Source organism: Pseudoxanthobacter sp. M-2, assembly GCF_046156265.1.
GTDB lineage: Bacteria > Pseudomonadota > Alphaproteobacteria > Rhizobiales > Segnochrobactraceae > CAMDHY01.
This window is the reverse complement of record NZ_JAWDIR010000011.1, coordinates 968,903-1,199,588: the sequence shown is the minus strand read 5'-3', so window position 1 is coordinate 1,199,588 and position 230,686 is coordinate 968,903. Positions and strand designations below refer to the sequence as shown.

General features: G+C 69.6%; 196 protein-coding genes and 1 tRNA gene (2 of these 197 cut by a window edge). 95 read left to right on the top strand and 102 right to left on the bottom strand.

Going from position 1 to position 230,686, the window contains the following annotated elements; genetic code table 11:
• Window positions 1–344, top strand: partial view of an ABC transporter permease gene (locus tag RUR49_RS10525; RefSeq protein ID WP_409146309.1) — the 3' portion only. The gene continues 418 nt to the left of window position 1, outside the view; only the last 344 of its 762 coding nucleotides appear in the window; its start codon lies beyond the left edge, outside the window; it ends in the stop codon at window positions 342–344.
• Window positions 345–386: 42 nt separating this feature from the next.
• Here RUR49_RS10525 and RUR49_RS10520 read toward each other — a convergent pair whose 3' ends face one another.
• The 3 genes from RUR49_RS10520 to RUR49_RS10510 form a co-directional block, all read right to left on the bottom strand.
• Complete coding sequence (locus RUR49_RS10520) at window positions 387–1,757, bottom strand: amidohydrolase family protein (RefSeq protein ID WP_409146308.1); 1,371 nt, start codon at window positions 1,755–1,757, stop codon at window positions 387–389.
• A 22-nt stretch (window positions 1,758–1,779) separates the two neighbouring features.
• Window positions 1,780–3,714, bottom strand: coding sequence for a TRAP transporter large permease subunit (locus RUR49_RS10515; protein WP_409146307.1), 1,935 nt, complete (start codon window positions 3,712–3,714; stop codon window positions 1,780–1,782).
• 73 nt (window positions 3,715–3,787) lie between these two features.
• A complete protein-coding gene (locus RUR49_RS10510; protein ID WP_409146306.1) occupies window positions 3,788–4,858 on the bottom strand; it encodes a C4-dicarboxylate TRAP transporter substrate-binding protein in 1,071 nt (356 codons plus the stop codon).
• Between the two features lie 412 nt (window positions 4,859–5,270).
• On the opposite strand from RUR49_RS10510, the gene RUR49_RS10505 reads away from it, so the two are divergent.
• Together RUR49_RS10505 and RUR49_RS10500 are read left to right on the top strand one after the other, a co-directional pair.
• Window positions 5,271–6,656, top strand: coding sequence for an aldehyde dehydrogenase family protein (locus RUR49_RS10505; RefSeq protein WP_409146305.1), 1,386 nt, complete (start codon window positions 5,271–5,273; stop codon window positions 6,654–6,656).
• A 145-nt stretch (window positions 6,657–6,801) separates the two neighbouring features.
• Window positions 6,802–7,548 carry a hypothetical protein gene (locus RUR49_RS10500; protein ID WP_409146304.1) on the top strand — a complete coding sequence of 249 codons (747 nt, stop codon included), beginning with the start codon at window positions 6,802–6,804 and terminating at the stop codon, window positions 7,546–7,548.
• A 123-nt stretch (window positions 7,549–7,671) separates the two neighbouring features.
• Here the strand turns inward: RUR49_RS10500 and cysN are convergent, their stop codons facing one another.
• From cysN to dusB, 6 genes are all read right to left on the bottom strand, one after another.
• Window positions 7,672–9,576 carry a sulfate adenylyltransferase subunit CysN gene (gene cysN, locus RUR49_RS10495; RefSeq protein WP_409146303.1) on the bottom strand — a complete coding sequence of 635 codons (1,905 nt, stop codon included), beginning with the start codon at window positions 9,574–9,576 and terminating at the stop codon, window positions 7,672–7,674.
• Window positions 9,576–10,484: a sulfate adenylyltransferase subunit CysD gene (gene cysD, locus RUR49_RS10490; protein ID WP_409146302.1), complete on the bottom strand. Its 909-nt coding sequence runs from the start codon at window positions 10,482–10,484 to the stop codon at window positions 9,576–9,578. Before cysD ends, cysN begins: the two co-directional genes overlap by 1 nt.
• Window positions 10,485–10,551: 67 nt before the next feature.
• Window positions 10,552–11,373 (bottom strand): 3'(2'),5'-bisphosphate nucleotidase CysQ, encoded by an 822-nt coding sequence (gene cysQ / locus RUR49_RS10485; RefSeq protein WP_409146301.1) that lies wholly within the window; start codon window positions 11,371–11,373, stop codon window positions 10,552–10,554.
• A gap of 112 nt (window positions 11,374–11,485) precedes the next feature.
• On the bottom strand, window positions 11,486–12,925 hold the full coding sequence (ntrC, locus tag RUR49_RS10480; protein ID WP_409146300.1) for a nitrogen regulation protein NR(I): 1,440 nt from the start codon (window positions 12,923–12,925) through the stop codon (window positions 11,486–11,488).
• A 10-nt stretch (window positions 12,926–12,935) separates the two neighbouring features.
• A complete protein-coding gene (locus tag RUR49_RS10475; protein ID WP_409146299.1) occupies window positions 12,936–14,078 on the bottom strand; it encodes a two-component system sensor histidine kinase NtrB in 1,143 nt (380 codons plus the stop codon).
• A complete protein-coding gene (dusB, locus tag RUR49_RS10470; protein WP_409146298.1) occupies window positions 14,078–15,103 on the bottom strand; it encodes a tRNA dihydrouridine synthase DusB in 1,026 nt (341 codons plus the stop codon). Before dusB ends, RUR49_RS10475 begins: the two co-directional genes overlap by 1 nt.
• 154 nt (window positions 15,104–15,257) lie before the next feature.
• On the opposite strand from dusB, the gene RUR49_RS10465 reads away from it, so the two are divergent.
• Both RUR49_RS10465 and RUR49_RS10460 read left to right on the top strand, forming a co-directional pair.
• The gene (locus RUR49_RS10465) at window positions 15,258–16,517 is read left to right on the top strand and encodes a bifunctional 2-C-methyl-D-erythritol 4-phosphate cytidylyltransferase/2-C-methyl-D-erythritol 2,4-cyclodiphosphate synthase (RefSeq protein WP_409146297.1); all 1,260 of its coding nucleotides are present in this window, start codon (window positions 15,258–15,260) and stop codon (window positions 16,515–16,517) included.
• On the top strand, window positions 16,514–17,008 hold the full coding sequence (locus RUR49_RS10460) for a CinA family protein (protein ID WP_409146296.1): 495 nt from the start codon (window positions 16,514–16,516) through the stop codon (window positions 17,006–17,008). Before RUR49_RS10465 ends, RUR49_RS10460 begins: the two co-directional genes overlap by 4 nt.
• A gap of 18 nt (window positions 17,009–17,026) precedes the next feature.
• Here RUR49_RS10460 and RUR49_RS10455 read toward each other — a convergent pair whose 3' ends face one another.
• A complete protein-coding gene (locus RUR49_RS10455) occupies window positions 17,027–18,616 on the bottom strand; it encodes an APC family permease (RefSeq protein WP_409146295.1) in 1,590 nt (529 codons plus the stop codon).
• A gap of 237 nt (window positions 18,617–18,853) precedes the next feature.
• Here RUR49_RS10455 and rnd point away from each other — a divergent pair, with 237 nt between their 5' ends.
• Window positions 18,854–20,146: a ribonuclease D gene (gene rnd, locus RUR49_RS10450; protein ID WP_409146379.1), complete on the top strand. Its 1,293-nt coding sequence runs from the start codon at window positions 18,854–18,856 to the stop codon at window positions 20,144–20,146.
• Window positions 20,147–20,208: 62 nt separating this feature from the next.
• Here rnd and RUR49_RS10445 read toward each other — a convergent pair whose 3' ends face one another.
• The 8 genes from RUR49_RS10445 to RUR49_RS10410 form a co-directional block, all read right to left on the bottom strand.
• The gene (locus RUR49_RS10445) at window positions 20,209–20,646 is read right to left on the bottom strand and encodes a hypothetical protein (protein WP_409146294.1); all 438 of its coding nucleotides are present in this window, start codon (window positions 20,644–20,646) and stop codon (window positions 20,209–20,211) included.
• Window positions 20,647–20,745: 99 nt separating this feature from the next.
• Entirely contained in the window at window positions 20,746–21,180 is a 435-nt protein-coding gene (locus RUR49_RS10440) for a hypothetical protein (protein WP_409146293.1), read from the bottom strand.
• Window positions 21,181–21,236: 56 nt separating this feature from the next.
• Window positions 21,237–21,686: a hypothetical protein gene (locus RUR49_RS10435; RefSeq protein ID WP_409146292.1), complete on the bottom strand. Its 450-nt coding sequence runs from the start codon at window positions 21,684–21,686 to the stop codon at window positions 21,237–21,239.
• A gap of 156 nt (window positions 21,687–21,842) precedes the next feature.
• Entirely contained in the window at window positions 21,843–23,384 is a 1,542-nt protein-coding gene (locus RUR49_RS10430; protein ID WP_409146291.1) for a Ppx/GppA family phosphatase, read from the bottom strand.
• On the bottom strand, window positions 23,374–25,563 hold the full coding sequence (locus RUR49_RS10425) for an RNA degradosome polyphosphate kinase (RefSeq protein ID WP_409146290.1): 2,190 nt from the start codon (window positions 25,561–25,563) through the stop codon (window positions 23,374–23,376). Before RUR49_RS10425 ends, RUR49_RS10430 begins: the two co-directional genes overlap by 11 nt.
• A gap of 64 nt (window positions 25,564–25,627) precedes the next feature.
• Window positions 25,628–26,329: a hypothetical protein gene (locus RUR49_RS10420; RefSeq protein WP_409146289.1), complete on the bottom strand. Its 702-nt coding sequence runs from the start codon at window positions 26,327–26,329 to the stop codon at window positions 25,628–25,630.
• 5 nt (window positions 26,330–26,334) lie between these two features.
• Window positions 26,335–27,417 (bottom strand): AI-2E family transporter, encoded by a 1,083-nt coding sequence (locus RUR49_RS10415; protein ID WP_409146288.1) that lies wholly within the window; start codon window positions 27,415–27,417, stop codon window positions 26,335–26,337.
• Window positions 27,414–28,004 carry a CDP-alcohol phosphatidyltransferase family protein gene (locus RUR49_RS10410; protein ID WP_409146287.1) on the bottom strand — a complete coding sequence of 197 codons (591 nt, stop codon included), beginning with the start codon at window positions 28,002–28,004 and terminating at the stop codon, window positions 27,414–27,416. Before RUR49_RS10410 ends, RUR49_RS10415 begins: the two co-directional genes overlap by 4 nt.
• A 180-nt stretch (window positions 28,005–28,184) precedes the next feature.
• Between RUR49_RS10410 and purM the strand changes: the two genes are divergently transcribed.
• Together purM and purN are read left to right on the top strand one after the other, a co-directional pair.
• Window positions 28,185–29,255 (top strand): phosphoribosylformylglycinamidine cyclo-ligase, encoded by a 1,071-nt coding sequence (gene purM / locus RUR49_RS10405; protein ID WP_409146286.1) that lies wholly within the window; start codon window positions 28,185–28,187, stop codon window positions 29,253–29,255.
• Window positions 29,252–29,911, top strand: a complete 660-nt coding sequence (gene purN / locus RUR49_RS10400; RefSeq protein ID WP_409146285.1) for a phosphoribosylglycinamide formyltransferase — start codon at window positions 29,252–29,254, stop codon at window positions 29,909–29,911. The genes purM and purN overlap by 4 nt, the downstream gene beginning before the upstream one ends.
• A gap of 7 nt (window positions 29,912–29,918) precedes the next feature.
• On the opposite strand, the gene RUR49_RS10395 is transcribed toward purN, so the two are convergent.
• The 4 genes from RUR49_RS10395 to RUR49_RS10380 all read right to left on the bottom strand — a co-directional run bounded on the left by RUR49_RS10395 (window position 29,919) and on the right by RUR49_RS10380 (window position 33,905).
• Complete coding sequence (locus tag RUR49_RS10395; protein ID WP_409146284.1) at window positions 29,919–30,233, bottom strand: hypothetical protein; 315 nt, start codon at window positions 30,231–30,233, stop codon at window positions 29,919–29,921.
• Between the two features lie 43 nt (window positions 30,234–30,276).
• Window positions 30,277–32,361 (bottom strand): molybdopterin oxidoreductase family protein, encoded by a 2,085-nt coding sequence (locus tag RUR49_RS10390; RefSeq protein WP_409146283.1) that lies wholly within the window; start codon window positions 32,359–32,361, stop codon window positions 30,277–30,279.
• Between the two features lie 236 nt (window positions 32,362–32,597).
• Window positions 32,598–33,020, bottom strand: coding sequence for a nucleoside-diphosphate kinase (ndk, locus tag RUR49_RS10385; RefSeq protein ID WP_409146282.1), 423 nt, complete (start codon window positions 33,018–33,020; stop codon window positions 32,598–32,600).
• 186 nt (window positions 33,021–33,206) lie between these two features.
• A complete protein-coding gene (locus RUR49_RS10380) occupies window positions 33,207–33,905 on the bottom strand; it encodes a glutathione S-transferase family protein (protein WP_409146281.1) in 699 nt (232 codons plus the stop codon).
• Between the two features lie 159 nt (window positions 33,906–34,064).
• Here RUR49_RS10380 and RUR49_RS10375 point away from each other — a divergent pair, with 159 nt between their 5' ends.
• A complete protein-coding gene (locus RUR49_RS10375) occupies window positions 34,065–34,574 on the top strand; it encodes a DinB family protein (protein ID WP_409146280.1) in 510 nt (169 codons plus the stop codon).
• A gap of 21 nt (window positions 34,575–34,595) precedes the next feature.
• On the opposite strand, the gene RUR49_RS10370 is transcribed toward RUR49_RS10375, so the two are convergent.
• Both RUR49_RS10370 and RUR49_RS10365 read right to left on the bottom strand, forming a co-directional pair.
• Window positions 34,596–34,889 (bottom strand): hypothetical protein, encoded by a 294-nt coding sequence (locus RUR49_RS10370; protein WP_409146279.1) that lies wholly within the window; start codon window positions 34,887–34,889, stop codon window positions 34,596–34,598.
• A 510-nt stretch (window positions 34,890–35,399) separates the two neighbouring features.
• Window positions 35,400–36,230 (bottom strand): cyclase family protein, encoded by an 831-nt coding sequence (locus RUR49_RS10365; RefSeq protein ID WP_409146278.1) that lies wholly within the window; start codon window positions 36,228–36,230, stop codon window positions 35,400–35,402.
• Between the two features lie 278 nt (window positions 36,231–36,508).
• Between RUR49_RS10365 and RUR49_RS10360 the strand changes: the two genes are divergently transcribed.
• The 5 genes from RUR49_RS10360 to RUR49_RS10340 all read left to right on the top strand — a co-directional run bounded on the left by RUR49_RS10360 (window position 36,509) and on the right by RUR49_RS10340 (window position 43,297).
• Window positions 36,509–36,958, top strand: a complete 450-nt coding sequence (locus tag RUR49_RS10360) for a sugar dehydrogenase complex small subunit (protein WP_409146277.1) — start codon at window positions 36,509–36,511, stop codon at window positions 36,956–36,958.
• Between the two features lie 6 nt (window positions 36,959–36,964).
• Entirely contained in the window at window positions 36,965–38,584 is a 1,620-nt protein-coding gene (locus RUR49_RS10355) for a GMC family oxidoreductase (protein ID WP_409146276.1), read from the top strand.
• 302 nt (window positions 38,585–38,886) lie between these two features.
• A complete protein-coding gene (locus RUR49_RS10350; protein WP_409146275.1) occupies window positions 38,887–40,761 on the top strand; it encodes an ABC-F family ATP-binding cassette domain-containing protein in 1,875 nt (624 codons plus the stop codon).
• A 108-nt stretch (window positions 40,762–40,869) separates the two neighbouring features.
• Entirely contained in the window at window positions 40,870–41,580 is a 711-nt protein-coding gene (locus RUR49_RS10345) for a carbonic anhydrase (RefSeq protein ID WP_409146274.1), read from the top strand.
• Window positions 41,581–41,584: 4 nt separating this feature from the next.
• A complete protein-coding gene (locus tag RUR49_RS10340; protein ID WP_409146273.1) occupies window positions 41,585–43,297 on the top strand; it encodes a solute carrier family 23 protein in 1,713 nt (570 codons plus the stop codon).
• Between the two features lie 27 nt (window positions 43,298–43,324).
• On the opposite strand, the gene glk is transcribed toward RUR49_RS10340, so the two are convergent.
• The gene (glk, locus tag RUR49_RS10335) at window positions 43,325–44,284 is read right to left on the bottom strand and encodes a glucokinase (protein WP_409146272.1); all 960 of its coding nucleotides are present in this window, start codon (window positions 44,282–44,284) and stop codon (window positions 43,325–43,327) included.
• Window positions 44,285–44,509: 225 nt separating this feature from the next.
• On the opposite strand from glk, the gene RUR49_RS10330 reads away from it, so the two are divergent.
• A complete protein-coding gene (locus RUR49_RS10330) occupies window positions 44,510–45,730 on the top strand; it encodes an acyl-CoA dehydrogenase (protein WP_409146271.1) in 1,221 nt (406 codons plus the stop codon).
• Window positions 45,731–45,779: 49 nt separating this feature from the next.
• Window positions 45,780–46,586, top strand: a complete 807-nt coding sequence (dapB, locus tag RUR49_RS10325) for a 4-hydroxy-tetrahydrodipicolinate reductase (protein ID WP_409146378.1) — start codon at window positions 45,780–45,782, stop codon at window positions 46,584–46,586.
• Window positions 46,587–46,631: 45 nt separating this feature from the next.
• Here the strand turns inward: dapB and RUR49_RS10320 are convergent, their stop codons facing one another.
• A complete protein-coding gene (locus RUR49_RS10320) occupies window positions 46,632–47,981 on the bottom strand; it encodes a DUF1501 domain-containing protein (protein WP_409146270.1) in 1,350 nt (449 codons plus the stop codon).
• 2 nt (window positions 47,982–47,983) lie between these two features.
• The gene (locus RUR49_RS10315; RefSeq protein WP_409146269.1) at window positions 47,984–49,342 is read right to left on the bottom strand and encodes a DUF1800 family protein; all 1,359 of its coding nucleotides are present in this window, start codon (window positions 49,340–49,342) and stop codon (window positions 47,984–47,986) included.
• Window positions 49,343–49,526: 184 nt separating this feature from the next.
• Between RUR49_RS10315 and RUR49_RS10310 the strand changes: the two genes are divergently transcribed.
• Complete coding sequence (locus RUR49_RS10310; RefSeq protein WP_409146268.1) at window positions 49,527–50,708, top strand: CaiB/BaiF CoA transferase family protein; 1,182 nt, start codon at window positions 49,527–49,529, stop codon at window positions 50,706–50,708.
• 7 nt (window positions 50,709–50,715) lie between these two features.
• On the opposite strand, the gene RUR49_RS10305 is transcribed toward RUR49_RS10310, so the two are convergent.
• Window positions 50,716–51,372 carry a glutathione S-transferase family protein gene (locus RUR49_RS10305; protein ID WP_409146267.1) on the bottom strand — a complete coding sequence of 219 codons (657 nt, stop codon included), beginning with the start codon at window positions 51,370–51,372 and terminating at the stop codon, window positions 50,716–50,718.
• A gap of 189 nt (window positions 51,373–51,561) precedes the next feature.
• Here RUR49_RS10305 and RUR49_RS10300 point away from each other — a divergent pair, with 189 nt between their 5' ends.
• Window positions 51,562–52,779: a polyhydroxyalkanoate depolymerase gene (locus tag RUR49_RS10300; protein ID WP_409146266.1), complete on the top strand. Its 1,218-nt coding sequence runs from the start codon at window positions 51,562–51,564 to the stop codon at window positions 52,777–52,779.
• 25 nt (window positions 52,780–52,804) lie between these two features.
• A complete protein-coding gene (locus RUR49_RS10295) occupies window positions 52,805–53,725 on the top strand; it encodes a hypothetical protein (RefSeq protein ID WP_409146265.1) in 921 nt (306 codons plus the stop codon).
• Between the two features lie 4 nt (window positions 53,726–53,729).
• On the opposite strand, the gene RUR49_RS10290 is transcribed toward RUR49_RS10295, so the two are convergent.
• Window positions 53,730–54,602 (bottom strand): MurR/RpiR family transcriptional regulator, encoded by an 873-nt coding sequence (locus tag RUR49_RS10290; protein WP_409146264.1) that lies wholly within the window; start codon window positions 54,600–54,602, stop codon window positions 53,730–53,732.
• A 157-nt stretch (window positions 54,603–54,759) separates the two neighbouring features.
• On the opposite strand from RUR49_RS10290, the gene RUR49_RS10285 reads away from it, so the two are divergent.
• Both RUR49_RS10285 and RUR49_RS10280 read left to right on the top strand, forming a co-directional pair.
• Complete coding sequence (locus RUR49_RS10285; protein ID WP_409146263.1) at window positions 54,760–55,944, top strand: iron-containing alcohol dehydrogenase; 1,185 nt, start codon at window positions 54,760–54,762, stop codon at window positions 55,942–55,944.
• Between the two features lie 11 nt (window positions 55,945–55,955).
• Entirely contained in the window at window positions 55,956–56,822 is an 867-nt protein-coding gene (locus RUR49_RS10280) for a type 1 glutamine amidotransferase (RefSeq protein ID WP_409146262.1), read from the top strand.
• Window positions 56,823–56,882: 60 nt separating this feature from the next.
• Here the strand turns inward: RUR49_RS10280 and RUR49_RS10275 are convergent, their stop codons facing one another.
• The 11 genes from RUR49_RS10275 to RUR49_RS10225 are packed head-to-tail and all read right to left on the bottom strand — an operon-like array spanning window position 56,883 to window position 65,494.
• Window positions 56,883–57,341, bottom strand: coding sequence for a hypothetical protein (locus RUR49_RS10275; RefSeq protein ID WP_409146261.1), 459 nt, complete (start codon window positions 57,339–57,341; stop codon window positions 56,883–56,885).
• Window positions 57,341–57,886 (bottom strand): hypothetical protein, encoded by a 546-nt coding sequence (locus tag RUR49_RS10270; RefSeq protein WP_409146260.1) that lies wholly within the window; start codon window positions 57,884–57,886, stop codon window positions 57,341–57,343. Before RUR49_RS10270 ends, RUR49_RS10275 begins: the two co-directional genes overlap by 1 nt.
• Window positions 57,883–58,479 (bottom strand): type II secretion system protein GspM, encoded by a 597-nt coding sequence (gene gspM, locus RUR49_RS10265; RefSeq protein ID WP_409146259.1) that lies wholly within the window; start codon window positions 58,477–58,479, stop codon window positions 57,883–57,885. The genes RUR49_RS10270 and gspM overlap by 4 nt, the downstream gene beginning before the upstream one ends.
• Entirely contained in the window at window positions 58,476–59,519 is a 1,044-nt protein-coding gene (locus RUR49_RS10260) for a PilN domain-containing protein (protein WP_409146258.1), read from the bottom strand. Before RUR49_RS10260 ends, gspM begins: the two co-directional genes overlap by 4 nt.
• Before the next feature lie 14 nt (window positions 59,520–59,533).
• Window positions 59,534–60,451 (bottom strand): general secretion pathway protein GspK, encoded by a 918-nt coding sequence (locus tag RUR49_RS10255; protein ID WP_409146257.1) that lies wholly within the window; start codon window positions 60,449–60,451, stop codon window positions 59,534–59,536.
• 5 nt (window positions 60,452–60,456) lie between these two features.
• On the bottom strand, window positions 60,457–61,182 hold the full coding sequence (locus RUR49_RS10250; protein ID WP_409146256.1) for a type II secretion system protein J: 726 nt from the start codon (window positions 61,180–61,182) through the stop codon (window positions 60,457–60,459).
• Window positions 61,172–61,615: a type II secretion system protein J gene (locus RUR49_RS10245; RefSeq protein ID WP_409146255.1), complete on the bottom strand. Its 444-nt coding sequence runs from the start codon at window positions 61,613–61,615 to the stop codon at window positions 61,172–61,174. The genes RUR49_RS10250 and RUR49_RS10245 overlap by 11 nt, the downstream gene beginning before the upstream one ends.
• A gap of 1 nt (window position 61,616) precedes the next feature.
• On the bottom strand, window positions 61,617–62,084 hold the full coding sequence (locus RUR49_RS10240; protein ID WP_409146254.1) for a GspH/FimT family pseudopilin: 468 nt from the start codon (window positions 62,082–62,084) through the stop codon (window positions 61,617–61,619).
• A gap of 28 nt (window positions 62,085–62,112) precedes the next feature.
• Window positions 62,113–62,556, bottom strand: a complete 444-nt coding sequence (gene gspG, locus RUR49_RS10235) for a type II secretion system major pseudopilin GspG (protein ID WP_409146253.1) — start codon at window positions 62,554–62,556, stop codon at window positions 62,113–62,115.
• 45 nt (window positions 62,557–62,601) lie between these two features.
• On the bottom strand, window positions 62,602–63,807 hold the full coding sequence (locus RUR49_RS10230; RefSeq protein WP_409146252.1) for a type II secretion system F family protein: 1,206 nt from the start codon (window positions 63,805–63,807) through the stop codon (window positions 62,602–62,604).
• 1 nt (window position 63,808) lies between these two features.
• Entirely contained in the window at window positions 63,809–65,494 is a 1,686-nt protein-coding gene (locus tag RUR49_RS10225; protein ID WP_409146251.1) for a GspE/PulE family protein, read from the bottom strand.
• Between the two features lie 241 nt (window positions 65,495–65,735).
• Here RUR49_RS10225 and gspD point away from each other — a divergent pair, with 241 nt between their 5' ends.
• Together gspD and RUR49_RS10215 are read left to right on the top strand one after the other, a co-directional pair.
• On the top strand, window positions 65,736–67,946 hold the full coding sequence (gene gspD, locus RUR49_RS10220; RefSeq protein WP_409146250.1) for a type II secretion system secretin GspD: 2,211 nt from the start codon (window positions 65,736–65,738) through the stop codon (window positions 67,944–67,946).
• A gap of 165 nt (window positions 67,947–68,111) precedes the next feature.
• Window positions 68,112–68,663 (top strand): prepilin peptidase, encoded by a 552-nt coding sequence (locus RUR49_RS10215; RefSeq protein WP_409146249.1) that lies wholly within the window; start codon window positions 68,112–68,114, stop codon window positions 68,661–68,663.
• Between the two features lie 15 nt (window positions 68,664–68,678).
• On the opposite strand, the gene RUR49_RS10210 is transcribed toward RUR49_RS10215, so the two are convergent.
• The 5 genes from RUR49_RS10210 to RUR49_RS10190 all read right to left on the bottom strand — a co-directional run bounded on the left by RUR49_RS10210 (window position 68,679) and on the right by RUR49_RS10190 (window position 73,440).
• Entirely contained in the window at window positions 68,679–69,836 is a 1,158-nt protein-coding gene (locus RUR49_RS10210; protein ID WP_409146248.1) for an aminotransferase, read from the bottom strand.
• A gap of 125 nt (window positions 69,837–69,961) precedes the next feature.
• Complete coding sequence (locus tag RUR49_RS10205; RefSeq protein WP_409146247.1) at window positions 69,962–70,327, bottom strand: type II toxin-antitoxin system VapC family toxin; 366 nt, start codon at window positions 70,325–70,327, stop codon at window positions 69,962–69,964.
• A complete protein-coding gene (locus RUR49_RS10200; protein ID WP_409146246.1) occupies window positions 70,324–70,521 on the bottom strand; it encodes a type II toxin-antitoxin system VapB family antitoxin in 198 nt (65 codons plus the stop codon). The genes RUR49_RS10205 and RUR49_RS10200 overlap by 4 nt, the downstream gene beginning before the upstream one ends.
• Before the next feature lie 135 nt (window positions 70,522–70,656).
• Window positions 70,657–72,909, bottom strand: a complete 2,253-nt coding sequence (locus tag RUR49_RS10195) for a hypothetical protein (RefSeq protein ID WP_409146245.1) — start codon at window positions 72,907–72,909, stop codon at window positions 70,657–70,659.
• 120 nt (window positions 72,910–73,029) lie between these two features.
• Complete coding sequence (locus tag RUR49_RS10190) at window positions 73,030–73,440, bottom strand: NADH:ubiquinone oxidoreductase subunit NDUFA12 (protein ID WP_409146244.1); 411 nt, start codon at window positions 73,438–73,440, stop codon at window positions 73,030–73,032.
• Between the two features lie 716 nt (window positions 73,441–74,156).
• On the opposite strand from RUR49_RS10190, the gene RUR49_RS10185 reads away from it, so the two are divergent.
• The 5 genes from RUR49_RS10185 to RUR49_RS10165 all read left to right on the top strand — a co-directional run bounded on the left by RUR49_RS10185 (window position 74,157) and on the right by RUR49_RS10165 (window position 81,503).
• Entirely contained in the window at window positions 74,157–77,897 is a 3,741-nt protein-coding gene (locus tag RUR49_RS10185) for a vitamin B12-dependent ribonucleotide reductase (protein ID WP_409146243.1), read from the top strand.
• A gap of 139 nt (window positions 77,898–78,036) precedes the next feature.
• Window positions 78,037–78,435 (top strand): DUF3010 family protein, encoded by a 399-nt coding sequence (locus tag RUR49_RS10180; protein WP_409146242.1) that lies wholly within the window; start codon window positions 78,037–78,039, stop codon window positions 78,433–78,435.
• 3 nt (window positions 78,436–78,438) lie between these two features.
• Window positions 78,439–79,509: a protein kinase domain-containing protein gene (locus tag RUR49_RS10175; RefSeq protein ID WP_409146241.1), complete on the top strand. Its 1,071-nt coding sequence runs from the start codon at window positions 78,439–78,441 to the stop codon at window positions 79,507–79,509.
• 253 nt (window positions 79,510–79,762) lie between these two features.
• On the top strand, window positions 79,763–80,845 hold the full coding sequence (locus RUR49_RS10170) for a diguanylate cyclase (protein WP_409146240.1): 1,083 nt from the start codon (window positions 79,763–79,765) through the stop codon (window positions 80,843–80,845).
• Between the two features lie 190 nt (window positions 80,846–81,035).
• Window positions 81,036–81,503 carry a histidine kinase gene (locus RUR49_RS10165; RefSeq protein ID WP_409146239.1) on the top strand — a complete coding sequence of 156 codons (468 nt, stop codon included), beginning with the start codon at window positions 81,036–81,038 and terminating at the stop codon, window positions 81,501–81,503.
• 76 nt (window positions 81,504–81,579) lie between these two features.
• On the opposite strand, the gene ppk2 is transcribed toward RUR49_RS10165, so the two are convergent.
• Window positions 81,580–82,413 (bottom strand): polyphosphate kinase 2, encoded by an 834-nt coding sequence (ppk2, locus tag RUR49_RS10160; RefSeq protein ID WP_409146238.1) that lies wholly within the window; start codon window positions 82,411–82,413, stop codon window positions 81,580–81,582.
• Between the two features lie 191 nt (window positions 82,414–82,604).
• Between ppk2 and ribB the strand changes: the two genes are divergently transcribed.
• Entirely contained in the window at window positions 82,605–83,720 is a 1,116-nt protein-coding gene (gene ribB, locus RUR49_RS10155) for a 3,4-dihydroxy-2-butanone-4-phosphate synthase (RefSeq protein ID WP_409146237.1), read from the top strand.
• Window positions 83,721–83,724: 4 nt separating this feature from the next.
• Here the strand turns inward: ribB and RUR49_RS10150 are convergent, their stop codons facing one another.
• The 5 genes from RUR49_RS10150 to RUR49_RS10130 form a co-directional block, all read right to left on the bottom strand.
• Complete coding sequence (locus RUR49_RS10150; protein ID WP_409146236.1) at window positions 83,725–85,353, bottom strand: acetolactate synthase large subunit; 1,629 nt, start codon at window positions 85,351–85,353, stop codon at window positions 83,725–83,727.
• Window positions 85,354–85,446: 93 nt separating this feature from the next.
• On the bottom strand, window positions 85,447–86,733 hold the full coding sequence (locus RUR49_RS10145; protein ID WP_409146235.1) for an MFS transporter: 1,287 nt from the start codon (window positions 86,731–86,733) through the stop codon (window positions 85,447–85,449).
• A gap of 77 nt (window positions 86,734–86,810) precedes the next feature.
• The gene (locus RUR49_RS10140) at window positions 86,811–88,088 is read right to left on the bottom strand and encodes an MFS transporter (RefSeq protein WP_409146234.1); all 1,278 of its coding nucleotides are present in this window, start codon (window positions 88,086–88,088) and stop codon (window positions 86,811–86,813) included.
• Between the two features lie 44 nt (window positions 88,089–88,132).
• Window positions 88,133–90,307 (bottom strand): malate synthase G, encoded by a 2,175-nt coding sequence (locus tag RUR49_RS10135; protein WP_409146233.1) that lies wholly within the window; start codon window positions 90,305–90,307, stop codon window positions 88,133–88,135.
• A gap of 119 nt (window positions 90,308–90,426) precedes the next feature.
• Complete coding sequence (locus RUR49_RS10130) at window positions 90,427–91,005, bottom strand: DNA-3-methyladenine glycosylase (RefSeq protein ID WP_409146232.1); 579 nt, start codon at window positions 91,003–91,005, stop codon at window positions 90,427–90,429.
• A gap of 174 nt (window positions 91,006–91,179) precedes the next feature.
• On the opposite strand from RUR49_RS10130, the gene RUR49_RS10125 reads away from it, so the two are divergent.
• From RUR49_RS10125 to RUR49_RS10115, 3 genes are all read left to right on the top strand, one after another.
• Complete coding sequence (locus RUR49_RS10125; RefSeq protein ID WP_409146231.1) at window positions 91,180–92,295, top strand: Tim44 domain-containing protein; 1,116 nt, start codon at window positions 91,180–91,182, stop codon at window positions 92,293–92,295.
• A gap of 229 nt (window positions 92,296–92,524) precedes the next feature.
• Window positions 92,525–94,324, top strand: coding sequence for a DNA helicase RecQ (recQ, locus tag RUR49_RS10120; protein WP_409146230.1), 1,800 nt, complete (start codon window positions 92,525–92,527; stop codon window positions 94,322–94,324).
• A 50-nt stretch (window positions 94,325–94,374) separates the two neighbouring features.
• The gene (locus RUR49_RS10115) at window positions 94,375–95,103 is read left to right on the top strand and encodes a sulfotransferase family protein (RefSeq protein ID WP_409146229.1); all 729 of its coding nucleotides are present in this window, start codon (window positions 94,375–94,377) and stop codon (window positions 95,101–95,103) included.
• A gap of 9 nt (window positions 95,104–95,112) precedes the next feature.
• Here RUR49_RS10115 and RUR49_RS10110 read toward each other — a convergent pair whose 3' ends face one another.
• Window positions 95,113–95,805: an alpha/beta fold hydrolase gene (locus RUR49_RS10110; RefSeq protein ID WP_409146228.1), complete on the bottom strand. Its 693-nt coding sequence runs from the start codon at window positions 95,803–95,805 to the stop codon at window positions 95,113–95,115.
• A 39-nt stretch (window positions 95,806–95,844) separates the two neighbouring features.
• Window positions 95,845–96,615 (bottom strand): triose-phosphate isomerase, encoded by a 771-nt coding sequence (tpiA, locus tag RUR49_RS10105; protein ID WP_409146377.1) that lies wholly within the window; start codon window positions 96,613–96,615, stop codon window positions 95,845–95,847.
• Between the two features lie 187 nt (window positions 96,616–96,802).
• On the opposite strand from tpiA, the gene RUR49_RS10100 reads away from it, so the two are divergent.
• The 7 genes from RUR49_RS10100 (at window position 96,803) to RUR49_RS10070 (ending at window position 104,825) form a co-directional block, all read left to right on the top strand.
• Window positions 96,803–98,698 (top strand): SurA N-terminal domain-containing protein, encoded by a 1,896-nt coding sequence (locus RUR49_RS10100; protein ID WP_409146227.1) that lies wholly within the window; start codon window positions 96,803–96,805, stop codon window positions 98,696–98,698.
• A 13-nt stretch (window positions 98,699–98,711) separates the two neighbouring features.
• Entirely contained in the window at window positions 98,712–99,728 is a 1,017-nt protein-coding gene (gene trpD / locus RUR49_RS10095) for an anthranilate phosphoribosyltransferase (RefSeq protein ID WP_409146226.1), read from the top strand.
• A gap of 5 nt (window positions 99,729–99,733) precedes the next feature.
• Window positions 99,734–100,543: an indole-3-glycerol phosphate synthase TrpC gene (trpC, locus tag RUR49_RS10090; protein ID WP_409146225.1), complete on the top strand. Its 810-nt coding sequence runs from the start codon at window positions 99,734–99,736 to the stop codon at window positions 100,541–100,543.
• 5 nt (window positions 100,544–100,548) lie between these two features.
• Complete coding sequence (gene moaC, locus RUR49_RS10085; protein WP_409146224.1) at window positions 100,549–101,052, top strand: cyclic pyranopterin monophosphate synthase MoaC; 504 nt, start codon at window positions 100,549–100,551, stop codon at window positions 101,050–101,052.
• The gene (gene glp, locus RUR49_RS10080) at window positions 101,049–102,263 is read left to right on the top strand and encodes a gephyrin-like molybdotransferase Glp (protein ID WP_409146223.1); all 1,215 of its coding nucleotides are present in this window, start codon (window positions 101,049–101,051) and stop codon (window positions 102,261–102,263) included. The genes moaC and glp overlap by 4 nt, the downstream gene beginning before the upstream one ends.
• A gap of 92 nt (window positions 102,264–102,355) precedes the next feature.
• Window positions 102,356–103,996, top strand: coding sequence for a fumarate hydratase (locus tag RUR49_RS10075; RefSeq protein WP_409146222.1), 1,641 nt, complete (start codon window positions 102,356–102,358; stop codon window positions 103,994–103,996).
• A gap of 235 nt (window positions 103,997–104,231) precedes the next feature.
• Window positions 104,232–104,825, top strand: coding sequence for a L,D-transpeptidase (locus RUR49_RS10070; protein WP_409146221.1), 594 nt, complete (start codon window positions 104,232–104,234; stop codon window positions 104,823–104,825).
• A gap of 166 nt (window positions 104,826–104,991) precedes the next feature.
• Here RUR49_RS10070 and RUR49_RS10065 read toward each other — a convergent pair whose 3' ends face one another.
• Window positions 104,992–105,909: a Hint domain-containing protein gene (locus RUR49_RS10065; RefSeq protein WP_409146220.1), complete on the bottom strand. Its 918-nt coding sequence runs from the start codon at window positions 105,907–105,909 to the stop codon at window positions 104,992–104,994.
• A gap of 492 nt (window positions 105,910–106,401) precedes the next feature.
• On the opposite strand from RUR49_RS10065, the gene RUR49_RS10060 reads away from it, so the two are divergent.
• A complete protein-coding gene (locus RUR49_RS10060) occupies window positions 106,402–106,854 on the top strand; it encodes a GatB/YqeY domain-containing protein (RefSeq protein WP_409146219.1) in 453 nt (150 codons plus the stop codon).
• A gap of 87 nt (window positions 106,855–106,941) precedes the next feature.
• On the opposite strand, the gene RUR49_RS10055 is transcribed toward RUR49_RS10060, so the two are convergent.
• Entirely contained in the window at window positions 106,942–107,307 is a 366-nt protein-coding gene (locus tag RUR49_RS10055; RefSeq protein ID WP_409146218.1) for a gamma-butyrobetaine hydroxylase-like domain-containing protein, read from the bottom strand.
• Window positions 107,308–107,443: 136 nt separating this feature from the next.
• Between RUR49_RS10055 and moaA the strand changes: the two genes are divergently transcribed.
• On the top strand, window positions 107,444–108,499 hold the full coding sequence (gene moaA / locus RUR49_RS10050) for a GTP 3',8-cyclase MoaA (protein ID WP_409146217.1): 1,056 nt from the start codon (window positions 107,444–107,446) through the stop codon (window positions 108,497–108,499).
• Window positions 108,500–108,554: 55 nt separating this feature from the next.
• Window positions 108,555–109,763, top strand: coding sequence for a multidrug effflux MFS transporter (locus RUR49_RS10045; RefSeq protein WP_409146216.1), 1,209 nt, complete (start codon window positions 108,555–108,557; stop codon window positions 109,761–109,763).
• Between the two features lie 39 nt (window positions 109,764–109,802).
• On the opposite strand, the gene RUR49_RS10040 is transcribed toward RUR49_RS10045, so the two are convergent.
• Window positions 109,803–110,426 carry an FMN-dependent NADH-azoreductase gene (locus RUR49_RS10040; protein ID WP_409146215.1) on the bottom strand — a complete coding sequence of 208 codons (624 nt, stop codon included), beginning with the start codon at window positions 110,424–110,426 and terminating at the stop codon, window positions 109,803–109,805.
• 187 nt (window positions 110,427–110,613) lie between these two features.
• On the opposite strand from RUR49_RS10040, the gene RUR49_RS10035 reads away from it, so the two are divergent.
• Entirely contained in the window at window positions 110,614–111,036 is a 423-nt protein-coding gene (locus RUR49_RS10035; protein ID WP_409146214.1) for a winged helix-turn-helix transcriptional regulator, read from the top strand.
• On the opposite strand, the gene RUR49_RS10030 is transcribed toward RUR49_RS10035, so the two are convergent.
• Window positions 111,026–112,168, bottom strand: a complete 1,143-nt coding sequence (locus tag RUR49_RS10030) for an Mrp/NBP35 family ATP-binding protein (RefSeq protein WP_409146213.1) — start codon at window positions 112,166–112,168, stop codon at window positions 111,026–111,028. The genes RUR49_RS10035 and RUR49_RS10030 overlap by 11 nt on opposite strands.
• A 392-nt stretch (window positions 112,169–112,560) precedes the next feature.
• On the opposite strand from RUR49_RS10030, the gene mobA reads away from it, so the two are divergent.
• The 4 genes from mobA to RUR49_RS10010 all read left to right on the top strand — a co-directional run bounded on the left by mobA (window position 112,561) and on the right by RUR49_RS10010 (window position 115,667).
• Window positions 112,561–113,241 (top strand): molybdenum cofactor guanylyltransferase MobA, encoded by a 681-nt coding sequence (mobA, locus tag RUR49_RS10025; RefSeq protein WP_409146212.1) that lies wholly within the window; start codon window positions 112,561–112,563, stop codon window positions 113,239–113,241.
• 168 nt (window positions 113,242–113,409) lie between these two features.
• The gene (locus RUR49_RS10020; protein ID WP_409146211.1) at window positions 113,410–114,186 is read left to right on the top strand and encodes an ABC transporter substrate-binding protein; all 777 of its coding nucleotides are present in this window, start codon (window positions 113,410–113,412) and stop codon (window positions 114,184–114,186) included.
• A gap of 72 nt (window positions 114,187–114,258) precedes the next feature.
• Entirely contained in the window at window positions 114,259–114,975 is a 717-nt protein-coding gene (locus tag RUR49_RS10015; protein ID WP_409146210.1) for an ABC transporter permease, read from the top strand.
• 35 nt (window positions 114,976–115,010) lie between these two features.
• Window positions 115,011–115,667 carry an ABC transporter permease gene (locus RUR49_RS10010; RefSeq protein WP_409146376.1) on the top strand — a complete coding sequence of 219 codons (657 nt, stop codon included), beginning with the start codon at window positions 115,011–115,013 and terminating at the stop codon, window positions 115,665–115,667.
• Window positions 115,668–115,951: 284 nt separating this feature from the next.
• Here RUR49_RS10010 and zwf read toward each other — a convergent pair whose 3' ends face one another.
• The 4 genes from zwf to cobT form a co-directional block, all read right to left on the bottom strand.
• Complete coding sequence (zwf, locus tag RUR49_RS10005) at window positions 115,952–117,418, bottom strand: glucose-6-phosphate dehydrogenase (RefSeq protein WP_409146209.1); 1,467 nt, start codon at window positions 117,416–117,418, stop codon at window positions 115,952–115,954.
• Between the two features lie 123 nt (window positions 117,419–117,541).
• A complete protein-coding gene (locus tag RUR49_RS10000; protein ID WP_409146208.1) occupies window positions 117,542–117,826 on the bottom strand; it encodes a hypothetical protein in 285 nt (94 codons plus the stop codon).
• Window positions 117,826–118,317 (bottom strand): Lrp/AsnC family transcriptional regulator, encoded by a 492-nt coding sequence (locus RUR49_RS09995; RefSeq protein WP_409146207.1) that lies wholly within the window; start codon window positions 118,315–118,317, stop codon window positions 117,826–117,828. Before RUR49_RS09995 ends, RUR49_RS10000 begins: the two co-directional genes overlap by 1 nt.
• Window positions 118,318–118,441: 124 nt before the next feature.
• The gene (gene cobT, locus RUR49_RS09990) at window positions 118,442–119,464 is read right to left on the bottom strand and encodes a nicotinate-nucleotide--dimethylbenzimidazole phosphoribosyltransferase (protein ID WP_409146206.1); all 1,023 of its coding nucleotides are present in this window, start codon (window positions 119,462–119,464) and stop codon (window positions 118,442–118,444) included.
• Between the two features lie 154 nt (window positions 119,465–119,618).
• Here cobT and cobS point away from each other — a divergent pair, with 154 nt between their 5' ends.
• Genes cobS through RUR49_RS09975 form a run of 3 tightly spaced genes read left to right on the top strand, consistent with a single transcriptional unit; the run spans window position 119,619 to window position 120,992 of the window.
• Window positions 119,619–120,428, top strand: coding sequence for an adenosylcobinamide-GDP ribazoletransferase (gene cobS / locus RUR49_RS09985; RefSeq protein WP_409146205.1), 810 nt, complete (start codon window positions 119,619–119,621; stop codon window positions 120,426–120,428).
• 58 nt (window positions 120,429–120,486) lie between these two features.
• Window positions 120,487–120,705 (top strand): DUF1289 domain-containing protein, encoded by a 219-nt coding sequence (locus RUR49_RS09980; protein WP_409146204.1) that lies wholly within the window; start codon window positions 120,487–120,489, stop codon window positions 120,703–120,705.
• Complete coding sequence (locus RUR49_RS09975) at window positions 120,702–120,992, top strand: hypothetical protein (RefSeq protein ID WP_409146203.1); 291 nt, start codon at window positions 120,702–120,704, stop codon at window positions 120,990–120,992. Before RUR49_RS09980 ends, RUR49_RS09975 begins: the two co-directional genes overlap by 4 nt.
• Window positions 120,993–121,002: 10 nt before the next feature.
• Here the strand turns inward: RUR49_RS09975 and dusA are convergent, their stop codons facing one another.
• From dusA to RUR49_RS09935, 8 genes are all read right to left on the bottom strand, one after another.
• On the bottom strand, window positions 121,003–122,028 hold the full coding sequence (dusA, locus tag RUR49_RS09970) for a tRNA dihydrouridine(20/20a) synthase DusA (RefSeq protein WP_409146202.1): 1,026 nt from the start codon (window positions 122,026–122,028) through the stop codon (window positions 121,003–121,005).
• Between the two features lie 197 nt (window positions 122,029–122,225).
• On the bottom strand, window positions 122,226–123,278 hold the full coding sequence (locus tag RUR49_RS09965) for a helix-turn-helix transcriptional regulator (RefSeq protein WP_409146201.1): 1,053 nt from the start codon (window positions 123,276–123,278) through the stop codon (window positions 122,226–122,228).
• Window positions 123,279–123,415: 137 nt separating this feature from the next.
• Complete coding sequence (gene boxA, locus RUR49_RS09960; protein ID WP_409146200.1) at window positions 123,416–124,609, bottom strand: benzoyl-CoA 2,3-epoxidase subunit BoxA; 1,194 nt, start codon at window positions 124,607–124,609, stop codon at window positions 123,416–123,418.
• A gap of 77 nt (window positions 124,610–124,686) precedes the next feature.
• Window positions 124,687–126,135, bottom strand: a complete 1,449-nt coding sequence (boxB, locus tag RUR49_RS09955) for a benzoyl-CoA 2,3-epoxidase subunit BoxB (RefSeq protein ID WP_409146199.1) — start codon at window positions 126,133–126,135, stop codon at window positions 124,687–124,689.
• A 25-nt stretch (window positions 126,136–126,160) separates the two neighbouring features.
• Window positions 126,161–127,822 carry a 2,3-epoxybenzoyl-CoA dihydrolase gene (gene boxC, locus RUR49_RS09950; RefSeq protein ID WP_409146198.1) on the bottom strand — a complete coding sequence of 554 codons (1,662 nt, stop codon included), beginning with the start codon at window positions 127,820–127,822 and terminating at the stop codon, window positions 126,161–126,163.
• A gap of 154 nt (window positions 127,823–127,976) precedes the next feature.
• The gene (locus tag RUR49_RS09945) at window positions 127,977–128,429 is read right to left on the bottom strand and encodes a DUF309 domain-containing protein (protein ID WP_409146197.1); all 453 of its coding nucleotides are present in this window, start codon (window positions 128,427–128,429) and stop codon (window positions 127,977–127,979) included.
• Between the two features lie 73 nt (window positions 128,430–128,502).
• Complete coding sequence (locus RUR49_RS09940; RefSeq protein WP_409146196.1) at window positions 128,503–129,321, bottom strand: alpha/beta fold hydrolase; 819 nt, start codon at window positions 129,319–129,321, stop codon at window positions 128,503–128,505.
• Window positions 129,321–130,865, bottom strand: coding sequence for a benzoate-CoA ligase family protein (locus RUR49_RS09935; RefSeq protein ID WP_409146195.1), 1,545 nt, complete (start codon window positions 130,863–130,865; stop codon window positions 129,321–129,323). Before RUR49_RS09935 ends, RUR49_RS09940 begins: the two co-directional genes overlap by 1 nt.
• A 470-nt stretch (window positions 130,866–131,335) precedes the next feature.
• Between RUR49_RS09935 and RUR49_RS09930 the strand changes: the two genes are divergently transcribed.
• Window positions 131,336–133,765 carry a phosphoketolase gene (locus RUR49_RS09930; protein WP_409146194.1) on the top strand — a complete coding sequence of 810 codons (2,430 nt, stop codon included), beginning with the start codon at window positions 131,336–131,338 and terminating at the stop codon, window positions 133,763–133,765.
• A gap of 111 nt (window positions 133,766–133,876) precedes the next feature.
• A complete protein-coding gene (locus RUR49_RS09925) occupies window positions 133,877–136,408 on the top strand; it encodes a glycogen/starch/alpha-glucan phosphorylase (protein WP_409146193.1) in 2,532 nt (843 codons plus the stop codon).
• Window positions 136,409–136,438: 30 nt separating this feature from the next.
• Here the strand turns inward: RUR49_RS09925 and chrA are convergent, their stop codons facing one another.
• Window positions 136,439–137,812 (bottom strand): chromate efflux transporter, encoded by a 1,374-nt coding sequence (gene chrA, locus RUR49_RS09920; protein WP_409146192.1) that lies wholly within the window; start codon window positions 137,810–137,812, stop codon window positions 136,439–136,441.
• A 233-nt stretch (window positions 137,813–138,045) separates the two neighbouring features.
• Here chrA and RUR49_RS09915 point away from each other — a divergent pair, with 233 nt between their 5' ends.
• Both RUR49_RS09915 and RUR49_RS09910 read left to right on the top strand, forming a co-directional pair.
• A complete protein-coding gene (locus tag RUR49_RS09915) occupies window positions 138,046–138,597 on the top strand; it encodes a DUF4142 domain-containing protein (RefSeq protein ID WP_409146191.1) in 552 nt (183 codons plus the stop codon).
• 238 nt (window positions 138,598–138,835) lie between these two features.
• Window positions 138,836–139,006 carry a hypothetical protein gene (locus RUR49_RS09910; protein WP_409146190.1) on the top strand — a complete coding sequence of 57 codons (171 nt, stop codon included), beginning with the start codon at window positions 138,836–138,838 and terminating at the stop codon, window positions 139,004–139,006.
• Between the two features lie 37 nt (window positions 139,007–139,043).
• Here RUR49_RS09910 and RUR49_RS09905 read toward each other — a convergent pair whose 3' ends face one another.
• A complete protein-coding gene (locus RUR49_RS09905; RefSeq protein ID WP_409146189.1) occupies window positions 139,044–139,619 on the bottom strand; it encodes an NUDIX domain-containing protein in 576 nt (191 codons plus the stop codon).
• Between the two features lie 157 nt (window positions 139,620–139,776).
• Between RUR49_RS09905 and RUR49_RS09900 the strand changes: the two genes are divergently transcribed.
• Window positions 139,777–139,962: a hypothetical protein gene (locus RUR49_RS09900; RefSeq protein WP_409146188.1), complete on the top strand. Its 186-nt coding sequence runs from the start codon at window positions 139,777–139,779 to the stop codon at window positions 139,960–139,962.
• A 95-nt stretch (window positions 139,963–140,057) separates the two neighbouring features.
• Here RUR49_RS09900 and RUR49_RS09895 read toward each other — a convergent pair whose 3' ends face one another.
• On the bottom strand, window positions 140,058–140,582 hold the full coding sequence (locus RUR49_RS09895; RefSeq protein ID WP_409146187.1) for a cupin domain-containing protein: 525 nt from the start codon (window positions 140,580–140,582) through the stop codon (window positions 140,058–140,060).
• 134 nt (window positions 140,583–140,716) lie between these two features.
• Window positions 140,717–142,348 (bottom strand): AMP-binding protein, encoded by a 1,632-nt coding sequence (locus tag RUR49_RS09890; RefSeq protein WP_409146186.1) that lies wholly within the window; start codon window positions 142,346–142,348, stop codon window positions 140,717–140,719.
• Between the two features lie 223 nt (window positions 142,349–142,571).
• On the opposite strand from RUR49_RS09890, the gene RUR49_RS09885 reads away from it, so the two are divergent.
• From RUR49_RS09885 to RUR49_RS09875, 3 genes are read left to right on the top strand one after another with little or no spacing between them, the layout of a single operon-like run.
• The gene (locus RUR49_RS09885) at window positions 142,572–143,354 is read left to right on the top strand and encodes an SDR family NAD(P)-dependent oxidoreductase (protein ID WP_409146185.1); all 783 of its coding nucleotides are present in this window, start codon (window positions 142,572–142,574) and stop codon (window positions 143,352–143,354) included.
• A 10-nt stretch (window positions 143,355–143,364) separates the two neighbouring features.
• Complete coding sequence (locus tag RUR49_RS09880) at window positions 143,365–144,585, top strand: acyl-CoA dehydrogenase family protein (RefSeq protein WP_409146184.1); 1,221 nt, start codon at window positions 143,365–143,367, stop codon at window positions 144,583–144,585.
• Window positions 144,582–145,640, top strand: coding sequence for a phosphotransferase family protein (locus RUR49_RS09875; RefSeq protein WP_409146183.1), 1,059 nt, complete (start codon window positions 144,582–144,584; stop codon window positions 145,638–145,640). Before RUR49_RS09880 ends, RUR49_RS09875 begins: the two co-directional genes overlap by 4 nt.
• A 22-nt stretch (window positions 145,641–145,662) precedes the next feature.
• Here RUR49_RS09875 and RUR49_RS09870 read toward each other — a convergent pair whose 3' ends face one another.
• Window positions 145,663–146,574, bottom strand: coding sequence for a glycoside hydrolase family 18 protein (locus RUR49_RS09870; RefSeq protein ID WP_409146182.1), 912 nt, complete (start codon window positions 146,572–146,574; stop codon window positions 145,663–145,665).
• A 181-nt stretch (window positions 146,575–146,755) separates the two neighbouring features.
• On the opposite strand from RUR49_RS09870, the gene RUR49_RS09865 reads away from it, so the two are divergent.
• The gene (locus tag RUR49_RS09865) at window positions 146,756–147,454 is read left to right on the top strand and encodes a hypothetical protein (RefSeq protein WP_409146181.1); all 699 of its coding nucleotides are present in this window, start codon (window positions 146,756–146,758) and stop codon (window positions 147,452–147,454) included.
• A gap of 15 nt (window positions 147,455–147,469) precedes the next feature.
• Here the strand turns inward: RUR49_RS09865 and RUR49_RS09860 are convergent, their stop codons facing one another.
• Window positions 147,470–148,186 carry a phosphoribosyltransferase gene (locus tag RUR49_RS09860; RefSeq protein WP_409146180.1) on the bottom strand — a complete coding sequence of 239 codons (717 nt, stop codon included), beginning with the start codon at window positions 148,184–148,186 and terminating at the stop codon, window positions 147,470–147,472.
• A gap of 299 nt (window positions 148,187–148,485) precedes the next feature.
• Between RUR49_RS09860 and RUR49_RS09855 the strand changes: the two genes are divergently transcribed.
• Window positions 148,486–150,243: a CocE/NonD family hydrolase gene (locus RUR49_RS09855; RefSeq protein ID WP_409146179.1), complete on the top strand. Its 1,758-nt coding sequence runs from the start codon at window positions 148,486–148,488 to the stop codon at window positions 150,241–150,243.
• A gap of 202 nt (window positions 150,244–150,445) precedes the next feature.
• Here RUR49_RS09855 and RUR49_RS09850 read toward each other — a convergent pair whose 3' ends face one another.
• Complete coding sequence (locus tag RUR49_RS09850; RefSeq protein WP_409146178.1) at window positions 150,446–150,853, bottom strand: hypothetical protein; 408 nt, start codon at window positions 150,851–150,853, stop codon at window positions 150,446–150,448.
• A gap of 154 nt (window positions 150,854–151,007) precedes the next feature.
• Here RUR49_RS09850 and RUR49_RS09845 point away from each other — a divergent pair, with 154 nt between their 5' ends.
• Window positions 151,008–152,393 carry a 3' terminal RNA ribose 2'-O-methyltransferase Hen1 gene (locus RUR49_RS09845; protein WP_409146177.1) on the top strand — a complete coding sequence of 462 codons (1,386 nt, stop codon included), beginning with the start codon at window positions 151,008–151,010 and terminating at the stop codon, window positions 152,391–152,393.
• A complete protein-coding gene (locus RUR49_RS09840; RefSeq protein WP_409146176.1) occupies window positions 152,390–154,972 on the top strand; it encodes a polynucleotide kinase-phosphatase in 2,583 nt (860 codons plus the stop codon). Before RUR49_RS09845 ends, RUR49_RS09840 begins: the two co-directional genes overlap by 4 nt.
• Window positions 154,973–155,077: 105 nt before the next feature.
• On the opposite strand, the gene RUR49_RS09835 is transcribed toward RUR49_RS09840, so the two are convergent.
• Entirely contained in the window at window positions 155,078–156,760 is a 1,683-nt protein-coding gene (locus tag RUR49_RS09835; RefSeq protein WP_409146175.1) for a methyl-accepting chemotaxis protein, read from the bottom strand.
• 217 nt (window positions 156,761–156,977) lie between these two features.
• Between RUR49_RS09835 and RUR49_RS09830 the strand changes: the two genes are divergently transcribed.
• From RUR49_RS09830 to RUR49_RS09815, 4 genes are read left to right on the top strand one after another with little or no spacing between them, the layout of a single operon-like run.
• On the top strand, window positions 156,978–158,573 hold the full coding sequence (locus tag RUR49_RS09830) for a peptide ABC transporter substrate-binding protein (RefSeq protein ID WP_409146174.1): 1,596 nt from the start codon (window positions 156,978–156,980) through the stop codon (window positions 158,571–158,573).
• A 60-nt stretch (window positions 158,574–158,633) separates the two neighbouring features.
• On the top strand, window positions 158,634–159,557 hold the full coding sequence (locus RUR49_RS09825) for an ABC transporter permease subunit (RefSeq protein WP_409146173.1): 924 nt from the start codon (window positions 158,634–158,636) through the stop codon (window positions 159,555–159,557).
• Window positions 159,550–160,674: an ABC transporter permease gene (locus RUR49_RS09820; RefSeq protein WP_409146172.1), complete on the top strand. Its 1,125-nt coding sequence runs from the start codon at window positions 159,550–159,552 to the stop codon at window positions 160,672–160,674. The genes RUR49_RS09825 and RUR49_RS09820 overlap by 8 nt, the downstream gene beginning before the upstream one ends.
• A 2-nt stretch (window positions 160,675–160,676) precedes the next feature.
• Window positions 160,677–162,290: an ABC transporter ATP-binding protein gene (locus tag RUR49_RS09815; protein WP_409146171.1), complete on the top strand. Its 1,614-nt coding sequence runs from the start codon at window positions 160,677–160,679 to the stop codon at window positions 162,288–162,290.
• 146 nt (window positions 162,291–162,436) lie between these two features.
• Here the strand turns inward: RUR49_RS09815 and RUR49_RS09810 are convergent, their stop codons facing one another.
• The 8 genes from RUR49_RS09810 to RUR49_RS09775 form a co-directional block, all read right to left on the bottom strand.
• On the bottom strand, window positions 162,437–162,775 hold the full coding sequence (locus RUR49_RS09810; protein WP_409146170.1) for an HU family DNA-binding protein: 339 nt from the start codon (window positions 162,773–162,775) through the stop codon (window positions 162,437–162,439).
• A gap of 155 nt (window positions 162,776–162,930) precedes the next feature.
• Window positions 162,931–165,369 carry an endopeptidase La gene (lon, locus tag RUR49_RS09805; protein ID WP_409146169.1) on the bottom strand — a complete coding sequence of 813 codons (2,439 nt, stop codon included), beginning with the start codon at window positions 165,367–165,369 and terminating at the stop codon, window positions 162,931–162,933.
• Between the two features lie 283 nt (window positions 165,370–165,652).
• Window positions 165,653–167,218, bottom strand: coding sequence for an FG-GAP repeat domain-containing protein (locus RUR49_RS09800; protein WP_409146168.1), 1,566 nt, complete (start codon window positions 167,216–167,218; stop codon window positions 165,653–165,655).
• A gap of 207 nt (window positions 167,219–167,425) precedes the next feature.
• Window positions 167,426–168,694, bottom strand: coding sequence for an ATP-dependent Clp protease ATP-binding subunit ClpX (clpX, locus tag RUR49_RS09795; RefSeq protein WP_409146167.1), 1,269 nt, complete (start codon window positions 168,692–168,694; stop codon window positions 167,426–167,428).
• 277 nt (window positions 168,695–168,971) lie between these two features.
• Window positions 168,972–169,604 carry an ATP-dependent Clp protease proteolytic subunit gene (locus tag RUR49_RS09790; protein WP_409146166.1) on the bottom strand — a complete coding sequence of 211 codons (633 nt, stop codon included), beginning with the start codon at window positions 169,602–169,604 and terminating at the stop codon, window positions 168,972–168,974.
• A gap of 123 nt (window positions 169,605–169,727) precedes the next feature.
• The gene (gene tig / locus RUR49_RS09785; protein ID WP_409146165.1) at window positions 169,728–171,080 is read right to left on the bottom strand and encodes a trigger factor; all 1,353 of its coding nucleotides are present in this window, start codon (window positions 171,078–171,080) and stop codon (window positions 169,728–169,730) included.
• A 304-nt stretch (window positions 171,081–171,384) separates the two neighbouring features.
• Window positions 171,385–171,469: transfer RNA gene (locus RUR49_RS09780), tRNA-Leu, on the bottom strand.
• Between the two features lie 105 nt (window positions 171,470–171,574).
• Window positions 171,575–173,053: an NAD(P)H-hydrate dehydratase gene (locus tag RUR49_RS09775; RefSeq protein WP_409146164.1), complete on the bottom strand. Its 1,479-nt coding sequence runs from the start codon at window positions 173,051–173,053 to the stop codon at window positions 171,575–171,577.
• Between the two features lie 213 nt (window positions 173,054–173,266).
• Here RUR49_RS09775 and RUR49_RS09770 point away from each other — a divergent pair, with 213 nt between their 5' ends.
• Both RUR49_RS09770 and glnA read left to right on the top strand, forming a co-directional pair.
• Window positions 173,267–173,605 carry a P-II family nitrogen regulator gene (locus RUR49_RS09770; protein ID WP_409146163.1) on the top strand — a complete coding sequence of 113 codons (339 nt, stop codon included), beginning with the start codon at window positions 173,267–173,269 and terminating at the stop codon, window positions 173,603–173,605.
• Between the two features lie 115 nt (window positions 173,606–173,720).
• Window positions 173,721–175,130 carry a type I glutamate--ammonia ligase gene (gene glnA, locus RUR49_RS09765; protein ID WP_409146162.1) on the top strand — a complete coding sequence of 470 codons (1,410 nt, stop codon included), beginning with the start codon at window positions 173,721–173,723 and terminating at the stop codon, window positions 175,128–175,130.
• Window positions 175,131–175,194: 64 nt separating this feature from the next.
• Here the strand turns inward: glnA and RUR49_RS09760 are convergent, their stop codons facing one another.
• On the bottom strand, window positions 175,195–175,872 hold the full coding sequence (locus tag RUR49_RS09760; protein WP_409146161.1) for a class I SAM-dependent methyltransferase: 678 nt from the start codon (window positions 175,870–175,872) through the stop codon (window positions 175,195–175,197).
• A gap of 235 nt (window positions 175,873–176,107) precedes the next feature.
• On the opposite strand from RUR49_RS09760, the gene RUR49_RS09755 reads away from it, so the two are divergent.
• The 12 genes from RUR49_RS09755 (at window position 176,108) to RUR49_RS09700 (ending at window position 190,964) form a co-directional block, all read left to right on the top strand.
• Window positions 176,108–178,096, top strand: a complete 1,989-nt coding sequence (locus RUR49_RS09755) for a PhoX family protein (protein ID WP_409146160.1) — start codon at window positions 176,108–176,110, stop codon at window positions 178,094–178,096.
• A gap of 324 nt (window positions 178,097–178,420) precedes the next feature.
• Complete coding sequence (locus RUR49_RS09750; protein ID WP_409146159.1) at window positions 178,421–179,596, top strand: trypsin-like serine peptidase; 1,176 nt, start codon at window positions 178,421–178,423, stop codon at window positions 179,594–179,596.
• A gap of 198 nt (window positions 179,597–179,794) precedes the next feature.
• A complete protein-coding gene (locus RUR49_RS09745; RefSeq protein WP_409146158.1) occupies window positions 179,795–180,700 on the top strand; it encodes a class II glutamine amidotransferase in 906 nt (301 codons plus the stop codon).
• 2 nt (window positions 180,701–180,702) lie between these two features.
• Window positions 180,703–181,386 carry a protein glxC gene (locus tag RUR49_RS09740; RefSeq protein WP_409146375.1) on the top strand — a complete coding sequence of 228 codons (684 nt, stop codon included), beginning with the start codon at window positions 180,703–180,705 and terminating at the stop codon, window positions 181,384–181,386.
• Between the two features lie 8 nt (window positions 181,387–181,394).
• Window positions 181,395–182,723: an FMN-binding glutamate synthase family protein gene (locus RUR49_RS09735; protein WP_409146157.1), complete on the top strand. Its 1,329-nt coding sequence runs from the start codon at window positions 181,395–181,397 to the stop codon at window positions 182,721–182,723.
• Window positions 182,724–182,773: 50 nt separating this feature from the next.
• Window positions 182,774–184,072, top strand: coding sequence for a type III glutamate--ammonia ligase (glnT, locus tag RUR49_RS09730; RefSeq protein ID WP_409146156.1), 1,299 nt, complete (start codon window positions 182,774–182,776; stop codon window positions 184,070–184,072).
• Window positions 184,073–184,105: 33 nt separating this feature from the next.
• A complete protein-coding gene (locus tag RUR49_RS09725; RefSeq protein ID WP_409146155.1) occupies window positions 184,106–185,350 on the top strand; it encodes an FAD-dependent oxidoreductase in 1,245 nt (414 codons plus the stop codon).
• 358 nt (window positions 185,351–185,708) lie between these two features.
• Entirely contained in the window at window positions 185,709–185,981 is a 273-nt protein-coding gene (locus RUR49_RS09720) for a sarcosine oxidase subunit delta (RefSeq protein ID WP_409146154.1), read from the top strand.
• The gene (locus RUR49_RS09715) at window positions 185,978–189,001 is read left to right on the top strand and encodes a 2Fe-2S iron-sulfur cluster-binding protein (RefSeq protein WP_409146153.1); all 3,024 of its coding nucleotides are present in this window, start codon (window positions 185,978–185,980) and stop codon (window positions 188,999–189,001) included. The genes RUR49_RS09720 and RUR49_RS09715 overlap by 4 nt, the downstream gene beginning before the upstream one ends.
• Complete coding sequence (locus RUR49_RS09710) at window positions 188,998–189,621, top strand: hypothetical protein (protein WP_409146152.1); 624 nt, start codon at window positions 188,998–189,000, stop codon at window positions 189,619–189,621. The genes RUR49_RS09715 and RUR49_RS09710 overlap by 4 nt, the downstream gene beginning before the upstream one ends.
• 63 nt (window positions 189,622–189,684) lie before the next feature.
• The gene (gene purU / locus RUR49_RS09705) at window positions 189,685–190,542 is read left to right on the top strand and encodes a formyltetrahydrofolate deformylase (protein WP_409146151.1); all 858 of its coding nucleotides are present in this window, start codon (window positions 189,685–189,687) and stop codon (window positions 190,540–190,542) included.
• 281 nt (window positions 190,543–190,823) lie between these two features.
• A complete protein-coding gene (locus RUR49_RS09700) occupies window positions 190,824–190,964 on the top strand; it encodes a hypothetical protein (RefSeq protein ID WP_409146150.1) in 141 nt (46 codons plus the stop codon).
• 145 nt (window positions 190,965–191,109) lie between these two features.
• Here RUR49_RS09700 and RUR49_RS09695 read toward each other — a convergent pair whose 3' ends face one another.
• Window positions 191,110–191,784: a TetR/AcrR family transcriptional regulator gene (locus RUR49_RS09695; RefSeq protein WP_409146149.1), complete on the bottom strand. Its 675-nt coding sequence runs from the start codon at window positions 191,782–191,784 to the stop codon at window positions 191,110–191,112.
• A 161-nt stretch (window positions 191,785–191,945) separates the two neighbouring features.
• Between RUR49_RS09695 and RUR49_RS09690 the strand changes: the two genes are divergently transcribed.
• Window positions 191,946–192,701: an SDR family NAD(P)-dependent oxidoreductase gene (locus RUR49_RS09690; protein ID WP_409146148.1), complete on the top strand. Its 756-nt coding sequence runs from the start codon at window positions 191,946–191,948 to the stop codon at window positions 192,699–192,701.
• A gap of 226 nt (window positions 192,702–192,927) precedes the next feature.
• Complete coding sequence (locus tag RUR49_RS09685; protein WP_409146147.1) at window positions 192,928–194,070, top strand: alpha/beta hydrolase family protein; 1,143 nt, start codon at window positions 192,928–192,930, stop codon at window positions 194,068–194,070.
• 117 nt (window positions 194,071–194,187) lie between these two features.
• On the opposite strand, the gene RUR49_RS09680 is transcribed toward RUR49_RS09685, so the two are convergent.
• Entirely contained in the window at window positions 194,188–194,625 is a 438-nt protein-coding gene (locus RUR49_RS09680) for a hypothetical protein (RefSeq protein WP_409146146.1), read from the bottom strand.
• A 372-nt stretch (window positions 194,626–194,997) separates the two neighbouring features.
• Between RUR49_RS09680 and RUR49_RS09675 the strand changes: the two genes are divergently transcribed.
• Entirely contained in the window at window positions 194,998–195,336 is a 339-nt protein-coding gene (locus tag RUR49_RS09675; protein ID WP_409146145.1) for a hypothetical protein, read from the top strand.
• Between the two features lie 105 nt (window positions 195,337–195,441).
• Here the strand turns inward: RUR49_RS09675 and RUR49_RS09670 are convergent, their stop codons facing one another.
• Together RUR49_RS09670 and RUR49_RS09665 are read right to left on the bottom strand one after the other, a co-directional pair.
• Window positions 195,442–195,633 (bottom strand): hypothetical protein, encoded by a 192-nt coding sequence (locus RUR49_RS09670; RefSeq protein ID WP_409146144.1) that lies wholly within the window; start codon window positions 195,631–195,633, stop codon window positions 195,442–195,444.
• A 129-nt stretch (window positions 195,634–195,762) separates the two neighbouring features.
• Window positions 195,763–196,671, bottom strand: coding sequence for a cytochrome b/b6 domain-containing protein (locus RUR49_RS09665; protein ID WP_409146143.1), 909 nt, complete (start codon window positions 196,669–196,671; stop codon window positions 195,763–195,765).
• Between the two features lie 321 nt (window positions 196,672–196,992).
• Between RUR49_RS09665 and RUR49_RS09660 the strand changes: the two genes are divergently transcribed.
• Window positions 196,993–199,029: an autotransporter assembly complex protein TamA gene (locus RUR49_RS09660; RefSeq protein ID WP_409146142.1), complete on the top strand. Its 2,037-nt coding sequence runs from the start codon at window positions 196,993–196,995 to the stop codon at window positions 199,027–199,029.
• 91 nt (window positions 199,030–199,120) lie between these two features.
• Entirely contained in the window at window positions 199,121–205,171 is a 6,051-nt protein-coding gene (locus RUR49_RS09655) for a translocation/assembly module TamB domain-containing protein (protein WP_409146141.1), read from the top strand.
• Between the two features lie 107 nt (window positions 205,172–205,278).
• Here the strand turns inward: RUR49_RS09655 and RUR49_RS09650 are convergent, their stop codons facing one another.
• The 8 genes from RUR49_RS09650 to RUR49_RS09615 all read right to left on the bottom strand — a co-directional run bounded on the left by RUR49_RS09650 (window position 205,279) and on the right by RUR49_RS09615 (window position 213,203).
• The gene (locus RUR49_RS09650) at window positions 205,279–206,307 is read right to left on the bottom strand and encodes a P1 family peptidase (protein ID WP_409146140.1); all 1,029 of its coding nucleotides are present in this window, start codon (window positions 206,305–206,307) and stop codon (window positions 205,279–205,281) included.
• A gap of 210 nt (window positions 206,308–206,517) precedes the next feature.
• On the bottom strand, window positions 206,518–207,624 hold the full coding sequence (locus tag RUR49_RS09645; RefSeq protein ID WP_409146139.1) for a branched-chain amino acid ABC transporter substrate-binding protein: 1,107 nt from the start codon (window positions 207,622–207,624) through the stop codon (window positions 206,518–206,520).
• Between the two features lie 137 nt (window positions 207,625–207,761).
• Window positions 207,762–208,115 carry a DUF6867 family protein gene (locus RUR49_RS09640; protein ID WP_409146138.1) on the bottom strand — a complete coding sequence of 118 codons (354 nt, stop codon included), beginning with the start codon at window positions 208,113–208,115 and terminating at the stop codon, window positions 207,762–207,764.
• Between the two features lie 51 nt (window positions 208,116–208,166).
• Entirely contained in the window at window positions 208,167–208,940 is a 774-nt protein-coding gene (locus RUR49_RS09635; RefSeq protein ID WP_409146137.1) for an ABC transporter ATP-binding protein, read from the bottom strand.
• Entirely contained in the window at window positions 208,937–209,803 is an 867-nt protein-coding gene (locus tag RUR49_RS09630; RefSeq protein WP_409146136.1) for an ABC transporter ATP-binding protein, read from the bottom strand. Before RUR49_RS09630 ends, RUR49_RS09635 begins: the two co-directional genes overlap by 4 nt.
• Complete coding sequence (gene livM / locus RUR49_RS09625) at window positions 209,800–211,116, bottom strand: high-affinity branched-chain amino acid ABC transporter permease LivM (RefSeq protein WP_409146135.1); 1,317 nt, start codon at window positions 211,114–211,116, stop codon at window positions 209,800–209,802. Before livM ends, RUR49_RS09630 begins: the two co-directional genes overlap by 4 nt.
• A 5-nt stretch (window positions 211,117–211,121) precedes the next feature.
• Window positions 211,122–212,045: an ABC transporter permease subunit gene (locus tag RUR49_RS09620; RefSeq protein ID WP_409146134.1), complete on the bottom strand. Its 924-nt coding sequence runs from the start codon at window positions 212,043–212,045 to the stop codon at window positions 211,122–211,124.
• 204 nt (window positions 212,046–212,249) lie between these two features.
• Window positions 212,250–213,203: a LysR family transcriptional regulator gene (locus RUR49_RS09615; protein WP_409146133.1), complete on the bottom strand. Its 954-nt coding sequence runs from the start codon at window positions 213,201–213,203 to the stop codon at window positions 212,250–212,252.
• A 288-nt stretch (window positions 213,204–213,491) separates the two neighbouring features.
• Between RUR49_RS09615 and RUR49_RS09610 the strand changes: the two genes are divergently transcribed.
• From RUR49_RS09610 to rpe, 8 genes are all read left to right on the top strand, one after another.
• Window positions 213,492–214,529 carry a class 1 fructose-bisphosphatase gene (locus RUR49_RS09610; RefSeq protein ID WP_409146132.1) on the top strand — a complete coding sequence of 346 codons (1,038 nt, stop codon included), beginning with the start codon at window positions 213,492–213,494 and terminating at the stop codon, window positions 214,527–214,529.
• 23 nt (window positions 214,530–214,552) lie between these two features.
• A complete protein-coding gene (locus RUR49_RS09605; protein ID WP_409146131.1) occupies window positions 214,553–215,428 on the top strand; it encodes a phosphoribulokinase in 876 nt (291 codons plus the stop codon).
• A 262-nt stretch (window positions 215,429–215,690) separates the two neighbouring features.
• On the top strand, window positions 215,691–217,718 hold the full coding sequence (gene tkt, locus RUR49_RS09600; protein WP_409146130.1) for a transketolase: 2,028 nt from the start codon (window positions 215,691–215,693) through the stop codon (window positions 217,716–217,718).
• 45 nt (window positions 217,719–217,763) lie between these two features.
• A complete protein-coding gene (gene fba / locus RUR49_RS09595) occupies window positions 217,764–218,843 on the top strand; it encodes a class II fructose-bisphosphate aldolase (protein WP_409146129.1) in 1,080 nt (359 codons plus the stop codon).
• A gap of 203 nt (window positions 218,844–219,046) precedes the next feature.
• Window positions 219,047–220,507, top strand: coding sequence for a form I ribulose bisphosphate carboxylase large subunit (locus RUR49_RS09590; RefSeq protein ID WP_409146128.1), 1,461 nt, complete (start codon window positions 219,047–219,049; stop codon window positions 220,505–220,507).
• Between the two features lie 107 nt (window positions 220,508–220,614).
• Window positions 220,615–221,037: a ribulose bisphosphate carboxylase small subunit gene (locus RUR49_RS09585; RefSeq protein ID WP_409146127.1), complete on the top strand. Its 423-nt coding sequence runs from the start codon at window positions 220,615–220,617 to the stop codon at window positions 221,035–221,037.
• A 373-nt stretch (window positions 221,038–221,410) separates the two neighbouring features.
• Window positions 221,411–222,352: a CbbX protein gene (cbbX, locus tag RUR49_RS09580; RefSeq protein WP_409146126.1), complete on the top strand. Its 942-nt coding sequence runs from the start codon at window positions 221,411–221,413 to the stop codon at window positions 222,350–222,352.
• Window positions 222,353–222,362: 10 nt separating this feature from the next.
• Entirely contained in the window at window positions 222,363–223,052 is a 690-nt protein-coding gene (gene rpe, locus RUR49_RS09575; RefSeq protein ID WP_409146125.1) for a ribulose-phosphate 3-epimerase, read from the top strand.
• A gap of 56 nt (window positions 223,053–223,108) precedes the next feature.
• On the opposite strand, the gene RUR49_RS09570 is transcribed toward rpe, so the two are convergent.
• The 3 genes from RUR49_RS09570 to RUR49_RS09560 all read right to left on the bottom strand — a co-directional run bounded on the left by RUR49_RS09570 (window position 223,109) and on the right by RUR49_RS09560 (window position 226,650).
• Complete coding sequence (locus RUR49_RS09570; RefSeq protein ID WP_409146374.1) at window positions 223,109–224,314, bottom strand: glycerophosphodiester phosphodiesterase family protein; 1,206 nt, start codon at window positions 224,312–224,314, stop codon at window positions 223,109–223,111.
• Between the two features lie 260 nt (window positions 224,315–224,574).
• Entirely contained in the window at window positions 224,575–224,994 is a 420-nt protein-coding gene (locus RUR49_RS09565; RefSeq protein ID WP_409146124.1) for a hypothetical protein, read from the bottom strand.
• Window positions 224,995–225,054: 60 nt separating this feature from the next.
• The gene (locus RUR49_RS09560) at window positions 225,055–226,650 is read right to left on the bottom strand and encodes a phosphatase PAP2 family protein (protein ID WP_409146123.1); all 1,596 of its coding nucleotides are present in this window, start codon (window positions 226,648–226,650) and stop codon (window positions 225,055–225,057) included.
• A gap of 305 nt (window positions 226,651–226,955) precedes the next feature.
• On the opposite strand from RUR49_RS09560, the gene RUR49_RS09555 reads away from it, so the two are divergent.
• A complete protein-coding gene (locus RUR49_RS09555; RefSeq protein WP_409146122.1) occupies window positions 226,956–227,702 on the top strand; it encodes an alpha/beta hydrolase family protein in 747 nt (248 codons plus the stop codon).
• Window positions 227,703–227,954: 252 nt separating this feature from the next.
• Here RUR49_RS09555 and mdoH read toward each other — a convergent pair whose 3' ends face one another.
• Complete coding sequence (gene mdoH / locus RUR49_RS09550) at window positions 227,955–229,835, bottom strand: glucans biosynthesis glucosyltransferase MdoH (RefSeq protein WP_409146121.1); 1,881 nt, start codon at window positions 229,833–229,835, stop codon at window positions 227,955–227,957.
• A gap of 211 nt (window positions 229,836–230,046) precedes the next feature.
• Here mdoH and RUR49_RS09545 point away from each other — a divergent pair, with 211 nt between their 5' ends.
• Window positions 230,047–230,686: the 5' portion of a zinc-dependent alcohol dehydrogenase gene (locus RUR49_RS09545; RefSeq protein WP_409146120.1), read on the top strand. 239 nt of this gene lie beyond the right edge of the window; the window shows 640 of its 879 coding nt (coding positions 1–640); it begins with the start codon at window positions 230,047–230,049; its stop codon lies off the right edge, out of view.

Genomic DNA, 230,686 nt, shown 5'->3' with positions numbered 1-230,686 from the left:
TCGGCTTCCTCGTGCTGACCGCCGTGACGTTCAGCCTGTTCGGCTTCATCATCGGCATCTGGGCGGATGGCTTCGAGAAGCTGCAGTTCGTTCCGCTGCTGGTCGTCACCCCGCTCACCTTTCTCGGCGGAACCTTCTATTCGATCGACATGCTGCCGCCCGTCTGGCGAACGGTGACGCTCTTCAATCCGGTCGTCTACCTGATCAGCGGCTTCCGCTGGAGCTTCACCGGCACCGCTGACGTCGGCATCGGCGTCAGCCTCGTGATGATCCTGATCTTCCTCGCCGTCTGCCTGGGCACGGTCTGGTGGATCTTCAAGACGGGATACCGCCTGAAGAGCTGAGCCTCGCTGAAGAGCCGACGCCCGGCTCCACCCGCCGCTCGGTCAGGCGTGCGCGGCAGCGCGCGCAGCGTTGAAGTCGGTGAGGATGCGGCGGCCGGAGGCTTCCAGGCGGGAGCGCGCCTCGTCCAACCCATCCACCAGCAGCTGCTTGCCGCGCTTCTTGACCTCGCCGGCGACGAGAACCGTATCGACGTCGCGCGGCCCCGCGTGCAGCACCATCGTCGCCGCGAGATCCCGCGTCGACCACAGGCCGATGTCGGCGGTATCGACGAGGATGACGTCCGCCTGCTTTCCCGGTGTCAGCGAGCCGACGCGGTCGGCCATGCCGGCCATGTGGGCGCCGTTGATCGTCGCCCACGCGAGCGCGTCGCGGCAGGTGATGGTCATCTCCTGCGGGGCGGCGCCAGTCGCCCTCAGGGCGTCCAGGGCATCGCCGTGGCGCTGGGCCTGCAGCGTGCTGCGGGTGACCGCGAACATATCGCTCGAGATGGCGGTCTCGACGTCGGAGCCGATCGCCACCGGAGAGCCCAACGCGCGAAGCCGACCCGTCAGCGGCCAGCCGAAACCCATCTGAAGCTCCACCTCGGCGGTGACGCTGAAGGTGACGCCGGCATCGACGAGCCGCTTCAGGATCTCGTCCGACAGGCTGTTGCCGTGGACGATGTTGACGGTCTCGTCGAGCACGCCTTCGGCCAGCAGCCGTTCGAAACCATCCGGCGTCTTCATCGGCGCGCCGCTGACGTGCATGCTCGCGTGCAGGCCGTGCTCGCGGGCGAGCCGGTGGTCGGACTGGCAGACGTCGTAGATCGACAGTCCCGGCCCGAGGATCGCCAGACCGAGCGTGACGCGGGCCGAGCGGTCGGACAGCCTCCCCTTGGCGAGGCGCTCCACTTCCGAGCGCGGCATCGGCACCTCGCTGAAGTGACGCTGACCCTCCTTCGGGTCCGGCTTCGGCGAGCCATGCAGGAAGAGCGCGCGGATACCCGAGCGTTCCAGCCCGTCGATCGCCGCGTCGGTGTGATCGGGCGTCGGATTGTTGTGGCACCAGTCGACGAGGGTCGTGGTGCCAGCCGACAGCTGCGAGAGCGCGCCCACATAGTTGGCGATCCCGATGTCGTCGGGATGGAAATGCGTCGCCAGCCCCGCGTGTACCGCCCGCAGATATTGCGGGATCGTCCAGTCGGCGGCGAGGCCGCGCAGGCCTGTCTGCCAGGTGTGCATGTGCGTGTTGACGAAGCCCGGGGCGACGATCATCCCGGTCGCATCGATCACCTCGGCGCCGGGCGGCGCCTCGAGGGTCGTGCCGACGGCGGCGATGCGGTCGCCCTCGATCAGCACATCGCCGACCGCAATGTCGCCGATGGCGGGGTCCATCGACAGGATCGCGCCACCCTTGATCAGCAAAGCACGCATCGGGTCACCCACTTCAAGCAGATCACATGAACATTAGGCTGAGCCACGGCACCGCCATCAGCAGGATCGTCACCGCCATCATCGTCAGCACGAACGGCAGCGCGCCGGCGAAGATCTCGCCGAGCGACACGAAGTTCGGTGGAAAGGAGCCCTTGACGACGAACACCGCGATGCCGAACGGCGGTGTGATGAGGCCGATCTCGATGGCGAGCACGGTGACGATGCCGAACCAGATCAGGTCGCCGCCGAGCACGCTGACGATCGGAATGACGATCGGCAGCATGATCAGCATGATCGACGTCGAGTCGAGCAGCATGCCGAGCAGCAGCACGAGGACGAAGTAGATCGCCAGGAACTGCGCGAGCCCGAGCTGCGAGTCCGTCAGGATGCCGGTCATCTCCATCGGGATGGTGGAGAGCGTCAGCATGCGGGCATAGACGTTTGCCGCGATGATGAGGAACAGGATCGTCGTCGAGACGTATCCAGTTTCGAGAACGACGGAGCGCAGCACGGGCCATGAGAGCTTGCCGCGGGCGAAGCCGACGATGAAGGCGCAGAAGGTGCCGACGGCGCCGGCCTCGGTCGGCGTGAAGAACCCGGCGTAGATGCCGCCCATCACCAGCGCGACGATCGCGACGACGGGCAGGAGCCGCCTTGCCATTTCGCCGCCCGACATGCGGGTCTCGATGTCGTCGTGAACCTTGCCCACGAACGACGGCCAGAATGTCGCCAGCCCGTAGTTGAGCGCCGCGAAGGCGGCGGCCAGGATCAGCCCCGGCACGATCGCGGCAATGAACAGCTTGCCGATCGAGACCTCGGCGATCAGGCCGTAGATGATCAGCAGCAGGCTCGGCGGGATCAGCATGCCGAGCACCGACGAGCCGGCGACGACGCCGACCGCGAAGCGCTTGGTGTAGCCGTTCTCGATCATTGGCGGCACGGCGATGCGGCTGAACACGGCGGCGGAGGCTATCGACGAGCCGGTGATCGAGGCGAACACCGCGTTGGCGCCGACGGTGGCGATGCCGAGCCCGCCGCGGATCTTCCTCAGCATCGACACCGCCACGTAGAAGGCATCGCGGCCGACGTCCGCCTTGTCGAGGATGAGGCCCATCATCACGAACAGCGGCACGACGCCGAACTCGTAGGACTTGATGGCGCCCGAGAAGGTGATGCCAACGGTGTTGTCGGCGATGATCGGATTGTCGCGGGTGAGCCAGATGCCGATGTAGGACAGGCCCAGCAAGGCGAAGGCAATCGGCACGCCGAGCGCGACGCAAGCGAGCAACGCCGCCAGCGAGACGAACCCGACGCCGAGCGGCGTCAGACCGAGCGAAAAGTTGACGTAGACGAAGAGCAGGATCGCGGCGGCGAGCGCCAGCGTCGGCAAGCCGTCGCGCACGAGCGACCGCTCCCCGCGACCGCCGAAGACACCGATGATCGGCGCAGCCTTGCCGCACAGAACCCGGATCGTTTCGGCCAGCGCGACCGCGCAGCCGATGACGACACCGAGCGAGAACGGCCACACCGGAATGGTGTAGGCGCCGACGGCGCCCATGAACTCGGCGGACTGATAGGATTTGTAGAAGTCGTTCCAGAGCCAGATCAGGCCCTTCGCCAGGATGAACGCCCCGATCGCATAGCCGATCACGTCGATCACGGCGGCGAAGGCAGGGCGGCTGCCGGACCAGCGGCCATACAGGAAGTCGGCCTTGACGAGCCGCCCCTCGCCGATGCTGGAACCGAGCTGCAGGAAGACGCAGACGACGATCAGCATCGAAACAATTTCGGTCGCACCGTTGATCGGCCGGCTGAAGCCGGCCCGCATGACGATGTCGGCGCAGATCAGCAGCATGATGAAGAGGATCGCGAACGAGGCGATCCACGACAGCACCTGCGGAATGGCGAGATAGGAAGGGCGCAGCCAGCCGGCTGCGCCCTCGGTCTTGTCGGTCATCGCGGGTTACCCATGGAACTGCTGTCGCTCGGCGCCGTCTTCGCCGCGAGTCCGGACCCGCGGTAGGCCAGCCTCAGAGGCCGGCGTCCCAGTCGCGGCCGGGGGTGTCGCCCTGGGCGCGGATCTCGGCCATGAAGTCCTTCATGATCTGCCGGGCCGGCACGCCGCCCTTTTCGTTCGTCTCGACCCAGGTGAGCGCGACGTTCGGCATCGTCTCGATGAACTTCTTGCGCTCCTCCGGCGGCAGCTCGGCGATGGTGGCGCCGCCTTCCTTCATCTGCGTCAGGGCCGCGGCGGCGCGCTCCTCGATGAGGCGGGCGTTCTCGAGGCTGTACTCGTTGCCGAGCTCCGTCAGCACCTTCTTCACGTCGTCCGGCAGCGTCTCCCACTTGTCCTTGTTGACGCCGAGGCCACCGAAGGTGAGCGGGCCGGTGTCGATCAGGGTGACGTAGGGAGCGACCTCGTGGATCTTCAGCGGCCAGGCACCGGTGGCGATCAGCAGCGAGCCGTCGCCGACGCCGGTCTGCAGCTGCGAGTACTGGGCCGGCAGGCCGGTCGCGACGAGCGTCGCGTTCGTTCCAGCGAGCCACGGAGCGGCCGAGGCGGCACCGAGGATCTTCAGACCATCGAGATCCTCGATCTTCGTGATCGGCTTCTTCGTGAACAGGTGGTAGCCGTCGGAGACGCAGACGCCGAGGAAGACGACGTTGTTCGCCTCCCACTCGGCCTTCATCGCCTCGCTCTTCTGGTTGAGGTTGTTCATCACCGCGACCGTCTTGTTGACGTCGGAGGTGGCGAACGGCGTCGAGTACATGATGTTCTGCAGCGGCAGCTTCGCCGGCTCGAACAGCGAACCGATCCAGCCGATGTCGGTCAGACCGTCGGAGACGGCCTCGAGCGTGTCGTTGAAGCCGTACAGCGAGCCGCCGAAGGCCTCGGTCCAGTTGATGCGGTAGTTGGACCCCATCGCCTCGAGGCGGGCATTCGACTTGTCGACGACGATGGTCTTCAGCGGGCCGACCCACGGGATCGTCAGCGGATGGCTGGAGGCGATCGTCAGGTTGATGGTCTCGACGGCCGAGGCGGGCAGTGTCAGAGATCCGAAGGCAACGGCTGCGGCAGCGTACTTGAAGCAATGGAGCATGCGACTTCCTCCCTAGTCCGGCGGCGGAGTGCGTCGTGGGGCGCCTCTCGTGATCCGCTGGCGAGCCTGAAGGCTGGCGGCACCATGCCATGCAATCGTTTGCAGCGCAAGACCGCCCTCTCCGCGACAAAGCGATGAGATAACAACGAGTTGTCTTACAGGTGCGGTTGGCAAATTTGGCAAACTGACCCTGCCAACTCTTCCTGAAACGTCGCTGTTCGGGTTCCTCCACCGTCGACACGGCCTCGGCCAACCTGCCCGGTTTTGCCCAGCCTCCGCCGAATCTCGACTCCGGCGCCTGCCGGATTGCCGGATGACCCGGAAGCGGGGCAATGTCCAACTCCCCGGGCTCCCGGCCCGGAGGGGTGCCGGCATGAATCGGTACCACAGCGAAGGAAGCGAGCCAGCCATCATGTCCGACATCGTGTGCATCTCTCCGATCGACGGAAGCGAAGTCGCCCGGCGTACGCCGGCGACCGGCGCCGCGATCGACGCCGCCCTCGCCGCCGCGCGCCATGCGCAGGCGGAATGGGCGCGCGTCCCGATCGCCGAGCGCGGCCGCAAGATGCTCGACTTCCTCGCGGCGATGCAGGCACAGAACCAGGAGATCGTGCCCGAGCTCGCCCTCCAGATGGGTCGGCCCGTGCGCTTCGGCGGCGAGATGCGGCCGTTCGAGGAGCGCGTCCGGGCGATGGTCGACATCGCCGAGGAAGCTCTGGCACCGGTGGTTCCGAAGCCGAAGGAGGGCTTTCGCCGCCTGATCAAGCGCGTGCCGGCCGGTATCGTGCTGGTGGTGGCGCCGTGGAACTACCCCTACCTCACGGCCGTCAACAGCATCGTCCCGGCGCTGCTGGCCGGCAACGCCGTCATCCTCAAGCACGCCACCCAGACGATCCTCGTCGGCGACCGCTTCCAGATCGCCATGGACCGCGCCGGCATTCCGAAGGGGCTGTTCCAGAACCTCGCACTCGGCCACGAGGACACCGCCAGGCTGATCGGCTCGGGCAAGGTCGACCACGTCAACTTCACCGGGTCGGTGGCCGGCGGCAAGGCGATGGAGCGCGCCGCCGCAGGAACGTTCACGACGCTCGGCCTCGAGCTCGGTGGCAAGGACCCGGCCTACGTGCGCGCCGACGCCGATTTCGACTTCACCGTCGAGAATGTCGTCGATGGCACGTTCTACAACTCGGGCCAGTGCTGCTGCGGCATCGAGCGCATCTACGTGCACGACAGCCTCTACGACCGCTTCGTCGAGTCCTTCGTCGACCTGACCAACAAGTACGTGCTCGGCAATCCGCTGGACGAGGCGACGACGCTCGGGCCGATGGCGGCGACGCGCTTCGCCGACGTCGTCCGCGCCCAGACCAACGAGGCCCTCGCCAAGGGAGCGCGCGCCCACATCAACCACGAGCGCTTCCCCGCCGACCGCGCCGGCACGCCCTACCTGATGCCGCAGGTGCTGACGGAGGTGGATCACTCCATGTCGGTGATGATGGAGGAGAGCTTCGGCCCCGTCGTCGGCATCATGAAGGTGTCCTCCGACGAGGAGGCCCTGCGCCTGATGAACGACAGCCCCTACGGCCTCACCGCCTCGATCTGGACGAAGGACATGGACGCCGCCGAGGCGATCGGCGACAAGGTCGAAACCGGCACCGTGTTCATGAACCGCTGCGACTATGTCGATCCCGGCCTCGCCTGGACCGGCGTGAAGGACACCGGCCGCGGCGCCACCATGTCGCGTCTCGGCATCGAGGGCCTGACGCGGCCGAAGTCCTACCACCTGCGCGCGATCGGCTGACCCGTCGAGCCGGGGCGGCGTCCATCGCCGCTCCGGTTCCCGCGCCTGCTGCCGACGGTGGGCGGATAGAAGGACGCTCCCGGCCGGAGTGTCGCTGGATCGCTCAGCGGTCGCCGCGAGATCGTGACGGTGCGAAGGAACTGCGGTGATCTATTCGCACGAGTTGAAGCTCGTCTTCATCAAGGGACGCAAGGTCGCCGGCACCAGCGTGGAAATCGCGCTCTCGACCCTGTGTGGCCCGTCCGACATCATCACGCCGATCACGCCGATCGACGAACTGGAGCGCCTGCGGCTCGGCAGCGGCCCCCGCAATTTCTCCGACGATCCGGCTGCCGAGCAGGCGTGGCTCTCGACACTGCGCTCGACACCCACGAACCGCCTCGACGAGCTGACGCTGCCGCGAAGCCGTTTTCGCAACCACATGCCGCTGACCCGGGTGCTGAACACCATCGGGCCCACTCCGGACGGTTACGTCGTTGCGGGCGTGGAGCGCGATCCTTACGCCAAGGTGCTGTCGTGGGCGAACAACAAGGTCGCGATGAGCCGCTACAAGATCGGTCGCGCCATGCAGGCGAGCCGCTGGGCGCTGCGTCGTCGGCTGTCGCGGATGATCGAGGACAAGACGGTCCTGGCCGTTCACAACCTCGCTCGCTACCGCGATTTGGATGGCCGGCTTGCAGTGACGCTGATGCGCTACGAGACGCTCGAGGAAGACTTCCAGCGTCTTCTCGCCGGGCGCGGCGTGCCCGTGCCGCCTCCCCTGCCCCATGTGAAGAAGGGGCTCGCCGCTATCGGCCAGGGTCCGCGCGATCTGCTGACACCGCAGCAGATCCGTCAGATCAACACGCTCTTCGAGGACGAGTTCGAGACCTACGGCTACCCGTACCTCTGACGACCGGCCCCTCGCGATCTGTTGGCGCTCTCGGGCTTTGCCCAGGCAGCCAAGGTGCCAACCCAAAGTCTCCGGGCCGGGCCGCGCAGCGGCGGTCCGGCCCGGAGAGCAAGGGGTGATGGCTCAGTCGATCAGCCGGTGCTCGCGCAGATAGTCGACGACGCGCTCGGCGGCCATCTCGGCCGTCGCCTGCGAGGTCATCAGGTGGATCTCCGCCTGCTCGGGCGCCTCGTAGGGGCTGTCGATGCCGGTGAAGTTCTTGATCTGGCCGGCTTCGGCCTTGGCGTAGAGACCCTTCGGGTCGCGCTGCCGGCAGATCTCGATCGGCGTGTCGACGTAGACCTCGACGAACTCGCCGTCCTCCACCAGATCGCGCGCCATACGCCGCTCGGCCCGGAAGGGCGAGATGAACGAGACGAGCACGATCAGGCCGGCATCGACGAAGAGCTTCGCCGTCTCTGCCACGCGCCGGATGTTCTCGACCCGGTCCGCGTCCGTGAAGCCGAGGTCGCGATTGAGGCCATGGCGGACGTTGTCGCCGTCCAGCACGTAGGTGTGCCGGCCCATCGAATGCAGCCGCTTCTCGACGAGGTTGGCGATCGTCGACTTGCCGGAGCCGGACAGGCCTGTGAACCACAGGATCGCCGGGTGCTGACCCTTGAGGGCGGCGCGCGCGATCTTGCCGGTGTCGATCGCCTGCAGGTGGATGTTGGTGGCGCGGCGCAGGCCGAACCAGATCATGCCGGCGGCGACGGTCGCGTTCGTCAGCCGGTCGATGACGATGAACGAGCCCGTCTCGCGGTTCGCCTCGTAGGGATCGAAGGCGATCGGCGCCGAGAGCGACAGGTTGCAGAAGCCGACCTCGTTGAGGTGCAGCTCCTTTGCCGCCAGGTGCTCGAAGGTGTTGACGTCGACCTTGTGCTTGATCTCCGTCACCGACCCGGTGACCGTCTTCGTGCCGACCTTGATGAGATAGGGACGGCCGGGGAACAGCGGCGCGTCGCTCATCCAGACGACGTGGGCCGCGAACTGGTCCGTCACCTCCGGCCGCGCGTCAGCGGCGGCAATGACGTCGCCGCGCGACAGGTCGATCTCGTCGGCAAGCGTCAGCGTCACCGCCTCGCCGGCGTGCGCCTCGGTCAGGTCACCGTCCATGGTGACGATGCGCTTCACCGTCGAGCGGCGACCCGACGTGGCGGCGACGACGCTGTCCCCCGGCCGCACGCTGCCGCTGGCGATCGTGCCGGAGAAGCCGCGGAAGTCGAGGTTCGGGCGGTTCACCCACTGCACCGACATCCGGAACGGCCGGCTCTTCAGGTCGTCGCCGACCTCGACCGTTTCCAGGTGCTCGATCAGGATCGGGCCGGTGTACCAGGGCGTGCGGTCGCTGCGCGTCGTGACGTTGTCGCCGAAGCGCGCAGAGATCGGTATCGCCACCTGGGTGTCGAAGCCGAAGGAGGCCGCGAACGTCTCGAAGTCCTTGCGGATGGCGTCGTAGCGGGCCTGATCGAAGTCGACGAGGTCGATCTTGTTCACCGCCAGCACGACGTGGCGGATGCCGAGCAGGGACGCGATGAAGGCATGCCGGCGCGTCTGCGTGACGACACCGAAGCGCGCGTCGACGAGAAGCACCGCGAGGTCGGCCGTCGAGGCGCCGGTCGCCATGTTGCGAGTGTACTGCTCGTGGCCGGGGGTGTCGGCGACGATGAACTTGCGCTTCTCGGTGGTGAAGAAGCGGTAGGCGACGTCGATAGTGATGCCCTGCTCGCGCTCGGCCTCGAGGCCGTCGACGAGGAGGGCAAAGTCGAAGTCCTCGCCCGTCGTGCCGTGCTTGCGGCTGTCGCGCTCGAGCGTCAGCAGCTGGTCCTCGAAGATCAGCTTGCTGTCGTAGAGCAGGCGGCCGATCAGGGTCGACTTGCCGTCGTCGACGCTGCCGCAGGTCAGGAACCGCAGGAGGCCCTTGCGCTCCTGGGCGGCCAGGTAGTCGGTGAAGGCGGCGGGGTCGAGCTTGCTCGCAGCGTGAGCCATCAGAAATACCCCTCGCGCTTCTTCTTCTCCATCGACCCGGACTCGTCGTGGTCGATGAGCCGGCCGGACCGCTCGGATGTGCGGGCGATCAGCATCTCGCGGACGATCTCGGGCAGCGTCGTCGCCGGCGATTCGATCGCGGCGGTCAGCGGATAGCAGCCGAGGGTGCGGAAGCGCACCATCTTCTCGACCGGCGTTTCCCCCTCGCGCATCGGGATGCGGTCATCGTCGACCATGATGAGCATGCCGTCGCGCTCCACCACCGGCCGCATGGCGGCGTAGTAGAGCGGCACGATCGGAATGTCATCGGCGAGGATGTACTGCCAGATGTCGAGCTCGGTCCAGTTCGACAGCGGGAAGACGCGGATCGATTCGCCCTTGGCGATGCGGCCGTTATAGAGGTGCCAGAGTTCCGGGCGCTGGTTCTTGGGGTCCCAGCCGTGCGCCGAGGTGCGGAACGAGAAGACGCGCTCCTTGGCGCGGCTCTTCTCCTCGTCGCGGCGGGCGCCGCCGAAGGCGGCATCGAACCCGTAGGACGTCAGCGCCTGCTTCAGCGCCTCGGTCTTCATCACATGCGTATAGTAGGACGAGCCCTGGTCGAACGGATTGATGTTCTGCCGCAGGCCGTCCTGGTTGGTGTGGGTCAGGAGCTGCAGACCCAGGCGCTTCGCGGTGTCGTCGCGGAAGCGGATCATCTCCCGGAACTTCCAGGTGGTGTCGACGTGGAGCAGCGGGAACGGCGGCTTCGACGGATAGAACGCCTTCATCGCGAGATGCAGCATCACCGACGAGTCCTTCCCGATCGAATAGAGCATGACCGGGTTGCGGAACTCAGCCGCGACTTCGCGGATGATGTGGATGCTCTCGTCTTCGAGACGCTTCAGATGGGAATATCGGTCGACGGACACTGCGGAATCGCCTTGCGCTGGGGGCTCTCGAGGTCGCGGGAGGAAATGCGGAGAGATTGCGGCCGCATCAGGACGGGCGGGCGGTCTCCGCGAACGGATCGAACCCGCCCGCCGCCACGAACCACGGATTGGCGAAGTCGGTATCGGTCGCCTGGTTGCGCTTGCCGTAGCGCAGCAACTCGCCGTCGACGGTGGTGACGCGTCCGCCGGCCGCCCTGAGCACGGCATCGCCGGCGGCGGTGTCCCACTCCATCGTCCGGGCGAGGCGCGGATAGAGGTCGGCGGCGCCCGTCGCGACGCGGCAGAACTTCAGCGACGAACCGGCCGAAACCATGTCGCGGACGACGAAGCGGTCGATGAACGCCTTCGTCTCGGGAGAAAGGTGGGATCGGCTGGCGACGACATCGAGGCCGGCCGGCGATACCGCGCGGACCCGGATGTCGCTCCAGTCGCACGTGCCATCGCTGCCGACCTGCGCCGAGCGGGCGCCCTCGCCGACGGTGCCGATGCAGATGTCACCGAGCGCCGGCGCATAGACGACGCCCGTCACCGGCGCCCCGTCCTCGATCAGCGCGATATTGACCGTGAACTCGCCGTTGCGGCTGATGAACTCCTTGGTGCCGTCGAGCGGATCGACGAGGAAGAAGCGCCGCCCGATCTCCGGCACGCGGCCAGCCGCAACCTCTTCTTCGGCGACGACGGGAACGTCCGGAGCGAACCGGCGCAGGCCCGCGAGGATCACCGCCTCGGCCGCCGTGTCCGCTGCCGTCACCGGCGAACCGTCCGCCTTGCTCACTACACCCTGGTCGCCGTCGTAGATCGCCATGATCTCCCGCCCGGCGGACAGGGCGAGCGCGACCAGCTCGTCGGCGAGAGAGCGTGATGACAACGGCGGAATCCTTGGATGGGGCGCAAGGCGTGCGCACGCGGGGCGTCGCTAGCGGAAAACGGCGCGTGCATCAACCCTGCCCACTGCCGCGTCCCGTGTAGCGCGCGTCGCCTCAGCGGCTCGAGCGCATCACCTGGATGTCGAGATCGCGGATCTTCTTGCGCAGCGTGTTGCGGTTCACGCCGAGGAGCTCCGCCGCCTTGATCTGGTTGCCGCGCGTCGCCGCCAGCGCCGCCGACAGCAGCGGATACTCGATGTCCTTGAGGATGCGGTGGTAGAGGCCGGGCGGCGGCAGGCGCTCGCCGAACTCGCCGAAATAGACGGAGAGATGCCGCTCCACCGCGCCCGACAGCGTCTCGTCGCGGTCGCCGCCCTCGAGCCCCGGCGTCAGGGCCGGCTGGTCGAGCTCCGCCTCGATCAGCCCGACGCTGATGACGTCCTGCGGATAGAGCGCTGCGAGCCGTCGCACGAGGTTCTCGAGCTCGCGGATGTTGCCCGGCCAGCGGTAGCGCTTCAGCCGGTCGAGGGCCGCCGGCTCGACCTGCTTGGAGGGCAGCCCTTCGCGCTCTGCGAGGGTGAAGAAGTGGCGGACGAGGTCGGGAACGTCCTCCGCGCGCTCGCGCAATGGCGGCAGACGGATCGGCACGACGTTCAGCCGGAAGAACAGGTCCTCGCGGAACAGGCCCTGGTTGATCAGCAGCCTGAGGTCCTTGTTGGAGGCGGCGACGATGCGCACGTTCGTCTTGATCGGCGTGCGCCCGCCGACGGTCGTGTATTCCCCCTGCTGCAGCACGCGGAGCAGCCGCGTCTGCGCCTCCATCGGCATGTCGCCAATCTCGTCGAGGAAGAGCGTGCCGCCTTCGGCCTGCTCGAAGCGGCCGGCATTGCGGCTGGAGGCGCCGGTGAAGGCGCCCTTCTCGTGGCCGAACAGCTCCGATTCGATGAGATCGCGCGGGATCGCCGCCATGTTGACGGCGACGAACGGGCCGTTCCGGCGCTTGCCGTAGTCGTGGAGCGCCCGGGCGACGAGTTCCTTGCCGGTGCCGGACTCGCCGGAGATCATCACCGTCAGGTCCGTCTGCATCAGGCGGGCGAGGATGCGGTAGATGTCCTGCATCGCCGGCGAGCGGCCGACCAGCGGCATGTGCTCGGTCGGCTCCTCCTCCGGCAGCGTCGGGCGGCGCGCCTTCGGCTCGGAGAGCGCCCGGCCGACGATGGTGATGAGTTCCTTCAGGTCGAAGGGCTTCGGCAGATATTCATAGGCGCCACGCTCGGAGGCGCGGATCGCCGTCATGAAGGTGTTCTGGGCGCTCATCACCACGACCGGCAGCTCCGGCCTGAGCTTCTTGATGCGCGGCAGGAGGTCGAAGGCGCTCTCGTCGGGCATCACCACGTCGGTGATGACGAGATCGCCCTCCCCCTGCGCGACCCAGCGCCAGAGGGTGGCGGCGTTCGAGGTCAGGCGGACTTCGTAGCCCGCCCGTGACAGCGCCTGATTGAGGACCGTGCGGATGGCCGCGTCGTCGTCGGCGACGAGAATCTTGCCGTTCATCGAAACCACGTCACCCCGGAGGGGTCCTCGTTGCACCGCCGGCGTGAGCCGGCATCAGGATACGGAATACGGTTCGGCGCGGCTGCGATTCGCACTCGATGATGCCGCCGTGGTCGCCGACGATCTTGGCCACCAGCGCGAGCCCGAGACCCGTGCCGTTGACCTTGGTGGTCACGAACGGGTCGAACAGGTGCGGCAGAAGGTCCTCCGACACGCCGGCGCCATTGTCGCGGACGCAGAACTCCAGCGGCAGGCTGACGCGCTGCTTCGAGCCCGGGATCGACAGCCGGATGCCCGGGCGGAACGCCGTCGACAGCACGATCTCGCCGTCGGGGTCGTTGCCGATCGCCTCGGCCGCGTTTTTCAAGAGGTTGAGGAACACCTGGACCAGTTGGTCGCGGTTGGCGCTGACCGGCGGCAGCGACGGGTCGTATTCCTCGACGATGCGGATGTGGCGCGCGAAGCCCGACTGGGCGAGGCGCTTCACGTGATCGAGGACGGCGTGGATGTTGACCGGTTCCCGCTCGATCGGCCGCTCGTCGGAGAACACCTCCATGCGGTCGACGAGCTTGACGATGCGATCGGTCTCCTCGGTGATCAGCCGCGTCAGCGCCCGATCATCCTCGTTGGCCGATTGCTCGAGAAGCTGGGCCGCGCCACGAATGCCCGAGAGGGGGTTGCGGATCTCGTGTGCGAGCATCGCCGCCAGGCCGCTGACGGTCCGCGCAGCGCCGCGCGAGGTGAGCTGGCGTCCGATCTTCTCCGCCATCGTGCGCTCCTGCAGCACGATCACGACGGAGCCTGGCTGCTCGCCGAGCGGCGAGGCGTAGACGTCGACGATGCGGTCAGGGCCGAGGCGGGGCGAGCCGATGTCGACGCGGTACTCCGACACCGGCGCGGCGCGCTCGCGCACCTGCGCCACGAGGGCGAGCAGCGGGCTGCCGAACGGCACAAAGTCGGAGACGGCGTGGCGGCGCAACACCGAGGTGCTCGCCTGGAAGAAGGCCTCGGCCGCGTCGTTCGCCGCGACGATGAGGTTGCTGCCGTCGACGCAGACCACCGGGTGCGGCAGCGCGTTGAGGAGTTCGCTCGAGAGGTCGGGGCGGGCCGGCACCGGTGAGCGGTCGGGCGGCTTTCCGGAACGTCCGTGCATCAGGCGGCCACCCGTGTCTCGGCCGCGTCGTCGAACCAGGCGGCGATCAGCCTCATCACCATCGCTGGATCCTCAGACGTCAGCGCGGTCTTGCGGAGCGCCGGCGCACCGCTGCGCGGCCAGGCGTCGAAGCTCCACCCGATGTGCTTGCGGGCGACGCGAATGCCGAGCGCGCGGCCATAGAGCGACAGCATCTCCTCGTACTGGGCGAGCAGCATGTCGCGCCGCTCCGGCGCAGTGGGCTCGGGCCGTCGTTCGCCGGTGGCGAGGAAGTGCGCGACGTCGCCCGGCAGCCACGGCCGGCCCTGCGCACCACGCCCGACCATCACAGCGTCCGCGCCGGAGCGCGCCAGCATCGCGGGCGCATCGGCCACGTCGGTGAGATCCCCATTGGCGACGACGGGAATGGAAACCACAGCCTTCACCGCGGCGATCGCGTCCCAGTCGGCCGCCCCCTTGTAGAACTGGCAGCGGGTGCGGCCGTGCACCGTCACCATGGCGACGCCCGCCGCTTCCGCCCGCCGCGCGAGATCCGGGGCGTTGCGGCTGTCATCGTCCCAGCCGAGCCGCATCTTCACCGTCACCGGCACCTTCACGGCAGCCACCACCGCCTCGATCAGCGACAGGGCATGATCCGGCTCGCGCATCAGCGCCGAGCCCGCCCAGCCGTTGACGACGCGCTTGGCCGGGCAGCCCATGTTGATGTCGATGATGTCCGCGCCCGTCGCCTCGGCGATCCGGGCCGCTGTCGCCATGGCGTCGGCGGTGCATCCGGCGATCTGCACCGCATGGGGCGAGACATCGCCACGCTTCGCCTTCAATCGCGCCTCGATCTCGCCGTTGGCGAGTGCCTCCCCCGCGATCATCTCGCTGACCACCAGCGGCGCACCGAGACGCGAGGCCAGCCGCCGGACCGGAAGATCGGTGATCCCTGCCATCGGAGCGAGCAGGCACCGCCCCGCGATTTCGCGGGTTCCGATGCGGAAGGATGGGGCGGGGTGAGGGTCGGTCGGCTCTCTGGACATGCGGCACTGCTCAGCAACTGAGCATCCCTACATGATGCACAGATAATGTTCAACGCTTGCGACACGCCTGTCCACTGCGGCATCAAGGTGGTGGCCGCTTGTCCAATGCGGGCCGCTCGCCCTACACCGTCGAGGGCGTGGGAGCGAGTTGGCCATGACGGTTGAACAGGCGGAAAATCATCCAACGGGGCCGGACGGTGCGCCGCCTGTCAGTGCCGCCGTCGTCCTCGTCGCCGGCGGGCGCGGCACGCGCGCCTCCGCAGGGCCCGGCGATGCCCCGAAGCAATACCGCACGGTGGGCGGCCGGGCGGTCATCGCCGAGACGGTCGCCCGCCTCGCCGCCCATCCGGCGATCACCGTCATCCAGCCGGTCATCCACGCCGACGATGGCGAGGCCTTCGCGGGCGCCGTGGCGCCCCACCCCAAGCTCCAAGCCCCCGTCCCTGGCGGTCCGACGCGGCAGCATTCCGTGCGCAACGGCCTGATGGCGCTTGCAGGCAGTCCCCCCGACCTCGTTCTCGTGCACGATGCGGTGCGCCCGTTCGTCGGCGCTGCGGTGGTCGACCGGGTGCTGCGTGCCCTCGCCGCCTTTCCCGGTGCAATCGCCGCCCTACCCGTCACCGATACCGTCAAGCGGGCCGGCGACGGGCGCCGCATCAGCGAGACGATCCCGCGCGATGGTCTGTGGACGGCACAGACCCCGCAGGGCTTCCACTACGCGGCCTTGCTGTCCGCACACGTGAAGGCCGCGGAAGCGGACCGCCACGACCTCACCGACGACGCGGCGGTCGCCGAATGGGCGGGCCTCGAGGTGACGCTGGTGGAAGGCGATCCGGGCAACGTCAAGCTCACCACCGCCGCTGATCTCGCCGCCGCCGACGCCCGGCTCACCAGCGCAGCGCTCGCCGACCTGCCGGACGTCCGCGTCGGCCAGGGCTTCGACGTGCACGCCTTTGGCGATGGCGACCACGTCACGCTCGGCGGCATCGCCCTCCCCCACAGCCGTGGCCTTGATGGCCACTCCGACGCCGACGTCGGCCTGCATGCGCTCACCGATGCGATCCTCGGCGCGATCGCCGACGGCGACATCGGCTCGCACTTCCCGCCGAGCGATCCGCAATGGCGGGGCGCCGATTCGGCCCGGTTCCTCGTCGCGGCAGTCGAGCAGGTCCGCTCGCTCGGCGGCCGCATCGCTCATCTCGACCTGACGTTCATCTGCGAGGCTCCGAAGATCGGACCGCACCGCGACGCCATGCGCGCCCGCATTGCCGCGATCACCGACCTTCCCGTGGGGCGGATCGCCGTGAAGGCGACGACGAGCGAGCGGCTGGGCTTCACCGGCCGGCGCGAGGGCATCGCCGCGATGGCCACGGCGACGGTCCGCCTGCCGTTTGCGCCGGGAGACGGGCGGTGACTGATCTTGCGCCGCTCCTCGACACCGCTGAGGCTTTGCTCGAGCGCTGCCGACGCGCCGGCGTCATGGTGGCGACCGCCGAATCCTGCACCGGCGGGCTGATCGCGGCGGTGCTCACCGAGATTCCGGGCTCGTCGGACGTCGTCGACCGCGGCTTCGTCACCTACTCCAACAGCGCAAAGAGCGAGTGCCTGGGCGTCGATCCGGCCGTCATCGCCCGCGATGGTGCGGTGAGCGAGGCGGTCGCCCGCCTGATGGCCGAAGGGGCGCTGGCGCACTCAGCGGCCGACCGTGCCGTCGCCGTCACCGGGGTCGCCGGACCGGGCGGCGGGACGGCGGCCAAGCCGGTGGGGCTCGTCCACCTCGCCGTCGCCGTTCGCGACGGGCCAACGATCCACCGGGAGATCCGGCTCGGCCCGCGAACCCGCTCGGAGATCCGCCTGGCGACGGTCGCCACGGCGCTGGAGATGCTCGCGGCCTCGCTCCCCTGACGACTGCTACGAGACGAATCACACCGCCGGGCGATCGAGGTTGTCGAGCTCCAGCCGGTGCTCCTCCGTGAGATAGGCATCCGCCTTCTCCGGCGAGAGACGGCAGCGCACGGCGACGGCGAAGATGGCGACCGCGAAGACGGCAATGACGAGAATGTCCCAGCCGAACGCAATGGCGCCGGTGCCGCCGAAGGCTCCGAGATAGGAGATCACGCCGATTCCGAGGAGGTAGGGGATCAGCCAGGCGGCCTCCGCCAGGTCGAGCGGCGGCCGGTTGGGTCGCAGTGCGACGATCCCGAGCACGATCGCACCGACCCCGAGGCAAAGGCCGAGGCGCACGATGGTGTCCCAGCCGCTCCAGTAGACGACGAGCGTCGAGATCACGAAGGCCGTCGCCGCGACGAGGTGGACCGCCGGCAGGCGGAACGGCCGCCGGCGCTCCGGCATCAGCGCGCGCAGGGCGACGACGGCGATCGGCCCGACGACGAAGGACAGCACGATGGCAGAGCTGTTGAGCTGGACGACTTCGTCGAACGGCAGGGCGACGAAGACGAGGGTCGAGGCGAAAAGGTTGAGGATCATGCCGGCGAGCGGCACCCCCTGCCGGGACAGCGTCCCGATGATGCGCGGAAACAGACCGTCCTCCGCCAGCGCATAGGCGATGCGGGCGTTCGAGCCGACGGCGACGAGGGCACCGCCGAACGGCCCGATCACCGCCCCGGCATTGAGAAGGCTGACCAGCCAGAGGATGCCCAGCGCCGAGGCGACCGCGCCGACCGGGCCGGTATCGCCCGACAGGGCGAGATGAGACCAGCCGGCCGCGACCGCGCCGGGCTCCAGGGCCCCGATGAAGGCGAGCTGGATGCCGCCATAGACACCGAAGCAGATGAGGATCGACAGCATCAGCGCCATCGGCACCGTGAAGCCCGGATTGCGTGCCTCGCCGGCCATGTCCACCGCATGCCGGAAGCCGATGTAGGAGAAGATCACGCCGCCACTCGAGATCGCCGCCAGCACGCCCTGCAGGCCGAACGGCGCGAACGAGCCACCCGCCGTGAAGTTCGAGGTCTCGAAGCGCGAGGCGATCAGCGTCACGACGATCACGATCGGGATGCCGATCTTCAGCCACGTCACCGTCGTGTTCGCGTAGGTGAAGAACTTCACGCCGACGGCATTGATGATGGTGAACAGGACCAGCAGGCCACCGGACAGCGCGATGCCACCCCACGACAGTGTGCCGGAGCCGGGAGCGGTGAAGAGCCATCCGGACTGCGGATCGAGGTAGCGCAGCATCGCCTCGACCTCGATCGGCGCCGCCGTGTTGTAGCCGACCCAGGCCGTCCACCCCATCGTGAGAGCGACGACATTGCCGTGGCTGAACTGTGGGACGCGGGCGATGCCGCCCGGAACCGGCAACATCGCGGAGATTTCGGCGAAGGTGATGGCGATGAAGAACATCGCGATGCCGCCGACCACCCAGGCGACCATTGCGGCGGGTCCGGCGTGCTGGACGGCCAGCAACGGCGCGAACATCCACCCGGATCCGATGATGCCGCTGACGGCGACGAACGTCAGGCCGACGAGCCCGATCGAGCGGTGCATCCGCATGGCGTCCCCCACCCACTTCACACAAAGGCGTGGCCGGGGAATCGCGGCACGCTCGTCCGGTCCCGAGGCTAACCAGCACTATGTTGAAGCGCCACGCAGAATGCGCCGGGACCGCGCGTTCCTGTGCGCGCGGAGCGCGTTCGCCGGATCGCCCGGCAGCGGCGACCGCGTGCCGCGCGGAGGCCGCCGCTGCACAGGCGACAGCCTCCATTCTGTCGGCTATGAACAGAGGCGATGATAGAAACCATTACGACATCCGAAGCGCTGGCCGACGTCTGCGCTCGTCTTGCAGCGGCAGAGTTCGTCGCCGTCGACACCGAATTCATGCGGGAGACGACCTTCTGGCCGAAGCTGTGCCTGGTACAGCTCGCCAGTCCGGATGATGCCGTGATCGTCGATGCCATGGCACCGGAGCTCGATCTTGAGCCCTTTCTCGATCTGATGCGGGCGCCGGACGTCCTCAAGGTCTTTCATGCCGGGCGGCAGGACATCGAGATCGTCTACCACCGCGGCGGCTTTGTCCCGGCGCCGATCTTCGACACCCAGATCGCGGCGATGGTGTGCGGCTTCGGCGATTCGATCGCCTACGACCAGCTCGTCGCCCGCACCACCGGCGGCCGCATCGACAAGACCCACCGCTTCACCGACTGGTCGCGGCGCCCGCTGTCCGACCTCCAGCTCGACTACGCGCTCGCCGACGTCACACACCTTCGCGACGTCTACCGTCATCTGCGCGCCTCCCTCGAGAAGAGCGGCCGCATCGACTGGGTCGCCGAGGAGATGGCGATCCTGACGTCGACCAGCACCTACCGGGTCGAGCCGGAGAGCGCGTGGACACGCTTCAAGGCGCGGCCGAAGTCCCGCGAGGAGTTCGCCGTTCTTCAGGCGGTGGCGGGCTGGCGCGAGCGCGAGGCGCAGACCCGCGACGTGCCGCGCAGCCGTGTGCTGAAGGACGACGCCGTCAGCGAAGTCGCTACCCGTCGCCCGCGCACCGCCGAACAGCTTGCCGGGCTGCGGACCGTCCCCAAGGGCTTCGAGCGCTCGCGCTCGGGCGCCGAACTGGTGACACTCGTCAATCGCGCCCTCGACGGCGCCCTGCCCGAACTGCCCCCGATCGACAACGACCGGCCGACCGGCAATGGCGGCGCGGCGTCCGAGCTTCTGAAGGTCCTGTTGAAGCTCGTTGCCGAACGTCATGGCGTCGCAGCGAAAATCATCGCCACGTCTGACGATCTCGACCGCATCGCCTCATCAGACGACGCGGGCGTGCCGGCTTTGTCGGGCTGGCGGCGCGAACTGTTCGGAGAGCCCGCCCTCGACCTCAAGAACGGCCGGTCCGCCTTGGCGATGAATGGCGGGCGAATCGTCCTTCTGGAACGCACCGGGGACGATGGTCAGGCGCTGGCACCCGTCGCCCAGCCCGCCCCGTCGAAACGTCGCAAGCGCCGCCGCCGGAAGCCGGAGGGTGAGGCGCGCGCCGGAACCGCCTTGGAAGCGGGTGCGGAATCACCACCGGTCGAGAGCGCCTGATTGAAGACAGTCTGCCGCGGCGCCCACAGGGGCGGCCGCGGCGTGTGCCGGAGACGTCGCCCCTACTTCGCCCGCACGGCGGCGACGGCGACGAACTGGTCCGACTTCTTGTCGATCAGCAGCCCCGTGAACGCCGTCTGATCGAACGTCATGTAGGCGTTGAGCTTGCTGTTGGTCGACGTCTTCTTCGACTTGATCGTCAGGTTTGCCGTCACGGTGCACTTCTTGTCGACGACGATCTTGCCCTCGAGCGTACCGATTTCCTTGTCGGTCTTCTTCTCGATGCAGCTCGACTCGGTGATCTTGCGATCATTGTCGACGGTGAAGGTGCACTGGGTGGCGACCTTCTCGAAGAAGACCATCGACCAGCCGCCGACGGCGTCCTTCGACGTGCACTTGTACTTCTGCTGGTTCGGCTCGATGACGTTGGCCTGCTGGGCGAACGCCGGCGCGGCGAAGGCGACGACGGCCGACGCGGCGAGGATGACGAGAGAGCGCATGTTGCCTGCTCCTGGAAGTCTGCCCGCAAAGGGCTGAGAGTTCGACGACGAAAGACGGCCGCTGCGGCTGATTGAGCCGGACATGGCGGACGACCGGCGTCACTTCATGCGGATCGCCTGGACGACGACGAAACTGTCATCCTTGGCCGTCAGCACACCGACGAAGCTCGTCGCGGCCGCGTCCATGTAGAGCTCGGCAGTTGTCTTCGCCCCCTTGCCGCTCGTCGGGTTGATGGTAACATCACCGCTGATCGCGCACTTGCTGGTGATCGAGAGCTTCCCGGAAAGATCGCCAACGATCTTGTCCGTCTTCTTTTCAAAGCAGGCGGAGGTTCCGATCTTCCCGCTCTTGTCGACGGATGCCTCGCAGTAGCTCGGCTTGTCGCTACCGCCGATGATGATCAGCCAGTTGGCGTCGAGGTACTTGCTCTTGCACGTGTAGCCCTTCTGGGCCTCGATATCTTGCGCGGTGGCCGGGGCAGCAGCGAGCAGAGCAGTCGCGCCGATGGCCATCAGGAGGTTGCGAGCGTTCATGACGAAATTCCTCGGGAGAGTGTCGAAAGGGCGTTGCGACGCGGACTTGGCCGCGCTCACTGCTCCATGCGGACGGCCGTGAAGGTCCCGAACCTTCCCTTGTCCGACCCCTTGGAGCCGACGGTGATCCCGATGATGGTCGTCTGGCTCTTCGTCATGTTGGCGGTGATGTCCGCCTTCACCACGTCGCCCCCGGCCTTGAGGGTGAGGGTGCCGCTCACGGCGCACTTGCTGTTGACGGTCATGTCGCCGGTCGCCTTGATCCGGGTGTCCGGATCGATGGCATCGAAGCAGTCGCCCTTCAGGCTGTTGTCCTTGTCGACGGAGAGCTTGCAGTAGAACGGCACGCCGTTCGAAGCGATCAGCATCCAGTCCTGCTTGACGGCCTTGCCCGGGCAGGTGAACTTGCCGTTGGCGCGATTTGCCTCGATGTCCGCGTGTGCCGAGAATGCGCCGACACAGACAAAGACGCCGGCCAGGATGGCCAGAGTTGCTTTCTTGGGCATGCATTGGCTCCGGTTAGTGTCCCGTTCGGCCGCCCCGAATCCGGTGCGCCCCGACGGAAGCTAACCTCCGACACGTTTCGTCACAATGACGTGAAACGGATTCGCACAACCACCGGGCGTCGCTGGAAGACGCAAGTATACCAGTGCGGCGATAGACTAGCTCTCGATGACCGGTGAACCGACCATGCCGCCCAGGCGGGCGAGCTGTTCCAGTCGCTTGCGCACCACTTCCCCGTCGAGGGGGGCGAGGTCCTTCGGAATGCGCAGCACGAGCTTGTCGCCAGCGCTGTCGATGCCGATGCGCGGCAGCACCCCGGGCGCCGAGGCGGCGAGGACGTAGGCGAGCCGTAGCGCCGCCCCGAGGCAACGGGCGCGGTCCTTGATCCGCGTCGTGGCGAGTTCCCGCAGCCTTGGCGACAATGCGTCGTCGACGAGGCCGAAGTGACGGTAGTAGACGGCCAGCGCCAGATAGGCGCGGCCATGGTGGTCGACGCCGATGAACGAGGCGTTGGAGATGATCGCGACGCTCTGTTCGCCCCGGTAGTCCGGGTGGGCCCGCCAGCCGATGTCGGAGAGCAGGCACGCCCCGACGCGCAGCCGGCGTTCGTCGGCCGTCTCGTCGATGCCCATCAGCTCGAAGATGCGCGCGGTGAACGCCGGCAGCTCCGCCACCATCCGCGGCGACCGCGATCGCAGGAAGGAGAGCTCCTCGCAGGCCGAGATCAACGGGTCTGCCGCCCGCTCCGCCTCCGAAAGCCGCTCGTAGAGCAGGCCTTCGCGCAGGCCGAGGGCCGACAGCACGACGGAGCGCGGCTTCGCCGTCCGGATGATCTGCGCCAGCACAAGCGCCCCGTAGGGCAGCAGCGCCCGGCGCTGGCGGGACACGACCTCGATCGAATCCAGAGTGTCGATGTTGCCGCGCGCCACGGTGCGGCAGAACTCGAGCGCCTCGCCCGCCTGGATCGTATACTGGTGCATGACGTGCAGCGGGTAGCCGGTCTGGAACATGTGCAGCCGCGCGAGCGAGCGCCAGGTTCCGCCGATGGCGTAGAAGTCCCTGCCCTCGCCGGCCGCGAGCAACGGATCGGTGGCGAGCAGATCGGCCGCGATCTTCTCGGCCTTGCGCAGCGATGCATCCGACGCCTCCTGCAGCCGCAGGCCACCGAGGGGGAACGTCTGGCCGCCCCCCATCTCGCTTCCCCGCACGTCGACGATCTCGAGGCTGCCGCCGCCGAGATCACCGGCGATGCCGTTCGGATCGTGGATGCCGGAGGCGACGCCGAGAGCCGCGTAGCGCGCCTCGCTCGCCCCCGACAGGACGGTCACCGGCGACCGGCAGATGCGTTCGACCTCGGCGATGAACGCCGGCCCGTTCTCGGCATCGCGGGAGGCGGCCGTCGCCAGCACGTCGAAGGACCGCACGCCCAGCTGGTCGGAGATCTGCCGGAAGCGCTGCAGCGCCACCAGCGCCTGGTCGGTCGCCTGGTCGATCAGGCGGCCGGTCTTGGCGATCCCGCGCCCGAGGCCGGCGAGCACCTTCTCGTTGAATACCACCGTGGGCGAGCGGGCGAGCCGCTCGTAGACGACCAGGCGGACCGAGTTCGAACCGATGTCGACGACCGCGATCGGGCCGTTGCCGGGAAGACGTCCGGGCGCCGGCTCGGCGATCGGACGCCGCTCAGGCGCTTCAGCTGCCACGCCGCTTCGCAAACGGCTTGGGTGAATCGGTGAGGAGCGACTTGCCACGACCGGAAAGCGACGGGTTGTTCATGAAGTACTGCTGCGCGTTGAACGGCTCTTCGCCGGGAGCCGGGTGGATACGCCGATGGCCGCCGTCGGGCAAGAGCTGCCAGCTCTGTTCGTTGTCGGTGAGGTTCGCGACCATGATCTGGTCGAGGATCTGCGCGTGCACCGTCGGGTTCTCGATCGGCACCAGCGCCTCGACGCGCCGGTCGAGGTTGCGCTGCATCATGTCGGCGGAGCCGATGTAGACGTGGGCGTGCGGCGACGGCAGGCCGTGGCCATTGCCGAAGCAAAAGATGCGGCTGTGCTCGAGGAAGCGGCCGACGATCGACTTGACCCGGATGTTCTCCGACAGCCCCGCCACCCCTGGCCGCAGGCAGCAGATGCCGCGGATGACGATGTCGATCTGCACGCCGGCCTCGCTCGCGTCGTACAGGGCGTCGATGATCTGCGGGTCGACGAGCGAGTTCATCTTCAGCCAGATCTGCGCCGGCCGGCCGGCCTGCGCGTGGGCGATCTCGGCGTCGATGTGATCGAGGATGCGCTTGCGCAGCGACATCGGTGAGACCGCGAGCTTGGTCTCCTCGGTCGGCCGCGCGTATCCGGTGATGTAGTTGAAGATGCGCGCGACATCCTGGGCGATGACGTCGTCGCAGGTGAAGAACGACAGGTCGGTGTAGATGCGCGCGGTGATCGGGTGGTAGTTGCCGGTGCCGAGATGGCAATAGGTGACGAGGTTGCCGCCCTCGCGCCGCACCACCATCGACAGCTTGGCGTGCGTCTTCAGCTCGATGAAGCCGAACACGACCTGCGCGCCGGCGCGCTCGAGATCGCGCGCCCAGCGGATGTTGGCCTCCTCGTCGAAGCGCGCCTTCAGCTCGACGAGCGCCGTCACCGACTTTCCCGCCTCCGCCGCCTCGGCGAGCGCCTTGACGATCGGCGAGTCCTTCGAGGTGCGGTAGAGCGTCTGCTTGATGGCGACGACGTCGGGATCGTGCGCCGCCTGGGCGAGGAACTGCACGACGACGTCGAAGGACTCGTACGGGTGGTGGACGACGAGGTCCTTCTCCCGGATCGCCTCGAAGCAGTCGCCGTTGTGCTCGCGGATGCGCTCGGGGAAGCGCGGCGTATAGGGCACGAACTTCAGCTCGGGCCGATCGAGGCCGACGAGCTGGGCGAGGTCCTTCAGCGCGAGCGAGCCATCGACGAGGAAGATCTCGTCGTCGAGCACACCGAGGGCATTGGCGACGAACCGGCGGAGCGGTTCCGGTGTGGTGTGCTCGATCTCGAGCCGGATCACCGACCCGCGCCGGCGGCGCTTCAGTGCCGTCTCGAACAGCCGGACGAGGTCTTCCGCCTCCTCCTCGATTTCGAGGTCCGAGTCGCGGATGACCCGGAAGGCCCCCTCCCCGAGCACCCGGTAGCTCGGGAACAGCCGTGCGATGAACTGCCCGATCGTCGCCTCTAGGGAGACGAAACGCGCGCTCCCCGCAGGATCGCCCGGGCGATCCGGCAGGCGGATGTAGCGATCGACCTGCGCCGGCACGCGGATCAGCGCCACCATCCGGCCGCCCTCCGGCGCCGCGAGTTCGACGACCAGGGTGAAGCCGAGGTTGGGGATGAACGGGAACGGGTGGGCCGGGTCGATCGCGAGCGGCGTCAGCACCGGGAAGATGTGGCTCAGATAGAAGCGCTCGAGCCAGACACGCTCGACGTCGGTGAGATCAGGGCCTTCGACCAGCCAGATGTTGGTTTCGGCGAGGAGGGCCCGCAGCGACCGCCACTGCTCCTGCTGCGCCTCCTGCAGGCGGCCGACGCCCGCGGCGATCTGGGCGAGCTGCTCGCTCGGAGTCAGCCCGTCGTCCGAGCGCGTCTCGATGCCGATGCGCTGCTGGCCGCGCAGGCCGGCGACCCGCACCATGAAGAATTCGTCGAGATTGTTGGCCGAGATCGACAGGAAGCGAAGCCGCTCGAGCAGCGGGTGGTGCGGATTGGCCGCCTCCTCCAGCACCCTGCGATTGAACTGAAGCCAGGACAGCTCCCGGTTGACGAAGCGCGTGGGCAGATCCCTCAGGTCAGGCTCCGCATCGTCCGTTCCCCCCGACACGAACGCGCCCGCCACTTCCTGATCCATTCTGCCCTCCTGCCACCGCGCCGATCGGATACACGGAAAGTGTGACGGAATTGTTCGACGGCTCTCATCCGCCCTCGCTGCGCCGGCCCCCCGCCTCCAGCCGCTCAAGCACCTCCGCGGCAAGTGCGCGGGACGGCGCGCGCTTGCCGGCGAGCGCGGCCTCGTCGAAGGCCGCGACGAAGGCATTGGCCGCCGCCAGCGACCGCTCCATGCGTCGGAGCACGAACTCGACGACGGGCCGCTCGACGGTGATCTGGCGATCGGCGAAGAGCTTGACGAGCACCTGCGCGAGCAGGGCGTCGTCGGGCTCGGCGATCGTCACCGGCGTGGCCGCCCGCAGTCGCGAGGCGAGATCGGCGACCGGCGTCGCCCAGTCGTGCAGGCCGCTGCGGGCCGTCATCAGCACGGACCGGCCGCGCTGGCGGGCCGCGTTCAGGAGGTGCAGCAGCGCGGTATCGCCCGCGCGGCTGCGATCGATGTCCTCGATGACGACGTTGCCGGCCTCGACGATGGCCAGCGGGTCGGTGCCGGCGAGCGTGGCGAGGTCCATGACGGAGGCTCCGGCGCGGCCGGCCCACACCGTGGCGAGGTGGCTCTTGCCGGAACCGGGCGGCCCGACGAGAAGCGCGGTCTGCGCGGGCCAGTCCGGCCATCGGTCGACGAGCGCGGCGGCGGCGGCATTGGCCGTGCCGACGATGAAGTCGTCCCGCGTTCGCGAGGCGGGCGTCGCGAGCGAAAGCGGGATCTGGCCTTCCGGCGCCGCCACGGTGGCTATCCCGGATCCGACCGCGGGCCGCCCGTGTAGAACGGACTGGTGAGGTAGCGCCCGATGGCGAAGCGGGCGAGCACGCCCACCGCGGCTGCGGCCGGCACCGCGATCAGCATGCCGACGAAGCCGAACAGCGAGCCGAACGCGAACAGCGCGAACATCAGCCACACCGGATGCAGTCCGACGTGTTCGCCGATCAGCTTCGGCTGCAGCACGTTGCCCTCGACGAACTGTCCGAAGGCGAACACGGCCGCGACGGCGGCGATCATCGGCCACTCGGGCCAGAACTGCGCGACCGCCAGGCCCATCGACAGCACCATGCCGATCGTCGCGCCGACATAGGGGATGAAGCTGATCATGCCGATGAAGATGCCGATCAGCAGGCCGAAATCGAGGCCGACGATGGTGAGGCCGATGGCGTAGTAGGCCCCGAGGATCAGGCAGACCGACACCTGGCCCCGGATGAAGCCGGAGACGCCCTCGTCCATCTCGCGGGCGAGCTGGCGGACCGTGTCGAGGCTGCGCCGCGGTACCCAGCCGTCGATCTCGAGCACCATGCGGTCCCAGTCGAGCAGCATGTAGAAGGCCACCACCGGCGTGACGACGAGCAGGGCCAGCACCGACAGCAGCGCCTGTCCGCCGCTCCAGATCGACGTCAGCATCGTCGCGAGCCACTGGGCGCCCTGGGTCAACAGCCCGCCGAGCGACGACTTCAGATCCGTCGGCTGCATGCCGAGCATCGTCGGCAGCTGGCCAGCGCTGTCGATGTGTCGGGAGACGAAGTCCTGCAGCGAGGTGACGTAGCCCGGCAGGCTCCGCAGAAGCGCGGCGAGCTGGTGGCCGACGATCGGCAGCACCAGGATCAGCACCAGCACGAACAGGACGACGAACGCCGCAAGGATGATGAGGACGGCGATCAGCCGGTTGATGCCGAGCCGCTCGATACGGTCGGCGACCGGATCGAGCAGGTAGGCGAGGATCATGCCCGCCACGAACGGCAGCAGGATGCCGCTGAAGACGTAGAGAAAGACGAGGAAGCCGACGAGCGCGGCGACCCAGAAGCCGATCTGTCGGCCGACACTCACGGGTGCTCGTCTCCGGGGCCGGATTTCGGGGCCTGGGGCGGGCCGGCCGTCATGTGCGCCATCCATTCGACGAGATAGGCGCCCGCGGACGTGACGGTCAAGGCGGCCACCGCGAGCGTCAGGATGAGCGTCGGCCAGTAGAGCTCCCAGCCGAAGGCGTTCGCTGCCAGGACGACGGCCGCAAGCACGATCTGCACCAGCGTGTTCGCCTTGCTGACGGCGATGGGTCGGACGCGAACCGGCCGTCCGAGTACAACCGCGAGCATCACGGCGCCGACGATGAGGAGGTCGCGAGCGACCACCAGCGTCGTCACCCACACCGGAAGTTCGCCTGCGATCGCGAGCGCGACGTAGATGGAGACGAGCAACGCCTTGTCGGCGATCGGGTCGAGGTAGGCGCCGAGTTCGGTCTCCAGGCGGAAGCGCTTCGCCAGGTAACCGTCGATCGCGTCGGAGATGCCGGCAGCGACGAACAGCGCGAAGGCGATGCCGGATTCGCCCGTGGCGATCGCCCAGACGACCACCGGTACGGCGAACAGCCGCGCCAGTGTGATCATGTTCGGCACGAGAGTGAACCAGGACCTCAACGACGTCTCCCCACGAGCACCGGACGCCACAGATGGCGATCCGTGTGTCGTCCGCCAAGCAGCCGATGCGCCTTGCGAGACGCCGCCTTGCCACGGGGACGCGCAATGCGCCATAGCATCCGCCGTCGGCCGACGGAATGCGCCTCCCTGCCCCGTGCGGCCAGCCTGAGCGGAGCCCCAATGAGCGATCCGGCCTCTTCCGAGCCCTTCACCTACGCCGCCGCCGGCGTCGACATCGACCGCGGCGACGCCCTGGTGCGGGCGATCGCGCCGCTCGTCCGCCGCACTGCGCGCCCCGGCGCCGATGCGGCGATAGGCGGCTTCGGCGGCGTCTTCGACCTCAAGGCGACCGGCTACCGCGACCCGCTGCTGGTGGCCGCCACCGACGGCGTCGGCACCAAGCTGCGGGTGGCGCTGGAGGCCGGCGTCCATGACACGGTCGGCATCGACCTCGTGGCGATGTGCGTCAACGACCTCGTCGTGCAGGGTGCCGAGCCCCTGATGTTCCTCGACTATTACGCCACCGGCCGGCTCGACGTGGAGGTTGCGACCGCCGTCGTCGCCGGAATCGTCGAAGGCTGCCGGCAGGCCGGTGCGGCGCTGGTCGGCGGCGAGACGGCGGAAATGCCGGGCCACTACGGCGACGGCGACTACGACCTCGCCGGCTTCGCGGTGGGCGCCGTCGAGCGCGACCGGCTGCTGCCGCGCGCCGACGTCGCGAGCGGCGACGTGGTGCTCGGCCTCGCCTCCTCCGGCGTGCACTCGAACGGCTACTCACTGGTGCGCCGTATCGTCGAGGCCGACCGACTCGGCTACGGCGACCCCTGCCCGTTCCAGGCGGAGACGACGCTCGGCCGCGCCCTGCTGGCGCCGACCCGCATCTATGTGAAATCGCTGCTCAAAGCCTTCGCCGCCACCGACGGCATCAAGGCGCTCGCCCACATCACCGGCGGCGGCCTCGTCGACAACATCCCCCGCGTGCTGCCGGCGGCGCTCGCCGCCCGCATCGACCTCGACGTCATCGCGCCACCGCCGGTGTTCGGCTGGCTCGCCCGTGACGGCCGCATCGCCGAAGCAGAGATGGTGCGCACCTTCAACTGCGGCGTCGGCATGGTCGTGGTCTGCGCACCAGCCGCCGCCGACGCGGTGTTCACGACGCTAGAGGCCGCCGGCGAGACGGTGATGCGGCTCGGCACCATCGTGCCGCGCGGCGACCGTGCCGTCGTCTTCGACGGTCGCCTGTCGCTGTGAGCACGCCCGCCCGCAAGCGGGTCGCCGTGCTGGTCTCCGGCGGCGGCAGCAACATGGCGGCGCTGATCGCCGCCGCCGCCGACCCGGCGTTTCCGGCGGAGATCGTGCGGGTGATCTGCAACCGGCCGGATGCCGGCGCGCTTGCCAAGGCCGCGGCCGCCGGCGTCGAGACCGTGATCATTGATCACAGATCATATTCGGATCGCGAGACCTTCGACGCCGCCGTCGACGCGGCGCTGGTGGCGGCGGAGACCGACATCGTCTGCCTCGCCGGCTTCATGCGGCTGCTGACGCCGGGTTTCGTGGAGAAATGGCGCGACCGGATGATCAATATCCACCCGTCGCTGCTGCCCTCCTTCAAGGGCCTGCACACCCACGCCCGGGCGCTCGAGGCCGACGTGACGCTGCACGGCTGCACCGTCCACTTCGTCCGCGCCGAGATGGACATGGGGCCGATCATCGTGCAGGCGGCGGTGCCGGTGATCGACGGCGATACCGCGGAAACGCTGGCGGCACGCGTGCTCGCCGCCGAGCACCGCATCTACCCGCAGGCGCTGGCCGCCGTCGCCAGTGGCCGTGCCGTCGTTGACGGTGAGCGCGTGGTGCACACCGGCGGCGGCGAACCGCCGGCGGCGTTCGTCTGGCCGCCGGCGTGACCGCCGGTCAGGCGCCGCAGGTCGGCAGCGCCGCCAGCACCGCATTGCGCGCCGGGCCGACCAGCGGCCGCGTATAGGACACCGTCGCCACTTCTTCCGGCTTCAGGTCCTTGAACACCTTGTTGGTGACGCACTGGCAGCGCCGGACCGCGGTGTCGCGCGCTTCCGTCATCTCGGGCCGCCGCCAGATCTCCACCACGCACGCGTCCGTCAGCTGCCGCTTCAGGCCGTCGACGTCGACCACGATCGCATCCTGAGCCGCCAGGGGCCCCACCATACCCGACGCGACGACCACCGCCGCCACCCACGAAACCATCCGCATCATCATTCACCTGCACGGACGCCCGGCCCTGCGGCACGGCGCGTCACCCGATCCCGATCCAAATCCGATTGTCGTGGAAGGCCGCGCCGCCGAACGGTGCCACCGGGTCCGCGCCGGTGAGCACGTTGATGCCCTCACCGTCGAGGAAGGCATCGTTCGGCCAGAGCCCTTCCGAGATCACCACGCCACGCTTCAGCCCGTCGAACAGCGCGACGTGCAGCCGCACCTCCCCCCGCGCGTTGCCGATGCGGGCGATTGCCCCCTCCCCGAGACCGAGCGCCGCGGCATCGTCCGGGTGCATCAAGAGCGTCGGCCGCTTCTCGCGGGCGAGCGACGACGGCGTCTCGTTGAAGGTGGTGTTGAGGAACGAGCGCGACGGCGCCGTGACGAGGCGGAACGGCTCGGCCTCGCTCGCCTCCTCGATCACCGGCCAGTAGTCCGGAAGCGACGGGGCGTTCGCCCACGGCCCCATCGCCCCGGCGTTGGCGAACGGCACCGCGGGCCAGTCCGGCCGGAAGCGGAACTTGCCGTCGGGATAGGCGAAGCCGTCGAGATAGTGCGCGGTCCGGAAGTCGGGCTGCATGTCGCGCCAGCGGCGAGCCTCGAGCTCGTCGACGGTGCCGTAGCCGGAGGCCTGCAGCATCCAGTCGACGTGCTCGCGCGGGCTCATGGCGAAGCCCGGGTGCTTGGCGCCGAGGCGGCGGGCGAGCTCGACCTGGACGAAGTGGTTCTCCCGGCACTGGCCTGGCGGCTGTACCAGTTTCGGCCCGTAGAGCAGGTACTGGTGGCCGCCGCCCTTGTAGATGTCGTCGTGCTCGGTGAACATCGTCGCCGGCAGCACGACGTCGGCCATCCGCGCCGTCTCCGTCATGAACTGCTCGTGCACGGCGAGGAACAGGTCGTCGCGCGCGAACCCCGCCGCCACCTTGCGCTGCTCCGGGCAGACAGCGGCCGGGTTGGTGTTCTGCACGATCATCGCCTTCACCGGCGGACCGCCGATCAGGGCGTCGGCCTCGCCGACGAGCACCGGTCCGAGGCGCGACTGGTCGAGCTGGCGCGTCGCCGGGTCGACGACGTCGAGCCCCTCGATCATCGTCTTGTCGAGCCGGTAGATCGCGCCGTTGTTGTGGAAGGCGCCGCCGCCCTCGTGCTGCCAGAGGCCGGCGACGGTGGCGATCGAGGCTGCCGCGTGCATCGAGACGACGCCGTTGCGCGAGCGCGTGAAGCCGTAGCCGAGGCGCAGGAAGCTGCGCGGCGTCGTGCCGATCATCCGCGCGAAGGCCTCGATCTCGACGACCGAGAGCCCGGTGATCGCTGCCGCCCATTCCGGCGTGCGCGACTTCAGATGCTGCTCGAGCTCCGCCGGGCAATCGGCGTATTTTGCGAGATAATCCCGGTCGGCATAGCCGTCGCGGAAGAGCACGTGCATGACCGCGCAGGCGAGCGCGGCGTCGGTGCCTGGCTTCAGGATCAGCGCGAGGTCCGCCTGGTCGACGGTGGCGTTGCGGTAGACGTCGACGACGACGATCTTGGCGCCCCGCGTCTTCCGCGCCTTCACCGCGTGGGTCATCACGTTGACCTGGGTGGCGACCGCATTGGTGCCCCAGATGACGACGAGGTCGGCCACCGCCATCTCGCGCGGATCTGGTCCGGCGAGCAGACCAGTGCCGGCGATGTAGCCCGTCCAGGCCGGGTTCACGCAGATCGTCCCGAAGGTGCGCGAGTAGCGTTTGGTGTGCGTCAGCCGGTTGAGCCCGTCGCGTTGCGCGAGCCCCATCGTGCCGGCGTAGAAATAGGGCCACACCGACTGCGCCCCGAAGCGCGCCTCGGCGTCCACGAACGCTTCGGCGATCCGGTCGAGCGCGGCTTCCCATGAGATCGGCTCGAAGCGGCCGGAGCCCTTGGGGCCGACGCGGCCGAGCGGGTGCATGAGGCGGTCAGGATGGTTGGCGCGCTCGGCGTAGCGGGCGACCTTCGCGCAGATCACGCCGGCGGTGTAGTCGTTGTCGGGCGCGCCACGGACGCGGCCGATGCGGCCATCGCCGCGCACCTCGACCTCGAGCGCGCACGTCGACGGGCAGTCGTGCGGACAGGCGGAAGCGCGGACGATGACAGCTTCGGCGTTCATGCCGGATCCTCATGCGGGCCGGTGCGGCGGGAGGAGCGCGGCGCCACGGCTGGCGGATCGACTTTAGACCTCATCCAAGGCGCGGCAAGCGCGCGGTGGCGAGGTTGACGGCCGCGTGATCCCCGATCGGCGCTCAGCGACCCCGCGTGTCCGGAAAGCCACAGGCGGTGCACCTCCCGGAAACGAAAAAGGCCGGCCAACCGGCCGGCCTTGTCCGTCTCAACCTTCGGCCAGGCTCAGCCGGTGATCTCGCTCTCGGAGAAGAAGAAGGCGATCTCCTGCTTGGCGGTGTCCGGGCCGTCGGAGCCGTGGGCGGAGTTCTCGCCGATCGACACGGCGAAGTCCTTGCGGATGGTGCCGGGCTCGGCCTTCGACGGGTCGGTGGCGCCCATCACTTCGCGGTTCTTCAGGATGGCATTCTCGCCTTCCAGCACCTGCACGACCACCGGGCCGGCGGTCATCGTCTCGACGAGCTCGCCGAAGAACGGCCGCTCGCGGTGGACGCCGTAGAACGCCTCGGCCTGGGCGCGGGTGATGCGGATGCGCTTCTGGGCGACGACGCGCAGGCCGGCCGACTCCAGACGGTCGACGATCTTGCCGGTGAGGTTGCGCCGGGTGGCGTCCGGCTTGATCATCGAGAAGGTGCGTTCGATCGCCATTTTCGTACGGGCTCCGGTCGTTTCTGGCCGCGAATGCGGTGGGAATTGCGCGCGGACGTATAGCCGCCGGCCGCGGGAGCGACAAGGCGGCCAGCGCGGCGGTGTTTCGCCCTGATCGATACGCCGCACCGCCGCGTTGCGCCGCGACGTGTTGGCGCCGCGACGTGCAGCGGTCCTGTCGCGGGATCAGGCGGTGACGGCCCGACGCCCGAGCCCGTCATAGAGGTCGAGGCAGCGCTCGAACCAGGCGTGCACCGGGTCGTCTTCGGCGAGGATCGCGACCGGGCTGGTGATGCGCGCCCACTGCAGGGTGCCGAAGACGCAGTAGTCGGACATCAGCGGCCCCTCCCCGCCGAGGAACGGCTGCAGGGCCATCGTCGCCCTGAGCGGCTCCAGCGCCGCGCGCACGGCGTCGACGCGGGCCTGCGACTTGTCCTCGATCTCCTCCAGCGACTTCGAGAACCGCGCTTCGCGCGACCGGCGGAAATAGGCCTGGTCGGCCGGCTCGAGGCGGTCGTGGATGTCGCGGACGACGATGCGCACCAGCGGCGCATGAAGCTGCGTCACCGCCCAGCGGTCGACAAAGCGCGCCGCCGCCCGTCCGCCCGGCCCGCCATAGAGGCTCGGCCGTCCGTGGTAGGTGTCCTCCAGATAGTCGGTGATGGCGAGGCTGTCGGCGATGATGGTGCCGCCGTCATCGAGGATCGGCACGGTCTTGAAGCGACCGCCGAGCACGTCCGGGATGCCGGTGAACGGCACGGCATGCGTCTCGAAAGCGAGGCCCTTGTGGGCGAGCGCCAGCTTCACCCGCCAGCAATAGGGCGAGAAGCGGCGGTCGCCGGTGCCGGAGAGATCGTAGAGGACGCGGGTGTGCGAGGCGGTCATGCGGAATTCCCCGAAGCGATGGGCGCGGCGATTGCCGTCCGTCTGCGGCGCTTGCCTTACGCCTAAAGTATGTCAGTATCCCTGACCTATAAGTCAGTCCACCGACGGCGGCCGCCCACCATAGCGGTTCGCCCGCGGCGGCGAAGACGGGAGATGACGATGGTCGAGACCCTGTTCCCCATGCTCGCCCGCTACAACGCCTGGGCGAACGAGCGCGTCTACGCAGCAGCCGGGGCGCTGGACGACTATGCGTTGCGGATGGACTGCGAGGCCTTCTTCGGCTCTGTCCACCGCACGCTCAACCACCTCATCACGGCCGACCGGATCTGGATGCGGCGCTTCACCGGCGAGGGCCCATCGCCGCGGGCACTGAACGAGGTGCCCTACGACAGGTTCGCCAACCTTGCCACCGCCCGCCGCGCCGAGGACGCCCGCATCATCGCCTGGGTGGAGGGCCTCTCGTCCGCCGAACTCGCCGGCCGCTTCCGCTACCAGCCGATCACGAATCCCGTCGACATCGAACAGCCCCTCGCCCCGGCGCTGCTGCATTTCTTCAACCACCAGACCCACCACAGGGGCCAGTGCCACGCGATGCTGACGCGGCTCGTCGGCAAGGCGCCGGAGCTGGACCTGATCATGTTCCAGCGGGAGAGCGGGATGGGGATGTAGTGGTGGCGGAACAATGGCAGGTCAGGGAGGCGCACTGGCCTTCGGTGAGTACTTGTAGTCCCGCAGACGCCTACGGCACCGCTCCAATTCATCGGGTGTGAATAGTGGGTGCCAGCGCGCATTCTCCAGAATGAGTGCTTCGACAGTCAAATCGAGGCGGCCTCGTTCATAAAGTGCAGTGTACCCGTCGGAGGGATTTCGAGCGTTGATGAGCTGCTTCGCAGTCGCAACGCCTTTCATCCTCGTCAGCATTCCGAGAAAGATGGTGGCATTGTAGCCGGTTTCGTCCTTTGCCCGGCGGTAGATGCTGAACATGGCCGCATCGAAGGCTTCCGTCTCAGACATAGCGCGCAATCATCGGAAGGAGTGAGCCGAGGCACGGACTGTCAAGCGAAGCGACTGGTCTCTGCCTTCGGTTCATCGGGATCCACTCAACCATTCCGTCATCGCCCGGCTTGACCGGGCGATCCATTCAGGCTGAGGCGCCTATCGTATCCTCGGCATGGATGCTCCGGTGTGAACACTTGGAAGGGGCATCCAGGCAGCGGAGACTACGAGCATTAGGTGCTTGGGATGGATCGCCCGGTCAAGCCGGGCGATGACGGATTGGGGGTGGGGACGCGGGGCAGAGAGCTTTGTCACGACGTTCCGGATGCCATGGACGGCGAAGCCGAATGAGGGTGCGTGCAGGCGCTCCACTTCGCTCGGCCCGCCTCCCATTCAAACCGAAGTCGGACGGGCAATAGGACAGCCGCGCAGCCGGTCAGCGACGGCCTTCGGAACCAGCCAGCGCAGAAGGACACCGACCGACGGGGGTGCTCCCCATCACACCAGCGCGATCAGCCGGCTTGGCCCACCCGTGCCGTCCTTCACCTTCGGCGCGCCGACCACCAGGGTCGACCCCGTCGCCGGCACGTCGTCGAGGTTGGCGACGCACTCGAGGCCCCAGTGGCCGGAGGGGAGCCAGGAATAGTGGACGGCGAAGTCCTTCGAGTTGCCCGGGTCGAGCGACAGCGTGTCGACGGCGATGCCGACGACGTTCTTGGCCGACAGCGCATCGGTCGCCGCCTTGCTGAAGCCGGGGAAGCTCATGGCGCCCGCCGCGTCGGCGTTGCGGAAGCCGGGCGTGCCGACCTTCGACGACCAGCCGGAATTCATGGCGACGCAGGCGCCGGCGGGAATGGCGCCGTTCGCGGCCTCGAAGGCGGCGATGTCGTCCGCCGTCACCATGTAGTTCGGATCGGCGGCCGCCTTCGCCTTCACGTCGATGACGCAGAGCGGCACGACGAGTGAGCCGACCGGGATCTCGGCCACCGACTGGGCGCCGCTGTCGGCCTTGGAGAAGTGCAGCGGCGCGTCCATGTGGGTGCCGACGTGCTCTTCGAGCGTCCAGATGTTGAGGTTGTAGCCGTCCTTGTCGATGACGTACTTCGGCTTGATCTCGATCGCCGGGATGCCGGGGAAGGTCGGGAAGTCCGGCGCCAGCACGTGGGTGAGGTCGACCGCCGCGGTGAAGGTCGCCGCCCGCGCCGGCACCGCCGAGGCCTGGAAGACCGTGGCGGCCGCCGCCGTCGCCCCGAGGCCGCCGACGCCCTTGAAGAAACCGCGCCGCGAAAGCTTGCGCGTGATGAACTCCTGACAGCCCGGAACACACATGGCCTGATCCCCTCCGTGGAACGACGGTTCCCGTCGGCCGATCCTAGGTCACCGATTCAAAAAGCGCATCCAAATCGTCGACGAGGTTGCGCTGGCGGCAGGGGAAGGCGCTGAATGGCGGGCGCCGCTTGCAGTTCGGCATCGGCTTCGCACAAGCCCCGGGCGCCGCGCGCGGCAAGCGTACCGCAGAGGGCGTCGCTGTCGTCGCCGTTGCATGACGTGTGCTTCGGCAGGGAGTCAGGTCTGGTCTCGTCGCTGGATATCGCGGAAGGTTCGTGATGACTTGGATTGTTTCCCGGCGAAGAGTGCTCCGAAACGGCGCGTTGACAGCGTCCTTGCTGGTCGGCTCCAAAATCCTCGCTCCCGGCAGCGCCATCGCGTCTCCCTCGCTCGAAGCGTTCATCGCAATGTCGGCAAAACTGACCGGGCAGCCTTCATTGAATGACGATATGGGCAAGACTATCCTGGACGCCTTCATAGCCTCGGGACAGGGCGATGACATCGCCGCGCTCATTGCCGATCCAGCGCCTGAAAACAGCAAGTCGAAGATTGCCAATGCGGTTGTCGCTGCCTGGTACAGCGGGATTTCACCACTCTCGGGCGCCAATCAGGTAACCGGCTTCAACGAAGCGCTGGTCTGGAGTGCCCTGTCCTATACCAAGCCGTGGGGATCGTGTGGAGGCGACGCCGGTTACTGGAGTGAAGCGCCCCTCGGGGAGGAGCCCTGACCTCTCATGACGGACAGCTTCACCACCGACATCGCCATCATCGGATCCGGTGTCGCTGGCGCCCTGATCGCCGCACACCTCGCCGAGAAAGGTCTGAAGGTCACGATCCTGGAAGCCGGAGACGAGGTTGACCGTTCGGCCGCCGTCGATCGCTACTGGTCGGCAGCGATCAAGGTGCCGGAATGCCCCTATCCTCCGGTGCCACAGGCCTTGCACCCGGTCTCCGACGACCTCGATTCCTGGTATCAGCAGACGGGGCCCGACAAATTTGCGAGCACCTATCTGAAGACGGTCGGAGGCACGACCTGGCATTGGCTGGGGACAGCGCTGCGGCTGGTGCCCAACGACTTCGAGATGCGCACGCGCTTCGGCCAGGGCCAGGACTGGCCGATCAAGTATGCCACGCTGTCTCCATACTATGACAAGGCGGAGAACGAGCTTGGTGTCTCAGGCGATGGAACCGCCGATCTCGGTGCGCCGCGGACAACCGGCTATCCCATGCCTGCGATTTCACAGACCTTCCTGGACAAGGCCTTCACCTCGGCTCTCGAGGGATCCGCCTATGAGGTGCGTTCCACGCCACAGGCACGCAACTCGAAGGATCAACGCGACCGCCCTGCCTGCTGCGGAAACGCGAGCTGCATCCCGGTCTGCCCCGTGCAGGCGAAATATGATGCAACGGTCCATGTGGCCCGCGCCACCAAGGCCGGTGCCGTGCTGCTCAGCAGAACCAATGTGGTGGCGCTCGAGACCGACAACGACAACCGGATCACCGCCGCGAAGTTCACGCGCTGGGATGGCAGCGCGGGATCGCTGCAGGCACGCTATTTTGTGCTGGCAGCGCACGCGATCGAAAGCCCACGGCTCTTGCTCAACTCTGCAAGCGAGATCATCCCCAACGGCGTAGCGAACGGTTCCGGCCAGGTGGGCCGCAATCTGATGGATCACCCGACGCAGCTTTCATGGGCTCTCGCAAACAATCCCGTCTTCCCCTTTCGCGGCCCGCTCTCGACATCGGGGATCGAGAACCTGCGCGACGGTGATTTCCGGCGCTTGCGTGGCGCCTTCAGAATAGAGATCGGGAATGACGGCTGGTCCTGGCCGACCGGTGCCCCGATCTCGACGGCCGTTGACCTTGCCAACCAGGGACTACGCGGCAAGGACCTTGATGAGGCGCTCCGCCGACAGACCTCTCGCCAGGTCCGCCTCGCCTCGCTGGTCGAGCAACTGCCTGACCCTGACAACCGCGTCACCCTCGATCCAGCCAAGCGGGACATGTATGGCATCCCGCTGCCGCGCCTTTCCTACCGCATCGACAGTTATGTGCAGGCAGGCCTGGCGGCAGCGCGGACGGCTCATGAAGACATCTTCCAGCGTCTTGGTGTCTCGGAAATGCACCACAGCCCGCAGCCGAAGGGAGCCGGCCATATCATTGGAACGCTTCGAATGGGCTCCGACCCGAAGACGTCCGTCGTCGACGGCGATCTGCGCAGTCACGATCATTCGAATCTCTTCGTTTCCGGTTCCGCAGTATTCCCGACATCAGCCACGGCAAACCCAACCCTCACCATCGCGGCGCTGGCCTTGCGGCTTGCCGACACGATCCAAAGCTCGGCTCAGCAATAGTGTGTTATACTTTCCCCACCTTTCCTTGATCTGAGCTTCAGCAACGCACATTTTGGCACATTGCGCTGCCGCCAGGGCCGAGCGGCGGGAATCTCCCAGTGCGGTTCAGAACTGTCCTCTCGTCCGCCCGCGGCACACCGCGGGGTTTGTTCGGCAGCAAGGGCACGATGAACCTCCACTCGACGTCGGTCAGTTGGGAGCGGCGCGGCGTGCCGCCTGCGACGAAACGGCAAACCGTCGATCGGATCTGTTGCAGCGCAGCGATTGTCTAACGCGCCGAAAGCGGGCACATCAGCGCCGTCATGCTCACGATCTCAGACCTCACCTATCGCATCGCCGGCCGCACGCTGCTCGACAAGGCGAGCCTGCTCGTGCCCGCGCGCACCAAGATCGGCTTCGTCGGGCGCAACGGCGCCGGCAAGACGACGCTGTTCCGGCTGATCACCGGCGAGATCAGCCCCGACGGCGGCGAGATCTCGATCAACCGCGGCGTTCGCATCGGCCAGGTCGCGCAGGAGGCGCCCGGAACGGAGCAGTCGCTCGTCGAGGTGGTGCTGGAGGCCGACAAGGAGCGCACCGAGCTTCTCGCCGAAGCCGAGACCGCGACGGACCCCGACCGCATCTCCGAGATCCATGTGCGGCTTGCCGACATCGAGTCCCATTCGGCGGAAGCGCGGGCGGCGGCGATCCTGTCGGGCCTCGGCTTCGACGCGGCGGCGCAGGCGCGGCCGTGCTCGTCGTTTTCCGGCGGCTGGCGGATGCGGGTGGCGCTCGCCGGCGTGCTGTTCTCGGCGCCGGACCTGCTGCTCCTCGACGAGCCGACAAACTATCTCGATCTCGAGGGCACGCTCTGGCTCGAGAATTATCTCGCGCGCTATCCGCACGCCGTCGTGCTGATCAGCCACGACCGCGACCTCCTCAACAAGGCCGTCGACACCATCGTCCACCTCGACCAGGGCAAGCTCGTCTCCTATCGCGGCGGCTATGACAGTTTCGAGCGCCAGCGTCTCGAGGCGCAGGCCCTGCAGATGAAGTCGCGCGAGAAGCAGATCGCCGAGCGCAAGCACCTGCAGGCCTTCGTCGACCGCTTCCGCGCCAAGGCCTCGAAGGCGCGCCAGGCGCAGTCGCGGATGAAGCGGCTGGAAAAGATGGCGACCATCTCCGCGGTGGTGGAGGACAACGTCCGGCCGTTCCACTTCCCGAAGCCGACTGCGATCCTCGCGCCGCCGATCATCACGCTCGACGGCGTCTCGGTCGGCTACGTCCCGGACAAGCCGGTGCTGTCGCGGCTGTCGCTCCGCATCGACGACGACGACCGCATCGCGCTGCTCGGCTCGAACGGCAACGGCAAGTCGACGTTCGCCAAGCTGATCGGCGGCCGGCTGCCGCCGCTGTCGGGCCACATGATGCGGGCGCCCAAGCTCAACGTCGCCTTCTTCGCCCAGCACCAGCTCGACGACCTCATCCCGGCGCAGTCGGCGGTCGAGCACGTCCGGGCGCGGCTGCCGCACCTCGGCGAATCGCAGATCCGCGGCACCGTTGACCGCTTCGGCCTGCCGACCAACCGCATGGATACGCCGGCCAAGGACCTGTCGGGCGGCGAGAAGGCGCGCCTGCTGATGGGGCTCGCGACGCTCGGTGGCGCCAACCTGATGATCCTCGACGAGCCGACCAACCACCTCGACGTCGACAGCCGCGCCGCGCTCGTCGATGCGGTGAACGGCTTCGAGGGCGCCGTCATCCTGATCAGCCACGACCGGCATCTCGTCGAATCGACCGCCGACCGGCTGTGGATCGTCGCCGATGGCGGCGTGCGATCCTATGACGGCGACCTCGAGGACTACCGCCGCCTTGTCCTCGGCAACACCCGCGAGAACCGCGGCGGGCGCGACGGCGAGAACTCGCAGGCCCGCCGCAAGGCCTCCGCCGACCGCCGCGGCCAGCTCGCGCCCCTGAAGAAGCAGATCTCCGAGGCCGAGAAGAAGGTGGAAAAGCTGCAGGCGGCGATCGCCCGCCTCGACGCCGCGATGGCCGATGCCGCCGCCTTCACCGCCGACCCGCAGCGCGGCACCCGCCTCGCCAAGGAACGCGCCGACGCGGTGCGCTCGCTCGCGCGGGCCGAGGAGGAGTGGCTGGAGCTGTCGTCGAGCTACGAACAGGCGATGGCGGCGGAGTAGCCGGCTGCTCTTCGGTTTCGTCAAACTTTTCCTGCGCGCCACTTTCCGCTACGCAGGGTAGCGCCGCGCAGACGGCCGCCTTCGACCTGCCACGAGAGCGAGGAACGCGTGACAGATCAGCCATCCGGGGGCGGCGACGCTCCGCACCACGCCTGCCGCGACATCGGTCATCTCGTCGAGGGCGTGCGCCGTTTCAAATCGCGCTTCTACGCGGAGGCGCCAGCGCTGATGCGCCGCCTCGTGGCCGAAGGCCAGGAGCCGGCGACCTTGATGATCTCGTGCTCGGATTCGCGCGTCGACCCGGCGATCCTCTCCGGCGCCGGCCCGGGTGAACTTTTCGTGGTTCGGAACGTCGCCAATCTCGTGCCGCCCTACGCCCCGGATCAGGGCCTGCACGGCACCGGTGCCGCCATCGAATATGCGGTGCGCGACCTCAAGGTCGATCACATCGTCGTCCTCGGCCACGCCCACTGCGGCGGCATCCGGGCGATGCTGGCGACGGCCGGCGGCGACCGGCCGCCCCGCGACTTCATCGGCCCGTGGGTCGAGACGGCGCTGGCGGCGAGCCGACTCCACGTCGCCGATCCGACCGCCGAGGACGGCCGTCGCGAAATGCCGCTCGACCGCCTGAAGGAGGTTCCCTTCCTCGCGGAGCGGGCTTCCGTCCTGGGCTCGCTCGATTCCCTGATGACCTATCCGTGGGTTCGCGAGCGCGTCGAGGCGGGGACGCTGGTCCTGCACGGCTGGTGGTTCGACCTCGACACCGGCGACCTCTGGGCGACGGACGCGCCCGGCCAGCCGCTCATGCCGGTCACCTGAGCCGATGCGCAAGCCCGAAGGGCTGGTCTACGGCTTCAACGACCTGCCTCCGCCGCGTGTGGCGGTGTTCGTCGCCTTGCAGCAGCTCGCCTTCCTGACGGCGCTGCTCGGCGTCCCGGGCCTCGCGATGGCCAATCTCGGGCTGAGCACGGAGGTGTTCCTGCACCTCTCCAGCGCGACGCTGCTGGCCGCCGCCATGGCCGTGCTGCTGCAAGGCATCGGCCGCTTCGGCCTCGGGGCCGGACTGTTCTACCCGCTCCAGTGCACCACCGCGGCGATCCCGGCGCTGCTGTTCGCCAGCCACGAAGGCCTCAATCCCGGTCAGAGCTTCAGCATGGTGGCGGTGGCGGGCCTGACGCAGGTGCTGTTCAGCTTCGTGATCGTTCGGCTGCGCGGCATCTTCACCGTCGAGATCGCTGGCCTCGCCATCTTCCTCATCGGCGTCGGCCTCGGGCAGCAGGGGCTGATCCTCATCATCGATGGGCCGGCGCAGGAGCACATGGCCACCCTGCATTACGCCATTTCGGGGCTCACCCTCGCGACCCTCGTCGGCCTCCACATCTACGTCCGCACGCGGCTGCGGCTGTTCACGACGCTGATCGGGCTGAGCGTCGGCTTCGCCGCCAGCGCCGCGTTCGGCCTGCTCGATCCGAGCGCCGTGGCGCTGTTCGATGCGGCGCCGCTCTTCGGTCTGCCGCGGTTGCCCGTCTTCGGCTGGGGCTTCGACGAGCACGCCATCATCCCGTTCGCCGTCACCGGCTTCGTCTTCGCGTTGACCTCCATCGGCGTCCAGACGATCGCCCAGCGCAACAACGACGCCGACTGGAAGTCGCCGGACCTCGTCTCGATTTCCCGCGGTGTCCGCGCCGAGGGCGTCGTCCACCTGGTCGGATCGATGATGAACGCGCTGCCGATGGTCGCCTCCGGTGGCGCCGTGATGCTCGCCGCTGCCTCCGGCTGCACCAGCCGGGCGCTGGCGTTCTGGACGGGAGGTTTCCTCGCGCTCGCCGCAGTGCTGCCGAAGGTGATCGGCTTCTGGCTGATGCTGCCGTCCGGCGTCACCGGCGCGCTCTTCCTCTTTCTGTCCGCCTTCACCACCGTCTCCGGGCTGCAGCTCGTCGGATCGCGCATGCTCGACGGGCGCAAGGTGCTGGCGATCGGGATCGGGTTCGTCACCGCCATCGCCTACGAACCCATCCGCGCGCTGCTCGACGCGCGCCTGCCCGAACTGCGTCCCGTGACGTTCTCTGCCTTCGCCGTTTCGGTGCTGGTGGCGGTCGGCCTGCTGGCGCTGTTTCGCATCGGTGCCGCCCAGCGCGTCACCCGCCGCTTCGATTCGGCCTCCGCCTCGCACGACGACGTGGCCCGCTTCCTCGAGGCGGAGGGGCGCCGCTGGGGGGCGCGCCACGACGTCGTCCATCGTGGCGCTCATGTCGCCTGGCAGGCGATCGAGCTCCTCGGAGACGGCCTCGTCGATCCTGCGAGGCCCGAGATCGAGGTCGAGACGCGCTACGACGACCTCTTCTTCGAGGTGATCGTCCGCTATGTGGGGACATTGCCGGAGCTATCGGGCGCGCCCCCCTCGGCGGAGGACCTGGTCGACAATCCCGACCTCACGCGGTCGCTCGCGGGCTACCTCATCCAGCGCCTGTCTCCGGTGCTGGTGACGCGGTCGGTCCGCGGCCTGCACGAACTGCACTTCCGCCTGCCGCTCTGAGTGGCGGCGCAGTCGCGCCGCTCCGCCTCATCCCGGCGCGGGATGGTCGAGCCGCGCCGCCGCGCCGTGCAACGCCGCCCAGGGGGCGACGACGACGTTGAGGGGGGCGTCCTTCAGCATGCGGCCGACGCGGCCCTTGTCGTGGAAGCGGGACAAGAGCTGGCTTTCCGGCACGAGCGGCAAGAGGCGCGGCGTGATGCCGCCGCCGATGAAGGTGCCGCCGGTGGCGCCCAGCGTCAGCGCCACGTCGCCGGCGACGGAGCCGAGGATCGCCAGGAAGCGGAGCAGCGTGGCCCGGGCCGGACCGTCGGCGGCGAGGCCGGCGGCGGTGATCGCCGCGGCGTCGGTCAGCCCGTCGTCGGGGCGGCCCTCGATCTCTTCCAGCGTCTGGTGGAGCAGCACGAGGCCGGCGCCGGACAGGATGCGTTCGGTCGAGACGCGATCGTAGCGCTGCGACAGGCGGGACAGCACCTCGCGCTCCAGCGCATCGACCGGGCCGAAGGAGACGTGGCCGCCCTCCCCCGAGATCGGCACCCAGCGACCCGGCCCGATCGGCAGCAGGCCGCCGACGCCGAGGCCGGTGCCGGGACCGACGACGGCCAGCGGCTCGGTCGCGCGCACCGGCATCGCCGGGCCGACGGGCACGATGTCGGCGCCGGTCAGCCGCGGCAGCGCCAGAGCCTGGGCGGTGAAGTCGTTGATGACGTCGAAGCGGGCGAGCGCGAGGCGCTCCTTGGTGGCGCTCTTGGAAAACACCCACGGCGAGTTGGTGAGCTTGATCAGGTCCTCGTTCACCGGACAGGCGACCGCGACGGAGGCCTGCTCGACCGGAACGCCTCCGGTAAAGGCGAGAAATGCCTCGGCGATGCCGAGATAGTCCCGCACCGGCAGGACCTTGACCCCGAAGGGTTGCCCTGCGGCGTCGAGCCAGGCGAAACGGGCGTTGGTGCCCCCGATGTCGGCGACGACGGACTTGGTCGGCTGCATGGCCCCTCCCGGCCGGGTCTCTGTGCCGCGACCTTGGCTTCGCGACGGACGGCCCCATCTTGCGATAAGACCCGCGGCACGGCGCAGTTCCCGCGCCGCGGGCGACAAGGTCGGTCGTGCTGTGCCCGAGCGCAAGCGCGAACCTTGCTCACACCGGCACCTTGCGCGAATGTGCCGGCTGATCGTCACGTCCGCCGTGCCAGCCTGTTTCGAGGAATCCGTTCGATGTCCGCACCCGCCGAGAAGTCCGGTCACACCGCCGCCGCAGCCGCCTCCTTCGTCTGGGAGGACCCGTTCCTGCTGGAAGCGCAGCTCACCGAGGACGAGCGGATGGTGCGTGACGCCGCGCGCGACTACGCCCAGGAGAAGCTGCAGCCGCGGGTGCTGTCGGCCTTCGCCGAGGAGCGCTTCGACCGCGAGATTATGACGGAGCTCGGCGCGCTCGGCCTGCTCGGCTCGACGATCCCCGAGGAATACGGCGGCGCCGATGCCTCCTACGTCGTTTACGGGCTGGTGGCGCGCGAGGTGGAGCGGGTCGATTCGGGCTACCGCTCGGCGATGAGCGTGCAGTCGTCGCTCGTCATGCACCCGATCTACGCCTATGGCGACGAGACGCAGCGCAAGCGCTACCTGCCGAAGCTCGCCACCGGCGAGTGGGTCGGCTGCTTCGGCCTCACCGAGCCCGACCACGGCTCCGACCCCGGCTCGATGCGCACCCGCGCCGAGAAGGTGTCGGACGGCTACCGCCTCACCGGCTCGAAGATCTGGATCACCAACGCCCCGATCGCCGACGTCTTCATCGTCTGGGCGAAGTCGGAGGCGCACGGTGGCGCCATCCGCGGCTTCATCCTCGAGAAGGGCATGAAGGGCCTCACGGCCCCGAAGATCGAGAACAAGGTGTCGCTGCGCGCCTCGATCACCGGCGAGATCGTCATGGACGGCGTCATCGTGCCGGAGGAGAACCTGCTGCCGAACGTCTCCGGCCTGAAGGGCCCGTTCGGCTGCCTCAACCGCGCCCGCTACGGCATCGCCTGGGGCGCCATGGGGGCGGCCGAGTTCTGCTGGCACGCGGCCCGCAACTACACCCTCGACCGCAAGCAGTTCGGCCGGCCGCTCGCCGCCAACCAGCTGATCCAGAAGAAGCTCGCCGACATGCAGACCGAGATCGCGCTCGGCCTGCAGGGGGCGCTGCGCGTCGGCCGCCTGATGGACGAGGGCAGCGTGCTGCCGGAGGCGATATCGCTCGTGAAGCGCAACAACTGCGGCAAGGCGCTCGACGTCGCCCGGATGTCGCGCGACATGCACGGCGGCAACGGCATCTCCGGCGAGTACCACGTCATCCGCCACATGGTGAACCTCGAGACGGTCAACACCTACGAGGGCACCCACGACGTCCACGCCCTCATCCTCGGCCGCGCCCAGACCGGCATCCAGGCGTTCTTCTGAGAGAGCCGTTGATCTGAACAGCTAGCCGGCAAACCAGAGCAAGGAGCCGATCATGGTCCGCATCACCCTGGTCGGCGCGACCGGCTGGGTCGGCAAGGCGCTGGTGGCGGCGATCACCACCGCCGGCGACCTGACGCTCGCCGCCGCCGTCGCGCGCTCCGCCGCCGGCCGCGACGCCGGCGAGGCGGCCGGGCTCGACCCCGTCGGCGTGCGCATCGTCGCGACGCTGGACGAGGCGCTGGAGGCGCCGTCCGACGTCGTCGTCGACTACTCGAAGCCGAACGTCGTCAAGGGCCACGTACTCGCCGCGCTCGCCGCCGGCCGCCACGTCGTCGTCGGCACCTCCGGCCTCGGCGCCGACGACTATGCCGAGATCCACGACGCCGCGGTGACGCTCGGTCGTGGCGTCGTCGCGGCCGGCAACTTCTCGATCACGGCGACGCTGCTGCGGCGGTTCACGCTGGAGGCGGCCAAGTACGTCGCCGACGTCGAGATCATCGACTACGCCTCCGCCAAGAAGCCCGATACGCCGTCGGGCACAGCCCGCGAGCTCGCCGAGATGCTGGCGGCCGTGCGGCAGGCCCCGACCTCGAAGCCCGTCGCGGAGCTCTCCGGCCTGCCGGCGACGCGCGGCGCGGCCGTCGGCCAGCCGACGCCGGTGCAGGTGCATTCGCTCAGGCTGCCGTCGTTCGTGCTGTCCTGCGAGGCGGTGTTCGGCGCGCCGGACGAGCGGCTGACGATCCGCCACGACGCCGGTTCGTCCGCCTTGCCCTATGTCGCTGGCACGCTGCTCGCGGCTCGAAAGGTCGGCACGCGCTCCGGCCTCACACGCGGCCTCGACGCGCTCCTCGACTGAGCGCCCCACCCGCAAGGCGGGGCGCCCTGCCCTCAGCGGCTGCCCTCAGAGCGAAGCGCCGGCCTGTTTCGCCCGGTAGCGCGCTATCGGCGGCAGCGGGCGCTGGCGAACCGGGCGACCGGTGTCCGCCGCACTCGACACCCGCTCCCGGTCGCCGCCGGCGACGAGGGTCGTCAGCGGCGCGATCTTGGCGGACTCCGGGAAGATCGACTTGTCGAGCATGCCGGCGGGCACGTCGAGGTGGCCCCGCAGCACGCCCTTGAAGACGGCCCTGAGGTCCGTCGTGGCGCGCAAGTCGCTGTCCTCGAAGAGCTTGCTCGGCGCCAGCCCCGGCCAGTCGCCATAGACCTTGCCGCCGGCCACCGCGCCACCGGCAAGCAGCGCGACGGTGCCGACGCCGTGGTCGGTGCCGCCGTCGCCATTGACGCGCGCCGTGCGGCCGAACTCGGTGGCGCAGATCACCACCGTCTTCTTCCATGCGGAACCGACCGCCTTGCGGAAGTCGGCGATCGCCTCGTCGAGTTCCGCCAGACGGTCGGCGAGGAAGCCTTCGGTGCCCCCCTGGCCGGAGTGGGTGTCCCAGTTGCCGACGGAGAGGACCGCGATGCGCGGCCCGTTCGCCTCGGCGAGCAGGTGGCCCGCGCCGCGGAAGCCCTTGCGGAGCGCACTGACGTCCGCATCGTCGGAGGCGTCCGCCTTCAAGGCGAGATTGTTCGCCTCGATGCCGCGGGTGAGCGCCGAGTAGAGCGGGCGGTCGACCTCCTCGTAGACGGAGAGCAGCGGCCGGCGGATGTCGCGGCCGGCGGGCGTGAACCACGTCGGCGACCAGCCGAGCACCGGCGCCGGACCGCGCAGGATGAGCGGCGCCTCGCCGACCTGGATGGCGCCGCGCTTCACCACCGGATCGCCGCTCGGCAGCGCCGACAGCAGACGGTTGAGCCAGCCGGTCGAGTTGACCGCGCCGACGCCTGGCAGGCCGTTCTCGAGATTGTCCTGGCAGTCGAAGTGCGAGCGGTTGCGCAGCGGCACGCAGGTGGCGTGCACGACGGCCGCCTCGTTCCTGCCGAACAGCTTGCCGAAGGTCTTCATCGCCGGATGCAGGCCGAAATCGCTGTCGAGCTTGATCGTCGCCGACGTCGGGATGGCGATGTCCCCGCGCAGCCGCGCGTAATCGCGGTCGCCGGTCGGCACCACCACCGAGAGCCCGTCGGTGCCGCCGCGCAGCACCACCACGAGCAGTCGGGCGTCGCCGTCCGCGGCCATCGCGTCGCGTGGCAGATAGGCGGCCGAGAACAGGCCGGCGGTGACCCCCAGCATGGCGCGGCGGGTGATGAGCAGGCGCGACTCGGCGCAGCCCTCGGCTGCGGCGCGCCGCAGATCGTTCGGATCGCGCATCGTCACCTCCGCTGGAATTCGGGCAGCATCAACAGGAGCGTCATCGCCGCGCGATTGTCCGCCGGCTTGCGCAGCGCGACCTTCGAGGGCTGCGACAGCGCGCTGTCGAAGAGGTCGCGCGCAAGGTCGCCCGCCACGGGCCAGTCGTCCTTCCGGAACATGTCGACGAACAGGAGCGATGTATCGAGCCGGACGCGCATCGCATCCGGGTTCAGCCACGCCGCCGTCTCGTCGGGATAGCCATCGGGCGGGCCATACTCCCACGGCAGGTTGTCGAGGGCCTGCATCGGCTCGGTGAAGGTCCAGATGTCGTCGTTGTTGGGGACATCCGTACCGGTGGCACGGTACTGCGCGAGGGCGAGCTCGTAGGGGGTCCGCAGCTTCTTCAGCGGCAGCGACCACGCCTCCGGCAGCTCGACGAGCGCCCGCGTCGTCGCCCCGAGATCACCGCCCGAGGAGAGGAACGCGTCGGCGACGGGCGCCACCATCGCCTCGGTCGGCTCGTCGGTGAGGAAGTGCAGGACGAGCTTGAAGGCGAGGTGCTCAGCTGTCTTCGGATGCACGGCGAGGTCGCGCATCACCGCCTCGCCCTGCTCCTGGCCGGACGCCGGATAGCGCTTGCCCATCAGCTCGATGCCGCCCGGCTCATGCCAGTCGGCCCGGAAGATGAACTGGCCGCGGTTCTCGTCATTACCGCCGTTCCACTCGTTGTCGGCCTCCCACCCGCGCACGTAGGACCAGCCGGTCAGGATGCGGGCGAACGCCGTGACGTCGCCTTCCGTGTAGCCGCTGCCGGCGCCCATCGTGTGCAATTCGAGCACCTCGCGGGCGAGGTTCTCGTTGAAGCCGGCGCCCCACGACTTGCCGATCGGCGAGCGCGGGCCGATCGAATCGTCGTTGTCGAGGTAGGCGATCATCGCCGGGTGGCGCATGACGCCGAGCAGCATGTCGGTGAAGGAGCCGAGCACGTTCGGGCGGATGACGTCGCGCTCGAGCTGGCCGATGGTGCCGAGGATCACCTGATCCTTCCACACCGTCATCGAGAAGTGGTTGCTCCAGAAGGTCACCAGCCGCTCGAGCAGGCCGATCTCCGGCTTCAGCGCCTGCACGAGCCGCGCCCGCCGCTCCTGATGGAAGACCTCGTAGGGCCGGTCGAAGTCACGCTGGCTGACGGCGCACGCCTTGCGGTAGTTCGGCAACGCGCCGGAGGTGATCAAGGCTGATTGCGGCCGCGACAGTTCGTCGAGCACCGCCGCCTTTGCGTCTTCGCCGATACGCTGCGGACCGCCGGGCTTCGGGCCGAGGCCGAAGCGTTGAAATGCGATCCGCGCCTGCCGCGCGGCCGCCTCTTCGAGTGCCATGGAGATCGCCCCTCTCCGAGTGACCGGACAGCGTCCGGCCATGCGCCCCCGTCCCGGTCCGATGCGTAGCATGGCCGGGCTTTCGCGGGGCTTCACTGTTCGGGGATGGGTGAAAACACTGAATTGATCGGCTAAGGGTGCGCCGGCCCCAACTTTGCCGCCTTCACCCGAGGAAGAGTGCTCCATGACGCCACCCCTCGCCGGCCTCCGCGTTCTCGAGCTCGCCCGGATCCTCGCCGGGCCCTGGGCCGGGCAGACGCTCGCCGACCTCGGCGCCGACGTCGTCAAGGTGGAGCGCCCGGACGTCGGCGACGACACGCGCACCTGGGGCCCGCCCTTCGTCGCGGGCACCGATGGCGATCTCGGCGCCGCGTATTTCCATTCGACGAACCGCGGCAAGCGCTCGATCGCCGTCGATTTCGAGACCGACGAGGGTCGCGAGATCGTCCGCCGTCTCGCGGCGCAGGCGGACGTGCTGATCGAGAACTTCAAGGTCGGCGGCCTCGCCCGCTTCGGGCTCGACTACGCCTCTCTGAAGGCGATCAACCCGCGGCTGATCTATTGCTCGATCACCGGTTTCGGCCAGGACGGGCCCTACGCCAAGCGGGCAGGCTACGACTACATGATCCAGGCGATGGGCGGTTTGATGGACCTCACCGGCGCGCCTGACGGCGAGCCGATGAAGGTGGGCGTCGCGGTCGCCGACATCTTCACCGGCGTCTATTCCGTCGTCGGCATCCTCGCCGCCCTGCAGCGCCGGGCGGTAACGGGCGAAGGCGGCCATGTCGACATGAGCCTGCTCGACACCCAGACGGCCGTGCTCGCGAACCAGGCGATGAACTACCTCGCCTCCGGCAAGGCGCCGCGCCGGCTCGGTAACGCCCACCCGAACCTCGTGCCCTACCAAGTGTTCGCGGTCGCGGACGGCCACCTCGTCGTCGCCGTCGGCAACGACGGGCAGTTCCGCAAGCTCTGCGGGCTGCTCGGCCGACCAGAGCTCGCCGACGAGCCCGACTTCCGCACCAACCCCGGCCGCGTCTCCAACCGCGAGCGGCTGGTGCCGATCGTCGCCGAGCTCATCGCTCCGTGGACGCGCGACGCGTTGCTCGCCGGACTGGAGGCCGCCGGTGTGCCTGCCGGCCCGATCAACTCGGTGGCCGACGTCTTCGACGATCCGCAGGTGCGCCATCGCGGCATGCAGGTGAGCCTCGCCGACGAAGCTGCGGCCGGCGGCACCATCCCCGGCGTGCGCACGCCCGTCATCCTCGACGGCGTCGGCCAGGTGGCGCCGCGCGGCAGCCCGGCGCTCGGCGCCCACACGGACGAGATCCTCGCCGAGATCGGCTGGACGACCCCCACCGCCTGAGGCCGGCTCAGAACTCGACGTCGAGTTCTTCCAGTTCGTCCGGCTCCAGCTTCGCGGCCTCGGCCCACGCGACGACGTCCGGCAGCGCCAGGATACGCGCGACATAGGCCTTGCAGGCCTTGTCGAGCTTCACGTCGTAGGTCGAGAAGCGGAAGCAGACCGGCGCGTACATGGCGTCCGCCAGCGACGGCGCCGCGCCGAACAGGAACGGCCCGCCGTGGGTGTCGAGGCATTCCCGCCAGATCGCCACGATGCGGTCGACGTCGGCCTGGGCGCCGGCCCAGACCTTGAAGCCCTTGTGGTGGGCCTTGATGTTCATCGGCAGCGCCGAGCGCAGCGCAGAGAAGCCCGAGTGCATCTCGCCGCAGATCGAGCGGCAGCGCGTCCGCGCGGCGAGATCCTTCGGCAGCAGTGGCGAGCCCGGGAAGCGCTCGTTGAGGTACTCGGCGATCGCCAGCGTGTCCCAGACGGTGATGCCCTCGTGGCGCAGGCATGGCACCAGGAAGGACGGCGACAGCAGCAGCAGTTCCGCCCGCGTCGACGGGTCGTCGTGGCCCTGCAGGATCTCGTCAAAGTCGAGGCCCGCCATCCGGCAGATCAGCCAGCCGCGGAGCGACCAGGATGAGTAGTTCTTGCTGCTGATCGTCAGCGTGGCCTTCGCCATAGCCCGCATGCCCCCTCGCCGACGTCGGTGCCGATTTGGCCGTACCGAGGCCCCGTCGCGGACCGGCCGATGCAAGCGCCGCGCCGGTCCCGCCGTCGCAACGACTATCTCGCACTGCAGCAGAATATGCACTAGCCTTCCCGTGCCGGGCGGCAGGGACATCGTGCCGCCGGCACGGGGGCCGCGGGGATGATCTACCAGTCCTATCAGGCACGCAGCGACGCCCTGCGTCCGCTGCGCGCCTCGGCGGCGCTCGCTGCCGCCTCGATGCGTGGGCCGTGGGGCGCGTGGGCGAACCTCCTGCCCGTCGCAAACGCCATCGCCGCCTGCGAGCTGTTCGCCCAGACACGCGTCACCCACACCCGCCCGGCCTTCGGCATCGCGGCCACCACCGTCGGCAACCGCACGGTGCCGGTCACCGAGGAGGTCGCCGCCCGCACGCCGTTCGCGACGCTGCTGCACTTCGCCAAGGACGTCGACACGCCGCAGCCGCGCATGCTCGTGGTCGCGCCGCTGTCGGGCCACTTCGCGACGCTGTTGCGTAACACCATCGAGGTGCTGCTGCCCGACAACGACGTCTACGTCACCGACTGGCACAACGCCCGCGACGTGCCGTTGTCGGCGGGTCCCTTCGGCTTTGACGAGTATGTCGACCATGTCATCGGCTTCCTCGAGGCGATCGGTCCCGGTGCCCATCTCATCGCCGTCTGCCAGCCGTGCGTGCATGCGCTCGCGGCCGTGGCCGTCATGGCCGAGGACGACAACCCGGCGCAGCCACGCTCGATGACCCTGATGGCCGGGCCGGTCGACACCCGCGTTAGCCCGTCGGAGGTGAACAAGCTCGCCACCGGCAAGCCGATCGAGTGGTTCGAGCGCAATCTCATCGCCACCGTGCCGGCCTGCCACCAGGGGGCGGGCCGGCGGGTCTATCCGGGCTTCGTGCAGCTGACGGCGTTCATGAGCATGAACGCCGATCGCCACCTCAACGCGCATGTCGACCTGTTCCACCGGATGGTGGCCGGCGACACCGAGAAGGTCGAGCAGGTGCGCGCCTTCTACGACGAGTACTTCGCCGTCCTCGACCTCGCTGCGGAGTTCTTTCTCGAGACGGTGAAGCTCGTGTTCCAGGACGCGGCCCTCGCGAAGGGCACGCTCGAGTGGCGTGGCCGGCGCGTCGACCCGAAGGCGATCCGGCGCACGGCGCTTTTGACGGTCGAAGGCGAGCGCGACGACATCTGCTCCGTCGGCCAGACGCTTGCCGCCCACGACCTCTGTTCGAGCCTGCGCCCCTATCGCAAGCGCCACCATTTGCAGGCGGGCGTCGGCCACTACGGCGTGTTCAGCGGGCGGCGATGGGCCGGGCAGATCTATCCGCTCGTCCGCAACCTCGTGCTATCGAGCGACTGACGCCGCCCGAGCGCGAGGCCCTCCCTTGTCGATCGCAACCCTCGTCCGGGACGGCCTGCTGCCGGAGCCGCCGGGCATTGAGCCCGCGCCGACCACACCCTCGACGGCGCTCGCCTTCGCCTTCGACGCCGGCTACCGCCTGCCCTTCAAGGTCATGCTCGCCTCGCTCGCCAAGGCCGGCACCCTCACTGACCTGCCGATCTTCGTCTATTCGACCGACGCGACGCTTCTCGACGACCCCTTCGTGCGGGCGGCGACGGACCGCTTCTTCCTCGTCACCGGGGGGTTCGCGGAGGAACTCGAGCGCCTCGCCGCCGAGCGCGTCCGCCGGCCGGAGCGGGCCGACTGGAACCGCGGCACGTTCCTGAAGTGGGCGGTCTTCCAGCCCGCCGGCGTCGACCAGATGCTCTTCCTCGACGCCGACATGATCGCGCTCGGGCCCGTCGAGCCGCTGCTGATCCGCGCGCCGGATGCCCACGTCGTCGGTGGGCCGCAGTTTTCCCGCTCGCTCGCCCGCGAGGAGGCAGGCCCCGTGCCGCCGGCGATCCTCGCCGAGCGACTCGAAGGACTGGTGACGGGGACGGCGCCGCTGCCGAGCCGCCTCAACAGCGGCGTGATGCTGCTGCGCCGGCCGGTGCTCGACGACGATTTCCGCCGCGCGCTCGTCGATCACGCCTCACGGATCGTGTGCGTCAACGAGCAGTCGCACCTGACGGCGTTCTTCGCCAGGCGGCCGGGCACGCTCGCCCTGATCGAGGCTGCCTGGAACTTCCACGAGAGCTACCTGAAGCGCCTGCCGCAGCCGGCCGCCGACGGCATCCTCGCGCACGTCCGCATCCTGCACTATCCCGGCGCCCAGAAACCCTGGCTCGACCTCGACCGGCCGGCCCGGCGCGGCTCGATGGCGCTCTGGCGGGAGGCCGCTGCCTGGGCGGGGCTCTCCTGACGCCTCACAGCGTCGGGTCGATCATCCGCGCCCGCAGCTGCTCGAGGCGCGCCAGCCGCTCCGCCGCCTCCTCGCCGATCAGGTCGGTGGTGCGCGCCATCAGCGCCTCGGACAGCGCCAGCAGCGCCGAGAGGGAATCCCAGGCGCCGCGGCTCTTCACGGGGGCGATCAGGGAGTGCGAGGCGAACCGGCAGCCGGGCGCCATCGGATCGTCGGTGAACAGCACGATGGTGGCGCGCTGGTCGGCGGCGGCGGCGAGGAAGCGCAGCACGTCGGCCTGGTAGCGGCGGATGTCGTAGGCGACGATAACCGTGCGCCGGCCGACGTCGATCAGCCGGTCCGACCAGGCGACCGTCGGGCCGGTGATCTCGTGCACGTCCTCGCGGACGATCGACAGGTGCCGCACCAGCAGCCCGGCGAGCGAGTGCGTGAAGCGACCGCCGATGACCGCGACCGTGCGCTTGCGGTCGGCGAGCGCCACCGCGGCCGCCTCGAACTCGGTGCGCAGCACGCCGCCGAAGGTGCCCTCGACATTGCGGCAGACCTGCCGCCCGAAGGCGTCGAGCCAGTCGCTGTCCGCCGCCACCGGCCCGGTCGCGGCAAGGCGGGCGAGCGGCGTCTGGGCGCCGGTAGCGAGTTCGCGCCGGAGCGCGTCCTGCAGGTCGCGGTAGCCCTCGAAGCCGAGGCGGGCGGTGAGGCGCAGCACCGTCTGCGGGCTGACGCCGGCCGCCCGCGCCACCCGCGCCAGCGAATCGAGCCCGGCCACGGGATAGTGCGCCCGCAGGTGCAGCGCGGCGCGACGCTCCTGGGAGGCGAGGTGCGGCAGGACCGCCTCGAGCCGGTCGGCGACGGAGCCCTGCGGCGCTGACGTGAGCATGTGGACGTCCCCTCCCCGACCCTGTGCCGCAGGCCGGATCAATCGATCCATATTGACTCCATCTCGCCGCCGAAGGAACGTTCCTTCCGCATTCAGAGCGCCGCAGCGGCGCGTCAGATTCGTCCTTCAGTCCGTCTCGATCCCGAGGGTCCCTCGCATGTCCGTTCCCCCTGCCCTGCCCACGCTCAAGGGATCCTGGAACTACCCGACCCGCGTGCTGTTCGGGCCCGGCCGCATCGCCGAGTTGGCGGACGCCTGCAAGACGGCCGGCATCGCCAAGCCGCTGCTCGTCACCGACAAGGGTCTCGAGAACGCCCCGATCACCCATCGCGCGATGGAGATCATGAAGGCCGCGGGTCTCGCACCCGGCCTGTTCGCCGAGGTGAAGGGCAACCCGACCTCGAAGAACCTCGACGACGGCATCGCCGCCTTCCGGGCCGGTGGTTACGACGGCGTCGTCGCCTTCGGCGGCGGCTCGGGCCTCGATGTCGGCAAGACGGTCGCCTTCATGGCCGGCCAGACCCGGCCCGTGTGGGACTTCGAGGACGTCGGCGACTGGTGGACGCGCGCCGATCCTGCCGGCATCCGTCCGATCGTTGCCGTGCCGACGACGGCCGGCACCGGCTCGGAAGTCGGCCGCGCCACCGTCATCACCAACGAGACGACCCACGAGAAGAAGATCATCTTCCACCCTCTGATGCTGCCGAAGGTGGTGATCGCGGATCCGGAACTGACGATCGGCCTGCCGAGAAACCTGACCGTCTGGACGGGTTTCGACGCTCTCGCCCACTGCCTCGAGGCCTACTGCGCCCCCGGTTTCCACCCGATGGCCGACGGCATCGCTCTGGAAGGCCTGCGCTTGATCGACCACTACCTGCCGAAGGCCGCCGCCGACGGCACCGACATCGAGGCGCGGTCGGCGATGCTCGCCGCCGCGGCGATGGGCGCCACCGCCTTCCAGAAGGGCCTCGGCGCGGTCCACTCGGTCTCGCATCCGGTCGGCGCCTTCTACGACACCCACCACGGCCTGACGAACGCGGTGATGCTGCCCTACGTGGTCGCCCACAACCGGCCGGCCATCGAGGCGCGCATGGAAATCCTCTCGCGCGTCCTGCAGCTGCCGACGGCAGGTGTCGACGGCGTCGTGGCCTGGCTCCTGAAGCTCCGCAGCGACCTCGGGGTGCCGCACACGCTGGCCGATCTCGGCGTCGGTGACGACCGCCTGAAGGAGCTCGCCGCCGCGGCGGAGCGCGATCCCTCGACGGGCAGCAACCCCGTCGCGATGACCGCCGCCGACTTCGAGCTGCTCATCACCGACGCGCTGCATGGCGCTGTCGGATAAGGAGAATTCCGATGGCCCGGCTTCGCCTCCTGGTCGCCGACGGCAACATCGCCGAAGTCCGTGAGCGGGTCGCGCGCCTGACCGGCTCTACCCCCTCGCAGGCCTATGCGGCGGTGTTGGGCGAGATCGCGCCCGACGCGACGGTGGACGTTGTCATGCCGGCCGACCCCGGCGCCAACATTCCCGATGCCGGCGGCCTCGCCGGCTATGACGGCGTCGCCATCACCGGCTCGGCGCTCAACGTCCACAAGATGGACCCGCCGTCGGTGGCGCAGGTCGAGTTCGCCCGTGCCGTCTTCGAGGCGGGGGTGCCCTTCTTCGGCTCGTGCTGGGGGCTGCAGGTCGCGACCGTCGCGGCCGGCGGCACCGTGCGCATCAACCCGAAGGGCCGCGAGGTCGCCTTCGCCCGCAAGATCTCGCTCACCGCCGAGGGGGCCGACCATCCGCTCCACGCCGGCCGGCCGGCCGTCTTCGACGCGCCGGCCGTGCACATGGACGAGGTCGGCGAGCGCCCGCCGGGCATGGTGGTGACCGCGACGAACGCCGTCTCGGACGTGCAGGCAGCCACCATCCAGCATGGCGCCGGGACGTTCTGGGGCGTGCAGTACCACCCCGAATATTCGCTCACCGACGTCGCCGGCGTCATCGAGCGCTACCGGCCGATCCTCATCGCCGAGGGGCTGGCCGCCGACGACGAGGCGGTGACGTCGATGCTCGCCGATCTGCGGACGCTGGCCGCCGCGCCCGACCGCCGCGACCTCGCCTGGCGCTATGGCCTCGACCGCGACGTGCTCGATCGCGATACGCGCACGATCGAGCTGAAGAACTGGATCGAGCATCAGGTGCGGCCGGCGGCGTCTGCGCGCGGCCGGGGCTGAGGCGGCCGGTCGGGTGCAGGCACGGGCCGGCGGACCGACGCACAACGGCCGCCGATCGCTTCAGTAGATGCGACGCGCCGGCGCGGGCGGTCCTCCGCCCTCGCCGAGCTTCCCCGGCAAGACCGCTTCGGACGGTCCACCATCCGTGTCGTCCGCCGGCTCGGCCGGCGAGGCCTCGGCGATGCTCGGCCTCTCCCCCTCCGCGAGGAAATGCACCTCCACCGCGCCGTCCCGCCAGGCGACGAAGAAGTCGGCCGAGGGGGCGAGCGCCTTCAGGACCTCGGTGATGCTGCCGCGGTAGACACCCGAGACCAGCGCTTCCGGCATGTCGTCCGGCGGCTCGATGGTGCTGCCCACCGCCTCCGCGACGGCGACGATGACGTCCTCGACGGCCGCCTCCCTCGCGTCGACGGTGAGATCGTGGGCATCACCTGTCACGGTGACCTCCGCGAAGGCCGGGACGGACCCGAGGACGCCGGCGAGCCAGGCGGCGGCAAACAGCACCCGCAGCGCCGCCATCAGTAGTCCTCGTCGTCGTCGGTGGTCTCGGCCGAGAGCACGACGGTATGTTCCTGCGCGCCGTGGCGGAAAACGACGGAACGGGGTGCCACCGAGACGAGCGTCCAGTCGGAGAAACTCTGGCCTTCGCGCAGCCGCACGACCTCGTCCTCGACCTCGTCGTGCAGCATGGCGATGCGAAGCGTGCCGCTGATGACGACGCCGGCGAGGCGGACCTGCGGCGGCGTGGCGTCCGGCACGTCGGCCACTTCGGGCTCCGGCTCCGGCTCGGGCTCTTCCTCGACCACCTCCGGCTCCGGCTCGACGCCGCGCCGATCCGGCGAGAACAGCGGCCGGTCGCGGGTCGCCGCGAGCAGGTCGAGGGTGAGCCATGGGAACGGCGTCGGCCGTGGCGCGTCCGCCTGCGGCTCGATCTCGGGAATCGGTTCGCCCGTCGCGTCGACCAGCACGAAGGTCTGAGCCTGCGCCTCCGGGCTCGTCGGGCAGAGCGCGGCGAGCGCAAGCGCCAGCAGCGGCGCGGTGAGAACGAACCGCGCCACCGTCACGTGCCGCCCTCCGGCGCCGTCGACGACTCGGCTGTCGCCGGCGCCGGCGCGCGCCAGAAGCCCGAGACCACCAGCCCGACCCGCAGGCGCTCGTCGTCGACGCGGCCACCCGCTTCCGTCGGCACCAGCGTCAGCGCATCGACGACGGCGAAGGGCACGCCGCTTTCGAGCGTGAACAGCGCTTGCTGCACGGCCGCGATGTCGCCCTCGAAGGCAATCGACACGACGATCCGCCGCGTCGCCTCGATGCCGTCGACGATGCGCACGACCTCGGCAGTGGCGACATCGCCGCCCGCATCCTCGACAGCACGGGTGACGATCTCCTGCAGGCCGTTGGCGGCGACAGCCTCGGTCTCGCCGGCAAGGCGGGCCGTCTCCGGGGGAATGGCGATGCCGCCGTCTGCTGCACGCGTCGGCAGCGGCCGGCGGCGCAGCGTCTCCAGGATGTCGGCCTTGGTCGTCGCCTCGACGTCGAGAGCGCCGAGGACGGTCGTGCCCATCCATGCGACGCTCGCGAGCACAAGAACGAGCACCAGCACGCCGACGCCGGCGGCGGCGAGCTGCGCCCGTGGCACGCGGTCGCCGGGCGTCACGGTGCCGGCTCCAGTTCCGGCACGACGGCGGCCTCGATGTGGAAGCGGTCGCCGCCAGCGATGCGGATGGTCGGCGCGAAGAACGAGGCCCCGTCGAAGGCCGAGGAGCCCTCGAGCAGAGGCACAAGGTCGGCGACGGACTTCGAGACGCCGATGAGGCGGACGCGCCCGTCTTCAAGCCGGAAGTCCGACAAATAGGCGTCGTCCGGCAGCACGCGCGACAGTGATTCCATCACCACGACGGCGATCGGGCTCTGGCGCTTCAGCTGGTCGAGTGTCGTCGGCGGGCCGGAGGGCCGGCCGGCGGCATCGGCCGCGCTGCGCAGCAGGGCGCGGCGGTCGGCGGTGGCGGCGTCGATCTCGGCGATGCGGCCGGTGAGGTCGTACCACCGCACCGTCGACCAGACGGCGTCGACGGCGGCGAGCAGCGCCAGCGCGGCGAGGATGCCGGCGGCGGCGGTGCGGGCGTGGCGCCAGGTCCTGGCGTCGCTCTCGCCGAGTGCCACCGGGATCGGCCGCGCGTCCGGGCCGGTGCCGACGACGGCAATGCTCTTTGCCCGGCAACGGGCGGCGATCGCCAGCGGCGCGGCCAGAGCCCGCCGGCTCGTCGCCGTCACCGTGACGGCGATGCGGCCCTCCGGCGCCGGGGCGATGTCGAGGGCGTAGATCACGTCGGCCGCCCGCCACGGCACGAAGCGGTCGAGCTGGTGGCGGACGACGCCGTCGATGAACGGACGGCTCTCGGCTGGAAGCGGATCGAGGCGGTGGACGACGACACCACCGGGGGGCGCGATGATCTCGAACCGGCCACCAGCCAGCGACTTCTCGGCGCCGGCCGGGAGAAGGTCGATGTCGCCGGACGCAGTGCGCGTTGCGGAGGCGATCGGCCGGTCGCCATCACGGCCTGCCACACCGATGACCCAGCGTCCCTCGAGGAGGCGCAGCGTCAGGCGCTTGCCACCGGCGAACATGCCGACGGCGGCCAGCAGCAACGCCGCCAGCCCGTCGATCCAACCGTTGATCCAGGTCCGGACGCGCATACCCCACCGACCCGTCAAGGCCCGTCGCCGGCGAGGACCTCGTCCAGCATGTATAGCACCCGGTAGGGCCGCATGTCGTCTTCGCGGTCGACGATGAGGGCGACGAACCGCCTCGGGCGGCCGCGCGCCGGCGTCACCGTGATGGTGGCGCGCCAGCCGGGCGCCGGGTCCTGGCTGACGTATTCGTCCGAAGCGCCGAGTTGCAGAACGGCGAGTTCGCTGTCGGGCAGACCCGTCTGGCGTTCCTCCAGGAAGGATTCGATCCGCGAGGCGGACGTGCCGGGCAGCGCCTGCAGCACGACGGGGTCGGCGACGAACGGGTCGACGAGGCCGAACGGATTGCCGACCGTCACGTAGGGAAGCGCTCGCTGCACGAGAGCCGGCGGCATGTCGAGCACGGAGGCGAGCTCGAGCGGGTGGACGAAGGGTCCGTTGCGGGGCGCCGCGAGGCCGGAACCACGGTAGGCGCCCACCTCGGCGCCGCCCTCGCGCACATCGTCGTCGGGGTCCCGCCAGTCGACGATGCGGGCCGCGATGGCGTCCGCCCTCTCCCCCTCCTCACCGAGCGCGCGGAACAGGCCGGCGAACAGTTCCTCCGGCGCCCCGTTGAGGTCGATGCGGCCGCGCTCGTTGACGACGTCGATGCTGACCGTCGCGTCATCCAGGGCGACCGTACGGGTGCCGGCGCCGAGCATCTCGAGCTCGCCGGAGCGCAGCATCAGGCCGGCGAGTTCCAGGCCGGCCCGCGCAGCGACGAAGGCGCGCTCGCTCTGCACCGCGGCGGAAAGGTCGCGCGCGGTGCCGCCGACGACGCGGCCGACGACGGAGGCGAGCACGGCGATCATGCCCAGCATGACGAGCACGACGAGGAGAGCCGAGCCGGTGCGGGAGTTCGGAGCGGGACGTGCGTTGAAAGGGTGGCGGGCGGTCATCGGCCCTAGTCCGGCGGTGGTGTTGGGTCGCCGTTGTCCTGATCCGACTCGTCGCCGTCCTCGTCGCAGAAGTCGGGCGGCTCGTCGGTGATGCAGGCGGCGGAGAGGTCGGCCGGCACGAAGTAGGACAGCGGCAGCGGCAGCAGTGGGCCGGTCGGCGTCAGGATCGTCAGTTCGACGCGGGCGGGCATGTCGCGGCGGTCCTGCCAGTCCGCGACCTTGGTGCCATCGGCGGCGACGTAGTCGAAGCGATACTGGTACGGCCCGGTCAGAAGGGTGACCGGGTCGCGGAAGCCACTCGCCGTCGGCGCGGCGTCGCGCAGCGGGGCGCGGCGCCGGACGATCGCCTGGCCCGCCGGGCCGTCCTGCTCGATACCGAAGGAGACGAGCTCGATGCCGCCCCGTCCGGGGCCGAAACCGGTCGCCGTGGCGAAGACGACGTAGCCCGGTCCGCCCCGGAAGATCATGCTGGTCTGGTCTCCGCGCGTCAGCGTCATCGGCACCACCGACAACAGGTCGCGGGCGATGCGGTCGTTGCCGCGCGTCAGCATGTCGACGAGTTCGGCCGTGCGCGCGCCCCTGCCCCAGCCGAGGATGAGCTGGCTCGCGAAAGGCGCGAACGTCACGACCAGAAGCACGGTGATCGCAAGCGCGACGAGCACCTCGAGCAGCGAGAAGCCGGCGCGCCGTCCAGCCGGTCCGCCTCGGCGACGGGGCGCGTCACGGCGCATCGCCGTCTCCGCTGGCGCGCGCGAGGCGCACCGTCTCGAGCCGCACCGTTCCGCCCCGCGGTCCGGTGACGACGACCCGCAGGCGCATCGGCACCGGCGGCGGCGTCGCCGATTCGTCCTCGCCGAGGTCCTCCGCCGGCGCCTCGATCGGTGGCGTCATGGGGGCGAGCATTTGCGCCATCGACGTCGCCTCCAGCTGCCAGGCGTACGCTCCGGCAGCGCCGACCGTCGTGCCCGGCGCCAATGCCGCCCCGCTCGGCACCGCATCCAGCACCGCCCGCGCGACCGCCCAGGTGTCGACTTGCTCGCGCACGCGCGCGGCTTCGCTGCGGACGCCGGCGAAGAAGCGCACCAGCGCCGTCGAGATGATGATCGCGACGATCAGCGCGACCATCACCTCGATCAGGGTGAAGCCGCGCCGGGAGGGCGCCACCCTACGTCCGCTCCGGTCCGACCACATCCACCCATCCCGTCAGCCAGTTGACGCGGATCCGGAAGCTCCGTCCGCCCTTGGCGAGCCGGACGACGCCACCGCAGGAGCTGCCATCCGGGTTGAAGGTGATCTGATAGCGCCGGTCGCCGAGCGAACAGGGGGTCGCGGTGGTGACCTCGAAGGTGAGGTCACGCGGCACCTTGACCGTGCGCCCCCTGGCGTCGCTGACGGTGCGTCCGTCAAGGTCGATCACTGTTCCGACGCGCTGCCCGTCGCGGACCGCGCCGGTGCGATCGGCGCGTAGCATCGTCGCCACGTCCATGACGGTGGCGGCCAGTCCCGCCGACGACGTGCCGCGCGGGATCGCCGGCCAGATGATGGCGGCGGCGAGCAGCACGATGGCAAGCGCCAGCGCCATGTCGAGCAGCAGGAAGCCGCTGCGGCGGCCGGCGGACCGTTCCCCGGTCACCACGGCCTGTTGCCCCGATGGGTCGCGATCAGCGCGTCCAGGACGTGACGTCGGCGTTGCTCCCCTCACCGCCATCGCGCCCGTCGGCGCCGAGCGAAACGATGTCGTAGTTTCCGTGCTGCCCGGGCGAGCGATAGACGTACGGGTTGCCCCACGGGTCGGCCGGCACGCTGCGGTCCCGCAGATAGGGGCCGTTCCAGGTGTCCACGCCCGGCGGGCGCTGCGCCAGGGCGGCGAGGCCCTCGGCAGAGGTCGGGTAGCGCCCGGCGTCGATGTAGAACAGGTCGAGGGCGTTCGAGAAGCTCTCGATCTGCAGCCGCGCCGTCTTCTCGCGGGCATCGGTGAGGTAGTTGAGCACCCGCGGCCCCACCAGCCCCATGATGAGGCCGATGATGACGAGCACGACGAGCATCTCGACGAGCGTGAAGCCGGCGCGCGCGGCGGCGACCACGGTTCCCGTGGGCGACGTCACGCTCGCTTCGACGTCCGGTGTCCGCTGGAACGGCATAGGCACTCCCTAAAGCGCGATCTGGTTGATGCTGAGCAGCGTCGACATGATCGAGACGATCAATGATCCCACGACGACACTGATGACGACGATGGCCGCCGGGCCGACGATCGCCGCCAGCCGGTCCAGTCGTTCGCCGAGTTTTCCCTCGTAGAAATCGGCGCAGCGCCGCGCCACCGTCGCGAGTTCCCCCGATTCCTCACCCACCCGTAGCATGCGCGCCGCCAGCGGCGGAACGAGGGCAGTTTCGGTCAGGCAGTCGACGAGGCGTCCGCCGCGCCGCACCTTGTCGAGAACCACCGATATCGGCTCGGCGTCGGCACCCGCTGTGTCGGCCATCACTTTCAGGGCGTCGGTCAAAGTCACGCCGTTCGCGAGCAGCGTGCCGAGGCCGCGGCAGATGATGGCGGTGCGCCGGAGTTCCACCACGCCGCGGATGCCGGGCAGCTTGCCGAGGCCGCGCACCAGCCGGTTGCGCAGGGACCGCGTCCGCAGCGCCACGAAGAGGAGAAGGGCGAGGCCGGCGAGCACGCCGAGCAGGAGGTCGCCGTTCTCCGTCAGCCACGTCGACAGCCCGAGTACGACCGAGACGAACGGGTCCGGCTCGGTGCCGAAGTCGGCGATGACGCCGGCGAACTGCGGCACGACGAAGAGCAGGAAGAACACCAGTACCGCCACGGCGACGATCAGCAGGAAGGCCGGGTAGCGCAGGGCCCCCGCGACCTTGGCGGCGACGCGCTCCTGGCGGGCGCGGTCGTCGGCGACGGCCTCGAGCACGGTTTCGAGCCCGCCGGCCGCCTCGGCGACCCTGACCATCGCGATCACTTCCGTCGGGATCGATTCCGGATGGGCGGCGAGCGCCTCCGCGAAGCCGGAGCCGGAGCCGATCGCGGTGCGCAGATCGGTGAGGAGCCGCGACGCCGCCGGCTTGACGTCATCGCCGAGCAGCTTCAGGGCGTCGTCGAGCGGCAGGCCGGCCTTCAGCAGCAGCGCGAGATCACGGATCAGCACCGTCACTTCTTTGGGGTTCAGGCGGCCGATCGAGAAGTAGCGCCGCCAGCCGGCCCCGCGCGGGGCGGCCCGCTCCTTCGTCTCCAGCGGGATATAGCCGAGGTCGACGAGATGGGCGGCAGCGGCGGGGACCGAGTCCGCCTGCAACTCGCCGGAGACGAAGCGCCCGTCGGCGTCGAGCGCCTTGTAGCTGAAGACACCCAACTCAGCGGCTCGCTGTGACGCGCAGGATCTCGTCGTAGGAGGTCAGCCCCTCGCGGACCTTGCGGATGCCGTCCTCCGTCAGCGTCGTCATGCCTTCCTGACGCGCCGTCTCCTCGATCACTCGCTCGCTCGCACCCTCGACGACAAGTTTGTGGATCGCCTCGCTGATCGGCAGGATCTCGAAGACCGCGCGGCGGCCGATGTAGCCGGTGCCGGCGCACCGCTCGCAGCCGACCGGCTCGTAGAGCATGTCGCCGGGCGAGAAGCCGAGCGCGACGAAGCGACGGTCCTTGCCGTGCCGCTCCGCCGACAGCGGCTCCATCCGCTTGCAGTCCGGGCAGAGGATGCGCACGAGGCGCTGGGCGACGATCAGCCGGAGGCTGGCGGCGAGCAGGAACGGCTCGACGCCGAGATCGACCAGGCGGGTGATGGCGGCGGCCGCGGTGTTGGTGTGCAGCGTCGTCAGCACCAGATGGCCGGTGAGCGAGGCCTGGATGCCGATGCGCGCGGTCTCGCCGTCGCGCATCTCGCCGACCATGATGACGTCCGGGTCCTGGCGGAGGAAGGCGCGCAGCGCGTTGACGAAGGTGAGCCCGATCGCCGGCTTCACCTGCGTCTGGCTGACCCCCTCGACCTCGTACTCGACGGGGTCCTCGATGGTGAGGATCTTGCGGGTCGAATCGTTCAGGCGGGCGAGCGTGGCGGCGAGGGTCGTCGTCTTGCCGCTGCCGGTCGGCCCGGTGACCACGACCATGCCGTGCGGCGCCTCGAGTTCCTCGGAGAACACCCGGAAGTCGCGCTCGGAGAAGCCGAGCCCGTCGAAGCCGACCAGCCGGCGGTCGCGCTCCAGAAGGCGCAGGATCGCCGCCTCGCCGTGCACCGTCGGCATCGTCGCGACGCGGATGTCGATCTCGCGCCCCGCCGCCTTGAAGCGGGCGCGGCCGTCCTGCGGCAGGCGGCGCTCGGCGATGTTGAGGCCGGAGAGGATCTTGACGCGCGACACGACGGCGCGGGCGAGATCGGGCGGAAAAGTCCGCATCGCCTGCAGGATGCCGTCGATGCGGATGCGGACCCGGAGCCCGGCCCTGACCGGCTCGAGATGGACGTCGGTGGCGCGCCGTTCGACCGCAGCCTCGAGAATCTCGTTCACCGCCCGCACGATCGGCGCGCCGCTCGCGAGATCGCGCAGGTTCTCGATCTCGACGTCCTCGCGCTCGCCGTCGCGGGGGGCGGCGGCGGTGCTGGCGTCCTCGGCACTGACACCGACGCGCTTCAGCGCGACATCGATCTCCTCGAACGAGGCGACCTCGAGCGTGCACGGGCGCTCGAGCGTCCAGCGCACCGTCTCGACGAGCGTCTCCTCGCTCGGATCGGCGAGCGCGAGCCTCGCTTCGCCCCCGGCGGACTCGTAGGGGTAGAGCGACCAGTCGCGCAGGAAGCGGCCGGAGAAGTGTTCCGCCAGGGGCTTGCCGGCGAGCATCGCGGCGAGCGTCGCGCGCGGCAGGCGATGATGCGCTGCAACCTCCTCGGCGAACTCCGCCGCCGGCAACCCCGACCGCTCCAGAAGCTCTCGATAGAAAGATTGGCGCCGCGCACCCGCACCGCCATCGACCTCGGGCGCCGCGACACCCGACAGGCCAAGCGCCTCCGCCAGTCCGGAGGCCGGCTTGTGTTTCACATCGCTCATCGAACGCGCGTCTTTCCGGATCCGATCACCGTCACAGCACGACTAAACGAAAACTGATCAAGTAAAACGCGTCATGGTTAACAAGACGACATGCCGAGTATTAAGGATTTGGTTACCACGTAGAACATTGACGTGTCAAGTTCAGCGCCGTATGATGCTTGCCTGCGCAGTATGGCGGCGAGAAAGTAGTGGCGTGTCGAAGGGCTGGGTTCACTGGCGGGGTTTGGCCTCCGCGGCGTTGATGGCTGCTGCCCTCGTGGGCTGTGCCGGCACGGCCACGGACGGCAACCAGGAGCCGCCGACCTTCCTCGACGGCGTCATGTCCATGGACCTCGCCGCGCGCAAGCAGGAGCCTGTGCGGGGCATCGCTCGCAGCGGCCGCGACGGCCCGGTGCCGCAGGGAGAGATCTATCTCGGCAGCAGTGCAACCGGCTCGACGGCGGAGCGCCCGACGATCTCCTCGGGTGTCGGCGCCGCGCCCGCCGGTGGCGATGCCTTCGATCTCAATTTCGAGAATGCCGACGTCACCACGGTGGCGAAGGTGCTGCTCGGCGACGTCCTCAGGGTCGACTACCTTGTCGATCCCCGCGTCGAGGGGACGATCAGCCTCTCGTCCGCCAAGCCGATCGCCCGCAAGGACATCCTGCCGCTCCTCGAAAACGCCCTGCAGCTGAACGGCGCCGTGGTGGCGCGTCAGGGCGACGTCTATCAGATCGTGCTCGCCTCGGAGGCGGCCGGATCCGGCTCGGTCGACGTCGGCTCGCGCCGCGTCAGCCCCGGCTACGGGCTGACGGTGCTGCCGCTGGAGAACGTCTCCGCCGATACCGTGATGAAGCTCGTCGAGGGCTTCGGCGCGCGCGCCGGCACCGTTCGGGTGGACCCGACCCGCAACCTCCTCCTCGTCCAGGGCAGCGCCCCGGAGCGGCGGGCGATGATCGAGACGGCGCTCGCCTTCGACGTCGACTGGATGCGCGGTCAATCGGTGGGCGTCTTCCCGCTCAGCAACGCGACGCCGGAGGTGATGATCGCCGAGCTCAACCGCATCATGGACGCCGGCTCCGGCGGGCCGGGTGCCGGGCTCGTGCGCTTCCAGCCGGTCAGCCGCCTCAATGCGGTCCTGGCGATCTCGCAGTCGCCCAAATATGTCCAGCAGGTCGCCACCTGGGTCCGCCGCCTCGACCGCGCCGACCAGGAGAACACGCGGCTGCGCGTCTACCGGGTCCAGCACGGCGATGCGCGACGTATCGCGACGATCCTCAACACGGTGTTCACCGGCGGCGCCGGCTCCGGCGCGGGTGCCGACGACCTCGCCCAGCTCGCCCCCGGCACCGATTCGGTCAGCTCCGCCGCCCTGACGACGCAGCCGACGGCAGACGCTGAAGGTGGGCAGCAGTCCTCGCAGCAGTCGCGATCGGGCTCGCTGTTCGATCGCTCCGGCGCGTCTGAAGGCGACGATCCGACCGGCTCGGAGACGGGCTTCGGCGCCTCGTCGAACGCGCTCGCGGCCGGCGCCGACGCGACGGCCGGCGGTGGCACCGGCGAAGCGGTGCTACGCAACGTCCGCATCACCGCTGATGTCGGCAACAACTCGCTGCTGATCTACGCGGACCGCGCCAGCTGGCAGATTATCGAGCGGGCACTTGCCGACATCGACCGCCCGGGCCTGCAGGTGGCGATCGAGGCGACCATCGTCGAGGTGACGCTGAGCGGCAACCTGCAGTACGGCGTGCAGTTCTACCTGAAAAGCAAGGACTTCGGCCTGCCGGGCAACATCGGCAACATCGGCCTGTTCAACAAGGCGAACGAGCCGCCGCTGCAGCGCTCCACGCCGAACTTCGAGTTCGTGCTCGGGCCGAACAACAGCCCGCGCGCCATCATCGACGCGCTACGCACCGTCACCGACGTGAAGGTGCTGTCGTCGCCCTCGCTTGTCGTCTCCGACAACCAGGTGGCGACGCTTCAGGTGGGCAACGAGGTGCCGGTGACGACGCGCTCGGCGCAGTCCGTGCAGGACCCCGACGCACCGACGGTGAACGAGGTCGAGTACAAGAACACGGGCGTCATCCTGCGCGTCACGCCGCGCGTCAGCGCCAACGGCACCGTCAATCTCGAGGTCGAGCAGGAGATCTCCAACGTGCTGCGCAACGGCACCGAGGACAGCCTCACGCCGACGATCTCGCAGCGCCGGGTGAAGAGCGCCGTCTCCGTCACCAACGGCCAGACCGTCGTGCTGGCGGGGCTGATCCAGGAACAGATCGAGCGCACCAAGCAGGGCATCCCGATCATCATGGACCTGCCGGTGGTCGGCGATTTCGTCTCGACCCAGTCGAACCGCTCCGACCGCACCGAGCTCATCATCTTCATCAAGCCGCAGATCATCCGCGACAGCGTCGATGCCCAGCTCATCGCCGAGGAACTGCGCCTGAAGGTGATCGGCGGCGCCCGTCCGTGAGGGCGGCGTTGCCTTGACCGCCGTCATCGCACCGCGGCCGACCCCGTCGCCGCGACCGTGACCCGCCGCTCCCCCCTCCCCGTCATGCTCGCGGCCTTGGTCGCGGCCGCCTTCGCGTGGGCCGCCTTCGCGACAGGGTTCGCGCCGGGCACATTGGCGGCGGGCGTGCCGCCTTTCGCAGCCGTGTTCGCCGGCCTCGCCGCCTGGATCGCTGTCGCGGACCTGCGCACCTACGAGATTCCGGACGAGGCGAACATCGCCTTGCTCGTTGCCGGGCTCGCCTGGGCTGCCTTCGGAGCCCCACCGGCCAGCCTGCCACTGACGCCGGCGCTGGTGTTCGGCACGGCCGCCGACACGCCCGCCTGGGCGGGCCCTCTGTTCGGCGTGATCGACGGGCTCGCCCGCGCCGCGATCGCAGCCGGGACACTGCTCGCGGTGCGGACCTTCTACCGCCGGGCGCGCGGGATCGAGGGCCTCGGCCTCGGCGACATCAAGCTCGCCGGTGCCGTCGCGCCTTGGCTCGCCTGGCCGGACCTGCCGACGGCGCTGTTCGTGGCGGTGCTCTTCGCGCTGCTCGTCATCGTCGCCGCGTCGCTCGCGGCGCGACGACGCCTCGACATGGCTGCCTGGATTCCGTTCGGGGCCTTCCTGGCGCCGGCTGCGTGGCTCGTCTGGGCGCTGCGCGTCGGAGGGGTTCCGATACCCCTCCTCGGCTGACGTGGCGCTTCGCCCTCAGGCGGCGAGCGCCGGGGCCGCCCGCACCAGCCGGGCGATCGCCTCGTCCAGCGTCGCCTCGTTCTTGGCGAAGCAGAAGCGCACGACGTGGCGGACGGCGTCGCCGGAATAGAACGCCGACACCGGGATCGCCGCCACCTTCGCCTCGGCGACGAGCCGCTTGCAGAAGGCGGCATCGTCGGAGAGCCCGAGCGGCTTGAGATCGACGCAGACGAAGTAGGTGCCGGCCGACGGCAGCACCGTGAAGCCGGCCGCCTTCAGCCCCGCCGAGAAATAGTCCCGCTGCGCCTGCAGCCGCGCCCGCATGTCGGTGAAATAAGTATCGTCCTTGGCGAGGCCGTAGGCGACGGCCGTCTGCAGGTTGGGCGCGGTGGTGAAGGCGAGGAACTGGTGCGCCTTGGCGACGACGCGCAGGATGTGCGGCGCCGCGACGACGAGGCCGACCTTCCAGCCCGTCAGCGAGAAGATCTTGCCGGCCGAGCCGATCTTCACCGACCGCTCGCGCAGGCCCGGCACCGACAGCACCGTGACGTGCGGCCTGCCGTCGAAGATGACGTGTTCCCAGACCTCGTCGGAGACGACGATCGCCTCGGTCCCCTCGATCGCCTTGGCGAGGGCTTCGAGATCCTCGCGCGGCCACACCGCGCCGGCGGGATTGAGCGGGTTGTTGATGATGAGGAGCTTGGTCTTCGGCGAGATAACGGCGGCGAGCGCCTCGGGGTCGAAGCGCCAGTCCGGCGGCGACAGCTTGACGAGCCGCGGAATCCCGCCCGCCTGGCGGACAAGCGGCAGGTAGGCGTCGTAGGCCGGCTCGAACAGCACCACCTCGTCGCCCGGCGCGACGAGACCGAGGATGGAGGCGGCGAGCGCCTCGGTGGCGCCGGACGTCACCATGCACTCCGTGTCGGCGTCGAGCTCGAGGCCCTGATGCTGCCGGTAGTGGTCGGCAATGGCCCGCCGGAGCTCAGGAATGCCCATCATCGACGGGTACTGGTTGTAGCCGTCGACGACCGCCTCGGCCGCCTTGCGCCGAACGTCCTCCGGCCCCGGATCGTCGGGAAAGCCCTGGCCGAGATTGATTGCGCCGTGGGCGCGGGCGAGTTGCGACATCTCTTCGAAGATGGTCGTCGGCAGGGAAGCGAACAGCGGGTTCATGGCGCTCGGTCGTTGTTGGTTGCGGCCGTCGATGGCGTTCGGCCGCGCAAGGTGCACCCGGAGCCGGAGCCGGGCAAGGGTGGCATCCGATCGGTGTAACGGTGTCGCCACGCCACGGGCGCCCTTCAGTGCAACGCGGCGTACCCTAGGTCCTTCGCCAGATTGGAAAGCCGGCGGTCCCGTGTCCACAGGGCCGCACCGGGAGTCAGGCGGACCGCAGCGAGAATGTGCGCATCAACGTATCCGATGCCGGTGCCGGCGAGAGACTGCGCCGAGATGAAGGTGAGAACCTCGGCGTCGGTCGCCACCGCCGCCTTCGGCAAGTCGCCGAGGTCCCGAAGGATTCTGGCGGGTTGGCGAAGATGGCCGAGCGCGATCTCGCCGATGATGAAGGGATGCGTCAGAACCCGCCCGGCATCGAGAAGCCCTGCCAGTTCCAGGTCATTTCGCCGGAGGTGGTCGATCCAGACTGATGTGTCGACCAGGATCACCGTCCAGCCGTTCGCCGCCGCGGCACGGCAACAAGGTCGGGCTCGCTGCCCCCGAGCCGCGCGAGGCGGCGGGCGCTTTCCCGCTCGATGAGCGCCTTCAGAGCTTCGCGCACCAGCGCCGATTTCTCGGTCAGTCCAGTCAGTGCCTGTGCTCGTGCGACTTGGTCGTCGTCGAGGGCGATCGTGGTTCGCATGGCGCGGCCTCACAAAACAGGCACACAAAATGGCATCGATCGATGCCATCGGCAATGCCGACCGGGCCGGCGATCGATATCGCCGGCCCGACATTCACGTACGATCTCGTCCGCTCAGCGGCTCATCATTCCCGCTCACTCCACCTCGATGTTTGCGGCCGTCACCTTCGTCGCCCCCGTCAGCGTCGCGACCAGTACCGGCGTCTTCGGTCCCGTGCCGTCGCGGTCGAAGCTCAGGCGGCCGGTCGCGGCGTCGAACAGGAAGGTCGGTCTGGTCGAGGTCGCGGCCCTGCCGTTGACGATACGCACCTTGCCAGCCTCCAGCCCCTTCCAGCCGGCGGCCGGCAGGACGATGCGGTCGATCACCTCAAAGTCGGTGATGGTGTCGCCCGCTTCCTTCGGCGAGGCGATGCGGAAGCGGTCCGGGCCGGGGCCGCCGGTCAGCGTGTCCTGGCCCGGACCACCGTCGAGGATGTCGGAGCCCGGCCCGCCGTCGAAGACGTCGTTGCCCTTGCCGCCATTCGCGCGGTCGTTGCCCGGCCCGAAGCTGCGGCGGTCCGCCTTGCTGCCGCCGGCAAAGAATTCGCCGTCGACGAAGGCGCCGGGATCCCGGCGGTCGCGATTGGGGATGGTGTTGTCGCGGCTCCAGGCGGTGATCGCGTCGAACTTCGCCGAGCGCTTCTGGTAGACGGATTCGAGCGCCCCCCAGAAGCCGAACTCGGTGTAGGGCTCGACGTCGGCGAAATAGGCGAAGCGGGTGCCGCCGGCGTCCTTGAAGAGGTCGAGCATCTTCGTGACGAGATCACCCATCCGGCGGTCGCGGTTGAGCTTGGCGAAGAAGTCGGTGAGACCGCGGGTCGTCTCGAACGAGGAGAACAGGTGCGGCCCGCCCTCGTAGGCGACGAGTTCGAAGCCGTTCTCGCGAGCGACGTTCGCGTGGTAGGCGAACAGTCCGCGCAAGCCGGTGGTGACGCCGTCGTCCGACGGGTCCTCCAGCGAGATGAAGCCCTCCTGCGTCGGGAACAGGTCGCCCTTGTCCATCTGGCGAAAGGCCTTGGCGAGCCCGGCCTCGCCCTGGCGGGCGAAGCGGCGGACCTCGGGCACGTTGTCGATGAACGAGATGTTGCCGTCGGCATAGAGGCCACCTTCGAAGTAGCCAGTGACGGCGTAGGCGTCGAAGCTCGCCTTCGGGGCCGGCTTGCCCTCGCAGACGGCGAGCGGCGCTTCCAGGATGGCCGCCTCGAGGCCGAGGAAGGCGGTTTGCGTCGCCGCCACCCGCACCAGTCGCCGCTTCGCCTCGCGGCCGAAGACGTCGGAGAAGATGTCCATCACCTCGGCGGCGCGGGTGCCGTAGAGCTGCATCCAGGCGGTGCCGCGGTCGGGGTTGCCGGTGCAGCGGCGGGCGAACGCCGCGCTCCAGCGTGCCTGCGCCGCGTCGAACGTCTCCTGCGCCTGGCCGAAGCCGAAGTTCCACACCTCGTTCGAGTACTCGACGAAGACCTTCAGGCGCGGGTCCAGCCGGTCCCGCACGATCTCCGCATACTCCCGCACCAGCGCGTCGTCGGCACCGTGGGGCACGTTGATCCAGGCGTCGGCACCGACGCGATTGGCGAGCTCGACGACGATCTCGATCGGCACGCCGGCGCGGCGGCTCGATTCCCAGACGTTCTCGTTCGTCCACGAGGCGTCGGTGACGCGGCGGCGGGTGTCTGGGGTGGTGACGACCGAATCGTTCGTCCCCATCCAGTCCATGAACCGCAGCATGGTGAAGTCCTTCAGCCGGGCGAGGAATGCCGGGTTGAAGATCTCGCCGGCTTCGAAGGCCTTCAGCTGGTCCTCGCGGACGACGCGGATGTTGCGGATATGATCGCCACGCTGTGTGCGGGAGATCAGCACGAACAGGTTGGCGAACCCCTCGCCCTCGCCCGCATTCATCTCGACGCGGTGGCGGCCCGGACGGTCGTCGAGCACGGTGGCGCCGATATACTCGACGGTGCCGTCGCCGTCGAAGAGCACGACGTAGCGGTCGGTGATGGCGTCGTCTGTGGGGTCGACGCCGACGGCGGTGATCAGCCGGCGACCGGCGGGCACCTCGGTCGGCCAGCCGTCCTCGTCGAGCTTCAGGCTGGGGTCGAAGACGGCGAAGGCGCCGTTCGGGTCGTGGATCGCCCAGTCGCGCGCCGTCTTGTAGCGGTCGAGGAACGGGTGCTGCGTGGCGTAGTCGCGAACACCGGAGAGGTGCACGCCGAGCGAGGGAATGTCGGAGGCCGAGGCCGGCGCGCCGGTGGCGACGAAGGCGGCCAGCACCGCCGCGCTCGCGGCGGCCCGGAGCCCTGCAACGGTCTTGCGGACGATGCTGCGGTCCGCACGCGCAACGGTAGTCGACATGATGCTCCCCTTCGTGTGACGGCTCCGAGATCTCGGAGCGCTTCAGTCACGAAGGAGGCTAGCGGGCAGGCGCCGGGTCGGCTGTGAACGGGAACACAGGGGTCGTGGCGGGTCGCGGCCTCAGCCGCCGGGGGTCCAGGCGTCGTAGTCGCCGGTCGCCGCCGGACGCTGCGCGTCCTTGAGGATCGAGCCGGACGGACGATAGGCGGCGGGCGTGCCGGTGAGGTTCGGCTGCGCCGGCAGCTGCCACGGGCGCGGCACGTACTGCTGCTCGCTCGGCGGCGTGTCGACGCGATGGTGCATCCAGCCGTGCCAGCCGGCGGGAATCGAGCTCGCCTCCGCCGGGCCGTTGTAGATCACCCAGCGGCGCTGGAAGCCGAGCGTCGGGTCCACCTTGCCGCCGCGGGTGCGGTAGTAGACGTTGCCGAACTCGTCGGTACCCACCCGTTCGCCGAAGCGGCTCGTCCACAGCTTGGTCCCGATGGTCCAGCCGTTCCACCAGGTGAACACGTGAATGAGAAAGTCGCGCATCGGCGCCCCGTCACGGGTGATCGGAAGTCGGCGGGACCATGCCAGCGGCCCGAGCCCAAGTCCAGACGGCAGGGCGCCGCGGGCGGCGGCCTTCAGCCGCGACGATTGCCTGGGTGTCTAAGATCACCGTGGCAGTCCCCTCGCGTCGCGCGCCAGCCGCTCGGCCTCGCGGTTCTTGATGTTGAGCGCCATCGCATCCACCCACGTCCTTCGACGGTCATCACAATCCAAGGCCGGGGCCTGGACGAGGCGGCGTTGCGCCGTCCACAGGGCCGCAGCGGGCGCATCGGGTGCGCACGGTGATGCGGAGCCGCGGCTTTCCCCGCTTTCCCCAGTGTCAAGCGACATACTAGATGTTGTGCCACCGAAATTGCGGCCACCATCGCTTGACCCGTTTCGGCGAGTCGCCCTAGTGTTCGGCCACTGACGATGCCCCGGCGCGCCGGGTGCACCGAAACCCCCAAAGAAGCCTCCCCTGACCAGCCGCCGTTCGTGGCACTGTCCACGGACCGCGCCGACGCATGCGCGATGCCGCGCGCCGACGCGGGGGGCGACAAAAGCGCTCGGTAGCACTATATTTAGTGGCACCGAGTCCATGATGATACCGGATGCGGTCCCGAGAGATCGCCATCCCGCCATACCGTGGGCCCGCCGGCCACCGGACAGAGCATCGGACGACCGGCCCACGTGGCCGGACGGTTGAGAGGACGACGAAGATGCGGATCGAGCGGCGCTACACCACCGAGGGTCAGGACGCCTATGCGTCGATCCCGTTCCGTACGGTGACGAGCGAGATCCGCAATCCCGATGGTTCGGTGGTGTTCCGGCTCGAGGACATCGCTGTTCCCGAGGCCTGGAGCCAGGTCGCCTCCGACGTGCTGGCGCAGAAGTACTTCCGCAAGGCCGGCGTGCCGGCGCGCCTGCGCAAACACGAGGAATCGACGATCCCCTCGTGGCTGTGGCGCTCCGTCGCCGACGAGGCGGCACTGGCCGAATTGCCGGCCGGCGAGCGCAGCGTCGGCGAGACCGACGCCCGCCAGGTCTTCGACCGGCTCGCCGGCACCTGGACCTACTGGGGCTGGAAGGGCCGCTACTTCGACGGCGAGGCCGACGCTCGCGCCTTCTTTGACGAGCTGCGCTTCATGCTCGCCACCCAGAAGGTGGCGCCGAACTCGCCCCAGTGGTTCAACACTGGCCTGCACTGGGCCTACGGCATCGACGGCCCGAGCCAGGGCCACTTCTACGTCGACCACGAGACCGGCAAGCTGGTCGCGTCCGCCACCGCCTACGAGCACCCGCAGCCGCACGCCTGCTTCATCCAGTCGGTCGGCGACGATCTCGTCAACGACGGCGGCATCATGGACCTGTGGGTGCGCGAGGCGCGCCTGTTCAAGTACGGCTCGGGCACCGGCTCGAACTTCTCCGCGCTGCGTGGCGAAGGCGAGCGGCTGTCGGGTGGCGGGCGCTCGTCCGGCCTGATGAGCTTCCTGAAGATCGGCGACCGTGCCGCCGGCGCCATCAAGTCGGGTGGCACCACCCGCCGCGCCGCCAAGATGGTCGTGGTCGACGCCGACCACCCCGACATCGAGACCTATGTCGACTGGAAGGTGCGCGAGGAGCAGAAGGTCGCCGCCCTCGTCACCGGCTCGAAGACGGTCGTCAAGCACCTCAAGGCGATCATGAAGGCCTGCATCAACTGCGACGGCCCGGGCGATTCTTGCTTCGACCCTGACAAGAACCCGGCCCTGAAGCGCGAGATCCGCGCCGCCAAGAAGGCCGCGGTGCCGATGAACTACGTCCTGCGGGTCGTGCAGTTCGCCAAGCAGGGCTACACCGACATCTCCTTCCCGATCTTCGACACGGACTGGGATTCGGAAGCCTACCTGACCGTCTCCGGCCAGAACTCCAACAACTCGGTCCGCGTCACCGACGCCTTCCTGAAGGCGGTGGAGGAGGACGGCGACTGGGCGCTGATCCGGCGCACCGACGGCAAGGTCGCGAAGACCCTGAAGGCCCGCGAGCTCTGGGAGAAGATCGGCTACGCCGCCTGGGCCTCGGCCGATCCCGGCATCCAGTTCCACTCCACCATCAACGACTGGCACACCTGCCCGGCGGGCGGCGACATCCGCGCCTCCAACCCGTGCTCCGAGTACATGTTCCTCGACGACACGGCCTGCAATCTCGCCTCGCTCAACCTGCTGCAGTTCCGTGGCGAGGACGGCGTCTTCCAGGTCGAGGCCTACGAGCACGCTGTGCGGCTCTGGACGGTGGTCCTCGAGATCTCCGTGCTGATGGCGCAGTTCCCGTCGAAGCGGATCGCCGAGCTCTCCTACGAGTACCGCACGCTCGGCCTCGGCTACGCCAACATCGGCGGTCTGCTGATGACCTCCGGCATCCCCTATGATTCGGCCGAGGGCCGCGCCATCTGCGGCGCGCTCACCGCCATCATGACGGGTGTCTCCTACGCCACCTCCGCCGAGATGGCGCGCGAGCTCGGACCGTTCCCGGGCTTCCCCGAGAACCGCGACGCCATGCTGCGCGTCATACGCAACCACCGCCGCGCCGCCCACGGCGAGAGCGAGGGCTACGAGGCGCTCGCCACCGCCCCGGTGCCGCTCGACCACGCCGCTTGCGCCGACAAGGTGCTGGTGGAGCACGCCCGGGCCGCCTGGGACCGCGCGCTCGAGTGGGGCTCGGCCTTCGGCTTCCGCAACGCCCAGACGACCGTGATCGCGCCGACCGGCACGATCGGCCTCGTCATGGACTGTGACACGACGGGCATCGAGCCGGACTTCGCACTGGTGAAGTTCAAGAAGCTCGCCGGTGGCGGCTACTTCAAGATCATCAACCGCGCCGTGCCGGAGGCGCTGCGCTCGCTCGGCTACCGCGAGAGCGAGATCGCCGAGATCGAGGCCTACGCCGTCGGTCACGGGACGCTCGCCCAGGCCCCGGCGATCAACCATTCCACCTTGCGGGCCAAGGGCTTCACCGACGACGTTCTGGCGAAGCTCGATGTCGCTCTGAAGTCCGCCTTCGACATCAAGTTCGCCTTCAACCGCTGGAGCCTCGGCGAGGCCTTCTGCACCGAGGTGATGCGCTTCACCACGGTGGAGCTCGACGATCCCTCCTTCGACATGCTGGCGAAGCTCGGCTTCTCGAAGAAGGACATCGACGCGGCGAACGTCCACGTCTGCGGGGCGATGACGCTCGAGGGCGCGCCCTATCTGAAGCCCGAGCACCTGCCGGTCTTCGACTGCGCCAACCCGTGCGGCCGCATCGGCAAGCGCTTCCTCTCGGTCGAGAGCCACATCCGCATGATGGCGGCCGCCCAGCCGTTCATTTCGGGCGCGATCTCGAAGACCATCAACATGCCGAACGACGCCACGGTGGAGGACTGCAAGGCGGCCTACACGCTGTCCTGGCGCCTCGCCTTGAAGGCGAACGCCCTCTACCGCGACGGCTCCAAGCTGTCGCAGCCGCTCAACTCGCAGCTCCTCGCCGATGACGACGACGTCGACGACGTCGTCGAGGCGATCATCGCCGAGCCGCCTGCGGTGCGGGCGCGCGAGGTGGCCGAGCGCATCGTCGAGCGGATCATCGAGCGCGAGGTGCAGGTCCGCGAGCGCGAGAAGCTGCCGGGCCGCCGCAAGGGCTACACCCAGAAGGCGATCGTCGGCGGCCACAAGGTCTATCTGCGCACCGGCGAGTACGACGACGGCCGCCTCGGCGAGATCTTCATCGACATGCACAAGGAAGGCGCCGCCTTCCGCTCGCTGATGAACAACTTCGCCATCGCCATCTCGCTCGGCCTGCAGTACGGCGTGCCGCTCGAGGAATATGTCGACGCCTTCACCTTCACCCGCTTCGAGCCGGCCGGGTTCGTGCAGGGCAACGACTACGTCAAGAACGCCACCTCGATCCTCGACTATATCTTCCGCGAGCTGGCGATCTCCTATCTCGGCCGGCACGACCTGGCCCACGTCTCGCAGGACGACATCGGCTCGACCGCGATGGGCACGGGCGTCGACGAGGGCAAGGCGCCGGGTCCGGAGCACGTCGTCTCGAAGGGCCTGGTGCGCGGCCGCACCACCGCCTTCCGCGTCCTCGAGACGCCGGCCGGCGAACTGCGCGGCGGTCCGAAGGCGAGCGGCGCACCGGTCGCCTCGGCGCACGGCTCGGTGACGGCGCTGCGCGGTGGCGCCGGAGCGGCGCTCGCCTTCCACCGCAGCGAGCCGCTGGAGGACCCCGAGGAAGACCCCGAGACGGCTCTCGTCCCCTCCCCGGCCCCGCAGCCCGCCCAGAAGTCGGCCCGCGCCGACAAGGCCGAGAAGGCGGCGCTCGCCCGCCTGAAGGGCTACGAGGGCGAAAGCTGCGGCGAGTGCGGCAACTTCACGATGGTCCGCAACGGCACCTGCCTGAAGTGCGACACCTGCGGCGCGACGAGCGGCTGCAGCTGAGGGGCAGCCGGTGAACTTGCTGGGCCGTTAGCAGTATTTTCAGCGGCTCAGTAAACTTCGTCAAAAGCGGCTTCGTCAGGGTTATCCGCATCGGTAGAGTTCATGATCCTCAAGAGTTCCAAAAAATACAAGGAATACCATGAACATACTCGGTGTGGAATTTGAAGCAAAAACGCTTAACTACGTATTACTTGTCTGCGAGGAAAAAAAGAATGAGGTCAAGGAAGCGAACCGCCTTAAGCTGACCGATACACGCTCAAAGGATTCTCTCCGTGCGTTCCAGAGCGCGGTTACAACTTTGATCACCGGGACCAAACCGGATTTGATAGCCATAAAAGATAAGCCAGAATCCGGACAGATGCGCGCCGGCGCGGCCGCGCTTAAGATGGAAGGTATCCTGCTTGCGGCCGCACCATGTGAAGTTGAGTTCATTTCTGGCAGGCGAATAAACGCGTGCGAAGATGGAGCCGGACTGAGGGCCTATCACCAGCCCGCATTCAAAGCTGCGCTGGCTGCTTTCGGGAAGCAGGCCACCTGAAAAATGGAGAATTTGCCCTCTGAACTCCAAGTGGCGATCCGAGAACTTGAACGGGATCATGACGCGTTTGAGTTTCATCCTGGCGGTGCCAACGGCTATCTAGTATTCGCTCGCAATCGCATCTCCGGCAGCGAAGTTGCAATTAAGTTCTACTATGGAGCTCCGGGAGAGCGGCGGCACGATGAACCGCGCCTGCTCGCCAGCATTCAATCTCCAAACGTCTTACGAATTATTGACGCGCGGATTCTTTCGGAAGATTGGGCTTACTTTCTAACGCCAAGGTGTGGTGACGGGAATCTTGACAATCTTATTGCAACCAGACCCTCTGCGATTCATGCGATCGATATGGCATTGGGAATTTGCATGGGCGCGAGTGCGATCCATGCGAACGGCTTGATACACCGCGACCTCAAGCCCGCAAATATCGTGTGCCATGGAGGCGTGCCCCTGATTGCGGATTTCGGAAGCGTCAGGCAGCTAACAGATGGTAAAACAGACTTGCCGGCTTCGGGCCACAGCGCTCTTTACCGGCCACCCGAGTCATTTGAGACCGGACGCTACAGCGTCCGGGGGGATATATATCAATTAGGCTTGGTGACCTATCAACTATTGGGCGGCGCATTACCATACGATCCTACGCAATATTTTAATAACATTGATCGCAGAGAATACAGTTGCCTGACAGGTGACTTTGAAAAGTCAAAATTTCAGGACGAGGTCATCCATCGCCGCGCTGCTTCGGGCAAACTCACAGACTTCCGAACGCTCCCGCCTTGGATTGGCGGCCGCGCAAAATCGGCCATTCGGCGGTTGACTGATCCTACACCTGGCACCCGGCTTGGCAGTATGAGCGATGTTGCATCGAGCCTAACCCAAGTAAGAGCCGAGACTCTGGACTGGAGGTGGGTAGGCGATGTAGCGCAACTCAAACGAGAGGACCGGGTTATCGAAATGCGGCCCATTGGCGGAGGGGTTTACGAACCGCTGCAGGCGAAGGGAGACACCTTCCGGCGCATACCGTCAATGCCGAACAATACACTCAAAAATCTAGTCGGTAAGGTTCCACGAACGTAACTCACTCAAAATCTCTATCTCTACTCAATACTCCCGTTCTCCTAAGAGCGAGATACGGATCCGCGTGCCGTGCAGCCTCCACTTCTCGAATGTTCGACGGCGGCGGCACAAGCACGACGTATTAGGCCGGCCCCGGTGACCGCGCGCTCGCCCACGGCTCCCAACGTCTCAGGAGCAGGTGAAACATGGAGTCCCCGCGCGCATCTGCTAGTCCTCGCCTCGTTCAGCTCGTCGGCCACCGGGGGACAGGACTTTGAGCGAATCGGCGGTCGCTTCGCGCCGCGCCTTCGACCGTGCGCGGGACATCCGCCGACGCTTCCTGATGGTCGTGCTCGCGGTCGCCTTGCTCTGGGGCGGGCTGATGACGATCCCGTCCGTCCTCGGGTGGATGCCGCTCGGGCCCGTCCAGTCGGCGAACAATCTCGCCTTCTTCGTCGCCAACGCCGTGGCGCTGCTCGCCCTCGTGTTCTGGCCGGGAGGCTTCGTCCTTATCGCGAGCGGCTTCTTCCTCGCCGCCTTCGCCTACGTTTCCGGCGCGCAGTTCTTCGTGGTCCACGATCAGTTGCGGGTGCTGCTGTTCTTCCCCCTCGTCGGCGGAGCCTTCCTCATTCTCGGCTCCGTCGCCGGCTGGGCGATGATCGCCGGCGCCTTCGGCATCTTCGCCATTGCGCTCGGGTCGGATCTCTTCGACCTGACGCCCCTCGCCGCGAGCACCTTCGTGCTGACGCTGACGGTGACCGGTGTGTTCTTCCAGGTCTTCGAAGCCCAGACGGGTTCGGCCCTGCACACCATCAGCCGTCAGAACCTCGAACTCGAGGCCGCCGCTCGGCAGGATTCCCTCACCGGCCTGTGGAACCGCCGGGCCCTCCAGGAGAGCCTGTCGCGCCATTTCGAACCGCCCCCGCGGCCGCTTCGGTCGGTCGGGCCGGGCATCCTCTCCCTCGCCTTCGTCGATGTCGATCGCTTCAAGGACATCAACGACCGCTTCGGCCATGCCGCCGGGGATGCCGTGCTGGTCGCCATAGCGGAGATCCTGCGCACCGTGCTCGACGGGAGCGATGCCGTGGCAGCGCGCATCGGCGGCGAGGAATTTGCGATCCTGCTGCCGGGCGCACGGTTCACCGAGGCCCTCGCCGTCTCGGAAGCGGTCCGCACGGCCATCGCGGGTGCCGACCTCGGCGTCGTTCCGGAGCTCGGCCGGGTCACCGTCTCGATCGGCGTCGCGAGTTCGGAGGCCGATCTCGGCTCTGCGGACGCGATCCTCCGGGCGGCGGACGCAGCGATGTACAGGGCCAAGCGGGACGGCCGCGACCGTGTCATCGCCTGGATGGGCTGACCGCTTCCGTCCCTCCGTCCCCGGATCTGTCGCGCCGTCACGACCGGGTGCCCGCCCTCCCCGACTTGATCCACATCAGCGACGTGATTTCCGATCGCCCCTCATGTGCGGCTATCGTGTTGGCAGGGATGCCGCCGACAGAAGCGGCGCGGGGTGCGTCGCCCGATCGATCGCGTAATGGGGAAGAGACATGGCCGAGAACGAGACAGGCAAGCCGGGTCAGCCCGTCACCGCCGAGGCGCTGCGGATGATCATGCTCGAGAAGCAGATGAAGGAGATGGACGAGCACATGGCTCGTCAGAAGCTCGAGCAGCAGAAGCGCTCGGCGTTCGCGGAGGATTTCCTGAAGGGCCACATCGGTGACGACGAGCGGGCGATGATCCGCCGCGTCGTCATGCAGGCGGTGACCGCCGGCAAGCTCGAGGCGATGATCTACACCTTCCCGTCCGAGCTCTGCACCGACAGCGGCCGCGCCATCAACAGCGCCGACCCGGACTGGCCCGCGACCCTGCAGGGCAAGGCGAAGGAGCTGTTCGATGCCTACAAGTCGATCGCGCAGCCGCAGGGCTACAAGCTGAAGGCGTCGATCATCAACTTCCCCGGCGGCATGCCCGGAGACGTCGGCTTCTTCCTGTCCTGGGCGCCCGACGCCGCCTGATACGACGCCGCGGCGGCTCGCCAGGCGCCGCCGCGGCCCAACATTCAGACAGGCGCAAGCCCGGCCTCCCGGCCCCTCAGCCGACGCTCGGCACGATGTTGCGGAAGCTCGTGTCCTCGACGAAGTCCTTCGGCCGGCTCTGCCGGTCGCCGAGCTTCGGCTTGTCGAACTTCACCTTCTCGTAGGGGATCCGGCTCAGGAGGTGCGAGATGCAGTTGATGCGCGCGCGCTTCTTGTCGTCCGACGGCACCACCCACCACGGCGCGTGGATGCTGTCGGTCATGCGGATCATCTCGTCGTAGGCGGCCGTGTAGTCCCACCAGCGCCGATAGGATTCGATGTCCATCGGGCTCAGCTTCCACTGGCGCAGCGGGTCGTCGATGCGCTGGCGGAAGCGCCGCTCCTGCTCCTCCTCGCTGACGTCGAGGAAGTATTTCAGCAGGATGAGACCCGATTCGACGAGCGTCGCCTCGAAGCGGGGCGCCTGCTCCAGGAAACGGTGCGCCTGCTGGTCGGTGCAGAACCCCATGACGCGCTCGACGCCCGCCCGGTTGTACCAGCTGCGATCGAAGATCACGATCTCGCCGGCGGCCGGCAGATGCGGGATGTAGCGCTGGATAAAGATCTGCGACTTCTCTCGCTCGGTCGGCGACGGCAGCGCGACGACGCGGAAGACGCGCGGACTGACCTTCTCCGTGATGCGCTTGATGACGCCGCCCTTGCCCGCCGCGTCGCGCCCTTCGAAGATCACGACGATGCGGGCGCCGCTCGCCTTCACCCACGCCTGAAGGTGGGCGATCTCCACCTGAAGCCGATGCAACTCCTCGGCGTAGTGGAAGTCCGGCGGCGCGTGGCCGATGGTACCGGCCTCGGCGGCGCGTTGCTTCCCATCCTTCTTCTTCTTGCCCATCGTCGTTTCCTTTCCCCCGCCTGGCGCACGGCGTGCGTCCAGTCTAGGCCGAACTGCCGTCTGGGGAAAATGAGCGAGCGCAAGCCGTGCGGATGCGATGCGACGCCTCGGAGCTTGACGACCCCGCCGCGAAGGTCGATTGGACGAACCCAACCGGCCCCGCCGCTCCCGAGACAGGACCCCGTTTCCGCATGGCTCTGAACACCATCGAGGAAGCCGTCGCGGCGATTGCCGCCGGCGAGCTCGTCGTCGTCGTCGACGACACCGACCGCGAGAACGAGGGCGACCTGATCATGGCGGCCGCCAAGGCGACGCCGGAGCGCATCGCCTTCATGATCCGCCACACGAGCGGCATCATCTGCGTGCCGATGCCGGCCGAGCGCGCCGAGGCGCTCAACCTCGCCCCGATGGTCGCCAACAACCGCGATCCGATGCGCACCGCCTTCACGGTCACCGTCGACTACAAGGTCGGCCTCACCACCGGCATCTCCGCCGAGGAGCGCGCGAACACCATCGCGGCCCTGTCGAACGACAACTGCACGGCGGGCGACTTCCTCCGCCCCGGCCACATCTTCCCGCTGATCTCGCGTGACGGCGGCGTCCTCACCCGCTCCGGCCACACCGAGGCGGCGACCGATCTCGCGACCTTGGCCGGCCTCGAGCCCGTCGGCGTGCTGGCCGAGGTCGTCAACGACGACGGCACCGTGAAGCGACTGCCGCAGCTCCTCGAGTTCGCCCATGAGCACGGCCTGAAGATCGTCTCGATCGAGGAGCTGATCGAGTACCGGATGCGCCAGGAGATGTTCGTCCGGCGCACCGATTCGTTCGACGTCGCCGCCCACGGCCGCACCGCCCGCGTCTACGTCTACGAAACACCGTTCGACCCGCTGCAGCACGTCGCCATCACTGTCGGCGACGTCGTCGGCGCGGACGATGTCCCCTGCCGCATCCATCGCGAGCACGTGCTGTCGGATCTCCTGCGTGGCTCGGCCACGTCGAAGGGCTGGCTCGATCAGGCGCTCGCCCGCTTCGACAGCGTCAAGGGCGGCGTCTTCGTGCTGATCCGCGACCCGGCCGTGCTGCGACCGGAGGACGTGGAGATTCCGGCCGGCGACCCCGAGGCGGAGCGCCACATGTCGGCCCGGCAGCGGCGCGCCCGCTGGCGCGAGGTCGGCGTCGGCGCGCAGATCCTGCGCGATCTCGGCGTCACCTCGATCGCGCTCCTGTCATCCCACGACCGTCAGTACGTCGGCCTCGCCGGCTTCGGGATCAAGATCGGCCGCACCGAAAAGGTCGCCGGCGCCTGATCCCTCAGGGGATCACCGCCTCGATCAGGAACGGCCCCCGCGCCTTCAGCGCCGAGGCGAACACGTCGGCGAAATCCTCCGCCGTGTCGACGCGGCGCGCCGGTACGCCCATGCCCTCGGCCATCTTCACCCAGTCGAGCATGGGATCGTCCATGTCGAGCACCCGGCCGGACCGTTCGGCCGCGGTGACGCCGACGCGGCCGAGCTCGACGTGCAGGATCTTGTAGGAGCGGTTGGCGAAGATAACCGTGACCACGTCGAGGCGCTCGCGCGCCTGCGTCCACAGCGCCTGCAGCGTGTACATGCCCGAGCCGTCGCCCTCGAGGCAGACGCACTTGCGGTCCGGGCAGGCGACGGCGGTGCCGGTCGAAAGCGGCAGGCCGATGCCGATCGAGCCGCCGCTGATCCACAGGATGTCATGCGGCTTGGCCGAGGGCCCGTACTCGCTGGTGAAGGCGCCCGACGTGATGCACTCGTCGGAGACGATCGCACCCTCCGGCAGCAGCCTGGCGACGATCGCGCCCACCTTCTGCTGGTCGAGCGGGCCCGACGGCATGCCGGGCACGTCGAGGGCGTAGCGCTCCGCCTTGCCGGCCTTGCGCGGCGCGCCGAGCGCATCGGCGAGATCGGACAGCGCCGCTACGACGTCCTCGTCCGGGCTCGCGAGCTGGTGGATGGCGCAGCCGGGGGCAGCGAGGAAGCTCGGCTTGTTCGGGTAGGCGAAGAAGGACACCGGCGGCGCGGTGCCGACGATCACCAGCACGTCGAAGGCCGCCAGCGCAGCCGCCGCATCCTCGGCGAAGTACGGCATCCGGCGCACCACCGGTCGCCCGGCGCCGCGCTCCATGCGCGGCGCGAAGGTGTCGCCGAACAGCGCGGCCCCCGTCTTCGCCGCGATGCGCCCGAGCGCCTCCAGCCCCGCCCCGTGCAAGGCCGGTCCGCGGCCGAGGATCGCGGCCCGGCGCGCCCCTTTCAGCGCCCGCGCGACGCCCTCGACGACCGCCTCGCCGACCGGCCGTGGCGGCACGGGGGCGATCGGCGCCGCGGGCCCGGTCGACGGGTCCCAGGAGATGTCGGCGGGTACGATGAGCGTCGCCGTGCCACCCGACAGGCTCGAGGCCGCCGCCACCGCCTCGGCGCCGTCGTGGGCGACGGTGTCGGACGATTGGCTGGTGCGCACCCAGCGCGACACGGGTCGGGCGATCGCCTCGATGTCGGCCGTCAGCGGCGCGTCGTAGGCGAGGTGCGTGGTCGCGTGCTCCCCGACGATGTTGACGATCGGCGTGCGCGCCTTGCGGGCGTTGTGAAAGTTGGCGATGGCGTTGCCGAGACCGGGCCCGAGGTGCAGCAGCGTCGACGCCGGCTTTCCCGTCATCCGGCCATAGCCGTCGGCCGCCGCCGAGGCGACACCTTCGAACAGGGTGAGGACGCCGCGCATCTCCGGCACGGTGTCGAGTGCGGTGACGAAGTGCATCTCCGAGGTGCCGGGATTGGTGAAGCAGACCTCGACGCCGGCGCCGACGAGCGTGCCGAGCAGGCTTTCCGCGCCGGATGGAGGCCGGTTTCCCGCGCCCGCTGGTCCGCCGCGCGTCTTCCGCCCGCCCTCGCGCTTCGGTGCCACTCGCTCGTTCATCGTCCACCGATCCCTGCTGCTGCCGATCCGACACCTCGGCCGGGGCGGCAGCATCGACCGGCCGCGTCGCCACGTCCAGCCCGGGCGGCGAGATCAGGGGCGCAGGGGTCGCCCGGCGGTCTCGCTGACGAAGCGGGTCGCGACAAGCGAGACGAGGGCCGCCGCGATGATGAGGTAGGCCGGCGCGATCGCCTGCCCGGTCACGCCGATGAGCCAGGCCGCCACGAGCGGCGCGAGGCCGCCGATGACGCCGATGCCGAGATTGAACGGGATCGCCACCGCCGAGACCCGCACCGGGCCGCTCACCGATTCCACCATCAGCGCCGGCTGGACACCGAAGGCGCCGACCATCACCGCGAAGCCGAACTGGCCGAGGAGCGCCCCCGCGAGGCCGCCGTCCCGCATCAGCAGGAACAGCGGCACGGCGAGAAGGAGCCCGGCGAGCGTCGCGCCGGTGAGGATCGGGAGCCGCCCGATGCGGTCGGAGAGCGCGCCGAAGCCGAGGATCAGGGCGAGGAGCAGCACCATGTTGAGGGAGTTGACCGCCAGCGCCGCCGCCGACGACAGACCGGCCTGCTGCTGCAGCCACGTCGCGACGAAGACGAAGCAGAGATAAAGCCCGGCGGCGTTCAGCACGGTCACGCCGGTCAGGGCCACGATCTCGCGCGGGTGGCGCCGCACCGCTTCGGCCACCGGCAGCCGGACGACCTCGCGGCCGCGCCGGTCCGGCTCCAGCAGCGCCCGGCGCAGCAGCAGCCCGGCGACGGCGAGCAGCGCCCCGGCGAGGAACGGCAGCCGCCACGCCCACGCCGCAACATCGGCCGCATCGAAGACGGCGTGCAGCAGCGCGGCGACGGTGGAGCCGAGCAGGATGCCGCAGACGGCGCCAAAGGTGGCGGTGGCGCCGAAGAGCCCGCGGCGTCCCTCCGGTGCGCTCTCGACGAGGTAGACCATCGAGCCCACGTACTCGCCGCCAACGGCAAGACCCTGCGCCACCCGGAGGACGAGGAGGAGGATCGGCGCGGCGACGCCGATCGCCTCGTAGGTCGGCAGCGCGCCGATCAGCACCGTCGGCACCGCCATGCCGGCTACCGTCAGGATCAGCGCCGGCTTGCGGCCGTAGCGGTCGCCGATGTGGCCGACGAGGATGCCACCGAGCGGCCGCATCAGCCCGCCGACGGCGAACACGGCGAAGGCCGCGAGCACGCCGAAACTGCCCTCTCCGGCCGGAAAGAAGTTCACGGCGATGACGGGGGCGAGGAAGCCGTAGACGGCGAAGTCGTAAAGCTCGAGCACGTTGCCGATCGTGCCCGCCGCGACCTGGCCGAGCCGACCGGATCCCGCCCGCGCGGCGACCGCGCTTCCCCCGACTGTCCCCACGCGCTCCCCCCGGACGGCTGACGGCACGCCCTTAGCACGCCCCGCGTCCCTCTCTCAGCCGAAAGATCGGGTGTGGTTCACGGCGGCAGCGGCCGTCCGAGGGTCTCGTGCAGAAAGCGGGTGGCGAGGAAGGAGACGGCGCCGGCGGCCATGACGAAGTAGGCGGGCGCGATCTCCTCGCCGGTCGTGGCGATCAGCCAGGTGGCGAACAGCGGCGACAGCCCGCCGATGACGCCCATGCCGATGTTGAAGGCGAGCGCGATGGCGGTGACGCGAACCCGCCCGCCGACCGCCTCGACCATAACGGCCGGCTGCACGCCGAAGGCGCCAACGATGACAACGAAGCCGAGTTGCCCGAGGAAGGCGCCCACGAGGCCGCCGTCCCGCATCAGCAGGAACAGCGGCACGGCGAGGACGACGGCCGCGGCGGTCGCGCCTGCGAGAATCGGCAGGCGGCCGATCCGGTCGGACAGCCAGCCGAAGGCGACGAGGAGCGCGACGAGGATCACCATGTTGAGGGTGTTCATGGTGAGGGCGACCGAGGGGCGTATTCCGTCCGCCTCCTGCAGCCAGCTCGCGAGAAAGACGAACGCAACGTAAAAGCCAACGGCGTTGAAGGCCGTCAGACCGATCAGCGTGAGGATCACCCGCGGGTGCCGCTGCACCGCTTCCTGCACCGGCAACCGCACCGGACCGGTCGGCTCGGCACGGGCCGGCTCGGCGAGATGGCGGCGCAGCAGGTAGCCAGCCGCGGCGAGGAGAATGCCGGCCAGGAAGGGGAGCCGCCACGCCCACGCCGCCACCGCCTCGTGGCCGAAGACGTCGAGCAGCAGCGCCGCGGACGCCGACGCCAGCAGGATGCCGGACACCGCGCCTCCGGCGCAGCAGGCGCCGTATAAGCCGCGCCGGTGAGCGGGCGCGCTCTCGACGAGGAACACCATCGAGCTCACATATTCGCCGCCGACGGACAATCCCTGGACAATGCGCAGGACGACGAGCAGCACCGGTGCCGCGACCCCGATCGTGTCATAGGAGGGCAGCAGGCCGATCAGGACCGTCGGCACCGCCATGCCGACGACCGAGACGAGCAAAGCCGGCTTGCGTCCGTAGCGGTCGCCGATGTGGCCGATGAGGATGCCGCCGAGCGGCCGCATCAGGAAGCCGACGGCGAACACCGCAAAGGTGGCGAGGAGCCCCGCCACCGCATCCTCGGAGGGGAAGAAGTTCGCGGCGATGAAGGTAGCGAGATAGCCGTAGACGGCGAAGTCGTACCACTCGAGCACGTTGCCGATCGTGCCGGCGGCGATCTGGCGGGCCGGCGACGGTGCCGGCCCACCCGTTGCGTCCGTCGCCACCATCCCGCCTCCCCCAGCGCCGCAGCGACCCGACCGGGCCGTCGTCAGGCCGCCAGTGCCTTCGCCTCTTTCCGGCGCTGGTGAAGCAGCGGCTCGGTGTAGCCGCTCGGCTGCTCGCGGCCCTTGAAGACGAGGTCGCAGGCGGCCTGGAAGGCGACGCCGTCGAAGGCGGGCGCCATCGGCCGGTAGAGCGGGTCACCGGCGTTCTGCTGGTCGACGACGGCCGCCATCCGCTTCAGCGCCTCCATCACCTGCTCCTCGCTGCAGATGCCGTGGTGCAGCCAGTTGGCGATGTGCTGGGAGGAGATGCGCAGCGTCGCCCGGTCTTCCATCAGCCCGACGTCGTGGATGTCCGGCACCTTCGAGCAGCCGACGCCCTGGTCGATCCAGCGCACGACGTAGCCGAGGATGCCCTGGCAGTTGTTGTCGAGCTCCTGCTGCACTTCCTCCTCCGACCAGTTCGGCCGGTCGGCGAGCGGGATCGTCAGGATGGCATCGAGCGAGGCGCGCTGGCGCTTCGACAGCTCCTCCTGGCGCTTCGCCACGTCCACCTCGTGATAGTGGATCGCGTGCAGGGTCGCGGCGGTCGGCGACGGCACCCAGGCGGTGTTGGCGCCGGCCTGCGGGTGGCCGATCTTCGCCTTCAGCATCGCCGCCATCAGGTCCGGCATCGCCCACATGCCCTTGCCGATCTGCGCCCGCCCGCGGAAGCCGCAGGCGAGGCCGACATCGACATTGCGGTCCTCGTAGGCCGCGATCCACGGCGTGCCGCGCATGTCCGCCTTGCGGATCATTGGGCCGGCCTCCATCGAGGTGTGGATCTCGTCGCCGGTGCGGTCGAGGAAGCCGGTGTTGATGAACACCACCCGGTCCTTCGCCGCGGCGATGCAGGCCTGCAGGTTGACGGTGGTGCGCCGCTCCTCGTCCATGATGCCCATCTTGAGGGTGTTGGGCGCCATGCCCAGCACGTCCTCGATGCGGCCGAACAGGCGGTTCGCGAAGGCGACCTCCTCCGGCCCGTGCATCTTCGGCTTGACGATATAGACCGAGCCCGCCCGGCTGTTGCGGGGGCCGGCCGCCTTGTTGAGGTCGTGCAGCGCGATCAGCGACGTGACGAGACCGTCGAGGATGCCCTCAGGCGCCTCGGAGCCGTCGGCCATCTTCACCGCGTCCGTCGTCATCAAGTGGCCGACGTTGCGGATGAGCATGAGGCTGCGGCCCGGCAGCGTCAGTTCGCCACCGTCCGGCGTCACGTAGGAGCGGTCGGGGTTGAGCGCGCGCTCGACCGTGGTTCCGCCCTTCGGAAAGGCCGCCGTCAGCGTGCCCTTCATCAGGCCGAGCCAGTTGCGGTAGACGGCGACCTTGTCCTCGGCGTCGACGGCGGCGATCGAATCCTCGCAGTCCTGGATGACGGTCATCGCCGATTCCAGCACGACGTCGGCGACGCCGGCCGGGTCGTCCTTGCCGATCGCATGGTCGCGGTCGATGACGATCTCGGCGTGCAGGCCGTGGTGCTTGAGGAGCACGATGTCCGGGGCGCCGGGGTCGCCCGCATAGCCGGCGAAGCCCGCCGGATCGGCGAGGCCGACGCTGCGGCCGTCCTTCATCGAGACGGCGAGCTTGCCGCCCTCGACCGCGTAGCCGGTGGCGTCGGCGTGCAGGGCACCACCGGCGAGCGGTGCGACCTGGTCGAGCAAGGCCTTCGCGAAGGCGACGACCTTGGCACCGCGCTTCGGGTTGTAGCCGCGGCCGCGCTCCGCGCCGTCGGTATCGGGGATGGCGTCGGTGCCGTAGAGGGCGTCGTAGAGGCTGCCCCAGCGGGCGTTGGCGGCATTCAGCGCATAGCGGGCGTTGAGGATTGGCACGACGAGCTGCGGGCCAGCGACGCGGGCGATCTCGTCGTCGACCTTGCCGGTCGCGACCTCGAAGGCCGGCGCGTCGGGCAGCAGGTAGCCGATCTCGGCGAGGAATGCCTTGTACGCGGCCGCGTCGTGCGGCTTGCCGCGGCGGGCGCGATGCCAGGCGTCGATCTCGCGCTGCAGGCTCTCGCGCTTCTCGACGAGCGCGCGATTGACCGGGGCGAGTTCGGTGAAGACATCCGAGAGGCCCTGCCAGAAGCGGGACGGGTCGACGCCGGTGCCGGGAAGCGCCTCCTTCTCCACGAAGTCGCTGAGCTCGCGGGCGACGTCGACGCTGCCGTGGCGGACATACTCGGTCATGACGGCTTCTCTCCCTCGGTCGTGTTCTGGTCGCTCGACGGCGATCTTGACCGCTCCTTATGCCAAGGCTGTCCGACAAGCAAAAGCGTTGAAGACGGCTGATCACTTTTGCCAGAGCGTCAAAGGCCGCCGGCGGCGCCCCTACCGAAGGGGCGGCTGACGAAGGGCGATCCGGCGAGCCCGAAGCGCAGCGGCGCGTCGGCTGCCTTGGAGATGCCGATGCGGCGGTCGACCGCCAGCGCGACTGGCTCCAACGGCCACGAGAATTCGAACGGCGCGGCATCCAGCGGCAGTCCGTCGTGCGCGCCCGTCACGGCGAGCGCCTGGCAGAGGCGACCCGGCCCCGCGCAGAGTAGTCGGTCGGCAACGCCGCCCCGCCGCGCCCGCATCGCCTCGAGGCCGAGTTCGGGCTTGATGGCCCGGATCAGCACGGCACTGCCCTCCCCCGGCACCCCGCAGACGACGTTGAGGCACCAGTGGATGCCGTAGGAGCGGTAGACGTAGGCGCGCCCCGGTGGGCCGAACATCGCGGCGTTGCGCGGGGTCTGGCCGATGAAGGAGTGCGAGGCCGGGTCATCGCAATGGTAGGCCTCGGTCTCGACGATCGTGCCGCCGACGCCGGCGACGAGCAGTCGAGCGCCGACGAGTGCCTGGGCGACCGTCACGACGTCCCGCGAGAAAAGCGAATCCGGCGGCACGCGCGCGCTCCCGAAGGCTGGATTTTCAGTCGATCAAGCGGAGCGGCTCTCGCAACCCGTCGCGCGCTTTCCTATATCCGACTTCATTCGGTCACCGGAAACCCGGCGGCCACACCGTTCGTTTCTCGATCGGCCCAAACGGGCGGTGGCACCACGAGGGAGACTGCTGGACCGATGAACAAGTTCCTGTCCCGGACCGGCCGCGTCGCCGCCGCGCTCCTGCTCGCCGTCGGCACGCTGGTGGTCGTCGTCGACCACGCCGATGCCCGCCGCGCTGGCTCGTTCGGCTCCTTCGGCAGCCGCGGCGCGCGCACCTTCCAGGCGCCGCCTCCGACCAACATCGCCCCCCGCACCGGCGCCCCGATCGAGCGCACGATGACGCCGCGCCCGGCGCAGCAGCCCGGTGCCGCCGCGCAGCCCGGCGGCGCGGCGGCGGCTGCGCAGCGCCCCGGCATGTTCGGTGGTGGCTTCCTCGGCCCGCTGCTCGGCGGCCTCGCCCTCGGCGGCCTGTTCGGCATGCTGATGGGCAACGGCCTCGGCGGGGCCGCGGGCTTCCTCGGCCTGCTCCTGCAGCTCGCCCTGATCGGCGGCGTCATCTGGCTGGTGATGCGCTTCTTCCGCAGCCGCCAGCAGGGCTCGACGTCCCGCTATGCGGGTGCCGGCGCAGGTGCCGGGAGCGGCAGCGCCACCGTGCAGCCCGACCTTCGCGGTGTCGACGTCGCACCGGCCCGCGGTCGCAGCGGCATTCCTGCCGCGGGTGGACTGGCCGGTGGGATGTTCGGTGGCGGCGGTCAGCCGGCGGCGAACCAGGGCTCTGGCCCGATGGGCTACGGCGCCACTCCGCCCCCGAGCGAGCGTCTCGGAGACGGCCGCTGGTCGGGTGACGAGATCGGCGTGTCGGCCGAGGACCTCGACACCTTCGAGCGTCTGCTCACCGAGGTGCAGGCCGCCTACAGCCGCGAGGACTTCGGCCGGCTGCGCACCCTGACGACGCCCGAGGCGATGGGCTACCTCGCCGAGGAGATCGGCGAGACCGCAACGAAGGGCCAGCGCAACGAGGTGCTCGACGTCCGCCTGCTCGACGGCGACGTCGCCGAGGCGTGGTCGGAGGACGGTCGCGACTACGTCACCGTCGCCCTCCACTACGAGAGCCGTGACATGCTGCGCGACCGCGCCACGGGCGACCTGGTCGAGGGCAGCGAGGACCCGTCCGAATCGGTCGAGCTTTGGACGTTCGTCCGCGACCCGGGCGCCGACTGGAAGCTCGCGGCGATCCAGTCCGCCGCCTGACGTCCGAGGCGACTGACCACGAGACCGGCGGCCGGGGCGAAATCCCCGGCCGCTTTCGTTTGCGGCACCAAACGAGACATCACGTCCGCACGCCGACGAGCGCGGTCCCCGCCGGCTCCCGGCCGACGTTGTCCACACCTTCCACCACTGCGGCGACAGCGGCCTCCCGCGCGACCGCGGCTTTCGCTAGTCTTCCGGCGCGCTCGAATCCTCCCGACCCCGGTTGCCGATGCCCCCGCCCCTTTCTCCGGATCTTGTCGCCCGCAAGAGCGCAGTGCTGGCGGAGACCTTCGGCTTTCCCGGCTTCCGCCCCGGCCAGGAGGAGGTCGTCGACGCCGTCCTCTCCGGCCGCCACACGCTCGCCGTGATGCCGACGGGCGCCGGCAAGTCGCTCTGCTACCAGGTGCCGGGGCTGGTGCTCGACGGGCTGACGCTCGTCGTCTCGCCGCTGATCGCGCTGATGGACGACCAGATCGCTGGCTTGCGCCTCAACGGCGTCGGCGCCGAGGCGATCCACTCCGGCCGCTCGCGCGACGACAACGTCGCCGCCTGGCGGCGCGTCCAGTCCGGCCAGTCGCGCTTCCTGTTCCTCGCCCCCGAGCGGCTGATGACCGAGCGCATGCTCGCCTCGCTCTCGCGCCTGCCGGTCCGGCTCGTCGCCGTCGACGAGGCCCACTGCATCTCGCAGTGGGGCCACTCGTTCCGCGCCGATTATCTCGGCCTCGGCGCCGTGCGCGAGCACTTCCCCGAGGTGCCGATCGTGGCGCTCACCGCCACCGCCGACGCGGCCACCCGCGACGACATCGTCGAGCGCATGTTCGCCGGCCGCGCCACGGTCTTCGTCGCCGGCTTCGACAGGCCGAACATCTCGCTCACCGTCGCCGAGAAGGCCGACACCGGCGAGCAGATCGCCCGCTTCGTCAAGGCGCGCGCGGGCACCAACGGCATCGTCTACCGCGTCTCGCGCAAGAAGGTGGAGGACACCGCCGAGCGTCTCGCCGGCCTCGGCGTGCGGGCGCTGCCCTATCATGCCGGCCTGCCGCCGGACGTGCGGGCGGCGAACCAGGAGGCGTTCCTGGCCGAGCAGGGCGTCGTCATGGTGGCGACCGTCGCCTTCGGCATGGGCATCGACAAGTCCGACGTGCGCTGGGTGCTGCACGCCGACATCCCCGGCACGCTCGAGGCCTACTACCAGGAGATCGGCCGCGCCGGCCGCGACGGCGAGGCGGCCGAGGCGATGTTGCTCTACGGCCTGGAGGACGTCCGCACCCGCCGCCGTTTCATCGACGAGGTGCCGGAGCCGGACCGCCGCCGCATCGAGGCGCGCCGGCTCGAAGCGATGATCGGCTTCTGCGAGGCCACGACCTGCCGTCGCCAGGTGCTGCTGTCCTATTTCGGCGAGGAAAGCGGCCCATGCGGCAACTGCGACGTCTGCCTCGATCCGCCGGCGGTGGTCGACGGCAGCGCTGAGGCCCGCCTCATCCTGTCGCTGGCGCGCCTGACCGGCGAGCGCTTCGGCGCCGGCCACCTCGTCTCGCTCGCCGTTGGCGAACAGAGCGAGCCGGTGCTCCGGCGCGGCCACGAGAAGCTGCCGGGCTTCGGCGCGGGCGGCGCCCACAAGGCGACCGAGTGGCGCTCGATCGTCCGACAGCTCGTCGCCGGCGGAGCCCTGATGGTCGATTCGACCGCCTATGGCGCGATGCGCCTCACCGACCGCGGCCGTGAGATCCTCGAGGGCGCCGAGTTCACCATGCGGGCCCCGCGCGCCGGCAAGCGCCGCAAGGCGGCACCGGCAGCGATGCCAGTCGGCTCGGTGGACGGGCCGCTTCTCGCCCGCCTGAAGGCGCTGCGGCGCGAACTCGCCGCCGAGCGTGGCGTGCCAGCCTACGTTGTCTTCGCCGACCGCACGCTCGAAGAGATGGCGGTGACGAAGCCGGACAGCCTCGAGGGGCTGGCGAACGTGCGCGGTGTCGGCCAGGCGAAGCTCGCCGCCTTCGGCAAGGCCTTCCTCGCCGCCTTGCGCGGCTGAACGCCTCCCGCCATCTCGACTCACGCCGCGTGAGCGGGCAAAGGAGCCGCGTGACGCCGCGCCTTCACCTCCAGCGCGCCCTCGGGGCGCTCGGCCTGCTGCCGCCGACCCGGGCGTTCATCGTCGTGCCGGCGCTGAAGCTCGCCTATGGCCGCGTGCCGAAGGCGGCCAACTCGTCGATCAAGAACGCCATCGCCCGCCACGTCCCCGTCGACCCGGACATAGACGAGCGCCCGGGCCGCGACCGCTACTGGCAGCGCGGCAGGGACGGCCCCGTCTACATGGCGAGCGCCGGCGAGATGGCCGGCCGAGACGACCTCTTCGTCTTCGCCTTCGTCCGCGACCCGTTCGACCGGCTCGCCTCCTGTTACGTCAACAAGATCGTCGCGCCGCAGACCTTCCCGCCGCTGTTCGCCGAGCTCGGATTCCGCCAGGGGATGACGTTCCCGGCCTTCGTCGCGCGCGTCGCCGCGACACCCGACTCCATCGCCGACGACCATTTCCGCTCACAGGCCTCGATGCTGACGCTGAAGGGCCGCGTCGTGCCGTCCTTCGTCGGCCGCTTCGAGACGATCGGCCCCGACTGGGCAAACGTCCGCGAGACGGTACTCTCCCGCGGCGGCCCGGACCTCGGGGCGCTCCCCCACGTCAACAAGCGCCGCGGCGGCGCCGACGATCTGCCGGCTCTGTTCGCCGACCCGGCCGTCGTCGATCTCATGCGGAAGCGCTACGCCGACGACTTCGCGGCGTTCTATGCGGATCGCAGCGAGCCGGTCTGAGCAGCGGCCTCAACCAGCCAGCCACGCCCTGAGCACTGCCGTCACTGCCTCCGGCCTCTCGATCGTCGAGAGGTGGCCGCAGTCGGGCACGACGACGAGGCGGCTGCCGGCGATGGCCTCGTGCATCTCGCGGGCGAGATCCGGCGGCGTCAGCGCGTCCTCGGCCCCGACCAGCACCAGCGTCGGGCAACGGATGGCGGCAAGGGTCGGCCGCGAATCGGCGCGGCCCATGATCGCCCGCATCTGCCGGGCGAACCGCTCCGCGGCGGTGTCGTCGGCCATCTCGCGGATGACGGCGACGAGGGCCTCGTCATGCAGCCGGTCTGGGTGGACGAGCACGGGCAGCAGCGCCTCGATCACCTCCGGATAGTGGCCATCGGCGATGAGGGAGAGGTGGCGGTGGCGGCGCTCGAGGATCGCCGGCGAATCGGGCCGCGCCATCGTGTCGAGCAGTGCCAGCCGGGTGATGCGCTCAGGTGCCTGCCGCATCATCTCGAAGGCGACGTAGCCGCCCATCGACAACCCGGCGAGAGCGAAGGTGGGCGGCGCCGATGCCAGCGCCGCCGCGGCGATCTCGGCGATGCTCGCGTGGCTGCCGTGATCGACGATGTGCGTCTCGGCAACGTCGGCGAGCACGGCGACCTGCGGCGCGTAGAGGCGCGCCGTGCAGCCGAGGCCGGGCACGAGGAGAAGTGGCGTCATCGTCGTTCCCCTCGTCTTGACCGCGGCTCTACGACCCTTTCAAGCCCGCGTGGGCGCGCCGCGGGCGATGCCGAGGAAGTCGTCGGCCTTCAGGCTCGCGCCGCCGACGAGCGCGCCGTCGACGTTCGGCACGGCGAGGAGCTCCGCCGCGTTGCCGGGCTTCACCGAGCCGCCGTAGAGGAGGCGCAGATCGGCCGCCGCGGAGCCGAAGCGTGTCGTCAGGACCCTCCGGATGGCCGCGTGCATCTCCGCGACGTCCGCGACGGTCGGCGTCAGGCCGGTGCCGATCGCCCACACCGGCTCGTAGGCGACGATCAGCCGTGCGCCGTCGGCGCCGTCCGGGATCGAGCCGGCGAGCTGCTCGGCGACGACGGCGAGCGCCCGGCCGCCATCGCGCTCCGCCCGCGTCTCGCCGACGCAGACGATGGCGGTGAGCCCGGCCCGCCGCGCGGCCTCGGCCTTGGCGCGGACGTCGGCGTCGCGCTCCTTGTGATCCGTGCGCCGCTCCGAGTGGCCGACGATCACTGCCACTGCGCCGGCGTCCGCCAGCATCTCGGCCGACACGTCGCCTGTGTGCGCGCCACTGGCGCGGGCGTGGCAGTCCTGGCCGCCGATCACGATGCCGGAACCGGCGGCGAGTTCGGCGGCGGCGGCCACCAGCGTCGCGGGCGGGCACACCATCAGATCCGCGCGGGCACGCAGCGACGGATCATAGCCGTCGATCATCCGGCGCAGCTCCGGCAGGGCCGCCTTCAGCCCGTTCATCTTCCAGTTTCCGGCGATCAGCGGCCGCACGTCGTCCTCCCGAATGTCTCTCGCGCCCGGTCCGTCCCGGCGTCGTCCCTCGTCCCACCGGGTAGCAGAGCCGGGCCGGCGGGCCAAGCGAGGCCGCAACCGGTTCGCCTTGTCCCTCCGGGTCCGGCTCACTATGATCCGCGCGCTTCGGCCGACCCCGACGGGAGTGCCGCCGTCCCACGACGATTGGAACCATAAGTCCATGCTCGACCAGATGCGCCGCGGCGCCCAGACCTGGGTCGCTAAGATCCTCATCGGCATCCTGGTCGCGAGCTTCGCCGTCTGGGGCGTCTCCGGCTTCCTCGGTGGCGGGGCGACCAACATCATCGTCACCGTCGGCGACACCGAAATCCCGACGGCCCGCTTCCAGCAGGACTACGCCCGCGCCATCCAGGGCTACACCCGCCAGATCGGTCGCGCCCTGTCGCCGACGGAAGCCGCCCAGCTCGGCGTGCCGCAGCAGGTGCTCGGCCGCCTGATCACCGAGGCGACGATGTCGGAGGTGGCGAACGGGCTCGGCCTCGGCCTGTCTGACGCCGAACTCGCGCGCCAGATCAAGACCGACCCGTCCTTCCAGGGCGCCGCCGGCAACTTCGACCGCGAGCGCATGCGGATGCTGCTGCAGCAGAGCGATCTGACCGAGGCGCAGTATGTCGAGGCGATGTTCGGGCTCGCCGAGCGCCGGCAGATCGCCGACGGCCTGATCGGCGGACTGGAGACGCCGAACACCTATCTGGAGGCGGTCAACCGCTACCAGAACGAGGAGCGGACCGTCCGCTATCTGACGCTGCCGCCGTCCGCCGCCCCGGCCCCCGGCGAGCCGACCGACGAGGCGCTCGCGACCTATTTCGAGGCGAACAAGGCGCAGTTCCGCGCACCGGAGTACCGCACCTTCGCCGTCATGCTGGCCGATCCGCAGACGATAGCCGACCCGGCATCCGTCAGCGACGACGAGGCGCGCGCTGCCTACGACCGCGCGAGCGGCCGCTTCGGTACGCCGGAGAAGCGCCGTGTCGACCAGATCGTCTTCCCCGATCGCGCCGCCGCCGATGCCGCCGTGGCGGCGCTTGCCACCGGAACCGCCATCGACGCGATCCTCGCCGAGCGCGGCCTGAAGCCCGGCGACGCCGACCTCGGCCTCGTCGCCAAGACCGACCTGATCGATGCCGCAGTCGCCGACGCTGCCTTCGCGATGGCTGCGGGCGAGACGCGGGTCGTCGACGGCCGCTTCGGCCCGGTGCTGCTGCGCGTCACCGAGATCGCGCCCAGCGCCCGCCAGCCCTTCGACGAGGTCAAGGACACGCTGAAGCAGGAGATCGCCGCCGAGCGCGCCACGGCCGATGTCGCCTCTCTCTATGACGAGGTCGAGGACGCCCGCGCCGGCGGCTCGACGCTCGCCGAGATCGGCGAGCGCTTCAAGATCCCGCTGCAGACCGTGCAGGCGGTCGACGCCACCGGCGCCACCGCCGATGGCACGAAGCCGGCCGTTCCCGGCGGCACGGCGGTGCTCACGGGCGCCTTCGATGCCGACCCCGGCACCGAGCCCGATCCGGTCCAGGTCGATCGCCGCGGCTTCGCCTGGTTCGAGGTGTCGGACGTCATCCCGGCCCGCGACCGCACCCTCGACGAGGTCCGCGACCCGGTCGTCGCGGCCTGGCGCGAGGCGGAGACCGCGCTCGCCCTCGACAAGCTCGCGACCGACGTCGCCGAGCGCATCCGCGGCGGCGAGTCGATCGACGCCGCAGCCACGACGCTGAATGCGACGGTCGCCACGTCGGCGCCCTTCAAGCGCGGCGGCACGGTCGACGGCCTCACTCCTCAGGCCGTCGCCGCGGCGTTCAGTGGCGGCACCGGTACCGTCGCCACCGCGCCGGCACAGGACGGTGGCCGCACCGTGCTGGTCGTCGACCAGATCACCGAGCCTGCCTTCTTCGCCGAGACGCCGGAGATGTCCGAGCTCGGCGGCGAGCTGTCGCGCGCCATCGGCAACTCGCTACTGACCGACTACGTCACCGAGATGGAGCGTACGCTCGGCGTGGCGGTGAACCAGCAGGCCTTCTCGGCGGTGGTCGGTCTCGACCGCGACACCGGGTCCTGAGCGGGCCGCGCCGATGAGTGATCTCAAGCCCTTCATCGCGAAGGTCGCGACCGGCCGCCCGCTCGAGCGCGCGGAGGCGGAGGCCGCCTTCGACGTCGTCATGTCGGGAGCGGCGACGCCGGCGCAGATCGGCGGCCTCCTCATGGCGCTACGCGTGCGCGGCGAGACGGTCGACGAGATCGCCGGCGCCGTCACGGTGATGCGCGCCAAGATGCTGACGGTGGAGGCGCCTGCGGACGCCGTCGACGTCGTCGGCACCGGTGGCGACGGTGCCGGCAGCTACAACGTCTCGACCTGCTCCGCGTTCGTCGTTGCCGCCTGCGGCGTTCCCGTCGCCAAGCACGGCAACCGCGCCCTCTCCTCGAAGTCCGGCGCGGCCGACGTGCTGGCGGCGCTGGGCGTGCGAATCGAGCTGCCGCCGGCGCGCATCTCGCGCTGCATCGCGGAAGCCGGCCTCGGCTTCATGTTCGCCCCGGCCCACCACGCGGCGATGAAGCATGTCGGTCCGGCTCGGGTCGAGCTCGGTACCCGCACCCTCTTCAACCTGCTCGGGCCGCTGTCAAACCCGGCGGGCGTGCGCCGCCAGATGGTCGGCGTCTTCGACGCGGCATGGGTCGAGCCGATCGCCCACGTGCTGAAGACCCTCGGTTCCGAGCGTGCCTGGGTGGTGCACGGCGCCGACGGCCTCGACGAGATCTCCAACACCGGCCCGACGAAGGTCGCCGAGCTGCGCGACGGCACCGTTCGCACCTTCGAGGTGACGCCCGAGGAGGTCGGCCTGCCCCGGGTCTCGATCGACGCCCTGAAAGGTGGCGACGGCGCCGCGAATGCCGCCGCCCTCTCCGCGGTTCTCGATGGAGCCCCCGGCGCCTACCGCGACATCGTACTGATGAACGCCGGTGCGACGCTCGTCGTCGCCGGCCGTGCCGAGACCCTCGGTGAGGGCGTCGTCCAGGCGGCGCAGGCGATCGATTCCGGCGGTGCACGCGCCCGCCTCGACCTGCTCGTGCAGGTCTCCAACGCGGAGTGAGCGCGATGGCCGTCACCGACACCATCGACGTCCTGGAGAAGATCGGCCGCTACAAGCGCGACGAGATCGCCGCCGCCAAGGCCGCCGTGCCGGAGGCGGAGATCCGCCGCCGCGCCGCCGCCGCTTCGCCACCGCGCGGCTTCCTAGCCGCGCTCGAGGCGAAGATCGCCGCCGGCCACACCGCGCTGATCGCCGAGATCAAGAAGGCGAGCCCGTCGAAGGGCCTGATCCGCGCCGACTTCGACCCGCCGTCGCTCGCCCGCGCCTACGAGGCCGGCGGCGCCGCCTGCCTGTCGGTGCTGACCGACGGCCCGTCCTTCCAGGGCCGGCCGGAGTTCCTCGCCGCTGCTCGCAACGAAGTCTCTTTGCCCTGTCTTCGCAAGGACTTCCTCTACGAACCTTACCAGGTCTATGAGGCCCGTGCCTGGGATGCGGACTGCATCCTCGTCATCATGGCCTCGCTCGATGACGACGCTGCCCGCGCCCTTACCGAAACGGCGATCGAACTCGGCATGGACGTCCTCGTCGAAGTCCACGACGAGCGCGAGCTCGACCGGGCGCTGGCCCTGCCCGCCCGGATGATCGGCATCAACAACCGCAACCTGCGGACCTTTGAAACGAGCCTCGAGACGAGCGAGCGGCTGGCCCCGCGCGTGCCGGCCGACCGGCTGATCGTCGGCGAATCCGGCATCTTCACCGCCGCCGACGTCGCGCGGCTGGCCGCCGTCGGCATCCCGGCGATCCTCGTCGGCGAGAGCCTGATGCGGCAGGCCGACGTGACGGCGGCGACGCGCACCCTGCTCGCCCCGGCCTGAGCGACATGACAACCGAGGCGTCCACGCTCACCCACCTCGACGAGACCGGCGCCGCCCGCATGGTCGACGTCTCCGACAAGGACGTGACGAGCCGCGTCGCCGTGGCGCTGGGTGCCGTGCGGATGCTGCCGGAGACACTCGCCCTCATCACCTCCGGGGCCGCCGCCAAGGGTGACGTGATCGCCACCGCCCGCATCGCCGGCATCATGGCGGCGAAGCGCACCCACGACCTAATCCCGCTCTGCCACCCGCTGGCGCTGCAGTCGGTCAAGGTGGAGATCGCCGCCGACGAGGCGTTGCCGGGCCTGCGCGTCACGGCGACTGCCAAGGTCACCGGACGCACCGGCGTCGAGATGGAGGCGCTGACGGCCGCCTCCGTCGCCTGCCTGACGATCTACGACATGGCCAAGGCGGTCGACCGCGGCATGGTCATCGAGGGCATCCGTCTCGCCGCCAAGAGCGGCGGCCGCTCCGGCGACTGGCGCGCCGACGAGGCCAGCCAGCCGTGAGCGCGTCCCCGCTGCTGCCCGTCGACGAGGCGCTGGCGCGCATCCTCGCCCATGCCCATCCAGTCGGCGCCGAGACGGTGCCGGTGGAGCGCGCCGCCGGGCGCGTGCTCGCCGCCGATCTCACTGCGGCCCGCACGCAGCCACCCTTCCCGTCCTCCGCGATGGACGGCTACGCCGTCCGTGGCGCCGATGTCACGCAAGTCGGCCGCCGCCTCCGTGTCATCGGCGCCTCCGTCGCCGGCCGCGCCTTCGACGGCGCCGTCGCCGCCGGCGAGGCGGTGCGCATCTTCACCGGCGCCCCGGTGCCGGCGGGCGCCGACACCGTCCTCATCCAGGAGGACGCCCGGGTTGTGGAGGACGGGGTCATCGAGGTGACCGAGGCCGGCACGCCGGGCCGCCACGTTCGCGCCGCCGGCCTCGACTTCCGCGCCGGCGACGTGCTGGTGCGCGCCGGCACGGTGCTCGACTTCCGCCACGCCTCGCTGGCGGCGGCGATGAACCACGCAACCGTCGAGGTCGTCCGCCGCCCGCGGGTGGCGATCCTCGCGACCGGCGACGAGCTGGTGCTGCCCGGCGAGACGCCCGGCCCCGACCAGATCATCGCCTCCAACCACATCGGCGTCGCCGCCCTGGTCGAGCGCAGCGGCGGCGAGGCCGTCTTCCTCGGCATCGCCCCCGACCGCACCGAGGCGATCGCGAGCGCCGTGCGGCGGGCCGCCGACGACGGCGCCGACGTGCTGATCACGCTGGGCGGCGCCTCCGTCGGCGAGCACGACCTCGTCCGCGACGCCTTCGGGCTCGAGGGACTGTCGCTCGACTTCTGGAAGATCGCCATGCGGCCGGGCAAGCCGCTGATGTTCGGCCGCCTCGGCCCGATGCACGTGCTCGGCCTTCCCGGCAACCCGGTCTCGAGCCTCGTCTGCAGCCTGATCTTCCTGGAACCGCTGGTGCGCGCGCTCGCCGGCCGCGGCGCCACGCCGGTCGCGACCGAGCCCGCCGTGCTCGGTGCCGCGATGGCGAAGAACGACGTCCGCCGCGACTATGTCCGGGCCGCACTGACCCACGACGGTGACCGTCTGGTCGCGACGCCGGCCCGCGTCCAGGACTCCTCGATGATCTCGGTGCTCACCGCCGCCGGCTGCCTGATCGTCCGCGAACCCGGCGAACCTGCCGCCGACGCCGGCGACGCCTGCCGCATCATCCGCCTCTGAGCGCCCGCGTCGCAACCGGACAGCGTGCATCGGCGCGCGTCGTCGGTTAGAACGCCCCCAAACCGAAACCGACCGCGCTCGGAGCCCTGCCGATGACCGTCCATGATCTGCCGACCGCGGCGCCCCGCCACGTCTCGCTGCTGCCGCTCGGGCCCGACGAGACCGCCTACCGGAAGCTGACGAGCGAGCACGTCCGCGTCGAGACGGCGCTCGGCGAAGAGGTCGTGGTCGTCGAGCCCGAGGGCCTCCGGCTCCTCGCCGAGCAGGCGCTTGTCGACATCAACCACCTGCTTCGGCCATCGCATCTCGCGCAGCTGGCAAAAATCCTCGACGACCCGCAGGCGACCGACAACGACAAGTTCGTCGCCTTCGACCTCCTGAAGAACGCCAACATCGCCGCCGGCGGCGTGCTGCCGATGTGCCAGGACACCGGCACCGCGATCGTGCTCGCCAAGAAGGGCCGCCGCATCTGGACCGACGGCAGCGACGAGGCGATGCTCGCCGCCGGCATCCGCGACGCCTACTTCAAGCGCAACCTGCGCTACAGCCAGCTCGCGCCGCTGTCGATGTTCGAGGAGAAGAACACCCGCACCAACCTGCCGGCGCAGATCGACATCTTTGCCGAGGGCGATGATGCCTACAAGTTCCTGTTCATGGCGAAGGGCGGCGGCTCGGCCAACAAGACCTTCCTGTTTCAGGGGGTGCCGTCGCTGCTGACGAAAGACCGGCTCGCCGTCTTCCTGAAGGAGAAGATCCTGACGCTCGGCACCGCCGCGTGCCCGCCCTATCACCTCGCCATCGTCATCGGCGGCCTGTCGGCCGAGCAGACGCTGAAGACGGTGAAGCTCGCCTCCGCCCGCTATCTCGACGGCCTGCCGACATCGGGCTCCGAGGACGGCCACGCCTTCCGCGACCTCGAAATGGAAGCTGAGATCCACGCCATGACGCAGGCGCTCGGCGTCGGCGCGCAGTTCGGCGGCAAGTATTTCTGCCACGATGTCCGCGTCATCCGCCTCCCCCGCCACGGCGCCAGCCTGCCGATCGGCCTCGGCGTCTCCTGCTCCGCCGACCGCCAGGCGACCGCCAAGATCACCCGCGACGGCATCTATCTCGAGCAGCTCGAGGCCAATCCGGCCCGCTTCCTGCCGGAGATCGACGACAGCCACCTCGGCGAAGGCGTCGTCCACATCGACCTGACACGGCCGATGCCGGAGATCCTGGCCGAACTGACCAAGCACCCGATCCGCACCCGCCTGTCGCTCACCGGCCCGCTGATCGTCGCCCGCGACCTCGCCCACGGCAAGCTGCGCGAGCGGCTGGAGCGCGGCGAGCCGTTGCCGGACTACTTCAAGAATCACCCGATCTACTATGCCGGCCCGGCGAAGACGCCGGAGGGCTACGCGTCCGGCTCGTTCGGCCCGACGACGGCCGGCCGCATGGACGCCTTCGTCGACCAGTTCCAGGCGGCTGGCGGCTCGATGGTGATGCTCGCCAAAGGCAACCGTTCGCCGGCGGTGCGCGACGCCTGCCACAAGCATGGCGGCTTCTATCTCGGCTCGATCGGCGGCCCCGCTGCGCGCCTCGCACAGGACTGCATCAAGCACGTGGAGGTCGTCGAGTACGCCGAATTGGGCATGGAGGCCATCTGGCGGATCGACGTCGTCGACTTCCCGGCCTTCGTCGTCGTCGACGACAAGGGTAACGATTTCTTCAAGGAATTGAATCTCGGCTGACGATTCGCTTACCGGCTGCTGGTGCGCTCGCCCGGAAAACGTTGCAGACGAGGCACAGTAGGCGAGTTTCCGGCGCGCGGGCGCGATTGGACCGCCGAACCGCTTGCGGGTGCGGGAACGCCGCTTCATTGGTGCGAGTTGACGAGAAGTTGGCTGGCCTGTGGCGACGACATGTCGTTTTCTCGGCTGGTCACAGTCTCGATCGCGTTCGGTTCCAGCGGATGAAGGGCGCACGATGCGCAAGATGATATTGGCGGTTGCGGCGATCGCCGCGGCCATGACGAGCGGGTCCGCCTACGCCCAGGGTCCCCTGGCGGCGCTGCGGGCCTATGAGCAGAACGGCGGCTACGAGGGCCACAAGGCCGGCGTCGGCGGCAAGTCGTGGGCCCGGATTCCGCGCGAGGAAGTGGACTTCCCGGGCAACTACAAGGCGGGCACGATTGTCGTCAACACGACGGAGCGGCGCCTTTATCTTGTCCTCGGCGACGGCAAGGCGCTGAAGTACGGTATCGGCGTCGGCCGCCCCGGCTTCGAGTGGGCCGGCACGCACCGCGTCACCCGCAAGGCCGAATGGCCGGGCTGGACGCCGCCGCCCCCCATGCGCAAGCGCCAGCCGGACCTGCCGCAGCACGTTCCGGGCGGCCCGAACAACCCGCTCGGTGCCCGCGCCATGTATCTCGGCTCGTCCTGGTACCGCATCCACGGTTCCAACGAGCCCTGGACGATCGGCCAGGCGGTGTCCTCGGGCTGCTTCCGCATGACCAACGAGGACGTCATCGACCTCTACGAGCGCGTCAAGGTCGGCGCCCAGGTCGTCGTCGTCCGCTGATCCCTTTCCGGGACCAACCGTGACGGGCCGGCCGCAAGGCCGGCCCGTTCGCGTTTCGACGATCGACAGCGCCTCCAACGACGAGCCGCGGCCCGAAAACCAGCGAGCCCGCCCCGGACAGTCCGGGACGGGCTCCGATCTGGCGCACGGGGCCTTCAGGACGCCATCAGGCGGCCGCGGCGTCTCCCGGCATTCTCAGTGCCCGTGCTCGCCCCGCAACGCGCTCCCGGATCGGCCTGGGCAGTTGGCGGGCCGACTTGACGCGCGGTGCGGCGATCTCGGTGATCGTCGCCCCCTGCTCGCCGTAGAGCGCCACGTAATCCGCGTAGTTGTCGAAGCGGCGGCGTGTGACGTTGTCGACGAAGGTCTCCACGGGCATGCCGTCCGCCACGATGATCTCGTGGCCGTCCGTCTCAACATGGTAGACGATGTAGCGCTCGCCGAGTTCGGCCGCGGTGAGGTGACGGATGGTCGTCCCGTTCACCAGCGCGCCGGCCTGGACCAGCACACCGTCGATAAGAAGGGCGTGATCCGAGGTCACCCGCAGATCGGCACACGGCACACCTTCCCCGAGCGCGCCGGCCTCGACGAGGACTGGCCACTGATCCTCCGGCGGCCCGAAGAGGATGACGACGCTTCGCCGTCCCACCCACTTGACCGGAACAGCGCGCCCGTCCGCCGTCAGAACGAGATCGCCGATAGCCAACCGCTCCACCGCAACGGCGTCCGAAGGGGTCGCAATCTGCACGCCGGGCAGGAAACAGGGCACGAACTCGGTGGTCGAGACGTCGCCGGACGGGATTGTTGTCGGAAACTCATAATTCGTAAAATTGCTCACATTCGCGTAGACATAATATGTACTGATATAAAACACAAAAATAAAGTCGACCCCGCCTATCTCTGCGTATCCGTAGTAAGTCGACGTTCCTGGCCCAAATGATCCGCTTGTATTGACTGTATCTCCTGGCAATATAGTTGCATTTTCTGTGCCAAGATAGGCAGATTGGATGTTTGATTGGCGCAGTTCAAATGTTGATCCGACGAGGTCGTATCTCGCCGCAACATTATAGTCATAAAGAGCCATACCATCCTCCCCCGAGTTTGATATCAGAACACTAGCCGCCTCTATAGTAGGTAAATTTTATCACTTCCTAATATCGATGCAAAAAATGAAATCTGTACAGTGGAATATTGTCGACTTCACGCTTGTGTGATGGGACTGATGATCAACCTCGACTTCTGCTGTCCGCACATGTTCGCAATTCCTCGGAATCCGATTTCTCTCCGGCAACCGCACGCGACCCGACGCCACAAAGACATCTGGCGACTGCCGGTACACTCTCTACGGCGACCAGCCCCACCGGATCATGACAAGCTGATCTTGCGGCTTCAGCACACGGTACGGCTCTGCGACGGCGCACCCGGACCTGCGCATGACAGTGATGTTGCTGCACGCAGTCACGGGCCTCTCGGCCAGCTCCGGTGTGGCGCTCCAGGCCACTCTCGTACTATGCGTGTCGCGGCGAGTGCGGCTTCGTCTGTCCGGAGGACAGCGGCCAGTCTGGAGAACACGATCATGCGCGCAGCTCTCAGCGAGGCGCTGAAGACGGCGATGAAGGCGGGCGAAAAACGCCGCGTCTCGACCATCCGCATGGTCCAGGCCGCCATCAAGGACAAGGACATCGAGGCGCGCGGCGCCGGTCGCGAGACCGCCAGCGAGGCCGAGATCCTGTCGCTCCTCCAGAAGATGATCAAGCAGCGTCAGGAATCGGCCACCGTCTACGAAGGTGCCGGCCGGCCGGAGCTCGCCGCCCAGGAGCGCGAGGAGGTGGCCATCATCACCGAATTCCAGCCGCAGCAGCTGGACGAGGCAGAGACGGCCGCCGCGGTGGCCGCCGCCGTCGCCGAGACGGGGGCCAGCGGTCCGCAAGACATGGGCAAGGTGATCGCGGCCCTCAGGGCTGCCTATGCCGGCCGCATGGACTTCGGCAAGGTCTCCGGCCTCGTGAAGGCCGCGCTGACGAAGTGAGCCGCCAGCGGCGGGGGACGGTCGCCGGAGGCGCGAACGATGGGGCCGCTGGCCAAGCTCCGACGGGAGCTGCCGGCGGCCTGAGGCTCAGCGGTCGCGGGACAGCCCCTTCGCGGCGAGCTCCGTCAGATAGGCCGACCACAGCGCCTCGCGGTCGGCGCCGAGGCGGCGCAGGTAGCCCCAGGTGAAGATGCCGGTGCTGTGGCCATCGCTGAACTGCAGCCGCACGGCGTAGTTGCCGACCGGCTCGACGGCCCTGATCTCCACGTCACGCTTGCCGCCGACGGTGATGCGCTCGGCCGCGGAATGGCCCTGCACCTCGGCCGAAGGCGACATCACGCGCAGCATCTCGGCGGGAATCTCGAAGGCGGCGCCGTCGTCATAGGTGACCGCCAGCGTGCGATGTCCGCTCTTCAGGCGGATCTCCACCGGCCAGCTCTGCTCGTCCGCCATCGGGCTTTCCCCTTGCCGTGCCGCTCTCGAATGGCAATATCAGCGCAAGCGCGGCGGGCCAACCGCCGCGGGCGGCGAAGTGTCGGCCGGAACGTCCTCCGGCCGCCGGTTTCGGACGCCACGGGAGCGAAGCAGGATGCTGCGAGACGCCGACATCGGCCCCGGCCGCCCCCCCGTGCCGAACGGGCCTGCCACAGCGCCGAGCCTGGTCGATCCGTTCGGCCGCTCGATCACGTACCTGCGCGTCTCCGTGACCGACCGTTGCGACTTCCGCTGCGTCTATTGCATGTCGGAGGACATGGCGTTCCTGCCGAAGCGGGACCTTCTGTCGCTCGAGGAACTCGACCGGCTGTGCTCCGCCTTCGTGACCCAGGGCGTGCGCAAGCTGCGCATCACCGGCGGCGAGCCGCTGGTTCGCAAGAACGTCATGAGCCTGTTCCGCGCCCTCGGCCGCCATCTCGAAACGGGCGCGCTCGAGGAGCTGACGCTCACCACCAACGGCTCGCAGCTCGGCAAGTATGCCGCCGAGCTCGCCGACATCGGCGTGCGCCGCGTCAACGTCTCGATCGACACCCTCGACCGCGACAAGTTCCGCGCCATCACCCGCTGGGGCGATCTCGACCGGGTGCTGGAGGGCGTCGCCGCCGCAGAAGCGGCCGGCCTCAAGATCAAGATCAACGCAGTGGCGCTCAAGGACGTCAACGAGCACGAGATCGAGCACCTGATGACCTGGTGCCACGGTCGCGGCTACGACCTGACGCTCATCGAGACGATGCCGCTCGGCGAGATCGGCGACGACCGCACCGACCAGTACCTGCCGCTGAACACGGTGCGGGCGCGCCTCGCCGAGCGCTTCACGCTTGAGGAGATTCCCTACCGGACCGGCGGCCCGGCCCGATATGTGCGGGTCGCCGAGACCGGTGGGCGCCTCGGCCTGATCACGCCGATGACCCACAATTTCTGCGAATCCTGCAATCGCGTCCGCGTCACCTGCACGGGCACGCTCTACATGTGCCTCGGTCAGGAGGACGCGGCCGACCTGCGCGCACCGCTGCGCGCCTCCGAGGGCGACGACCTCCTCAACGCCGCTATCACCGCGGCGATCGCCCGCAAGCCGAAGGGGCACGACTTCGTCATCGCCCGCGCCGGCGGCCCCTCCGTCTCCCGCCACATGTCGGTGACGGGCGGCTGACCACCGCCCGTCCGTCTCCACCGCCGTCAGCCGGCGCCACCCGATCGAGAGCCCGATGAATTCTCCGTCGCCGGTGGCGATCGCCGCCCCGCCGATCGCCGTGCTCGTCGCCATCGCGGCGCTGCAGCCGGTCGGCATCAACATGTTCATGCCGGCGATCCCGGCGATGCGGATCGATCTCGACACCGACACCACGACGGTCCAGCTCGCCATCTCGCTCTATCTCGCCGCCACCGCCGTCGGCATGCTGGTGCACGGCCCCCTGTCCGACCGCTACGGCCGACGGCCGGTGCTGCTGGTCGGGCTCGTTCTCTACATCCTCGGCAGTCTCGTCTGCGTCTTCGCGCCGACGATCGAGGTCCTGCTCGTCGCCCGTGTCGTGCAGGCGTTCGGCTCGAGCGCCGGCATGACGCTGTCGCGCGCCATCGTGCGCGACTGCTTCGACCGCGAACGGTCGGCCAGCATGATCGGCTACGTGACGATGGGCATGGCGATCGCCCCTGCGATCTCGCCCGGCATCGGCGGCGTGCTCAGCGAGATCTTCGACTGGCGGGCGACGTTCGCGGCGATGTGCGTGTTCGGCGTCGGAACGTTTGTGTTCGCACTCATATCGCTCCACGAGACCAACCCGCGCGCCGGCACGCCGATCCGGGTCGGCGCGATGCTGCGCTCCTTCGGGTCGCTGCTGGCGATACCCGCGTTCTGGAAGTTCTCCGGCACCGCGGCGCTCGCCTCGGCGGTGTTCTTCGCCTTCATCGGCGGCGCGCCGCACATCGCCCCGACCGTGCTCGGCATCTCGCCGGCGGTCTATGGCGCCTACTCGGCGTTGCTGTCGATCGGCTACATCATCGGCAACTTCCTGTCCGGCCGTTATGCCGCGCGCGTCGGCATCCCGCGGATGATCCACCTCGGCAACCTGATCGCGTTCGCCGCGCTGCCGTTGATGGGTCTCGCCGCGGTTCTCGGCGCCAACCAGCCGATCTGGTTCTTCGGAGCGATGGTCCTCGTCTCGATCGGCAACGGCGTCTGCCTGCCCAGCGCCATTGCGGGTGCAGTGAGCGTCCGGCCGGATCTGGCCGGCGCCGCCTCGGGCCTCACCGGAGCCTTCCACATCAGCCTCGCTGCGGCGACGACGGTCCTGGTCGGGGCGCTGCTCGACGCCGGGCTGTGGCCCGGAACGGTCTGGCCCGTGCTCGCGCCGATGCTGGTGGCAGGGGCGCTGGCCGTTCTCGTCGGCCAGTTCGTGCGCGGCGACGGGCGCTGAGGCGCCCGCCGGCAATCAAGCGCGCGGGCCGATGCGTGGTCAGGCAGCCACGAGAGCCGGCATGGACGAGACGCGCTCCAGCGCCGCCTGCACGGCCTTCTCGGCCATCTCGGGCCCGAACGCGATGCCCTCGATTGCGATCACCTCGACGTCGGTGATGCCCATGAAGCCGAGCACGTGGCGGAGGTAGGGCACCTGGAAGTCGAACGGCTTCGCCGGGCCCTGCGAGTAGACCCCGCCCTGCGCCACCACCAGGTAGGCCTTCTTGCCCTTCACCAGCCCGCGTGGCCCGCTCTCGTCGTAGCGGAAGGTGACGCCGGCGCGCAGCAGATGGTCGAACCAGGTCTTGAGTGTCGAGGTCGGCGCGAAATTGATCATCGCCGAGGCGATGACGATGGTGTCGGCGGCGAACAACTCGGCGACGAGGCCGTCGGACTGCGCCACCGCCTCGGCCTGCTGCGGCGTGCGGGCCGCGGCCTCGGTGCCGAGGGCGGCAAGAAGGCCACCGTCGAGGTGTGGCAGCGGCTCGGCCGCGAGGTCGCGCACCATCACATCGGCGCCGGGGTCGTTCGCCGTCAGGCTGCCGACCAGTTCCCGCGCCACGCGCGTCGAGTGGGAGGCCTCGCCGCGCGGGCTGGAGAGGACGAGAAGGATCTTGCACATCAGGGGTGTTCCGTCGGTTCGAGCCGTGCCGGTCGCGATGGGGCGCGCGGAAGGTTTCGCCGACCGCAGGGCGGTCGCCGTCGCGCGCATCGACGTCGCTGGGCACTGGTCACATTCTGTAACCGACGCTAGATTGGAGACTGCCCTCGCGGCCCGCAAGAAGGCACATTTTCGGAACCCCGGTACCATGCGTGTTCCTGACCAGCACGATTCCACCGACTGCCGTGCCGTCGCCGACGTGCTCGCCCGCGTCGGCGACAAGTGGACGGTGATGGTGGTGGCGTTCCTGTCGGCTGGCCCGATGCGCTTCAACGAGCTCAGGCGCACCATCGGCGGGATTTCCCAGCGCATGCTGACGCTGACGCTGCGCGGCCTCGAGCGCGACGGGCTGGTCACGCGCACCGTCACGCCGTCGATCCCGCCCCGCGTCGACTACGAGCTGACCGAGCTCGGCCGCACGCTGATCGTGACCCTCGGCGAACTGTCCGACTGGGCGATCCGCAACCGCCTTCAGGTGGAAGAGGCGCGCCGCCGCTTCGACGGGCGCGACGAGACGCGGTCTTCCGGCACCCCGGCGGACCGGGTGGCCGCGTCGCCGCCTACTCGATGACGATGCGCGGCGGCGCGCGGCGACCGCTGCCGCCGGCGAGCGCTGCCAGCACGCTCTGCGCGATCGCCTTGTAGGCACCCGCATAGGCGCCATCGGGCTCGTGCACGACGATCGGCCGGCCGTCGTCGGAATGCTCGCGGATCGACAGCGCCAGCGGGATCTCGCCGAGGAAGGGCACACCGAGCCGCGCGGCTTCCGAGCGCGCGCCGCCGTGGCCGAAGATCTCCGAGCGCTCGCCGCAGTGCGGGCAGAGGAAGTAGCTCATGTTCTCGATGATGCCGAGGATCGGCACGTCGACCTTGCGGAACATCGCGAGCCCCTTGCGGGCGTCGGCGAGCGCCAGGTCCTGCGGCGTCGAGACGATGACGGCGCCGGCGATCGGCACCTGCTGGGCGAGCGACAGCTGGACATCGCCGGTGCCGGGCGGCATGTCGACGACGAGCACGTCGAGCCCGCCCCAGTCGACCTCGTTCAGCATCTGCCGGAGCGCGCCGACCACCATCGGCCCGCGCCACACCATCGGCGTCTCCTCCTCGATGAGGAAGCCGATCGACATCGCCTTCAGCCCGTGGCCGACGAGTGGGCGGAGCACCTTGCCGGCGATCAGTTCCGGCCGGCCCTTCAGGCCCAGCAGCTTGGGGATCGACGGCCCATAGATGTCGGCGTCGAGGATGCCGACGCGCTGCCCCGCCGCCGCGAGACCCAGCGCGAGGTTGACGGCTGTCGTCGACTTGCCGACGCCGCCCTTGCCGGAGGCGACGGCAATGATCGCACCGACGCCCGGAAGGCCCATCTTCGGGGCCGGGCCAGCCTGCGCCGCCGGGGCCGGCCCGTGCGAATGGCCGCCGGGACCGTGCGAGTGGCCACCGGCCCGCGGAGCACCCGCCGCCGCTTCCGCCGTCAGCGCCACCGTCGCCCGGGTCACACCGGGGATCGACAGGATCGCCCCCTCTGCCCGGCGCCGAACGGGCTCGTAAGCGGCCGCCTGGTCGGGGCGGATGGTGATCGACAGCGCCACCGCGCCGTCGCGGATGGCGACGTCCGACAGGGCTCCCGACGAGACGAGTTCGCCGCCGGCCGGAGCCGGGATGCCCTTCAGCTTCTCGAGGACGGCGTCCCTGGTGACGGTCATGGCGGCTCCCGGCGTTCGCTCTGCCGCGGCCGTGGCCCGGCCGCGCGGCGTGTTCGGCCGGACCCTAGCCACTCGCGCGCCGCGGTCAACGCTTGTCGAGCGGGCCGTGCGGGGGGGAGCACAGCGTCGCCGCCGCCGTGCCTTTCCTCCCCTCTTGTAGGGGAGGTGGCCGGCGAAGCCGGCCGGAGGGGTCCGCCGCGCGCGAGCGCGGCGGTACGGCGCCTGAGACTGCCAAACCGTCGCACCGCCGCCGGCTGCGCCGACGGCGGCCCTCCCCGGTCCGCTGCGCGGCCCGACCCTCCCACGGGGGGAGGGTCGGGTGCCACGCTCTTCGGTGTGGCGCTTGACCTCGTGCGCCTTGCGCTGCGGGCGGCAGCGTTCGACTGTGCCCCATGCCACCGCCCCGCCCCACCGCCCCATCCGACATCGTCGGCGTCATCCTCGCCGGCGGCGCCTCGCGGCGGATGGGGGCGGACAAGCGCACGCTTCCCCTCGCCGGCCGGCCGCTGCTCGCCCACGTCGCCGCGCGGCTCGCGCCGCAGGTCTCCGCGCTGGCCGTCGCCCTCGATCGCGAGACCGCCGCCCGCCTCGCCACCGGCGGAGCGCCAGACCTCGCCGCCGCAATGCCCTCCGGCGCTACCGTGCTGACCGACGCCTTCGGCACCCGCGAAGGTCCGCTCGCCGGCGTGCTCGCCGGCCTGCGCTGGGCGGCAGAGCGCGGTGCCCCTCGCCTCCTCACCGTGCCCGTCGACACCCCGCTGCTGCCGGCCGACATCGTCGCCCGGCTGTCAGCCGCCGTCATGGGCGACGAGATCGCCGTCGCCGCCACGGGCGGCCGCGTCCACCACACCGTGGCGCTGCTGCCGTCCGGCCTTGCCGACGATCTTGCCGCCTTCCTCGCCGGTGACGACCGCCGCGTCCGGTCCTTCCTCGCCCGCCACACCGTCCACACGGTCGACATACCGCCGCTCGTCCTCGCCGGCCGCGGCAACGATCCGCTGCAGAACCTCAACACCCCGGCCGATCTCGCCGCCGCCGAAGCGGCTCTCTCGGCCCTCCCCTCTCCGCCCTGACGCAATTCCGGCCCCCGCCGGTTGCGTCGGCGAAATGAATGATGGGAAGATGTGCCCGGCGCCCCGCGGCGCGCCGCCCGCTTCGCTTGCAGGCGCGGCTGCAGTCGGCGGGCGCCCCGAGGCGAAGCAATCGCATCCGGACCCGAACGAACCGGAAGAGGGGTTTCCATGAAGATCGTCAGCCGTCTCGCGGCAGCGGCCGCAATCGTCATCGCCGCCGCGGGCACCGCGGGGGCGAAGGACTGGACGGAGGTGCGCATCGGCACCGAGGGCGCCTACGCCCCGTTCAACTACTTCGATTCCAACAATGAGCTGCAGGGCTTCGACATCGAGATCGCCAAGGCGCTCTGCGACGAGATGAAGGTGAAGTGCACCTTCGTCGCCCAGGACTGGGACGGCATCATCCCGGCCCTGCTCGCCAACAAGTACGACGCGATCGTCGCCTCGATGTCGATCACCGAGGAGCGCAAGAAGACGGTCGACTTCACCAACAAGTACTACAACACGCCGGCGCAGTTCATCACGAACAAGGAAGGCGGCATCACCGACACGAGCCCGGCCGCCCTCGCCGGCAAGTCGCTCGGCGCACAGTCGGCGACCACCCACGCCACCTACCTCGAGGACATGTACAAGGACTCCGACGTCAAGCTCTATCCGAGCCAGGACGAGGCCAATCTCGACCTCGCCAACGGTCGCCTCGACGGCATCCTCGCCGACTCCGTCGTCCTCTACTCGTGGCTGAACGAGACCGAAGACGGCAAGTGCTGCAAGGAGGTTGGCGAGCCGATCCGCAACGTCCAGTATTTCGGCGAGGGCGCCGGCATCGCGCTGCGCAAGGACGACCCGGAGCTCAAGGAGAAGTTCAACGCGGCGATCGCGGCGATCATCGCCAACGGCACCTACAAGAAGATCAACGACAAGTACTTCCCCTTCGACGTCTACTGACGATCCATCGTCTGACGGCGGCCGGCGATCCACGCCGGCCGTCGTCCCAGCGGACCGGGGGGCGACGCGCCGATGGACAACTTCCTTTCACTCCTGTCGTTCGGCCCGGACGGCTGGGGTGACCAGCTCGCCGCCGGCACCTGGATGACCATCCGGCTCGCCGTGGCGACCGTGCCGTTCGGCCTGGTGCTCGGCTTCTTCATCGCGCTGGCGAAGGTCTCCGAGCGGCGCTGGCTGCGCTTCATCGGCGAGACCTACACCACCGTCTTCCGCGGCCTGCCGGAGTTGCTCACCCTCTTCATCATCTACTATGGCGGCCAGGTGCTGCTGCAGCGGGTGGTCAGCCTCGTCGCGCCGAACGCGCAGGTCGAGGTGAACAGCTTCGTCGCCGGAATGTTCGCCCTCGGCATGGTGTTCGCAGCCTATGCCAGCGAGGCCTTCGTCGGCGCCATCCGCGCCATCGGCAAGGGTCAGTTCGAGGCGGGCGACGCGCTTGGCATGCGGCGCGCCACCACCTGGTTCGTCGTCGTGCTGCCGCAGCTCATCCGCCTCTCCCTGCCAGCGCTCGGCAACCTCTGGCTCGTCCTCCTGAAGGACACCTCGCTCGTTTCCGTCATCGCGCTGAACGACCTCCTGCGCATGACGAACATCGCCGTCGGCGCGACGAAGCAGCCGTTCTTCTTCTACCTCGTGGCGCTGCTGATCTACCTCGCGCTGTCGATCATCTCGTCGATCGGCCTGTCGAAACTCGAGACCCGCTTCGGCCGGGGCTATGGAGCCGCCCGGTGATCGACCTCGAGCTGCTCTCCCGCTATGGCCCACGCATGCTCGACGGCCTCGTCGTCACTTTGACGATCGTCGGCCTGGCGATCGTCATCGGCGCCGTGCTGTCCGCCCCGCTCACCGCCATGCGGCTCTCCGCCAACCCGATCGTCAACGGCATCGCCTACGGTTACACGACCTTCTTCCGCGGCACGCCGCTGCTCGCCCAGACCTTCCTCGTCTATTACGGCGCCGGGCAGTTCCGTCCGTTCTTCCAGGACATCGGCCTCTGGTGGTTCTTCCGCGATGCCTTCAACTGCATCGTCTTCACCTTCGCCCTCAACACCGCCGCCTATCAGGCGGAAATCCTGCGGGGCGCCATCCGCTCGGTGGCGCGCGGCCAGTGGGAGGCGGCGAGCGCGCTCGGCGTCTCGCGGGCGGTCACCACCTGGAAGGTGATCCTGCCGCAGGCCTTCATCGTCGCGCTGCGCCCCTACGGCAACGAGATCATCCTGATGATCAAGGGCTCGGCGATCGCCAGCGTCGTGACGATCTTCGACGTCATGGGCGTGACCCGCCTCGCCTATGCCCGCAGCTTCAACTTCGAGGTCTACATCTGGGCCGCCGTCCTTTACCTCGCCATCGTCGAGACCCTCCGCCGCGTCTGGGACGTCCTGGAACGCCGCCTGACCCGGCATCTGCGGCCGGCGAACGCGTGAGGCTAGCGCAGACCCCTTGAGCGGCAGGCACTGCCCTCCGACTTCATGTAAGGAGCCGCTGCCCCCTCCCGCTCTGTTGGGGGGCGCCTACCCCTCCGAAGTCATTCCCGGCCTTGTGCCGGGAACCCACTCGTCGCAGCGAGCACGGCGCCACGAGCCGGGCGCCCAGCGAACCGGCAATGTCCATGGGTTCCCGGCACAAGGCCGGGAATGACCCCAAGAGAGTTTGGAGACAGCCCCCGAGGAGCTGGACGCGGCCGAAGCGACAGGCGCAGGACGCCCCCTCACCCGCCGCCGTTGTTCGAATCCCGCCACGCCCGCTCGAACGGCAGCCGCCAGGCGTGCGGGGCGACGAGCTGGTGGATCGATTTCGGCCCCCACGAGCCCGGCGCGTAGAGGCGCACCGGCGGCGGTGCCTCGAGCAGCGGCGTCGAGATCTCCCACAGCCGCTCGATGCCCTCGGCGGTGGTGAACAGCGTGTGGTCGCCGCGCATGGCATCGAGGATCAGGCGCTCGTAGGCCTCCAGCACCTCGCCGATCAGGCCGGTGTCGTTCATCGCGAACTGCAGGCTGAGCTTGTCGAGCCGCATCCCGGGGCCCGGCCGCTTGCCGTAGAACGACAGCGACATCTTCGAGGCATCCGCGAGGTCGAAGGTGAGATGGTCCGGCCCCTGCGCGCCAACGCCGGAGCCGGCCGGGAACATCGACTTCGGCGGCTCGCGGAAGGCGATCGAGATGATCCGCTGCCCCTCCGCCAGCCGCTTTCCGGTGCGCAGGAAGAACGGCACGCCGGCCCAGCGCCAGTTGTCGATCTGGCATTTGAGGGCGATGAAGGTCTCGGTCTCCGATTCCGGATCGACGCCCTCCTCCGAGCGGTAGCCGGTGTACTGGCCGCGCACGACGTCCTTCGGGTCGAGCGGCAGCATGGAGCGGAAGACCTTGTTCTTCTCCTCGCTGATCGGCGCCGGCGCCAGCGCCGTCGGCGGCTCCATCGCCATGAAGGCCAGGATCTGGAAGAGGTGCGTCACCACCATGTCGCGGTAGGCGCCGGTCTGCTCGTAGAAGGCCGAGCGCTGGCCGAGGCCGAGGGTCTCCGGCACGTCGATCTGTACGTGGTCGATGAAGTTGCGGTTCCAGATCGGCTCGAACAGGCCGTTGGCGAAGCGGAAGGCGAGGATGTTCTGCGCCGGCTCCTTGCCGAGGAAATGGTCGATGCGGAAGATCTGGTCCTCGGAGAACACCTCGTGCAGGCGCCGGTTCAGCGACACGGCGCTCTCGAGATCGACCCCGAACGGCTTCTCCATGATGACGCGCGAGCGCTTGACGAGGTCGGCCTCGTCCAGCATCCGCACGGCCGCCAAGGCCGCGCTGGGCGGGACGCTGAGATAGTGGATGCGCCGGCTCTCGCCGTCGAACGATGCCTCGGCCCGCTCCACCGCCTCGCGCAGCGCCGCTGGCCCGGCCGACATCGGCACATAGTCGAGCTGCTCGGCAAACGCCGTCCACTGCGCCTCGTCGACCGCCTTGCGGTGGGAGAACTGGTCGAGCGCCGCGCGCGCGATAGCGCGGAAGCGGTCGGCGTCGATGTCGTCGAGCGACACGCCGATGATGCGGCAGCCGGGAATGAACCCGGCGGTCGAGAGGTGGAACAGCCCCGGCAGCAGCTTGCGCTTGGAGAGGTCGCCGGTGGCGCCAACCAGCACCACCACCTGCGGAAATTTCGGCCCCACGCCCGGAGGTATCTTCGCCACGGTCGCCATCCCGCCAGCCTAACAGCGCGAAGCCGCGCCCCGCGAGAGACTAGCGCGGAATTGTTGCGGCCCGGCGTCGAAAGCGTGGGCACCGGTCGCCCGAAAAAACGGCGGCAGGCGCCGTCACGGCTGGTCGCGCATGAAGTTGAGGTAGAGGTAGATGCCGATCGCCGCGGCGAGAGCCAGCATCAGGATGGTCTTCACCTCGTCGGGAATGGCGAACAGAAAGCGCTGCGCCATCTCGACGCCGCCGGAGACCGCATCGCCGGTGCCCGCCCCACCATCCGTTCCGCCATCGTCGACGACGGTGCCGTCCGGCGTCGTGCGGCTCACCGGCAGCCAGACGGCGGTCGCGGCATCCACAAAAGACGCCAGCACGCCTGAGGCGAGGGTCGGGAGCTCGGTCATCATTCGCTCGCCGCCCGGCCCTTTTCCAGCGGCACATAGGCGAGCGGCAGCGCCGTCGTGTACTTGATCTGCTCCATGGCGAAGGTCGTCGACACGTCGGAGATCTCGATCTTGGCGATCAGCTTCTTGTAGAAGGCGTCATAGGCGGCGATGTCCGGCACCACCACACGCAGCAGGTAGTCGACGTTGCCGGCCATCCGGTAGAACTCGACCACCTCGGGGAACTCCTGGATGACGCTCGCAAACCGCGACAGCCAGTCCTCGGAGTGCTTGTTGGTGACGATCGAAACGAAGGCCGTCACCGGTGCGTTCACCTTCGCCGCGTCGAGCAGCGCCACTCGCCCGGTGATGACGCCGTCCTCCTCGAGCTTCTGGATGCGCCGCCAGCACGGCGTCGTCGACAGCCCGACCCGGCGCGCCACCTCGGCCACCGGCACGGTGCAATCCTCCTGCAGGATCGACAGGATCTTGCGGTCGGTGCGGTCGATCATCGCGGTCTCCGGGGCACGCGCCCAGCGGCGGCGCCGAAACGGGAGGCGCGGCGCCGCCCCCGAGACATAGAAGACCCCGCCCCGACCCGCAACGCGCGGCGATAGTTCGCCGCGGTGCCGGGCCTCAGTCCGCAGGCCCCGACACCCCTGCACCGGCGAACGTCGCCATGCCGGAATGCACCCGCGCCGCGGTCCGCACCAGCACTGCGGCGAGCGCCGCGCCGGAGCCCTCGCCGAGCCGCATGCCGAGATCAAGCAGCGGCGACACGCCGAGCCGCTCCAGCACCGCGCGGTGCGCCTGTTCCGCGGACACGTGGGCGAACAGGCAGTGGCCGATCGCACCCGGATCGACGGCGTGCAGCACCGCGGCCGCGGCGGTCGCCACGTAGCCGTCGACCACCACCGGCACCCGCTGGTGGCGCGCACCGAGGATGGCGCCGGCCATCGCGGCGATCTCCCGGCCGCCGACGCGCCTGAGAACCTCGAGGCCGTCACGCTCGCCGGCGAGCCGGCCGACCGCCATCGCAACGGCGTCACGCTTGCGGGCGAGCCCCTCGCCCTCGACCCCGGTGCCGGCCCCCACCCAGTCGACCGCCGTGCCGCCATAGAGCGCGTGGTGGACGGCGGCGGCGACGGTGGTGTTGGCGATGCCCATCTCACCGAGGCAGAGGAGGTCCGGCCCGTCGGCGAGCGCCTCCATGCCGAAGGCCATCGTCGCGGCGAGTTCGCCCTCCGAGAAGGCGTCCTGTTCGGCGATGTCCGGCGTCGGCACTTCGAGCGCGAGCTCGAAGACCTTGAGGCCGATGTCGTTGGCGAGGCAGATCTGGTTGATCGCGGCCCCGCCGGCGGCGAAGTTCGCCACCATCTGCACCGTCACCTCGGCCGGATAGGCCGAGACGCCGCGCGCTGCGACGCCATGGTTGGCCGCGAACACCGCCACCGTCGGCCGGTCGACGGTCGGCGTCGCCTTGCCCTGCCAGGTGGCGAGCCAGGTAGCGATTTCCTCCATACGGCCGAGCGAGCCCGCCGGCTTCGTCAACTGCGCGTCGCGGGCCGCCACCGCCGCGGCCGAGGCAAGGTCCGGGCCGGGCATGCCGGCGATCAGCGCGCGGATGTCGTCGAGGGGGCGGCGGGGAGCGTCGGACATCGGGCGGGCCTCGGTCGAATCGGTCGGCGGTCACGGCCGGCGAGGCGGGCTGCGGCGGCAAGGCCGGCGCTGCACCCTCGCCTTGCGGCGGGAGGCCGTTGATAGTGCCTCGCGCCGCGGCTGTCATGCCGGACGGCTGCGAGCGGGAGAGATCATGGCCTCGACCTCCGACGACCGGCTGGCCCGCGCCGCCGCCGCCATCGCCGGCTGCTTGCGCTTCCTGGCGCGCGTTCCCGTGCCGGTGCTCGGCCCGCTCGACGACCCCGCCCGCCTGCCGGACCTCGCTCGCGACGCCTGGGCGATGCCGGTCGCCGGCGCCGTCATCGGCCTCGCCGGCGCCGCGGCGCTGTGGCTCACCGCCTGGCTCGGCCTGCCGCCGCTGCCGGCGGCGGCGGTGGCGGTGGCGGTCGGCGTCGCCGTCACCGGCGCCCTGCACGAGGACGGTCTCGCCGACACCGCCGACGGCCTCGCCGCCGGCGGCAGCGCCGAACGGCGGCTCGCCGTCATGCGCGATAGCCACATCGGCGCCGCCGGCGCCGCGGCTCTGGTGCTGTCGCTGATCCTGCGCGTGTCGGCGCTGGCGGCCATCGCCGAGGTTTCGCCGACCGTTGCCGCAGCCGCCTTCGTCGCCGCCAACGCCGTCTCCCGCGCCTCTGCGCTGGCGCCGCTCGCTTTGTTGCCGCCGGCGCGGACCGACGGGATCGCGGTCGCCGCCGGCCGGCCGACCGCCGGCGGCCTCACTTCGGCCGGCGCCACGGCTGCCGTGCTGGCACTCCTCATCGGCGGCGCCGAGACGGGGATGGCGGCGACGATCGCCGGCCTCGCGGCGGCCGCCGTCGCCGTCTGGCTGCTGCTGCGCCTGATGCGCGCCACCCTCGGCGGTGGCACCGGCGACGTCGCGGGCGCGGCCGAGCAGGCGGCGGCGTGCGCCTTCCTCCTCGCCGTCGCCGCAACGCTGCCCTAAACTCGACGTGCCGCGCCGCTCTCCTCGGCGCGGGCGAATCGGAGAGAGCGGAGCGGCGATGCCGGCCTTGCAGCGGATGGCGACGACGGTGGATGCGGGCACGGTGTCGACACCGTGCGTCAAGGAATGCGTCATCGGCGCCGATGGCCTCTGCCGTGGCTGCGGCCGCACGCTGGACGAGATCGTCGACTGGGCCCGCATGGCCGAGCCGGCGCGTCGTGCCGTCATGGCGGCGCTCCCGGCGCGGCGCCGGTCAACGGTGGCGGTCGCCCGATGAGCCCGAAGCAGCGCATCCGCCAGGTGGCGTTCTACGTGCTGGCGGCGATCTGCGTCGTCGCCGTGGCGCTCTGGCTGTTCGGCCCGGAACAGGGGCCCTTCCCGACCTGGATCGACGAGGTCGGACCCGGCCTCGTCGCCTCCGTCGCGGTGCTGATCCTGCTGTTGTCGGGCTATGTCGCCAATCCGCCGGCGCTCGGCGATGTCGGGCGGGCGATCCTGCTCTGGGGCGCCCTCGCCCTCGTGCTGGTGGTCGGTTACAGCTACCGCGCCGCGATCTTCGGCTGAGGCGCCGCCCTCAGGCGGCCGCCTCGACGGCCCCCGCCGCAGCGCCCTCGTCCGCCGCGGGCACCGGCCGCAGCGCCGCCAGCGCCTGGGTGATCACGTCGAGACCAGCTCCGCGGCGCACCGATTCGACCGTCAGGATACGCCGGAAGGTCCGCGCCCCCGGCCGCCCGGAGAACAGCCCGATCATCGGCCGCACCATCGGCGCCAGCGGCGCCCCGCGCGCGAGGTTGGCGGCGACGTAGGCGCAATAGACTTCGACCGCCTCGCGCACGTCGCGGGCGTCCCCCGCCTCGCCGTAGATCTCCGCGTCGACGCCCGCGAGCAGGTCGGGATTGTGGTAGGCGGCGCGGCCGAGCATGACGCCGTCGACATGGGCAAGCTCCGCCTTGGCGGCCGCGAGCGTGTCGAGCCCGCCGTTCAGCCCGACGAAGACGTCCGGCAGCCGCGCCTTCAGCCGCCGCACCCGGGCGTAGTCGAGCGGCGGCACGGTGCGGTTCTGCTTCGGTGACAGGCCTGAGAGCCAGGCCTTGCGCGCATGCACCCAGATCGCGTCGGTCCCGGCCGCCACCACCGCGTCGGCGAGCGCATCGAGCGCCGGCTCCGGGTCCTGGTCGTCGATGCCGATGCGGCACTTGACGGTGACCGGGATGCCGACCGCCGCCTTCATCGCCGCGATGCAGTCGCCGACGAGTGTCGGCTCCGCCATCAGGCAGGCGCCGAAGCGGCCGTCGCGCACCCGGTCGGACGGGCAGCCGACATTGAGGTTGATCTCGTCGTAGCCGAACTCCGCCCCGATCCGCGCAGCTTCCGCGAGGGTCGCCGGGTCCGACCCGCCGAGCTGCAGCGCCACGGGATGCTCGACGGGCGAGAAGCCGATCAGCCGCTCGCGGTCGCCGTGCACCACCGCGAGCGCCGTCATCATCTCGGTATAGAGCAGTGCGCGGCCCGACAGTGCTCGGTGCAGGACCCGGCAATGCCGGTCCGTCCAGTCCATCATCGGCGCGACGGCGAATACAGGGGCCTTGGCGTCGTACACGGAGCCTCTTCCAAACCTCTTGCTTGCAACACCCGCCGGGCGACCGATCACGCCGGTGCGCAGGAATGCACCGGTTAGCATCGTCGCGACCGAACGCGAAGGGGCCAGCGGGCGGCCTCCGACAGATGGGATCCCGGGGCGCCCGCCGCATCCCCTGCTTCAGCCGTGCCCAGCCAAGGGTCGCGCCCGGCTCTCGCCTACTCTGCCGGCTGTGATCCCGCACGCTGCGCACCGCTGCCCTCGACCTCGGCCGGGATCGCACCGGATGTGGCCCCGCGCCCGCCGGCGCCGCCCCGCCGCGACGAGATACGGCCCGCGCCGTCGGCACCGCCGCCACCGAGTAGGCCGTTCTCCCGGATCAGCGACAGCAGCCGCTCGAGCGAGGCCTGCAATCGCTCGCCCGAGGTATCGAGGGTCAGCAACGACTGCTCGTAGAGCGCCTCGCGCGAGCGCAGGATCGACTTCAGCTGCTCCATCGCCTCGGGGTTGCCCGCCATCGGGCGCGTGTCCCCCTGGGCGCGCACGCGCGTCATGTGTTCTTCCGGGCTCGCTTTCAGCCAGATCGTGTGGAAGTTCGCGAGAAGCGCCTTGTAGGTCTCGGGCTCGGCGACGATGCCGCCGGCGACGGCGAGGATCAGGGTGTCGTGGGTGGCGATGACGCGGCTGACCGCCTGCGCCTCGAGCTTGCGGTAACCTTCCTGGCCGTAGAGGGCGAGCACCTCGTTGACCGCCATGCCGGACTGTTCCTCGATCTCCCGGTTGAGCTCGACGAACGGGATGCCGAGGGCGCGGCCGGCCAGGGCGCCCAAGGTGGACTTGCCGGCGCCGCGCAGGCCGAGCAGGCAGATGCGGCGTCCCCGCAGGCTCTCCGGTGGTGTCGGGCTGAGGGTCGCCAGCACCTGCCGTCGCACCTCGGCCGGCGACGAGCGGAACAGATCTGCGACGCGCACAGCCTCCGACGTCCACGGGTCCTCCCGCCCGACCAGCCACTCGATGCGGTGGTCCAGCGCGATCGCCACGCGCTGCAGCAGCCCGATCGAGATGTTGCCCTCGCCCGCCTCGAGCTGGGCGAGGTAGCGCGGCGAGACACCGGAGATCTCCGAGACCACCCGGCGCGGTAGCCCCTTCAGTTCCCGCGCCTTGCGGACACGCTCGCCGACCCGCGTCATCAACTCCTCGACGGCGAGATCCATCGATCGCTCGGGATCGACGCTCGACACCTCGCCGCGAAAGTTCGTGATCTCCGACATGCGCGCCCGCTTGTGAAATATAGTGCATAAGCCTAGCGCGGCCGTGGCTTCACGACAAATCGAAACTCGCCGCTGCATCACAACGGCGAGACCGGGAGATAGCCGCTAGCGCGCGCGCTCGGATGGCGCGCAGGCCTTCAGTAAGTCTCCACGTGATAGCGGCCCTCGTTCCGCATCGCGTCGCGAAGGCTGGTCCAGACCGCGTCGCCGGCAATCTCGGCGAAGGCGCGCTCCACCCCCTCCTCCATGCCGCGCAGGCCGCAAACGTAGATGTGCGTCTTCGGATCGGCGATCATCTCCGCCACCGTGGCGGCCTCCGTGATCATCCGGTCCTGGACATATTCCCTCGCCCCGTCGGCCAGGCGGCTGAACACCAGGTGTTTGTGCAGCAACCGGTCGGGCACCTTGGCGAGGGGGCCGAAGTAGGGAAGGCTGTCGGGGCTCCTCGCGCCGAAGAACAGCACCATGTCGCCCGTCGCGCCGGTGGCCGTGCGCTGGCGGCGCATCGTGAAGGCGCGGAAGGGTGCCGATCCGGTGCCGGTGCAGATCATCAGCAGCCGCGCCGAGGGATCGTCCGGCATCAGGAACGTGGAGCCGAACGGCCCGGTCACCCGCACCTCGTCGCCCTTCTCGAGGCCGCAGATGTAGCTGGAGCAGCGGCCGTGCGGGTCGTGCTTCACCGTCAGCGAGATGTTGTTGAAGTTGGGCCGCTCGCCGTCCCGCGGGCTCGAGACGGAATAGAGGCGCGGCAGGTGGGGCTTGCCGTCGGCGTCGGTCCCGGGCGGGATGATGCCGACCGATTGGCCCTCGAGGACCGGAAAGGGCTGCGCACCGAAGTCGAGAATGACGTGGCGGACGTCGGACCCGGACTCCTCAGTCGTCAGCCGGTAGGAGCCCTGCACCTTCGCGATGGCCGGCTTGCCGAGGGTGTAGAGATTGACCGTTGGCTTCGACGCCGTCGCCGGCGGCCGCGAACGGCCACCCGCGCCGCGGTGCGCCTCGGCCAGCAGCGCCGCCATCGCCTCGTCCAGCGCCTCGATGCCGCCGCCGTCACCGCCCTCGGGTCCGTCGTCGAAGTCTTCCTGGGCCGGCAGTTCGCTCCAGGAGAACTGCTCCTCCAGCGAGTAGGGCTCGCGCACGACGCGCCACTCGTCGATCGAGCCGGTCGGGCAGACGGGAATGCAGTCCATGCAGAAATTGCACTTCGCGACATCGACCACGACGTTCTGGTCGTCGTGGGTGATCGCCTCGATCGGGCACGTCATCTCGCACGTGTAGCAGCGGATGCAGATCTCCGGATCGATCAGATGCTGCTTCATCGTCTCGCTCATCGCGGCCCGACAGGGCCCGACCTCAGATCAGAACTACTACGGCCAAGCCGCACCTGGCGCGCGGCCGGCGCGGCCGGTCACGCCATGTGTAGCTTCACGTACTCGAAGTCGCCCGGCTGGTTGTCGATGCCCACCTTCGGTGGCGCGATCCAGCTGGCGAACTCGCCCGGCGTGCGCACCGGCTTCATCAGCGACTGGATGAAGTCGCCATCGGCCCGCGTCGGCAGCCAGTCCTTGCTCTTCGCGTCATACTCCGCACCCGAGATGAGCTTGCCTTCCGGGTTGAAGGTCTTGCCGGAAAAGACGCCGATCTGGCGGTGGAAGGCCTCGTGCGGCAAACGCATGCGGAAGTCGATGCCGGTCTTCTCGATCGTCTTGTTCCAGCGCTCGACGCCGCCGGCCGCGTCGCGGGTGTAGTCGTCGCGCAGCCGCATGTTGATGGCGGTCAGCGCCGGCACCTCCTTGCGCACGATCGTCTCGCCCTCGAGGTCCCAGACCGGATAGGCGGCGTTCTCCAGCCGGTGGTCGTCGTCGAGACGATGCTCGTGGTAGCGGCCCTTGATCCCGGCGGTGAAGGCGTTGGCGGCGTTCGTCGACACTTCCTGGCCGAACAGGTCGAGCGACAGCGTGTAGTGGAGGTTGAGCTTCTTCTGGATCGTCGGCAGGTCGACGACGCCGAGGTCACGGATGCGGTCGATGTCGTAGGGATCGGAGATGCCGGCCGCGACCATCGCCTCGCAGGTGCGCTGGATGGTCCGGCCGACGCCCGTCTCGCCGACGAACATGTGGTGGGCTTCCTCCGTCAGCATGAAGCGGCACGTCCGCGACAGCGGGTCGAAGCCCGACTGGGCGAGCGCTTCCAGCTGCATCTTGCCGTCGCGGTCGGTGAAGTAGGTGAACATGAAGAACGACAGCCAGTCCGGCGTCTCCTCGTTGAAGGCGCCGAGCATCCGCGGCGCCTCCTCCGAGCCGGAGGAACGGCGCAGCAAGTCGTCGGCCTCCTCGCGGCCGTCGGCGCCGAAGTACTTGTGCAGGAGGTAGACCATCGCCCACAGGTGGCGCCCCTCTTCGACGTTCACCTGGAAGAGGTTGCGCATGTCGTAGAGCGAGGGGGCGGAGAGCGCGAGGAATCGCTGCTGCTCGACCGAGGCCGGCTCGGTGTCGCCCTGGATGACGATCAGGCGTTTCAGCATGTTGCGGTATTCGCCCGGCACCTCCTGCCAGGCCGGCGCTCCGGCGTTCTCGCCGCACGGGATGCGACGGTCGTCGACCTGCGGTGCGAGCAGCACGCCCCAGCGGTATTCCGGCATTCGCACGTAGTTGAACTTCGCCCAGCCCTTCGGGTCGACCGAGACGGCCGTCCGCAGATAGACGAGCGACTGCTGGAATTCCTGCGGAATGAGGTCGTTCCACCAGTTGATGTAGCCGGGGTGCCACTTCTCCAGGGCCTTCAACACACGCTTGTCGGACGACAGACCCACGTTGTTGGGGATCTGCGTGTCGTAGCTCACATTCATGAGGTCCATGATCGTCCTCCCTGCGCGCCCGGCTTCAGACGCGCTGCATGTTGAATTCGCCGCGCAGGCCGGTGCCATAGCGCTGCAGCGCGCCGCTCTCGCCGACGGCGTTGGGGCGCTGGAAGATCCAGTTCTGCCAGGCGGTGAGGCGGCCGAAGATGCGCGTCTCCATCGTCTCCGGACCGGCGAAGCGCAGGTTCGCCTCCATGCCGGTCATCGCGTCGGGGCTGAACGAGACGCGCTCCTCCATGAAGATGCGCACCTCGTCGTCCCAGTCGATGTCGTCGTGGACGAAGGTGACGAGGCCAAGGGCGGCCGCGTCCTCCGCCTCGATCGCCTCGCCGATCTTCGCCTCCAGCGCGGTGACAGCCTCGGGCTCGGCGAGAAAGCGCGTCTGCAGCCGCGTCAGGCCGTTGCCCATCGGGTAGCGGCCGAAGTTGCCGGCGCTCAGGCGGATCGCGGCGAGCGGGCGGTTGTCGCCCTCGAAGGCGCCGTCCATCATGTAGGAGCGGTCCACCGCCCAGAGGATCTCGGCGAGCGGGCCGGCGAAGCACGAGCCGTGCTCGACGAGGGCGGCCATGGAGCGCGACGTCATGTCGATGCGCTTCATCACCCGCTTCCAGTAGGCAAGGATCTCGTTGGCGAGCCAGTGGTCCTGGTTGTCGAGGAGCACCGCCTCCTGTGCGATCACCGCCGCAGCGTCGCCCTGGCTTCGGAACACCAGCAGGCCGAGTTCCATCTCGTTCAGCCGCAGGTGCAGGATGGCGTCGTCGAGCTCGCGGGCGAGGCGCAGGAGGTAGCTCTGGTCGCCGAGGGCCACCAGCGCCTCCGCCGTGGCCGGCGCCTCGCCGTCAGGTCCATTGAGGGTGATCGTCGCCTTGCGGGCAGCGCGGTCGAGCGCCACCTCGACGAGGGAATATGACACCGACCCGTCCTCCCGGATGGTGCGGCCGAGAGGGCCCAGCACGATTCCGCCCGCAGGGGCCGCCTTCGCCGATGCCGCCGCGAACTCGCGGGCGCGGCGTTCGACCGTCTCGTCGAACTTCGAGTTCGGGACGACCTCGTCGACGAGCCGCCACTCCTGCGCCCGCCGCCCGCGCACGCCCTCTTCCATGGTGCAGAAGATGTCGGCGAGGTCGCGCCGCACCTTGCGCTTGTCGGTCACGCGCGTCAGCCCGCCGGTGCCGGGCAGCACGGCGAGGAGCGGTACCTCCGGCAGCGCCACGGACGAGGAGCCATCGTCAGTCAGGATGATGTGGTTGCAGGCGATCGCGAGCTCGTAGCCGCCGCCGGCGCACGCACCCTTCACGGCGGCGATGTACTTCTGACCGGAGTCGGCCTCTGCCGCCTCATAGGTGTTGCGGGTCTCGTTGGTGAACTTGCAGAAATTGACCTTGTGGGCATGGCTGGCACCGCCGAGCATGCGAATGTTGGCGCCTGCGCAGAAGACGCGATCCTTGCCGGACCGCATCACCACCACCTTCACCTCCGGATGCTCGAAGCGCATCCGCTGCACGACGTCGGCGAGCTCGATGTCGACGCCGAGGTCGTAGGAGTTGAGCTTAAGCTGGTAGCCCTCGAACAGGCCGCCGTTCTCGTCGACGTCCATGAAGAGCGTCGCCACCTCTCCCTCGTACGCCACCTTCCAGTGGCGGTACTTCGAGGGATCGGTCTGGAAGTCGATGATCTTGGTCACCGGGTCGCTCCTCCCGAAGTGGCACCGGATGGCGCTGCACGATAGAGCCGTGGCGGCGTGGTGTAAACGCACATTAGGCATAATGTTGCATCAAACTGCGACGATTCCAGCATATAAGGTCAACTCTTGTGGATGGATGCGCCAGCTTTATGCATTATACTGCACCTATTGACGTCTCTGCCACGGACCGCAGCGCATCCGTATCGGTTGACGAGAGTCCCATCGGTCGCGCGTGGCGACGGTGGGCTTCCTCGAGAGCGCTGTCGGCGCGCTCGAGGATGCGCCCGGCGGCTCTCTCCTGGCCCATCCGCCGCTTCAAGGCGGCGTTGGCGAGCTGGATGAGACCCTGCACCAGGTGCCGCTCCGCACTCGCCGGCGGCAGACACATCCACACCGCCTCCCAGAGCTCGTGCGCCTCCCAGAAGTAGCCGTGGGAGAAGGCCTCCAGACCGCCCTTGAAGGCCGGGCTCATCGCGAGCTCGCTGCACGACAGCGCCGGCGAAAGCCCCGTCTTCACCGGGTCGAAGTAGCCCTCATCCGGCCGGGCGGAGCGGCCGGGCACGTAGGGGATCGGCGGCAGCCGCAGCGTCTCCGCGCCCGTGCTCACGCCGGTTCCGCCACGGCCGGTCGAGACGCGGGATCGACTGTCACTAGGCCGTCGCGCCGGCCCACGAACGCGCTCATCCCTCGACCTCCGCCGCCTCGATGCGGGCGAGCCGGGCGGTGAAATCGGCGATGACCGCAAGCGTCCGTTCCGGCTGGTCGAGATGCGGCGAATGCCGGCAGTCCTCGAGGATCTCGACGTCGACGGGCGCGTAGCTGCGCCTCTCAATCTCCTCCACCTGTCGCAGCGTGCCGTACTGGTCGCCCCGCCCCTGGATGACGAGAGCGGGGATGCGCAGGTAGTCGACGACGTCCGCGACGTTCCAGGCGGCGAAGCCCGGATCGAGCCAAGCGTCGTTCCAGCCGCGGAAGGCGACGTCCGGGTCGCGGTGATACTTGGCCATGCGCTGCTTGAGCTCGGTCGTCTCGTAGGCGTGCCGCGCCGTGGCGATCTCCGCGAGGCCCACCGCCTCGGTGAACAGGTGCGGCGCCATCAGCACGAGGCCGCGCACGCGGTAGTCGGCGACGCTCCCCGCATAGATCGCCGCGATCGTCGCTCCGTCGGAGTGGCCGAGGAGGACGTAGTCGGCGGCGGCGACAGCGTTCAGCACGTCGGCGAGGGGCCCAAGCGCCTCGCGCGTCATGTAGTCGAGGGGACGCGGCAGCTCCGCCAGGTCCGACTGGCCGTAGCCAGCGCGCGAATAGGCGAACACCGGCCAACCGGTCGCCGCCGCCAGCCGCGCGGGGAAGTCGCGCCAGAGCGACACGCACCCGAGCCCCTCGTGCAGCAGCACGAGCACGGGCGTACCGGCGGTCCGCTCGCCCCAAGTGGCCCACTCCAGAGACTTGCCGCCAGCCTCCAGCCGGCCCCGCCCCGCCTGCCAGTCGACCGCCATCAGGCGCTCTCCCTCTCGCGGAGCTTGTAGCGCTGGATCTTGCCGGTCGCCGTCTTCGGCAGGTCGTCGACGACTTCGATCCAGCGGGGGTACTTCCACATGCCGATGCGCGTCTTCACGAACTCCTTGAGGTCGTGCTGGACGTCGCGATCCGCCCCCTGCTTCAGCACGATGTAGGCGGCGGGCTTCAGCAGCTTGTCGGCGTCCTCGCGGGCGACGACGGCCGCCTCAAGCACGGCCGGATGCTCGACGAGGGCCTGCTCGACCTCGAAGGGCGAGACCCAGATGCCGGAGACCTTGAACATATCGTCGGTCCGGCCGCAGTAGACGTAGCGGCCGTCGGCTGTCCGCTCGTACTTGTCGCCGGTGCGGGTCCAGTGGCCGGCGAACGTCGACTGCGACTTGTCGCGCCGCTTCCAGTAGCCGTCGGCGCTCGAGGGGCCGCGCACGAGGAGTTCGCCGACCTCGCCCTCACCCACCTCGCGGTCATGCTCGTCGACGAGACGGACCTCGTAGCCGGGCACGGGCGTCCCCGAGGTGCCGTAAACGATGTCGCCGGGCCGGTTCGACAGGAAGATGTGCAGCATCTCGGTGGAGCCGACGCCATCGATGACGGGCGTGCCCCACGAGCGCTCCCAGCGCTCGCCGATCTCCCGCGGCAGCGCCTCGCCGGCCGACGTGCACAGTCGCAGCCGGTGAGCGGGCGGGCCGCCCAGTTGGTCCTGCCGCGCCATCACGGCGGCGAACAACGTCGGCACGCCGCAGAAGATCGTCGGCGCCTCGCGCGCGACGATGTCGAGCACCGCGTCCGGCGTCGGCCGGCCGGCATGGATGACCGTCGTCGCCCCGACCGCCATCGGAAACGAGATGGCGTTGCCGAGGCCATAGGCGAAGAACATCTTCGCTGCCGAGAACACCGTGTCCTCGGCCCGGATGCCGAGAACCTGCGAGCCGAAGGTGTCGCACGTCGCCTTCAGCGACGAATGGATGTGGCGGACGCCCTTCGGCGCGCCGGTGGACCCGGACGAATAGAGCCAGAAGGCCGGCTCGTCGGCGTGGGCCTCCACCACGGGCGCCGGCTCCACCCCGTCCATGAAGGCGGAAAAGGTCTGCGTTCCGGGCGGTGCGTCGCCGATCACCACCACGGTGCGGAGGTGGCGGCTCGCGGCCGCGGCCGGAGCGAGGCTCGGCCACAGTTCGCCGGAAACGACGAGGACGGAGGCGCGCGCGTCCTCGAGGATCGTCGCGTAGACCGCCGTCGACAAAAGCGTGTTCAGCGGCACCGGGATGGCGCCCGCCTTCATGGCACCCCAGAACGCCACGGGAAACTCGATCTGGTCGAGGACGACCATGACCACCCGCTCCTCCCGCCGCACGCCGCACCGCGCCAGCGCGCCGGCGAAACGCGCCGACTCTTCGGCGAGTTGGCGATAGGTGAGCGTGCGCCGGGCCCCGTCCGCCTCCCGGAACGCGACCTTGTCGCCCCGCCCGTCCTCGACGTGGCGATCGACGAAATAGAGAGCCGCGTTCTCGTTCACGAGCATGGCTGCTCCTCCCGTCCCGGCGCTGGGTCGCGCCAGGATCACGTTTTGCGTTATAATGCCAATCGTGCGGAATATTGCAATGCGCCGCTTCCATTCCCCCACGGTTCCGCGTCCAGGCGTACCGTCCGGCGGCAGCAACCTATCGACGACGCCGGGTGGCCGTTGGCGCCAGATTCGGCGTCACGAAGGGCCCGTCCCTCCCGCGCCGCGATCACCTGCGGGAGGATGAGTCTACGTCCTCCGGTCCAGCCATCCCGATTTGCGCCAGATCAACGCCGACGGACGGGCCGCATGGAACTGTCCGGGCATCTTGGACTTGTCTTGGTGACAGAGGCCGTCCTCCGGAGAGAGGCTTCACGTTCTTTCGTAAGCCGGCGAATGGACAGATGCCCGTCCTCTGATCACCGCCTTCCTGCTACACTTTTCATCGACCCGACATCAGCCCGAGACGCAGCCCACGAGGACCGAATATGACAACGGCACTGTCCGAAACCGAGCGCTCGGCTCTCGACGCCTACTGGCGGGCCGCCAATTATCTGTCCGTCGGCCAGATCTATCTGCTCGACAACCCGCTGCTGCGCGAGCCGCTCGACCAGGCGCATATCAAGCGCCGGCTGCTCGGCCACTGGGGCACGACGCCCGGCCTCAATTTCATCTACGCCCATCTCAATCGCGTCATCAAACGCGACGACCTCGACATGATCTACATCACCGGCCCCGGCCACGGCGGGCCGGCGCTGGTGGCGAACGCCTATCTCGAGGGCACCTACAGCGAGGTCTATCCAAACATCGCGCAGGACGAAGAGGGCATGCAGCGCCTCTTCAAGCAGTTCTCCTTCCCCGGCGGCATCCCGAGCCACGTGGCGCCCGAGACCCCGGGCTCCATGCACGAGGGCGGCGAGCTCGGCTACGCGCTCTCCCACGCCTTTGGGGCCGCCTTCGACAACCCGGATCTCATCGTCGCCTGCGTGGTCGGGGACGGCGAGGCCGAGACGGGCGCGCTCGCCACCAGCTGGCACTCCAACAAGTTCCTCAACCCCGTCTCCGACGGCGTCGTCCTGCCGATCCTGCACCTCAACGGCTACAAGATCGCCAACCCGACGGTGCTCGCCCGCGTCAGCCACGAGGAGCTCGACCAGCTCTTCCGCGGCTACGGCTACACGCCCTATTTCGTCGAGGGCCACGATCCGGCCGTCGTGCATGAAAAGATGGCGGCGACGCTCGACGCCGTCTTCGCCGACATCCGCCGCATCAAGGACGACGCGAAGGCGAACGGCTACACCGGCCGTCCGCGCTGGCCGATGATCGTCATGCGGACGCCGAAGGGCTGGACGTGCCCGCCCGAGATCGACGGCAAGCGCACCGAGGACTACTGGCGCTCGCACCAGGTACCGATGGGCGAGATGCACGGCAATCCCGAGCACGTCCGCATCCTCGAAGGCTGGATGAAGTCCTACCGTCCCGATGAACTCTTTGACGAGAGCGGCCGGCTGAAGCCCGAGATCGCGGCGCTGGCGCCGACGGGCCACCGCCGCATGAGCGACAACCCGCACACCAATGGCGGCCTGCTCCTGCGCGACCTGCGCATGCCGGACTTCCGCGACTATGCGGTCGACGTGCCCTCGCCCGGCGCCACGGTGGCGGAATCGACCCGCGTGATGGGCACGTTCCTGCGCGACGTCATGAAGCTAAACATGGACGCGCGGAACTTCCGCCTGTTCAGCCCGGACGAGAACAACTCGAACCGCTGGCAGGACGTGCTGGAGGTCACCAACCGCGCCTGGGTCGCCGACACCGAGCCCTACGACGACCACCTCGCCCCCGACGGCCGCATCATGGAGATGCTGTCGGAGCACCAGTGCCAGGGCTGGCTGGAGGGCTATCTCCTCACCGGCCGGCACGGCTTCTTCTCGTGCTACGAGGCCTTCATCCACATCATCGACTCGATGTTCAACCAGCACGCCAAGTGGCTGAAGGTCTGCAACGAGATTCCGTGGCGGCGGCCGATCGGCTCGCTCAACTACCTGCTGTCGAGCCACGTCTGGCGGCAGGACCACAACGGCTTCAGCCACCAGGACCCGGGCTTCATCGACCACGTCGTCAACAAGAAGGCCGAGATCGTCCGCGTCTACCTGCCGCCGGATGCGAACTGCCTCCTGTCCGTCACCGACCACTGCCTGCGCAGCCGCAACTACGTCAACGTCGTCGTCGCCGGAAAGCAGCCGGCGCCGCAGTGGCTGACGATGGACGAGGCGGTGAAGCACTGCACGGCCGGTCTCGGCATCTGGGAGTGGGCGAGCAACGACAAGGGCGAGGAGCCCGACGTCGTGATGGCCTGCTGTGGCGATGTGCCGACGCTCGAGACGCTCGCCGCCGTCGACCTCTTGCGCCAGCATGTGCCGGAGCTGCGCGTCCGCGTCGTCAACGTCGTCAACCTGATGAAGCTGCAGCCGGCGTCCGAGCATCCACACGGCCTCAACGACCGCGACTTCGACGCCCTCTTCACCACCGACAAGCCGATCGTCTTCGCCTTCCACGGATACCCGTGGCTGATCCACCGGCTGACCTATCGCCGCAACGGTCACGACAACATCCACGTGCGCGGCTACAAGGAGGAAGGCACCACCTCCACCCCCTTCGACATGTGCGTGATGAACGAACTCGACCGGTTCAGCCTGGTCGGTGCCGTCATCGACCGTGTGCCGAAGCTCGGTCCCCGAGCCGCCTACGCCAAGCAGGCGCTCCGCGACAAGCTGCTGGAGCACCAGGAATACATCTGCCGCACTGGCGACGACATGCCGGAGATCCTCAACTGGACGTGGGGCGGCGCCAGGTCTGAGGGTGGCACCACCTATGGGGGTGGTGACGGCCAGACCTCAACCGGAGGCGACAACGTCTGACGAGACTGCCGCCGGCCCGAAGTCCGCGGGCCGGCGTCCTGCAGAGGGGTGCCGCATCAACAGGCGTCGGTCGAACCGGCGTCTGGACAACGAACGCCGGGGGGAACCGCCGTGCCGACATCAGGGACGCCCGAGGACCGTGCGGCGGCGGCTGAGCCCCAGCCGCCGCTCCTCACCGACGCCGAGCGCGACACCCTGCTGGAGCAGTATGGCTGCGGGCCCGTCCGCTTCTCCGGCTCGGAGAATGCCCTCTACGAACGGCACCTGATGTTCGACCACGTCGTCGATCCCGCGGCCGCCGCGCCGCGGGATCGCTTCGAGGCGGTCGCCCGCTCGGTCCGCGACGTGCTCTCGCAGCGCTGGGTGCGCACGCAGGACACCTACGCGGCGCGCGATCCGAAGCGCGTTTACTACCTGTCGCTCGAGTTCCTGCTCGGCCGCTCGCTTTCCGACAATATCGGCAACCTGATGCTCGCACCGGTCGTCCGCCGCGCCGTCGCGGCGAAAGGCGTCGACTGGACGGCGATCCTCGAACAGGAGCCCGACGCCGGCCTCGGCAACGGCGGCCTCGGCCGCCTCGCCGCCTGCTTCATCGAATCGATGGCGACGCTGCAGCTGCCAGCGATGGGCTACGGCCTGCGCTACGAATACGGCATGTTCAGCCAGGACATCGTCGGCGGCTGGCAGCACGAGCGGCCGGACAACTGGCTGCGCCGCCCGGATCCCTGGGAGGTGGCGCGCCCCGACGAGATGGTCGAGGTTCGCCTCGGCTGCTCCTTCGAGGTGCGCGGCGGCTCGCTCGCCGTCATCCCCGGTCGCCCGTCCAGTCTCTACGGCCTGCCCTACGACCGCCCAGTCGTCGGCTACGGCGGCCGCACCATCAATACGCTCAGGCTTTGGGCGGCGACCGCGCCGGACGAGTTCGACTTTCACGCCTTCAGCAGCGGCGAGTTCGTCAGCGCGCTCGCCGCGCAGCTCAGCGCGGAATCGCTCACCCGCGTCCTCTATCCCGACGACAGCACCAGCGCCGGCCAGGGCCTGCGCTTCGTGCAGGAATACTTCCTCGTCGCCTGCTCGATCGCCGACATCGTCCGCCGTTTCCGCGCCGGCAACGATGACTGGCACACGCTCCCCGACAAGGCGGCGATCCAGCTCAACGACACCCACCCCGCCCTCGCCGTCCCCGAGCTCCTGCGCGTGCTCCTCGACGAGGCCCGCCTCGGCTGGGACGAGGCGTGGGACATCACCGTCCGGACGCTCGCCTACACCAACCACACGCTGCTGCCGGAGGCCCTGGAGCGCTGGCCGCGGCAGTGGTTCGCCGCCCTCCTGCCGCGCCACCTCGAGCTCGTTGTCGAGATCGACCGCCGCCTGCGCGACGACGTCGGACGCCGCTTCCCCGGCGACGAGGGCCGTCTTTCCCGCACCAGCCTGTTCGAGCCAGGGCAGACCGAGAAGGTCCGGATGGCGAACCTCGCCATCGTCGGTTCCCACAGCACCAACGGCGTCGCCGCGCTGCACTCGCAGCTCTTGCGCACCGAGACCGTCGCCGACCTCGCCGCCGTGTTCCCGGAGCGGTTCGGCAACAAGACCAACGGCGTGACGCCGCGGCGCTGGCTGCTCGGCGCCAACCCGCCGCTCGCCGCCGTCATCACCGAGGCCATCGGCCCCGGGTGGATCACAGATCTCGACCAGTTGGCGCGCCTGCGGCCGCTCGCCGACGACGCCGCCTTCCGCGCCGCAATCCTCACCGCCAAGCGCGACGCCAAGCAGCGCTTCGCCGACTGGCTGCGGGACCGCCACGGCATGGCGGTCGACCCGGATGGCATCTTCGACACCCAGGTGAAGCGCATCCACGAGTACAAGCGCCAGCTCCTGAATGCGCTGCGCATCATCGCGCTCTACCAGGACCTGCGCGCCGACCCGGGCCGCGTGGTGCAGCCGCGCACCTTCTTCTTCGCCGGCAAGGCGGCGCCGGCCTACCGTTTCGCCAAGCTCGTCATCAAGTTCCTGAACAACCTCGCCGAGACCATCGACGCCGACCCGCTCGTGCGCGGCCGGCTGAAGGTCGTCTTCCTGCCCGACTACTCGGTGTCGCTCGCCGAGCGCGTCATCCCCGCCTCCGACGTCTCCAACCAGATCTCCACCGCCGGCTACGAGGCGAGCGGCACCAGCAACATGAAGTTCATGATGAACGGCGCGCTGACCATCGGAACCCGCGACGGCGCCACCATCGAGATGGCCGAGGCGGCCAGCGAGGAGACCTTCTTCCTGTTCGGGCTCACGGCCGCCCAGGTGGCGGACACCCGCGGCTGGTACAATCCGCGGTGGCACATCGAGCACGAGCCCCGCACCCGCGCCGTCCTCGACCTCCTCACCTCCGGCCACTTCAACCGCGACGAGGCAGGCATCTTCGACCCGCTGATCGAGAGCCTCACCGGCAGCGACCACTACATGCTGCTCGCCGACCTCGGCTCCTATCTCGACGCCGACGCACGCCTGACCGCGCTCTACGCCGATCCCGACGGCTGGGCGCGCACAGCGATCGCCAACATTGCCGCGAGCGGCCGCTTCTCGAGCGACCGCACCATCAGCGAATACGCGACCGAGATCTGGGGCGTGACCCCCTGCCCGGTCGATTAGCGTTTCTTGGCAGCTGGATAAGACGCTCAGCTAAAGCAGCGTCTGTATCGCCAGCCCTGCCACAGCGCTGCCGGCGAGCACCGGCACCAGCCCGAGGCGGAAGCGGAAGATCGCCACCGCCGCGGCGAGCGACAATAGCAACGCCGCCGGGTCGAGGCTCGCCAGCACCGGCAGGTCGAGCGTCAGCGGCCCGACCGCGACGCGCTCGACGGTGCGGAAGACGACGTGCAGGCCGAACCAGACGGCGAGGTTGAGGATGACGCCGACCACCGCCGCCGTCACCGCAGACAGCGCCCCCGACAGCGCCGCGTTGTTGCGCACCCGCTCGACATAGGGCGCGCCGACGAAGATCCACAGGAACGACGGCACGAACGTCACCCAAAGCGTCAGCCCCGCCCCTGCAACACCGGCCGCGAGCGGCGCGAGCCCGCCGGGCTCGCGGAAGGCGGCGAGGAAGCCGACGAACTGCAGGACGAGGATCAATGGCCCCGGCGTCGTCTCGGCGAGGCCGAGGCCGTCGAGCATCTCGCCGGGGCCGAGCCAGCCATAGGTCGCCACCGCCGCCTGGGCGACATAGGCGAGCACCGCATAGGCGCCGCCGAAGGTGACGACCGCCATCACCGAGAAGAACGCGCCGATGCGAGTGAAAACGTCATCGGGCCCGAGCAGCGCCAGCAGCAGCGCCGTCGGCGCGAGCCAGAGCGCCAGCCAGACCACCGCCGTCACGAGACTGCGCCGCCATCCGGGCGCGGGCGGGCCGGACGTGAGGGTGTCTGCGGCCGCAGCAGCCGCCGCACCGCCATGGGCCGCACCGGCCCGGAAGGCGTCGGAGCCGGCGCGGGTAGCGACATAGCCGATCACCCCCGCCGCCAGCACGATCAGCGGAAACGGCACGTGCAGGGCGAAGATCGCGACGAACGCCACCGCCGCGAGAAGCTTCGCCGGTGCTGATTTCAGCGCCCGCCCCGCGATCCGCACCACCGCCTGCACGACGATCGCCAGCACCGCCGCCTTCAGCCCGAAGAACAGCCCGGCCACCAGCGGCGTCTCGCCATAGAGCGCGTAGGCGATGCTCAGCGCCAGCATCGCCACCGCGCCCGGCAGCACGAAGAGGATGCCGGCGATCAGCCCGCCGCGCACGCCGTGCAGCAGCCAGCCGACATAGGTGGCGAGTTGCTGCGCCTCCGGCCCCGGCAGAAGCATGCAGAAGTTCAGCGCGTGCAGGAACCGCGGCTCGGCGATCCAGCGCCGCTCCTCCACCAGCATCCGGTGCATCAGCGCGATCTGCCCGGCCGGCCCGCCGAAGCTCAGGAGCCCGATCCGCGCCCACACCGCGGTCGCCTCGGCAAGGCTCGGCCGCACCGGCACGCCCGTCTCGTCGACCACTCCCGCCGCGTCCGCCATCCATCACCGCCGCGTCGCCGCCTTGGGAACCGCACGAGGGGCACCATCGCCCAACGCAGCCGCCTTCCTACACGACGACGGCAACTCTTGCCCAACGCCGGCGCCCGATCCGGCCGAAGCAGCGGTTTCCCCCATGAACCACAGCGAGGGAACAACTCTCTCGCCGACTTGTTGGAGCGGCATGACAGGGAGCGCGCTTTCCGGCGCATCTCCCCGAACCAAAGGACCCAGTCATGTCGCAAATCGTCCGGCTCGCCCTTGCGGGCCTCGCTCTGTCCATTTCGCCGGCGCTCGCCCAGACCGACGCCATCGCCCCGCAGAACCAGCCCGTGCAGACGCAGCAGGCGACGCCGATGACGGCGGAACAGTTCGTGGCGGCCGCCGTCCCGTCCAACCTGTTCGAGATCCAGTCGAGCGAGCTCGCTCTCCAGCGCGCTTCCACGGCCAACGTCCAGCAGTTCGCCCAGCAGATGATCACCGATCATACGGCGGCGGGAGAGCGCCTGCAGGCCCTCCTCGCCCAGAACGCGACGGTCGAAGCGCCCCCCATGAGCCTCGATCCGCCGCATGAGGCGATGCTGACGCAGCTGACCAACGCCACCGCCGAGAATTTCGACACGACCTACATCAACCTGCAGCTGCAGGCCCACGAGGAAGCCGTCTCGCTGTTCTCGGCCTACGCGACGAGCGGCGACGACCCTGTGCTCCGCTTGTTCGCGGCCGAGACCCTGCCGGTGCTGCGGCACCACCTCTCCGAGGTGCTGATCCTCGCCGGCAACACCTGATCGGCCCTCGCGCGACGAGGCGAGAAGCGTGCAACTGAGGACGAATGCCGATTGAAGGAGGGCCGGCGCCAATCGCGTCGGCCCTCTGCGATTCAAGCGATCATTGCAGCGCCACGACCGTGATTTTCACATCGGCCGCCCGGGGGACGTGTTAGTCTTCCGGATAGCCGTATCGCCTGTCCGATCGGTCGGCGGTATCGGGGGAAACCGTGCCATCCTCTCCTTGGGAGGGATCGCCGTGACCGCTCTCGACCTGACCGCGCCCCTTGCCGTCGTTTCGCTTGCGTTGCTGCTTCTGGTTTGGGGCGGTTACGTGATGCCCGGGTCCTATGTTCCCCGCTTCGTCGCCGCCGCCACCGTCGATGGCGGCCACGGCGTCACCGTCCACTGTCGACGCGCGCGTTGCTGAGGCCCGGCCCGGTCGTCCCGGGTGCCGGTGCGACCGGTCACTCCGGCTTTTCGAACAGGTAGGCGTGGCGACGCACCAGGGCGGTGACCAGGCAGTAGGTCTTCATGTCGCTGATCTCGCCGTTGGTCAGCATCTTCCAGAGCTGCCAGAGGTCGATCTCCACGGGGGCGAGGCGCTCGCCTTCCGATGCGAGCCCGCCGCCTGCGTCCACCCTGTCGGCGGCACCATAGGGTGCGAGGTAGAGGCTCACCCGTTCGGTCGAGATGCCGGGCGAACTCCACAGCCGCCCCACGAACTCCAGCGTCTGCAGCCGCAGCCCCGTCTCCTCCAGCGCCTCGCGCCGGGCGCCGACCTCGGCGTCCTCGCCGGCCTCGACCAGCCCCGCCGGCGCCTCGAGCAGCAGAGCCTCGCCCGTGCGGGTCAGGACCGGCACGCGCGGCACCCGCACAAGCATGCCGACGCCGCGATGCAGGTCGTAGGGAAGGACCGCGACCGCATCGCCATGGTCCTCCACCTCGTGACAGAGTTCCGTCCCGTCGATCTCCACCGTCACCCGCGACAACGTCGTGTAGCCCTTGTAGGCGCGGACGGAAGAGGTGATCTCAGCGGTCATGTCGGATCTCCGTTGTCTGGATGATCGCAAGCTGCAGTAAAGCGGCGCGGCCATGCCCCTCGGGAACGCAGAAATTCAGGTTTCGTTTGCTGCGCGAACGGAACAGCGCGTGCCCTCGGACGTTTGGGTGCAGATCCCAACTGAGGAAGGCCTCACCATGATACTCGCACTCGCCCTCGTCACCTTCGCCTGCGTCCTCGCCGCTGCGGTCATCGATCTGCGCAACACGCCGCGCCCGGCGCTCGCCCGCGCCGGCAGCCGGGACACCTCCAACCTCCTCCACGCGCAGGCTCCGGTCACGGCCGCTCCGCCGGCCAGCGCCCACCCGGCTCCGGTGCGCTGATCCGACTGCGCTGACTTCAGAAACCCGGCCGCCGCAGTGTCGGCGGCCGGCACGCTTCAGACCGGCAACCGCAAGCTAGGGTCCGAGCCCGTCGCTCAGCGGTGGATCGGGTCCTTCCACAACACGTTTTCCGGCTTCTCGACCGGCTCGATGTCGAGATTGACCACAACCGGGTCCTGGCCCGAGCGCACGAGTACGCATTCGAGCGTCTCGTCGCGGCTCGCATTGATCTCCTGGTGCGGCACGTAGGGCGGCACGAAGATGAAGTCGCCCGGCCCCGCCTCCGCCACGAACTCCAGGTTATTGCCCCAGCGCATCCGCGCCTTGCCCTTCACCACGTAGATGATGCTCTCGAGATCGCCGTGATGGTGGGCGCCGGTCTTGGCGTTGGCGTGGATGCTGACCGTTCCCGCCCAGATCTTTTCCGCCCCGGCGCGCGCCTTGTTGATGGCTGCGGCGCGGTTCATCCCCGGGGTCTGCGCCGTGTTCGGGTCGAGGGAATCGCCCGGGATCACCTTCACCCCGTGCTCGCGCCAGTCGACCGCATCGGCCGCCGTCGCCGCGTCAGCATGATCGTGATGCGAATGGGAGTGGTCGTCGTGGGAATGATCATGCGACACGGTTTGCTCCTCGAACTCTTCGGCCGGCGGCGGAGGGCCAACTCGCTGACGCCGGCCGGTCTTCTACAATCCATCCGGCACGGCGGCGGCGAAGTCAAAGCGCTCGCAGCGTCCCGGACATCGGCGCCCCGCGCTCACACCAGCGCCAGCGCCGCCGCCTGTTCCCGCAGCTGGAACTTCTGGATCTTGCCGGTGGACGTCTTCGGCAGCGGTCCGAACACCACCGTCCGCGGCACCTTGAAGCCGGCGAGCCGCTCGCGGCAGTGGGCGACGATGTCGGCCTCCAACACCTCGCCGGCACCGGGCTTCAGGGTCACGAAGGCACACGGGCTCTCGCCCCACTTCGGGTCCGGCCGCGCCACCACCGCCGCCTCCATCACCGCCGGGTGACGGTAGAGCGCCTCCTCGACCTCGAGCGAGGAGATGTTCTCGCCGCCGGAAATGATGATGTCCTTGGCGCGGTCCTTGATCTCGACATAGCCGTCGGGGTGGACCACCGCTAGGTCGCCGGTGTGCAGCCAGCCGTCGGCGAGCGCCTCTTCGGTGGCCTTCGGATTGCGGTGATAGCCCTTCATCACCGTGTTGCCGCGCACCACCAGTTCGCCGATCGTCGCCCCGTCCGCGGGGACGGCGACGCCCGTCTCGCGGTCGATTACGCCGTCGTCGGAGAGGGTGAGGTTGCGCACCCCCTGGCGCGCCATCAGCACGGCGCGCTCGTCGAGGGCCATGTCCTCCCAGCCGGGCTGCGGCGCGCAGCCGGTGGCCGGGCCATAGCATTCCGTCATGCCGTAGAGGTGGGTGAGGCGAAAGCCCATCCGCTCCATGCCAGCGATCACCGCGCTCGGCGGCGCCGCCCCGCCGGTCGCCACCTCCACCGGCCCGTGGGTGAAGGCGATCTTGTGGGCCTCGGGGGCATGGATCAGCATCGTCAGCACGACGGGCGCGGCGCAGAGGTGCGTCACCCCGTGCTCGGCAATCAGCCGGAAGATCGCCGCCGTGTCGATCGCCGGCAGGCAGATGTGGCGCGCGCCCACCGCCGTCACGGTCCACGGGAAGCACCAGCCATTGCAGTGGAACATCGGCAGGGTCCAGAGGTACACAGAATCCGGCCGCACCGCGAACGTCACGGCATTGCCGAGCGCGTTCAGGTAGGCGCCGCGGTGGTGGTAGACGACGCCCTTCGGATTGCCGGTGGTGCCGGAGGTGTAGTTGAGCGCGATCGACGCCCACTCGTCCGAAGGCCCCGCCCACGCGGCCGGCGAGGCGGCGGCGAGCGCCACCTCATAGTCCTCCGCCCCGAGTGCCGCGCGCACGGCCGCCGGCGCCGCGATGGCGATCACCCGCGGCCGCGGTCCATCCAGCTGCGCCAGCGCGGCTTGAGCCACACCCGCCAGGCTAGCGTGCACGACGAACAGCTTGGCCCCGCCGTGCTCCAGGATGAAGGCGACCATAGTGGCGTCGAGGCGGGTATTGATGGCGTTGAGCACGGCGCCGGCGAGCGGCACGCCATAGTGCGCCTCCAGCATCTCCGCCCCGTTCGGCGACAGCACTGCAACTGTCTCACCCGCGCAGACGCCCGCCGCCCGCACGACGGCGGCGAGCCGGGCGGCACGGTCGCGGAAGGCCGCATAGGTGAACCGCCGCTCGCCGTCGACGATCGCCACCTTTTCGGGAAACACGTCGGCGGAACGGCGGAGGAAATCGAGCGGCGTCAGCGGCACGAAGTTCGCCGCGCGCGGCGGCAGCGGGTCGGCGGCAGTCTCCACGGCGGTCCCTTCCCTCCCGGCGCCCGCGCGCCGATCTCCCCGTCTCTGGCGAACGGGTGAGCCCGCAAACCCTCCGGCAGACGCAGCGGCCCGTCAATCGACCCCGCGCGCTTTCCCGTGTGGCTGCACCGATCGGCACGTGACGATCACAGCCGATGCGATAGTAAGGACATGCGCCGCCGACGCCGCCCGAGGGGCGCGGCACCGACCGTGGAGACAACCAATGCCGCCCGCCCGACCCGCCGATCCCTTCGACGTCTCCGGGCGGCGCATCCTCATCACCGGCGCCTCCAGCGGCATCGGCCGCTACGCCGCGCTGATGCTGGCCTCGCGCGGTGCTCACGTCGTGCTCGCCGCCCGCCGCCGTGACGCGCTGGAGGCCGTCGCGGCCGCCGCACGCGAGGCCGGTGCCGCCGGTGCGGACGTCGTCCCCCTCGACGTCACCGACGCCGCCTCCGTCGAGGCCGCCGTCGCGGCGGCCACCGCGACGGCGCCGCTCGACGCCCTCCTCAACAACGCCGGCATCGCCGCTACCGGCGCGGCGCTGGAGCAATCGGTGGAAGGCTTCGACGGCATCCTCGCCGTCGACCTGCGCGGCGCCTTCTTGGTCGCCCAGGCCGTCGCCCGCACCTGGACGGCGGGCAAGCGCGGTGGCGTCGTCGTCAACGTCGCCTCGATCCTCGGGCTCCGGGTGGCGAGCCACGTCGCCCCCTACGCCATCGCCAAGGCCGGCCTCGTGCAGATGACGAAGGCCTTGGCGCTCGAGTGGGCGCGCCACGGCATCCGCGTCAACGCGCTGGCGCCGGGCTATGTCGAGACCGACATCAACGCCGACTTCTTTGCCACCGACGCCGGCCAGGCCCTCGTCAAGCGCGTGCCGCAGCGCCGCCTGCTGTCGCTCTCCGACCTCGACGGGCCGCTTCTCCTCCTCCTCAGCGACGCCGGCCGCGGCATGACCGGGGCCGTCGTGGCGGTCGACGGCGGCCACCTCGTTTCTGGATTGTGAGGCGCGCACGATGGACTTCTCGCTTTCCCCCGAGATCGAGGCGGTGCGCCGCCGCGTCGCCGACTTCGTCGCTGCCGAGATCCTCCCGGCTGAGGCGGAGCCCGACGTTTTCGACGCCCACGAGAACATCCGCCTCGACCGCCTGGCCGAACTCCGCGCCAAGGCGAAGGCGGCTGGCCTGTGGGCGCCGCAGGCACCGGTCGCCCTCGGCGGCATGGGCCTGCCGGTCGTGGGCTGGGCGGCCTTCTACGAGGCCGCCAACCGCTCGATCTTCGGCCCCGCCGTCTTCAACTGCGCCGCCCCCGACGACGGCAACATCAACCTCCTCTCGAAGGTCGGCACGCCGGCCCAGCAGGACTGGTGGCTGAAGCCGCTGATCAAGGGTGAGGTCCGCTCCGCCTTCGCGATGACCGAGCCGCACCCCGGCGGCGGCTCGGACCCGACGATGATCAAGACCCGCGCCGAGCGCGTCGGCGGCAAGTGGGTGATCTCCGGCCGCAAGTGGTTCATCACCGGCGCCGGCGAGGCCGCACACTTCATCGTCATCGCGCGCACCTCCGACGACCCGCGCCGCGGCCTCACCGCCTTCCTGTTCCACCGCGACCAGCCCGGCTGGGAGATCGTCCGCCGCATCGCCATCATGGGTCCGGAGGAACACGGCGGCCACTGCGAGCTCCTGTTCGACGGGCTCGAGGTGGCCGACGAGAACGTCCTGATGGGCGTCGGCGACGGCCTGAAGGCGACGCAGATCCGCCTCGGCCCGGCCCGCCTCACGCACTGCATGCGCTGGCTCGGCCTCGCCAAGCGCTCGATCGACATCGCCATGGACTACGTGTCGGTGCGCGAGGGCTTCGGCATCAGGCTCGCCGAGCGGGAGAGCGTGCAGATCAAGATCGGCGAGGTGATGCACGCCATCGCCATCGGCCGCCTGCTCGTCATGCACGCCGCCTGGCTGCTCGACCAGGGCGGGCGGGCGGGCAAGGAGGTGTCGAGCGCCAAGATCCACGTTGCCGACACCCTGCAGCTCGCCGTCGACACCGCCATCCAGCTCTGCGGTGCCCGCGGCTACTCGAAGGACACCGTGCTCGAGTGGATCTACCGCTACGCCCGCCAGGCCCGCCTGGTCGACGGCGCCAGCGAGGTCCACAAGATGGTCATCGCCCGCCACGCCATGACCGGCGGCACCGGCGCCTGGGGTTGGGGGCCGGAGGAGCGGGAGCCGCGCCGGTGAGCGAGGCGCCACCGCTTCCCTTCGACGTCGCAACGCTGGAGCGATTCCTGCGCGAGCGGTTCGCCGCCCTCGGCGAGCCGCTCGACGGCGCCATGACCATCACGCCGGTCGCGGGCGGCCAGTCGAACCCGACCTTTTTCGTCACGTTTGGCGAGCGCCGGCTGGTGCTCCGCAAGCGCCCGCCGGGCACGCTCCTGCCGTCGGCCCACGCCGTCGACCGCGAGTTCCGCGTGCTGGACGCGCTGTCGCGCCACACGGCCATCCCGGTGCCGCGGCCGCTCCTCTTCCACGCCGGCGAGGAAGTGGTCGGCACCGCCTTCTATGTCATGGAGCGCGTCGACGGCCGGGTGTTCCACGCGAGCGCCCTGCCCGGCCTCGCCGCGGACGAGCGCCGCGCGGTGTATGCCAACGTCGCCCGCACCCTCGCGGCGCTCCACGCGGTCGACCCCGCCGCCATCGGCCTCGGCGACTACGGTCGCCCCGCCGGCTACTTCGCCCGCCAGTTCGCCCGCTGGCGCGGTCAGTGGGAGCTCTCGAAGGACGGCGACGATCCCGCCATGACGGCGCTGATCGAATGGCTCGCCGACAACCTGCCACCGGACCTGCCGGCCGATGGCGGCCATGCCGCCCTCGTCCATGGCGACTTCCGCATCGGCAATCTCATCGTCCACCCGACCGAGCCGCGCGTTGTCGCCCTGCTCGACTGGGAGCTCTCGACGCTCGGCGACCCGATGGCCGACCTCGCCCACCTCGTCTCGTTCACCTGGTACATGACGGATGACGAGTATGGCGGTGTGATGCAACGGGATTTCGCCGCAGAGGGCCTGCCGACGGAGGCGGAGTTCCTGCAACTCTACGCCGACGCCGCGTCGTCCGCCGCCGCCTTCACGCCGGCCCACCGCGCCTTCGGGCTGTTCCGCACGGCGGTGATCTTCGCCGGCATCGCGGCCCGCGCCCGCGCCGGCAACGCCGCCGCCGGCAACGCGGCGCAAGTCGGCCGCCTCGCCGCCGTCCTCGCCCGCCGCGGCCTCGCCGCCGCCACCGGGGCCGGCTGACGCATCACGGCGACGTCTCGCGTTACTGCTCCCGGATCGTCTTCAGCCGCTTCCATACCGCCTTCGTCCGCCAGGCCGCCGAGGGGTTCTGCGCGTCCCAGATCGCGACGCCGACCTTGCGCTCCGCCGGCAGCACCCAGGCGAGCTGCTGCACCACCGTCTTGCCGAGCCAGGCGTCGCGGTCTGACGGCATGCCGAGCAGCAGCTTGCGAGCGTGCTTGCCGGCCGCCTTGCGCTGCCACGCATAGGACTGCCAGCTGGGCGCGCCGCGGCCGATCTCCTGGTAGCCCATCGACACCAGACCATCGACGAGCGGAAGCAGGTCCGGCCACCACGTCGTGTTCGGCGCGTTCCAGACATAGGAGAAGCTGTCGAGCACGAGCTCCTTGCCGAGCGGCCGCAGCCGCTTGCGGAGCGCCCTGATGAAGGCGACGTACTCGGCCTTGTCCTCGGCCGTCGGGTCCATGCCCGCGCCCTCGAGGTCGATGTCGATGCCGTCGAGCCCGAGCGCCTGCATCTCGGCCACCAGCGCGTCGACGAAGGCCGCCCGGTTCGCCCCGAAGGCGTTCTTCGCCAGCGCCCAGTCCCAGCCCCACTCGCCGTTGTAGACCGTCAGCATCACCTTGACGCCGTTCGCCTTGCCCCAGGTCGTGAACGCTGCGATCTGGCCGTCGCCGATCGCCCCGTAACGCGACGATCGCTCCAGCCCGCCCGACGCCGACGGCACCCAGAACTGCAGGCCGAGGTGCGTCAGCGCGTCGGCCGGCCCGACGCCACCGTAGCGTTCCCCGAGACGCTCCTGCGACGCGGCGATGGCATAGGGCGGCACCCAGGTCTTCACCATCCGCCCGGCATCGGCCGCAAGCGCGCCGCCATGTCCGGCCCACGCGAGGGCAAGAGCAACCGCCAACGCCAGGATCCTGCGCAACACCATGGCGCTCCCCCGATTCTGTCCCGACGGCTGCGTGCGCTGCAGGGCTGAGCCGTCGCGCACACGAGCCCCTCCCACGACCGATCGGACGAGCCTAGACGAAGGCGCGGTTGCAGACCACGCGGCGGCGGTGCAAACCGTCGAGGGTGGCCGGTGCTTCGCCCGGCTCGTGAGGAACGTCTGCATGGATGTCGTCACCCTGGCCGCGATCGGGCTCGGCATCGTCGCCGTCGCGGCAGCGGCCGTTGCCCTCTGGCAGTGGTCTGCTCATCGGACCACCCTCGCCGCCCTGCGCGAGGCGCTAGCCGAGGTCGACACGCTGCGCCACCACGACGCGCAGCTCCACGAGGCGTTCGAGGTCTATCGCGACCGCCACAAGCAGCTGATCGACCGCGTCCGGCCACGCCGTCTCAACGATGAGCAGCGCAATGCACTGCGCATGCACCTGCGCGAGCTCAAGGGTCTCCGGGTCCGCATCCGCGTCGCCGCGGATACCGAGCCGGCGATGGCGGCGGCCGATCTCGGCAGCGCGCTCATCGCGGCGGGCGCCGCCGTCGAGTTCGAGGAGACGGACCTGCGCATGGGCGAGAAGCACGTCGGCGGGTTGCTTGAAGTTTCGGAAGGCGGCCGCGGCCGCCTGTTCCGCGCGGCGATGCGCTCCTACGGCTTTCCGATGGCGGACGCCCAGCTCGCCGTCGTGCGAGTGCGCCGCGCCGGGGCAGAGGACGACGCTCCCGAGGCCGTGATCACCATCGGCTCGCCGCCCGTCCCGCCGGAACTGACCGACCTGCCGCCGCCGCCGAAGCCGCCCCCGGCCCCCAAGCCGTCGGCAGCCCCGGTGTCGATGCGCCTGCCGACTGGCGGTGGCACCTCGATCGAGTGAGCGGAACGCCCCGGTTCAGTGGCCGGTCAGCACTCTTGGTGCAGTGGCGCCGTCGCCGGGCGGCGTCGATGGCATCGCCGTCTCGTCGGGATCGGCGGGACATCGCGCGAGCGCGGCCAGCACCTCCTCGTCGCTGGTGGGGCGGAAATCGACGAAGAAGCCGCCGACCGACGTGAAGCGGTCGTGCACCTCCAGACAGACGAGTTCGTCGACGTCGCGGCGCAGTTGCTCGACCACCGCCGTCGGTCCCACCGGCAGCGCGAGGATCATCCGCGCCGGATGGCGTCGGCGCACCGCGCGGATCGCGGCACGCACCGTCGCCCCCGTGGCGATCCCGTCGTCGACCAGAACGACCACCCGGTCGTGCACGTCGACCGACGGCCGGCCGGCGAGGTAGCGCTCGCGGCGCCGCTCGATCTCGCCGATCTCGGCATTGGCGATCACGCGAAACTCGTCCTCCGACACCCGCGCGTAGCGGATGATGTCCTCGTTGCGCAATACGATCGGGGCGTCGCCGTCGACGACGGCCCCCATCGCCACCTCGGGCTGCATCGGCGTCCCGATCTTGCGGGCGATGACGAGATCGAGCGGCGCGTGCAACGCCTGGGCGAGTTCGGCCGCCACCGGCACGCCACCGCGCGGCAGGGCGAGCACGACGGGCTTGTCCGGAAGGAGATGCACCAGCGCTCGTGCGAGGCGCCGGCCGGCATCGGCACGGTCAAGGAAAGGCATGTTGTCCTCCCGGTCCCGGGTATCGCGCCCCCGCGCCCCTGTCGTCGTCCGTTGCGCTGCCTTCGCGGCCGCAGCGGCCGGACTTTCTTTTCCCGGTTAAGTGATCTTCCGTCCGGAGTGATCCGTCGTCCTTGCGTTGGATCAACGGCCAGATCCACTTTCTGCCCGGTTTGCAGAACGCTCGCCGGAGAGACCCGTTCCCGTCGCCGCGGAGGGACGATGCTTGGCTCACCAAGCCATCCTGTCTTACAACCCGCCGAGGGAGCCGTCAGAGCCACCACAGGGAAGGATCGCCGCATATGGATCGCACGCCGGACGGGAGCTGGAGCGAAGTGCGCGACGGCATGCGCATCGAGTGGGACGTGCCGCTCGTCATGGACGACGGCCTCGTGCTCCGCGCCGACGTGTTCCGGCCCCTCGGCGACGAGCCCTGCCCCGCCATCCTCACCTACGGCCCCTACGGCAAGGGCCTCGCCTTCCAGGACGGCTACAAGACGGCGTGGGAGATTCTCGCGCGCGACTATCCCGACGCGCTCGCCGGCTCCTCCAACCTCTACCAGTCCTGGGAGGTGCCGGACCCGGAGAAGTGGGTGCCGGACGGCTACGCTTGCGTGCGCATCGACAGCCGCGGCGCCGGCCGCTCGCCCGGCTTCCTCTCGGTCCACGGCCCGCGGGAGACGGCCGACCTCTACGACTGCATCGAGCTCGTCGCGGCCCTTCCCTGGTGCTCCGGCAAGGTCGGCATGTGCGGCATCTCCTATTTCGCCGCCAACCAGTGGCGCGTCGCGGCCCTCAACCCACCGAGCCTCGCCGCCATCTGCGTCTGGGAGGGCTATTCCGACAACTACCGTGACGCCACCCACCACGGCGGCATCCTGAGCGTCTTCCGCAAGAATTGGCAGGAGATGCAGGTGAAGACGGTGCAGCACGGTCTCGGCGAGCGCGGGCCTGTGAGCCGCGTCACCGGCGAGCTCGTCTGCGGTCCCGAGACGCTGTCGGAGGAGGAACTGGCGCGCAACCGCGCCGACATGCCCCGCGACATCCTCGAGAACCCTCTCGACGGCGACTACTACCGCGCCGCCAACGGCGACCTCGCGAAGATCACCGTGCCGCTGCTCTCGGCCGGCAACTGGGGCGGCCAGGGATTGCACCTGCGCGGCAACATCGAGGGGTTCACGCGGGCGGCGTCAGAACACAAGTGGCTCGAAGTCCACGGCGGCGCCCACTGGGCGGAGTTCTACACCGACTACGGCGTCGGCCTGCAGAAGCGCTTCCTCGGCCATTTCCTGAAAGGCGAGGACACCGGCTGGAGCGAGCAGCCGAAGGTGACGCTGCAGATCCGCCGCCCGGGCAAGATCCGCTTCCCGATGCGCGCCGAGGCGGATTGGCCGATACCGCGCACCAACTGGACGAAGCACCACCTCGCTGCGGCCAACCTTACGCTCGCGGCCGCGCCGCCGTCCGCGGCCGAGACCATCACCTACGAGGCGATGAGCCCCGGCATCACCTTCCTGACGCCGCCGATGAAGGAGGAGACCGAGATCACCGGCCCCGTGGTGGCGCGGCTCTCGCTGTCCTCCGAGACCCGTGACGCCGACGTTTTCCTGGTGCTGCACGTCTTCGACCCGAAGGGCGAGACGGTGTCGTTCTACGGCGCCCTCGATCCGCACACGCCCGTCGGCCAGGGTTGGCTGCGCGCCTCCCACCGCAAGCTCGACCCGGACCGCTCGCTACCTTGGCGCCCCTGGCACAGCCACGACGAAGTCTGGCCGCTCCGGCGCGGAGAGCCGGTGACGCTCGACGTCGAGATCTGGCCGACCTGCATCATCGTGCCGGCGGGCTGGCGCATCGGCCTCAACGTCCGCGGCTGCGACTACGAGCGCAAGGGCGACGCCGCCACCCTCTCCAACATGCGCTATCCGATGAAGGGCTGCGGCCCCTTCCTGCACGACGACCCCGACGACCGCCCACCGGAGGTCTTCGGCCGCCGCTACACGCTCCACTTCGGCCCAGGCCACGAGAACTGGCTGCAGCTCCCGGTGATCCCCCCGAAGTGAGCACGGGGGCCCCCGGCACTGGATCGCCAGGGGGCGGGTTGGGCCACCGGGCGATCTCAAAGGCTTCTAGCAGCGTGAACTGACGGACGCCGCGATCGGCGCCTCATTCTCGACCGGCCACTCGAAACGCAAAAGGGAGCGGCGCCCGCCGCTCCCCCATCCTTCCGGCAAGTCGCCCGGCAATCGTCAGCCGGTCAGCCGTTCACCACTGCTGCCAGCCGGCGATGATCGCCGAGGTCTTTCCGGCCTTGGCCGTGCCCTCGATGACGTTGCCAGCGGGGCTCGCGGCACCGTTCGCGCTGATCGTCCAGGTGGTCTTCTTCTTGCCGGCCGCCTCGGTCACCTTGCCGGAGATCTTGCAGTTCGAGGACACCTCGAGCTTGCCGCTGAGCGTACCCGACGGGCTGCTGAAGTTTGCCGCCAGGTAGCAGCGGCTCTCGGTGATATCGCCCTTCGAGTTGAGCTCGAGCAGGCAGAGCGAGGGCGAGGTGGAACTGATCATCCACACGCCCGCAAAGGACTTCTGCGAGCACTTCTCCGCGGCCACAGCGGTCCCCGTGGCGGCAATGGCGAGGACGGCGGCAGTGGCGATGGTCTTCAGTATCTGCACGGCGAATCTCCGACGCGTTGAAACGCGGCGACCGTGTCAGACAGCATTTCAACCGTCGAGAGTGCCCCCGATCACGAACGCGCCAGCAACAAGCCCCCGTTCCCCTGCAATCGGTGGACGTGACTTCGCCCGACCGCTCGGCTAGCAGAGCGCCATGTTCCTGTCGCTCGCCACCACCCACCGCCCTGCCACCGAGCTCGGCTTCCTCCTCCACAAGCACCCGGACAAGGTGCACGAGGCGGAGCTCGCGTTCGGCAAGGCACTGCTCTTCTACCCCGAGGCCACCGCGGAGCGCTGCGAGGCGGCGCTGGTGCTAGACGTCGATCCGGTCGGCCTGGTGCGCGGCAGCGGGCGCGGCGACGGCCTCCTCGACCAGTACGTCAACGACCGCCCCTATGCCGCCTCGTCGTTCCTCTGCGTCGCCCTCAACAAAATGCTGCGGACGGCGATGAACGGCACCTGCAAGACGCACCAGGCGCTCGCCGACGCCGCCATCCCGCTCGAGGCGGTGGTGACGCCGCTGCCGGTGCGCGGCGGTGGCGAAGCGCTGGTCCGCCGCCTGTTCGAGCCGCTCGGCTGGACGGTCACCGTCACGCCGGTCGAGCCGGCGACGCCGCCCACCGGCCGCACCACCCGCTATGTGCGGCTCGCGCTCGCCGGCGAGGCGCGGCTCGCGACACTGCTCGCCCATCTCTACGTGCTGATCCCGGTGCTCGACGACGCCAAGCACTACTTCGTCGGCGACGACGAGGTGGAGAAGCTCCTCGCCCGCGGCTCCGGCTGGCTCGACGCCCATCCCGAGAAGGACCTGATCGTCCGCCGCTACCTGAAGCACCGCCGCGCCCTCGCCCGGACCGCCCTCGAGCGTCTCGATCCCGAAGCCGGCGAGGAGCCTGAGCGCGAGGCCGCGCCGTCGCCGGAGGCCGTGCTGGAAGCGCCGATCCGGCTGCACGACCGCCGCCTCGACGCCGTCGCCGCTGCGCTTGCTGCGTCGGGCGCCACCGTCGTCGCCGACCTCGGCTGCGGCGAGGGCAAGCTGTTGCGCCGGCTGGTGCGCGAGCGCTGGCCGGTGCGCCTCATCGGTCTCGACCCGTCGCTGCGCGAGCTCGAGACGGCGACCCGCCGCCTCAAGCTGAACGAGCCCGGCGGTCCGCCGGAAGGTCGCGTCACCCTGCTGCACGGCTCGCTCACCTACCGCGACCACCGCTGGGCCGAGGCCGACGCCGCCGCCCTCGTCGAGGTCATCGAGCACATCGACCCCGCGCAGCGCCCCCTCGTCGAGCGCGTCGTCTTCGGCGAGGCGCGCCCGAAGACCGTCGTCGTGACGACGCCGAACGCCGACTACAACGTCCTCTTCGAGACGCTGCCCGCCGGCACGATGCGCCACCCCGACCACCGCTTCGAGTGGACGCGCGCCGAGTTCGCCGCGTGGGCGGACGCCGTCGCTAGCGCCTACGGCTACCGGGTCGCCATCGAGCCGATCGGCGACGTCGAGCCGGCGCACGGCGCGCCCTCCCAGATGGCGGTGTTCACGCGATGAGCGACGCGCGCGACACCACCATCGAGTTGCCGGACTTCGCCCTCGTCGTGCTGATCGGCGCCATGGGCTCCGGCAAGTCGACGTTTGCCGCCCGGCACTTCCTGCCGACCGAGATCGTCTCGTCGGACCGCTGCCGCGCCCTCGTCGGCGACGACGAGACCGACCAGGAGATGACGGCGGACGCCTTCGAGCTCGTCCGCGAGATCGCCGGCCGGCGCCTGAAGCACCGCCGCCTCACGGTCATCGACGCCACCAACGTGCGCGCCGCCAATCGCAAGGGCCTCGTCGAGCTCGCCCGCCGCTGGCACGCTTTGCCAGCGGCGATCGTCATCGATCCCGGCATCGACGTCTGCGTCGAGCGCAACGAGGCGCGCCCCGACCGCCCCTCCGGCCGCGGCGTCGTGCAGCGGATGGCCTCAGAAATCCGCAAGGGACTCGGCGGCCTGCAGCGGGAGGGTTTCCGCCAGGTCTGGAAGCTCGGCAGCGTCGAGGCGATCGAGCGTGTCGCCGTCATCCGCCAGCCGCTATGGACCGACAAGCGCGCCGACACCGGCCCCTTCGACATCGTCGGCGACGTGCACGGCTGCGCCGACGAGCTGCAGGCGCTGATGGGCAAGCTCGGCTACGCCGTGGCGTGGTCGGAGGCCGACGGCGTGCGCCGCCCGACCGTCACGCCGCCGGAGGGCCGCAAGCTCGTCTTCGTCGGCGACCTCGGCGACCGCGGCCCGAACACGCCGGACGTGCTTCGCATCGTCATGGCGATGGTCGCCGCCGGCACTGCCTATTGCGTCCAGGGCAACCACGACCAGAAGCTTGCCCGCTACCTCGCCGGCCGCAAGGTCACGCCGTCGCACGGCCTGCAGCAGACGATCGACCAGCTCACCGCCGACGGGGCCGACCTGAAGCGCGACCTGCAGCCCTTCCTCGATGGCCTTCGCAGCCACCTCTGGCTCGGCGGTGGCCGCCTCGCCGTCGCACACGCCGGGCTGAAGGAAGAGATGATCGGCCGCGCCTCCGGGGCGGTGCGCGAGTTCGCGCTCTATGGCGAGACCACCGGCGAGATCGACGAATACGGACTTCCGGTGCGCGCCGACTGGGCGCGGCATTACCGGGGCAAAACGGCGGTCGTCTACGGCCACACGCCGCTGCTCACGGCCGAGTGGCTGAACAACACGCTCTGCATCGACACCGGCTGCGTCTTCGGCGGCAAGCTGACGGCGCTGCGCTGGCCGGAGCGCGAGCTCGTCGACGTTCCCGCGCAGCAGGTCTGGTTCGAGCCGACCCGTCCGCTCGCCCCGCCACCGGGCGACGGCCGCACCGCCCAGTCCGCCTCCGACGACGTCCTCGACATCGAGGACGTCACCGGCCGCCGCTGGGTCGAGACGGCCTTGCGCGGCCGCATCGTCGTCGCCGAGGAGAACGCCGCCGCGGCGCTCGAGGTGATGGGCCGATTCGCCCTCGCCCCGAACTGGCTCGTCTACCTGCCGCCCACGATGTCCCCGGTCGAGACGAGCACCCGCGACGGCTGGCTCGAACGCCCCGAGGAGGCCTTCGAGCACTTTCGCAGGCTCGGCATCGGCGAGGTCGTCTGCGAGGAGAAGCACATGGGCTCTCGGGCCGTCGTCGCGCTCTGCCGCGACGCCGCGGCCGCACGTGCCCGGTTCGGGGCCATCGGCGGCGAGACCGGCGCGGTGTGGACGCGCACCGGCCGGGCCTTCTTCACCGACGCAGCGATGACGGAAGGCCTGCTCGCCCGCCTGCGCGCCGCGGCCGACGCCGCCGGCTTGTGGGAGGAACTCGCCACCGACTGGCTGCTGCTCGACGCCGAGATCATGCCGTGGTCGGCGAAGGGCGGCAGCCTGATCGAGGGGCAGTACGCCCCCGTCGCCGACGCCGCCCGCGCCGGCCTCGCTGCCGCGCGGGAAGCGCTCTCCCGTGGCGCCGAACGCCGCCTCGACCTCGCCGACCTCGACGCCCGCTTCGCCGACCGCGCCGCCCGCGCGGACCGCTACGCCGAGGCCTGGTCGCCCTATGTCTGGACGGTCGCCGGTGTCGCCGACCTGAAGGTGGCCCCCTTCCACCTGCTCGCGAGCGAAGGTCGCGTCTGGTTCGACGCCGACCACGCCTGGCACATGGGCCTCGCCGATCGTCTCGCCGCCACCGGCGACGGCGTCGTCGCGCCGACGCGCTGGCACCGCGTCGATCTCGCCGACGAGGCCGCGTGCGCGGCCGCCATCGCCTGGTGGGAAGCGCTGACGGCCTCCGGCGGCGAAGGCATGGTGGTGAAGCCGCTCGCCTTCGTGCCGCGCGGCGACAAGGGGCTGCACCAGCCGGCGCTGAAGGTGCGCGGCCGGGAATATCTGCGCATCATCTACGGCCCGGAATACGACGCGCCCGAGCACGTCGCCCGCCTGCGCGAGCGCGGTCTCGGCGGCAAGCGCAACCTCGCCATCCGCGAGTTCGCCCTCGGCCACGAGGCGCTCCGTCGCTTCGTCGCGAAGGAGCCGCTCCGCCGCGTCCACGAATGCGTCTTCGCCGTGCTGGCGCTCGAGAGCGAGCCGGTCGACCCGCGCCTCTGAGCCGGCAACAGCGATCCCGCCTCCCGGAGATTCAAAAGTAGAAGGGGCACACCGCGGTGTGCCCCTTCATTTCCGTCTCGCTGTCTTGGTCGAAGGTCCCGCCCGTCAGGCCGCCTTGAAGTCGCTCACGAAGGTCTCGACGACGCGGCGGAGGTCGCCGGCCTGGTTCGACAGGCCGCCCGACAGCATCATCAGCTGCGCCGAGGCCGCGCCGGTCATCTCGGCCGCCTGGCCGACGCCGGAGATGTTCTCGGTCACCTGCTGCGTGCCCGCCGCCGCCTGCTGGCAGTTCTGGGCGATCTCGGTGGTCGCCGCGCCCTGCTCTTCGACCGCACCGGCGATCGTCGAGGCGATCTCCTTGACGTTGCCGATCACCCGGACGATCTGCGTCATCGACCGCACCGTGCCCTCGGTGGCGGCCTGGATCTCGGCCACCTTGGCGCCGATCTCCTCGGTCGCCTTGCCCGTCTGGGTGGCGAGCTGCTTCACCTCGGCGGCGACGACCGCGAAGCCCTTGCCGGCCTCGCCGGCCCGTGCCGATTCGATGGTTGCGTTGAGGGCGAGCAGGTTGGTCTGGTCGGCGATGCCCTTGATCAGGTTGAGGACGTCACCGATCGCGGCCGCCGACGAGGCGAGCGCGGCGATGCGGCTGTTGGACGCCTCCGCCTCGTTGAAGGCGGTGTCGGCGACGTTGGCGGAGTGGACCACCTGTCCGTTGATCTCGCGGACGGAGGCCGCCATCTGCTCGGAGGAGGCCGCGACTGTCTGCACGTTGGTGGCAGCCTGCTCGGCCGCAGCGGCGACGGCCTGGGCCTGCCGCGAGGTCTCTTCCGCGGTGGCCGACAGGTTCTTGGCGGCGCTCGCCACCTCGCCCGACGACTGGGCGAACCCCTCGGCGAGGGCCTGCATCTGGCCGACGAAGTCACCGGCGAGCTTCTCGCGGCGGGCCAGGGCCTGGCGCTCGATCTCCTCGCGCGCCGCCTGCGCCTGCCGGACCCGCTCCGCTTCCGCCAGGCTGTCGCGGAAGGCGAGCAGCGCGGCGCTCATCATGCCGACCTCGTCCTTGCGCTCCGTGCCGGTGATCGCGATCCCGTACTCGCCGCCGCGCAGCCGGGCCATGGCGTCGACGGTGGCGCGGATCGGCGCGGCAATGAGCCGGTTCAGGCCGTAGGCGATGGCGGCGGCGAGGATGACGATCACGACGATCGACAGGATGACCGAGAACAGGATCATCGACTGGGCGGAGGCCATCGCCGCGCTGCGTGCGCCGAGCAGCGAGCTCTCGGCGTTCTTCAACTCGCCGACGAGCGCGCGGATCTGGTCGAAATTCTGCTTGCCGCGGCCGGAACGCTCGATCTCGCGGGCCGCTTCTTCCGATCCCGGGGTCTTCATCAGGCCGATGGCGGTGCCGGACACCGCAGTCTGCCACTCCTCGACTTCCTTGTGGATCGCGGCGAGCCGCGCCTGCTGTTCGGCGTTGTCGCTGGTCAGCTCCTTCACGCGCGCCCACGAGTCCTCGAAGGCCTTCTCACCCGACTTCAGGGGATCGAGGCTGCCTTCGTTGCCGGTGATCAGGAAGCCGCGCAGGCCCGTTTCCTGGTCGACCATCGACGCCATCATGGCGTCGGTCGCCTCCAGCACCTCGTAGGTGTGGATGGTCCAGTCGACGTTCTTTTCATAGTCAAGGCTGGAATAGAGGATGATGCCGCCCGTGATCAGGTTGGCGATGAGCACCAGCCCGAAGGCCGAGAGGATTTTCAGGCGGATCGACATGTTGGCGATAGACACGTAGGGGCTCCGAGTCCGATGCGAGTGGGTCTTCCCACCGGCCCCTATCGGTTGTGAGGCTTGCCCGAGCCTGTCCGTGCCGCCACCGCGCCGCCGGGGGAGCCCCCGCCTTGCGCCCTCGGCCCCACGCCGGCAGCTTCGTTCTTATCAAACCGCTTCACACCGCCTAGGCTCGCCCCCGGCTGTCGTGGCTGATCTGGATGATGGAGGGTTCGCGATGACGAGGTCCCGGTTCCGCCCGCTGTTCCGCCCGCTCCTGCTCGCCGTGATGGCGCTGTCGCTCGCCGCCGCTCCTGCGCTCGCCGCCGGCACCTGGAACCGCGGCAACTCCGCCGATCCCGAATCGCTCGACCCCCACAAGACCTCGACGGTCTACGAGGCCCACATCCTGCGCGACCTCTTCGAGGGGCTCGTCATGCAGGACGGCACCTCCGACCTCGTCCCCGGCGCAGCCGAAAGCTGGACGGTGTCGGACGACGGTACCGTCTACACCTTCAAGATCCGCGACGACGCCGTCTGGTCGAACGGCGACCCGGTGACGGCGGAGGACTTCGTCTATTCGCTACGCCGCCTGCAGGACCCGGCGACCGGCGCCGAGTACGCCTCGATGCTTTATGTCGTGAAGGGTGCCGAGGAGGTGAACACCGGCAAGGGCAAGCCTGAGGACCTCGGCGTCCGCGCCATCGACGACAAGACGCTCGAGATCACGCTCAAGGCGCCGACGCCCTATTTCCTCGAGATGCTCACGCACCAGTCGGCCTATCCGGTCCACAAGCCGTCGCTCGACACGCTCGGCGCCGAGTGGATCAAGCCCGGCAACCTCGTCTCGAACGGCGCCTTCACGCTCACCGAGTTCGTGCCAAACGACCACATCAAGCTGACGAAGAACCCGACGTTCCACGCCGCCGACACCGTGGCGCTGGACGTCGTCAACTACATCCCGACCGAGGATCGCTCGACCGCCATCAAGCGCTTCGAGGCGGGCGAGCTCGACTCGAACGACGACCTGCCGACCGAGCAGCTCGCGGATCTCCGCGCCAAGTTCGGCGATCAGATCAAGATCGGCCCCTATCTCGGCACCTACTATTACGCCGTGAAGCTCGACAAGGAGCCGTGGGAGAACGCGAAGCTCCGTCGCGCCGTCTCGATGGCGATCGACCGCGACTTCCTCGCCGAGGGGGTCTGGGGCGGCAGCATGATCCCGGCCTACTCGATGGTGCCGCCGGGCATCGAGGGCTACACTCCGGCCACCGCCGACTATGCCGACATGACCCAGCTCGACCGAGAGGACGAGGCGCAGGCGATCCTCACCGAGTTCGGCTACGGCCCGGACAAGCCGCTGAAGCTCGAAATCCGCTTCAACACCTCCGAGAACCACCGCAACACCGCCGTCGCCATCCAGGAGCAGCTGAAGCCGCTCGGCATCGACGTGACGATGGTGAACACCGACACCAAGACCCACTACGGCCTGCTCGAGCAGAAGGGCGATTTCGACTACGCCCGCGCCGGCTGGATCGCCGACTACAAGGATCCGGAATCCTTCCTCGGCATCTCCCGCAAGGCGAGCGGCAACAATTACTCGAACTATGACAGCCCCGCCTTCGAGGCGGCGATGGATGCGGCCGCCGCCGCCGGCAGCGATCCGGCAAAGCGCCTCGAAGAGCTCGCCAAGGCCGAGAAGATACTCGTCGACGATCTCGCGAACATGCCGCTGCTCTATTACAGCTACCACAACATCGTCTCGCCGAAGCTCTCCGGCTGGCAGGAGAACGTCATGGACGTGCATCCCTCCCGCTACATCTCGAAGAACTAGGCAGCGGACGCCGGCGGCCGGTTCCCCCGGCCGCCGCGATCCCCGCGAGGCGCCCGCCCGGTGATCTCCTACGCCCTCCGACGGCTCCTGACGGCCGTGCCGACGCTGTTCGCGATCGTCACGATCTCGTTCTTCCTGATGCGGCTCGCGCCGGGCGGCCCGTTCAGCCAGGAGCGCGGCCTCAACCCGATCGTCAAGGAGAACCTCGACCGCCTGTACCGCCTCGACGAGCCGCTGTGGCGGCAGTACCTCGACTATCTCGGCAACCTCGCCCGTGGAGACTTCGGGCCGAGCTACAACCTGCCGGACTTCACCGTCGCCGACCTCTTCCGGGTCGGCCTGCCCGTCTCGATCGAGCTCGGTGCCTCGGCGCTGATCCTCGCCCTCCTCGTCGGTACGCTGCTGGGCATCGTCGCCGCGCTCCGGCAGAACCGGCCGACCGACTATGCCGTCACCGCGCTCGCCACCGCCGGCAGCACCATCCCGACCTTCGTCGTGGCGCCGCTCTACCAGCTCGTCTTCGCGCTGACGCTCGCCTGGGTTCCGGTCGCCGGCTGGGGCGGCGGCGCGCTCGTCAACAAAGTCGGCCCGATCGTGGTGCTGGCGCTGCCGCAGATCGCCATCGTTGCCCGGCTGATGCGCGCCTCGATGATCGAGGCGCTGACCTCCCACCACGTCCGCACGGCCCGCGCCCTCGGCCTGTCGGAGGCGACGGTGGTGGTGAGACACGCGGTTCGCGGCGCGCTGCTGCCGATCGTCTCCTATGCCGGACCGGCGGCAGCGGCGCTGCTGACCGGCTCCGTCGTCGTCGAGACGGTGTTCGCCATCCCCGGCGTCGGCCGCTACTTCGTCGATGCGGCGCTCAACCGCGACTACACGCTGGTCATGGGCACGGTCGTCGTCGTGGCGGTCTTCGTGATCGTCTTCAACCTCGCCGTCGACCTCCTCTACGCCGTCATCGACCCGCGCGTGCGCCATGACTGAGGCGGTGCCGCTCGCTCCTCCCGCCGAGGCCGGCCGCTCGTTGTGGGCGGACGCCTGGCGGCGCCTGAAGGCGAACCGGGCGGCCGTCGTCAGCGCCGTCTACCTGGTGCTGATGGCGCTCGCCTGCGTCTTCGGTCCGCTGTTCACCGGCCATGCCTTCACGACGATCTATCCGGACTATGTCCGCACGCCGCCGAGCCTCGCCGCCCACCCCTTCCCGGACGAGATCGAGGGGGCGCTCGCCGAAGCGCTCCGGCGGGCGCGCGTCGAGCCGACGGCGTGGAAGCAGCACGGCGGCCGGATCGAGGTGACGGTGACGTCGACGCGCCCGATCGACCCGCGCATCGGCCGCTATCTCGACCGCTCCTCGAGCTTCGAGGGCGCGCAGGTGATCGCCACCGCCCCCGATGGCCTGTCGATGACGCTGTCGGCCGACCTCGAGCGCCAGCGCTTCCTGTTCGGCACCGACAACACCGGCCGCGATCTCCTGACCCGCACGCTTGTCGCCGGCCGCGTCTCGCTCGCCATCGGCCTGCTCGCGGGCCTGGTGGCCGTGACCATCGGCGTCCTCTACGGCGCCGCCGCCGGCTTCTTCGGCGGCCGCGTCGACGAGGCGATGATGCGCTTCGTCGACGTGCTCTATTCGCTGCCCTTCATCTTCCTCGTCATCATGCTGGTGGTGTTCCTCGGGCGGAACTTCATGCTGATGTTCCTCGCCGTCGGCGCCGTGCTCTGGCTCGACATGGCCCGCATCGTCCGCGGCCAGGCGCTCGCCATCCGCCGCCAGGAATATGTCCAGGCGGCACAGGCGCTCGGCGTCTCCCCGTTCGGCATCCTCTGGCGCCACGTCATCCCGAACACCCTCGGCCCCGTCGCCGTCTACATGACGCTGCTGGTGCCGCAGGTGATCATCCTCGAGAGCTTCCTCTCCTATCTCGGCCTCGGCGTGCAGGAGCCGCTGTCGAGTTGGGGCGTGCTGATCGCGCAAGGGGCGAAGAACATCCCGTCGGCCAACTGGCTCCTGATCTTCCCGTCGATCTTCCTGACCTCGACGCTGTTCGCGCTGAACTTCCTCGGCGACGGCCTGCGCGACGCCCTCGACCCGCGGGACCGCTGAGGATGGTCGACGCCACCTCCCTCACGACCGCCGAGCCGGTGCTCGAGATCGACGATCTCCACGTCTCCTTCGCCACCCCGCAGGGCGACGTCCAGGCGGTTCACGGCCTGTCGATGACCATCGGCGCCGGCGAGACGGTGGGAGTCGTCGGCGAATCGGGTTCGGGCAAGAGCCAGGCGATGATGGCAGCGATGGGCCTGCTCGCCCGCAACGGCCGGGCCACCGGCGCCGTCCGCTACCGCGGCCGCGACATCCTCGGCCTGCCCGCCCGCGCGCTCAACGACATCCGCGGCGCCCGCATCGGCATGATCTTCCAGGAGCCGATGACCTCGCTCGACCCGCTCTACCGGGTCGGCAGCCAGATCGCCGAGCCGCTCGTCCGCCATCGCAAGATCAGCTGGTCGGAGGCGAAGGCCCAGTCCGTCGAGCTCCTCCACCTCGTCGGCATCCCCGAGCCCGAGCGGCGCGTCGCCGCCTATCCACATGAGCTCTCCGGCGGCCAGCGCCAGCGCGTCATGATCGCCATGGCGATCGCCAACGAGCCCGACGTGCTCATCGCCGACGAGCCGACGACAGCCCTCGACGTCACCGTGCAGGCCCAGATCATCGACCTGCTGCAGGACCTGCAGGCCCGCTTCGGCATGGCGATCGTCTTCATCTCCCACGATCTCGGCCTCGTCCGTCGCATCGCCGGCCGCGTCGTCGTCATGCGCCACGGCGAGGTGGTCGAGACCGGCCCGACGGCCGACGTCTTCGAGCGGCCGCAGCATCCCTACACGCGGATGCTCGTCGACGCGCAGCCGCGCGGTCGCAAGACGCCCCCTCCCCCCGGTGCGCCGGAGGTGCTGCGGGCGAGGGACGTCGCCGTCGAGTTCAAGCTGGGTGGCGGCCTCCTGCGCGGCGCACCACTCGTCATCCGCGCCGTCGAGGGCGTGAACCTGAGCCTCGCTCGCGGCGAGACCATCGGCATCGTCGGCGAATCGGGCTCGGGCAAGTCGACCCTTGGCCGCGCGCTGCTGCGCCTCGTGCCGTGCGCGGGCGACGTCACCATCCTCGGCCAGCGCCTCGCCGCGCTCGATCCGGCCGCGCTCCGGGCCCTCCGGCGCCGCGTCCAGCTCGTCTTCCAGGACCCGTTCGGCTCGCTGTCACCCCGGATGACGGTGGCCGACATCGTCGGCGAGGGCCTGCGCGTCCATGCGCCGGAGCTCTCCGCCGCCGAGCGCGACCGCCTCACCGTCGCGGTGCTCGAGGACGTGCAGATCGACCCCGCAACGCGCGGCCGCTATCCGCACGAGTTCTCCGGCGGCCAGCGCCAGCGCATCGCCATCGCCCGCGCCATGATCCTCAGGCCGAGCATCGTCGTCCTCGACGAGCCGACCTCGGCGCTCGACCGCTCGGTGCAGAAACAGATCGTCGAGCTGTTGCGCCGCCTGCAGCAGCAGCACGACCTCTCCTACCTCTTCATCAGCCACGACCTCGCCGTGGTGCGCGCCATCGCCGACCGCGTCATCGTCATGCAGCGCGGCCGCGTCGTCGAGGCGGGGCCGACGGAGGAGATCTTCGAGGCGCCGTGGACGGACTACGCGCGAGAGCTCATCGCGGCGGCCATCACCTGAGCGCCGCTCCGTCGAAGATCGGTGCCAGGACGGACGACAACCGTCGCCGGTGAGGTACCCGAAAAAGCGAAGGCTCCGCTCGATGTCTCGAGACGGAGCCCACGCAGATCTCTGATCGCCACCCGCGAGCGGGCGGCTGACGTCGGTCAGGCGTTGACCGAGTCCTTCAGCGGCTTGCCGGAGCGGAACTTCGGCACCTTGGCGGCCGGGATCTTGATCGTCTCGCCGGTGCGCGGATCGCGGCCCTCGGAGGCGGCACGCGAGTTCACGACGAACGAGCCGAAGCCGACGATGCGAACTTCCTTGCCCTGCGCCATCATCGCGGTGATCGCGTCGAAGGTGGAGTCGACGGCCTTGGCGGTGTCCGCCTTGGTCAGGCCGGTCTTCTCGGAGACGAGCGTCACGAGTTCGCCCTTGCCGACGCGCTCGACAGCCGCCTTGCTGGCTTTCGCGGGCTTCGCAGCCTTTGCCGCCTTCTTTTCCATCTGGTTGTCCCTTCTTCCGATCGGGGCTGGGGACACGCAGGTCCCGTCGCCATCGCCCTCTTGGTGAGCGGAATCGTCGGCAAAGGCAAGCCGGAAACGCCCCGGAATCGGGGCGTTTCCTAGGTTTTTTCGGGTTTTTGAGGCGTTCGGCCGCCTTAGTGGGCAGTGATCGCCGCGACGTCCTCTTCCACCCGCTTGGCGCGAGCGGCCTCAGCGTCCGCCTCGGTCCACGAGATCGCCTCCGGCATCCGCACCAGCGCCCGCTTCAGGACGTCGTCCATCCGCGCCACCGGCACGATCTCCATGCCGCTCTTGACGTTGTCCGGAATGTCCGCGAGGTCCTTGGCGTTCTCCTCGGGGATCAGCACGGTGCGGATACCACCGCGCAGCGCCGCGAGCAGCTTCTCCTTCAGGCCACCGATCGGCAGGACGCGGCCCCGGAGCGTGATCTCGCCGGTCATGGCGAGGTCGCGCCGGACGGGGATGCCCGTCATCACCGAGACGACAGCCGTCGCCATCGCGATGCCGGCGGACGGGCCGTCCTTCGGGGTCGCCCCCTCCGGAACGTGCACGTGGATGTCGCGCCGGTCGAACAGCGGCGGCTCGATGCCGAAGTCGATGGCCCGCGAGCGCACATAGGATGCGGCCGCGGAGATCGACTCCTTCATGACGTCGCGCAGGTTGCCCGTCACCGTCATCTTGCCCTTGCCGGGCATCATCAGGCCCTCGATCGTCAGCAGTTCGCCGCCGACCTCGGTCCAGGCGAGACCGGTGACGACGCCGATCTGATCCTCGAGCTCCACCTCGCCATAGCGATAGCGGGGCACGCCGAGGAACGTCTCGAGCGTCTTCTCGGTCACCTTCACCGACTTCTTCTTGCCCTTGGCCTGCACGAGCTCACGCACCGCCTTGCGGGCGAGTGTGGCGAGCTCACGCTCGAGATTGCGGACGCCCGCCTCCCGCGTGTAGCGGCGGATGACGGTACGCAACGCCTTCTCGTCGACCGAGAACTCCTTGGGCGCGAGCCCATGGTCGCGCTCGACCTTCGGCAGCAGGTGGCGACGGGCGATCTCGACCTTCTCGTCCTCGGTGTAGCCGGCGATCCGGATGATCTCCATCCGGTCCATCAGCGGCGCCGGGATGTTGAGCGTGTTCGCCGTCGTCACGAACATCACGTCCGAGAGGTCGTACTCGACCTCCAGATAGTGGTCCATGAACGAGCCGTTCTGCTCCGGATCGAGCACCTCGAGCAGCGCCGAAGACGGATCGCCGCGGAAGTCCATGCCCATCTTGTCGATCTCGTCGAGGAGGAACAACGGGTTGTTCTTCTTCGCCTTGCGCATCGACTGGATGACCTTGCCGGGCATCGAGCCGATGTAGGTGCGCCGGTGGCCCCGGATCTCCGCCTCGTCACGCACGCCGCCGAGCGACATGCGCACGAACTCGCGGCCGGTCGCCTTGGCGATCGACTTGCCGAGCGAGGTCTTGCCGACGCCCGGAGGGCCGACGAGGCACAGGATCGGCCCCTTCAGCTTGTTGGCGCGGCTCTGCACGGCGAGGTACTCGACGATGCGCTCCTTGACCTTCTCCAGGCCGAAGTGATCGGTGTCGAGCACCTCCTCGGCGAGGTTGAGGTCATACTTCACCCGCGACTTGCGGCCCCACGGGATGCCGAGCAGCCAGTCGAGGTAGTTGCGCACCACCGTCGCCTCGGCCGACATCGGCGACATCTGCCGGAGCTTCTTCACCTCGGCGGTCGCCTTCTCGCGCGCTTCCTTGGTGAGCTTGGTCTTGCGGATGCGCTCCTCCAGCTCGGCCACCTCGTCGCGGGCTTCCTCGCCGTCGCCGAGTTCCTTCTGGATCGCCTTCATCTGCTCGTTCAGGTAGTACTCGCGCTGTGTCTTCTCCATCTGGCGCTTGACGCGCGAGCGGATGCGCTTCTCCACCTGCAGGACGGAGATCTCGCTCTCCATCAGCCCGAGCACGCGCTCCAGACGCTCCGAAACGGAGGTCAGGGCGAGCACGGCCTGCTTGTCCTGGATCTTCACCGCGAGGTTCGACGCCACCGTGTCCGACAGCTTGGCGTAGTCCTCGATCTGCGAGACCGCGCCGATCACCTCCGGCGAGACCTTCTTGTTGAGCTTCACGTAGTTCTCGAACTCGGAGACGACCGAGCGCACGAGCGCCTCCACCTCGACCTTGTCGCCGAGGTCGTCCTCGAGCCGGTCGGCGTAGGCCTCATAGAACTCGGCACGGTCGGTGAAGCGGCGCACGCTGGCGCGCGACGTCCCCTCGACCAGCACCTTCACGGTGCCGTCCGGCAGCTTCAGGAGCTGCAGCACGGTCGCGAGCGTGCCGATGTCGAAGATGTCGGCCGGGTCCGGATCGTCGTCGCCGGCGTTCTTCTGGGTCGCGAGCAGGATCAGCTTGTCCGACCGCATCACCTCCTCGAGGGCACGGATGGACTTTTCGCGCCCCACGAACAGCGGCACGATCATGTGCGGGAAAACGACGATGTCGCGCAGCGGCAGGACCGGAACGAGCTCTTCGCCCTTCGGTGCGCCGGCCTTGCTGGTGTCGTTCGACGAAGTCATCGAGTCGTCCTCTCTCAGCGGATCCGGATCGCCTGACAAGTAGCACGATCCGGGCCACGGGGGCCGCCGGCAACGGTTTTCACTGGTGATGAGGCGGGGTGGAAGGAAGGTCGCCGCAACACCGGCGCCGGACCCGATCTCAGACCGGACCGGCCGCGCCGGAGGAAGTTAGCCGATAGGTGGAGTTGCCCCCGGGGGGTGTCAAGATGCGGCTACGGCCGCGGGCGGCTGGCCACAGGCTCCGAGCAAGCTTGAGCCCGCGGCGCGCCACGGGAGGCTGCGCTCACTGGAACCGTTCGGTGCCGAACACCACCGTCGCCGCGTTCCTGCCGACCCCGAGCATCATGATGTCGGCGAGACCATCGCCGTTGATGTCTCCCGGGGAAGCCGCCGTCCTGCCTGTCAGCCATGCCAGATTCGTCCGGGTGAAGTAGATGCCCTCTCCGCGTTGAACCGTGCTCAGCCGGACGACCGGCGCAAAAGCGCCCGGGCGCCCGAACAACAGCAGGCACAGTCCATCGCTGTCGTCGAAATCGAATTTGGACACGCACACCAGCGCGTCGGACCACCCGTCGCCGGTGACGTCCCCGCCCGCGGTCACGGTCCGGTCGGCCGCATTGGCATAGCCGTCGAACAGGAACCGGACGCCCGTCGAGCCATCGACGCTCCCCACGGCGAACTCCTCGCGATCCGCGACCAGGCTGGAGACGAACACGCCCGGGGACGTCGCGTCCGTGGTGAGCGGTCGGACCGGATAGAGGAAGATCCCGGCGCTTGAACCGGCCTGGAAGGCACCGGTTCCGAGCGCGATCGATGCGCGCGGCCCGTCCTCTCCCGTCAGCCGCAGCAGGCGAACGCCGGGCGGCGGATTGGGCAACGTGATCTTTGGCGGCAGCGGCGTCGCTCGGCCGAAGACGATCGCCCCGGGCATCGAGCGCCCGATCGTCAAGAGATCGTCGAAGCCGTCGCCGTCGAAATCACCCGCGCTCGCGACATCCCCGCACATGCGGCCGTCGTCGCGGATTTCGAAGGAGCGGCCGTCGACCGGCGAACCGAGGTCGGTTCCGGAGCCGATGCGGGAGCGGCCGTACAGCACGAAGCAGCGGTTCGTCCTGTTACTCGGTCCTCCCGTCAGCGCAAAGGCGATGTCGTCGAACCCGTCGCCGTTCATGTCGCCGGCGGCAGACAGCCGCGTCGCCACGTCGGGCGAAGAAGACAGGACGACATAGTTGTTCGGCCCCTTCTTCTCGAGATCGATGTTGTAGCGTCTCTGGAAATCCGGCCTTCCAAAGAATATGACAGGCTTCTCCAAACACTCGGCGGGCCAACAGCCTGAATGCGATCGCATGGCGATGTCGTCGAAGCCGTCGCCGTTGACGTCCCCCACAAAGGAGACCAACTCGCCGAGGTACTGCTTTCGGCGGAGGCCCGACAAAACGAAGCCGTTGCTGCCGTCCAGCTTGGACAACTTGATCTCTGCGGGGAACGGCGTCGACGGTCTGCCGAAGATGACGTACACCACACCGGCGTTCTCGACTCCATCCGGCGACGCGGCTGCGGGTTCGCTCATCAGGATGTCGTTGACGCCGTCGCCGTTGACATCGCCGGACCCGTGTCCGAATTCGGGGAAGAATCCCGGCGTCCTCGCAATGATCGAGAAGCCGGCGGGTGGCGCGATTCGGGCGAGATCGACGCGAGGCGCAGGCTCAGCGGTGGCGTGGCCGCCACCGATCAGGATGCCCGCAGCGAAGGCCACGGCGGCGAGCGAAGACAGGGTGGTCGTTTGCCTGCGGCGGGGCCGCGGTTGCGTCGCTGGCGGGCTGATCGACTTCGGTGTCATGGCACGCATGATCGCCCCCAGGCTCCGGGCCTCAGACAACCGGGGCGATGACCGCTTCTGGCGCAGACACCCCCTGCAGGCGGAGCTTACCAGCGATTGCACCGCGGACAATGTCGCAATGGAGCAAAGCTGGCGGGCAGCTGGGTCGTCATCAGACACGCACAAACGAAAAGGGCGGGCCGAGGCCCGCCCATTCGCATGAAGCGGCCGATTCGCTCAGGCCGACGCGGCCGGGGCCGCGGCCTGGCGGTCGGCGTAGATGTAGAGCGGCCGGGCGGAGCCGCCGACGACGTCGCCGGAGATCACCACTTCCTTGACGCCCTCGAGGCCGGGCAGCTCGTACATCGTGTCGAGCAGGATCGCCTCCATGATCGAGCGCAGGCCGCGCGCGCCGGTCTTGCGCTCGATCGCCTTGCGGGCGATCCCCGACAGCGCGTCCTCGTGGAAAGCGAGCTCGACGCCCTCCATCTCGAACAGCCGCTGGTACTGCTTGACCAGCGCGTTCTTCGGCTCGGTGAGGATCTTGACGAGCGACGGCTCGTCGAGGTCCTCGAGGGTCGCGATCACCGGCAGGCGGCCGACGAACTCGGGGATCAGCCCGAACTTCAGAAGGTCCTCGGGCTCGACGCGGCGGAACAGCTCGCCCGTGCGCCGGTCCTCCGGCGCCAGCACCTGCGCCTTGAAGCCGATCGAGGTCTGCCGGCCGCGGTCGGCGATGATCTTCTCGAGCCCCGAGAACGCGCCGCCGCAGATGAACAGGATGTTGGTCGTGTCGACCTGCAGGAACTCCTGCTGCGGGTGCTTGCGACCGCCCTGCGGCGGCACGGACGCGACCGTGCCCTCCATGATCTTCAGGAGCGCCTGCTGCACGCCCTCGCCCGAGACGTCGCGGGTGATCGAGGGGTTATCCGACTTGCGGGAGATCTTGTCGACCTCGTCGATGTAGACGATGCCGCGCTGCGCCCGCTCGACGTTGTAGTCGGCCGACTGCAGCAGCTTCAGGATGATGTTCTCGACGTCCTCGCCGACATAGCCGGCCTCGGTCAGCGTCGTCGCGTCAGCCATCGTGAACGGCACGTCGAGGATGCGGGCGAGCGTCTGCGCGAGCAGCGTCTTGCCGCAGCCGGTCGGGCCGATCAGCAGGATGTTCGACTTCGCCAGCTCGACATCGTTGTTCTTCGAGGCGTGATTCAACCGCTTGTAGTGATTGTGGACCGCGACCGACAGCACCTTCTTCGCCTGATCCTGGCCGATGACGTAGTCGTCAAGGACCTTGCGGATCTCGTAGGGCGTCGGGATGCCGTCGCGCGACTTCACCAGCGAGGACTTGTTCTCCTCGCGGATGATGTCCATGCACAGCTCGACGCACTCGTCGCAGATGAAGACGGTCGGCCCAGCGATCAGCTTGCGCACCTCGTGCTGGCTCTTTCCGCAGAAGGAGCAGTACAGGGTGTTCTTCGAATCGCTGCCGGTGACCTTGCTCATTCCATCGTCCTCGTGCGGCCGCCCGCTGACCGAAGGGCCAGCAAAACAGCTCGGCCGGGCATTCCCGGCAGGGTTCTCGCCGAATCGTTCGGCGAGGCGCGCCGATCGCGCGGTTCCGCCCCCTTTGCGGATGCAATCACCTGGGGGCGGCGAATTCAAGTCCGCACCGGCGCCGCCCTCAGCCCGATGCAAGACGCGGTCCGTTCGAAGACAGCCCCGGACCAGCTTCGCGACCCTCGCGCGCGTCTGTCGACCCGCGCAGGCGTCGCGCCGTCCGTCAGGCCGCGATGCCTTCGAGCGAGGTGCGGTCGGCGATGACGTTGTCGACGATGCCGAACGACTTGGCCATCTCGGCCGTCATGAAGTTGTCACGCTCCAGCGCCTTTTCAATGGCGGAGAGCTCCTGGCCGGTGTGCTTCTGATAGATGTCGTTCAGCCGCCGCTTCAGCGCCAGGATTTCCTGGGCATGCAGCATGATGTCGGCCGCCGTGCCGCGGAAGCCGCCGGACGGCTGGTGCACCATGATGCGGGCGTTCGGCAGCGAATAGCGCATGCCCTTGGCGCCGGCGGCGAGCAGCAGCGAGCCCATCGAGGCGGCCTGGCCGATGCACAGCGTCGACACCGCCGGGCGGATGAACTGCATGGTGTCGTAGATCGCCATTCCCGAGGTCACCAGACCTCCCGGGGAATTGATGTAGATGGCGATCTCCTTCGACGGGTTCTCCGCCTCCAGGAACAGCAGCTGTGCGCAGACGAGCGTCGCCACCGTGTCCTCGATCGGACCGGCGATGAAGATGATTCGCTCCTTCAGGAGCCGCGAGAAGATGTCGTATGCGCGCTCGCCGCGGTTCGTCTGCTCGACGACCATCGGGACGAGCGTGCTCATGTAGGTGTCGACAGGGTCCTTCACGGAGTGTCCTCGCGGTCGAAACGGAACGGCGGCGGTCGGCCGGGAAAGCCGATTCACGCCGCCGCCGTAGCGTCATATAGGGGATGCCTTCCCTCGCAGGAAGGCCTCGGGTCGCGACCGGCGTCAGCCCGCCGCGGCCTCGTCGTCCTCGGCGTCGGCGAACAGCTCGTCCTTGGTCACCGGCTTGCGGGTGACGTTGGCCTTGCCGAGCACGTGGTCGACGACCTTCTCCTCGTAGAGCGGGCCCTTCAGGGAGGCGATCGCCGTCGGGTTCTTGCGATAGAAGTCGATGACCTCCTTCTCGCGCCCGGGGAACTGCCGCAGCCGGTCGCGCAGCGCGCCCTGCACCTCTTCGTCGCTCACCTCGACGTTGGCGTCCTCGCCGATCTTCGACAGGACGAGGCCGAGGCGGACGCGGCGGGCGGCGATGCCCTTGTATTCCTCGCGTGCCTTCTCCTCCGTCGTCTCCTCGTCGGTGAAGGTGCGGCCGGTGCGCTCCATGTCCGCCATCAGCTGGCGCCAGATCGCATCGAACTCGCTCTCGACGAGCTTTTCTGGCGTCTCGATCGGGTGCATCGCGTCGAGCGCGTCGAGGAGCGCCCGCTTGACCTTCTGGCGCGAGGCGGCCGTGTAGCGCTGGCCGACCTGCTGGCGGATCGCCTCCTTCAGCTCGTCGAGGGTGGTGAGGCCCACCCGCTCGGCGAGCGCGTCGTCGAGGGCCACCTCGCCCGGGGCCTGCACCGCCGTCACCTTGACGTCGAAGGTCGCGGCCTTTCCGGCGAGGTGCTTGGCCGGATATTCCTCGGGGAAGGTCAGCGAGACGACGGTCTCGTCACCCGCCGACTTGCCGACGAGCTGGTCCTCGAAGCCGGGGATGAACTGGTTGGAGCCGAGCACCAGGTCGGCGCCTTCGGCCGAGCCGTTCTCGAAGGGCTCGCCGTCGAGCTTGCCGACAAAGTCGATCGTCACCTTGTCGCCGTTCGCCGCCGCGCCGTCCTTCGCCTCGAAGGGGCGCATCGAATCGGCGAGACGCTGCACCTCGGCGGTGACCTCCTCGTCGGTCACCTCGACATACGGCTCCTCGACCGCGATCGAGGCGACGTCGCCGACGACGATCTCCGGCAGCACCTCGTAGCGCATCGTGAAGGCGAGGTCGGTCGACCCCTCCAGCACCTTCTCCATGCCCGGCTCGCCGACTTCGATCTCCGGCTGCATCGCCGGCTTCTCGGAGCGGTCGGCGACGGCCTGGCGGATGGTGTCACCCACCACCTCGTTGACGATCTCGACCATCGCCTGGCGGCCGTAGAGCTTCTTCAGGTGCGCGGCCGGCACCTTGCCCGGGCGGAAGCCGTTGATGCGCGCCTTGCCCGACATCTCGGCGAGGTAGCTCGACAGCTTGGCGTCGAGAGCGGCGGCGGGAACGACGACGGCGAGCTCGCGCTTCAGGCCGTCGGAGAGCGTCTCGGTCACTTGCATCGGTCAGGTCTTCTTTCGTCTTGCGGCGCCCTTCCGGCCGCCGGTCGCAATGAATGTCCGCACCCGGTCCGTCCGCGCCGGATCGTGCGCTCCCGGTCCGCGCACCCCGATCGCGCGCCGCGCCCGCAAGGACCGGCCCGCCAACAGGACCCGGCCCGCGAACATGGCCCGGGCCCCCTGCCACCGGAGGCGCGAGAAGCCCGACGGAAGGACGGCCCGGATCGCAGCGCCGACGCCCCTGCGCCGGCACCGCCGGCACGTTCGACGCGTCGCGCCGCTCCGGCCGTGGCGCGCGGTCGAGGCATGGTGCGGGCGGAGGGATTTGAACCCCCACGGCTTGCGCCACTGGAACCTAAATCCAGCGTGTCTACCAGTTCCACCACGCCCGCAGACGCGCGCCGTCGCCGGTCGCTGCCGAGGCGCAGGCTCTATAGCATCGGCTGTTTCGCCCCGAAAGCCGGAATTGAGGCGTCCGGCCGCCCGCCGGACGGCCGTCACGACACGAGTTTCGCCACCACCGCCTTCAGCGCCGGCGCGAGGTCCTCGGCGATGAGCCCCGGCCCCGCGACGGTGCCGGCCTCGCCGTGCATCCACACGCCCATCGCCGCCGCCTCGAACCCCGCCATGCCGCCCGCCAGCAGTCCCGCGATCGTGCCGGCGAGGACGTCGCCGGAGCCCGCCGTGGCGAGCCATGGCGGCGCGTTCTCGTTGATCGCCGCCCGCCCGTCCGGTGCCGCAATCACCGTGTCGGGCCCCTTCAGGATGACCACCGCCCCCATCCGCCGGGCCGCGGCGCGGGCGCGCTCGGTCTTCGCCCCGGTCGTCGGACCGAGATCGGGGAACAGCCGCGCGAACTCGCCCTCGTGCGGCGTCATCACCACCGGCCCGGCGTGCGCGCCGATCGCCGCCGCGAGCCCGGCCGGATCGTCGCGGAAGCTCGTCAGCGCATCGGCGTCCAGCACCACCGCGCGGCGCCCGGAGAGCACCGCCGACACGAGCGCCCGCGTCCCCTCCCCGACCCCGAGCCCCGGCCCGGCGACGACCGCGGTGATGCGAGGATCGTCGATGATCGCCGAAAGCCCCGCCGCGCCGTCGAACGGCCGCAGCATCACCGCCGTCAGGTGGGCCGCGTTTGCGGCCACGGCGTCCGACGGAGAGGCGACGGTGACGAGCCCCGCCCCCGCCCGCAGCGCCGCCCCGGCGGCGAGCCTCGCCGCCCCGGTCGCGTGCGCCGGCCCGGAGACCGCCACCGCGTGGCCACGGTCGAACTTGTGGCCATCCCGCCCCGGCGGCTGCCACACGCCACGCCACAAATCGGGGCCGTTCGCGAAGGTGGTCGGCGCAATCTCCTCCAGCACCCCGTCGGCGATGCCGATGTCGACGACGCGCATCCGCCCGCAGAGGCCCCGCCCCGGCTCGAGCAGATGACCAGGCTTGCGGCGGAAGAACGTCACCGTCTCGGTCGCCCGCACCGCCGTCCCGAGCACCTGGCCGCTGTCGCCGTTGACGCCGCTCGGCAGGTCGACCGCCACCACCGTGGCGCCGGAGCCGTTGATCGCCTCGACCAGCGCCGCCGCCATCCCGTCGAGCGGCCGGGCGAGGCCGGCGCCGAACAGGGCGTCGACGATCACCTCGCAGTCGCGCACAGCGGCCGCGTCGGCCGGCTCGATCGCGCCGCGAAAGCGCCGCGCCGCCTCGGCGGCGTCTCCCGTCAGCCGGTCACGCTCGCCGAGCAGCATCAGCCGCACCGGGTAGCCACGCTCGCGCAGCACCTGGGCGGCGATGAAGCCGTCGCCGCCGTTGTTGCCGGGCCCGGCCACCACCAGGACGCGGGAGCCGAGCCGCTGCCGGCCGGCCACCGCGTCGGCGACGGCGAAGCCGGCGCGGTCCATCAGTTCGATGCCCGGCGTGCCCGCCTCGATGGTCAGCCGGTCGGCACGACCCATCTCGGCCGTCGTCAGCAGCGCCGTCATTCCACCCTCATGTTGCTCAGAGAAGATGCACATTGACTAATTCGCAGGCGGCGCTGGATTGTCTCGCGCCGTCGCCCCGGCGATCCCGCGCGCAATTGCCCGTTTCGTCGCCGTTCGCTTCGGGCTGGTGCGGTGGCACGGACCATGCAAACTTCGGGGCGGGTCGGCGATCGGAGCGTGGCCCGGGCCGAGGACTCCGGTGCGAGGGAGGCGATGAAGAAGATCGAAGCCATCATAAAGCCCTTCAAGCTCGACGAGGTGAAGGAGGCGCTGCAGGAGGTTGGCCTCCAGGGCATCACCGTCACCGAGGCGAAGGGCTTCGGTCGACAGAAGGGCCATACCGAACTCTATCGTGGCGCGGAGTACGTCGTCGACTTCCTGCCGAAGGTGAAGGTCGAGGTCGTGCTCACCGACGAGATGGTCGACAAGGCGGTGGAGGCGATCCGCAATGCCGCGGCGACCGGCCGCATCGGCGACGGCAAGATCTTCGTCTCCAACGTCGAGGAAGCGATCCGCATCCGCACCGGCGAGACGGGCAACGACGCCATCTGAGCGATCGGCCCGCCTCCCGACCGGACCCGCGGCCCGCCGGCCAGGTTCACGCACCGGATACGCGGCCCAAAGGCCGCGGTCCCAACAGCCAGCATCCAATCCGAGGAAACCTGCGATGACGACAGCCTCTGACGTCCTCAAGATGATCAAGGACAAGGACGTTAAGTACGTCGACCTGCGCTTCACCGACCCGCGCGGCAAGCTGCAGCACGTGACGATGGACGTCGATCTCGTCGACGAGGACATGTTCGCCGACGGCGTCGCCTTCGACGGCTCGTCGATCGCCGGCTGGAAGGCGATCAACGAGTCCGACATGACGCTGATGCCGGACCCGGAGACGACCCACGTCGATCCGTTCTTCGCGCAGTCGACGATCTCGATCTTCTGCGACATCCTCGACCCGCTCTCGGGCGAGTCCTACAACCGCGACCCGCGCTCGATCGCCAAGAAGGGCGAGGCGTACATGCGCTCGCTCAACATCGGCGACACCGTCTATTTCGGCCCCGAGGCCGAGTTCTTCGTGTTCGACGACGTGCGCTTCTCGGCGACGCCCTACAACACGAGCTTCATCGTCGATTCGATGGAGCTGCCGACGAACACGTTCACCGAGTACGAGACCGGCAACCTCGGCCACCGGATGCGCATCAAGGGCGGCTACTTCCCCGTGCCGCCGATGGATTCGCTGCAGGACTGCCGCTCCGAGATGCTTTCGGTGATGAAGGAGATGGGCGTCACCGTCGAGAAGCACCACCACGAGGTGGCCGCCGCCCAGCACGAGCTGGGTCTCAAGTTCGACACGCTGGTGCGCAACGCCGACAAGATCCAGATCTACAAGTACGTCGTCCACCAGGTCGCCAACGCCTACGGCAAGACGGCGACGTTCATGCCGAAGCCGGTCTTCGGTGACAACGGCTCGGGCATGCACGTGCACCAGTCGATCTGGAAGGACGGCAAGCCGCAGTTCGCCGGCAACCAGTACGCCGACCTGTCGGAGAGCTGCCTCTACTACATCGGCGGCATCCTGAAGCACGCCAAGGCGATCAACGCCTTCACCAACCCGTCGACCAACTCCTACAAGCGGCTCGTGCCGGGCTACGAGGCGCCGGTGCTGCTCGCCTACTCGGCGCGCAACCGCTCCGCCTCGTGCCGCATCCCCTACACGACGTCGCCGAAGGCCAAGCGCGTCGAGGTCCGCTTCCCCGATCCGCTGGCGAACCCCTACCTCGCCTTCACGGCGATGCTGATGGCCGGCCTCGACGGCATCAAGAACAAGCTCCATCCCGGCGAGGCGATGGACAAGAACCTCTACGACCTGCCGCCGGAAGAGCTGAAGCAGATCCCGACGGTGTGCGGCAGCTTGCGCGAGGCGCTCGCCTCGCTCGACGCCGATCGCGACTTCCTGAAGGCCGGCGGCGTGTTCGACGACGACCAGATCGACGCCTACATCGATCTGAAGATGGAAGAGAACATGCGCTACGAGATGACGCCGCACCCGGTCGAGTACGACATGTACTACTCCGGCTGACGGTCCGGTCTCGGACGAACGACTGCGGGGCGCTTCGGCGCCCCGTTTTCGTTTGGGCGGGTCTCTACCCTGCCTTGCGGGCGACCCAGCCGCGGAAGGAGAACGCCGCATAGAAGAGCTGGACGTCGACGAACCCCGCCGCTGCCAGCGTCGCTTCCTCCTCCTCAGGCGACAGGATCGGCAGCCGCTCGCCGATCGCCTCGCCCGCCTTTCCGGCGTGCGAGGCCGGCACACCCGAAGCCACGGCGAATGCGGCGTAGCGCGACAGCCACAGCGCCTTGTCGGCCTCGCCCTGCGGGAAACTATGGTGCGCGACGACGAAGGGCGCCCCGGGCTTCAGGCGCCGGTGGATCTCGGCCAGCGTCCGCGCTCGGTCCTCGCGCGCGATGAAGTGGAACGTCAGGAGGGACGCCGCGCCGTCGAACGGCCCCTCGGGAGCATCCTCCGTGTACCCTTCGTGCAGGCGCACCCGCCCGCCGAAATCGCCGAGGGTCGCCGCCGCCACCTTCAGCATCTCGGCCGACGGGTCGACCCCGTCGAAGCTCCAGTCCGGCTGCATCTCTGCAAAGCACCTGAGTTCGAGCCCGCCCCCGGCGCCGATCACCAGCACGCGGGCACCATCGCCGCAGCGCTCCGCGAGCAACAGGCCGGCCATCCGCTGCAGGTCCCGAAGGCCCGGCACCAGCCGTGCGGTGTTGTCGGCATAGCGCGCGACGGCGTCCGGATCGGAAAATGGCTTCAATGCGTGGTCCTTCGCGCTCGTGCAGCTCGGCTCGCCCTCATGTTACATCATAACACCCAGCGACATCACCGAGGGCGCAGCGTCGGCCACCGCGCGCGCCGCCGTGAGAGGGACCAAACGACACGGCGTCTGGCCTCCCCACTGTCACCGGAGTTACATCGAACTCTTCTAAGTCGAGTTCAGAGGGCCGTGGCGTCGCCGCCGGTCCCCACCCCTTTCGACCAGGAGAGCACCGATGACCGAGCATCGCCCGCTGTCGCGCGCGCAGGCCTATGAGGTGTCCGAGGACGCCGGCCGCAACGTGTCCGCCAATCCGACGATGGGCGACATCATCGCGCTCCGCTTCTCCCGCCGCGGCTTCCTGAAGGGCTCGCTCGCCGTCTCCGCCATCGCCGCCACCGTCAGCCCGCTGGCGCTGATGGCTGCCAGCGAGGCCCGCGCCGCCACCCCGAGCTTCGTCTTCGACGAGGTCGCCGCCGGTGTCGACGAGCGCGACCACGTCGCTCCGGGCTATGACGCCGACGTGCTGATCCGCTGGGGCGACGCCGTCGTTCCGGACGCGCCGGCCTTCGACGTGCGCAACCAGACGGCCGCCGCCCAGGAGAAGCAGTTCGGCTACAACAACGATTACATCGGCTACATCCCGATGCCCGACGCTGCCGACCCGAGCGCACACGGGCTGCTCGTGATCAATCACGAGTACACGATCGAGGAACTGATGTTCCCCGGCCTGAAGCCGCAGGACGACAAGGAAGTCCTGTTCAAGGACATGACGAAGGACCTCGTCGACATCGAGATCGCCGCCCACGGTGGCTCGATCCTCGAGGTGGAGAAGGTCGACGGCAAGTGGCGCGTCGTGCCGAATTCCCGCTACGCCCGCCGCATCACCGGCCTGACGCCATCCGAGATGACCGGCCCGGCGGCCGGCTCAGACCGCCTGAAGACCAGCGCCGACGCGACCGGCACGAAGGTCCTCGGCATGCTCAACAACTGCGCCGGCGGCATCACGCCGTGGGGCACGTGGCTGACCTGCGAGGAGAACTTCAACGGCTACTTCGGCGGCCAGTACGCCGAGAACAGCCCGGAGGCGGCCGCCGGCAAGCGCTACGGCGTCCCCGGCCGCTGGTATGCGTGGTCCGACTATTACGACCGTTTCGACGTCTCGAAGGAGCCGAACGAGCCGAACCGCTTCGGCTGGGTCGTCGAGATCGATCCGTTCGATCCGAACGCCGTGCCGAAGAAGCGCACCGCGCTCGGCCGCTACAAGCACGAGGGCGCCGCCTCGATCGTCAACAAGGACGGCCGCGTCGTCGTCTACATGGGCGACGACGAGCGCTTCGACTACGTCTACCGCTTCGTCACCGCCCGCCCCTATGACGCGGCGAGCCGCGAGGCGAACCTCGACCTCCTGGACGAGGGCACCCTGTCAGCCGCCCGCTACGACGCCGACGGCACCCTCACCTGGCTGCCGCTCGTCTTCGGCGAGGGCCCGCTGACCGCCGAGAACGGCTTTGCCTCGCAGGCCGACGTGCTGATCGAGACGCGCCGCGCCGCCGATCTCGTCGGCGCCACCAAGATGGACCGGCCGGAAGGCACCGCGATCAACCCGCAGTCGCACGCCGTCTACGTCATGCTGACCAACAACACCCGCCGCGAGAGCGATCAGGTCGATGCGGCCAACCCGCGCCCGAAGAACGCCTTCGGCCACATCATCGAGATGATGCCGGTCGACGAGGACCACACCGCCTCGACCTATCGCTGGGAGGTGCTGGTGCAGTGCGGCGACCCGTCCGTCGCCGATGTCGGCGCGACGTTCAGTTCGGCCACCACCAAGGACGGCTGGTTCGGCATGCCCGACATGGTGTTCGTCGATGCCGATGGTCGCCTCTGGGTGGGCACCGACGGCATGGGCCCGAAGTCGACGGGCCGCACCGACGGCCTCTACGCCGTCGGCACCAGCGGCGAAGAACGCGGCACCGCCAGGCTGTTCTACCGCTGCCCCGTCGGCGCCGAGCTCTGCGGCCCGGTGATGACGCCGGACCTGTCGACCTACTTCGTCGCCGTGCAGCACCCCGGCGAGGGCGGCGACGACTGGGCTCCGTTCGGGCGCGTCTCCACCTTCGACGATCCCTCCACGCGCTGGCCGGACTTCGACCCGGCGATGCCGCCGCGTCCCGCCGTGGTGGCGATCACCAGGCAGGGCGGCGGCCCGATCGCCGTCTGATCGGCGGGTCCCTCGGTCAATCATCGACGGGGCGGCTTCGGCCGCCCCGTTTCGATTCCAGGGCCACCGTCGATGCACCACCAGGCCGCACCCGCCCCGTTCATCTTCCGCTCAGCTTCACTCTGCCATGGGTAGCGCAGGGCTCGGCGTTGACAGCCGGGCGGGAAGCCGCTTGCGTCCCCGCGGGGCACGGGCATCGATGGCGAGGCGGCGACGGATCGGCGCATCGCCCGCGTAGAAGATCAAGAAGCCGGCCCCGTCGCGACGGGGCCGCGCCGGCGGGACTTTAAGATCGCGCCGCACATTCGAGGAGCTGGAGCCAAGATGTTACGTCGCCTCACCCTGTCGTCGCTGCTGCTGGGCGCGACCGTGCTCGCCGTCGCCCCCACCGCCGCCTGGTCGCAGGCCTCCAAGCGCCTCGACGGCTCCGAATCGTCGCCGGCCACCATCGCGCAGTCGCGCGAGAAGGCCACCCCGCGCCTGCCGCAGCTGAAGTCGTGGACGCCGCCGGCGATCAACCGGGCGAAGGCGATGGGCGCGCGCGACGACGGTGCCCTGCCCGAGATGCGCGCCGGCTCCGCCGGCGAAAACAAGCCGGACAAGGGCAAGTCCGATGACGGCGTCTCTACCGGCGGCAAGCCGGTCGCCCAGTCGTCCTCCAAGGATGCCATCGAGCCGATGAACTTCGGTCAGGGCAACAAGAACACCATCTACCACTTCACCGACGCGACGGTGACGTCCGACATCGACACCGCCTACCCCTACAGCGCCGCCGGCTACTTCTACTTCAAGGGCTCGGACAACAAGTGGTACAGCTGCTCGGGCGCGCTGATCTCCAACTCGATCGTCGCGACCGCCGGCCACTGCGTCCATGACGGCGGCAACGGCAACAAGGGCTGGATCAAGGAGGGCTACTTCTATCCCTCCTATCGCGGCAACAGCGAGCCATACGGCTACGCCACCGCCAAGTACCTCTTCACCACGGACAAGTGGTTCAGCAAGGGCAAAGTCGGCAACGGCTACGACGTCGGCCTCATCGTCCTCTCCGACCGCAAGAACAAGAACAAAGAGATGGGTTACTACACCGGCTATCTCGGCTTCTGCTACAAGAACTGCCTAAAGGACTACTGGTTCCTGACGCAGCTCGGCTGGGCGGACAACTACTCCAATGGCAACAAGATGGTGGCCGGCCAGCATCTCGGCGAGTCCGACGGCAAGGACTTCGCCTTCGGCTCCGGCTTCCGCAACGGCTCCAGCGGCGGCCCGCAGGTGGCCAACCTCGGTGATCTCAACCGGACCGGCGGCAGCTCCGGCAACTTCGACACCCGCAACACCGTTTTCGGCGTCACCTCGTGGGGCTACAGCGACTCGTCGATCATGATCCAGGGCGCCTCGTCCCTCTCGGGCCAGGACAACAAGAACGACTTCAAGACCATGTTCAACGACGCCTGCAAAGAGGCCCGCAAGCTGCACGGCAGCAACTCCTGCTCCAACCTCTGAGGGGCTGCGGTCGGTCGGCCGACGACCCTCCTGTGCCCGAGAACGCGGCGGCCCCCACGGGCCGCCGCAGTCGTTTCCGGCAGCCTCCGAACGCCGCACAGACTTTCCTGCGAGGAAATTGAATTGCCTGAGGGTTGACGCGATCCGGGCCGCGTGCGAAGCCTTTTTCCACGCCTCCTCGACGCGCGAGCTCTCCCCATGTGCGGCATCGCCGGCCTGTTCCTGAAAGACACGTCCCTCGAGCCGTCGCTCGGCCGGCTGCTCGGCGGCATGATGATCGAGCTCGGTGATCGCGGGCCGGATTCGAGCGGCTTCGCCGTCTATGGCGCCCCCACCCCCGGCCAGTCGAAGCTCACCATCCGGCTGCCCGACGGCGGCGGCCAGCACGCCGCCCGTGCCATCGCCGACGGCGCCACCGCCGCCACCGGCCACCCCGTCGAGGTGCGCGTGCGCGGCACTCACGCCGTGCTGTCCTATCCGGACGACGCCCGCGACGCGCTGCGCGCCTTCCTCGCCGCCCGCCACCCCGAGGCGCACCTCGTCTCCTCGGGCGAGCGCATGGAAATCTTCAAGGACATCGGCCGGCCGGAAGTGGTCGCCGAGGCCTACGACCTGTCGACCATGCACGGCAGCCACGCCATCGGCCACACGCGCATGGCGACGGAATCGGCCGTCACCATCGACGGCGCCCACCCCTTCTCCACCGGCGACGACCAGTGCCTCGTCCACAACGGCTCGCTGTCGAACCACAATGCCGTCCGGCGCACGCTGAGGCGCGAGGGCCTCTCGTTCGAGACGGAAAACGATTCGGAGGTCGCGGCCGGCTACCTCACCTGGCGGATGCGTGAGGGCGCCAGCCTGTCGGAGGCGCTGGAGCAGTCTCTCGCCGACCTCGACGGCTTCTACACCTTCGTCGTCGGCACCCGCACGGGCTTCGCCGTGCTGCGCGACCCGATCGCCTGCAAGCCGGCGGTGATGGCCGAGACCGACCAGTGGGTCGCCTTCGGCTCGGAATACCGCGCGCTCACCGGCCTGCCGGGCATCGAAAACGCCCGCGTCTTCGAGCCCGAGCCCGCCACCGTCTACGCCTGGGAGCGGACGTGACGATGCCGGTCGTCGATCTCGCTGAAACGCCGCTGCGCGAGCTCAACACGGCGCTGCACGCGCTCGAGCCCGGCACCAACATCACCCACTGGCGGGTCGACAACCCCGCCGGCCGGCACTCGATCGCCGTCGGCCTCGACGCCCCCGTCACCGTCGAGATCGGCGGCAACGTCGGCTACTACTGCGCCGGCATGAACAAGCACGCGACCGTGCACGTCCACGGCAATGCCGGCGTCGGCGTCGCCGAGAACATGATGTCGGGCATCGTCCGCGTCGACGGCGACGCCAGCCAGGCCGCTGGCGCTACCGGCCGCGGCGGCCTCCTCGTCATCGGCGGCAATGCGTCCGCCCGCTGCGGCATCTCGATGAAGGGCATCGACATCGTCGTCGGCGGCTCTGTCGGCCCCATGAGCGCCTTCATGGCCCAGGCCGGCACCCTCGTCGTGCTGGGCGACGCCGGCGAGGCGCTCGGCGATTCCATCTACGAGGCCCGGCTCTTCGTCCGTGGCACGGTGAAGAGCCTCGGCGCCGACTGCGAGGAGAAGACGCCGACCGACGAGGACCGCTCGATCCTCGCAGACGTGCTGTCGCGCGCCGGCATCGTCGCCGATCCGACCGAGTTCAGGCTCTACGGCTCGGCCCGCCGCCTCTATCATTTCCACGTCGACAACGCCGACGCGTACTAGAGGCTCCGATGGACGCGAAGACCCCGAAGCCGCCCGGCACGCTCCCCCGCTTCTCCGCCACCTTCGACCCGCACACCATCTCGGAGATCCGCCGCGCCGCCGCGACCGGCATCTACGACATCCGCGGTTTCGGCGCGAAGCGGAAGGTGCCGCACTTCGACGACCTCCTGTTCCTCGGCGCCTCGATCTCGCGCTATCCGCTGGAAGGCTACCGCGAGCGCTGCGGCACGGACGTCGTACTCGGCAGCCGCTTCGCAAAGAAGCCGGTTGTGCTGAAGACGCCGGTGACGATCGCCGGCATGAGCTTCGGCGCCCTGTCCGCCCAGGCGAAGGAGGCCCTCGGCCGCGGCGCCTCGGCGGTCGGCACGTCGACCACCACCGGCGACGGCGGCATGACGCCGGAGGAGCGCGGCCACTCCGACATTCTCGTCTACCAGGTGCTGCCGTCGCGCTACGGCATGAACCCGGACGACCTGCGCAAGGCGGACGCGATCGAGATCGTCGTCGGCCAGGGGGCGAAGCCCGGCGGCGGCGGCATGCTGCTCGGCCAGAAGATCTCGCCGCGCGTCGCCGCCATGCGCAACCTGCCGGAAGGCATCGACCAGCGCTCCGCCTGCCGCCACCCCGACTGGACGGGCCCGGACGACCTCGAGATCAAGATCGAGGAAATCCGCGAGATCACCGACTGGCAGAAGCCGATCTACGTCAAGGTCGGCGCCAGCCGCCCCTATTACGACACCGCGCTCGCCGTGAAGTCGGGCGCCGACGTCGTCGTCCTCGACGGCATGCAGGGCGGCACGGCGGCCACCCAGGAAGTCTTCATCGAGCACGTCGGCATCCCGATCCTCGCCGCCATCCGCCCGGCCGTGCAGGCGCTGCAGGACCTCGGCATGCACCGCAAGGTGCAGCTCATCGTCTCCGGCGGCATCCGCAACGGTGCCGACGTGGCGAAGGCGCTGGCGCTCGGCGCCGATGCGGTGGCGATCGGCACCGCCGCCCTCATAGCGCTCGGCGACAATGCGCCGGAGCTCGAGTCCGAGTACGAGGCGCTCGGCACCGTCGCCGGCGCCTACGACGACTGGCACGAGGGCCGCGACCCGGCCGGCATCACCACCCAGGACCCGGTGCTCGCCGCCCGTCTCGACCCGATCAAGGCCGGCCGCCGGCTCGCCAACTACCTCGCCGTGCTGACGCTCGAGACGCAGACGATCGCGCGTGCGTGCGGCAAGAGCCACGTGCACAATCTCGAGCCGGAGGACCTGGTGGCGCTCACCGTCGAGGCCGCCGCCATGGCCGGGGTGCCGCTCGCCGGCACCAGCTGGGTGCCTGGCCGCTAGGATATCGACCTTCCAGACGAAACGACCGCGAACCGCGGCAGAGGGGCAGCATGAGCATCGATCTCGAGGCCGCCGCGGCCGAACGCGGCATCAAATATTTCCTGATCTCCTATGTCGACCTGTTCGGGGGCCTGAGGGCAAAGCTCGTCCCCGCCCAGGCGATCGGCGCGATGGCGAAGGATGGCGCCGGCTTCGCGGGCTTCGCCACCTGGCTCGACATGAGCCCGGCCGATCCGGACCTGTTCGCCGTGCCGGACCCCGACAGCCTGATCCAGCTGCCCTGGAAGCCCGAGGTCGGCTGGCTCGCCGGCGACCTCTACATGGACGGCAAGCCCGTCGAGCAGGCGCCGCGCTGGGTGCTGAAGCGGCAGATGGAGGCCGCGGCCAAGCTCGGCCTGCAGATGAAGCACGGCGTCGAGTGCGAGTTCTTCCTGATCGACGCCGCCGGCACCGGCATCTCCGATCCCGCCGACGCGCAGCCGAAGCCCTGCTACGACCAGTCGGCCCTCATGCGCCGCTACGCCGTCATCGCCGAGATCTGCGATGCCATGCTGTCGCTCGGTTGGGGCGCCTACCAGAACGACCACGAGGACGCCAACGGCCAGTTCGAGATGAACTGGGGCTACGCCGACGCCCTCGTCACCGCAGACCGCCACGTCTTCTTCAAGTACATGGCGAAATCGATCGCCGAGAAGCACGGCTTCCGCGCCACCTTCATGCCGAAGCCGTTCGTCGACCTCACCGGCAACGGCTGCCACGCCCACGTCTCGCTGTGGAAGGGCAAGAAGAACGTCTTCGCCGACCCGAAGGGCGAGCTCGGCATCTCCGACATGGCGCGCAACTTCGTCGGCGGCGTGCTGCACTCGGCCGAGGCGATCTGCGCCATCGTCGCGCCGACGGTGAACTCCTACAAGCGCCTCAACGCACCCCGCACCACCTCGGGCGCCACCTGGTCGCCCAACACCATTTCGTGGACCGGCAACAACCGCACCCACATGATCCGCATTCCCGATGGCGGCCGCTTCGAGTTCCGTCTCGCCGACGGCGCCGTGAACCCCTATCTGCTGCCGGCCACGCTGCTCGCCGCCGGCCTCGACGGCGTCGCCGCCAAGCGCGATCCCGGCCCGCCGCTGATGATCGACATGTACACCCAGCGCCCCGCCCGCCGCGTCCGCACGCTGCCGCTCAATCTCCTCGACGCGCTGCGCGCGCTCGAGGCCGCGAAATCGCTGCGGGCGCAGCTGGGCGAGCCGTTCGTGTCGGCCTATCTGAAGCTCCGCCACGCCGACTGGAATTCCTACACCCGCCACCTCACGCAATGGGAGCGCGAGACGACGCTCGACTGCTGATCCAACGGCAGCCGCGCCCCGTCAGAGAACCGCATGGTCTTCGCCCTCCTCCGCTACGGTCTCGGCAAGCGGCACACGCCCTTCCGCGTGCTGCAGCCGACGCCCGCGACGCTGAAGCCCTCCTACGACGTCGTCGTCATCGGCGGCGGCGGCCATGGGCTGGCGACCGCCTACTATCTCGCCAAGGACCACGGCATCACCAATGTCGCGGTGCTGGAGCGCGGCTGGCTCGCGGGCGGCAACACGGCGCGCAACACCGCGATCATCCGCTCGAACTACCTGACACCCGAGGGCGTCGCCTTCTACGACGAGAGCGTGCGCCTCTACCGCCGCCTCTCGAACGATCTCGGCATCAACACCATGGTGTCCGAGCGCGGCCACCTGACGCTCGCCCACACCGACGCCGCCATGCGCACCATGCGCTGGCGCGCCGAGGTCAACAAATCTCTCAAGGTCGCTTCGGAAGTCGTTGGTCCGGATGAGATCGCGCGGCTCTGTCCCGAGCTCGACCTGTCCCGCGACAAGCGCTACCCGATCCTTGGCGCGCTCTATCACGCGCCGGGCTCGATCGCCCGTCACGACGCCGTCGCCTGGGGCTACGCGATGGGCGCCTCCCAGCGCGGCGTCGAGATCCACCAGGGCACCGAGGTGCAGGGCCTCGAGATCGAGAACGGCCGCATCACCGGCGTGGTGACGAACCGCGGCCGCATCGCCTGCGGGCGGGTCGTCCAGGCCGTCGCCGGGCGCTCGTCGGAGGTCGCCCGCATGGCCGGCCTCAAGCTGCCGATCCGCACCGTCCCCCTGCAAGCCTGCGTGTCCGAGCCGGTGAAGCCGGTGCTCGACCCGATCATCGTCTCGGGCTCGCTGCACGTCTACATCAGCCAGTCGGCGCGCGGCGAGTTCGTCATGGGCGGCGCCACCGACCCCTACGCGCTCTACTCCTCCCGCTCGACCTTCGAGTTCAAGGAGGTGCTGATGGCCGACATGCTGGAGCTCTTCCCCTTCCTCGGCCACGCCAGGGTGCTGCGCCAGTGGGCCGGCATGGCCGACATGACGCCGGACTTCTCGCCGGTGATGGGGCTCACCCCCGTGCAGAATTATTTCATCGACTCGGGCTGGGGCACCTGGGGCTTCAAGGCCACCCCCGTCTGCGGCCTGACGATGGCCCACACCATCGCCACCGGCACCCCCCACCCCCTCATCGAAGGCTTCCGCCTCGACCGCTTCTCCCGCTTCGCCCAGTTGGGCGAACGCGGCGCGGCATCGGTGGGGCATTGACGCCAATGCCCTGTCCCCCTCCCGCCGTCCTCCTTCCACGTCATCCCGGCCCAGCGAGGCGCAGCCGAGCGCCGAGCCGGGACCCAGCGCAAGAGTTCGCGCCGGAGCCGCGTCCGAAGCGCAGCACTTCGGCAACGTTCTGCCGCGGGGCCCCCCCTCCCTACCCTCCCCAGCTAGGGGGGAGGGTTTCCGTCGTGCTTGTGGCAACACCTCCACCCCGATCTCAACGCGAACCCTCCCCCCTCGCGGGGGAGGGCTGGGAGGGGGGGCCGCCGCAAATTCAGAGCCCGCCGTCCCTCAAGCCAGCGGCCGCGGGATACGTCCACGACGCTGCGCCGACCCTCATCGTGGCGACCTCATGAAGCTCATCCCCTGCCCCCTCAACGGGCCCCGACCCGTTGGCGAATTCGCCTGTCTCGGGCCGGCGAAGCCGATGCCGGCGGACGATGCGGGCCCTGAGGCGTGGGCGGACTATGCCTATGCCGAGGACAATCCCGCAGGCCCGATCCTCGAATGGTGGCTGCACGTGCCGTCGGGCACGATGTTCGTCGCCGAGCGCGACACCGTCACCGACACGATGATCCGCACGCTGTGGCCGGCCGATTTCCGCGCCGCCGGAGGTCGGCCGTGACACCTCTAGGATCGCGCGACACCCGCCTCCCCGCCCCCTTCGGCCGCGGCATCGACCGCGCGCGGACGATCGCCTTCACCTTCGAGGGCAAGACCTACCGGGGCCACCCGGGCGACACCGTCGCCACGGCGCTCGCGGCGAACGGCGTCCGCGTGATCTCGCGCTCTTTCAAGTACCGCCGGCCGCGTGGCCTGTTCTCGCTCGGCGGGTTCGACGCCAACACGCTGGTGCAGGTCGGCCCGGAGCCGAACGTGCCGGCCGATCGCCTGCCCCTCGTCGAGGGCCTGCCGCCGATCAGCCCGCAGAACACCGACGGGCCGGTCGCGCGGGACAGAGGCTCCGTGATGGGGCTGTTCTCGCGCTTCCTGCCGGTCGGCTTCTACTACCGCACCTTCTTCCGCCCCCTCGGCGCCTGGGCGCGCTTCGAGAAGATCATCCGCGCCCGCGCCGGCTTGGGCCGCATCGACCCCAAGAGCCCACCGCCGCCCCAGGTTCGCACGCGACACCTGTTCTGCAATGTCGTGATCGTCGGCGGAGGCCCGACCGGGATCGCAGCCGCCCTCGCCGCAGCGAAGAACGGCGCCGACGTCATTCTCGTCGAGGCCGAGCCGGTGCTCGGCGGCTTTGCCCGCGCGATGCCGTCTGACGCCTTCCCGACGCTCGCCGCCGACATCGCCGATCTTGACGCCGCCAACATACGCGTCCTCACCGGTGCCGTCGCGCAAGGCCTGTTCTCCGACGGCTTCCTGACGGCGGAATCGCGCACCGACCTTTTCAAGATCCGCTCATCCGCCGTGGTGCTCGCCACCGGCGTCGCCGAGCAGCCGATCGTCTTCCGCAACAACGACCTGCCCGGCGTCATGACCGCCGGCACGGTGCGCCGCCTCCTCCACGTCCACGGCATCCGCCCGGGCACCCGTGCTGTCGTCTGCACCGCCGACGACAGCGGCTGGGACGCCGCCGCCGACCTGCGCGCCGCCGGCGTCGCGGTCGAGATGGTCGCGGACCTCCGCGCCAGCGCGGGAGACGCCACGGCCACGGCCCGCGCCGCCTTGTCCGGCGTGCCGTTCCGCTTCTCGACCGCCCCCTACGAGGCGCTTTCCCACGGTGGCGGCCTGTACGGCGCACCGTTGTCCGCCGTGCGCCTCTGCGGCTTCGACGCGGCGGCCACCGTTGGCACCGTCACCGAGCCGATCGCCTGCGACCTCCTCGTCGTCTCCGGCGGCAGCGCGCCGATGGCCCAGCTCGCCGCCCACGCCGGCGCCCGCCTGACGCCCGATCCGGACCGCGGATTCGTGATCCGTGATCTGAGATCACAAATTTTTCTTGCAGGTTCGGTCGACGGTCGGACAGCACCGCAGACGGCCGTCGCCGACGGTGCCCATGTCGGTGCAATCGCTGCGAAATTCGCCCTCGAGACGGCACCGGCAACGGGTACCGTCATTGACGGTGCGGCCATGACGGCACCGGACCGTCCGCCCGTCACGGCACGGACCGCCCACCCCTTCCCGGTCGTCCGCCACCCCGCCGGCAAGGCCTTCGTCGACACCGACGAAGACCTCGTCATCGAGGACGTCGAGAACGCGGTGGAGGACGGCTTCTCCCATCCGGAGCTCCTGAAGCGCTGGTCGACCCTCGGCATGGGTCCCGGCCAGGGCCGCCAGACGACGCTGATGGGCCTGCGCATCCTCGCCCGGAAGCGCGGCATGGCCCCGGCGGAACTCGGGCCGACGACGGTTCGGCCGCCCTTCACCGGCGAGCGTTTCCAGGCGCTTGCGGGCGAAGGCTTCCATCCGCATCGAACCTCGCCGATGCACCACCGCCACGAAGCCCTCGGCGCCGTGCAGATGGTCGCCGGCCTCTGGCACCGCCCCGCCTGGTACGGTCCGGATCGCGACAAGGCGATCGCCGAAGAGGTCGCCGCGGTCCGCGGCGCGTGCGGGCTGATCGACGTCTCCACCCTCGGCAAGCTCGAGGTGCGCGGCCCCGACGCCGCCCGCTTCCTCGACCGCGCCTATGCAGGCGCCCACACCGCCCAGCCGATCGGTCGCTGTCGCTACGCCCTGCTGCTCGACGTCGGCGGCAATGTCGGCGATGACGGCGTCGTGGCGCGGCTCGCCGACGACCACTTCTACGTCACCGGCACCACCGGCCAGGCGGACGCCACCTACCGCCTGCTCGTCTGGCTGAACGCCAACTGGGGCCTCGACGTCGACATCACGGCGGTGACCGGCGCCTACGCCGCCGTCAGCCTCGCCGGCCCGAAGGCGCGTCGGGTGCTCCGGGCAGCGGGCACCGACCTCGATCTTTCGCCGGCAAACTTCCCCCATCTTGGCGTCCGCGAAGGCCATGTCGCCGGCATCCCAGCGCGGCTGCTGCGTGTCGGCTTCGTCGGCGAGCTCGGCTGGGAGATCCATGTGCCGGCCGACCAGGGCACGGCACTTTGGGACGCCCTGATCGCTGCGGGTCGAGCCGAGAGCATTCGCCCCGCGGGCGTTGAGGCGCAGCGCATCCTCCGCCTCGAGAAGGGACACGTCATCGTCGGCCAGGACACCGACGGGCTGACCCATCCCGACGAGGCCGGACTGTCGTGGGCGGTGGCGAAGAAGAAGCCGTTCTACTGGGGCAAGGCGGCCGTCGACTTCCGCAGGACGGAAGGTCTCCGCCATACCCTGTTCGGCTTCCGCCTCGTCGACCGCAACGCCCCGGCCCCGCCTGAGAGCTGCCTCGTCGTCGAGGACGGCCGCGATGTCGGCCGCGTCACCTCCGCCGCCATGTCGGTCGCCTGCAGCGGCGTCGTCGGGCTGGCGACGCTGCCGGTCGACTGGCCAAAGGCGGGCCGCGCCTTCTCCATCCGCCTGCCGGACGGCACGATGGCGGCGGCCGAGACGATCGCCATGCCCGCCTACGACCCCGACGGCGCAAGGCTCGAACCCGAACCGCTGGAGCCTAAGCCGCCGGAGGCGCCTGCGCCGGAGCCGAAGCCACCGGAGCCCAAGCCCGTGGAGCCCACACCATGAGCTCCCCCGACGCGATGATCGCTCCCCGCCGCTCCCCGGCCACCGACGCCTTCGCTGCGGCGGCCGCGACGCCCGCCGGCGTCTTCACCGTCGCCGACCTGTCGCTCGCGCCCAAGACCGGCGTGAAGGGCCGCGTCTGCCTTGATTGGCTGGCGAGCCAGGACCTCGCCTTCGACCACACGCCGAACCGGGCGACGCGGCTCGCCGACGGCACGATCGTGCTGGTGCTCGCCTCCAACGAGGCGGTCCTGCTCAACCCGGCCGGCACCGCCCGCCTGCCCGACACCGGCTCCCTCGGCCGTCCGCTCGCGCCGGGCGTCTACCCCGTGCCGCGCGGCCCCGGACTCTACTGGCTGACCGTCTCCGGCCCACCAGCTGCCCTCGACTCGGCGTTCTCGCGGCTCGCCGCCGTCGACCTGCGCACGTCCCGCTTCGTCGACGGCTCGATCGCCCAGACGCAGGTCGCGCGCGTCTCCGCGACGGTGGCGCGCGTCGACGACGGCGGCGCGGTCGTCTACCACCTCGTCGGCGACGCGGCCTTGGCCGACCACGTCGCCGGAGCCGTGCTCGGCGTGCTGGCGCAGGAGGGTGGCCTCGCCCGCCTGACGCCCGCCGCCTGATCCTGCTGCCTCGCCGACCTTCAGACGCTTGTCCTCGCGACCACCCGACCGGAGCCACCGCCGATGGCCGACGCGCCGCGCTTCTACCTGACGATCTCGTGCCCGGACGTAGTCGGCGTCGTCTCCGCCGTCTCGACGATGCTGACGGAGGCGAACTGCTTCATCACCGAATCGAACCACTTCGGCGATCCGCAGACGAACGTCTTCTTCATGCGCACCGTGCTCGAGCCGCGCTCGCCGGGCTTCACGCGCGCAGCCTTCGCCGAGAGGTTCGCGCCGATCGCGGCGAAGTTCGCGATGGACTGGTCGCTGCACGACGCCCGCATCCCGCCGCGGGTGCTGATCCTGGTGTCGAAGTTCGACCACTGCCTGCAGGACCTGCTCTACCGCAAGCGCACCGGCAGCCTGATGATGGAAGTGCCGGCGATCGTCTCGAACCACGTCACGCTCGCCCCGCTCGCCGAGCAGGCGCGCATCCCCTTCGTGCACTTGGCCGTCACGGCCGAGACGAAGGCGACGGCCGAGGCCCGCCTGTTCGAGATCATCGAGGACACGCGCTCGGAGTTCGTCGTGCTCGCCCGCTACATGCAGGTGCTGTCGAACGAGGCCTGCGGGCGCCTGCCCGGCCGGGTGGTCAACATCCACCACTCGTTCCTGCCGAGCTTCAAAGGGGCGAAGCCCTACCACCAGGCCTTCGAGCGCGGCGTGAAGCTCGTCGGCGCCACCGCCCACTTCGTCACCGCGGACCTCGACGAGGGCCCGATCATCGCCCAGGCCGTCGCCCCGGTGGACCACACCTTCGACGCCGAGGCGATGGTGGAACAGGGCCGCGACGTCGAATCCCAGGTGCTCGCCCGCGCCCTGCGCAAGCTGATCGAGCGGCGGGTGTTCCTGAACGGCCACCGCACGGTGGTGTTCTAGGCGGCCCCGCCCGAGACATTCGGCAAAGCGGGACTTAATTGTTAGCTCCGCGCACCGAACGATAGAACCTCCATGGGCGGCTCCAACTGTGTTCAGGCATGGCCACTGACCCGAAGGCTCAACTCTCCTGCTTGCGCGACTTCGGCTGGTCCCTTTGGGATCCGATCGGCCTGACTGCAATTGAGGGAGTGTAGAGGGAAAGTCCAAACGCTGATGAGTACGATAACTATCTTCTGCACGTCGCCGACCTTCTACAGAATGGCGCAGAGGAAGAAGAATGCGTGCAGTACCTGGAGGAAATCGAAATCGAGTACATGGGGCTTGGTGTTCGAGCGGATACGCATCAACGCGCCACCCGCACCATTCGCGCAATCAGCCAATACCTCGCCTTGTCCCATGGCCGGCCCGCAAAATTGCAATAGCTTTGCAAACTGGCACCCTAGCTGAAGTCAGCGATTGCGCACTTTCTTATACATCGCTTCTCTTTTCGTACTGCTGCGACGCTGCTCCGTACCGCTCCCTGCCTTCAAACACGTGCAGTATCCATCGCCACCAAGTCGCCACACATCAGGCCCGCAGACGCCGCCCCAGTCTCGTCCGCTTTGGCACAGCGACTGCCTCTGTCGGTTCCTCGTGTAGCCTCTCAGGCGACCGGCCAGGGCCGGTCGGCCACGTGGCGAGCGCCTGCGCCGCGACGGCCTCCAGCTTCTCGCGGTTGAAGCCCGCCTTCGCCTGCACCGCCATGCCGTGCGCGATCGCCATGACGAAGGCCGCAAGGGCCTCGGGGTCGGCGGTCGCGGGCAGTTCGCCCTCGGCCTTCGCCCGCTCGAACCGTTCCCGCAACTGCACCGCGGCCATGGCGCGCGCCTCGATCAGCGCCTGCCGCACGGGCTCGGCATCGTCGGATCCGGCGAGGACGCCGTTGATCATGAAACAGCCCGGGCGGTCCGGATAGCGGGTGTTGAGGTCGGCTGTCGCGTAGAGGAGGTGCGCCACCACCTCCCGCGATGTCGGCCGCTCCAGGGCCTCGGGAAAATGCTCGAGGTAGCGCTCGCCGTAGCGGGCGATGGCCCGGCGGAAGAGCTGCTCCTTGTTGCCGTAGGCGGAATAGAGAGCCGGCCTCTCGACGCCCGCCGCCTCCGTCAGGTCGGCATAGGACGTGCCCTCGTAGCCCTTGCGCCAGAAGACGCAGAGCGCCGCGTCGAGCACCTTCGCCTCGTCGAACTCCCGACGGCGGCCCATCAGCCGGCCTCCTGATTTTTCATAACGACCGTTATTAAACCGGTTGACAGCGCAGGTCCAGTTTCGTACCGACCGTTATCGTAACGCTCGTTACGTAAAAGGCGTTCCCCCCGCCCGCTCCCGGGGCGGTGGCATCGCATCGGTCCATCGAAAGGCACTCCATGTCGAACCCATTGAAGGGCAAGGTCGCCCTCGTCACCGGCGGCTCGCGCGGCCTCGGCGCCGCGATCGCCGAGGCGCTCGCCGCACAGGGCGCCGACGTCGCGATCAGCTACGTCGCCTCCGCCGAGAAGGCCGAAGCCGTGGTCGAGCGGCTGAAGGCGGCCGGCGTTCGGGCGCTGGCGATCAAGAGCGACCAGGCCAACACGGCCGCGGCGAAGCCGCTGGTCGAGCAGGTGGTCGCCCACTTCGGCAAGCTCGACATCCTCGTCAACAATGCCGCCATCGCCGCGCCGCTCCAGACGGTTGACGATCCGAACCTCGACACGGCCAATCTCGATCGCCTGTGGCAGGTCAACGTCATGGGCACGGTGGCGACGACGCGGGCGGCAGCGCCGGTGCTTTCTGACGGCGGCCGCATCATCTTCATCGGCTCCGGCCTCGGCAGCCGCGTCCCCTTCGCGGGCGTCGCGGACTATTCCGCCTCGAAGTGGGCCATCGCCGGCTACGCGCAGGGCGTGCAGCGCGACCTCGGCCGCCGCGACATCACCGTGTCCGTGGTGCAGCCGGGCATCATGCCCACCGACATGGCGGCAGCGGTGGGCGACCGGCTTCCCGACGCCATCATGGACCTCCACGCCATCCGCCGCATCGCCACCCTCGAGGAGGTGGCGGGTACGGTCACCTTCCTCGCCGGCCCGAACGCCGGCTACATCGGCGGCGGCGTCATCGACATCTCCGGCGGCTTCCAGGCCTGAGGACGCGGTCGCCAAGCGTCGACAACGCGGCCTCGCGGGTCACCGCGACGCCGCTCAAGGCCGCAATTCAGGTCGACAATCACGCTCTTTCGTACACACCGGCCGTCTTCTCGTATTGCTCCTGCGCCGCGGCGCCGCTACCCTTCCTGCAATCGTTTGCGGCCCCGACGGCCGCCGAGCAACGACGGCCGCCATCCGCCAGCGCGGCCGCAGGAGGAGACGCCGCATGACCACCGCCGCCGAGGGCCGCGCCATCCAGTCCGACGAGAACCCGTTCTTCGTCACGCCGAAGGGCTTCTACCGCCGCTGGGCGTCGATGCTCGACGACCACACCGAGCTGCAGACCCTCGTCGACAGCCTGGAGGCCTCCACCGAGGACAAGTGGGTGCCGGTCTGGCGCGCCGCCGGCCGCCGCCACGAGAACATCGGCGACGCGCTGGAGGCCCAGAAGGACTATGAGGCCGCCCGCCGCGAGCACCTGATCGCCAAGACCTACTACGCCATCGGCCGCTTCCCGTGGGAGCTGTCGCCGCTGAAGCGCGAGATCAGCGCCGACTGCGCCCGCGCCTTCCAGAAGGCGAACGCCCACCTCGATCCGCCGGTGCAGGTCGTCGACATCCCCTGCGAGGGCAAGACGATCCGCGCCCACTTCCGCGCCCCGAAGGCGACGAAGCCGGTCGGCGCGGTCTTGATCATGTGCGGCTCGGACGTGTTCAAGGAGGACCGCGGCTGGGCCTCCGACATGTGCATCGCGGAAGGGCTCGCGGCCCTCGTCATGGACGCCCCCGGCACCGGCGAGAACCCGTTCCCGTGGGATCCGGCCTCGGTGAAGGCGTGGATGGCGGCGGTCGACTGGATGGCGGCGCGTCCGGAGGTCGACGGCAACCGCATCGGCGCCTTCGGCATCAGCCGCGGCGGCTACTCGGTGCTGCAGCTCGCCGGCGCCTATCCGGAGATGATGAAGGCGGTCGTCGCCTCTGCCGGCCACCCGTTCGGCTACGAGCTGACGCCGGCCGAGATGGACTGGGTGGTGGAAGGCCGCAGCCGCCGCTCGCTCTTCGTCTACGGCCCGCCCGGCAGCGAGCCGGCCTTCCCGAAGTGGTCGGCGGAGAAGGAGAACGAGATCTTCCACAAGTGGTCGCTGAAGTCCCTCGGCCTCGTCGACCGCATCACCATGCCGACGCTCTTGATCAACGGCAAGGAAGACATCCTCGCCCCGATCGGCAACATCTACTACATGCTGGAGCATGGGCCCGTGACCGGCCGCGAGGCGCGCATCTACCCCGACGGCGGCCACTGCGCGTTCAAATACTACAAGGAATGGGCGCCGGCCTCGTTCAAGTGGCTCGCCGACAAGCTGTCGCGCTGACGCTTCGCGACCGGCTGCAGCCGGTCGTGCAGGCATCCTGAGACCCACGGCCGCCGGGGACACCCCCGGCGGCCGTCGTGCATTGCGGCGGCCCCTCGGGCCGGGCAGCCGGTTCGGCTACTTCGGCTTCGGCTCCTTTCGGCACGAGACGATCTTCGCCTCCACCGGGATGAGGATGTTGTCGATGACCACGCCACCGCCGCCGGTCTTCGACTTCGGCGGGGCAAAGCCGATGTTGAAGAGGCCGAAGACGGTGCCGCCGCTGGCAAAGCCGCCGGCGAGTTCGACGAAGCTGCCGTCCTGCGCCACCGACGCCGCGCCATAGGCGGGGCCGACGCCGTCGAAGCGGCCGCTGAGCTGCTGGAAGGTGTTCGGCTTCTGCGGCAGCTTGCCCTTGAACTGGAAGAACAGGCTGACGCCCTCGCCAGTGACCTGGATGCAGGTAGCCGCCAGCGCCGGTGATGCTGCGGTGGCGAAAAGGGCCGCCGTCGCGATGGCGACAGTGGCGAGACGATACCGGCCGCGCCCCGGCCCGGTCGTGCAAGGTATCCGCATCGTTGCCTCCGTGGTTTCTTCCAGCCCCCCTCGGTCGAACTATGCGGGAGTTCTGCGCTTATCGAACGCTCGATGCCCCCGCTTCACACGGACGTGACAGCTCGTCTCCCGTGTCGCGTGTCTTTTTCCCGACGAGATTGAGGGGGCGGAGCAGATCGAGCCGTCAGGGCGCAGGTGGCCGATCGGGGCGGTCGCGATCGGGGTCATCGACGCGACGCTCGGTCACCGTCGCTGGACGCATAGCAGCTATCCCGCATTGCACAATTCCCTCTGTTGCAATGCAGCAGGCCGAACCCTAACTTGTGGTCTCCCGGGAAGACCCGGCTTGCCGGCCGCGTTTGGTGGTCGGACAGCACCTCGGAGACAAGACCCATGCGCACGCTCCTCGGCGCGCTCGCCCTCATCCCCCTCACGCTCACCGCCATCGCCCCGGCCACCGCCGGCGAGCCGATCCCGGCCGCCCACCGGATCGACCTCGGCGACGTGCACGGCGTCGCCTACTACTCGATGGCGCCCGAAGGCCTGAAGGTCGTCGCCACCCTCGGCGCGTCCTCGGACACCTCGCCGGTCCGCGTCGCCGCGACCCTCGCCCCCGCCCAGCGCATCGGCCTGTCTGTGCCCGGCGCCGAGGGTACGGCGCCCCGCGCCGTCGACATCGTCCGCGACGGCGACCGCATCGTCGTCATGGTGTCGGAGCCGCTGTCGAACTGATCCCGCGCCTGCGAGCGGAGAAATCGAGCATGGGCCGCCGCGAGGCGGCCCATTTTCGTTAGGCTCCCGGCCGCCGCGAGGCGGCCCATTTTCGTTGGGTCTCGCCTATTGCGGCACCGGATTGCGCGGCAGCCGCTCGACGGTGAGGGCCTCCGGCCAGCCGACGTACCTCTCGATTCCCGCGATGGCGAGGGCCGCAGCCACGACGATCGCGATGATCAACATCCGGCGCGGCGATGGCGGCCGGCGAATCCACATCGCGAGCCGCGGCAGCAGGCGGAAGATCAGGCGCTCCATCGGGGTGGCTCCTCCGGGCTCGCGCGGTCGCGCCGGCTGCAGGGCGTCGAATGCAAGACGTCGAATGCAGCACGTCCAAGGCAGGACGCCTCGCCTCCGTGCATCCGGACCGTCGCGGCGCTGCTGGCCTCAGGCCCTGCCTTCGCGACGGCGCTCCTTGCGCTGGGCGCGCTTCTGGAGCTTTTTCTGCGCCTTCTCTTCGTCGGCCTCGTCCGGCTCCGGCTCGGGCCAGCCGGCCGGCGCCTCTGGCGGCGCCAGCGCAGCCGGCGGCGGGGCCACGTCGACGGCCTGTGGCCGCGGCGCAGCGGCCGGAGCGATGCCGGCCGAGGCGGCGGGGGCCACCGGCCGAGGCGGCGCGACAGGCTCGGCCTGCGGGGCACGCCGGCCGGTCACCATGTCGTAGAGCAGGTTCTCGCCGCGCACGACGCTTGCATAGAGCACGTGGACGATGTGCAGGACGACCAGCCACAGCGCCAGAAGCGACAGCGTGCCGTGCACGCGCTTGATCCAGCGCCCCGGCTTGACGTCGGGGTGTTCGGCGCCGGTGTCGATCGAGGCACGGTCGGTGCGCGGGATGATGGTCATGCCGCCGTCTTCGCCGAAGCGGGTGATCGCATTCGGCACGGGCTCCGGCACCGACCCGATGAAGGCGGCGAGCGGCCCGTCACCGTGGCGCTGGGCGAGCGTGACGACGCCGGCGACAGAGGCGAGCACGATCGAGACCAGCATCGAGACGGCGAGCAGCGAGCCGATCGGCCCGAGCCCGACGTGGCGGATCGGGCGGGCCCGCAGCAGACCCATCAGATCTTCATAATAGGCGCGCGGCGAGGACATAAGGTCGGCGAAGCGCGAGCGAGCGGGGCCAACCAGGCCCCACACCAGCCGCCACACGACATAGGCCGCGAGCGCATAGCCGACGCGGGTGTGCAGGGACAGCGGCCGCCCGGCGGTGACATAGGCGACCAGGAAGGCGAGCGCCCCTCCCCAGTGCCCGATGCGCACCAGCGGGCTGAACACACGATCGGTCTCAGTCGCCATCGAGCCTCCGTCCGGCGCCGCTTCCGGAAACAACGCACCGGAGGCGGCGCGGCAGGGTTCGCACCGTCGACGGGCGGGTGTCAAGCCGCGTCGCTGGACCAGACAACCGCGGAAATCCGGGCCGAAGGGCGGGGGTCGGGCCGGTGTGGCGGCAATGCAGCAGCATGGTTACCAACCGTTAGGCATAGGCAGCGGTTCTATTCGAGACTCGGCAACCGCATGGTCTATCGGCTAGTTTCCCACCCGAAGGACTGCGGCATGGTCGCCGCATCCCCCGGTTGCGCGGCGGACCCCGAAAGGGCGGGCCACGGCGGAGGTGCATTGGGCGTCGAGGCGAGTGGCCCCCCGGCAGCGGGCGGTGGAGCGACAGGTGGGCGGCATCGGGCCGCGCCCCCGCGCCGGAGCTCCGCTTCGGCGACGCGCCCGCTCGCGCTCGCGGCAGCGGCGTCCACGGCTGCCCTGCTCACCGCCCTCGCCGCATCCACCGCCATCGCCCAGACGACGCCGCCGCCGGCCGCCCCGCCGGCCGCCGACACCCCCGCCCCCACCGACGGCACGGCGACCAACGGCAACGGCCAGGCCGCGACGCGGCGACGGGTGCAACTGACGTTCACCGTGACCGGCGGCACGCCGGAGCTCGAGGAAGCGCTGCGCCGCGCCTCCGCCCTGGTGCCGCTCGAGGCCGACGGCGCCCCCGACGGCGACACCATCTTCCGCGCCGCGCTGTCCGAGGCGGACCGGCTCAGGGCCGCCCTGTTCGCCGAGGGGTACTACGCCGGCATCGTCGAGATGCAGGTCGCCGGCACCACGCCGGCCGACCGCGACAGCCGCAACGCCATCAACGCCGCCTTCGCCAGGGGCGACATCAAGGTCGTCGTCACCGTCACGCCGAACCGGATCTTCCACTTCGGCAAGCTGGTGGTGGTCGACGAGCCTGGCGGTGCGCCGCCGATGGTGAACGTCGCCGACACCGGCATCTTGCCGGGCGCGGTGGCGAAGTCGACCGAAGTGCGCGCCGCCGACGCCAAGCTGCTGCTGGCGATGCAGAACAACGGCTACCCGCTGGCGCGCATCGTCGACCGCGATGTCGTCGCCGACCACGAGACGAAGCTCCTCGACGTCACCTGGGTGGTGGAGGCGGGCGAGCCGGCCCGATTCGGCCGCATCGAGGTGCGCGGCGCCAAGGACGTGAACCCCGAGTTCATCGAGCGGATGGTCCCGTTCGAGGAGGGCGAGCAGTTCCGGCCCGGCCCGCTCGAGGAGTATGCCAAGCACCTGCGCGATCTCGGCACCTTCGACGGCGTGCGGGTGGTGCCCGGCGATGCCGTCGGGCCGGACGGCACCATTCCGATCATCGTCGAGGTGAACGAGCGCAAGCCCCGCTTCGTCGGTGCCGCGGCGTCCTGGTCGACGACGGAGGGCGCGCTGCTGTCGGCCTGGTGGGGCCACCGCAACCTGTTCGGCAACGGCGAGCAGATCCGCATCGAGGGCAGCGTCTCGCGGCTGTTCCTCAACGCCTATGACGACCTGCAGTACAAGGCCGGCTTCACCTTCACCAAGCCGGCGATCTACACCTTCCGCGACACGCTGGTGGTGGCCAACTATTTCGTCCGCGAGACGCCGGACGCCTACACCCGCACGGGCTTCGATTCCGATATCTCGGTGCTGCGCAAGTACGGCGAGGAGCGCGAGTACTCGCTCGGGCTGTCCGGCACCGTCTCGCGCGTCGACGACGCCTTCGGCAATCACGAATACGCGCTGATCGGCGTGCCCGCCATCGCCCGCTTCAACTACACCGACAACCGCCTGGACCCGACCGAGGGCTGGCGGCTGCTGGTCGGGCTCGAGCCGTCGTTCGGAAAGATCGGCGACTCGTCGGCGATGGTGCAGGCGAACCTCACCGCGTCCGCCTACTATCCGCTCGATGCCGACCGCCGCTTCGTCGCCGCCGGCCAGGTCATGCTGGGCTCGATCATGGGGCCGGACCTCGAGGACGTACCCGCCAACAACCGCTTCTATGCGGGCGGCGGTGGCACGATCCGCGGCTACGGCTTCCAGTATGTCAGCCCGCGCAACGGCAAGGGCAAGATCGTCGGCGGCCGCAGCCTCGCCGTCGCCAATCTCGAACTGCGCGCCAAGGTCACCGACACCATCGGCATCGTGCCCTTCGTCGACATCGGCGCGGCTTACCGCTCGGAGTTCCCCGACTTCGCCTATTCGCCGAAGGTGGGCGCGGGCATCGGCCTGCGCTATTTCACCGGTGTCGGCCCGATCCGTCTTGATGTCGCATTTCCGTTGCAGAAGGTGAAGGATGACGGACCAGTGGCCATCTACCTCAGCCTTGGCCAGTCCTTCTGACGGAGGGGCGGACGGGCGCGGTGCGCCCACGCCGCCCCCGCCCTCTCCCTCCCGCCGCCGGAAGCCGCTCGCGCTGCGCATCGCCGCGCGTGTGCTCGTGGTGTTGCTGGTGCTGGTGGGGGCTGTCGCCGCGATCGTAGCCTTCGCCCTGTTCACGTCGCCCGGCCGGCAGGGGCTGGTGGCGCTCGCCGAGCGCTTTTCGCCGTCCTTCGGCTATCCGGTGACGATCGGCGGCTTCTCCGACGAGGGCCTCGGGGCGCTGCGCTTCACGAACGTCACGGTCGGCGACGGAACCGGTCCCTTCGTCGAGATCGATACGCTCGCCCTCGACTGGCGGCCGTCGGCTCTGTTCGACCGCACCGTCTCGGTCGACCGGCTGGCGCTCGGGCCGACGCGGGTGTTGCGGGCGCCGCAGTCGGAGCCGACGCCCGACCAGCCCTCGTCCGGCCTGCCGCTGCCGCTGCCGGTGGCGATCGACGTGCGCACCCTGGAAGTGGCCGGCGTCGCGCTCGATCCGGCGGTGGCCGGCGAGGCGCTCACGGTGGCGGCGAACGGCGCGCTCGCCGTGCCGCGCTCGCTGCAGGAGCCGATCACCATCGACCTCGATGCGATGGTGGAGGGTCGCCTGCCCGGCCGCGCTGTCGTCGATATCGACTATCGCCCCGCCGACGACCACCTGACCGCCGCGGTCGACCTCACGGCCCCGGCGGGCGGCGTCATCCAGCGGCTCGCCGGACTGTCGGGCGACCAGCCGCTGACGCTGCGCTACCAGGGCGACGGGCCGCTGTCGGCCTGGGAGGGCACGCTCGACGTGGCGCTGGGCGCGACCGCGCTCGCCCGCGGCAATACCCGCATCGAGGAAATCGCCGCGGGCCGGCGGGTCACCACCGGCCTCTATCTGACCCCTGCCCCGGTGCTGCCGGCAGAGTACGCCGCGCTCGCGGGTGACGCCGTGCAGGCGGCGATGGTCGTCGTCGTCGAGCCGGGCGGTGTCCTGGCCATTGAGAGCGCCAGCGTCTCGGCCGCCGCGGCGTCGGTGATGGCCCAGGGTCGCATCGACCCGGACGCCGACACCATCGACGTTGCCGCCGAGGTCGAGGTTGCCTCCGCCCAGGCCTTCGCCGGTCTACTCGACATCCCGGCGACCTGGAATGGCGGCCACGTCAACGCCCGCCTCACCGGCCGCCTCGCCGACCCCGACATCGCCGCCACCGTCCGCGCCGACGGCGTCGCGGCGCTCGGTCGCGTCACCGCCGGCAACGTCGACGTCACGGCGACGATGACGGCGCCGCAGCCCGGGACCCTCGGCATCGGCGGCGCCGAACGCACAATCGTCTTCGAGGCCTCGACCGCGAGCGTCGGCCTCGACGGCGCGCCGATCTCGTCAGAGGCGGCACCGCGTGTCTCCGGCGAGGTCCGGCTCCCGGCCGACGGCACCATCGCCTTCTCGGACGTCGTGCTGGACGCGCTCGGCGCGCGCCTCGCCCTCGACGGCACCACCAGCGCCGGTGCGGTGGATGCGGATGCACGCCTCACCGTCGCCGACCTCTCCGCGCTGTCCGGTCTCGCCGGCGTGCCGCTCGCCGGCAGCGTCGACCTGACGGCCGATGTCGACGCCGCCCTCGACGGCAGCCGCGCCGCGGTGACGCTCGACGGCGGCGCGCAGGCGCTGTCGGCCGGCATTCCCGAACTCGAGGCGCTGATCGGCACATCGCCTACCGTCTCCGCCGCCATCGCCTATGACGGCACGAGCCTTTCGATCGAGCGCCTCGACGTCGCCGGCGGCGTGGTGACGGCGACCGGCAGCGGCCGGATCGGCGGCAGCCCCGACGACGCGCTGACGGTCGATCTCACCGTCAGCGATCTCGCCCTGGTCACGCCGACGCTGACGGGCGCCGCCCGCCTGGAAGCAACCGCCACCGGCGATCCGACGGCGCCGCGCGTCGCCTTCCGCCTCACCGGCGACCAACTCGTCGCGGCCGGCCATGCGCTCGACGACTTCGCCGCGACCGGCGATGTCGACCTCACGGTCGCGGGCACACAGTCCGGCACCGTCGCTCTCGCCGGCGCCTCGCGCGGCCAGCCGATCACCGGCACGGTGCGCTTCGCCCGCACCGGCGAGGACATGAGCCTCGCCATCGACCGGCTCGACTTCGTCGGCCTGACGGCGAGCGGCACACTGGCACAGAGCGCCGCCGGCATGCCCTCCGGGCAGTTGTCGCTGACGGCGACCGACCTCGCCCCCGCCGCCGCGCTCGCCGGCCTCGTCGCCTCGGGCGGCCTCGATGCTACGGTCGATATCCCGGCTGGTGAGCCCGGCGTCGCCCGCATCACCCTCGCGAGCCCGAGCCTGACGGTCGAGGGCAACACGATCGCCGGGTTGTCGGCGCGCGGCACCGTCGCCGGCCTGCCCGGCACGCCGTCGATCGACGTCACCGCCGACATCGCCGGCATCGAGGCGGCGGCCCTGCCGGGCGTCGCACTGCTGCGGGAGTATGCGGGGCTCGCCGACGGTCAGGTGATGACCGTCCGCTACCAGGGCTCCGGCGCGCCGGAGGACCTCGACAGCCGAATCGACGTGGCGCTGGCCGGCACGCCCGTGCTCGGCGGCACGGCGACCGTCGCGGCATCGGACGCCGGCACCCGCGTCACCGCCGACCTGGCGCTCACCGCCGCGTCGCGGCTGCCGCCGAATCTCGCCGCGCTCGCCGGCGAGACCGTGCGGGTGTCGCTCGCCGCCGTCGCGGCGCCGGACGGAACGGTCGCCATCGAAGCGGCCAACGTCACTGCAGCGGCCGGCACCGTCGCCGCGCAGGGCAACCTCAACCCTGGCGCCGACAGCATCGACGTCACCGCCGACATCACGGTTTCGGACTCCGCCGCCTTCGCCGGCCTCGTGCCCGCCGCCACGAGCTGGTCCGGTGGGCGCGGCACCGCACACCTCACCGGCAGGCTCGCCGATCCGGACGTCAAGCTCGATGCCGTGGTCGACGGCGTGGCGAGCGCGGACCGGCTGACGGCCGAGCGCGTCACCGTCGCCGCCACGTCGACCGCGCCGGCCGAGGACGCCGCAGACACTGTCGGCCGCGAGGCGACCTTCACCGTCACCACCGAAGGCGTCACCGTCGGCGGTAACCCGGTCGAGGCGGACGCGGCGCCGCGGCTGTCGGGTGCGGCGACGCTGAACCCCGACGGCGGCGTGACACTGCGCGACGTCGCCCTCACCGGCCTCGGTGCCGACGTGACGCTCGCCGCCACGACCACCGCCGAGGCGGCGACGGCGGACGGCCGCATCCGCGTCGCCGATCTCGCCTATCTCTCCGGCCTCGCCGGCCAGCCGCTGACCGGCGCGCTCGACCTCACCGGCACCCTCGACGCCGCCCTCGACGGCTCGCGCCTGTCGCTCGCCCTCGACGGCGGCGCCACCGGCTTCTCGGCCGGCGTGCCGGAGGTCGAGGCGCTGCTCGGGCCGACACCGACGGTGGACGCGGCGATCGCCTATGACGGCGAGACGCTGACGATCGATCGCCTGCGGGTTGCCGGCGGCGTCATCACCGCCGAGGGCAAGGGTGCGCTGGGTGCTGCGAACGACACCCTGACGCTCGACCTCGCCGTCACCGACCTCGCCCGCATCACGCCGACGCTCGCCGGTGCCGCCCGCCTGACCGCCACGGCGACCGGCGATGCGCTCGCGCCGAACGTCGCGTTCCGCCTCGCCGGCGACGGGCTGGTGGCCGCCGGCAACCGCCTCGACGGCTTCACCGCCACCGGCGACCTCGACCTGACGAAGCCCGGCGCGCAGTCGGGGACGGTGGTGCTGACCGGCTCCTCGCAGGGCCGTCCGATCGCCGGCACCATCCGCTTCGGCCGCGATGCGAACGGCGAGCGGCTCGACATCGAGCGCCTCGCCTTCGTCGGCCTCACCGCCTCGGGCGCCCTCACCCGCGGCGCGGACGGCATTCCCGCTGGACGCCTCAACGTCGTCGCCACCGACCTCGCTCCGGCGGCGGCACTCGCCGGCCTCGTCGCCTCGGGCGGGCTCGAGGCGAACATCGAGATGCCCACCGGCCGCCAGGGCCCGGCCCGGATCACGGTGGCGTCGCGGCGGCTGTCGGTCGCCGGCAACACGGTCGCGAACCTGGCTGTGAACGGCAGCATCACCGGCCTGCCGGCGGCGCCCCGCGTCGACCTCACCGCCACGGCGGGCGAAGTGGTGACCGGCGGCACCGCCATCAGCAACCTCCGGGCGACGGCCACCGGCGCCCTCGACGACGCCAACGTGACGGCAGACGCCCGCGTCAACGGCCTCGCCGTCTCCACCGCCGCGCGCGTGCAGCGCCGCACCGACGGGGCGATCGACGTCGCGCTGTCGCGGGCATCGGCGAGCGGAAACGGTGCCGAGATCGCGCTCTCCCGCCCGGCCACGGTGCGGGTCGATGCGAATGGCGGCGTCCGCGTCGATGCGGCGCTGGCCGCCCGCGGCGGCGGCACGGTGACGGTGACCGGAACCGTCTCGGCGCAGTCGCTGTCGCTGCAGGCGCGGCTGCAGCAGGTGCCGCTGGCGCTGGCGCGGCTTGCGAACGCCGAGCTTCCCGTCGCCGGTACGATCAGCGGCAGCGCCACCATCAACGGCACCCCGGCGGCTCCGCGCGGCAACTACGACCTGACGCTCGCCGGTCTCTCGTCACCGCAGGCTGCCGGTCTGCCGCCCGTCGCCGCCCAGGTGCGCGGGGCCGTCGAGCCGACGCGGGTGACGGTGAACGGCACCGCCACCGCCGGCACCTCGACGCGCCTTACGTTCAACGGTGCGGTGCCGCTCGGCGCCGGCCAGATCGGCCTCACCGTCAGCGGCAACACCGACCTCGCGCTGGTCGAGCTGTTCGGCCTGCCGCCGACGATGGACGTCGGCGGGCGGGCGACGCTGGACGCCCGGATCGCCGGCACGACGGCCGCACCGGCCGTGACCGGCACGGTGCGCATCAGCGGCGGCTCCTTCGCCGACATCACCAACGACCTGCGCATCGAGGGGATCGCCAGCGAGATCCGGCTCGACACCCGCACGGCGCGCATCGCCTCGTTCTCCGGCCGCTTCGCCGACGGCGGCACGCTGACGGTGACCGGCTCGATCGGCCTCGACGCGAACGCCGGCTTCCCGGGCGACCTGCGGGTGGCCACCCAGCGCGCCGTCGTCCGCAACGAGCCGATCGCCCGCGGTATCGTCGATGCCAACGTGACGATCACCGGCCCCCTCGCCCGCGCGCCGGTGATCGGCGGCACGGTGCGCCTCGACCGCGTCGAGGTGACGATCCCCGACCGGCTGCCGGGCAGCGCCACGACCATTCCGGTGACGCACACCAACGTGCCGCCGGAGCGCCGCCAGTTCTTCCCGCAGCCGAATCCGCGTGGCCCCAACGGCCGGGCCGCCCCGCCGCCGCCGCCCTTCGACGCCCGCCTCGACCTGACGGTGACGGCGATCAACCAGATCGTCGTGCGCGGCTCCGGCATCAACGCCGACTTCGGCGGCAACTTCCGCATCACCGGCACGACACGGGCGCCGGTGGTCAACGGCGGGCTCAGGCTGCGGCGCGGCATCGTCGACATCATCGGCCAGCGCCTGACGATCACCACCGGCACGATCTCGTTCGCCGACACCCTCGATCCGATCCTCGATCTCGAGGCGACGACGCGCTCGGGCAGCTACACGGCGATCGTCTCGATCACTGGCCGCGCCTCCGCCCCGGTGATCCGCTTCTCCTCGGTGCCGCAACTGCCCGAGGACGAGGTGCTGTCGGTGATCCTGTTCGGGCAGTTGTCGGCGGGGCTGAACGCCGGACAGGCGATCGCGCTCGCGGAGGCCGTCGCCTCGCTCACAGGCGCGCGCAGCGGCGGCCTCCTCGCCGGGCTGCGTTCGCGGCTCGGCGTCGATCGCCTGGGTGTCGTCACCGACGCCAACAACCGGCCGGCGATCGAGATCGGCGGCTACGCCACCGACAACGTCTTCGTCGGCGTGCAGCAGGGCGCAGGCGCCGACTCGACGCGGGTGAAGGTGCAGGTCGACATCACCGACTACCTCAACGTCCAGGGCCAGCTCGGCGCCGACGGCTCGTCGGCTCTGGGTGTGGGCGTCGAGGTGGATTACTGAGGGGGACGCTCCCCCTCTCCGCTGTGGTTCTCCCTTCTCTCGCTTTGCGGGAGAAGGGAAAGGCGCGCTGCCCTCACTTCGGGCCATCGAGCCCGCACGTCTCCCCCTCACCCCTGCCCGAACGCCCTCGCCCACGTCGGCCACGGATCGCCGTCGGCGGGCGTCGCGCTGAACACGCCCCGCGCCACGGCGCGCGCCATCACCGCGGCGGCGGTGGCGCCGAGCTCGAGGAAGTCCGTTGCCGCGGTGCCGAGCGGCTGGCGGGCGGTCGAGAGGGCGAAGATGGTGTCGCCGTCATAGGGCGTGTGCGAGGGCCAGAGGGCGCGGGCGAAGCCGTCGTGGGCCATCACGGCGAGGCGGCGGGCCTCGGCCTTGGTAAGGGCGGCGTCGGTGGCGACGAGGCCGATCGTGGTGTTGGCGAGGGAGGAGACGGCGCCGAACTTCGTGCGGATCGCCCGCGCCGCGGCCGGGATCGGCGACGGCCAGCCGAGGCCGCCGAACTCGTCATCCTCCTCGAAGGCGGCGGCCCAGAAGTGCGGGCCGTCGCCGATCGTGGCAGCCCCCAGCGCGTTCACCGCGACGATGGCGCCGACGGTGATCCCGTTCGGCAGCACCGCCGAGGCGGAACCGAGGCCGCCTTTCAGGGCGCCGCCGTTTGGGCCGGAGACGCTAGCGCCGGCGCCGGCTCCGATCGTGCCGAGCGGGAAGGCGCCGGGGGCGAGGTTCGTTGCGGCCTGGTAGCCGAGTTCGCGGTAAGGGGCGTAGCGGCCCCACGTCTTGTCGCCGCCGTTGAGGAGGTCGAACAGGATGGCGCCGGGCACGATCGGCACCACCGCCTTGCCGATCGAAAAGCCGCGGCCGATCTCGGCAAAGCGCGCCTGCACGCCGCCAGCGGCGTCGAGGCCGAAGGCGGAGCCGCCCGACAGCACGATCGCGTCGACCGCCGGCACCGTCTGGTCGGGGGCGAGGAGCTCGGTGTCACGCGAGCCCGGCGCGCCGCCGAGCACCATCACCGAGGCGACGGCGGGCTGGTCCGGCACGATGACGGTGACGCCCGACTTCAGGCGGACGTCGTCGGCGTGGCCGATGGAAAGGCCCGGCACGTCGGTGATGAGATTAAGCGGTCCCGGTCGCACGGCGGTCCTCCGGTGGCGAATCCCGGAGCGCAGCCTCCCCCGTGGTCGTGAAAAAGAGAAGCCCCGGCGCGAGCGCCGGGGCTTCGGATCTTCGACTTCTACAGGTCCCGGAGGTTCCGCACCGCCTACGCGGTGCGGCCCTCATCCGCCCTTCGGGCACCTTCTCCCGCTGTGCGGAGAACGGAGACCATCGCCGATCGGGGGTGCCGATCAGGGCGTGTAGTAGTCGTACTTGCCGTCCTTCCACTCGTAGAAGACGTAGCCCGGCAGCGTCACGTCGCCCTTGTCGTCGAACTCCAGCTCGCCCAGCACGGTGAAGAACGAACCATCATCGAGAGCCTTCGCGACCGCCTCGGTGTCGGTGGAGCCGGCGTTCTTCACGGCCTCGGCCCACGCCTGGATGGCGGCGTAGGTGTAGAGGACGTAGCCTTCCGGCTCGATGCCCTTGGCGCGCAGCGCGTCGACGACGGGCTTGGCGACTTCGTTCTTGCGCGGATCGGGCGAGAACGTCATCAGCGTGCCTTCGCCGGCCGGGCCGGTGATCGTCCAGAACTCGTCGGTGACGAGCGCGTCGCCGGAGATCAGGAGCGCGTTCAGGCCCTGGTCGCGCATCTGGCGCAGGATCAGGCCGGCTTCGGTGTGGTAGCCGCCGATGTAGACGACGTCGACGCCTTCCGACTTCAGCTTCGACACGATCGCCGTGTAGTCCTTCTCGCCGGCCGTGTAGGCCTCGTAGACGGCCTCGTTCAGGCCGGCTTCGTTCATGTACTTCTTGGTCTCGTCGGCGAGACCCTTGCCGTAGGCCGACTTGTCGTGAAGGATCGCGACCTTCTTGTCCTTGAAGGTCTCGGCCATGAACTTGCCGGCGACCTGGCCCTGCTGATCGTCACGACCGCAGACGCGGAAGATGCCGTCGCCCGGGCGCTCGTCGGTGAACTTCGGGTTGGTGGAGGCCGGCGAGATCTGGATGATGCCTTCCTCGGCATAGACGGCGCTGGCCGGGATCGACGAGCCCGAGCAGAAGTGGCCGGCCATCAGCTTGACGCCCTTCGACGCCATCTGGTTGGCGACGGCGACAGCCTGCTTCGGATCGCAGGCGTCGTCGCCGATCTCGAGCACGAGCTTCTCGCCATTGACGCCGCCGGCGGCGTTGATGTCGGCGACCGCCTGCTCGGCGCCCGCCTTCATCTGCGCGCCGAACGAGGCGTACTGCCCGGTCATCGGGCCGGCCGTGGCGATGATGATGTCGGCGAAAGCGGCCGACGACATCGTCGCGCCGAACGCGAGCGCGACGCTCGCATAGAGAGCCTTCTTCATTGCTTACTCCTCCGGAAGTCTGGAAGTCGAACCGAAACTGGCCACGGGGTTACCCCGCTTGCCTGCATACTGCCCGCAATCCGGGTGGAACGGTATCGGCATTTTGTTGGCCGTTTCCACCCGCGATGCCGGCACTCTCACGCCGCGCCCGGCTTGCGATCCCTCCACGAGACCGGGCCCGCGCGCTCATAGAGCCACGGATACTGCTTCACCATCTGGCCGGCGCGCGTCACGCGCATGCCGAGATAGCCGATGACGAGCAGGATGATGAAATCGACGATGAAGTAGTACGCCGACAGCAGAGTTCCGCCGAACAGTGCGAAGTCGAGGAAGCGGACGGCGAAGGTGAGCAGAAAGAGGTAGAAGAACAGCGACCACGCCGGCCGCCACGACAGCGCGATGGCGCGACCCGTCATCCAGGCAGCACCGCCGCCGAGGACGAGTTGCAGCAGCAGGAAGACGCCGAACGTCTCTTCGAAGAGAAAGCCCATTCCGTTCCCTCGTCGGCCCCTTCGGGACCCTCGTTGGCCCTGAGGCGGGCGTCAGTGCCGCCCGCCCTCGAGATAGGCGGCGCGCACCTCTTCGCGGGCCAAAAGCTCGCGCCCGGTGCCCTGCATGGTGATGACGCCGTTGACCATGACGTAGCCGCGATGGGCGAGCTTCAGCGCGTGGTAGGCGTTCTGCTCGACCAGGAAGACGGTCAGGCCCTCGGTCTCGTTCAGCGCCTTGATGGCCTCGAAGATCTGCTTGACGATGAGCGGCGCGAGGCCGAGCGAGGGCTCGTCGAGGAGCAGCAGCTTCGGCCGGCTCATCAGGGCACGCGCGATCGCCAGCATCTGTTGCTCGCCGCCAGACAGCGTGCCGCCGCGCTGCGGCAGGCGCTCCTTGAGGCGGGGGAACAGCGTGAAGATGCGCTCGAGATCGGCCTCGATGTGCTCGCCGCCGGTGACGGCGGCCCCCATCTGCAGGTTCTCGTAGACGGTCATGCGCGGGAAGATGCGCCGGCCCTCGGGCGACTGGGCGATCTTCAGGCGGGCGATCTCGTGGGTGGCGAGGCCGGTGATGTCCTGGCCCTCGTAGGTGATCGTGCCCTCGCGCGCCCGCGGATTGCCGAAGATCGTCATCATCAGCGTCGACTTGCCGGCGCCGTTGGCGCCGATCAGCGTGACGATCTCGCCGGGATGGACGTCGACGTCGACGCCCTTCAGGGCGATGATCTTGCCGTAGTAGGTCTTGACGCCGCGCACCTGCAGCATCGGCTCGCCGCGCGGGGCAGCTTTCGTCGCGGGGGCCGGAGCGGTGATGGTCTCGCTCATCGGGCGACCTCCCGCTCGACTTCCTCGACCTCGTGCTCGACCGCCTCGACCTCCTCGTCGTCGACGCCGAGATAGGCGGCGATGACCTTCGGGTCGTTGCGCACGGCTTCCGGCTCGCCGTCGGAGATCTTGACGCCGTAGTCGAGGACGACGACGTGGTCGGAGATCTCCATGACGACGCTCATGTCGTGCTCGATCAGCAGCAGCGAGGTCGCCTGCTCGCGGCGGATGTAGAGGAGAAGCTCGTTCAGCTCGGCGGACTCGCGCGGGTTGAGGCCGGCGGCGGGCTCGTCGAGGCAGAGGAGCTCCGGGCCGGTGCACATGGCGCGCGCGATCTCGAGCCGCCGCTGGGCGCCATAGGGAAGGTCGGCGGCGGGATCGTCGGCGCGCTCGAGGAGGCCGACGCGGTCGAGCCAGTAGCGCGCCTTGTCGATCGCCGCCCGCTCGGCCTTGCGATAGCTGCCGATGCCGAGGAGGCCGCCGATGCCGAAGACGGAGGCGCGCATCAGCGGGCCGTGCTGCGCCACCATCAGGTTTTCCAGAAGCGTCATGCCGCCGAACAGGCGGATGTTCTGGAAGGTGCGCGCCACCCTCGCCTCGCCGGAGATGGCGTGGTCGGGCATGCGCTCGAGGAGGTAGGTCTTGCCGTCGGCGTGGCGCGCCGTCAGCCGCCCCTCGGTCGGCTTGTAGAAGCCGGTGATGCAGTTGAAGACGGTGGTCTTGCCGGCGCCGTTCGGGCCGATCAGGGCGGTGATGTCGCCGCGCCCGGCCTGGAAGGTCAGGTCGTTGACGGCGGTGAGGCCGCCGAAGCGCATGGTGAGGTGCTCGACGGTGAGCACCGGATCCTTCGTCCAGCGCGTCATCCCCGGCCCTCCCCGACCAGTTCGCCGCCGATCGCCTTCGCCTTGCCGAGCGCGATCGTCGGCTTGCGGGTGGAGATCAGGCCGCGCGGACGCCAGACCATGATCAGCACCATCGCCATGCCGAACACCAGCATGCGGTACTCGGCGAAGTCACGGAAGATCTCGAAGCCGCCGATCAGCACGATCGCCGCGATGACGACGCCGATCTGGCTGCCGAGGCCGCCGAGCACGACGATCGCCAGGATCACGGCGGATTCGATGAAGGTGAAGGATTCCGGCGAGATGAAGCCCTGGCGAGTGGCGAAGAAGGAGCCGGCGAAGCCGCCGAACATCGCGCCCATGGCGAACGCCGTCAGCTTCGTCGTCGTCGTGTTGATGCCGAGCGAGCGACAGGCGATCTCGTCTTCGCGCAGCGCCTCCCAGGCGCGCCCGACGGGCAATCTTCGGACGCGGACGGTGACGAAGGCGGTGAGCAGCGCCAGCGCCAGGATCAGGTAGTAGAGGAAGATGATGCGGTGGATGGCGGCGAACTCGAGCCCGAAGGTGGCGGCGAAGCCCTCCGGCGAGCGGTCGAACTCGAGGCCGAAGAAGCTCGGCCGCGGAATGTTGTTGAGGCCGTTCGGGCCGCCGGTGAACTCGTACCAGTTGAGCAGCACGATGCGGATGATCTCGCCGAAGGCGAGCGTCACGATGGCGAGATAGTCGCCCCTGAGGCGCAGCACCGGGAAGCCGAGCGTGATGCCCCAGAGCGCGGCGAGGAAGCCGGCGAGCGGCAGGCAGAGCCAGAACGACCAGCCGAAGTTCAAGGCGAGCAGCGCGTAGGAATAGGCGCCGACGGCGTAGAAGGCGACGTAGCCGAGATCGAGCAGGCCGGCCATGCCGACGACGATGTTGAGGCCCCAGCCGAGCATCACATAGGTGAGCACGAGGATGCCGAGGTCGATGTAGTAGCGGCTCTGGCTCGGCGCCCCGAAGAGCAGGATGAACGGCAGCGTCAGCGCGAGGCCGAGCATCAGCGGTCCGAACACCGGGCCGATGCGGGCGAGCGCGCCGGCCGACAGCTTGACCCCGGAGAACCAGTTCGTGGCCGGGCTGTCGGTCTTGAAGACGAACAGGTTGAGGAGCAGGCGGCCGACGAAGACGACGGCCACCGCGACTGCAACGTCGCCCCAGCGCTGCGACAGGAACAGGCCACCGGTGGTCACCTCGGTGCGCAGCCCGACGAGCGGGCCGAACAGCGCGAGCGCGATCACCGCGGCGATCGCGGCGTCCTTGAAGGAGGCCGCGACGGAATGCTCGGTACGAGCCGCCATGTCTGTCACACCTTCTCGACTTCCGGCCGCCCGAGCAGACCGGAAGGCAGGAAGATCAGCACGATGGCGAGGATGGAGAAGGCCGCGACGTCCTTGTACTCGACCGAGAAGTAGCCGGACCAGAACGTCTCGATGAGGCCGAGCAGCAACCCGCCGAGCATCGCGCCGGGCAGCGAGCCGATGCCGCCGAGCACCGCCGCAGTGAACGCCTTCACGCCGGCGACGAAGCCGATGAAGAAGTCGATGACGCCGTAGTAGAGCAGGTACATCAGGCCGGCGACGGCGGCGAGTGCCGCCCCCATGACGAAGGTGAGCGAGATCGTGCGGTCGACGTCGATGCCGAGCAGCGAGGCCATCCGCCGGTCCTGCTCGCAGGCGCGCTGGGCGCGGCCGAGCGAGGTGCGCGAGATCAGCAGCGAGAAGGCCACCATCAGGATCACCGTCGTCATGACGATGAGGATCTGGATGTTCGAGACCTGCACGGCGAAGCCGCCGCTGTCCATCACGGTGTAGCCGCCGGTGATGATCGGCTGCAGCGGCTTCACGCGCGCGCCCTGGGCGATCTGCACGAAGTTCTGCAGGATGATCGACATGCCGATGGCGGTGATCAGCGGCGCGAGGCGGAAGGAACCGCGCAGCGGCCGGTAGGCGATGCGCTCCACCGACCAGCCCCAGGCCGAGGTCAGCACCATCGCCAGCACCAGCACCAGCAACAGAGAGAGGATGATCACCGCGATCGCCGAACCGGCGGTCAGCCCCAGCGCGATGATCATGATCAGCGCGATGAACGAGCCCACCATGAAGATGTCGCCGTGGGCGAAGTTGATCATGCCGATGATGCCGTAGACCATCGTGTAACCGATGGCGATGAGCCCATAGATCGAGCCCAGTGTGATTCCATTGATGAGCTGCTGGAGGAAATATTCCATATTGTCTTCGTTCGCCCCTGGAAGGACCGACCCATTCGCGGCACCGCTCTGAGTGGCGGCTGGGCGGAGGGTGATTTTCATCACCTGTAGCAAGCCGCAGCGGCGGAGACAATTCACCCTGTGTCGGATGGATGAACGAGGATGGCTTCCCCTCGCCGAGGCCATCCGGAGGAAGGACTTTTCCCCGCGCCAGATGCGGCGGGATCAGTTTCGCGCGCGGCGGCGCGGCGGCTCCTCGGCCTGCAGGCCCGGCACCACCGGCAGGAAGCGGTTCGCCTCCTCCTTCAGGAAGGCGTGCAGGCGGCGCGCCGCTGGCAGGAAGCGCTTGCCGCGCATGCGCACCACGTACCACTGGCGGACGATCGGCAGCCCCGCCACGTCGAGGATGGACAGGCGCCCGTCGGCGACCTCGGCGGCGACCGTGTGGGCGGAGATCAGCGATATGCCGAGACCGGCGATGACGGCCTGCTTGATCGTCTCGTTGGAGCCCATCTCGAGGGCGTAGCGCGGCCGCTCGTCGAGCGATTCGAACAGGCGCTCGGTCAGCGCGCGGGTGCCGGAGCCGTCCTCGCGGGAGATCAGGCGCTCGCGGGCGATCACCGCCGCCGGGATCGCCCGGCGGCCGGCCAGTGGATGGGCGGGGTCGGCGACGACGACGTGCGGGTGCTCGCCGATCGCCTCCGCCTCGACGTCGAGCCCCTCCGGCGGGCGGCCCATGATGGCGACGTCGAGGTCGAGGCGCTCGAGGCCGGCGATGATCTCGGCGCGGTTGCCGACGACGAGCTTGAGGTCGATGCGGGGATTGGCACGGGCGAAGGCGGCGAGCGCGTGCGGTGCGAAGTACTTCGCGGTGGAGACGACGCCGACCGCCACCTGGCCGGCGTCCAGGCTCTTCAGGGCGTCGAGTGCACCGCCGCATTCGGCAAGCGCCAGTTCGATGCGGGTGCAGGCGTCGAGGAGCTCGCGCCCCGCCACCGTCGGGCGGAAGGTGGAGCCAACGCGCTCCAGCACCGGCAGGCCGACGATGCGCTCGAGCAGCTGGATCTGCGCCGTCACGGCGGGCGGGGTGACGGCGAGCTCGTTCGCGGCCGCGGTGATGGCCCCGGTCCGTTCCACCGCCGACAGGGCGCGCAGCTGCTTGAGGGTGACGGAGCGCATGGCTGACATTCACTTTTTATGAAGGGATGCGCAAGAAGAAACAAATTTACTTTCTCCTGGACCGGCGTCACATTTGACCCATCGGAGAACGAGACGCATCGATCCGGATGCGCACATCGTGTGGACCCGATGCCAAGCGGACCCCTAGAGTTCGCCCAGAAGAACACCGATCGGAGCACCCGTCGCCGCGCCGGACCAACCGGCCAACCGAGACGGGGATCAACCTTCCGAGCGTCGAGGAAACGACCGGCCGCCCGGCCAGTCTGCCGGGGGCTCAGGAGGGAAGTCATGCCGCACACAGCGATGGCGCGCCCGCGTCTCGAATCCGCTCTCGCAGCCTGGTCGGGCAGCGATGCCGGCCGCGTCGCCGTCGCCGAGACGGTGGTGGCGCTCGCCGCCGCCGGCCGCCGCATCGCCGCCGTGGTGCGACGCGGCGCCATCGAGGGCGGGCTCGCCGCCGTCACCCGCGCCTCTTCGACCGGCGACGACCAGAAGGCGCTCGACGTCGCGGCGAACGACCTCCTGCTCGAGGCGCTCGTCACCGCCCCGGTCGCCGCCTTCTGTTCGGAAGAGATGGACGCCGCGGTGCCGATGAAGCCCGGCGCGCCGCTGGTGGTGGCGGTCGACCCGCTCGACGGCTCGTCCAACATCGACACCAACGTCTCGGTCGGCACGATCTTCTCGGTGCTGCCGGCGATCGCCGAGGGCGATGCCTTCCAGCAGCCGGGCAACCGCCAGCTCGCCGCCGGCTACCTGCTCTACGGCCCGCAGTGCGCGCTGGTGCTGACCGTCGGCGACGGTACCGACGTCTATACCCTCGACCCCGACACCGACGTCTTCGTTCTGACGGCGCGGCGAGTGCGGGTGCCCGAGAAGACGGCCGAGTTCGCCGTCAATGCCTCCAACTACCGCCACTGGGACCCGGCCTTCCGGGCCTACATCGACGAGTGCCTGGCCGGCAGCGCCGGCCCGCGCGGGCGCGACTTCAACATGCGCTGGATCGCCTCGATGGTGGCGGAGGCGCACCGCATCCTGACGCGCGGCGGCATCTATCTCTATCCGGGCGACGCGCGGCGCGGCTACGAGACCGGCCGGCTGCGGCTGATCTACGAAGCGAACCCGATCGGCATGCTGATCGAGCAGGCCGGCGGCGGCTGCACCACCGGCAAGGAGCGGATGCTTGACGTCGCCCCGACGGGGCTGCACCAGCGGGTGCCGCTCGTCTTCGGCTCGGCCCAGGAGGTCGCGCACTTCGAGCGGGTGCAGAGCGAGCCGGCGGCACACAAGTCGCCGCTGTTCGGCAATCGTGGTCTCCTTCGGGCCTGAAGACCGAGCCCGGAGGCACGTCCATGTCCGTCAAGCACCCGATCATTTCGGTCACCGGCTCGTCCGGCGCCGGCACCACCTCGGTCCGCCGCACCTTCGAGCAGATCTTCCGCCGCGAGAACGTCGAGGCGGCCTATATCGAGGGTGACGCCTTCCACCGCTTCGACCGCCTCGCCATGAAGCGCGAGATGGCCGAGGAACAGGCGAAGGGCAACCGCCACTACAGCCACTTCGGCCCGGAGGCGAACCTCTTCCGGGAGCTGGAGCAGCTGTTCGCCGAATACGGCGCGAGCGGCACCGGCACCTTCCGCCACTACATCCACGATGCGGTGGAGGCTGATCTCTACGGCGGCAGCCCCGGCACCTTCACGGAGTGGGAGCGGCTGACCGGCCCGACGGACCTGCTCTTCTACGAGGGCCTGCACGGCGCCGTGGTCACGCCCGAGGTCGACGTCGCCCGCCATGCGGATCTCAAGATCGGCGTCGTGCCGGTGATCAATCTCGAGTGGATCCAGAAGATCCATCGCGACCGCTCCACCCGCGGATACTCCACGGAAGCCGTCACCGACACGATCCTGCGGCGCATGCCGGACTACATCAACTACATCTGCCCGCAGTTCACCGAGACCGACGTCAACTTCCAGCGCGTGCCGACGGTCGACACGTCGAACCCGTTCATTGCGCGCTGGATCCCGACGCCGGACGAGTCGCTCGTCGTGATCCGCTTCAAGAGCCCACGCGGCATCGACTTCCCGTACCTGGTGTCGATGATCCACGACAGCTTCATGTCGCGGGCGAATTCCATCGTCATCCCCGGCAACAAGCTCGACCTCGCGATGCAGCTGATCCTGACGCCCTTGATCCTGCAGCTCGTCGAGCGGCGGAGGCGGGTGCTGTGAGGGGGGTGGCACAACGCCTTTCGTCCCTCCCCTGCCAGGGGGGCACCGCGCCCGTCCTCCCCCTGCCAGGGGGGAGGACAGCCGCGCCGTCAGGCGCGGCAGGTGGGGGCCTGTCAATCCCAAATGCTGCCCGTGTTTGGATTGACGGGCCCCACCCTGCCGGCTTCGCCGGCTGTCCCTCCCCCTGGCAGGGGAGGGACGCTCAAACGGCCGTCTTTTCCTTGGGGAGGACGGGAACCGCCCTCGACGGGAGAGTCGCAAAATGAACATGGTCGACCGCCCCACCTCTTCCGCCTCAACTGCCCCGCGCGACCTCTCCCGCGACATGGCGAACGCCATCCGGGCCCTCGCCATGGATGCCGTCGAGAAGGCGAAGTCCGGCCATCCCGGGCTGCCGATGGGCATGGCCGACGTCGCCACCGTGCTGTTCACCCGTTTCCTGCGCTTCGATGCGGCCGCACCCGGCTGGGCCGATCGCGACCGCTTCGTGCTGTCGGCCGGCCACGGCTCGATGCTGCTCTATGCGCTACTCCACCTCACCGGCACGCCGGGGATGGACATCGAGGAGCTGAAGCAGTTTCGCCAGTGGGGTTCGAAGACCGCCGGCCACCCGGAGTACGGCCACACGCCGGGCGTCGAGGTGACCACCGGGCCGCTCGGCCAGGGTCTCGCCAGCGCCGTCGGCATGGCGCTCGCCGAGCGGATGATGAACGCCCGCTTCGGCGACGACCTCGTCGACCACCACACCTACGTGCTCTGTGGCGACGGCTGCCTGATGGAGGGCATCAGCCACGAGGCGATCTCGCTCGCCGGGCATCTGAAGCTGTCCAAGCTGATCGTGCTGTTCGACGACAACGAAATCTCGATCGACGGCCGCACCTCGCTGTCATGCTCGGACGACCAGCTCGCCCGGTTCGCCGCCTCCGGCTGGGACGTCGCCCGCGTCGACGGCCACGACCAGGCGGCGGTCGCCGCCGCCATCGAGGCCGCTCGGAAATCCGTCCGGCCGTCGCTGATCGCCTGCCGGACCATCATCGGCTTCGGCGCGCCGTCCAAGCAGGGCACCGAGAAGGTGCACGGGGCGCCGCTGGGTGCCGCCGAGATCGCCGCCGCCCGCGCCGTGCTCGACTGGCCGTGGCCGGCCTTCGATATCCCCGAGGACGTGCGCGCCGCCTGGGCCGCCGCCGGCAGCCGCGGCCGCGAGGCCCGCCACGCCTGGGAAGGCCGCCTCGCCGCCCAGGGCACCCGCGTCGGCGCCGCCTTCGAGGCCGCCATGACGGGCGTGCTCGGCGCCGAGTTCGATCGCGCCATGGCGGCGGTGAAATCGGGCTTCGCGACGAAGGCGCCGTCGATCGCCACCCGCCAGGCGTCGCGCGAGGTGCTCGACGCCATCGTGCCGGCGGAGCCGGTGCTCGCCGGCGGCTCGGCCGACCTCACGCACTCGAACCTCACCCACGCCAAGGGCCAGATGCCTGTGTCGGCGGCCGACTTCTCGGGCTCCTACATCCACTTCGGCATCCGCGAACTCGGCATGGCGGCAGCCCTGAACGGCATGGCGCTGCACGGCGGCTTCGTCCCCTATGGCGGGACCTTCCTGTGCTTCGCCGACTATTCCCGCCCCGCCATTCGCCTCGCCGCCCTGATGGGGGTGCGCGTCGTCCACGTGATGACGCACGACAGTATCGGCCTTGGCGAGGACGGGCCAACCCACCAGCCCGTCGAGCATCTGGCGGCACTCCGCGCCATCCCGAACCTCCTGGTCTTCCGCCCGGCCGACGCGGTCGAGACGGCGGAGAGCTGGGAGTGCGCGCTCCGCGCGGCGAAGCGCCCGTCGGTGCTCTGCCTGTCACGGCAGGCGCTGCCGACGCTCCGGCGCGACGGTGCCGGCGCCAACCGCACGGCCCGCGGCGCCTATGTGCTGGTCGAGCCAGAGGGCTGGCGCGACGTCACGCTGATCGCCACCGGCTCCGAAGTCTCGCTGGCGGTGGCGGCGGCCGAGGCCCTCGTCACCCACGGGGTGCGGGCCGCGGTGGTCTCCGCCCCCTGCCTCGACCTCTTCCGTGAGCAGGACGCCGAATACCGCCGCTCCGTCCTCGGCCGTGCCCCGCGCGTCGGCATCGAGGCGGCGGTGGAAGGCGACTGGGCGCGCTGGCTCGGCGAGGACGGCATCTTCGTCGGCATGCACGGCTTCGGCGCCAGCGCCCCGGCCGAGGTGCTGTTCGAGAAGTTCGGCATCACCGAGGACGCGGTCGTCGCTGCCGCGCTCGCCGTCACCAACAAGTCCAACTGAGGCCGGCCTTCGCCGCCGACAACAACGATCAGCCGAGGAAACCCGATGGCCCGCATCACCCTCCGCCAGCTCCTCGACCACGCCGCTGAGCGCGGCTACGGCGTGCCCGCCTTCAACATCAACAACATGGAGCAGGTGATCGCCATCATGCGGGCCGCCCAGGCGGTCGACGCGCCGGTGATCCTGCAGGCGAGCCGCGGCGCCCGCTCCTATGCCGGCGACATCATGCTGTCGAAGATGGTGGAAGCGGCCGAGCAGATGTACCCGGGCATCCCGATCTGCCTGCACCAGGACCACGGCAACAACGAGGCGACGTGCCTGTCGGCGATGCAGCACGGCTTCACCAGCGTGATGATGGACGGCTCGCTCGAGGCCGACGCCTCGACGCCGGCGAGCTACGACTACAACCTCGACATCACCGCCCGCGTCGCCCGCATGGCGCACGCGATCGGCGTCTCGGTGGAGGGCGAGCTCGGCGTGCTCGGCTCGCTCGAGACCGGACAGGGCGACAAGGAGGACGGCCACGGCGCCGAGGGGACGCTGTCGCACGACCAGCTCCTCACCGACCCCGACCAGGCCGTCGATTTCGTAGCGCGGACGAAAGTCGATGCTCTCGCCATCGCGATGGGCACCTCGCACGGCGCCTACAAGTTCTCGCGCCAGCCGGACGGCGACATCCTGGCGATGAACGTCATCAAGGAGATCAACGCCCGCCTTCCGACGGTGCACCTCGTCATGCACGGCTCGTCGTCGGTGCCGCAGGAGCTGCAGGACCTGTTCAACCAGCACGGCGGGGAGATGCCGCAGACCTGGGGCGTGCCGGTGTCGGAGATCCAGACCGGCATCCGCCACGGCGTCCGCAAGGTGAACATCGACACCGACTGCCGGCTCGCGATGACGGCGGTGTTCCGCAAGGTGGCGAGCGAGAAGCGCAGCGAGTTCGACCCGCGGAAATTCCTCGCCCCGTCGCTCGATTCGATGATGGCGCTGTGCAAGCGGCGCTTCGAGGAGTTCGGCACCGCCGGCAACGCCTCGAAGATCACGACGGTGTCGCTCGCCGAGATGGCCAAGCGCTATCGGAGCGGTGCCCTCGACCCGCGCATCGACGTCGCCCAGGCGGCGTGAGGACGTGACTTCGTCCCTCCCCTGACAGGGGGAGGGACAGCCGGCGAAGCCGGCAGGGTGGGGCCTGTCAATCCGACCGCCCCACCTCGATTGACGAGCCCCCACCTGCGGCGCCTGCGGCGCCGCTGTCCTCCCCCCTGGCAGGGGGAGGACGAGGTCCCGTGCGTCCCGACCACGACACCGACATTCAGGAGGAAGCCCCCATGAACGCAGATGCAGGAACGGTGCGCGGCAAGGACCGCTACAAGGCCGGCGTGATGGAATACCGGAAGATGGGCTACTGGGAGCCCGACTACACGCCGAAGGACACCGACGTCATCGCCCTCTTCCGCGTCACGCCGCAGGACGGCGTCGACCCGATCGAGGCCTCCGCCGCCGTCGCCGGCGAGAGCTCCACCGCCACCTGGACGGTGGTGTGGACCGACCGCCTGACCGCCTGCGAGAAGTATCGGGCGAAGTGCTACAAGGTCGATCCGGTGCCGAATGCGCCGGGCTCCTACTTCGCCTACATCGCCTATGACCTCGATCTCTTCGAGCCGGGCTCGATCGCCAACCTCACCGCCTCGATCATCGGCAACGTCTTCGGCTTCAAGCCGCTGAAGGCGCTGCGCCTCGAGGACATGCGACTGCCGGTCGCCTACATCAAGACCTTCGACGGACCGGCCACCGGCATCGTCGTCGAGCGCGAGCGCCTCGACAAGTTCGGCCGGCCGCTGCTCGGCGCCACCGTCAAGCCGAAGCTCGGCCTCTCCGGCCGCAACTACGGCCGCGTCGTCTACGAGGCGCTGAAGGGCGGCCTCGACTTCACCAAGGACGACGAGAACATCAACTCGCAGCCGTTCATGCACTGGCGCGACCGCTTCCTCTACTGCATGGAGGCCGTCAACAAGGCACAGGCGCAGACCGGCGAGATCAAGGGGACGTATCTCAACGTCACCGCCGGCACGATGGAGGACATGTACGAGCGCGCCGAGCTCGCCAAGGAGCTCGGCTCGACCATCGTCATGATCGACCTCGTCATCGGGTACACGGCGATCCAGTCGATGTCGAAGTGGGCGCGCCGCAACGACATGATCCTGCATCTCCACCGCGCGGGCCACGGCACCTATACGCGGCAGAAGTCGCACGGCGTGTCGTTCCGCGTCATCTCGAAGTGGATGCGGCTCGCCGGTGTCGACCACATCCACGCCGGCACGGTGGTTGGCAAGCTCGAGGGCGACCCGAAGACGACGCGCGGCTTCTACGACATCCTGCGCGAGGACCACGTGCCGATGAATCTCGAGAACGGCGTGTTCTTCGACCAGCCGTGGGCGAGCCTGCGCAAGGTGATGCCGGTGGCGTCTGGCGGCATCCACGCGGGCCAGATGCACCAGCTCCTCGACCACCTCGGCGAGGACGTCGTGCTGCAGTTCGGCGGCGGCACCATCGGCCACCCGATGGGCATCCAGGCCGGCGCGACGGCCAATCGCGTCGCCCTCGAGGCGATGATCTTCGCCCGCAACTCCGGCCGCGACTACGTCAAGGAAGGCCCGCAGATCCTGCAGGACGCGGCGCGCCACTGCCTGCCCTTGAAGCAGGCGCTCGACGTCTGGGGCGACGTCACCTTCGACTACGCGTCCACCGACACGCCCGACTTCGTGCCCTCGGTGTCGGCCTCGGTCTGACCCCGTCCCGGGGCGCCTGCGATGGCGCCCCGATCGCCCCAATCCCGTCGCCGCGCAAGCCGCGGCCGAGCATTCCGATTGCCGCGCCAGCGGCGCAGGAGGACACCATGCGCGTCACCCAGGGCTGCTTCTCGTTCCTGCCCGACCTCACCGACGACCAGATCCGCTCCCAGGTGCAGTACTGCCTGGACAACGGCTGGGCGGTGAACCTCGAGTTCACCGACGATCCCCATCCCCGCAACACCTACTGGGAGATGTGGGGCCTGCCGATGTTCGATCTCCGCGACGCCGCCGGCGTGATGAAGGAGCTTTCCGACTGCCGGCGCGTCCACGGCGACAAGTACATCCGCATGTCCGCCTTCGACGCCACCCACACCTGGGAGTCGCTGCGCATCTCCTTCATCGTCAACCGCCCGGCCGACGAGCCCGGTTTCGACCTCATCCGCCAGGAGCGCGAGGGGCGCCGCATCGCCTACACGACGCGCTCCTATGCGGCGAACCAGCCCGAAGGCCGCCGCTACGGCGGCTGACACAGTCCGTGGAGCGCTCCGTTGCCCAAGCGTGGCGCGGGCCTCCCCTTGCGGCGGCTTCCGGTTCCCGCTCGCTCCCACGGTCCGGCACCCTCTCGCCGGACCACCCGGAAGCCGCCGCCTTTTTGTTCGATGCGCCGACGCGACCGACCCGAACGCCAACGCGTCCCTCCCCTGCCAGGGGGAGGGACAGACCGCGAAGCGGTCAGGGTGGGGCCTGTCATTCAGAGGCTCGACCTCGACTGGCGTCGCACCCCTGATTGACGGGCCCCCACCTGCCGGCTTCGCCGGCTGTCCTCCCCCCTGGCAGGGGGAGGACGCGTATCCGCTGGTGCTTCGCTCGAAGCCCACAAGAGTCGGATGAGCCGCCCCCATGAACACCGTCACCCCCACCGAAGCCGCCGCCGAGGCCCCTGCCCCGTTCGATCCGACCGTCCGCGTCGACCTCCTCGCCGAGCGCGCCGAGGCCGGCATCGATGCGATCCTAGACAAGCTCGACCGCGACCTGATCGGCCTCAAACCCGTGAAGACACGCATCCGCGAGATCGCGGCGCTGCTGTTGATCGAACGCGTCCGCCGCCGGCTCGGGCTCGCGGCGGAGGCACCGACGCTGCACATGTCGTTCACCGGCAACCCCGGCACCGGCAAGACCACCGTCGCCATGCGGATGGCGGAGATCCTGCACGGCCTCGGCTTCATCCGCCGCGGCCACCTCGTTTCGGTCACGCGTGACGACCTCGTCGGCCAGTACATCGGCCACACCGCGCCGAAGACGAAGGAGATTCTGAAGAAAGCGATGGGCGGTGTGCTCTTCATCGACGAGGCCTACTATCTCTATCGCCAGGAGAACGAGCGCGACTATGGCCAGGAGGCGATCGAGATCCTGCTGCAGGTGATGGAGAACCAGCGTGAGGACCTCGTCGTCATCCTCGCCGGCTATGGCGACCGGATGGACAAGTTCTTCTCCTCCAACCCCGGCTTCCGCTCGCGCATCGCCCACCACATCGACTTTCCCGACTATGGCGACGGCGAGCTCGTCTCGATCGGCGAGAAGCTGCTCGCCGACCAGAACTACCGGCTGAGCCCGGAGGCGCGGACGGCGTTCGAATCCTATGTCGTCGCCCGGCGCCGGCAGCCGCACTTCTCCAACGCCCGCTCGATCCGCAACGCGCTCGACCGGGCGCGGCTGCGGCAGGCGAACCGGCTCGTGGCGCGCGCGGCAGAACCCTTGACGGCCGGCGACATCATGACCATCGAAGCGGAGGACATCCTGTCGAGCCGGGTGTTCAAGGCCGCCTCCGAGGCCCGTGCGTGAGGAACACCCGATGAGCCAGCAGCCCCTCGTCATCGCCCCGTCGATCCTGTCGGCGGACTTCGCCCGCCTCGGCGAGGAGGTGCGCGCCATCGACGCCGCCGGCGCCGACTGGATCCATGTGGACGTCATGGACGGCCACTTCGTGCCGAACATCACCATCGGGCCGGACGTGGTGAAGGCGCTCCGCCCGCACACGACGAAGCCCTTCGACGTCCACCTGATGATCTCCCCCGTCGACCCCTATCTGGAAGCCTTCGCCAAGGCCGGCGCCGACCACATCATCGCCCACGTCGAATCCTCGCCGCACATCGACCGGACGCTGCAGGAGATCCGCCGGCTCGGCTGCAAGGCCGGCGTCACCCTCTGCCCCGGCACGTCGGAAAGCACGATCGAGTACGTGCTCGACAAGGTCGACCTGGTGCTGGTGATGACGGTGAACCCCGGCTTCGGCGGCCAGTCGTTCCTGCACTCGCAGCTGCCGAAGATCCGCCGCATCCGCCAGATGATCGGCGACCGGCCGATCCGCATCGAGATCGACGGCGGCGTCAACCCGGAGACGGCGCGCCTCTGCGCGGAGGCCGGCGCCGACAGCCTCGTCGCCGGCTCCGCCGTCTTCAAGGGCGGCACGCCGGAGGCCTATGCCGCGAACATCGCGGCGATCCGCGCCGGCGGCGAAGCGGCGATGCGAGAGGCGGCGTGATCGGCGCCGCATGAGGCTGGCGCGCCGGACGAACCGGCGCGCCTTGGTGGCTTCGATCAGTCCACATCCATGCAGTTGGCGTAGTAGGTGACGGTCGCCGCCCAGTCGGAGAAGACGCCGCGGACGCCGACGTCCTTCGCCAGCACGTCGAGCAGCACGTAGGTGTCGCCGCTCCCCTTGATGGCGTCCTTGACGCTCTGGAAATAGTAGCCGCCGCCGTCGGCGAGGGTGCCGGAGCGCTCCAGCGTCCAGGTGATGATGTCGAGGCCGGCCTCCTTCGCCGCCCTGGCGTAGGCGGACGGGACGATCTTGCCCGCGCCATCGAGCGTCACCAGCACATGCAGCGGCGGCGCGATGATCTCGACGCCCTGGTCGACGAGCTCCTGCATCGTCGGCTTCCAGCTCTCGGGCTTCATCGCGTCGAAGCCGGGGAGCGTCTCGTCACGATCGTCGAGGAACACGCCCTGCGCGCCGAACGCCGGCTCGGCCTTCAGCCAGTAGAGCACGTCGCGCAGCTGGAAGGACTGGGCGAAGACGTCGGCAGGTTCGATGCCGGCCGCCTTGTACTCGTCGATCATCTGCTGGGCGTAGGCGTCCTGGGTGTAGTCGCCGTCGAAGGGCATCGGCACGCTCGGCGCCTTCAGCTCCGGCGTGAACTGCACGCCGAGGTCGGAAAACAGCGCGATGCTCTCGGCGTGCGTCATCAGCGTGCCGGTCGAGGCGTAGAGGTCGGTGCGCCACCCGGCGGTGCCCTTCATGTAGTCGGCCGCGGTGGTGGCATCGGCGTTGGCGCCGTCCATCTTGCCGCGCAGCGACTGGAACTCGGCGAGCGTCAGGTCGCTGGTGCAGCACTGCGCCTCGGCCTTCCTGCCCGTCGCAGGGTCGGCCGGCGTGAACGGCTTCGAGCACTTCGCGGCGAGCTCGGGCCGCGCCAGGATGTCGGTGGAGGTGTGCAGGTCGCACTGGGAGTGGCGGCAGACGAGCTGGCGGTCCTTGGTGAAGGTGACGTCGCACTCGAGGATACCGGCCCCCATGCGCGCGGCGGCGAGATAGCTCTCGTGGGTGTGCTCGGGAAACTGCAGCGGCGCGCCGCGGTGGCCGATCGAGAAGCGCGACGGCGTGAACGGCCCGGCCGCGCAGGCGGCGAGCGTCTGCTTCAGATCGCTCTCGGCCATCTGGTCGACGAGATAAAACGGCCGCGGGCCGAGCTGGGCGGTGTCGACGCCCTGAGCGCGCACCTCGACGGAAGTGCCGCTGGTCATCGTCACCACCAGGCAAGCGGCGAATGCTGCTCCCGAAATCCTCCGGTTCATGTCGATGCCTCTCGCGCGATCGGTGCCCCAGGGTGGGCAGCGTCCGGCGATTGAAGCAGTTGCAGGCGAAGCTGCGATGTCAGCGGAGGGGAAAAAAGCTACCGGCCGTTACGGTTCCTGTGCGTGCGGCTGGCGCGTCAGCCACCGCGGTCGTCCACAATCGATCTGGCAGGACTTGTTGTCGTTCGCTATCCGCGCCTGCCGCGGTGTCAGGAAGCTTCCTCGGCGTCAAAAATCCAGCCGCGGCAGTTCGACAGCGTGCCGCGCATCATGCTGAGGTCGTCCGTGCCGTAGGCATGCAGGTGGTAGCGGCCGTCCTTCAGCGTCAGAACGGCCCTGCTGTCGTGCTCGCCGAGCACCGGGAACGGCTTGGCATCCGGGGGATGCTTCTCCAGGAGCGTGAACTCCCACGTGTCGCCCTCGTGGGCAAGGAGTTGGCCGTAGATCCGGTTGTTGGCGGCGAAGGTGTTGATAGGGCTGCCGAACAAGCCGGTGTCGGCGATGGTGATCTGTTCGCCCTGGACATCGACGACAATGATTTCGTCTCCCAGATAATGCAGCGCAGTGTCCGGGGTCTTGCACTCGGAGAACGACAGATCATTCTTCATCCTGATCGGGAAGCGGTCCATGGTGCCCTCGATGGGGTGATCGCGGAGGCCCGCGGCTGATGATATCGCAGGCCGCGCCGGCTAGAGCGCGGCAGCCGGCCCGCGCTTGGCGGTGGCGATCTTGTCGACGAGGTCGAGACCGAGGCGGATGCCCTCGACGGCATCCATCCGCCAGTGAACGCCGAGATAGACGCGGCTCACCGCGTTCTCGTGGATCGCCTGGGCGAGCGTCAGGGTGCGGCGGTGCAGCGGGCGGATAGAGCCGTCCGGATCGCACTGGTTGCCGTCGTACTCGTCCGAGATGACCTCGAAGGTGAAGTCCTCCGCCGGTCCCTTGCCGAAGTTTTCGAGCAGGCGGCGCGCCACCTCGAAGGTGACGGTGCCGAAGGTCGCGTGGCCGGACGGATAGGCCGGGAACGGCGGCGTGCGGTTCTCGAGGCCCTTGCCGGAAAGGCGGGTCTTCGTGTTCGTCTGCGGCGCCCCGAGCGGCGCCCAGTGGGCGTCGCCGGTGGCCAGCGTCTCCGACTCCGGCTTCTGAGCGAGCCAGGCGTAGATCGGCCCCTGGTTCACAGTACTCGTTGGCAGGGCTGCGCCCGTAAAGGTCGCGGCCGAAGGGCGCTGCTTTGAACCCTTGGCCACGAGCCGGTCGGCGCCGAAGCCAATATCGGCCTCGCGCACGCCCGTGACGGGCCGGGCGACATGGAACTTGTACTTCTCCTCCCAGGCCGCGATGCCGGCATCCGCCATCGCGAGGTTCGCCGCCGCGAACAGGACGGCGTTCTGGGCGGTGGAGAGTCTGGCCTTCTTGGAGATGGCGTCGAGGCACTGGTTGTAGAGCCGCGGCGGCACGCCGAGGTTGCGCACGCCGTCATAGCCCCAGAAGACGCCGATGAGCGTCTGCTCTGGCGTACGCTTGAGACCGGCCGTGCCGAACGCAGCGCCTGATTCCTTCACCTCCGCGAGTTCGGCCGGCCAGCCGTCCGCGTTCAGGTAGTCGCCGATGGCGTCCCGCCCGAGCGGCGGCACGAAGCCGTCAAAGACATCCTTGGGGTCGTAGCCGCCGAAGGGGGTCACCTTGCCCCACGTCACGCCGAGAATGTTCTGCTCGGGTGCGTAAGGATCGGGCTTGAAGGCGCCGCGGACCGGCATCGGACGGTAGAGGCGCTCGCCGAGGTGCGAGCCGTCCTCCGCCCGGTCGTCGACGTGTCGGCGCCCGACGCGGGCGCCGAAGGCGAGGCCATCCTCGATCGCGGCCCAGCTGGCCGGCGGCTTCGGGGGAACGGCGCCGCCGTCCGGCTGCAGCAGCAGCAGCCGGAACTCGGTGAGCTTCTGGTCGGCGAGCGTGCCGCCGAACAAGAGTTGGATGGCCGTCGCGGCGGCCCCGGCTACAGCGGCGGCCGCCGATGCGCCGACAGGGGGTGCCGGAAGGCCGGTGAGGTACGCCGGCAGGAGCGGCCCACCGACGGAGATCGGCGAGACCGCATGGAGGGCGTCGTACATCGCGATGTAGACGATCGCCAGCGCCCGCGAGGTGCGCGTCGGACCGCCCTGCATCGGCATCAGGGTCTGCCGATCCATCGGCGTTCCCGTCTCGTCGTCGCCGCGCTCGTCGTCGAACGTGTAGTCGCGCCGATGCGCCTCGAGCGCCACGTCACTCCAGAAAAGGATCGGATCCATCGCCATGCCCCCACGACCTGTGCGTGCATGATGCAACCACCAATGAAATTTACAAGAGAATTCTTCTCAGGATACTTCTCAAAGTTGTGATCGCGAGGACGGAAGGTCCTGGGGCCGCGCGGGGGCGAGCCACTGCGGGCCGGAGGCCCGCGCGCCTGCTTGCGCGTCGGCGCTGCAGCGGCCGCAGGACCGCCGGTCGTCATCAGGAATGTCGCTTCGCGCCATCAGCACTCGTCATTTCCGCGCCCCCGCGCAGCGCCCTAGGTTTCCGTCGGCAAAAGCCTGGCGCACAGAAGGAAACGGCCGTGGCCGCAGAGACCTTGTCCCTCACCGAGGCCGGCGCCAGTCCGCAGCCGGCGATCCTGCACCGCACCGCGCTCGGCGGCCGGCGGCCGGGCGTCGTCATCGGGCCGGGCGGGCTGCAGAAGGGTGATCCGGCCGGGCTGACGTGGCTCGGGGAGCGGCTGGCGACCGCGGGATACAACGCGCTGGCGATCAGCTATCGCGCCGCTTTCGCGATCGACGATCCCAAAGACTACGCCCTCGGGCTGCAGCGGCTGCTGGCCGAGACCGACACCGATCCGGCGCGCGTCTTCCTCGTCGGCCATTCGCGCGGCGGCATGGGGGCGCTGCGCACAGCCGGGCTGGACCCTCGGTTCGCCGGCGTCGTCGCGTGGGGGGCACCGAGCACGTTCAAGCGGGAGGTGGAGGGGGTGGAGGGCTATGCCGCCGGCCGCTACGCCCGACTCTGCCAGTGGGTCGGTGGCACGCCGGCGGAGATGCCGGAGCGCTACGAGACGGTGCAGGCGATCAGCTATGCCGACCGCATCCGCCAGCCCGTCTACCTGCTGCACGGCGCCGCCGACCTGCACGCCCCGCCTGAGGCCTCAAAGGCGATGGCAGCCGCGCTCCAGGCTGCGAGCAACCCCGACGTGACGCTCGAGGTTCTGCCGGAGTACGGCCACTACTGGGAGCGCCACTTCAAGCCGCACGACTTCGACGGCATCGCCGCGCGGACCATCGCCTGGCTCGATGCCCGCAGCGGGGGGTGAGAGGGCCGACGGGAGAGCAACGACCGGGCGCCGTACTCTCCTCGGTGGCGGGTGAACGTTGCGGGTCCAACCCCTCCCCGTCATGGCCCGGCTTGACCGAACCATCCCTCCACCCAGAGACGGCGGACGTCTGCACTCGCGATGGATCGCGCGGTCAATCACCCGGTCAAGCCGGGTGAGGGCGATGACGGATCGAGGGAGTGGAGTGCGAATGGGTTCGCAGCAGGCCTACCAGCGCCGAACGGCTGAACTTCAAGCCGCCAGCCGTTCCTCCAGCCGCTCGCCGGCCTCGGCGGCTTCCGCGGCCACCAGCGTCGCGTCGGGCGTGAATTCCTCGGGGATGGCGCACAGCCCCCGTGCCGCGAGCCAGCGGCCGAAGGCGGGCGAGGCGGTGGCGACCGCGAAGGCCGGGGCGCCGATCAGGCCGGCGAGCATCGGCGCGGCCCACGGCAGCACGCCCGGCATCACCGCACCGAGCAGGCCCGCCACGGCGAGACCGAAGACCACCTGCGGCCACAGGCCCTTGAAGGCGTGCGCCCAGCTGAGGCGATAGCCGTCGCGCTTCTGGCCGTCCCAGCCGACGCGGCGGCCGAAGGCGAGGCCGATCATGAAGATGGCGTCGGCAAGCGCCACCGCGGGCGCCATCAGCGTCGAGGCGACGAGCTCGATCAGACCCCCGGCGACGAGGCGGGCGCCGCCGCCATAGCGCGCCCGCTCCTGGCGGCGCACGAGGATGTCGGCGAGCCCGGCGATCTTCGGCGTCAGGCTCATGACGAAGATCACCACGAAGAAGGAGATGCCGAAGGCCACCGGGAACGGCTCGGTGGTGGCGGGCTCCAGCACCTTCACCGCGCTCGCCAGGATGAAGGCGACCCAGCCGGCTGCGCCCATGTACATCAGGATCGCCAGCAGCACCTGCAGGCGGCTGACCGGCAACAGGCCGGGCATGCCGAGCAGCTTGAAGTACTGCATGTTGCCCTGGCACCAGCGCAGGTCGCGCTTCAGGAAGTCCGGCAGCGCCGGCGGGTTCTCCTCGAAGCTGCCGCCCTCGCGGGCGAGCACGCGCACCTCGTAGCCGGCGCGGCGCATCATCGCCGCCTCGATCTGGTCGTGCGACAGCACCGGTCCGCCGAGCGGCGGCCGACCCGGCAGCACCGGCAGCTTGCAGTGCTCGCGGAAGGCGTCGATGCGGATCGCGGCGTTGTGGCCCCAGTAAGGACCGCAGTCGGCGTGCCACCAGGCGCTGCCGGTGGTGTAGCTGCGCATGCCGTGGCGCATGCCGAACTGGAAGATGCGGGCAAAGCCGCTCTCGGCCGGGCGGCCGACGACGAGGCTCTGCAGGATGCCGAGGCGCGGCGTCGCCTGCATGACGCGCACGAGCTCGAGCATCGCGTCGGCCGACATCAGGCTGTCGGCGTCGAGCGTGATCATGAAGGTGAACTCGTCGCCGGCGTGGTCGACGAATTCGCGGATGTTGCCGGCCTTGAAGCCGGCGTTGTCGGTGCGGCGGCGGTAACGGACGGAGCCCGAATGGCGGGCGCTCGCGGCGAGACGGTGCGCGGCCGCCTCCTCGGCGGCGATGATCTCGCACTTCGAGGAATCCGAGAGGACGACGGCGACGAAGCGCTCGCCCCAGGGCGTCGCGTCGAGCGCACGGCGCATCACCGAGAGCCGGGCGAAGACGGCGTCGGGGTCCTCGTTGCGGATGCAGAGTGCCAGCGCGACCTTGGCAGTGATCGGGTCGTCCGGGTGGGCCCGCGACAGGAACGGCGCGACTGCCGCCATCGGGTCGCGCGAGCCATGCAGGATCGCAAAGCCGATGACGGCGTTCCAGAAGCCGATCACTGTCCACGGCGTCGAGAGCAGGAAGGTCGCCAGCAGCACATAGTCGAGCACCGACCAGCCGCCGTGGCCGAGCAGCACCGACAGACCGGCGGTCAGCGCCGCAAGCGTGCCGAGCACCAGCGTCGCCATGATCAGGCGGCGGCGGGCGACGACGACCCGCGGCTGCAGGCCGGCCGGCGTCCACGTCGGGTCGGCGGGGACCTCCGACAGGGTGGCGCCGTGGACGTCATGGGACGCACCGTCGTGGCGCAACGGGCGCGACGGCCTATAACCGGGAGCGGTCGACATCTCGGGGGTTATCGTCCTGTGGGTGGTATTCGACTTGGGATCGAACGCGAGGACCATGATGGGCGAACACTCCGCGACGCAAGGGCCTGACACGCGGGCGGTCGACGGTCCGCCCCGGCGAGCACTTGCCCGCGCCCTTTGGTACGTCGCACCGGGCCGGGTGGACCTGTGGGAGGAGTCCGTCGCCCCCCTCGGGGCGGGTGAAGCGCGCGTGCGGACCACCTTCAGCGGCGTCAGCCGCGGCACGGAGCGGCTCATTCTCTCGGGTCGCGTGCCGGTCTCGGAGCACGCCCGCATGCGGGCGCCGGCGCAGCAGGGCGCCTTCCCGTTTCCGGTGAAATATGGCTATGCCGCCGTCGGCACGGTGGAGGACGGCCCGGACGATCTCGCCGGCCGCACCGTCTTCGCGCTGGTTCCTCACGCAGACGTGTTCACCGCCCCCGTCGATGCGCTGGTGCCGGTGCCCGGCGGCATTCCGCCGCGCCGCGCCGTACTCGCCGCCAACATGGAGACGGCGCTCAACGGCGTCTGGGACGGGGCCGTCGGACCCGGCGACCGTGTCGCGGTGGTCGGCGCCGGCATGGTCGGGTGTCTGGTCGCGAGCCTCGTCGCGCGGATCGCCGGCACTGAGGTGACGCTGGTCGACGTGCTGCCGGAGCGCGCCGCCGTCGCCGCGGCGCTCGGCTGCCGCTTCGCCATGCCGGAGGACTGCCCCGGCGATTGCGACGTCGTCTTCCACGCCTCCGCGTCAGCGCCCGGGCTCGCCACCGCCATCGCCGCCGCCGGCACCGAGGCCGCGATCGTCGAGATGTCGTGGTACGGCGAGGGCACCGTGGCGGCCCCGCTCGGCG

Coding starts and splice junctions, on each gene's coding strand:
- RUR49_RS10520 (WP_409146308.1), bottom strand. CDS start 1,757: ATGCGTGCTTTGCTGATCAAGGGTGGCGCGATCCTGTCGATGGACCCC.
- RUR49_RS10515 (WP_409146307.1), bottom strand. CDS start 3,714: ATGACCGACAAGACCGAGGGCGCAGCCGGCTGGCTGCGCCCTTCCTAT.
- RUR49_RS10510 (WP_409146306.1), bottom strand. CDS start 4,858: ATGCTCCATTGCTTCAAGTACGCTGCCGCAGCCGTTGCCTTCGGATCT.
- RUR49_RS10505 (WP_409146305.1), top strand. CDS start 5,271: ATGTCCGACATCGTGTGCATCTCTCCGATCGACGGAAGCGAAGTCGCC.
- cysN (WP_409146303.1), bottom strand. CDS start 9,576: ATGGCTCACGCTGCGAGCAAGCTCGACCCCGCCGCCTTCACCGACTAC.
- ntrC (WP_409146300.1), bottom strand. CDS start 12,925: ATGAACGGCAAGATTCTCGTCGCCGACGACGACGCGGCCATCCGCACG.
- RUR49_RS10475 (WP_409146299.1), bottom strand. CDS start 14,078: ATGCACGGACGTTCCGGAAAGCCGCCCGACCGCTCACCGGTGCCGGCC.
- dusB (WP_409146298.1), bottom strand. CDS start 15,103: ATGTCCAGAGAGCCGACCGACCCTCACCCCGCCCCATCCTTCCGCATC.
- RUR49_RS10465 (WP_409146297.1), top strand. CDS start 15,258: ATGACGGTTGAACAGGCGGAAAATCATCCAACGGGGCCGGACGGTGCG.
- RUR49_RS10455 (WP_409146295.1), bottom strand. CDS start 18,616: ATGCGGATGCACCGCTCGATCGGGCTCGTCGGCCTGACGTTCGTCGCC.
- RUR49_RS10445 (WP_409146294.1), bottom strand. CDS start 20,646: ATGCGCTCTCTCGTCATCCTCGCCGCGTCGGCCGTCGTCGCCTTCGCC.
- RUR49_RS10440 (WP_409146293.1), bottom strand. CDS start 21,180: ATGAACGCTCGCAACCTCCTGATGGCCATCGGCGCGACTGCTCTGCTC.
- RUR49_RS10435 (WP_409146292.1), bottom strand. CDS start 21,686: ATGCCCAAGAAAGCAACTCTGGCCATCCTGGCCGGCGTCTTTGTCTGT.
- RUR49_RS10425 (WP_409146290.1), bottom strand. CDS start 25,563: ATGGATCAGGAAGTGGCGGGCGCGTTCGTGTCGGGGGGAACGGACGAT.
- purM (WP_409146286.1), top strand. CDS start 28,185: ATGAGCGATCCGGCCTCTTCCGAGCCCTTCACCTACGCCGCCGCCGGC.
- RUR49_RS10395 (WP_409146284.1), bottom strand. CDS start 30,233: ATGCGGATGGTTTCGTGGGTGGCGGCGGTGGTCGTCGCGTCGGGTATG.
- RUR49_RS10390 (WP_409146283.1), bottom strand. CDS start 32,361: ATGAACGCCGAAGCTGTCATCGTCCGCGCTTCCGCCTGTCCGCACGAC.
- ndk (WP_409146282.1), bottom strand. CDS start 33,020: ATGGCGATCGAACGCACCTTCTCGATGATCAAGCCGGACGCCACCCGG.
- RUR49_RS10380 (WP_409146281.1), bottom strand. CDS start 33,905: ATGACCGCCTCGCACACCCGCGTCCTCTACGATCTCTCCGGCACCGGC.
- RUR49_RS10375 (WP_409146280.1), top strand. CDS start 34,065: ATGGTCGAGACCCTGTTCCCCATGCTCGCCCGCTACAACGCCTGGGCG.
- RUR49_RS10370 (WP_409146279.1), bottom strand. CDS start 34,889: ATGTTCAGCATCTACCGCCGGGCAAAGGACGAAACCGGCTACAATGCC.
- RUR49_RS10365 (WP_409146278.1), bottom strand. CDS start 36,230: ATGTGTGTTCCGGGCTGTCAGGAGTTCATCACGCGCAAGCTTTCGCGG.
- RUR49_RS10360 (WP_409146277.1), top strand. CDS start 36,509: ATGACTTGGATTGTTTCCCGGCGAAGAGTGCTCCGAAACGGCGCGTTG.
- RUR49_RS10355 (WP_409146276.1), top strand. CDS start 36,965: ATGACGGACAGCTTCACCACCGACATCGCCATCATCGGATCCGGTGTC.
- RUR49_RS10350 (WP_409146275.1), top strand. CDS start 38,887: ATGCTCACGATCTCAGACCTCACCTATCGCATCGCCGGCCGCACGCTG.
- RUR49_RS10340 (WP_409146273.1), top strand. CDS start 41,585: ATGCGCAAGCCCGAAGGGCTGGTCTACGGCTTCAACGACCTGCCTCCG.
- glk (WP_409146272.1), bottom strand. CDS start 44,284: ATGCAGCCGACCAAGTCCGTCGTCGCCGACATCGGGGGCACCAACGCC.
- RUR49_RS10330 (WP_409146271.1), top strand. CDS start 44,510: ATGTCCGCACCCGCCGAGAAGTCCGGTCACACCGCCGCCGCAGCCGCC.
- RUR49_RS10320 (WP_409146270.1), bottom strand. CDS start 47,981: ATGCGCGATCCGAACGATCTGCGGCGCGCCGCAGCCGAGGGCTGCGCC.
- RUR49_RS10315 (WP_409146269.1), bottom strand. CDS start 49,342: ATGGCACTCGAAGAGGCGGCCGCGCGGCAGGCGCGGATCGCATTTCAA.
- RUR49_RS10310 (WP_409146268.1), top strand. CDS start 49,527: ATGACGCCACCCCTCGCCGGCCTCCGCGTTCTCGAGCTCGCCCGGATC.
- RUR49_RS10305 (WP_409146267.1), bottom strand. CDS start 51,372: ATGGCGAAGGCCACGCTGACGATCAGCAGCAAGAACTACTCATCCTGG.
- RUR49_RS10300 (WP_409146266.1), top strand. CDS start 51,562: ATGATCTACCAGTCCTATCAGGCACGCAGCGACGCCCTGCGTCCGCTG.
- RUR49_RS10290 (WP_409146264.1), bottom strand. CDS start 54,602: ATGCTCACGTCAGCGCCGCAGGGCTCCGTCGCCGACCGGCTCGAGGCG.
- RUR49_RS10285 (WP_409146263.1), top strand. CDS start 54,760: ATGTCCGTTCCCCCTGCCCTGCCCACGCTCAAGGGATCCTGGAACTAC.
- RUR49_RS10280 (WP_409146262.1), top strand. CDS start 55,956: ATGGCCCGGCTTCGCCTCCTGGTCGCCGACGGCAACATCGCCGAAGTC.
- RUR49_RS10275 (WP_409146261.1), bottom strand. CDS start 57,341: ATGGCGGCGCTGCGGGTGCTGTTTGCCGCCGCCTGGCTCGCCGGCGTC.
- RUR49_RS10260 (WP_409146258.1), bottom strand. CDS start 59,519: ATGCGCGTCCGGACCTGGATCAACGGTTGGATCGACGGGCTGGCGGCG.
- RUR49_RS10255 (WP_409146257.1), bottom strand. CDS start 60,451: ATGACCGCCCGCCACCCTTTCAACGCACGTCCCGCTCCGAACTCCCGC.
- RUR49_RS10250 (WP_409146256.1), bottom strand. CDS start 61,182: ATGCGCCGTGACGCGCCCCGTCGCCGAGGCGGACCGGCTGGACGGCGC.
- RUR49_RS10225 (WP_409146251.1), bottom strand. CDS start 65,494: ATGAGCGATGTGAAACACAAGCCGGCCTCCGGACTGGCGGAGGCGCTT.
- gspD (WP_409146250.1), top strand. CDS start 65,736: ATGGCTGCTGCCCTCGTGGGCTGTGCCGGCACGGCCACGGACGGCAAC.
- RUR49_RS10210 (WP_409146248.1), bottom strand. CDS start 69,836: ATGAACCCGCTGTTCGCTTCCCTGCCGACGACCATCTTCGAAGAGATG.
- RUR49_RS10200 (WP_409146246.1), bottom strand. CDS start 70,521: ATGCGAACCACGATCGCCCTCGACGACGACCAAGTCGCACGAGCACAG.
- RUR49_RS10195 (WP_409146245.1), bottom strand. CDS start 72,909: ATGTCGACTACCGTTGCGCGTGCGGACCGCAGCATCGTCCGCAAGACC.
- RUR49_RS10190 (WP_409146244.1), bottom strand. CDS start 73,440: ATGCGCGACTTTCTCATTCACGTGTTCACCTGGTGGAACGGCTGGACC.
- RUR49_RS10185 (WP_409146243.1), top strand. CDS start 74,157: ATGCGGATCGAGCGGCGCTACACCACCGAGGGTCAGGACGCCTATGCG.
- RUR49_RS10180 (WP_409146242.1), top strand. CDS start 78,037: ATGAACATACTCGGTGTGGAATTTGAAGCAAAAACGCTTAACTACGTA.
- RUR49_RS10175 (WP_409146241.1), top strand. CDS start 78,439: ATGGAGAATTTGCCCTCTGAACTCCAAGTGGCGATCCGAGAACTTGAA.
- RUR49_RS10165 (WP_409146239.1), top strand. CDS start 81,036: ATGGCCGAGAACGAGACAGGCAAGCCGGGTCAGCCCGTCACCGCCGAG.
- ppk2 (WP_409146238.1), bottom strand. CDS start 82,413: ATGGGCAAGAAGAAGAAGGATGGGAAGCAACGCGCCGCCGAGGCCGGT.
- ribB (WP_409146237.1), top strand. CDS start 82,605: ATGGCTCTGAACACCATCGAGGAAGCCGTCGCGGCGATTGCCGCCGGC.
- RUR49_RS10150 (WP_409146236.1), bottom strand. CDS start 85,353: ATGAACGAGCGAGTGGCACCGAAGCGCGAGGGCGGGCGGAAGACGCGC.
- RUR49_RS10135 (WP_409146233.1), bottom strand. CDS start 90,307: ATGACCGAGTATGTCCGCCACGGCAGCGTCGACGTCGCCCGCGAGCTC.
- RUR49_RS10125 (WP_409146231.1), top strand. CDS start 91,180: ATGAACAAGTTCCTGTCCCGGACCGGCCGCGTCGCCGCCGCGCTCCTG.
- recQ (WP_409146230.1), top strand. CDS start 92,525: ATGCCCCCGCCCCTTTCTCCGGATCTTGTCGCCCGCAAGAGCGCAGTG.
- RUR49_RS10110 (WP_409146228.1), bottom strand. CDS start 95,805: ATGACGCCACTTCTCCTCGTGCCCGGCCTCGGCTGCACGGCGCGCCTC.
- RUR49_RS10100 (WP_409146227.1), top strand. CDS start 96,803: ATGCTCGACCAGATGCGCCGCGGCGCCCAGACCTGGGTCGCTAAGATC.
- trpD (WP_409146226.1), top strand. CDS start 98,712: ATGAGTGATCTCAAGCCCTTCATCGCGAAGGTCGCGACCGGCCGCCCG.
- trpC (WP_409146225.1), top strand. CDS start 99,734: ATGGCCGTCACCGACACCATCGACGTCCTGGAGAAGATCGGCCGCTAC.
- moaC (WP_409146224.1), top strand. CDS start 100,549: ATGACAACCGAGGCGTCCACGCTCACCCACCTCGACGAGACCGGCGCC.
- RUR49_RS10075 (WP_409146222.1), top strand. CDS start 102,356: ATGACCGTCCATGATCTGCCGACCGCGGCGCCCCGCCACGTCTCGCTG.
- RUR49_RS10070 (WP_409146221.1), top strand. CDS start 104,232: ATGCGCAAGATGATATTGGCGGTTGCGGCGATCGCCGCGGCCATGACG.
- RUR49_RS10065 (WP_409146220.1), bottom strand. CDS start 105,909: ATGGCTCTTTATGACTATAATGTTGCGGCGAGATACGACCTCGTCGGA.
- RUR49_RS10060 (WP_409146219.1), top strand. CDS start 106,402: ATGCGCGCAGCTCTCAGCGAGGCGCTGAAGACGGCGATGAAGGCGGGC.
- RUR49_RS10055 (WP_409146218.1), bottom strand. CDS start 107,307: ATGGCGGACGAGCAGAGCTGGCCGGTGGAGATCCGCCTGAAGAGCGGA.
- moaA (WP_409146217.1), top strand. CDS start 107,444: ATGCTGCGAGACGCCGACATCGGCCCCGGCCGCCCCCCCGTGCCGAAC.
- RUR49_RS10045 (WP_409146216.1), top strand. CDS start 108,555: ATGAATTCTCCGTCGCCGGTGGCGATCGCCGCCCCGCCGATCGCCGTG.
- RUR49_RS10040 (WP_409146215.1), bottom strand. CDS start 110,426: ATGTGCAAGATCCTTCTCGTCCTCTCCAGCCCGCGCGGCGAGGCCTCC.
- RUR49_RS10035 (WP_409146214.1), top strand. CDS start 110,614: ATGCGTGTTCCTGACCAGCACGATTCCACCGACTGCCGTGCCGTCGCC.
- RUR49_RS10030 (WP_409146213.1), bottom strand. CDS start 112,168: ATGACCGTCACCAGGGACGCCGTCCTCGAGAAGCTGAAGGGCATCCCG.
- mobA (WP_409146212.1), top strand. CDS start 112,561: ATGCCACCGCCCCGCCCCACCGCCCCATCCGACATCGTCGGCGTCATC.
- RUR49_RS10020 (WP_409146211.1), top strand. CDS start 113,410: ATGAAGATCGTCAGCCGTCTCGCGGCAGCGGCCGCAATCGTCATCGCC.
- RUR49_RS10015 (WP_409146210.1), top strand. CDS start 114,259: ATGGACAACTTCCTTTCACTCCTGTCGTTCGGCCCGGACGGCTGGGGT.
- RUR49_RS10010 (WP_409146376.1), top strand. CDS start 115,011: ATGCTCGACGGCCTCGTCGTCACTTTGACGATCGTCGGCCTGGCGATC.
- RUR49_RS10000 (WP_409146208.1), bottom strand. CDS start 117,826: ATGACCGAGCTCCCGACCCTCGCCTCAGGCGTGCTGGCGTCTTTTGTG.
- RUR49_RS09995 (WP_409146207.1), bottom strand. CDS start 118,317: ATGATCGACCGCACCGACCGCAAGATCCTGTCGATCCTGCAGGAGGAT.
- cobT (WP_409146206.1), bottom strand. CDS start 119,464: ATGTCCGACGCTCCCCGCCGCCCCCTCGACGACATCCGCGCGCTGATC.
- cobS (WP_409146205.1), top strand. CDS start 119,619: ATGGCCTCGACCTCCGACGACCGGCTGGCCCGCGCCGCCGCCGCCATC.
- RUR49_RS09980 (WP_409146204.1), top strand. CDS start 120,487: ATGCCGGCCTTGCAGCGGATGGCGACGACGGTGGATGCGGGCACGGTG.
- RUR49_RS09975 (WP_409146203.1), top strand. CDS start 120,702: ATGAGCCCGAAGCAGCGCATCCGCCAGGTGGCGTTCTACGTGCTGGCG.
- RUR49_RS09965 (WP_409146201.1), bottom strand. CDS start 123,278: ATGTCGGAGATCACGAACTTTCGCGGCGAGGTGTCGAGCGTCGATCCC.
- boxA (WP_409146200.1), bottom strand. CDS start 124,609: ATGAGCGAGACGATGAAGCAGCATCTGATCGATCCGGAGATCTGCATC.
- boxB (WP_409146199.1), bottom strand. CDS start 126,135: ATGGACCTCATGAATGTGAGCTACGACACGCAGATCCCCAACAACGTG.
- RUR49_RS09940 (WP_409146196.1), bottom strand. CDS start 129,321: ATGGCGGTCGACTGGCAGGCGGGGCGGGGCCGGCTGGAGGCTGGCGGC.
- RUR49_RS09935 (WP_409146195.1), bottom strand. CDS start 130,865: ATGCTCGTGAACGAGAACGCGGCTCTCTATTTCGTCGATCGCCACGTC.
- RUR49_RS09930 (WP_409146194.1), top strand. CDS start 131,336: ATGACAACGGCACTGTCCGAAACCGAGCGCTCGGCTCTCGACGCCTAC.
- chrA (WP_409146192.1), bottom strand. CDS start 137,812: ATGGCGGACGCGGCGGGAGTGGTCGACGAGACGGGCGTGCCGGTGCGG.
- RUR49_RS09915 (WP_409146191.1), top strand. CDS start 138,046: ATGTCGCAAATCGTCCGGCTCGCCCTTGCGGGCCTCGCTCTGTCCATT.
- RUR49_RS09905 (WP_409146189.1), bottom strand. CDS start 139,619: ATGACCGCTGAGATCACCTCTTCCGTCCGCGCCTACAAGGGCTACACG.
- RUR49_RS09900 (WP_409146188.1), top strand. CDS start 139,777: ATGATACTCGCACTCGCCCTCGTCACCTTCGCCTGCGTCCTCGCCGCT.
- RUR49_RS09885 (WP_409146185.1), top strand. CDS start 142,572: ATGCCGCCCGCCCGACCCGCCGATCCCTTCGACGTCTCCGGGCGGCGC.
- RUR49_RS09880 (WP_409146184.1), top strand. CDS start 143,365: ATGGACTTCTCGCTTTCCCCCGAGATCGAGGCGGTGCGCCGCCGCGTC.
- RUR49_RS09870 (WP_409146182.1), bottom strand. CDS start 146,574: ATGGTGTTGCGCAGGATCCTGGCGTTGGCGGTTGCTCTTGCCCTCGCG.
- RUR49_RS09865 (WP_409146181.1), top strand. CDS start 146,756: ATGGATGTCGTCACCCTGGCCGCGATCGGGCTCGGCATCGTCGCCGTC.
- RUR49_RS09860 (WP_409146180.1), bottom strand. CDS start 148,186: ATGCCTTTCCTTGACCGTGCCGATGCCGGCCGGCGCCTCGCACGAGCG.
- RUR49_RS09855 (WP_409146179.1), top strand. CDS start 148,486: ATGGATCGCACGCCGGACGGGAGCTGGAGCGAAGTGCGCGACGGCATG.
- RUR49_RS09845 (WP_409146177.1), top strand. CDS start 151,008: ATGTTCCTGTCGCTCGCCACCACCCACCGCCCTGCCACCGAGCTCGGC.
- RUR49_RS09840 (WP_409146176.1), top strand. CDS start 152,390: ATGAGCGACGCGCGCGACACCACCATCGAGTTGCCGGACTTCGCCCTC.
- RUR49_RS09830 (WP_409146174.1), top strand. CDS start 156,978: ATGACGAGGTCCCGGTTCCGCCCGCTGTTCCGCCCGCTCCTGCTCGCC.
- RUR49_RS09820 (WP_409146172.1), top strand. CDS start 159,550: ATGACTGAGGCGGTGCCGCTCGCTCCTCCCGCCGAGGCCGGCCGCTCG.
- RUR49_RS09815 (WP_409146171.1), top strand. CDS start 160,677: ATGGTCGACGCCACCTCCCTCACGACCGCCGAGCCGGTGCTCGAGATC.
- RUR49_RS09810 (WP_409146170.1), bottom strand. CDS start 162,775: ATGGAAAAGAAGGCGGCAAAGGCTGCGAAGCCCGCGAAAGCCAGCAAG.
- lon (WP_409146169.1), bottom strand. CDS start 165,369: ATGACTTCGTCGAACGACACCAGCAAGGCCGGCGCACCGAAGGGCGAA.
- RUR49_RS09800 (WP_409146168.1), bottom strand. CDS start 167,218: ATGCGTGCCATGACACCGAAGTCGATCAGCCCGCCAGCGACGCAACCG.
- clpX (WP_409146167.1), bottom strand. CDS start 168,694: ATGAGCAAGGTCACCGGCAGCGATTCGAAGAACACCCTGTACTGCTCC.
- tig (WP_409146165.1), bottom strand. CDS start 171,080: ATGCAAGTGACCGAGACGCTCTCCGACGGCCTGAAGCGCGAGCTCGCC.
- RUR49_RS09775 (WP_409146164.1), bottom strand. CDS start 173,053: ATGACGGCGCTGCTGACGACGGCCGAGATGGGTCGTGCCGACCGGCTG.
- RUR49_RS09770 (WP_409146163.1), top strand. CDS start 173,267: ATGAAGAAGATCGAAGCCATCATAAAGCCCTTCAAGCTCGACGAGGTG.
- glnA (WP_409146162.1), top strand. CDS start 173,721: ATGACGACAGCCTCTGACGTCCTCAAGATGATCAAGGACAAGGACGTT.
- RUR49_RS09755 (WP_409146160.1), top strand. CDS start 176,108: ATGACCGAGCATCGCCCGCTGTCGCGCGCGCAGGCCTATGAGGTGTCC.
- RUR49_RS09750 (WP_409146159.1), top strand. CDS start 178,421: ATGTTACGTCGCCTCACCCTGTCGTCGCTGCTGCTGGGCGCGACCGTG.
- RUR49_RS09745 (WP_409146158.1), top strand. CDS start 179,795: ATGTGCGGCATCGCCGGCCTGTTCCTGAAAGACACGTCCCTCGAGCCG.
- RUR49_RS09740 (WP_409146375.1), top strand. CDS start 180,703: ATGCCGGTCGTCGATCTCGCTGAAACGCCGCTGCGCGAGCTCAACACG.
- RUR49_RS09735 (WP_409146157.1), top strand. CDS start 181,395: ATGGACGCGAAGACCCCGAAGCCGCCCGGCACGCTCCCCCGCTTCTCC.
- glnT (WP_409146156.1), top strand. CDS start 182,774: ATGAGCATCGATCTCGAGGCCGCCGCGGCCGAACGCGGCATCAAATAT.
- RUR49_RS09725 (WP_409146155.1), top strand. CDS start 184,106: ATGGTCTTCGCCCTCCTCCGCTACGGTCTCGGCAAGCGGCACACGCCC.
- RUR49_RS09720 (WP_409146154.1), top strand. CDS start 185,709: ATGAAGCTCATCCCCTGCCCCCTCAACGGGCCCCGACCCGTTGGCGAA.
- RUR49_RS09710 (WP_409146152.1), top strand. CDS start 188,998: ATGAGCTCCCCCGACGCGATGATCGCTCCCCGCCGCTCCCCGGCCACC.
- purU (WP_409146151.1), top strand. CDS start 189,685: ATGGCCGACGCGCCGCGCTTCTACCTGACGATCTCGTGCCCGGACGTA.
- RUR49_RS09695 (WP_409146149.1), bottom strand. CDS start 191,784: ATGGGCCGCCGTCGGGAGTTCGACGAGGCGAAGGTGCTCGACGCGGCG.
- RUR49_RS09690 (WP_409146148.1), top strand. CDS start 191,946: ATGTCGAACCCATTGAAGGGCAAGGTCGCCCTCGTCACCGGCGGCTCG.
- RUR49_RS09685 (WP_409146147.1), top strand. CDS start 192,928: ATGACCACCGCCGCCGAGGGCCGCGCCATCCAGTCCGACGAGAACCCG.
- RUR49_RS09680 (WP_409146146.1), bottom strand. CDS start 194,625: ATGCGGATACCTTGCACGACCGGGCCGGGGCGCGGCCGGTATCGTCTC.
- RUR49_RS09675 (WP_409146145.1), top strand. CDS start 194,998: ATGCGCACGCTCCTCGGCGCGCTCGCCCTCATCCCCCTCACGCTCACC.
- RUR49_RS09670 (WP_409146144.1), bottom strand. CDS start 195,633: ATGGAGCGCCTGATCTTCCGCCTGCTGCCGCGGCTCGCGATGTGGATT.
- RUR49_RS09665 (WP_409146143.1), bottom strand. CDS start 196,671: ATGGCGACTGAGACCGATCGTGTGTTCAGCCCGCTGGTGCGCATCGGG.
- RUR49_RS09645 (WP_409146139.1), bottom strand. CDS start 207,624: ATGAAGAAGGCTCTCTATGCGAGCGTCGCGCTCGCGTTCGGCGCGACG.
- RUR49_RS09640 (WP_409146138.1), bottom strand. CDS start 208,115: ATGGGCTTTCTCTTCGAAGAGACGTTCGGCGTCTTCCTGCTGCTGCAA.
- RUR49_RS09635 (WP_409146137.1), bottom strand. CDS start 208,940: ATGAGCGAGACCATCACCGCTCCGGCCCCCGCGACGAAAGCTGCCCCG.
- RUR49_RS09630 (WP_409146136.1), bottom strand. CDS start 209,803: ATGACGCGCTGGACGAAGGATCCGGTGCTCACCGTCGAGCACCTCACC.
- livM (WP_409146135.1), bottom strand. CDS start 211,116: ATGGCGGCTCGTACCGAGCATTCCGTCGCGGCCTCCTTCAAGGACGCC.
- RUR49_RS09620 (WP_409146134.1), bottom strand. CDS start 212,045: ATGGAATATTTCCTCCAGCAGCTCATCAATGGAATCACACTGGGCTCG.
- RUR49_RS09615 (WP_409146133.1), bottom strand. CDS start 213,203: ATGCGCTCCGTCACCCTCAAGCAGCTGCGCGCCCTGTCGGCGGTGGAA.
- RUR49_RS09610 (WP_409146132.1), top strand. CDS start 213,492: ATGCCGCACACAGCGATGGCGCGCCCGCGTCTCGAATCCGCTCTCGCA.
- RUR49_RS09605 (WP_409146131.1), top strand. CDS start 214,553: ATGTCCGTCAAGCACCCGATCATTTCGGTCACCGGCTCGTCCGGCGCC.
- tkt (WP_409146130.1), top strand. CDS start 215,691: ATGAACATGGTCGACCGCCCCACCTCTTCCGCCTCAACTGCCCCGCGC.
- fba (WP_409146129.1), top strand. CDS start 217,764: ATGGCCCGCATCACCCTCCGCCAGCTCCTCGACCACGCCGCTGAGCGC.
- RUR49_RS09590 (WP_409146128.1), top strand. CDS start 219,047: ATGAACGCAGATGCAGGAACGGTGCGCGGCAAGGACCGCTACAAGGCC.
- RUR49_RS09585 (WP_409146127.1), top strand. CDS start 220,615: ATGCGCGTCACCCAGGGCTGCTTCTCGTTCCTGCCCGACCTCACCGAC.
- cbbX (WP_409146126.1), top strand. CDS start 221,411: ATGAACACCGTCACCCCCACCGAAGCCGCCGCCGAGGCCCCTGCCCCG.
- rpe (WP_409146125.1), top strand. CDS start 222,363: ATGAGCCAGCAGCCCCTCGTCATCGCCCCGTCGATCCTGTCGGCGGAC.
- RUR49_RS09570 (WP_409146374.1), bottom strand. CDS start 224,314: ATGACCAGCGGCACTTCCGTCGAGGTGCGCGCTCAGGGCGTCGACACC.
- RUR49_RS09565 (WP_409146124.1), bottom strand. CDS start 224,994: ATGGACCGCTTCCCGATCAGGATGAAGAATGATCTGTCGTTCTCCGAG.
- RUR49_RS09560 (WP_409146123.1), bottom strand. CDS start 226,650: ATGGATCCGATCCTTTTCTGGAGTGACGTGGCGCTCGAGGCGCATCGG.
- mdoH (WP_409146121.1), bottom strand. CDS start 229,835: ATGTCGACCGCTCCCGGTTATAGGCCGTCGCGCCCGTTGCGCCACGAC.